This is a genomic window from Pseudomonas sp. B111 (assembly GCF_026428275.1).
Classification (GTDB): Bacteria; Pseudomonadota; Gammaproteobacteria; order Pseudomonadales; family Pseudomonadaceae; genus Pseudomonas; species Pseudomonas aeruginosa.
On sequence record NZ_CP097857.1, the window covers coordinates 5285395 to 5513921 of the forward strand.

Below are 228527 nucleotides of genomic sequence, written 5' to 3' on the forward strand. Positions count from 1 at the left end.
CCGTCGACGCCATCGACCTGTGCCGGCGCCACCAGGTTGTGGTTGACGTCGAGCAGTTCCAGGCCGTCGCAGCGCAAGCGTTCGAGAATGCGCCGGGCGATGAGCTGGCGGTTACCCTCGGCGAAGCGCAACGCATCGGCGTGGCGCGCCAGGTAGGCGGAAGCTTCCAGGCTGCCGTCGAGCAGGCCGGCGTGGCCGTGCAGGCTGACCTGCTCTTGCAGGATCGCCTGGCCGAGCCCGCGCGAGCCGCTATGCACCAGCAGTTGCAGGCGATCGGCATCGAGGCCGAGGGCGTGCAGGGCAGCCTGGTCGAACACGGTCTCGACCTGCTGTAGTTCGGCGAAGTGATTGCCGCCACCGATCGTGCCGAGCGCGCGCCAGTGCTCGCGGGCCGGCAGCTCCAGGGCTTCGATGCAATCGTTCCAGGTCTCGTCCAGCGGCAGTTCGAGATTGCCCAGGCGCTTTTCCAGTTTGTCCGCCGACAGCTTGCCGGGGGCCAGGCCGGTTTCCCACAGGGCCATGCCACAGCCGATGTCGTTGCCGACCAGCGCCGGGTAGAAGCGGCCGACGGAGAAGAACGCCGCGCCGACCGGATAGCCGCGACCGGGATGCAGGTCCGGGAGACCGACGACGCGGCGCATGCCGTCCAGCTCGGCGGTGGTTTGCAGTTGCTGGATCGCCTTGCCTTCGATCCAGGTGCTGTCCGAGGCGATCAGTGCGACGCCCGCGGACAAAGGCTTGATGTAGTTGCCCATAATCCAATCCATGTGATTGAAACGGTAGATCCGGGGGGCAGACCGAAGCCGAGCGGGCACTCGCGGAAGGGCGAAGGGCGTCTAACGGAGAAGTGAAAACCTGGGGAGCGGTGACCGCGGCAGCCGATGACCTCTCGCCGGAAGCTTGCGCGGACGCAAGGGCGGGAATCGTTCAGCGGTGCAGGGGGTCGAGCGGTAGGTTTCGGTGGCCGTTAGGCCAGGCGCAGCCTGCAAAGGGTAGAGAACTGAATCATCGATGTAACCTCCTTTGCGGTGCGTGAGTGGGGGAAATGAAGGGCGAATCCTAGGCGTTTCATTCCCACCGCGCAAGCCCCGGAAAGGCTCCGCGGTGGAAATGAGCGGCGCATCACTGCGCCGAAAGGGCCTGCACGGCGCCGGGCACCTCGCTGTTCCAGCGCTGGTAGAGCGCCCGCAGCTCGCCGGACGCCGCCATCTGCCGTACCCGCGCGTCATAGACCTCGCGCAGGAGCCGGCCGCTGGCGCTGTCGGCGAAGGTCATGAAGGACTCCTTGCCGGGCGGCAGTTGCGCGATCGGATAGGCATCGGCCGCCAGGTGCGCTTCGCTGCGCTGCTTTTCCAGTTCGTCCGGCTCGTCGAGGAAGAAATCCAGCTCGCCGTTCTGGACCTGCTCGGTGCAACGCTCGGGGCGGACGCACTCGACCAGGGTGAAGTCGCGCTGCTCCGCGGGGATCAGGTTGTAGCTGTGGCGCCAGCCGACGCGCTTGCCGGTGAGGCTGGCGCGGCCGGAAAAGGGCGTCTTCGCCGCATGCATCACGCCGTGGTACTCGATGTCGATCGGCAACTGGGCGTACAGCTTGCCCTCAACGCCGGGGATCTCGCCCGGCACGCCATCGACCATGGAGCCCGCGGTCATCAGCTTGTTGGCGCGGTTCCAGGGCATGTTGATGAATTTCACGTCGAGCCCGTAGGGCGCATAGACCTGCTTCAGCAGGTCCCAGTACAGACCGCTGCCGTCGGCGTTGGTATAGCCTTCCCAGGCCGGCGCGGCGAAGGTCGCCTTGCGGATGTGCGCCTGCTCCAGGCTATCGCCCAGCGCATCGGCCCGAACCGCCGGCGCTCCCCCTACCCCGAGCGCCAACACCGCCGCCGAGAGGCAGCCACTGATCCCCGCAAATCGCATCCGCACCACTCCTCTGTATCCCTCTAGACCGGGGCTTTTCAAAAGGTGCAAAGGATACCCTTCCTGTCGGCTAATTCCATGGCCTGTGGCGCAAACGCATGCATCGCACGGAAGGCGAAAAAATCTTCGCCGTTTCGCGGCGCGCACGCTTGAATGAAGGGTAGGCGCCCTGCCGCTCGGGCTGCCGGGACGAACTCCCGCGGGGGGCGCCTGTCCAAATATGACGTTCGTGTTACAACTCGCCTGAACGCTGCCTTTCCATCGTGGCCGTTGGCGCCGTTGTCCGGGCTCTGCGGCGCAACGCACGCGGAACCTGGCGCGAGGTTGGCCATTCGTCGTAGTGCCAGGGGGGCCACGCCATGCTGAAACTGCTCGACCTGCTCTCTGCCGTCGCCCTGCTGGTGTGGGGCACGCATATCGTCCGCACCGGAATTCTCCGGGTCTACGGCGCCGACCTGCGGCGCATCCTCAGTCGCAGCGTGGAAAAACGCCCGCTGGCGTTCGCCGCCGGCATCGGCGTCACCGCTCTGGTGCAAAGCAGCAACGCCACCGCCCTGCTGGCCACCTCCTTCGTCGCCCAGGGCCTGATGGCACTGGCGCCGGCCCTGGCGATCATGCTCGGCGCCGATGTCGGCACCGCGCTGATGGCGCGGGTGCTGACCCTCGACCTGTCGTGGCTTTCGCCATTGCTGATCTTCTTCGGCGTGATTTTCTTCCTCAGCCGCAAACAGACCCGCCTCGGCCAGCTCGGCCGGGTATTCATCGGCCTCGGCCTGATCATCCTGGCGCTCCAGCTGATCGTCGCTGCCGCCGAGCCGATGACCCAAGCCAAGGGCGTCAAGGTACTGTTCTCCAGCCTGACCGGCGACATCATGCTCGACGCGCTGACCGGCGCGTTGTTCGCCATGATTTCCTATTCCAGCCTGGCCGCCGTGCTGCTTACCGCGACCCTCGCCGCGTCCAAGGTGATCTCGCTGAAAGTCGCGCTGTGCCTGGTGGTCGGCGCCAACCTCGGCAGCGGCATCCTGGCCATGCTCAGCGCCACCGCGCAAAACGCCGCCGGTCGCCGGGTGGCCCTCGGCAGCCTGTTGTTCAAGGTCGCCGGCTGCCTGCTGGTGCTGCCCCTGGTGGGGCCACTGGCGGACTGGATGGATCACTGGCAGTTCAGCACAGCCGAACTGGTGATCGCCTTCCACGTGCTCTACAACGCCGCGCGCTGCCTCGCCTGCCTGCCGCTGACCAACGCCATGGCCAGCTTCTGCACCCGGGTGATGCCCGACCGCGCCCTTCCCGACGACGTCGCCCGGCCGCGCCATCTCGATCCCGCCGCCCTCGACACGCCGAGCCTGGCGCTGGCCAACGCGGTGCGCGAGACCCTGCGCATGGGCGATACCGTCGAGCAGATGCTGAACAATCTGATGCAGATCATCCGCGGCGGCGATCCGCTGCTCGGCAAGGACATCCGCAAGCTCGACGACGACGTCGACGCCCTCTACACCGCGATCAAGCTGTATCTGGCAAGGATGCCGCGCGAGGACCTGTCCGAACGCGACAGCCGGCGCTGGGCGGAGATCATCGAGCTGGCGATCAACCTGGAGCAGGCCGGCGACATCATCGAGCACATGCTCGCCGCCGTGCAGGACAAGAAGACCTCGCGCAGCCGCTCGTTCTCCGACACCGGCCTGGAAGAGATCGGCACCCTGTACCAGCAGTTGGTCTCCAACCTGCGCCTGGGTCTCTCAGTGTTCCTCAACGGCGACCTCGACAGCGCCAAGCGCCTGCGCCGGGCCAAGCAGCGCTTCCGCCTGCAGGAACGGCGCTACGCCCATGCCCATGTCGACCGCCTGCACCAGCAGGTGGTACAGAGCATCGAGACCAGCTCGCTGCACCTGGACCTGATCAGCGACATGAAGCGTCTCAACTCGCTGTTCTGCGCCATCGCCTACGCCGTGCTGGACAACCCTGACGCGCCGAGCAGCGCGGCCGACGAGGGCGTTCGCCAGGACGAGGACGACTGGGCCGACGAGGTCGACGACATGACCTCGGCGCCGCTGGCCGAGCCAGCGCTCGTCGAGGAGCGTGCGGAAACACGCCGTTCGCGACATTAGCCGTTCTGCGGGTAGGTTCGTCATGAAGCATCCGCTATTCTCGGTATTTTCAGTTCCAGGCTCGGCCCATGCGTTCGTTGTCCACCCTGCTGCTGTTCTGCCTGCTCTGCCCCTGGTCGTACGCCGACCAGCGCAGCGAGGTCGAAGCCTTCCAGCTGGAAAACGGCATGGGCGTGCTGCTCAAGCCCACCGAGCAGCGCCGGCACGTCTCGATCCGGCTGGTGGTGGGGGTCGGTTTCGCCGACTTCTCGTGCCGTGAAAAGCAGCTGCCGCACCTGCTCGAGCACCTGTTCTTCAGCGGCCTGGACGGCGGCGATGAGGCCGACCTGGAAGCCCGCATGCAGGCCCTCGGCGGGCAATGGAACGCCTATACCAGCGAAGGCGACACCACCTTCGTCATCGAGGCGCCTGCCGCCACCCAGCGGCAGGTCCTCGACCTGTTGCTGGACACCATCACCCGCACCGAACTGGACGAGCCGCGCATCGCCGCCGCCAAGCGGGTGATCGAGCGCGAAGGCGGTGGCCATTACTCGCACCTGCAGCGCTGGCTCGACCGCGAGAACCTGGGCCGTGGCGCCATGGACCAACTGGCGGTGGAACTGGGCCTGGCCTGCTCCCAGCGCGCGCCGCTGGCGCCGCTTGGCGCGGAGCAGCTGGAGCGGCTGCGCAGCGACTGGTACGTACCGGGCAACATGACCCTGGTCCTGGTCGGTGACCTCGATCCGCGCCTGCCGGCCTATCTGACCCGGACCTTCGGCACCCTGGAAGACCACGAGCTCCCCGAGCGCCGCGAGCTGCCGGCGGCCAACGGGCATGCCGAGGCCAGGCGCACCCTGATCACCCGGCCATTCGGCGAAGGTGCGATGCTGCACTGGATCTATCCGGAGCCGGACGACGCCGACCCGGACGCCATGGTCCTGCTCCAGGCCTATATGAACGACGCGCTGTACGCCGACCTGCGTGTGCGTCGCGGACTCACCTACGGGCCATCGACCGATCGCCAGGTGTTCGCCAACCAGGGCTTCTTCAGCCTCGACGCGGATGTCGAGCGCAGCGACCTGCCCGCCACCGAGGCCGCCCTGCGCGAGTTGCTCGACGGCATCCGCCAGCATGGCCTGGACCCGGGGCGTTTCAAGCGGGTGCAATTCGCCGAGCGCGCCAGGCTGGCCTGGAGCACTCAGGGCAACGCGGCGCTGGCGGACTATTACTGGGGCTCGCTGGCCGACTACGAGGACGGCCATTTCCCCAATGAGGAGCGCCGCCTGGCGAAGGTCAGCCTGCAACAGGCGAACGCGCTGGCGAAGCGGCTGTTCGACGGCGAAGGCTACCTGCGCATCGAAAAGCCGCTGTTCGACGACGACATGCTCTACCCGTTGCTACTCGCCGCCGGTCTCCTGGCCAGCGGCCTGCTCTGGTTCGGCCTGCGCCGCCGGCGCGCCTGAGCGGGCTACAGGGCCAGGCGGTGGATGACCTGGGTCGAGTCGTCCGGGTCGCGCTGGCCGACGAAGCCCAGTGCGCAACACAGGTCGCGCATCGCCCGGTTGGCCGCCGAGTCCACCGAATACATCTGGCGGAAGCCGTTGCGCCGCGCCACGTCGATCAGATGGCGCATCAGCACGGCGTCGAGGCCCAGCCCCTGGTAGTCGTCGGCGATGGTTACCGCGCATTCGCACTGCCCTTCCTCGCAACAGGCGGCGTAGCGGCTGATACCGACCTCGCGCAGCTCGCCGTCCTCGTGCACCAGGGCAACGAAGGCCATGCTCTGCTGGTAGTCGATGTCCATCAGTTGGTCGAGCAGCGCCGGGCTGGCTTCCTTGATCTCGCCGAGGAAGCGGAAGTGGCGGGTTGCCGGGGACAGCCGGTTGATGAACTGGCGTTCGCGCTCCCGGTCCTCCTCGCGCAGGGGACGGATCAGCACGTGGCGGCCATCGTCGAGGGACTCGACCCAATGGTCGCCCTCCACCGCCGCGAACGCGGAAGACCGGCTGGCATTTTGTACATTGGACATGATGCGATCTCCAGGAAGGGAAGGAAGTCGGTACAACCACTTCCTTCCTGTCTACGCGGTTTGGCGCAGCTCCGGTTGATCGACATCAACGCCGCCGCCGCAGCCCCGGCGGGAGCCGACGCACGGCATGCGGCGAAACGCCTCAGGCGTTGGCCAGCTCGGCCTCGGCGATCTCCTTGCCGCGCCGGCGGAACAGCACCAGGGTGGCGAGCAGCCCCAGCAGCGCCGCGCCACTGAGCCAGATGCCCGGAGCCGCGCGGTTGTCCAGGGTATGGATCAGCCAGGTGCAGACCGCCGGGGTGAAACCACCGAAGGTCGCCGTAGCCAGGCTGTAGGCGAGGGAGAAACCGGTGGTGCGCACGTCCGCCGGCATCACCTCGGTCAACGCCACCACCATCGCGCCGTTGTAGCTGCTGTAGAGGAACGACAGCCACAACTCGACGCCGAGCAGGCCGGCGAAACTCGGCTCGCGGACCAGCCAGGACAGCGCCGGGTAGGCGGTCAGCAGTGCCAGCGCGGAGGCACCCAGCAACAATGGCTTGCGCCCGATGCGGTCGGAGAACGCGCCCATCACCGGCAGCCAGATGAAGTTGGACAGGCCGATGCACATGGTCACCAGCAGGCTGTCGAGGTCCGACAGTTGCAACTCATTCTTGCCGAAGGTCGGCGTGTAGGCGGTGATCAGGTAGAACGATACGGTGGTCATCACCACCATCGCGGTACCGGCCAGCACTACGCCGAAGTTCTGCCCGATGGAGCGCAGCACCTGCGACAGCGACGGTCGGTGGGTGCGCGCCTCGAACTCCGGCGTTTCCTCCAGCGAGCGACGGATGACGAACAGCGCCGGAACGATCAGGCAGCCGATGAAGAACGGTACGCGCCAGCCCCATTCGCCCATGTCCTGCGGGCTCAGCCACTGGTTGAGGAGCACGCCGAGCAGGCCGGCGAAGACCACCGCGACCTGCTGGCTGGCCGACTGCCAACTGACGAAGAAGCCTTTGCGTCCTGGCGTGGCGATCTCCGACAGGTAGACCGAAACCCCTCCCAGCTCGACGCCGGCGGAAAAACCCTGCAGGAGCCGGCCGAACAGCACCAGCAACGGCGCCGCCACGCCCAGCGTGGCATAGCCGGGAACGAAGGCGATCAGCAGGGTGCCCATGGCCATCAGGCCGAGGGTAATGATCAGGCCCTGGCGGCGGCCGTGGCGATCGATGTAGGCGCCCAGGAACACCGCACCCAACGGCCGCATCAGGAAGCCGGCGCCAAAGGTGGCGAGGGACAGCATCAGGGAGGCGAACGGGTTGTCGCCGGGGAAGAAGGTCTTGGCGATGGCGGTGGCGTAGAAGCCATACACCATGAAGTCGTACATCTCGAGGAAGTTGCCACTGACCACACGGAAAATGGCGACGCCTTTGGATTTATTAGAGGCCATGGGACACACACTCAGGCAGACACGGGGAAGCGGTCCATGGCGGCGTCGATGGCCACGCAGGCGGGTACGTCATCCATCGACCGAGTTGTAACCATATGTGTAAAAACTCCTGTCGAACAATCTAAAATTGCCCGAAAGGTGCGAATTGAAGGGGTTTGAAAGGCTGCCGAAAGCTTCGCGACCATCGGTCGGGAAAGCGACGCCTTTTTCCCTGGTCGCCCTCCGCGAAAGGAGAACGGAGCCTCTGTCGGGCGAAGGAAACATTCGCCGCGCGGTAGCTGTCCTTCGTTCATACCCAGGAAACCCGGCCGGGGTTATGCTGCGCGCCCCGGCCGGCTGGCCGAGCAGATCCGATCGAGAACCCGCTGTTCCCCATGCCCAACCAACAACGCCCCATCCTCAAGGCCCGCCTGGAGCAACTGATCGCCCTGGTCGGCGGCCTGATGGCCCGCTATCCACGCACCATCGCCCTGTTCGGCTTCTGTTCGGGCGTGTTCAGTTTCATCATGGTCGACCGGCAGAAGGGCTTCGCCCAGGTACTGGCAATCATCATGCTGGTCAGCTGGGTCTGGTTGATCCTCGAGAACCTCCTGCGGGAGACCTTCGCCCGCCGCTTCGGCTGGGAGATCCCGGCGCCGCTGCTGCGCTACGCGACCCAACTGATCCACCAGGAAAGCCTGTTCTTCGTCCTGCCGTTCTTTCTCATCACCACCACCTGGAACAGCGGTCAGGCGCTGTTCACAGGGACGCTGGCCGCCGCGGCGCTGATCTCCATCACCGATCCGCTCTACTATCGCTGGCTGTCCAGGCGTCGCTGGGTGTTCCTCGCCTACCACACCCTGACCCTGTTTGCGGTGTTGCTGACCTCGCTGCCGATCCTGCTGCACCTGACCACCCCGGAAAGCTACCGGTTGTCGCTGGGCATCGCCGTCGTGCTGTCCTTCCCCAGCCTGCTCGTGACCTTCCCGCTACAGCACTGGTGGCGCGGCTTCCTGCTTCTCGGCCTGACCCTGGCGGTAGGCCTGGCCGGCTGGTTCGGCCGTACCTGGGTGCCGCCGGCCACCCTGTGGCTGACCGAAGTGGCGGTGAGCAGCCAGTTCGACGACCAGAGCCGCACGCCCGGCGACAGCCTGGAGCAGGTCGGCGCCAGCCAGTTGCGCAGCCAGGGCCTGTTCGCCTATACCGCGATCAACGCGCCGCGCGGCCTCGACGAGCGCATCTATCACGTGTGGATGTTCAACGGGAAGGAGTTCGACCGCATCGCCCTGGATATCCACGGCGGCCGCAAGGAGGGCTACCGGGCCTGGACCCACAAGCAGAACTTCCCCGGCGACCCGGTCGGCCACTGGCAGGTGAAGGTACTCACCGAGGCCGGACAGATGATCGGCACCCTGCGCTTCGACGTCACCCAGTGACGTCGAAGCCTGGCGACCTCAGGCGAAGAACCAGTAGCACACGCCGATGGAGGCGATGACCCCGGCCAGGTCCGCGGTCAGCGCGCAGCCCACCGCGTGGCGCGCGCGCTGCAGGCCGACCGAGCCGAAATAGACGGCGAGCACGTAGAAGGTGGTCTCGGTGCTGCCCTGCACGGTGGCGGCGACCAGCGCCGGGAAACTGTCGACGCCGTGGGTCTGCATGGTCTCCAGCAGCATCGCCCGCGCCGCGCTGCCGGAGAACGGCTTGACCAGCGCGGTGGGCAGCGCCTCGACGAAGCGGCTGTCCCAGCCCAGCCCCTCGACCGCCCAGCGTATCCCGCCGAGTACCACTTCCAGCGCCCCGGAGGCGCGCAGCACGCCAACCGCGCAAAGCATCGCGACCAGGTACGGCAACAGGTTCCTGGCGACGTCGAAACCTTCCTTCGCCCCCTCCACGAAGCTCTCGTAGACCGGCACCTTCTTCAGCGCGCCGACGATCAGGAACAGCACGATCAGGCTGAACAGCGTCAGGTTGCCCAACAGCGAGGACAGTTGTGCCAGCGCGGTGGCCGAGAGCGTGCCGAGCACCGCCATGAAGCCGGCCAGCAGCAACGCGCCGGGGATCAGGTAGGCCAGCACCACCGGGTCCCACAGGCGCAGGCGCTGCATCAGCGCCACCGACAGCAGGCCGGCCAGGGTCGAGGCGCTGGTGGCCAGGAGGATCGGCAGGAATACCAGGGTCGGATCGGCCGCGCCCTGCTGCGCGCGGTACATGAAGATGGTCACCGGCAGCAAGGTCAGGGACGAGGCGTTGAGCACCAGGAAGAGGATCTGCGCATTGCTCGCGGTGGTGCTGCTGGGATTGAGCTCCTGCAACGCCTTCATCGCCTTCAGGCCGATCGGCGTGGCGGCGTTGTCCAAACCCAGGCCATTGGCGGCGAAGTTCAGGGTGATCAGGCCGATCGCCGGATGCCCCGGCGGCACTTCCGGCATCAGCCGACGGAACAGCGGACCGAGCAGCACCGCCAGGCGCTCCACCAGACCGGCCTTCTCGGCGATGCGCAGGAAGCCGAGCCAGAGCGTCAGGGTGCCGAACAGCAGGACCATCACCTCGACCGCCAGCTTGGCCATGGCGAACAGGCTCTCCACCATCGCCGCGAACACCGTCGCATCGCCGCCGATCAACCAGCGCGCCAGCGCGCTCGCCGCCGCCACCAGGAAAAAACCCAACCACAAGCCGTTCAGCATTCAGAATCCCCCGCGTTGCGCGGATGATAGCGGCGCAGGCGGTGCCGGCGCCAGAAACGCCGAGGCCCCGGACGATGCCGGGGCCTCCTGGGCGGGAAGCCGCCTTATTCGAGGGTGGCCTGCTTGCCCTTGGCTTCGCCGACCGCCTGCCGCAGGTGCGGCAGCGAATCCCAGTAGCGCTGGCCCTTGGCCGCGTCGTACATGCCTTCCCACTTGGAGATGACCAGCACCGCGAGGGCATTGCCGATCACGTTGAGGGCGGTGCGCGCCATGTCCATGATGCGGTCCACGCCGGCGATGAAGGCCAGGCCCTCGAGCGGGATGCCGACGCTGCCCAGGGTGGCGAGCAGCACCACGAAGGATACGCCCGGCACGCCGGCGATACCCTTGGAAGTCACCATCAGGGTCAGCACCAGCATGATCTGCTGGCCGATGGACAGGTCGATGCCGTAGAGCTGCGCGATGAAGATCGCCGCGATGCTCTGGTACAGGGTCGAGCCATCGAGGTTGAAGGAGTAGCCGGTGGGCACCACGAAGCTGCTGATCGCCTTCGGCGCGCCGTAGGCTTCCATTTTCTCGATGATGCGCGGCAGCACGGTTTCCGAGCTGGCGGTGGAATAGGCGAGGACCAGGTCGTCCTTGAAGATGCGGATCAGGCGCATGATCGAGAAGCCGAACATCCGCGCGATCAGGCCCAGCACCACCAGGGCGAAGAAGACGATGGCCACGTAGACCAGGATCACCAGCTTGGCCAGCGGCAGCAGCGAGGCGAAGCCGAAGTTGGCGACGGTCACCGCGATCAGGGCGAAGACACCGATAGGGGCGTACTTCATGATCATGTGGGTGACCTTGAACATGGTCTCGGAAACGCCCTGGAACACCTTCACCAGCGGCTCGCGCAGGTCGTTGGGCAGGCTCGACAGGCCGAGGCCGAACATCACCGAGAAGAAGATGATCGGCAGCATCTCGCCACGGGCGATGGCGGCGAAGACGTTGGAGGGAATCAGGTTGAGGATGGTCGCGATGAACGCATGGTCATGCTGCACTTCCTGGGTGGTCTTCTGGTACTGGGAAATGTCCACGGTACCCAGGGTGCTCATGTCGATGCCGGTGCCGGGCTGGAACAGGTTGGCCAGCAGCAGGCCGACGACGATGGCGACGGTGGTGACGATCTCGAAGTAGATGATGGTCTTCAGGCCGATGCGGCCAAGCTTCTTCGCGTCGCCGACGCCGGCGATGCCGACCACCAGCGAGGAAATCACGATCGGCACCACGATCATCTTGATCAGACGGATGAAGATGTCGCCGGCCGGTTGCAGCACGTTGGCGATCCACCAGGCCTTTTCGGCGCTGAAATGGTTGAGCACTGCGCCGACGGCGATACCGAGTGCCAGACCGATCACGATCTGCCAGGCGAGGCTTAGCTTGGCTTTACCCATGTTTCGTCACCCTTAATTCTTGTGGAAGTCGGGAGTCGCTCCAACGGGAGAGTCGCTCCCGACAGGCGAAAGGGCGCAATGATTCATGCGCTCCCCTACCCCGTCTAATGCCGTAAGTGACTGCCCCATGCCGAATCGGCATGAGAAATCACTAATGAAACGTCCGTCCCACAGGAAATTGCCCTTGATTTTCGTACAAGAACAGGGAGCGGAAGGCACTCCGTGCAAGGCCTGGGAGCCTCGTGCCCATCCTGGGAAGTTGAAAGTCGCTCATCATCGCTGCGATGGATGGTCACAGGACACGCAACGCCGTCCGGCACGCCATCGCCGGCTGTGGATAAGCGGCGTTCTGTGGATAACCGCGCGGTAAAGCCCTTCTGGGAGGGCGCCTCGGAACGCGCGGGTGGTCGATTGTAAAACGACTCCGCCATCCACAGGCATTGATCGATATCAGGGAAGTTCGCGGAGTATCGGTGCGGAAGCCGACGCTCCGCCGGACGGCGGAGCGTCGTACCCCTTCTATATATAGAAGCGCGCCGGAAGGCAGCGAGACATCGGTGGCTCCCCTCCGGCGCGTTTTCGCCTGGCCCGACCCCGAAGGAGGTACTCCCTGTACCCCTGGAACCCGCCGGATCGACCTCACCCAGCGCATCCCGGTCCCCTGGCCATGCCCCGCTGCGGGCGGGGCGGTGTCACGCAAGCCCGTTCCGCCTCAGTACCAGTTCGGATCGGCCTTGAGTTGTTCGTCGAGGATCTTCTGTACCGCCGGCTCCGGCTTGCCCAGCCAGCGGAAGCTGGCGTGCTTGCTCGGCGACTTGTCCTGCGGCAGCCCTTCGGGCACCTGCACGTAGAGCCCGTAGGCATGGCTCTTGTCCCAATCGAAGGCGACCAGCAGGCGCTGGCCCTTGCAATCGGACTTCTCGCAGAGACCGCCAACCAGATACTTGTCGCCCTGGTCGTCGACGGCATGCATCGGTGTAGCGGTTCCCGAGAGATTCATCACCCAGTCGGGCAAGCGGCTCTCGTCTTCCACCAGGTTCTGCCAGGCCTCGCGGTATCCGGCATCGGTGCTCTGCAATTCGTTCAAGCGGTATTCACCGTCCCTGTCGGCCGCCACCGCCAGCGAACTGGCGGCGGCACCGAGCAGCAGTGCGTTCATCAGGTTACGCATGAGTCGCATCGCTTTCTCCTTGGCATCCGGCTAGCCGCGACGGCGTCCGAAGAAGAACGAGACCACGAAGAGCACCAGGAACAGCACGAAGAGGATCTTCGCGATTCCGGTGGCGGCACCTGCGATGCCACCAAACCCGAGGACGGCAGCGATGATGGCGATGATCAGAAAGGTGATAGCCCAACTAAGCATGATGTTTTCTCCTGTGTGCCTTCGGAACTGTCGGTACCGCCTCGGGGCCGGGCCCATCGGGGTAGCGAACCGGCCTGTGTCCATTTTTTCTTCAGGGAGACCGTGACTACCTCATTGCACGCCCCATGCCAGCCTTTCTGAAAAATAAAAATACTTTTAATTCAATAAGTTATAAAACAACCCAGGTAGTCTGCGCAGTTCATCCTGCACGACGCGACAAATTATTCCGGGCGTTTTGCACGATCGGCGCGGTACGCTGTCACATGCAACAGGGAAGCGACCCGGCACCTGCTACCCGGAGCCATCCGTGGAGCCGCCACGGCTTCCCGAAAACCCAAGAACAGCAACATCGGCAGGTTGCACGCCGCCCGGATGGGCGGCGGGGCGCTCTGCAACTTGCATGGGCTTTCCGGGGACTAACCCAGAAGCCGAATGGCAGTGAATTCCCTAGAGGATAAAAAGCAACGATGGAAACCACTTCCGAAAAACAGGGGCGCATCCTGCTGGTCGATGACGAGTCGGCGATCCTGCGCACTTTCCGTTATTGCCTCGAAGACGAAGGCTACAGCGTGGCCACCGCCAGCAGTGCGCCGCAGGCGGAGGCCCTGTTGCAGCGCCAGGTATTCGACCTGTGCTTCCTCGATCTGCGCCTGGGCGAAGACAACGGGCTCGACGTTCTCGCCCAGATGCGCGTCCAGGCGCCATGGATGCGCGTGGTGATCGTCACCGCGCATTCGGCGGTGGATACCGCGGTCGACGCCATGCAGGCCGGCGCGGTGGATTACCTGGTCAAGCCCTGCAGCCCGGACCAACTGCGCCTGGCCGCCGCCAAGCAACTGGAGGTGCGCCAACTGACCGCGCGCCTGGAGGCCCTGGAGGACGAAGTGCGCCGCCAGGGCGACGGCCTGGAATCGCACAGCCCGGCCATGGCCGCGGTACTGGAGACCGCGCGCCAGGTCGCGGCGACCGACGCCAACATCCTCATCCTCGGCGAATCCGGCTCCGGCAAGGGCGAACTGGCACGCGCCATCCACACCTGGAGCAAACGCGCGAAGAAGCCCCAGGTCACCATCAACTGCCCGTCGCTGACCGCCGAACTGATGGAAAGTGAACTGTTCGGGCACAGTCGCGGCGCCTTCACCGGTGCCACCGAAAGCACCCTGGGCAGGGTCAGCCAGGCTGACGGCGGCACCCTGTTCCTCGACGAGATCGGCGACTTCCCGCTGACCTTGCAACCCAAGCTGCTGCGCTTCATCCAGGACAAGGAATACGAACGCGTCGGCGATCCGGTGACCCGCCGCGCCGACGTACGCATCCTTGCCGCGACCAACCGCGACCTGGGCGCGATGGTCGCCCAGGGCCAGTTCCGCGAGGACCTGCTCTACCGCCTCAACGTGATCGTGCTCAACCTGCCTCCCCTGCGCGAACGCGCCGAGGATATCCTCGGCCTGGCCGAACGTTTCCTCGCCCGCTTCGTCAAGGACTACGGCCGCCCCGCCCGCGGCTTCAGCGAAGCCGCCCGCGAGGCCATGCGGCAATACCCCTGGCCGGGCAACGTACGCGAGCTACGCAACGTGATCGAGCGCGCCAGCATCATCTGCAACCAGGAACGGGTGGATGTCGACCACCTCGGTTTCAGCGCTGCGCAATCTGCCAGCAGCGCGCCGCGGATCGGCGAATCGCTGAGCCTGGAAGACCTGGAGAAAGCCCATATCACGGCGGTGATGGCCTCCAGCGCGACCCTCGACCAGGCCGCCAAGACCCTCGGTATCGATGCCTCGACCCTGTACCGGAAGCGCAAGCAGTACGGCCTATGAGCATGCCGCTGCCGATGAAGCTCCGGACCCGGTTGTTCCTCAGCATTTCCGCGCTGATCACCGTCTCGCTGTTCGGCCTGTTGCTCGGGTTGTTCAGCGTGATGCAGCTCGGCCGCGCTCAGGAGCAACGGATGTCGCACCACCACGCGACCATCGAGGTGAGCCAGCAGTTGCGCCAGCTGCTCGGCGACCAGTTGGTCATACTGCTCCGCGAAAAACCCGACGGGCAGGCCCTGGAGCGCTCGCAGAACGATTTCCGACGGGTCCTGGAACAGGGTCGGGCGAATACCGTCGACGACGCCGAGCAGGCCGCCCTGGATGGCGTTCGCGACGCCTACCTGCAACTGCAGGCGCACACCCCGGCGCTGCTCAAGGCGCCCATGGCCGACAACGACGGCTTCAGCGAAGCCTTCAATACCCTGCGCCTACGCCTGCAGGACCTGCAGCAACTGGCGCTGGCCGGCATCAGCGACGCCGAGACCAGCGCCCGCCACCGAGCCTACCTGGTCGCCGGCCTGCTTGGCCTGGTGGGCGTCGCCATCCTGCTGATCGGTTTCGTCACCGCCCACAGCATCGCCCGGCGCTTCGGCGCACCGATCGAAACCCTGGCGCGGGCGGCGGACAGGATCGGCGAAGGCGATTTCGACGTGACCCTGCCGATGACCAACGTCGCCGAGGTCGGCCAGTTGACCCGGCGTTTCGGCCTGATGGCCGAGGCCCTGCGGCAGTACCGCAAGACCAGCGTCGAAGAGGTGCTTTCCGGCGAGCGGCGCCTGCAGGCGGTACTCGACAGCATCGACGACGGCCTGGTGATCTTCGACAACCAGGGACGCATCGAACACGCCAACCCGGTCGCGATCCGCCAGCTGTTCGTCTCCAACGACCCCCATGGCAAGCGGATCGACGAAATACTCAGCGATGTAGATGTCCAGGAGGCGGTGGAAAAGGCCCTGCTCGGCGAAGTCCAGGACGAGGCGATGCCCGACCTGGTGGTGGACGTCGCCGGCGAGTCGCGCCTGCTGGCCTGGTCGCTGTATCCGGTCACCCATCCCGGCGGGCATAGCGTCGGCGCGGTGCTGGTGGTCCGCGACGTGACCGAGCAGCGCGCCTTCGAACGGGTCCGCAGCGAATTCGTCCTGCGCGCCTCCCACGAACTGCGTACGCCGGTGACCGGCATGCAGATGGCCTTCAGCCTGCTCCGCGAACGCCTGGACTTCCCCGCGGAGTCGCGGGAAGCGGACCTGATCCAGACGGTGGACGAAGAGATGTCGCGACTGGTCCTGCTGATCAACGACCTATTGAACTTCTCGCGCTACCAGACCGGCATGCAGAAGCTCGAACTGGCGTCCTGCGACCTCGTCGACCTGCTCACCCAGGCGCAGCAGCGTTTCACTCCCAAGGGCGAGGCCCGCCGGGTCTCGCTGCAACTGGAGCTGGGCGATGAACTGCCGCGCCTGCAGCTCGACCGCCTGCAGATCGAGCGGGTGATCGACAACCTGCTGGAAAACGCCCTGCGCCATAGCAGCGAAGGCGGGCAGATCCACCTGCAGGCCCGGCGCCAGGGCGACCGGGTGCTGATCGCGGTGGAAGACAATGGCGAAGGCATTCCCTTCAGCCAGCAAGGACGGATCTTCGAGCCTTTCGTCCAGGTCGGACGCAAGAAGGGCGGCGCCGGCCTCGGCCTGGCGCTGTGCAAGGAAATCATCCAGCTGCATGGCGGGCGCATCGCGGTGCGCTCGCAACCGGGCCAGGGCGCGCGCTTCTACATGCTGCTGCCGGTGTGACCGGGGCCGCTCCCGGCAGGCTTTTCCATAGGCCTCAGGAAGTCGGCACCGCCAGCAGCAGCGCGGCGGTTTCCAGGTCCGGCTCGCCATCGAAGCGGGCCGGACGGTATTTCATCTGGAAAGCGCCGATGACGTCGCGGGTGTCCTTCTCCAGCTCGCCGGTCTGCGGCACCAGGTAACCGTGCCGCGCCAACTGCTGCTGGAACCAGCGCACATCCGGCAGCTGGCCGTTCAGTTCGGCGAGCCGGTGCGCCAATTCGCCGGGCTTCGGCCAGGGCACCAGGCCGGCGTCGGCGAGGCGCTTCCAGGGGAACAGCGGACCCGGATCGACCTTGCGGCCCGGCGCGATATCGCTGTGTCCGATGATCCGGTCCGGAGTGATGCCGTGGCGCTTGGCGATGTCCTTCAGCAGGGGGATCAGCGCCTGGATCTGCGCTTCGCTGAACGGATACCAGACCCGCCCCTGGGGTGTATCGCGATAGCCCTGGTTGACGATCTCGATGCCGATCGAGGTGGCGTTCAGCCAGGTCCGGCCCTGCCATTCACTGACCCCGGCGTGCCAGGCGCGGCGGTTCTCATCCACCAGGCGGTAGACGGTGGCCGGCTCGTCGTCGCCGATCAGGTAGTGCGCGCTGACGCCACCGTGGGTGAGGATGCCCAGCGAATGCGGCAGATCGGTGGAGGTGTAGTGGAGGACGATGAACTGGACACGGCTGTCCTGGTTCGCCGAGGTGTAGTCGGTATTCAGGCGCGGGCCGCTGGAGCAGCCGGCCAGCAGCGACAGGGTGATAGCCAGTAGAACGAACGAACGCATGATGACTCCGAAAAAAATGGGCAGCGCGGTCAGGCGGCGATGTGCAACACGCTGCGCAGGTTGTCCAACAGCATATCGACGCTGAGCATGATCAGCAGCATGCCGGCCAGGCGCTCGATGGCGGTCAGTCCGCGCGGGCCGAGGAAACGCTGGAGGAACGCCGCCTGCAGCAGGATCAGCGCAGTAGCGGCCCAGGCCAGCACCACCGCCAGGTAAAGCTCCCACAGCGGACCGTCGAAGGTGGTGCGCAGGGTGATCAGCATCGCCAGCGCCGAGGGCCCGGCCACCGCCGGGGTGGCCAGGGGCACCAGCAGCGGCTCGCCGTCGGGCACTTCGCCGAGCAGCCCTTGGGGCGAGGGGAAGATCAGGCGCATGGCGATCACGAACAGGATGATGCCACCCGCGATCCCGGTCGCCTCGCGGGACAGGCCGAGGCCGCTGAGGATGTGCTCGCCGAGGGTGAGGAAGAGCAGCAGCAGGCCCAGGGCGAAGGCCAGCTCGCGAAACGCCACGCGCAGGCGGCGCCCGGGGGCGACGCCTTTCAGCGCGGCGAGGAACACAGCGATGTTGCCGAAGGGATCGGTGACCAGAAAGATCAGGACGGCGACGCCGAACATATCCATGGGAATTTCCAGAGCGGGACAGCCGGTCATTCTACCGGGCGGGACCATTCTAGCGAGCCGCGGCAACACCTGCAGGCGAGCCCGTCCCGAGTCGTCGGAATGTGCGCTGGTCGCCCTTCAGGCCACTTCCAGGCGGTCCCGGCCGGCGCGCTTGGCTCGATACAGCGCCTGGTCGGCGCGCTCGAAAACCACTTCGCCGGCCTCGTTGCCTTCGAACGCGGTGATGCCGGCGGAACAGGTGATGCTCAGGGGCTCGCCCTTGAAATGGAACGGACAGGCGGCGATCGCCGCGCGCAGCCGTTCGAGCAGTTGCCGGCCGGCTTCCAGGGACGTGGCCGGGAGCAGGACGACGAACTCCTCGCCGCCGAAACGGGCGATGAAATCGGCCTGCCGCAACCGTTTGCGCAATTCGCCGGCAATGATCTTCAGCACCTTGTCCCCGGCCAGGTGGCCGAAGTCGTCGTTGATCCGCTTGAAGTGGTCGATGTCCAGCACCGCCAGCAGCAGATCGCCGCCGTCCCGGTGCCGGCGCGCCACTTCCTGTTCCAGGCGCTCGCTGAGCGCCGCGCGGTTGGGCAGGCCGGTCAGCGGATCGGTCAGGGCTTTCTGTCGCTGGTCCTCCAGGTGGCTGTGGAACGCCTTGGCATCCTGCTCCATGCTGTTGACCCGCTCCATCAGCGCCTGCAGGCGGCCGGACACCTCCTGTTCGTGCTCGGCCTGTTCGCGCTGGTGTTCGTCCATGGAGGCGAGCAGGCCGTTCAGCCGGCTGTCCACCGCCAGCTTGAGGCTGTTCAGGTCGGTCGCCTGCTGCACGCTGGCCTGCAGGCCGCTGACCTGCTCACGCAGCGATTGGTCGAAGCCGCGCGCGTTGTCCAGCACGTCGGTATAGCCGGCGTGGGCGTCGCCCAGGTGGCCGAGGAAGCTTTCCAGGCGCTCGTTGAGTTGCCGCAGGTATTCCTCGAAGTCGCGCTGGCCACTGTCCGCCAGGGACAGCACCAGCACCGCCAGGTCGTCGAGTACCGGCACCAGCTCATACCAGTTCAGGCTGCCATCGATCCGCTCCCGCAGCGCCTCGGCCTGGGGCTGGTGGCTGCTCGGCAGGGACAGGCCGTCGAGCAGCCGCAGCAGGCTGGCCTCGATGTGCGGCGCCACCGCGCTGTAGCCGGGCTCCGGTATCGGCGGCGGCAGTTCGTAGGCCTCGTCTACCGCCTGCCCGTCGAGGTTATCCACAGGGGTGACCGGAGCTTCGGGCGCGCTTTCAACGTCCGCCAGCACTGCGGGCGGCGACTCCGCACCCGCGTCTTCCAGCGTCTCGCTAAAGCTCAGGCCTGCCGGTAGCGGCAGGCTGTCGAGCCAGATTTCCCGAGGCTCATCCAGCAGGATCTGGTTCGGCTCGCCACGCTCGGCGACCCCGACCCAACCCGCTGGCGCGCTTTCGATGGCGGCGACCCTGCTGGCGGGCAACGGCTGCGGCTGGCCGCCTGGCGCCTCGTCGTGCTCGGCGACCGGCAGGGACGGCGTGGCCGCCGCCGGTTGGATCGGTGTATTGCTTGCCGCCACAACGGACGGCACCGATGCGCTCGGCTCCGCGGCGGTTTCCGACTCCTTGCCGCCGAACAGGCGTTGCAACAGGCTCGGGCGACCGTCTTCGGCGTCGCCGCCCTTGCGCTCGGCCAGCGCCTGGCGTTGCAGCCTGCTCAGCTCGCTGAGCAGGATCGGAATCTCGCGCGACTGCCGGGCGCGCTCCTCGATATCGCGGGCGAACTGCTTCAGCGGCTTGCGCAGTTCCCGCGGCAGGTTCAGGGCCAGCAACTGCTGGGCCAGTTCGCCGAGGGCATCGATGTTCTGCTGGGTGCGTTGCTGGCGGCGTTGTTCGGAGTCGAGCACGGCCTTTTCCAGGCGCGGAATCAGGCCCGACAGGCCGGCGTCCATGTCGTCGCGACGGAGGATCTCGCGCAGCTCCTTCATGCACTGGTCGACCGCCTTGTCGCTGCCTTCGGCCGCCAGACTGCTACGCACCAGGCCGCGACGCAGCAGGTCGATGCGGGCATCCCAGCGCCGTTGCAGGCGCTCCTGCTGCTCGATGTTCTCCAGGTACTTGTCTTTCCAGCGCTGGACGTCGTCGCGACTCATGGCGGACTCCCGGCATCCCCGCGCACGACCAAGGCCTTGTCGCGCAGGTTGTCCGGCAGGCGAATCTCCACCGATACCGGCAGATGGTCGGAGATCGGCTGGTCGAGCACGTCGACCCGCTCGAGAGCGAGATCGGAACTGAGCAGGATATGGTCGAGATTGCGCTGCGGCCGCCAGCTGGGAAACGTCGCCTCGACCTGCGGCGCCATCAGGCCGAGGTCGCGCAGGGGCGAGTTTTCCAGAAGATCGACGGCGTGGGTGTTCATGTCGCCCATCAGCACCTGGTGGCGGTAGTCGCCAATCAGCTCGCGGATATAGGCGAGCTGGCGAGTGCGGGTGCGAGCGCCGAGAGCGAGATGCATCATCACTACCACCAGCGCGTCGGCGCCTTCGCCAAAGCGCACGAAGATCGCGCCGCGCCCCGGCGGACCGGGCAACGGATGATCTTCCAGCAGGGTCGGCCGCCAGCGGCTGAGCAGGCCGTTGCTGTGCTGGGCGATACGCCCGAGGTTGCGGTTGAGCTGCTGGTACCAGTAGGGGAACGCCCCCAACTGGGCCAGGTGCTCGACCTGGTTGACGTAGCCGGAACGCAGGCTGCCGCCGTCGGCTTCCTGGAGGGCGACGAGATCGTAGTCGGCGAGCAGTTCGCCGATCCGCTTCAGGTTGGTCGCCCGCCCCGCGTGGGGCAGCAGGTGCTGCCAACCGCGGGTCAGGTAGTGGCGGTAGCGCTCGGTGCTGATACCGACCTGGATGTTGAAGCTGAGAAGGCGCAGGCGGCCGTCGTCGGGCAGCTCCCGCGAATCGTCACAGGAGGGGTTCACTCGCGGGTCGCAGCTGCCTGCGACCCGAGGTTCACGCTGCCAGCGGCGCAACATGCCGAATCACCTTGCCTACTTCTTGGCCGCTGCGCGCTCTTTCTCGATCAGGTAGTCGGCCAGCTTGAGGGTTTCCTCCGGACCACCGGCGGAGCCGATGTCGAAGCGGTATTTGCCATTGACCACCATGGTCGGTACGCCGGTGACCTGGTAGGCCATCGCCAGCTTCTTGGCCTTTTCCATCTGGCCCTTGATGGCAAAGGAATTATAGGTGCTCAGGAATTTTTCCTTGTCCACGCCCTTGCCGGCGAGGAAATCGGCCATCTCTTCCGGAGTGGCGAGCTTCTTGTGCTCCTTGTGGATCGCCTCGAACACGGCGTTGTGGACGTCATGCTCGACGCCCATGCTTTCCAGGGTCAGGAACATCTGCCCATGGACGTTCCAGATACCGCCGAACAGGGCAGGCAGGCGCACGAAATGGACATCTGCCGGCAGCTTCTCGCTCCACGGCACGATGGTCGGCTCGAACGCGTAGCAATGCGGGCAGCCATACCAGAACAGTTCCACCACTTCGATCTTGCCCGGCTGGGACACCGGCACCGGGCTGCTCAGCTCGACGTATTCCTTGCCGGCGGTATAGTCGTCGGCCTGGGCGGCCATGCCGAACAGGCTGGCCATGGCCAGCATGGCGGTGAGAATCAGGTTACGCATCGTTCACTCCTAGGCGAGGTCAGTGCCGCTCTCCGGCCGGGTTCGGCCCGGTCAGTTCGACCGGGGGGAGCGGTCACGGGTTCCAGCATTGTAGCGATGGCGGACGCAAAAAAGGGCAGCCGAGGCCACCCTTTTTCATACATCTTTTTTGCCGTGCTACGCAGCGATCAGTGCAGACCCTGGATGTAGCTGGAAATCGCGGCGATGTCCTTGTTCGACAGCTTGGCGGCGATGGACTGCATGATCTTGGTGTCGCCGTCGTTGGTGCGGGTGCCTTCGCGGAAGTCGGTCAGCTGCTTGGCCACGTAGGTCGCGTGCTGGCCGCCCAGGTGCGGGAAACCGGCGGTTGCGATGCCGACGCCGCTCGGGGAATGGCAACCGGTGCAGGCCGGCATGCCTTCGGCGATCTTGCCGCCGCGGAACAGCGCTTCGCCCTGGGCCACCAGGTTCGGATCGGCCATGCCGACGCTCATCTTCTGGCTGGCGAAGTAGGCGGCGATGTCGGCCAGGTCCTGGTCGCTGAGGTTGGTCAGCAGGCCGGTCATTTCCAGCACGGTACGCTTGCCGTCCTTGATGTCATGCATCTGCTTGAGCAGGTAACGCTCGCCCTGGCCGGCCAGTTTCGGGAAGTTCGGCGCCGGGCTGTTGCCATCCGCACCGTGACAGGCGCCGCATACCGCGGCTTTCGCCTGGCCCGCGGCGGCATCGCCAGCGGCATGGGCAAGGCCGGTCAGACCCAGGGTCAACAGCAGACTCACGAGAAGTTTGTTCATCAGCTAATCCAATTACGGCTAAGGGTGAAAGATAGTGGGCTTCGGCTACTTCTTCACCATCCACTGGATGGTTGCCTGGTAGTCTTCGGCACTGCAGTCGGTGCACAGGCCGCGGGGCGGCATGGCGTTGAATCCGTTGGTCACATGCTGGACCAGGGTCGGCATGCCCTTGGCCAGCCGCGGCTCCCAGGCGGCATGGTCGCCCTTTTTCGGCGCCATCGGCAGCTGGCCGTCGTGACACGCGCCACAGGTCCGGTTGAACACTGCTTCCGGGTCCTGCGCCGCCTGCGCCGTAACGGCCACCGCAACGACTGTCGCTGCGAGCAGCAGTTTCTTCATGATCGTCCTCATCAGGGGGAACGCCCGCGTTCTACCGCGCGGAAAATGCTCTGTCCGTTCCCGCGCGCGCTCGACCCTGGGGGATAAAGCGCACACAAAATCCGCGGCATTATATACTTCCGATACCGAAACGGAAACGAAACAGCCCCCCGCGACACCGAGTCGCACCCCTGTGGATAACCCATGTCAGAGAAGAACCCCATCGTCGGCCTGTGCCAGAAGGCCAGCTTTCTCATCAGTGCCGCCCAGGTCGACCAGTGCCCCCCCGACGAAGGCCTGGAAGTCGCTTTCGCCGGGCGCTCCAATGCCGGCAAGTCGAGCGCGCTGAACACCCTCACCCACGCCAACCTGGCGCGCACCTCGAAAACCCCGGGACGTACCCAACTGCTCAATTTCTTCGCCCTGGACGACTCGCGGCGCCTGGTGGACCTGCCCGGCTACGGCTACGCGAAGGTGCCGATCCCCCTGAAGCAGCACTGGCAGCGCCACCTGGAAGCCTACCTGAGCAGCCGCGCAAGCCTGGCCGGGGTGTTCCTGATGATGGACATCCGCCATCCGCTCACCGACTTCGACCGACTGATGCTGGATTGGGCACAGGCCAGCCAGCTGCCGATCCATGTGCTGATGACCAAGGCCGACAAGCTGGCCTTCGGCGCGGCCAAGAACGCCCTGCTCAAGGTACGCCGGGAAGTCCAGCAAGGCTGGGGCGACGTCGCCACCCTGCAACTGTTCTCCGCGCCCAAGCGCCAGGGCGTCGACGAGGCGCAAATGGTCCTGGCGCAATGGCTGGGCCTGCTGGACGAGGAACAAGAGGCGTTCGAGGAAGCCTGAATTCCAGGCAAAAAAAACCCCGAGCTTCGTATGGGGAGGGGGAAGTTCGGGGTTCAAGTCCGGACCGCTAGGGCGGGGTCCAGGAATCTGCCAACACTAAACACTGCAAAGGAGCATCGAAGGGCTCAAGAAGCCATTCGTGTGTTCTGACTGTCGGCAAAACGGGAAAGTTCAGCGCACCGCGAAAAACTTTTCCACGGCACCCTCACCGGGCACTCCGGACCTGCTCGCAAGGCCCGCCACACGGGCCTCGCAACCGTTCATCAGTGGGCTTCGTCCCAGTTCGAACCGACACCCGCCTCGACCACCAGCGGTACGTCCAGGGTCGCCGCACCGCTCATCAACGGGCGGATTCCCTCGCGCACCTGCTCGACCAGGTCCTCGCGCACTTCCAGCACCAGTTCGTCGTGCACCTGGAGGATCACCCGGGCATCGAGGCCGCTTTCCTGCAGCCAGTTATCCACAGCGACCATGGCGCGCTTCATGATGTCCGCCGCGGTGCCCTGCATCGGCGCGTTGATCGCGGTGCGCTCGGCGGCCTTGCGCATGGCACCGTTCTTCGAATGGATCTCCGGCAGGTACAGGCGACGGCCGAACAGGGTTTCGACGAAGCCCTGCTCCGCGGCCTGGGCGCGGGTCCGTTCCATGTACGCCAGGACGCCGGGGTAGCGGGCGAAGTAACGGTCGATGTAGGCCTGGGCCTCCTTGCGCTCGACGCCGATCTGCTTGGCCAGGCCGAAGGCGCTCATGCCGTAGATCAATCCGAAGTTGATCGCCTTGGCGCTGCGTCGCTGGTCGCCGCTGACGTCTTCCAGCGGCACGCCGAAGACTTCCGCCGCGGTGGCGCGGTGTACGTCCAGGTCGTGGCGGAAGGCATCCAGCAGGCCGTCGTCCTTGGCCAGGTGGGCCATGATCCGCAGCTCGATCTGCGAGTAGTCCGCGGCCAATAGCTTGTAGCCCTGCGGCGCGACGAACGCCTGGCGGATGCGCCGGCCCTCCGCGGTGCGGATCGGGATGTTCTGCAGGTTCGGGTCGCTCGACGACAGCCGCCCGGTAGCCGCCACCGCCTGGTGGTATGAGGTATGGATGCGCCCGGTGCGCGGGTTGATCTGCTCGGGCAGGCGGTCGGTGTAGGTGCTCTTGAGCTTGCTCATGGAGCGGTACTGCATGATCACCTTGGGCAGCTCGAAGTCCTGCTCGGCCAGTTCGGCGAGCACCGCCTCGGCGGTGGACGGCTGGCCGGTCGCGGTCTTGCTCAGCACCGGCAGGCCGAGCTTGTCGTAGAGGATCGCGCCGAGCTGCTTGGGCGAGCCGAGGTTGAATTCCTGCCCCGCCAGGTCGTATGCCTGGCGCTCCAGGGCGACCATCTTCTCGCCCAGTTCGCGGCTCTGGATGCCCAGCAGGTTGGCGTCGACCAGCGCGCCGTTGCGCTCGATCCGCGCCAGCACCGGTACCAGCGGCATCTCGATGTCGGTCAGGACCCTGGCCAGGGACGGGATCGCCTCCAGCTTCTGCCACAGGGCCTGGTGCAGGCGCAGGGTCACGTCGGCGTCCTCCGCCGCATAGGGCCCGGCCTGTTCGATGGCGATCTGGTCGAAGGTCAGTTGCTTGGCGCCCTTGCCGGCGATGTCCTCGAAACGGATGGTGCTGTGGCCGAGGTACTTCAGGGCCAGGCTGTCCATGTCGTGGCGAGTGGCGGTGGAGTCCAGCACATAGGACTCGAGCATGGTGTCGTAGGCTACGCCCCGCAGCGCGATGGGGGTGCTGGCATTGGCCAGGACATTGATGTCGTACTTGGCATGCTGGCCGACCTTGAGCTTCTTCGGATCCTCCAGCAGCGGTTTCAACGCACGCAGCACCGCGTCACGGTCCAGTTGCTCGGGAACGCCCATGTAGCTGTGGGCCAGCGGCACGTAGGCGGCCTCGCCCTCCTTCACGGCGAAGGACACCCCCACCACCTGCGCCTGCTGGGCGTCGATGCTGGTGGTCTCGGTATCGAAGGCGATCAGCTCGGCCTCCTCCAGCTTCTTCAGCCAGGCGTCGAACCCGGCCTGGTCGAGCACCACGTCGTAGTCGACCTCGGCCTGGATAGGCGTTTCCGCCTCGCCGTTCTCGCCGGCCTCCTTGGCCTCGCGCAGGAGGTCGTCCAGCCAGTTCTTGAACTCCAGCTCGCGGTACAGGGCGATCAGCGCTTCGCGCTGCGGCTCGCCGGGATACAGCTTGTCGATCTCCACGTCCAGTTCGACGTCGGTCTTGATGGTCGCCAACTGATAGGACAGGAACGCCTGCTCGCGATTTTCCTCGAGCTTCGCCGGCAAACCCTTGGCGCCGCGGATCGGTAGCTCGGGCACCTTGTCCAGGCTGGCGTAGAGCACCTCCAGGCCGCCACCGACGCCGGTCAGCAGGCCCAGCGCGGTTTTCTCGCCGACGCCGGGAACGCCGGGGATGTTGTCGACCTTGTCGCCCATCAGGGCGAGGAAATCGATGATCAGCTCAGGACCGACGCCGAATTTCTCTTTCACGCCATCCACGTCGAGGCGGCTACCGGTCATGGTGTTGACCAGCGTAATGTGCCCGTCGACCAGTTGCGCCATGTCCTTGTCGCCGGTGGAAATCACCACCGGGCGGTCAGCCGCGGCGCTGCTGCGCGCCAGGGTGCCGATCACGTCGTCGGCCTCGACCCCCTCCACGCACAGCAGCGGCAGGCCGAGGGCGCGGACGCTGGCATGCAGCGGCTCGACCTGGACCCGCAGGTCGTCGGGCATCGACGGCCGGTTGGCCTTGTACTCGGCGAACAGCTCGTCGCGGAAGGTCGGGCCCTTGGCGTCGAAGACCACCGCGAACGGGCTGTCCGGGTACTGCTTGCGCAGGCTCAGGAGCATGTTCAGCACGCCCTTCACCGCACCGGTGGGCTTGCCGGTCGAGGTGGTCAGCGGCGGCAGGGCATGGAAGGCGCGGTACAGGTACGAGGAACCGTCCACCAGGACGAGGGGCGCTTGGCTCATGAGGGGAATCAACCTTTTCCGGAGACCAGGGCGTGTAGAATGAACCCTGGACGATTCGATAAAGGAGCAAGGTTACCATGCGTACGCTGAACCGCTTGATGCTCGCCGGACTGCTGGCGTTCGCCCCGCTCGTCGCGATGGCGGCGGACGACGACGCGCCCTCCGGCGAGCCCGACGTAACCATCCGCCAGGAGGGCGACAAGACCATCCAGGAATACCGCGTGAATGGCTTCCTCTACGCCATCAAGGTGGTTCCCAAGCATGGCAAACCCTATTTCCTGGTCCGCGCCGACGGCAGCGATGGCAACTTCATTCGCTCCGACCAGCCGGACAAGCTGATTCCACAATGGGAGATCTTCAGCTGGTGATGTGCACTTCCAACCTGGCGAGGCCGCGCTGACATGTCGGTGTTCACCCCACTCGAACGCTCGACCCTGGAAGCCTTCCTCGCCCCCTACGACCTGGGCCGCCTGCGGGATTTCCGTGGCATCGCCGAAGGCTCCGAGAACAGCAACTTCTTCGTCAGCCTGGAACACGGCGAGTTCGTCCTGACCCTGGTCGAGCGCGGCCCGGTGCAGGACCTGCCGTTCTTCATCGAACTGCTCGACGTGCTCCACGAGGACGGCCTGCCGGTGCCCTACGCCCTGCGCACCCGCGACGGCGAGGCCCTGCGCCGTCTCGAAGGCAAGCCGGCGCTGCTGCAACCGCGCCTGGCCGGCCGCCACGAGCGGCAGCCGAACGCCCACCACTGCCAGGAAGTGGGCGATCTGCTCGGCCACCTTCACGCCGCCACCCGCGGGCGCATCCTCGAACGCCCCAGCGACCGTGGTCTGCCCTGGATGCTGGAACAAGGTGCCAACCTCGCCCCGCGACTACCGGAACAGGCCCGCGCCCTGCTCGCCCCGGCCCTGGCGGAGATCGCCGCGCTGGATGCCGAGCGCCCTGCGCTGCCGCGCGCCAACCTGCATGCCGACCTGTTCCGCGACAACGTGCTGTTCGACGGCCCGCACCTGGCCGGTCTGATCGACTTCTACAACGCCTGCTCCGGCTGGATGCTCTACGACCTGGCGATCACCCTGAACGACTGGTGCTCCAATGCCGACGGCAGCCTGGACCCGGCCCGCGCCCGCGCCCTGCTCGCCGCCTACGCCAACCGCCGGCCGTTCACCGCGCTGGAAGCCGAGCACTGGCCGAGCATGCTGCGGGTTGCCTGCGTGCGCTTCTGGCTGTCGCGACTGATCGCCGCCGAGGCGTTCGCCGGACAGGACGTGCTGATCCATGATCCGGCGGAGTTCGAGATGCGCCTGGCGCAACGGCAGAACGTGGAGATTCATTTGCCGTTTGCGTTATAGGCAGGAACCGCAGGAGTACGGCCGTCCTGCGGCCGCTCGCCCTTCAAAACCCATGCGGTTTGGCGTCTTGGGTGAAGCCGAGTTGACATCCTGTCGAGGCCTCGTCGTTCAGCCCACCCCCGGCCCGGCCATCCTGGCCGGTCGTTCGCCCTTCAAAACGCATGCGGTTCGGCGTCTTGGGTAAGGCCGAGCTGACATCCTGTCGAGGCCTCGTCGTTCAGCCTACCCCCGGCCCGGCCATCCTGGCCGGTCGTTCGCCCTTCAAAACGCATGCGGTTCGGCGTCTTGGGTAAGGCCGAGCTGACATCCTGTCGAGGCTTCGTCGTTCAGCCCACCCCCGGCCCGGCCATCCTGGCCGGTCGTTCGCATTGAAAAACGCATGCGTTTTTCAAGTGCTCACCCACATTTCGAGTGTCCGCAGTTGAGGCAGGTGGCGCAGCCGTCCATCTGTACCACCGCCATGCTGTTGCACTTGCCGCACAGTTGCGCGCCGGCGGGGAAGCCTTCGCCCGGCTCGACCTTGCTGGTGCCCTGGGCGGCCTCGTAGGCGGCGCGTTTTTCCGCGAGGAAAAGGCGCTGTTCCTCGTCCAGTTCAGGGCCACGCAAGAGGCCGATGGCCGTCAGGTGGCGCTCCAGCACGCCGCCGATCTCGGCGACGATGGAAGGCATGTAGATGCCGCCTTTCTTCAGGTAGCCCCCGCGCGGGTCGAATACCGCCTTGAGTTCCTCGACAAGGAAGGTGCAGTCGCCGCCCTTGCGGAAAACCGCGGACATGATGCGGGTAAGTGCGACGATCCACTGGAAATGATCCATGTTCTTCGAGTTGATGAAGATCTCGAAGGGACGCCGCTGCTCGTGCGCCGTGCCCGCATTGAGGACCATGTCGTTGATGGTCACGTAGAGCGCGTGCTCGAACAGCGGCGACTTGATCTTGTAGGTGGCGCCGATCAGGGTATCCGGGCGCTCCAGGGTCTCGTCCATCTGCACCACCGACGCGGCTTCCGCGGCGGCGGCAAGGGCCTGCTCCTCGGCTTCGTTGACGACCTTGAAGCCCTTGATCTTCTGCGTGATCTTGACTGCTGACATATCGATTCCCCCGGCCTCAGTACTTGCCGTAATAGCCTTCTTTCAAGGCGTCGAAGAGGTTGGCGGCGGTATGGATCTCACCGTCGTACTCGACCTGCTCGTTGCCCTTGAACTCCACCACGCTGCCGTCCTCCAGTTCGAAGCGGTAGCGGGTCTTCTCCAGGTCGGACTCCTTGACCAGCACGCCCTGGAACGCCTCGGGATTGAAGCGGAAGGTGGTGCAGCCCTTGAGTCCCTGGTGCCAGGCGTAGCGGTAGATGTCCTTGAAGTCCTCGAACGGGTAGTCGGTGGGCACGTTGGCGGTCTTCGAGATCGACGAATCGACCCACTTCTGCGCCGCCGCCTGGATGTCCACGTGCTGCGCCGGGGTGACGCTGTCGGCGGTGATGAAGTAGTCCGGCAGGCGTCGCGCCGGGTCGTCGCTGTCCGGCAGGGCCTGGGCGTTGACCAGGGTCCGGTAGGCCAGCAGCTCGTAGCTGTAGACCTCGACCTTTTCCTTGGTCTTGCGGCCTTCGCGGATCAGGTTGCGCGAATAATGGTGGGCGAAGCTCGGCTCGATGCCGTTGGAGGCATTGTTGGCCAGGCTCAGGCTGATGGTCCCGGTCGGCGCGATGGAGCTGTGGTGGGTGAAGCGCGCGCCGGTTTCAGCCAACGCCTCGATCAGTTCCGGAGCATGTTCGGCAACCCGTTGCATGTAGCGGGAATACTTGGCGTGAAGCACGCTGCCGCGGATGCGGTCGCCGGCCTTATAGCCATCGGCGGCCATTTCCGGACGCTTGCGAAGCATTTCCGCAGTGACTTCGTAGTCCTGCGCCAGGATCGGCGCCGGGCCCTTCTCCCTGGCCAGCTCCAGGGCCACTTCCCAGCCCACCAGGGCCATTTCCCGCGCCACTTCCTCGGTGAATACGCAGGCCTCGGGACTGCCGTAGCGCAGCTTGAGCAGGGTCAGGGTCGAGCCCAGGCCGAGGAAGCCCATGCCATGCCGGCGCTTGCCAAGAATTTCCTGGCGTTGCTGTTCCAGCGGCAGGCCGTTGATTTCCACCACGTTGTCGAGCATCCGGGTAAACACCCGCACCACTTCGCGGAAACGGTCCCAGTCGAAGCGCGCCTCGTCGCCAAATGGCTGCTCGACGAAGCAGGTGAGGTTGACCGAACCGAGCAGGCACGAGCCGTACGGCGGCAGCGGTTGCTCGCCGCAGGGGTTGGTGGCGCGGATCGCCTCGCACCACCAGTTGTTGTTCAGTTCGTTGACCCGGTCGATGAGGATGAAGCCCGGCTCCGCATAGTCGTAGGTGGAGACCATGATCATGTCCCACAGGTGACGGGCGCGGACCTGGCCGTAGACCTTGCAGGCGACCAGCCCGTCGGCGCGCTGGACGTAGTCGTCCTGGATCGGCCATTCGCGCCAGACCACCGCGTTGGGGTCGTCGAGGTCGATCTCGTCGCGTTCCTTCACGTGCACGGGGAACACCAGCGGCCAGTCGGCGTCCTGTTCCACCGCCTGCATGAACTGGTCGGTGATCAGCAGGCTCAGGTTGAACTGGCGCAAGCGCCCGTCCTCGCGCTTGGCGCGGATGAATTCGCGGACGTCCGGGTGGCTGACATCGAAGGTGCCCATCTGCGCGCCGCGGCGGCCGCCTGCGGAGCTGACGGTGAAGCACATCTTGTCGTAGATGTCCATGAACGACAGCGGCCCGCTGGTGTAGGCACCGGCACCGGAAACGTAGGCGCCGCGCGGGCGCAGGGTGCTGAACTCATAGCCGATGCCGCAGCCGGCCTTGAGCGTCAGCCCGGCCTCGTGGACTTTCTCGAGGATGTTGTCCATGGAGTCCTGGATGGTCCCGGACACCGTGCAGTTGATGGTCGAGGTGGCCGGCTTGTGCCCCAGGGCGCCGGCGTTGGAGATGATCCGGCCGGCCGGGATGGCGCCGTTGCGCAGGGCCCAGAGGAAGCGCCCATACCAGTGTTCGCGGGAGGCCTTGTCCTCGACATCGGCGAGGGCGCGGGCGACGCGTTGCCAGGTACCGTCGACGCTGGCATCCACCGGCGTACCGTCCTTGCTCTTGAGCCGGTACTTCTTGTCCCAGATATCCTGCGACGCGTCCTGCAGGGCGATGGTCCCGCGTTCGGTGCGGGGACTGCGTGCGTCTGTCTTGGCCATCCGCTGATTAACCTCCCGATGGTTGTTGGGGCGTCCGAAGCCGGCCACCGTACGCAACATCTAGTTATCCGTACCTGACGGGAATCAATATCTTGTGTCAGGCAGCAACAGACAACCTTAGTCATCGGGACGCCGCGCGCAAGAGGGCGCGGCCATCAGTCACGGGTTTTCAGAGCTTTTCCAGACAGCCGGCAAATTCGCCTGCCAGGTTGTTCAGAAGATTCTCATAGCCGTTGGCGTCCACGGTCACGTTCACGCCCAGGTCGTCCAGTTCGGCCAGGCGCACCGGCAGGCCTTCGCTGAGGGTGTCGGCCAGCCGCGGTCGAAGCGGCGGCTCGCTGAAGATGCAGGCCGGACCGGCGGCCTTCAGCTGGGCGCGCATGGCGGCGACATGGCGTGCTCCCGGCTGGACCTCCGCGGATACCGCGAACACGCCGGTATGGCGCAACCCGTAGGCTTCCTCGAAATAGTCGAAGGCTTCGTGGAAGACGAAGAAAGGCTTGCCGGCAAGCTTGCCCAGGCGTTCGCGGAGTTTCCCGTCGAGCCCGCCGAGGCGCTCCTCGAAGGCCTTCAGGTTGGCCCGGTAGCGCCCGGCGTTGGCCGGGTCGACCTGGGCCAGGTCCTCGGCCATCCGCGCGGCGATGGTGCGGGCGTTGGCCGGCAACAGCCAGAGGTGGGCGTCGAGCATGCCGGGACGATGGTCATGGTCGTGCTCGTCGTGCTCGTCGTGCCCGGCATGCTCCTCTTCCTCGAAATTGACGAACTTGCGCAGGTGCATGCCCGGCAGGTCCTGCACCGCGACGCTGGTACCCTGGCGGCCGGCGAGCACCTTGGGCAGGAAGTTCTCCAGGTCCGGGCCGATCCAGTAGAACAATTGCACCTCGCGCAGCCGCCGTACGTCGGAAGGACGCAGGGCGTACTGGTGTGGTGAGGCGCCCGGCGGCAGCAGTACGTCCGGCTGGCCGACGCCGTCCTGAATGGCCGCGGCGACCAGTTGCAGCGGTTTGATGCTGGTCAGCACGCTGACCTCGGCGCGCGCCGGCGAAGCCAGCAGGAACAGGGCGAAGCAGGCGGACAGCAGGGCAAAGGGACGCAGGGTCACGGCGGCACTCACATGAAAGGTGGTTAGCGGGTAATATAATAACGTCTCTACCCTCGAGCGTCGCAGCCCATGTACAAGATTGCGCCCAAGACCCCGCTGGCCTGCCAGCCCCATGACCACAGCCAGTGCGTCAGCACCGCGCTGGCCGAGGCCGATGCGCTGTGCGCGCGCCAGGGCGTGCGCCTGACCGAACTGCGGCGGCGCGTGCTGGAACTGGTCTGGCAGAGCCACAAGCCGCTGGGGGCCTACGATATCCTCGCGGTGCTCAGCGAAACCGACGGCCGCCGCGCCGCGCCGCCGACCGTCTACCGCGCGCTGGACTTCCTCCAGGAGAACGGCCTGGTGCACCGCATCGCCTCGCTCAACGCATTCGTCGGCTGCAACAACCCGGAGCACAGCCACCAGGGCCAGTTCCTCATCTGCCGCACCTGCCACACCGCGATCGAGCTGGAACAGCCGGATATCAGCCGGGCCATCGTCGCCGGAGCGAACAGCGTCGGCTTCGCCGTTGAAAGCCAGACCGTCGAGGTGGTCGGCCTCTGCGGCACCTGCCGGGACCAGAAGGACGCCTGATGGACAACGCGCTGGTGCGGCTGACCCAGGTCGGCGTGTCCTTCAACGGCCAGGCGGTGCTGAGCGATGTCGACCTGGCCATCGAGCCCGGCCAGATCGTCACCCTGATCGGCCCCAACGGCGCCGGCAAGACCACCCTGGTACGCAGCGTGCTCGGCCTGCTCAAGCCGCACGTCGGCGAGGTCTGGCGACGGCCGCGGCTGACCATCGGCTACATGCCGCAGAAACTCCACGTCGACGCCACCCTGCCGCTCAGCGTACTGCGCTTCCTCCGCCTGGTACCCGGGGTCAGGCGCGAGCAGGCGCTGGCGGCGTTGCGCGAGGTCGGCGCGGCGCACGTGCTGGAGCGCCCGCTGCAAAGCATTTCCGGTGGCGAACTGCAACGCGTGCTGCTGGCCCGCGCTCTGCTGCGCAAGCCCGAGCTACTGGTGCTCGACGAGCCGGTGCAGGGCGTCGACGTCGCCGGCCAGGCCGAACTCTACCGCCTCATCGGCAAACTGCGCGACCGCTACGGCTGCGGTGTGCTGATGGTCTCCCACGACCTGCACCTGGTGATGAGCGCCACCGACCAGGTGGTCTGCCTGAACCGCCATGTCTGCTGCTCAGGGCACCCCGAGCAGGTCAGCGGCGACCCGGCCTTCGTCGAGCTGTTCGGCCAGGACGCTCGCAGCCTGGCGATCTACCACCACCACCACGATCACGCCCACGACCTCCACGGCGAGGTGGTCAAGGCCGGTCCCGGCGCCTTGCCTCCAGGCACCCGCTTCACTCCTGTCCACAAGCACGGCCCCGACTGCAACCATGGCTGACTTCCTGCTCAACGCCCTCCTCGCCGGCCTCGCCCTGGCCCTGGTGGCCGGCCCCCTGGGCTCCTTCGTGGTCTGGCGGCGGATGGCCTATTTCGGCGATACCCTGTCCCACGCCGCACTGCTCGGGGTAGCCCTGGGTTTCCTCCTCGATGTCAGCCCGACCCTGGCAGTGACCGTCGGCTGCGTGCTGCTCGCGGTGCTGCTGGTGACCCTGCAGCAGCGCCAGCCGCTGGCCGCCGACACCCTGCTGGGCATCCTCGCCCACAGCACCCTGTCGCTGGGCCTGGTCACCCTGAGCTTCATGAAGGAAGTGCGGGTCGACCTGATGGCCTACCTGTTCGGCGATCTACTGGCGGTGAGCGCCAGCGACCTGCTGTGGATAATCGCCGGCAGCGCGCTGGTCCTGGCACTGATCTGCTTCCTCTGGCGGCCGCTGCTGGCGATCACCGTGCACGAGGAACTGGCGAAGGTGGAAGGCCTGCCGGTCGGAGCGATCCGCCTGGCGCTGATGTTGCTGATCGCCATCGTCATCGCCGTGGCGATGAAGATCGTCGGCGTACTGCTGATCACCTCGCTGCTGATCATTCCCGCCGCCGCCGCCCAGCGCCATGCCCGCAGTCCCGAGCAGATGGCGGTCGGCGCCAGCCTGCTGGGACTGGTCGCGGTGTGCGCCGGCCTGGCCCTGTCCTGGTTCAAGGATACCCCCGCCGGCCCCTCGATCGTGGTCAGCGCCGCCGGCCTGTTCCTGCTGAGTTTTGTCCTGCCCCGCCGCACGGTGTAGAATCTGGCGATTTTTTGACCAAACGAGAACCCGCAGGAATGATGTCGTCCTTCTTTCGCCTGCTGTCCGTCCTGGCGGCGGCGCTGCTGGTCAGCGCCTGCCAGGGCAATGCGTCGTCGCAACCGACGCCGGTGGTCGCGCCCCAGGCGCAGCCCGCCGATCCCTATGCCGAACTGCAGGAAACCCTGGCCGCCGGCAAGCTCGAACAGGCCGAGCAACAATGGCTGGCCCTGCGCAGCGCAGCCGCCGGCGACGAGCGCGTCGAAGCATTCCGCCGCCAGTTGGCCGAGGCCTACATGCAGCGCGGGGAAACCGCGCTGCGCCAAGGAGACCTCAACACCGCCACCAGTGCCCTCGGCCATGCCCGCGGACTGATGCCCAAGGCGCCGGCGCTGACCGCCGGGCTGGACGGTGCGATCAACCGCGCCAAGGTCGATCCCGCCCGTGCCGAGCAGGCCCGACGCATGCAGCAGGCGGCCCAGCAGCAGATGCAGCAGATCATCCAGACGCCGCCCGACGGCGAGCTGAAGCCGCTGCCCGGCGCTCCCCACCTGATCGATCCGCAAGCGGCCAGCAGCGCCGTGCCCCTGCCGATGCTCGACGGCACCGGCCAGGGCGGCCTCGGTGCGGTGCTCGATGCGGTGGCCGCGGATGTCGTCGCCTACCGTTGCAGGGTGCATATCGAAGTGCGCCGGGACAGCGACTATCCGCTGGTTTCCGACCAGCTCCTGGCGCGGGTGAAGAAGCTCTCACCCGATTTCGACCTGCATCTCAGCCATGTCGTACAGGCCGACAAGCCGACCCGATTGATACTTACCCCCCGGAATTGAGGCCGGTCCAGTCCCGGCCACAGCAGAAAGCGCTTGTCGGGAGCGAGCCAGACGCTTATTCCATTTCAATGATTTTTCATCACCAATAAATATTAATAATGCATAAGAAAGCAAGGTAAAATGTTCGGTTTAGCTGACCGCCCATGCTTCCCGCCAAGCCCGTGCTCCAGCCGTAACAGCATCGCCGCACCCACAAGGTTCGCCCAGTGATCGAATTCCACGACGTCCACAAGACCTATCGAGTTGCCGGTCGGGAAATCCCCGCCTTGCAACCGACCCGCCTGAACATCCAGGCCGGGCAGATTTTCGGCCTGATCGGCCATTCCGGTGCCGGCAAGAGCACCCTGCTGCGCCTGATCAACCGCCTCGAGGAGCCCAGCGGCGGCCGCATCCTGGTCGAGGGCGAAGACGTCACCGCCCTCGACGCCGAAGGCCTGCGCCGTTTCCGCCAGCGCGTCGGGATGATCTTCCAGCACTTCAACCTGCTGTCCTCGAAGACCGTCGCCGACAACATCGCCATGCCCCTGCGCCTGGCCGGCGGCTTCAGCCGTGCCGAAGTCGATGCGCGGGTCTCCGAGCTGCTCGCACGGGTCGGCCTGTCCGACCACGCGCGCAAGTATCCGGCCCAGCTCTCCGGCGGACAGAAACAGCGCGTCGGCATCGCTCGCGCCCTGGCCTGCCGGCCGAGCATCCTGCTCTGCGACGAGGCCACCAGCGCCCTCGATCCGCAGACCACCGCCTCGGTCCTGCAACTGCTGGCGGAAATCAATCGCGAGCTGAAGCTGACCATCGTCCTCATCACCCACGAGATGGACGTGATCCGTCGTGTCTGCGACCAGGTCGCGGTCATGGACGGCGGCGCCATCGTCGAGCAGGGCGATGTCGCCGATGTCTTCCTCCATCCGCAGCACCCGACCACCCGCCGCTTCGTGTTCGAGGCCGAACGGGTCGACGAAGACGAGCGTCACGACGATTTCGCCCACGTGCCGGGTCTCATCCTGCGCCTGACCTTCCGCGGCGAAGCCACCTATGCGCCACTGCTGGGCACCGTGGCGCGGCAGACCGGGGTCGACTACAGCATCCTTTCCGGACGCATCGACCGCATCAAGGACACGCCCTACGGCCAGTTGACCCTGGCCCTGGTCGGCGGTGACCTGGAAGCCGCCATGAGCCAGTTGAACGCCGCTGACGTACATGTGGAGGTACTGCGCTGATGGACTTCTTCGAAACCATGAGCTTCGCCAACATCGACTGGTACGAAATCTGGCTGGCCAGCGTCGACACCTTCTGGATGCTCGGCGGTTCGCTGCTGTTCACGGTGGTCCTCGGCCTGCCCCTCGGCGTCCTGCTGTTCCTTACCGGGCCACGGCAGATGTTCGAGCAGAAGGCGGTCTACACCCTGCTCTCGCTAGTGGTGAACATCCTCCGTTCGTTGCCGTTCATCATCCTGCTGATCGTGATGATCCCGCTGACCGTACTGATCACCGGTACCTCGCTGGGCGTCGCCGGGGCCATCCCGCCGCTGGTGGTGGGCGCCACGCCGTTCTTCGCGCGCCTGGTGGAAACCGCGCTGCGCGAGGTCGACAAGGGCATCATTGAGGCAACCCAGGCGATGGGCGCCAGCACCCGGCAGATCATCTGGAACGCCCTGCTGCCGGAAGCCCGGCCGGGCATCATCGCCGCCATCACCGTCACCGCCATCACCCTGGTCTCGTACACCGCGATGGCCGGAGTGGTCGGCGCCGGCGGGCTGGGCGACCTGGCGATCCGCTTCGGCTATCAGCGCTTCCAGACCGACGTGATGGTGGTCACCGTGGTGATGCTGCTGATCCTCGTCCAGATTCTGCAAACCGTGGGCGACAAGCTGGTGGTGCACTTCTCGCGCAAGTAAGCTTGCCGGCCAAGCCCAAAACCCTGAGCGCCGCGGTTATCCACAGCCGCCAGGAACACCTCGAAAGGAGTTGAAGATGAAAAAACTGCTTGCTGCTTTCTCCGCTGTCGCGGCGCTCGGCCTCACCGCCGCCCAGGCCGCCGAGACCCTCACCGTCGCGGCCACCCCGGTGCCGCACGCGGAGATCCTCAATGTGGTCAAGCCGCTGCTGGCCAAGGAAGGCGTGGAACTGAAGGTCAAGGAGTTCACCGACTACGTGCAGCCGAACGTGCAGGTCTCGGAAAAGCGCCTGGACGCCAACTTCTTCCAGCACCAGCCGTACCTCGATGAGTTCAACAAGGCCAAGGGCACCGACCTGGTCGCCGTGACCGGCGTACACATCGAGCCGCTGGGCGCCTACTCGAGCAAGTACAAGAAGCTCGACGAACTGCCTTCCGGCGCTACCGTGGTGATCCCCAACGACGCCACCAACGGCGGCCGCGCCCTGCTCCTGCTGGACAAGGCTGGGGTGATCAAGCTCAAGGACAACAAGAGCATCACCGCCACGCCGAAGGACATCGTCGACAATCCGAAGAACATCAAGATCCGCGAACTGGAAGCCGCGACCCTGCCGCGCGTGCTGACCCAGGTCGACATGGCGCTGATCAATACCAACTACGCCCTGGAAGCCAAGCTGAACCCGACCAAGGATGCGCTGGCCATCGAAGGCAGCGACTCGCCCTACGTGAACATCCTCGTCGCGCGGCCGGACAACAAGGACAGCGACGCCATGCAGAAGCTGGCCAAGGCCCTGCACAGCGCCGAGGTCAAGCAGTTCATCCAGGAGAAATACAAAGGCGCGGTGGTGCCGGCGTTCTGAGCCACGCTGCGTAACCGCCCCTGGAAAAAGCCCGGTCTTCGACCGGGCTTTTTCGTTTCCGGCCCGGCCGCACGTCTGCCTGCCGTGCCACGACAGCGGTCATTCGGTCGTTTTCGGGGAATGTAGTGAAAAAAACATTCCGTCACATATTGAACAATCTGAAAAATTCACTACACAATCGACCCACCTTCGAGGATGCCCCATGCAAGAACTAAAACAACGCCTGGCCTCCCCGCCCGCCGAACTGACGCCCGCGGAGCGCAAGGTGGTGCGTGCCCTGCTCGATGACTACCCGCGCCTCGGCCTCGGCCCGATGACGCGCCTGGCCCGGCACGCCGGAGTCAGCGACCCGACGATCATGCGCCTGGTGAAAAAGCTCGGCTTCGCCGGCTACGGCGACTTCCAGGAAGCGCTGCTGGCCGACGTCGACGACCGCCTGCGCTCGCCGCGCACCCTGCTCGCCGAACGCCGCGAGCGGATGGGCCGCGACGACACCTGGGCGCGCTACCTCGACCAGGCTGGCCAGAGCCTGCAACAGACCCTCGGCCTGACCCGCCCCGATGACATCCAGCGCCTCGCCGACTGGCTGCTCGACAGCCGCCTGCGCGTGCACTGCCACGGCGGACGCTTCAGCCGTTTCCTCGCCGGCTACCTGGTCACCCATCTGCGCCTGCTGCGCCCGCAATGCCGATTGCTCGACGACGGCGCCCTGCTCCCCGACCAGCTCTACGACCTCGGCCGCCAGGACCTGCTGGTCCTGTTCGACTATCGCCGCTACCAGAGCCAGGCCCAGCACGTGGCCCAGGCCGCCAAGGCACGCGGCACACGGCTGGTGCTGTTCACCGACATCTACGCCTCGCCGCTGCGCGAACACGCCGACCTGATCGTCAGTTCGCCAGTGGAATCCGCCTCGCCCTTCGACTCGCTGGTGCCGGCCATGGCCCAGGTCGAGGCACTGGTAGCGACCCTGGTGGCGCGCATGGGCGCGCCGCTCGACGAACGCCTGGAGGGCATCGACCAGCTCCGCAACGCGTTCAGCAGTCATCTTCTGGAGGAATGACCCGATGTTCAGCCTGCCCCACCACTCGCCGCGCGACCTGCCGTTCGGCCGCCGGCAGACCGCCATCCTGTTCGTCGACATGCAGCGCGCCTGGGTCGAGCCGGGGCGCGACCCGCACGTCGATCCGCAGGCGGCCGGCTACTTCTACGAGCGCGTGCAGAACCAGGTGATCCCCAACCAGCAGCGCCTGCTCGGGGCCATGCGCGCAGTGGACGAGAACGTCCTGCACACCATCATCGAGAGCCTCACCGCCGATGGCCGCGACCGCTCGCTGGATCACAAGCTGTCGGAGATGCACCTGCCCAAGGGCAGCCCGGACGCCAGGGTGATCGACGCCCTGGAGCCGACCGCCAACGAGATCGTGCTGCCGAAGACCTCTTCCGGCGTTTTCAACTCCACCGCCATCGACTACGTACTGCGCAACCTCGGCACCCGCCACCTGATCGTCTGCGGGGTGGTCACCGACCAGTGCGTGGACATGGCCGTGCGCGATGCCGCCGACCGCGGCTACCTGGTCACCCTGGTCGAGGATGCCTGTGCCACCCATACCCCGGAACGCCACCAGGCCTGCCTGGAAGCGATCAAGGGCTACTGCTGGATCAGCGACACCGAGACCGTCCTGCAACGCATCGCCGCCCTCGGCCGGAGCAACCTGTGAACCGCCTGCAGCCGGTACGCCTGGTCAGCTTCGTCACCACCGACCTGGCCGGCTTCACCCGCGGGCGCTCGCTGCCCCTGGCGACCCTGGAAGAGCAACTGGCCAGCGGTTGCGGCTGGGTACCGGCGAACAGCTCGCTGACCCCGCAGGACCTGATCGACGAGAGCAGCCCCTGGGGCAGCCACGGCGACCTGCGCCTGCTGCCCGACCCGAACAGCCGGGTGCGCGTCGAGCAGGGTCCCGACGCCGCTGCGCCGGCGCTCGACTACCTGCACGGCAACCTGGTGGAAACCGACGGCAAGCCGTGGCCGGCCTGCCCGCGCGGCCTGCTGCTGGCCGAGGTGGAGCGCTATCGCGACAGCGGCCTGCAGGTCATCGCGGCGTTCGAACACGAATTCAGCCTGCTCGGCCTGCCCGGCGAGCGTCCGGCCGCGGCGTTTTCGCTGCAGGCCCAGCGTGCCGCCGGGCAGTTCCCCGGCTGGCTGGTCAGCGCCCTGGCCCAGGCCGGCACCGAGCCGGAGATGTTCCTCCCCGAATACGGCCAGCGCCAGTACGAGGTCACCTGCCGCCCGGCGCAGGGCGTGGTCGCCGCCGACCGCGCGGTGAACGTCCGCGAGGTCACTCGCGAAGTGGCGCGGCAGATGGGCCTGCGTACCTGCTTCGCACCGCTGCCGGCACCCGGCGCGGTGACCAACGGGGTGCACCTGCACCTGAGCCTGCAACATGCCGACGGCAGCCCGCTGCTGTACGAGCCCGGTCGACCCAACGATCTCTCCGAACTCGGCGAGCACTGGGCCGCCGGCGTGCTCGCGCACCTGCCAGCGCTGTGCGCGCTGACCGCGCCTACCGCCGCCTCCTACCTGCGCCTGAAACCCCACCACTGGAGCGCCGCCTACGCCTGCCTGGGACTGCGCAACCGCGAAGCGGCGCTGCGCATCTGCCCGGTGGTGAGCGTCGGCGGCAAGCCGCTGGGCAAGCAGTACAACCTGGAATTCCGGCCGATGGACGCCACCGCCTGTCCGCACCTGGCGATGGCCGCGGTGCTGATCGCCGGCCGCCTGGGCATCGAACGACGTCTGCCGCTGCGCGCCCTGGCCGATGTCGATCCGCACGGCCTCAGCGACGAAGAGCGCCAGGCCCGCGGCATCCAGGCCCTGCCGGCGACCCTCGGCGATGCGCTCGACTGCCTGCAGCGCGACGAGACGCTCTGCGCCGAGCTGCCAAATCCGCTGCTGGACACTTACCTCGCCATGAAGCGCCACGAACTGGCACTGACGGCGGGCCTTTCCGACGACGACCTGTGCCGCCACTATGCCGAGCTTTACTGACAACCCCGAACTCGGCATCTACCAGCTGCCACCCTACCGCCTGCTCAACCCCGAAGGGCGCAGCCCGGTGGTCCTGGTCTGCGAGCACGCCAGCCGGCACATCCCGCTGGAGTTGCAGCGCCTCGGCCTGGACCAGGCCGCGGCGGAAGAACACATCGCCTGGGATATCGGCGCCCTGGCGCTGGCCGAAGAGCTTTCCCGGCGGCTCGACGCGCCATTGCTGGCGGCCGGCTACTCGCGCCTGCTGATCGACCTGAACCGACCGCTGGAGGCACCCGACAGCATTCCGCCGCACAGCGAGATCTACCCGGTTCCCGGCAACCGCGAGCTGTCCGAGACGGTGCGCCGCTATCGCCAGGATTGCCTGTTCCATCCGTTCCACCAGCGCCTGACGCAACTGCTCGACGAGCGCCAGGCCGCCGGCGTGCCGACCCGCGTGGTCGGCGTGCACAGTTTTACCCCGGTGTACCACGGCAGACCCCGCCCGCTGGTTGCCGGGGTGCTTTATCGCAACGCCGGCGCCTACGCCGGGCGCATCCTCGACGGTTTGCGCCGGCACGGCCTGGAAGTCGCCGGCAACCAGCCCTATGCGATCGACCCGGCGGAAGACACTACCGTTCCGGTGCATGGCGACGCACGCGGTCTGGAAGCGGTGCTGCTGGAGATCCGCAACGATGGATTGCGCACGCCGGATGCGGTGAGCGCCTGGGCCGAGCGTCTGTATCCCTGGCTCTGATGCGATGACCGGCGCCGCCGGTCGCCAATAACGAGAAAGAGGCCCGCTTCGCGTGCGGCGCCGATAACGACAATACGCTGCCTTTTCCCGAGGAGCCCGTCATGGCCATCGAACAGTTCGGATACCGGCAACAGCTGCGCCGCAGCCTGTCCCTGAGCGACCTGATCATCTACGGGATGATCTTCATGATCCCCATCGCCCCGTTCGGGGTCTACGGCTGGGTCCATGCCGACGCCCACGGCATGGTGCCGATGGCCTACCTGGTGGGCATGCTGGCGATGCTCTTCACCGCCCTCAGCTACGGAGCCATGGCCAAGGCCTTTCCGATTGCCGGCTCGGTGTATTCCTACGCCCAGCGCGGCATCCACCCCCATGTCGGCTTCATCGCCGGCTGGGTGCTGCTGCTCGACTACCTGCTGATCCCGCCGCTGCTCTACGTGTTCAGCGCGCTGGCGCTGAACCACTTGTTCCCGGCGATCCCCAAGCTGGCCTGGATGCTGCTGTTCCTGGTCTCGGCGACCCTGGTCAACCTGCGCGGCATCACCTTCGCCGCCCGCGCCAACCTGTTGTTCCTGATCGGAGAGCTGGTGGTCCTGGCGATCTTCCTGGTGGTCGGCTACCAGGCGCTGGAAGGCGGCCTGGGCAACGGCCGGCTGACCCTCGAGCCGCTGTATCGCCCGGAGGCCTTCGATCTCGGCCTGGTGATGAAGGCCGCCTCGATCGCCGTACTGTCGTTCCTCGGCTTCGACGCCATCTCCACCCTCGCCGAGGAGGTCAAGGGCGATCCCGCGCGACAGATCGGCCGCGCCGCGCTGATCGCGCTGTTCATCATGGGCGGCATCTTCATCGCGCAGACCTGGCTGGCCACCGACCTCGCCGCCGGGATGAACTTCAAGTCGGCGGACACCGCCTTCTACGAGATCGCCGAAGCGGCCGGTGGCCAGTGGCTGTCGATGCTGACAGCGGTAGCCACCGCGCTGGCCTGGGGTGTCACCGTGTCGATCACCTCGCAGGCAGCGGTCTCGCGCCTGCTCTACTCGATGGCCCGCGACGGCAGGCTGCCGCGCGCGCTGGCCAGGGTCCATCCGCGCTACCAGACGCCGCACGTCAGCCTGTACCTGGTGGCGGTGCTGTCGCTGGGAATCGGCTGGGCCTTCCTCGACGCACCGGACGTGCTCACCTCACTGGTGAACTTCGGTGCCCTCACCGGCTTCTGCCTGCTGCACCTGAGCGTGATCAACCACTACTACCGCCGCCAGCGCTCCGGCCAGTGGTTGCGGCATCTACTGTTCCCGCTGGTGGGCCTGGCGATCATCGCCTACGTGCTGTACAGCATGAGCCTCGACGCACAGTTGCTCGGACTGGCCTGGATCGCGGTGGGGCTGGTCTACCTGGCGTTGCTGCAACGCGGCGGGCGCCAGGCGCCAACGGAGTTGGCCAAGGATCTCTGACGCCTCGCGAGGGCTGCTTCAGGCCGGCTCTTCACCGACGAAATCGCTGCGGCTGAGGCCATGCCGCAGCATCTTTTCGTTGAGTGTCCGACGCGGCAGTTGCAGCAACTCCATCACCGCCTTGATGTCCCCGCGGCACTGGCCGAGCGCCTGGCGCAAGCACTCCGCCTCGAAGGCTTCCATGCGTTCCGCCAGCCCCGAGGTGAGGCCGCCGCCTTCCTCCGCGTCCCCGCGCTCCAGGCCGAGGACATGACGCTCGGCGGCGTTGGCCAGCTCGCGTACATTGCCCGGCCAGTCGTGGGCCATCAGCCGCGCCAGTTCCGCCGGCGCGGCGGGCTGCGGCTCGCGGCCGAGGCGCTGGCTGGCAACGCTGGCGAAATGTTCGAAGAGCAGCGGGATGTCCTCGCGACGCTCGCGGATCGGCGGCAGGCGCAGCTCGGCGACGTTCAGGCGATACACCAGGTCCTCGCGGAAGCGTCCGGCACGTGCTTCGGCCAGCAGGTCGGGCTTGGTCGCGGCAATCACCCGCAGGTCGACGTGGATACTCTGGTTCGAGCCGAGCCGCTCCAGTTGCTGCTCCTGCAGGACGCGCAGCAGCTTGACCTGCTGCGCCAACGGCATGCTTTCGATCTCGTCGAGGAACAGGGTGCCGCCATGGGCATGCTCGAGCTTGCCGATGCGCTTGCCCTGCGCGCCGGTGAAGGCACCGCTCTCATGACCGAACAGCTCGCTCTCGAACAGTTGCTCGGGAATCGCCGCGCAGTTCAGCGCCACGAACGGCTTGTCGGCGCGCGGCCCGAAGTCGTGCAGGCAGCGGGCAACCAGTTCCTTGCCGCTGCCGGTCTCACCACGGATCAGGACGTTCACCGGGGTCGGCGCCAGGGCCAGAACCTGCCGGCGCAACGCTTCCATCGGCTTGGACACGCCGAGCAGACGCGCATCGACCTGGTCCTTGAGACTGGCCTGCTCCTTCAGGCGCCGGTTCTCCAGCACCAGGCGGCGCTTTTCCAGCGCGCGCCGCAAACTGCCGAGCAGGCGCTCGGGCGTGAAGGGTTTCTCGATGAAGTCGTAGGCGCCCTGGCGCATGGCCTCCACCGCCATCGGCACGTCGCCGTGCCCGGTGACCACGATCACCGGCAGGTCGCGATCAACCGCCTGCAGGTTGGCGAGCAGTTGCAGGCCGTCCATGCCGGGCATGCGCACATCGCTGATGACCACCCCGGCGAAGGACTTGTCCAACGCTTCCAGGCATTCCTCGGCGCGCAGGCACAGGCGCACCTCGAAGCCGGACAGCTCCAGCCATTGCTGCACCGCTTCGCGGATCGTCGCTTCGTCGTCGACGAAGATCACCTGGTCGCTCATGTCGTTACGCTCGTGTCATCGGGGGCCGCCGGCAGGATCAGGCTGAACACCGCTCCCGCTTCGGCATTGGCGACCTGCAGGCGGCCGCCGAGTTCGTGGACGATCCCATAGGATACCGCCAGGCCGAGGCCGAGTCCCTCTCCCACCGGCTTGGTGGTGAAGAACGGATCGAAGACGCTGCCCAGGTGCTCGGCGGGAATCCCGCCGCCGTTGTCGGCGACGCTCAGCACCCAGTCGCCACCAAGCCGTTGCAGGGCCAGGCGGATCCATGGCCGCTCCTGGCCGGCAACGGCATCCAGGGCGTTGCGCAGCAGGTTGACCAGCACCTGTTCCAGGCGGATCGCGTCACCCATCACCCAGGCCGGCCAGAGCAGCGCCTGCTCGATCTCCACCCGTTCGGCGCGGATTCGCGGCAGCAACAACTGCTGCGCCTGTTCGACCACGTGACCCAACTCGATACGCTCGCGCAGGCCGCCGGCGCTCTTGCGCGCGAAGGTCTTCAGGTGGCCGGTGAGCGCGGCCATGCGTTCGAGCATCTGGTCGATGCGCGGCAACGCCTGGCGCGCCTCGTCGTGGCGTCCGGCGTCGAGCAGCAGGCGCAGGCTGGCCAGTTGCATGCGCTGGGCGGTGAGCGGCTGGTTGATCTCATGGGCCAGGGCCGCCGACATCTGCCCCAGGGCGGCCAGCTTGGCCGCCTGCACCAGGCCGTCCTGCGCGGTACGCAGGTCGGCGGTGCGCTGCTCGACCAGGCGCTCCAGCTCCTCCCGGCTACGTTGCCGCAGGCGGGCGATACGCCAGCGCTGGTGCAGGAACAAGCCGAGGAAGACCAGCGCCAGCCAAGTGCCGGCGGCGGCCAGGCGCGCGGTGGCGACGTCGTCCTGGATGCTCGCGGTGTCGCGCAGTAAGTGGAGGGTCCAGCCGTCGTTGGGCAGGTCCAGCGATTGCCAGAGGTAGTCCTTCTCGCCGTCGGCGCTTTCCACCCGCGCCAGACGGCTGTCTTCGCCGTAGCTGCGCAAGGTCTGGTGGCGCAGGGGTGTCAGGGGCTGGCGATCGTATTGCCGGGTCTCCGCCAGTTCGAAGCGGTCCACGGTATCCAGCGGTTCCAGTTCGCGGTAGCGCCAACCGGCGTGGTTGGCGAGGAACACGATGCCCTTGGCGTCGCTGGCCAGGACCAGGTCGGGGGTCTGGTTCCACTGCCGTTCCAGATCGGGAAACTCCAGCTTGACCACGATTGCGCCCAGGAAGCTGCCGTCCTCAGCGCGCACCGCGTGGGACAGGAAATAACCGGGAATCCCGCTGATCACCCCGACCGCATAGAAACGTCCGGAGCCTTGGGCGATGGTCTGGCGGAAATAGGGACGGAAACCGTAGTTGTGGCCCACGTAGCTGGTCGGCAGGTTCCAGTTGCTCGCCGCCACGGCCAGCCCGGTACGGTCGAGCAGCTCCAGGGTGGAGGAGCGGGCGGCCAGGTTGATGCTTTCCAGCTTGAGGTTGAGGCGCTGCTGCAACTCGCCGTCGATCGGCCCGGCCAGCGCCGCGCGCAGATCCGGATCCAGCGCCAGTACCGCCGGCAGGCTGCGGAAGCGTTCGATCAGGGTCTGCAGCGAGCCGGCGTAGAGGTCCAGCTGCTTGCGCACCTGTTCGCCCTCGGCGCGTAGCGCCTGCTGCCGCGCCTGGCGTCCCGCCCAGTCCATGGACAGCAGCAGGCCGCCGAGCAGCGGCAACAACAGCAGGAACAGGCGCAGCGGACGGGACAAGGACATCGGCGGATCGAAACGGCGGCGGGAAGCGGCGACGATAGCACGGCGCCCGGTTACACTGCGCGCCGTACGAGGAGTCTGCCCATGTCGCTATCCCCCTGGTCCCATTCCTGCTCCGCCGGTTTCACCCTGCGCGGCTGGCGCAGCGAACCGAGCGGCAAGCCGTTGCTGCATTTCCTCCATGGCAACGGCTTCTGCGGCCGCACCTACGAACCGATGCTGCGTCTGTTGGCGGAGGATTTCGACCTCTGGCTGTGCGACATCCAGGGCCACGGCGAAAGCGACCATGGCGGCCGCTTCCACGGCTGGAACCGCAACGCCGAGATGGCGGTGGAGGCCTTCGAGGCCGGGCGCGGTCCCTATGGCGATGTCCAGCGACTGGCCTGCGGGCACAGCTTCGGCGGCGTCCTCAGCAGCCTCGTCCTGGCCCGCCATCCCACCCTGTTCGCCCGCGCCGTGCTGCTCGACCCGGTACTGTTCACCCCGGCGATGATCGGCGTGATGGCGCTTTCCGAGACCCTCGGCCTGCAATTGCGCGGCAGCCTGGCGAAGAAGGCGCGCCTGCGCCGCAGCCAGTGGCCGGATCGCGCAGCCGCCTACGCCGGCTTGCGCGGCCGCGGTATCTTCAAGGGCTGGACCGACGAGGCGCTGTGGGCCTACGTGGAATATGCGCTGAAGGAGAGCGACGGCGGAGTCGAGCTGAAGTGCCGGCCAAGCCGCGAAGCGGAGATCTTCAGTTCCTTCCCCAGGCGGCTGTGGCCGTCGCTGGGCAAGATCACCACGCCGACCCGCGTGCTCTACGGTGACCGCACCTACCCTTTCGTCGCCAAGTCGGTGGCGCGCTGGTGCTCGCTCAACCCCCAGGTCAGCGCCCACGCGGTGGTCGGCGGCCACTGCTTCATGCAGGAAGACCCGGCCGATGCCGCCGAACGCGTACGCGACTTTCTCCTGCCCAATCCATGAACGCTCCTTCCGTGGGGAATCCGGCGCTCATCCATCGGTCCCAGGGAGGATGACCCCCACAGGACCGAGCCATGCGCCCTCTCCTCTTCAGCGCCCTTCTCCTGCTCTCCGGGCATGCCCAGGCCAGCGAATGGAACGACAGCCACGCCGTGGACAAGCTATTCGGCGCGGCCGGGGTGAAAGGCACCTTCGTCCTCTACGATGTGCAGCGGCAGCGCTATGTCGGCCATGACCGGGAGCGCGCGGAAACTCGCTTCGTTCCTGCCTCCACCTACAAGGTGGCGAACAGCCTGATTGGCTTATCCACAGGGGCGGTTAGATCCGCCGACGAGGTTCTTCCCTATGGCGGCAAGCCCCAGCGCTTCAAGGCCTGGGAGCACGACATGAGCCTGCGCGACGCGATCAAGGCATCGAACGTACCGGTCTACCAGGAACTGGCGCGGCGCATCGGCCTGGAGCGGATGCGCGCCAATGTCTCGCACCTGGGTTATGGCAACGCGGAAATCGGCCAGGTTGTGGATAACTTCTGGTTGGTGGGACCGCTGAAGATCAGCGCGATGGAACAGACCCGCTTTCTGCTCCGACTGGCGCAGGGAGAATTGCCATTCCCCGCCCCGGTGCAGTCCACCGTGCGCGCCATGACCCTGCTGGAAAGCGGCCCGGGCTGGGAGCTGCACGGCAAGACCGGCTGGTGCTTCGACTGCACGCCGGAACTCGGCTGGTGGGTGGGCTGGGTGAAGCGCAACGAGCGGCTCTACGGCTTCGCCCTGAACATCGACATGCCCGGCGGCGAGGCCGACATCGGCAAGCGCGTCGAACTGGGCAAGGCCAGTCTCAAGGCTCTCGGGATACTGCCCTGACGCTCTGCCGCCTCAGTCGCCGACCTTTTTCTGCCGGGACTGCCGCCACTCGTCGAGGCGAATCACCTCGGCGCTATGCACCGGCGGGTTGTCGACCTCGGCGGCCGCCTCGAAGCGATGCGGGGCCAATTCGATGGCGCCGAGGTGATAGCCATACATGACGATGCGCCCGGCGTAGCGTTCCTCGCCGCTGACGGTGAATTCGAAACCGAACTCGCGGCTCAGCCGCCACTGACCACGGTGGTCACGGGCCAGGCGCAGGCGCCGGCGCGCGACATTCTCGTCGAGCAGTTCCACGCCCTGCTTGGCGCAATGCTGCTTGGCCAGCAGCAACGCCCGCTCGCGCACGCCATGGGCGCGCCACCACCAGGCTGCGGCGGCGCCCAACAGGAGCATGACGAAAAGGTTACCCAGGGTCACGAGCGGAATCCGGTGTAGGGGGACGGCCAGCTTACCCGTTCTCCCGGCAGGCAGCGAGTGGGGGGTGTTTTCGCCATGTGAATTAGCCCCCATACTGCGCCGACTCAGCTGTAGGAAGTCGTCTCATGCCACGTACGCCCCACCTGCTCGCCATCCAGTCCCATGTGGTCTTCGGCCACGCCGGCAATGCCGCGGCGGTGTTCCCGATGCAGCGCATCGGAATCAACGTCTGGCCGTTGAACACGGTGCAATTCTCCAACCACACCCAGTACGGTCAATGGACCGGGCAGGTGCTGCCGCCGGAGCAGATTCCGGCTCTGGTGGACGGTATTGCCGGCATCGGCGAACTGGGCAACTGCGACGCAGTGCTGTCCGGCTATCTCGGCAGCGCCGCCCAGGGCCGCGCCATTCTCGACGTGGTGGCACGGATCAAACAGGCCAACCCTCGGGCGTTGTACCTCTGCGACCCGGTCATGGGCCACCCGGAAAAAGGCTGCATCGTGGCCCCGGAAGTCAGCGACTTCCTGCTGGAAGAAGCCGCCGCGGTCGCCGACTACCTGTGCCCCAACCAGTTGGAGCTGGACAGCTTCTGCGACCGCCAGCCGAACTCCCTCGCCGACTGCGTGGAAATGGCACGGAGCCTGCTGGCACGCGGTCCCAGGGCAATCCTGGTAAAGCACCTGAACTATCCGGGCAAGGCCGGCGACACCTTCGAGATGCTACTGGTGGCCGCCGATCAGGCCTGGCACCTGCAACGCCCGCTGCTGGCCTTCCCGCGGCAACCGGTCGGAGTCGGCGACCTGGCCTCGGGGCTGTTCCTCTCTCGCCTGCTGCTCGGCGACGACTTGCGTAACGCCTTCGAATTCACCGGCGCCGCGGTCCATGAAGTGCTGCTGGAAACCCAGGCCTGCGGCAGCTACGAGCTGGAGCTGGTGCGGGCGCAGGATCGGATCGCACACCCAAGGGTTCGTTTCGACGCAGTGCGCCTTTAGTCTCCATCCCAGTGGGTGAAAATCATCCACAGGCAGCTCAAAGAACGTATTTCCCCAGCATCAACCCACCGACCACCATCACCGCCATCAGCACGAAAGCCATGCCCAGGCGCCGCTCGATCAGGGTCTTCAGGCGTGGGCCAGCCCAGAACAGCAAAGCGCAGGTAGCGGCGAAGCGCAGGCTGCGGGCGACAAGGCTGAGGCCGACGAACAGCCAGAGGTCGAGCTGGGTCACTCCGCTGGTAATGGTGATCACCTTGTACGGCAGCGGCGTGAAGCCGCCGCCCAGCAGCACCATCAGCCAGCCCAGTTCGTTGTAGCGTTCGGCGACCTGTTCGAAGTTCTCCAGCAAGCCGTAGAACGCCAGGATCGGCATGGCCACGCTCTCGAACAGCAGCAAGCCGATGAAATAGCCGGCGATGCCGCCCAGCACCGAGCTGATCGCGCAGATCGTCGCGTAGCGCCAGGCCTTGGCCCGGTTGGCCAGGACCATCGGCACCAGCAAGGCGTCCGGCGCAATCGGGAAGAACGAGCTTTCGGCGAAGGTCACCCCGCCCAGGGCCAGCTCCGCGCGGGGATGGCCGGCCAGGCGCAGGGTCCAGTCGTAGAGACGGCGCAACATGTCAGGCCGACTGCGGCAGCGGTGCGTCGGCGCCGCGCTCGTCACGGTCGAGTCCCAGGCGATGGACCATGCCGCAGGCGATCTCGCGCTCGCCCATGATCACCAGGTTGGCGCCGTTCTGCTCCAGGTAGTCCACCTCGGCGTCGAAATGCGCCCGGGCGACGATGTCCAGCGGCGGGTTCACCGCGCGGGCGTGGCTGGCGATCTGCCCGGCCTCGAAGCCGTTGGGAATGGCGATCAGCAACCAGCGCGCCTCGGCGATGTTGGCCAGTTCCAGCACGCCGGGACTGGCGGCATTGCCGAGGACCACGCTGTAGCCCTGTTCGCGCAGTTCGTCGGCCTTGTCGCGCTTGTCCACCACCACCACGAAGGGCGTCCCGGCGGCGCGCAGGCGAGCGCTGACCAACCCGCCAACCCGGCCATGACCGATCAGCACCGCATGTTCGCGCTCCAGGATCGGCGGCGGCAGGTCCTGCGCCGGCATCTCGCGGACCCCGCCAGCGGCCTCCGCCAGGCGCTGCTCCTTGCGTTGCTGCAGGCGATCGATGGCGATGAACAGCAGCGGATTGACCAGGATCGACAGGATCGCCCCGGCCAGCACCAGGTCGCGGCTCTGCTCCGGCACCAGTTCGAGGCCGATGCCCAGGCCGATGAGAATGAAGGAAAACTCGCCGATCTGCGCCAGGCTGGCGGCGATCACCAGTGCGGTGCTGTTCGGATGGCCGAAAGCGCGGACGATCAGGTAGGCGGCCACCGACTTGCCGAAGACGATGACCAGGAAAGTGGCCAGGACCGTCAGCGGCTCCTGCAACAGGATCATCGGATTGAACAGCATCCCCACCGAGACGAAGAACAGCACCGCGAAAGCGTCGCGCAGCGGCAACGAGTTCTCCGCCGCCTCGTGGCTGAGCTCGGACTCGTTGAGAATCATCCCGGCGAAGAAGGCGCCTAGCGCGAAGGACACCCCGAACAGCACCGCCGAGCCATAGGCGATGCCCAGGGCAATGGCCAGCACGGCCAGGGTGAAGAGCTCCCGCGAACCGCTGGCGGCGACCCTCTCCAGCACCCAGGGCACCACCCGGCGACCGCCGAAGATCATCAGGGCGACGAAGGCGGCGACCTTGCCCAGGGTAATCAGCAGCGGCCAGAGCAGACCGGCGTCGCCGCCGTCGGTCTTGCCGCCGAGGGTGCCGGCGAGCGCCGGCAGGAGTACCAGGGTCAGGACCATCGCCAGGTCCTCGACGATCAGCCAGCCGATGGCGATCCTGCCACGCTTGGTGTCCAGCAACTGGCGCTGCTCCAGGGCGCGCAACAGCACCACGGTACTGGCCACCGACAGGCTCAGGCCGAATACCAGGCCGCCGCCGAAGCTCCAGCCGAGCAGCTTGGCCAGGCCGATGCCAAGCAGCGTGGCGACGCCGATCTGCACCAGCGCCCCGGGAATGGCGATGGCCTTCACCGAGAGCAGGTCCTTGAGCGAGAAGTGCAGGCCGACGCCGAACATCAGCAGGATCACGCCGAGTTCGGCGATTTCCTGCGACAGCGCCTGGTCGGCGACATAACCGGGAGTGAACGGCCCGGCCAGAACACCTGCGAGCAAGTAGCCGACCAGCGGCGAAATGCGCAGGCGATTGGCCAGGGCCCCGAAGAGGAAGGCGAGGACGAACCCCGCGGCGAGTGTGGTGAGTAACGGCGTATGGTGCATCAGGACTCCCGGCAACACGGGGAACGCGTCCTCCGCGGCCTGGCCGGCGGACGACGACGTTCGAAATGGATCACGGACCCGCGCCCGTGACGGCAAGGCGGAAAGGTTTTCCGCCAACGGAGCCGGGCAGAGCGACCGGCCCATGGCATTCGAGCGACCCGACGGCGGCTATGGTTCCTGGCGAAACCCGGCGCGATACCGACAGGTTAACCCGTTGACGTTGCTGGAGTTTTAACAGGCACGCCGGTTTCTTATCAAGAAATGTCAGGAATGGACGCCAGCAGAGGCAAACTTCTGCGTTTTCTTATGAAAAGCTGCGAAAATTCGCGAAACGGCATCAGGTCCGAAGCGGGCTCGACCGGACACCGGCAGCCTTCTTCATCCGTCTTCGCGAATCGCCTGGTAGCGGGCCTCCAGCTCCGCGCGCAGCTGGCGGCGTTGCTGGGCCTGGGCGAAGCGGCGCTTCTGCTCGGCGGTTTCCAACTCCAGCGGACGGACGGCCACCGGCTTGCGCTCGTCATCCAGGGCGACCATGGTGAAGAAACAGCTGTTGGTATGACGCACGGACTGCTCGCGGATGTTTTCGGTGATGACCTTGACGCCGATCTCCATGGAAGTCCGCCCGGTGTAGTTGACCGAAGCGAGGAAGGTCACCAGTTCGCCGACATGCACCGGCTCGCGGAAGATCACCTGATCCACCGACAGGGTCACCACGTAGCGACCGGCATAGCGACTGGCGCATGCATAGGCGACTTCGTCGAGATACTTCAGGAGGGTACCGCCATGGACATTGCCGGAGAAATTGGCCATGTCCGGGGTCATCAGCACGGTCATCGACAGTTGGTTGTTTCCGGGTTGCATAGCGCTTTTTCTCTCATCAGGACGGGCGGGGGACACCATAGACGCAAACGAAGACGGCAGCGGCCACAAATTTTCAATCGTCATGATCGAAATCGCGCCGGGTCGTGCAGACATCCGCGGGCTTTTCTAGACTGGCCCTTTTCCACCGGGAATCGCGCCAATGCCTGCCGCCATTCGCATCCTTCTCCTGGCCCTGGCCGTGCTTGCCGGCATCGGTGCCGCTGCCATCCAGGCCGAGGATACGCCCTGCGCCACCGCCGCGGAATGCAACACGCGCGGCACCCAGGCTTATCGACAGGGGAGTTATCCACAGGCGCTGGACGCCTTCGCCTGGCAATTGCGCCTGGCCGAACGCCAGGAACAGGGCGGAGCCGACTCGGAACAGGCGCTGAACAATCTCGCGCTGACCAGCCTCAAGGCCGGGCAACCGGGACACGCCCGCGCCTGGATGAACCTGGCGCTGGATCGCGGCTACAGCGGCAAGGCCACGCGCTACAACCTGGAACAGGTTGCCCTGAAAGTCGACTACGTCCCTCCAGGGCCTCGCCGGGCACTACCTGCGCTACGCCGGGCAGGCCGAATGGGAAAGCCTGCAGATCGAACCGGTGAAGGGCGGCTACCGGGCGAGCTTCGCCCTGATGCGCATCGGCAATCCGGAGAAACTGATGGAATATGGGCCCGCGGCGGTCGGCGAGTTGTCCGGTCGGCTGGAGGGGCAAGGCGCCCTCTACCGACTGCGCAGCGAAGGCCTGGGCGCCGGCTGCAGCCTGCTGGTATGGCAGGAAGGCATCGACCTGCGAGTGGTGGAGAGCCTTGGCGGGGACTGCCAGGGTTACGGCGGCATGGGCATCGCCGCCGCCGGTAACTGGGTGAAGATATCCAGTCAGGCCAGGGACGACTGAAACTTTTCCACAGGCCGCTCCAGCGGAGCGACCCGTGGAAAATCCACTCAGCGGCCAGCGGACAGGCCGAAGTCCACCGCCAGGTCGGCGCCCGTGATCGCTTCGGCCTGAGGGCCGCAGAGATACCAGACCAGCTCGGCGACTTCTTCCGGGCGGATGAAGCGTGCCGCCTTGCCCTGTGGATAATCCTTCAGCAGCGCGCGCTTGTAGCCATCCGGATTGCCCATCCCATAGCGTTCGGCCTGGTAGTCGAGCATCGGCGTGGCGATATCCGCCGGCGACACGGCGTTGACCCGCACGCCCTGCTCGGCCAGTTCCAGCGCGAGGGTCTTGCTCAGCATGGTCAGCGCCGCCTTGCTCGCGCAATACGCCGCCGACCCCCGGTAGGCCTGGCGTCCGGAGTCGCTGGAGATGTTGACGATGCTGCCCTGGTTTTCCTTCAGGTAGGGTATCGCGGCCTGACACATGTAGAAGGAGGCCTTGAGGTTGACTCCCAGGACCAGGTCGAAATCCTCCTCGGTGAAGTTTTCCACAGGCCCCTCGCGCCAGACGCCCGCAGCATTCACCAGGGCGTCGAGACGTCCGGTACGGGCGAGAATCTTCGACATCAGGGTATGGCAGTTATCCGCGCTGCGCAGGTCGGCGACCCCGCTGGCGTCCAACGGCACCTGCGCGTTCAGCGCGTGCAGGCCCTCCTTATCCACATCCGTGGCGGCGATGCGCCAATGACTCTGGGCGAAACGCTTGGCGATTGCCCGGCCCAAGCCGCCGGCTGCACCAGTGATAAGAACGACGGGCGTGCTCATCTGCTTTTCCTTACTCCTGTGCCGCGTGGAAAACACCGACGGCCAATCGGCCGCCCGCTTCAATGACTGACCGGCAACGCCGGCAGCCGTTCATTCAGGCCTGGTTGAGATACCAGCGCCAGTCCTGCTCGCCGACCTCGCCCATGAAGGCACGGTATTCGGCCTGCTTGATCGCCAGGTAGATCTTCAGGAAATCCTCGCCGAGCGCCTCGCGCTCCCAGGCCGAGCCCTCCAGCGCGCGCAGCGCAGTCAGCCAGTCGCTCGGCAACGCCTGGGTGGCTTGAGCGTAGCCGTTGCCAGTGATCGGCGCACCGGGGTCGAGTCGCTCGCGAATACCCAGGCGCACCGCCGCGAGCAACGCCGCCGCCGCCAGGTAGGGATTGGCGTCGGCGCCGCAGATGCGGTGCTCGATGTGCCGGCTGGACGGCGGGCCGCCGGGAACCCGCAGCGACACGGTGCGGTTGTTGATTCCCCAGGTCGGCGCCAGCGGCGCGTAGCTGTTCGCCTGGAAGCGGCGGAACGAGTTGGCGTTCGGACAGAACAGCGCCAAAGACTCCAGCAGGCACGCCTTCATTCCACCGATGGCCTGGCGCAACAGCGGGGTCCCGGCCGGGTCCTCGCTGGCGAACAGATTGTTGCCAGCGGCGTCGGCCAGGCTGACGTGCAGGTGCAGGCCGTTGCCGGATAGATCGGCGAACGGCTTGGCCATGAAGCAGGCCTGCAACCCATGGCGATTCGCCACACCCTTGACCAGGCGCTTGTAGCGCACGCCTTCGTCGATCGCCTGGAGCGCGTCGAAGCGGTGCTGCAGGGTAATCTCCACCTGCCCCGGCGCGTACTCCGAGATCGCCGTGCGCGCCGGCAGGCCCTGGGCCTCGCAGGCGGCATACAAGTCATCGAGGAATGGCTGCAACTGCTCCAGCTCGTAGACGCCATAGACCTGGGTCGCCCGCGGCCGCTGGCCATTCATCTGCAACGCCGGCAACGGCCGGCCGTCGCTGTCGCGTTCGCGGTCGAGCAGGTAGAACTCCAGTTCCACCGCCATCACCGGGTGGAAACCCTCCGCCTGCAGGCTGTGGATAACCCGCTGCAGCACATGCCGGGGATCGCCCGCCGCGGCCGGTAGCCCGAACTCGGGATGCATGCTGACCTGCACCTGTCCGGTCGGTGACCGCCGCCAGGGTTGCAGGGTCAGGCTGCCGGGCAGCGGGAAGGTCCAGCAATCGGCATCGCCGACGTCCCAGACCAGGCCGGTCTCCTCGACGTCATCGCCATTGATGGTCAGGCCGAGGATGGTGCTCGGCAGCGGCCGCCCGCTTTCGTAGACCGCCAGCAGCTCGTCGCGATGCAGCAGCTTGCCGCGCGGCACGCCGTTGGCGTCGATCAGGAACAGCTCGATGCTGCGCACCTCGGGGTGTGCGGCGAGGAACTCGCGGGCTTCCCGCGGATCGGCGAAATGCATCTCAGGCCTCCCGCGCGCCGGGTATGGCGAGCAACTCGCCGAGCGCCTCGTCGAGGCTGGAGAGCAGGCGGTCGACGTCTTCTTCGCGAGTGTCCGGGCAACACAGGGTCATGTTGTGGAACGGCGTGATGAGGATGCCGCGGTTGATCAGATACAGGTGCAAGGCCATCTGCAGGCTGTCGTGGAACGCCGCCTCGGCGGCCGCGCCGTCGCGTGGGGGGTGCGGGCAGAACTGGAACTCGCTGCGCGCGCCGAGCTCGGTCACCGACCAGGCCAGGCCGTGCTTGTGGATAATCCTGCGGAAGCCCTCGGCCAGACGCGCCGCCAGGGGCAGCATGTGGGCGTAGGCGGCATCGGTCATCACTTCTTCCAGGTTGGCGCGCATACAGCGCATCGCCAGGGCGTTGGCCGACAGCGTGGTACCCATGCCGCTGTGGCCGTGGCCTTCGCTCTGCTCGCTGGCGCGTGTCCTGGCCAGTTGCATGGCGCTGGCCATCGCCGCGCTGCAACCATACACCGAGCACGGTACGCCGCCGGCGATCGGCTTGCCGAGGGTGATGAAGTCCGGCTCGAGTTTCCAGGCGCGGGTACAGCCGCCAGGACCTGTGGAGATGGTGTGGGTCTCGTCGATGATCAGCAGCGTGCCGTGACGACGGGTCAGCTCGCGCAGCTTCTGGTGGAAGCCGGGTTGCGGCAGGACCATGCCGATGTTGGTCATCGCCGGCTCGCAGAGCACGGCGGCCACGTCTTCGCTGGCCAGCGCCCGCTCCAGGGCCTGGAGGTCGTTGAACGGCACCGCGCGGCTGAACTGGGTGAGGTCGTGGGCCTGGCCGAGCAGGCCGGAGCGATGCACGGTGCGGCCGTCGCGGCAGCGAACCAGGGTGTCGTCGACCGTGCCGTGGTAGCAGCCGTCGAATACCAACACCACCTTGCGACCGGTGATCGCGCGCGCCCAGCGCAGGACGAAGCGGTTGGCGTCGGTGGCGGTGGTCGCTACCTGCCAGAACGGCAGGCCGAAGCGCTGCGCCAGCAGCTCGCCTGCGACGATGGCATCCTCCCCCGGAAGCATGGTGGTCAGGCCGTTCGCGCCCTGCTCGGCGAGTGCCCGGGCGATCGGCGCCGGAGAATGACCGAACATGCTGCCGGTGTCGCCCAGGCAGAAGTCCACGTAGACGTGGCCATCCACATCATGGAAACGCGCGCCGTGGGCACGCTCCACGAACAGCGGACAGGGTGTCGACCAATCGCTCATCCAGTGCATCGGCACGCCGTCGAACAACGCACGCCGGGCTCGCTCGGCGAGCGCGACGGACTGTGGATTTTGCGCAAGGAAACGTTGCTGCTCGCGGGCCATGAAGGTTTCCACGGCGGCTTCGGCGATGCCACTGGCGGTCATTTCGAACACCTCGTTTTTTATTTCGCACAACTTTCATTTGTGATCACAAAAAAGTCAATACAGTATTTGAAAGCACTGATAATCTGTTTTCCATGTCAATTTTGTGATCACAAAAATGAACGATTTTCCGAAGTGGACAGGCCAGGTCGCGCTCATCAGCGGCGCCGGCAGCGAACTCGGCATCGGTTTCGCCATTGCCCGGCGGCTGGCCCGCGAAGGCGTGCGCCTGCTGATCACCGCCAGCAGCGAGCGGATTAGGCAACGAGCGGAGGAACTGAGCGCATGTGGTCACGACGTGCGCGCCGCGAGCGCCGACCTGACCGACGAAGCCCAGGTGCAGGGTCTGCTGGACTGGGCCGAAGCCCAGTGGGGACGGGTCGACATCCTGGTGAACAATGCCGGCATGGCCCAGTTGGACAGCGCGGAGCCCTTCAGCGCAGTGGAAGCGACCTCGCTGCGGGATTGGCAACTGTCCCTGTCGCGCAACCTGACCAGTGCTTTCCTGCTCACCCGCGGCCTGCTGCCGGGCATGCGCGAGCGCGGCTACGGGCGGATCGTCAACGTCGCCTCCACCACCGGAACCCGCGGCAGCAACCCGGGCGAAGCCGCGTATAGCGCGGCCAAGGCCGGTCTGGTCGGCTGGAGCATGGGCCTGGCGCTGGAGGTGGCGAAGAGCGGCATCACGGTGAACAGCGTCGCGCCGGGCTGGATCGCCACCGCCTCGAGCACCGCCGAAGAACGCCAGGCCGCCCTGGCCAGCCCCAGCGGACGTGCCGGCCGGCCCGAAGAGGTGGCCGCCGCGGTGGCCTTCCTCGCCTCGCCCGAAGCCAGCTTCGTCAACGGCGAACTGCTGGTGGTGGACGGCGGCAACTGCCTGATCGAAAACAAACGGAGCTGAACATGCGCAACTGCAACCTGACGCTTTCCCAGCTTCCGGCGCCACCGGCGACCCGGAGCTGACCATGGCCGAGAATCTCCAGGAACGACTCTACCAACGACTGCGGGAAGACTTGCTGGCCGGACGTTTCCAGCCCGGCGAGCGACTGAAGATCCGCGACCTGGCGAACCAGTGGGGCACCAGCCCGATGCCGGTTCGCGCCGCCCTGCAACGGCTGGTGGCGGAAGGGGCGCTGGAGGGCGAGGCACAACGCTCGCTCAGGGTGCCGCTGATGACCCGCGAGCGTTTCCTGCAGATCCTCCAGGTGCGCCTGTCCCTCGAAGGGCTGGCGGCCGAAAGCGCCAGCGGCCGGCTGGACGAGCAGGCACTGGAAGGGCTCGAAGGATGTCTGCGGCGAATGGAGGACGCCTTGCGCCGACGCGAGGTACAGGCCTACCTGGAAGCCAACAGCGAATTCCACCTGACGCTCTACCGCGCCTGCGGCAACCCGGTGCTGCTGCGTCTCATCGAGACGCTCTGGCTACAGGTCGGGCCGTTCTTCAACCGGCTGTTCACCGAGGCCGACCTCTCCCTACGCCTGAACGATTTCCACGAGGACGCCCTGGACGCGCTACGCCGCGGCGACGGCCCGGCCGCGCGCGCGGCGATCGAACAGGACCTGGCCTACTTCGGCCAGTACCTGCTGAACCTCCTGGAGCTGGAGGCCCGGCCACGAAAGCGACACCGCTCCGGCGAGCACGCCTGACGGGAGATAAGCGCCGCTACTGCGGGCGAATGGTGCGCACATTGTCCTTCTTGATCAGGATGGTGTCGCCATTCAGCTGTTCGAACTCGTAGTAGTCATTGTATTTGTCGTAATCCGACTGATCCTTGACCAGGACCTCGCTGCCATCTTGCAAAGTGACCACCGCCTGGTTGGCGCAACCCGCCAGGCTGGTCAGCAGCAATGCAGCGAACAGAGCTTTGAACTTCATAGAATCTCCACACGGGGCAGCGCACTTGCCTACATCCGGAGCGACAAGTGCGGAATTGCCCTTGTGACCGTGGCAATCGAGGGAAATTCCTTAGCGCAGCGGCGCTTTGTCGGAGACGAAGCGCCGACGGCGGCGCGCAGGGCCTCCAGGCAGCCTCGCGCGACGTCGGGAAGTCAGCCGAAAAGGCACGTTGCAGAGCCTTTGCGGCGGTTCAGGTTCAGCTCTCCAGCCAGACGTCGCGAGCCCAGACCCACACCGAATCCCAGCTTTCATCGGTGAGGTCGCCATCGGCCCAGAGCACCACCTCGCCGTCCTCCGCCACGCAGTAGTAGCTGCCGTCGTCCTCGCAAAGCGGGATCAGCTCGCGCGGAACGCCCAGGTCCCAGGCAGTGGCCGCCACTTCGGGCAGGTAGGTGTGCGAGTGCGGATCGGTCACGGTCACCGGCTCCAGGCGGCCGTAGACCACATCGCTGACCAGCAGGAGGAATTCGCGGAATTCGGCGGGAATGCCGATCAGCAGCTCTTCCTCGATTTCCACCAGCAGTTCTTCTTCCGGCAGTTCCAGGGGCACCGGAACCGGTTCGTTGAGTTCACGCAGTTTTTCGATGACGTCTTCCACGACAGGCTCTCTCGCAACGGGTGGCGCGCTTTTTATACAGTAGCCGCACCGAGCGCAAGAAAAGTGTCGTGGCTGGCCTTCGGCCATGGCGCCGGACGAATGGTCGGTCAACCCGCCAACGGAAATGAAAAACCCCCGCTCCCTGGCGGGAGCGGGGGTTTCGGCGGCCCCCGAAGGGACCGCAACCACTCGGGATCAGTTCTGCCGGATACCGGCCACCAGCCATGGCTGGTTCTCGCCCTGGGCGCGCTCCATCCGCCAGCTTTCGCTGAAAGCTTCGCCCTGGTCGAAGCGCGAGGTCTTCGACACACCGCTGAAGGTCAGGGTGGCGATGGTCTTGTCGGCCTGGTCGTCGACGCCGTCCAGTTGCACGACCAGATTGTCGATGTAGGTGGACTGGTAGGCGTCGCCGATCTCGGCGCGCTCCTGCTTCAGCCATTGCAACATCTGCGGGGTGACGAACTCGGCGATCTTGTCCATCTCGTTGGCATCCCAATGCTGCTGCAGGGACATGAAGTGTTCGCGAGCGGCACCGACGAAGCGCTCCTCGTTGAACCAGCTCGGCGCGTTGATCACCGGGCTCGGCGCAGCGGCAGCAGCGGCGGCGCCACCGAAGATCGGCGCCTGGGCCGGCATTTCGCGCTGCATCGGCGCGTGCCCGGCCATCGCCGGCTGGCCCTGGTTCTGCTGGCGCCGGCGAGCGGCGATGAAGCGGAAGGCAATGAAGGCCACCAGGGCGATCAACAGGATGTCGAGCATCTGGATGCCCTCGAAGCCGTCGCCCATGAACATGGAAGCGAGCAGGCCGCCGGCGGCGATACCGGCCAGCGGGCCGAGCCAGCGCGAAGCACCGCTGGCGGCAGCGGCGGGACGAGCGGCGTTGGGGGCGGCAGCAGTGGCGTTCGGCGCAGTGGCCGGCTGCGCCTGGCGGGTCTGGTGGCTGGGTGCCGAGCCGAGGCTCTTGCCGCCGCCGAAGCGCTTGGCATTGGCATCCAGGCTGACGGTCAGCGCCAGGCAGAAGGCGAGGGCGATGCTGAGAACACGCTGCATTGTAGTCTTTCTCTCTTGGGGGAATCGACGCGCGCCATGTTGCGGCGGTACGGGCGACAGGACCAGCCGGATTTTGTTTCGGGCTATTGCTCCCCGGCCGCCGTTTTTTCGCCCGCCGCGTCTGGCTCGCGGGTCGGCGCCAGGGTACACCGTCGTTGACGAGGATGACAGGCGCTATCCCGGATCGGCGGACGAACGCCCGCCCGGCGGCTGGAAAGGCGCAGCGCAAAGCCTTGCAGAAAGGTCTGTTACAGTTTTTTTCAGTACCCCGATCAAGCACTTGCCAGTGCTAGTCTGCGGCTCTGCGAGGCTTCCCGGTCGCGCGTTTGCCGACCCATTCCCACTCGAGCGAGGACCGCCGCCATGCATGCCGTCGATTTCATCCAGGACCTCGCCGTGATCATGCTGGTGGCCGGCGTGGTCACCATTCTCTTCCACCGCCTGCGCCAACCGGTGGTCCTCGGCTACATCGTCGCCGGCTTCATCATCGGCCCGCACACCCCGCCCTTCGGGCTGATCCACGACGAAGACACGATCAAGACCCTGGCCGAACTCGGGGTGATCTTCCTGATGTTCTGCCTCGGCCTGGAATTCAGCCTGCGCAAGCTCTTCCAGGTCGGCGCCACGGCGTTCATCGCGGCGTTCCTGGAAATCGTCCTGATGATCTGGATCGGCTTCGAGATCGGTCGCTTCTTCGAGTGGAGCACCATGGACTCGCTGTTCCTCGGCGCGATCCTGGCGATCTCCTCCACCACCATCATCGTCAAGGCGCTCGGCGACCTGAAGATGAAGAACGAGCGCTTCGCCCAACTGATCTTCGGCGTGCTGATCGTCGAGGACATCCTCGGCATCGGCATCATCGCCCTGTTGTCGGGAATCGCCGTGAGCGGTTCGGTGGAAACCGGCGAGGTGTTCTCCACGGTCGGCAAGCTCAGCCTGTTCATGATCGTCGCGCTGGTCGTCGGCATCCTCCTGGTGCCGCGCCTGCTGGCCTACGTGGCGAAGTTCGAGAGCAACGAGATGCTGCTGGTCACCGTGCTCGGCCTGTGCTTCGGCTTCTGCCTGCTGGTGGTGAAGCTGGAGTACAGCATGGTGCTCGGCGCCTTCCTGATCGGCGCGATCATGGCCGAGTCGCGCCAGTTGGTGCAGATCGCACGGCTGATCGAGCCGGTCCGTGACATGTTCAGTGCGATCTTCTTCGTCGCCATCGGCCTGCTGATCGATCCGAAGATCCTCGTCGAGTACGCCTGGCCGATCGCCCTGATCACCGTCGCGGTGGTGCTCGGCAAGATGTTTTCCTGCGGCATGGGCGCGTTCATCGCCGGCAACGATGGACGCACCTCGCTGCGGGTCGGCATGGGCCTGTCGCAGATCGGCGAGTTCTCCTTCATCATCGCCGCCCTGGGCATGACCCTGAAAGTCACCAGCGACTTCCTCTACCCGGTGGCGGTAGCGGTCTCGGCCATCACCACCCTGCTCACCCCGTACCTGATCCGCGCCGCCGATCCGCTCTCGCAGCACCTGGCCAACGCCATGCCGCAGCGCATGGCGAGGATCTTCGGCCACTACGGCGACTGGCTGCGCAGCATCCAGCCGCAGGGCGACCGTGCGGTGCTGGCGGCGATGATCCGGCGCATCCTGCTGCAGGTCGGGGTGAACCTGGCGCTGGTGATCGCGATCTTCCTCGCCGGCGGTTATTTCGCCGATACGCTTTCCGCCTGGATGAGCCAGTGGGTCGCCTACGATGGACTGCACAAGGCATTGATCTGGGGCGGCGCGCTGCTGGTCTCGCTGGCCTTCCTGATCGCCGCGTACCGCAAGCTCAAGGCTCTGTCGATGCTGCTGGCCGAACTCGGGGTCAAGCCGGAGAAAGCCGGACGCCATACGGCGCGGGTACGTCGGGTGATCTCCGAGATCATCCCGCTGCTGTCGCTGGCCGGCATGATGGTGCTGCTGGCTGCGCTCAGCTCGAGCATCCTGCCGCCGGGCGAGTTGCTGATCGTGGTGGCGCTGGTCGCCGGCCTGGTGATCGCAGTGCTCTGGCGCTGGCTGATCCGCGTGCATTCGCGGATGCAGATCGCCCTGATGGAAACCCTCGACCAGGAAAAGGGCAGCCACTGAGAGCCAAGCGATCCCGGCCTGCCGTCGAATCGGCGGATAACCACGCTGCGGTTATTCGCCCTCGCCTGCACCTGATGTCGCTATCGGACCCTTTGCCCTGAAGGATCGGCGGATTTCCGCTTATCCACTCTCCCGGTCGGCGGACTCCCGCTCGGCCAAGACCACCCCGCTCCTCTTCCAACCCAGTCCCCACGCGGCTTTCCCGCGTTGGCACGGCACCTGCTATCGAGCCATCCAATACGTCGCCCTCGCGATGTGCCGGTGTGCTGCGCCCTGATCAGCACATCCAAGACAACAACGAAAAGAGGAAACACGATGGAAAGCGCCAACGCCATTTCCGCGTCTGCCCAGCCCCGCACCACTTCGCAACGCATCAAGTCGATCTTCAGCGGTTCCGTCGGCAACCTGGTCGAGTGGTACGACTGGTACGTCTACGCCGCCTTCTCGCTGTACTTCGCCAAGGCATTCTTCCCCCAGGGCGACATGACCGCCCAACTGCTGAACACCGCAGCTATCTTCGCCGTGGGCTTCCTGATGCGCCCGATCGGTGGCTGGCTGATGGGTATCTATGCCGACCGTAAGGGCCGCAAGGCGGCGTTGCTGGCCTCGGTGCTGCTGATGTGCTTTGGCTCGCTGATCATCGCCCTGACCCCCAGCTATGAAACCATCGGCGTCGCCGCGCCGATCCTGCTGGTGGTCGCGCGCCTGCTCCAGGGCCTGTCGGTCGGCGGCGAATACGGCACCTCCGCCACCTACCTGAGCGAGATGGCGAACAAGGAACAGCGCGGGTTCTTCTCCAGCTTCCAGTACGTGACCCTGATTTCCGGCCAGCTCATCGCCCTGGCGGTGCTGATCGTCCTGCAACAGACCCTGACCGTAGAACAACTGGAAAGCTGGGGCTGGCGCGTACCCTTCTTCATCGGCGCGCTGTGCGCAGTGGTGGCGATGTTCCTGCGTCGCGGCATGGAAGAGACCGAGTCCTTCTCGAAGAAGAAGGAAGAGCCGAAGGAAAGCCTGCTGCGCACCCTGCTGCGCCACCCGAAGGAAGTGCTGACCGTGGTCGGCCTGACCATGGGCGGCACCCTGGCCTTCTACACCTACACCACCTACATGCAGAAGTACCTGGTGAACACGGTAGGCATGAGCAAGACCGATTCGACCATGATCTCGGCTGCCACCCTGTTCCTCTTCATGCTGCTGCAGCCCATCGTCGGCGCCCTCTCCGACAAGATCGGCCGGCGGCCGATCCTGATCGCCTTCGGCGTACTCGGCACCGTCTTCACCTACCCGATCCTCAGCACCCTGCACAGCGTCGACAGCTGGTGGGGCGCGTTCTTCCTGATCATGGCGGCGCTGGTGATCGTCAGCGGCTACACCTCGATCAACGCGGTAGTGAAGGCCGAACTGTTCCCCACCGAGATCCGCGCCCTGGGCGTCGGCCTGCCGTATGCCCTGACCGTGTCGATCTTCGGCGGCACCGCCGAATACGTTGCCTTGTGGTTCAAGAGCGTCGGCCTGGAGAGCGGCTTCTACTGGTACGTCACCGCCTGTATCGCCTGCTCGCTGCTGGTCTATGTGTTCATGAAGGACACCCAGAAGCACTCGAAGATCACGACCGATTGATTGAGCCTCGTGCTCATGGCCCCGACACACTCCGGGCCTTTTTATCCACAGGACGGCGACCTTCGGGTCGCCGTCCTGCTTTTTGGCGCGGCAACCGATTTCCCCACACCCGCCGGCTGTTGGTCCACGGCACGGCATCCCGACCGGAACCCTAGGGCACGCAACGCCGGCGGAGTAATCCGCCGGTGCCCCTGCGTTCCACGGCGGATAACCGCAAGCGGTTATTCACCCTGCGGCTCGTCATTCCGGCGGGGCTGGAACCTTGGCGCGTAAACGCCGATCTCCTCGCGTTCCCACGGCGGAACAGCGCAAGGGGCCTGCCGTCCCCAGGCAGCGAGGCCCCGTCTGCGAGACCTACCGGGAATAAAAAAACCGCGCTCGAAGGCGCGGCTCTTTTCGTTGTCGGCGAACCGCCTCAGCGGCGCTTCTCGATCTTGAAGAAGAACATCTTGGTCGCCTGGCGGGCGACGATCTTGCCACCGCTGACACGCGGCTCGAAACGCCACTTGGCCATGGCCTGGCGCACTTCGCGGTCGAACATGCGCGACGGCACCGACTCCAGCACCTGGATGTCGTCAATGCGGCCATCGCTGGTGATGGTGAACAGCACCTTCACCCGGCCTTCGATACCCCGCGCCTGGGCCATCCGCGGATAGACCGGAGGATCCATGCGCAGCGGCTTGATGTCGCTGTCGTTGAGGCTGCCGCTGGGCAGGCCGGCCGGGCCTTGCGAGCCGCTGGGCGCAGTCTGCGCGCCGGGCGTGCTCTGCCCGACGGTAGGCGCGGGCGGCGGCGCGGCGCTGGACGGGCTGGGCTGGCTGGATGCTTCCGTGCTCGGCTCGGGTTCCGGCTTGGGTTTGGGTTCCGGCTTCGGCTTGGCCTTGGGAATGGCGTTTTCCACCGGTTTGGGCTTGGGTTTCGGCTTGGGCTTGGGTTTTTCCACCGGCTTCGGCTTCGGCGGCTCCGGCTTGGGTTCCTCGATCTTCGGCGGCGTCGGTTCCGGCGCGGCAGCCGGCGGCTGCGGGGTCGGCTCGGCCTTCTTCTCGAGCTGGACGAAATTCACCTGCATGGTCTTCGGCAGTTCGCCGTGGCCAAGGTTGAGTTCGGCCGGGGTCGGCATCACCCACACCAGCGCACCGATGATCGCCACATGCATCGCCACCGCCGCGCCGGAAGACAGCCACCAGCGCGACTTGGGCGGCTCGCCGGGGACGTCGTCGGGATCGCTGCCATGGGCGTAGGGGATCAGCACTTCCTCGACCGCCACTTCCTCGTCGCGGCGCGCACCGGAGCAGTCCACCACGCGCAGGTTGGGTTCTCCGCGCTGGGCATTCACGCATGGCAGGGACTCGCTTTCGTCTCCCTGGGCGGGAGCGGTGGGGTGGTCTTCGGCGAGCGCGGCCAGCGAAAAACGGTCAGGCGACCGTGAAGGCTGTGGCGACATGAGGGCGACCTGCGGAGAAGTGAAAGGTAAGGAAGTAGAGTCTTCTGATAATTATTATCATTCAGTCGCGTCCTCAGGGCAACCTTGGCGGATCATTCCGCGACCATCCGACACGCCAGGAACGCCTCTTCGAGCGCCTCTTCATCCGCGCCTGCGGCGAGGATCAGTTCCAGCCGATTATCCCGCCGCCACGAGGACTTGCCCCAGTTATCCACAAACGGCGCGGCATTCGCTGCATACCAACCGTCCGCGCAATGCAGCACCGCCTTGGCCCGCCGCAGTCCGGACAAACGGCTCAGCCAGGCGTCCACTGCGACCCGATCGAAACGCACCGACGGCGCCAGCCGCCAGCCGATGGCCAACTGGCCGTCCTGCTCGCGCACGGCGCGCAGCGGTCGCTCGGCGGGCAGCACCGTTCCCAACTGAGCAGGCGCGTCCGGCAGGGCCGCCCAGGTCGTCGCGCTACCTTCCCCGGCAACGCTGGTCGGCAGATCGCGCAATGCCAGGTGGCCGCGCACGCTCCAGCGCAACGGCAGGACCGGCAGGCGCGCGCGCACGGCGCAGCGCTGCGTCGCGTCGAGCGCTTCGGATTTGTTCAGCAGCAACATGCCGGCCGCTTCCAGCGCCTGTTCCTGTGCCTCCGGCAGCGGTTGGCCGGAGGCCAGCGCGGCGGCATCCAGCACCACTACCAGGGGTTGCAGGGCCAGGACGCCGGACCAGGGAGGAGCCTGCAGCTGCTTCCACAGCGCCAGCGGATGTCCCAACCCGGAGGGTTCGATGAACAGCCGGTCCGGTCGTGCCCGACGCAACAAGCGACCGAGCCCCACCTGGAACGGCACGCCATTGACGCAGCAGAGGCACCCGCCCGCCACCTCGCCGATGGCCACGCCGTCGACGTCCGTGGCCAGCAGCGCGGCATCCAGGCCGATCTCGCCGAACTCGTTGACCAGCACCGCCCAGCGCTCGCCCGCCGGCTTCTGCGCCAGCAGCGAGCGGATCAGGCTGGTCTTGCCGGCCCCCAGGGGGCCGCCGATCAGGTGTGTGGGTATCTCTCGAAGCATCTGCGCAACCGGAATGTGAAAGCCTGTGGATCAATGCGGTCCTTGCCTGCGGGGAGCCAGGCCCCGTGCTAGAGTCGCGCCCGTCTGCAATGGAGTCCTCGCATGCGTCCGTTCCTGTTCTTCCTGTCCTGCCTGCCGGGCCTGGCCCTGGCCGAAGCCTGCATCGTCCATAGCCAGGCGAAGAATCTCGATGTGAAGGTCTGCCAGCAGAACCGCAGCATCCCGGCCAAGCTGTTCCGCGAAGGCTTCTGCCAGCCACAACTGCAGGGCCAGAAGGTCGAGGTGGCGTTCGCCGAGGAGTGTCCGACGGGCGCCTTCGGTGTCTGCCGCGACGCCAGGGTACCCAACGCGCCCTATCGGCAGGACATCTTCTACTACGGCATCGCGACCGACGCACGCTACCTGGAGCCGTTCTGCGCCAGCCAGAGCCAAGGCCGCTGGGAAGAGCCTAGCGCCGCGAAAAAGCCCTGAGCGCGTCATCAGCCTGTCACAGCGTCCGGGCTAAATGGGAGTCGGGTACCTCAGCACCCTTCGTCCCCATCCCCAAGGTAGGACGACTTTTTGGTGATAGGCCATCTGCGGATGGCCTTTTTTTATTCCTCGAAAGACACTTGTCCACAGGCTCAGGCAAGCCAGTCCAGGGTCAACAGCAGGCGCGCCAGCCCGGGCTCCGCTCGCGGCGAGCGATGCACCAGGCCGGCACCTTCGTTACCCTCCCAGCGTTCGCCCTTGAGCAGCGCCACGTCGCCTGTGGACAAGCTATGGATAAGCTGTTCATCGACAACTTCCGCCTGTGCTCCGCCAAGCAGCCGACGGTCCAGGCCGGACTCGTCCAGCCATTCGCTGGCAGCGCCCTGGTAGGTGGTGACCAGCCGCAGCGGCACGTGGTCGACGTGGAAACGCGGGCACATCGGTTTATCCAGAACGCGCAGGCGCAGGCCGATACGCCGCGCCCCGGTCAGGCAAAAGAAGGCCTCGACCAGCCAGCCCAGGTCGTCGAGGAAATCGGCTTGTCCCGGCAGTTGCTGCGCGTCGAGCAGACCGTCCAAGGCGGGTAGCCGTTCCTCTTCCATCTCCAGCGTCTGGCTCAGCGCCAGTCCCGGCCGGTTGCGTACCAGGGCGGCGGCGAAGTCGCGCAGCGCCGGGTTCAACCGGCGTGTCCAGACCGCCAGGTTGACCCCGTCGCGAAGCACCTCGGCCAGCACCTGGGGGGCTTCGCCGAACGCCTGGCGCGGCAACGGACTTTCCTGTGGCAGTACGCTCATGCGGCGTGCCCCCAGTCCTCGAAGGGGTCGTCCAGGCCCTGCCAGCCCGGGATGCCCAGGTTCATCTCGGCGTCATCCAGCAGGCAAGCATCGAGGGCTGCGCGCAGGGCCGTGAAGTCCAGGTTCTGGCCGATGAAAACCAGCTCCTGGCGACAGTCGCCGACGCCTTCCTCCCAGTGCCGCATGATCGCCCGCAGACCCTCTTCGTCCTGTGGCCACTGTCCGGTCGGCACGAAGCGCCACCAGCGGCCCGCCAGGCCGTAGCGCATCAGGCCGCCGGCCTGCGACCAGCTGCCGGCCTCGCGGGGCCGGCTGGCGAGCCAGAAGAAGCCCTTGGAGCGCAGCAGCCGCCCCTGCTTCAGCGGATTGTGCAGGAAGGCGTGGAAGCGCGCGGGGTGGAACGGACGGCGCGCCCGGTAGGCCATGGAGGCGATGCCATATTCCTCGGTTTCCGGCAGGTGCTCGCCGCGCAGTTCCTTCAGCCAGCCCGGCGCGGACGCCGCGCGATCGAAATCGAAGCGACCGGTATCGAGGATCTTCGCCAGCGGCACCTGACCCATCACCATCGGCAGGATCTCCGCCTCGGCATTGAGCTGGCGCAGGATCGCCAGCAGTTCCTCGCGCTGCTCGCTGGAGATCAGGTCGATCTTGCTGACCAGGATCACATCGGCGAATTCGACCTGATCGATCAGCAGGTCGGTGATCGAGCGCTGATCCTCCTCACCGAGGGTTTCGCCACGGCTGGCCAGGCTGGCGGCCTCCTGGTAGTCGCGGAGGAAATTCATCCCGTCGACCACCGTGACCATGGTATCCAGTCGCGCCACGTCGGACAGGCTGCGGTCCAGCTCGTCGCGGAAGGTGAAGGTCTCGGCCACCGGCATCGGCTCGGAAATCCCGGTGGACTCGATCAGCAGGTAGTCGAAGCGGCCTTCCCGGGCGAGACGGCCAACCTCTTCCAGCAGGTCTTCGCGCAGGGTGCAGCAGATACAGCCGTTGCTCATCTCCACCAGGCGCTCTTCAGCGCGGTTCAGGCTGACATCGCGCTGGACTTCGCTGCCATCGATATTGATTTCACTCATATCGTTGACTATCACCGCAACCCGGCGGTTCTCGCGGTTCTTCAGCACATGGTTGAGCAGCGTGCTCTTGCCGGCGCCGAGAAAGCCGGACAGCACGGTGACAGGTAGGCGTTGGTTCACGGTTGGTAACCTCTTCAGTTGTGCCGCACGTGGCGTTCGCGCTTCTCCTGGCGCTCTTTCGCCTCGATGCAGAGGGTGGCGGTGGGACGCAACAGCAGGCGACGCAGGCCGATCGGCTCGCCGGTTTCCTGGCACCAGCCGTAGTCGCCGCGGGCCAGGCGCTCCAGCGCTTCGTCGATCTTGTCGAGCAGCTTCTTCTCCCGCTCCAGCAGGCGAAGTTGCCATTGCCGCTGTTCCTCGCGGGAAGCCAGGTCGGCCTCGTCGCTGGGGCGTTCGAGATCGCGCAGCTCGCCGAATTCGCCTTCGATGCGCGCCTGCAGTTCCTGGCGCTGGCGCAGCAGCAGGTCGCGGAAGAAGTCCTGCTGGGCTTCGTCCATGTAGGCAGCGTCGGGCTGGGCAAGCAGTTCCTGTTCGGTCATAGGCTGAACCTGGGAAATTTAAAACGTTATACTATAACAATTAACACCACAATCGATGGCCCGCCAATCGCCTTCCGGCTACCCTGGGCCCACGTCATCCCGGGATCCACCGATGCGCCGCGTCCTCCGCCTTTACTGCCTGGCCCTCCTGCTGCTCGCTCCGGCGGCACAGGCGCAGGGCTTTCTTCCCGGCACCCGCCCGGCGGAATGCGCCTACCTGCGCACCGTTCTGGCCTGCATGGATCGGCTGGGCAACCACTACAGCGTCGCCACCGGCGGCAACGACACCTGGCTGCGCGGATACGACGCGGCAAGCGGACGACGCTGGGCCCAGACCAATACGCGCTACGGGCGCCTGACCTTCTTCAGCGGCATCGCCAGCGACGGGGAAATCTGGGTCGGCCTCAGCCGCAACATCGGCTGGACCAGCGTCAGCCGCCTGAGCAGTTCATCGGGCCAGCGCCAACGCCTGACCTGCGGGCGGGTCAGCGGCTGCAGCGAAGGCCCTAGCCGGGAGGCTGCGCGCTGAGCGCCGCCAGGTAGCTGCCGGCGGGAGGGCGTTGCCGGAAGTAGCCCTGCACGCCAGCGAAGATCGCCTCGGCCAGGCGCTGGCGATGGCGTTCGTCCATCAACCGGCGACAATCGCCGCGATTCGAGATGAAGCCGGTCTCCACCAGGATCGAAGGGATGTCCGGCGACTTGAGCACGGCGAAGCCGGCCTGCTCGACACGCTTCTGGTGCAGCGCGGTGACGTCCGACAACTGGCCGAGAACGCTGTGGCCGAGGTCCAGGCTGCTGGCGATGGTCGAACTCAGGGCCATGTCGAGGATCACCCCGGCGAGTACCTTGTCGCGGCCCTGTAGCGGCAGGTTGCCGCTGTTGCCGATCAGGTCGGCGCCGTTCTCGCGGTCGGCCATCCAGCGCGCCATGGTCGAGCTGGCGCCATGCTCGGAGAGGGCATATACCGATGCGCCGGAGGCGGTCAGTCGCGGCGCCGCGTCGGCGTGCACCGAGACGAACATGTCGGCGTTGTAGCGCCGAGCCACTTCCGGCCGCTTGCGCAGCGGGACGAACACGTCGCCGTTGCGCACCAGGCGCGCCTTGAAGCCTTTCTCGCGGTCGATCCGCCGCGCCAGCAGGCGGGCGATGGCCAGCGCCACGTCCTTTTCGCGCTCGCCCTTGCTACCGACCGCGCCGGGGTCCTTGCCGCCATGGCCGGCATCGACCACCACGAGGATGTCGCGGCCCGTCGAGGGTAGCGGGCGGGCCAGCGCCAGCATCGGCTCGGGGGGAGCCGCCAGCGCCTGTGGATAAAGGTCCAGGACCAGGCGATGGCCCTTTCCTGCCTGCGGTTCCAGGGCGAAGCTGCGCGGCCTGACCGCCTGGCGCAGGTCGAGGACGATGCGCGTCCCGCCGCCACCCAGTTGGCCGCTGCGGATGGCGCGCACGGGGCCGTCCAGCGGCAGCTCGGAGAGCGTTGCGAGCAATTGCGCGTCGGGCAGGTCGAGGATCAACCGCTCGGGGGCCTGCAGGGAAAAGGTTCGATAACGCGGCGGGCCGTCCAGTTCCAGCACCAGGCGCCAGCTTTCCGAGGAATTCCAGGCCCGGGCCTGGCGGATTCGTACATTGGCGCTGGCGGCCAGGAACGGCTGGAGGGCCAGGCCGGCGAGCAGGCTTTGCAGGAGGCGACGGCGCTTCATCGACGAAATACCCGATTGCAAGGGTCGGCATTAGCTAATACGTTATATTATAACATTCAAGCCATTTCCAGGCCTTGCCTGCCCTTCTTCGAGTTCTCCATGAATGCCTTGACGCTTCCCGATATTGCCCGCCAGACCACCACCGCCGATCTTCCCCTGGACTGGGTCGGCATGCAGGGCATCGCCCTCCCCGTGCAGATCGGCGGGCAGAGGGTCGCCGCCGAAGCCGATGCCGGTGTCAGCCTGGACGACCCGCAGGCCCGCGGCATCCATATGTCGCGCCTCTACCTGGCGCTGGCCGAACTGGAACAGGGCGAGCTGGACCTTTCCCGCCTGCGCGCCGTCCTGCAACGCTTCCTCGACAGCCACGCCGGCCTGTCGCGTCGCGCCTACCTGCGCCTGCGCCTCGCGCCGCTGCTGCGGCGTCCGGCGCTGGTCAGCCCGCTGAGCGGCTGGAAACGTTATCCACTGGTGCTGGACACGCGCCTGGAAGGCGATGACTTCCAGGCCGAAGTCCATCTCGAGCTGACCTACTCCTCGACCTGCCCCTGTTCGGCGGCACTGGCCCGGCAATTGATCCAGGAGCGCTTCGACCAGGACTTCGCCGGACAGCCGCTCGATCATGCCAGCGTGCTCGCCTGGCTCGGCAGCAGCGCCGGCATCGTCGCCACCCCGCACAGCCAGCGCAGCAGCGCGCACCTGCGCATCGGCCTGGCGGAAGACTGCGTCGGACTGCCCCTGGAAGAGCTGGCGGATCTCGGCGAAAGCGCCCTCGGCACCGCGGTGCAGACTGCGGTGAAACGCGCCGACGAGCAGGCCTTCGCCCTCGCCAACGGGCAGAACCTGATGTTCTGCGAAGACGCGGTGCGCCGGCTGCACCGCGCCCTGCTGGGTTATCCACAGGCGAGCCGGTTCTCCATACGGGTCGTCCATGCGGAAAGCCTGCATGCCCACGACGCCGTCGCCGAAAGCCACTGGCAGCGAGGTGCCGCATGATCCGCAAGAATCCCTCCGGCGACCTGCCGGTGATCGACGAATCGGCCTATGTGGACAAGACCGCGATCATCTGCGGCAAGGTGATCATCCAGGCCAACGTCTTCGTCGGTCCCTACGCGGTGATCCGTGCCGACGAAGTCGACGCCGACGGCGGCATGCAACCGATCGTGATCGGCGCCAACTCGAACATCCAGGACGGCGTGGTGATCCATTCCAAGTCGGGTGCCGCGGTGACCATCGGCGAGCACAGCTCCATCGCCCACCGCTCCATCGTCCACGGTCCTTGCGAAGTCGGCGACCGGGTCTTCATCGGCTTCAACAGCGTGCTGTTCAACTGCCGGGTCGGCGATGGCTGCGTGGTCCGCCACAACGCGGTGGTCGACGGCTGCGACCTGCCAGCGGGTTTCTACGTCCCGTCCACCGAGCGCATCGGTCCGCGCACCGACCTGGCGAGCATGCCGCGGGTCAGCGTTTCCGCCAGCGAGTTCTCGGAAGACGTGGCGCGCACCAACGTCGACCTGGTACGCGGCTACAAGTCGCTGCAGAACGAGTTCTGAACATGCAAAGCCTGCTGATCCGCAATGCCCGGATGGTCAACGAGGGGCAGGTACGCGAAGGCGATCTGCTGGTCCGCCACGGTCGCATCGAACGCATCGCCGGCTGCCTGGAGAACTGCGGCGCCAGCCGGGAGATCGATGCCGCCGGACGCTACCTGCTGCCGGGAATGATCGACGACCAGGTGCACTTCCGCGAGCCGGGTTATCCACAGAAGGGCTCGATCGCCAGCGAATCCCGCGCCGCCGTGGCGGGCGGCATCACCAGTTTCATGGACATGCCCAATACCCGCCCGGCGACGCTGAGCCTCGAAGCGCTGGCGGAAAAGAAGCGCCTCGCCGCCGCCCATAGCGTGGCCAACTACGGTTTCCACTTCGGCGTCAGCCGCGACAACCTCGACACCGTGGCCGCCCTCGATCCACGCGAGGTCGCCGCGGTGAAGGTGTTCATGGGCGCCTCCACCGGCGACATGCTGGTGGACGACCTGCCGACCCTGGAGCGCCTGTTCGCCAGCGTTCCGACCCTGCTGCTGAGCCATTGCGAAGACACGCCGCGGATCGAAGCCAACCTGGCGCGCTGGCGACAACGCTTCGGCGAACGTATTCCGGCAGCCGCCCACCCGCGCATTCGCGACGCCGAGGCTTGCTACCGTTCCACCGCCCTGGCGGTGGAACTGGCGCAACGACATGGCACGCTGCTGCATGTCCTGCACTTATCCACAGCGCGCGAACTGGCCCTGTTCGAGGACAAGCCGCTGTGCCAGAAACGCATCACCGCGGAAGTCTGCGTCCACCACCTGCTGTTCGACGACAGCGACTACGCCCGCCTCGGCCATCTGCTCAAGTGCAACCCGGCGATCAAGAGCCGCGAGGACCGCGACGCCCTGCGCAGGGCGCTGGCCGGCAACCGCCTGGACGTGATCGGCACCGACCACGCGCCGCACGCCTGGGCCGAGAAGCAGCAGGCTTATCCACAGGCGCCGGCCGGCCTGCCACTGGTCCAGCATGCGTTGCCGGCACTCCTGGAGCTGGTCCGCGAAGGCTGGCTGTCGCTGGCCACCCTGGTGGCGAAGACCAGCCACCGGGTCGCCGAACTGTTCGCCATCGCCGATCGCGGTTTCCTCCGCGAAGGCTACTGGGCCGACCTGGTGCTGGTCAGCGAACTGGAGCACCCGGCGCTGGCCAGCGCCATGCCGCTGCTGTCGCGCTGCAACTGGACGCCGTTCCGCCACCGGGCATTCCACCATCGGATCGATACCACCATCGTCTCCGGGCAGCTCGCCTGGCACGCGGGACGCCTGTCCGACGATTGCCAGGGACTGCCCCTGCGGTTTTCCCGCTGAAGACTTGTCCACAGCCTGCTGTGGATATCCGCTCGCCCACGGCCCTAGCGCAGGGCTTTCACCGCCGCGCCAAGGAAGGCATAGGTCTCCTCCTCGCGATCGTCCATCTCCGGCTTCGGCCAGGCGCTCCAGACCACCGCCACGATCTTCTCCTTGCGGTTGATGTAGAGGTACTGGCCGAAGATGCCCTGGGCTTCGAAGGCGCCGCCGTCATGCTCGGGCAGGGCCTTGGCGCCCACCGGGAAGGTCCACCACTGGTAGCCGTAGCCGAGCGCGTATTCGCCATCGTAGAGCTTGCCCGGGGCCAGGTGGGAAGAAGCCTCGACGCGACTGGCACGATCGACCCAACCCTCGGGAAGGATACGTTCGCCATCGATCACCCCATCCTCGAGGACGAACTGGCCGAAGCGGCCATAGTCGCGCAGGGTCGCGCTCAAGCCGCTGCTGCCGATCTCTTGCCCGGCCGGCGATTCCAGTTGCCAGAAGCCGTCGCTCTCCATGCCCATCCGCGCCCAGATCCGCTCGGACAGGTAGTCGCTCACCGGAATGCGGGTCGCCGCGTGCAGCAGCTCGCTCTGCAGGTGCGACTCTCCGGTGCTGTAGGTGAAGTGGGTACCGGCCGGGTACTGCCGCGGCAGGCTCGCCAGCAGCCGCAGGATGCCACCGGGACGTTCGGCGAGCTGGGCGTCGAACATCTGCCGGCGGTCGGACTTCGGATCGCGATAGGTCTCGTTCCAGCGGACCCCGGAACTCATCTGCAGGACCTGCTCCACAGTCACCCCCTGGTAGGCGGAGCCGGCCAGGCTCGGCAGGTACTTGTCCACAGGCTGGTCGAGAGCCAGCAGGCCCTGCTGCACGGCGGCGCCCACCAGGGTCGAGGAGATCGACTTGACCACCGAGAACGAGGTCCAGCGCGTGCGTTCGTCGTTGCCCAGGCCGTAGCGCTCCAGGGCGACCTTGCCATCCTTGAGGACCAGCACGCCGCCAACGCGGTTGCGCCGCATGAAATCGTCGACGCCGTATTCCTCGCCGCCGATCCGGTAGCGCGGCGCGATGGCCGCACCCGCCGGCAGCGGACGGACCTTGGTCCCCTTGTGGATAACCCGGGTCGGATAGACCTTGTCCATGTTCCGATAGGTGTCCGGCTGGTATTCCGGGATCAGTTCATAGAGATCGGCAGCACGGCCGATCCGCGGGTTTTCCACAGCCGCGTCGGCGCCGGCCGAGCCGCTTGCCGAGACGAACAGCGCCAGCAGGGCCGGCCGGAAGACGGATATACAGCTACGCATGGACGTTTTCCTTATGACCGGAAGCAGCTCCGGCTTCGTCGTTTTTATGGATGTGGACTGGCGTCGCAGGGTTATCCACAGGACGTTCAGTCGCTCGGGTCCCGTATCGGACACGCCCAGAGTTCGACCGCCGGGCGCTCAGGGTCCGGCGGACCGATCCAGCGCGCCAGCGCATCGCAGCGCCCCTGACGGCAGATCCGGTAGTCGCCGGCCTCCGGCGTGCGCCCCAGTCGCAAAGGTTGCAGCGGCGGCAACACACGGCGGTAATGCCAGGCGCCGTCACGCAGCACGGCGCCCTCGGGAATCTCCATCCCCGCCCCGCTGCCCCGCACCCGGGCCTCTTCCAGCAGCAGGCCGCGCTCGCTCAGGCGATAGTCTTCTTCCCAGAGCACCTTCTCGACCGTATGTTGCCAGGCCAGGGTGAACGACTGCAGCGGCAGCGTCGCCCAGACGCTGCCGGCCATGCCCAGGCACAGCGCGATCACGCCACCGCCTCGCGCGCACGCTGGCGCCAGAGGTGCCAGCCGATCACCAGCGCGCCGAGGACGAAGCCCAGCTCGTCGCTGATCGGCAAGGCCAGGACCAGGCTGGCTCCCGCGGCGAACGCCACCAGGCGCTCCCACCAGGCCAGCGGCCCCTGCAGGTAGCCGATGGAAGCCATGCCCCACAGGCCGATGGCCAGCACCGCCTTGCAGGTGACATAGAGCGTCGCCCCCCAACCGCCTTCCTGCAGCATCAGCGCCGGGGAATACACCGCCATGAACGGCACCACGAAACCCGCCAGGGCGATGCGCACCGCCCAGAAGCTGATCTTCAATCCCCTTTCCTTGGCGATCGGCGCCGCCGCGAAGCAGGCCAGCGCCACCGGAGGGGTGAGGTCGGCGAGGATGCCGAAGTAGAAGACGAACATGTGCGAGACGATCAGCGGCACCCCCAGTTCCAGCAGCGCCGGCGCGGCGATGGAGCTGGTGATGATGTAGTTGGGGATGGTCGGGATGCCCATTCCCAGGACCAGGCAGGTGACCATGGTCAGGACCAGCGACAGCAGCAGGTTCTCCCGTCCCAGGTCGAGCACGTAGCTGGCGAAGGTGGTGGCGATGCCGGTCAGCGAAATCACCCCGATGATGACTCCCACCAGGGTGCAGGCGATGCCCACCGGAATCGCATGTCGCGCACCTTCTGCGAGGGCGCGGACGCAGATGCGCAGGGTTTCCCGGCCGCCACGGACGAACCAGCAGGCCAGGGCCAGGGCCGCGATCACAACGAAGATCACTCCGATGCCGAGGCGGAAGAACCCCGCGCAGAGCAGCCCCAGCGCCACCCAGAAGGCGATGCGCAGGCCGAGCGAGGACACCCGCAGGATGATCGCCGAACCAAGGATGACGATGGCGGTCAGCGCCAGACCAATGGTTCCGGAGAACAGCGGCGTGCGCCCGGAGAACAGCAGCGCGATCAGCACCAGCAACGGAATCAGCAGGAACCAGCGCTCGCGGACGGCACCCCAGGCGCTCGGACACTGCTCGCGCGGCAGGCCCTTGAGGTCGGCCCGGCGGGCCTCGAGATGGACCATCCAGTACACCGAGCCGAAATACAGCAAGGCCGGGATCAGCGCCGCCTTGGCGATCTCCACGTAGGGGACGTTGATGGTCTCGGCCATGATGAACGCCACCGCCCCCATCACCGGCGGCATCAGTTGGCTGCCCATGCTCGCGGTCGCCTCGACGCCGCCGGCGAACGCCGGCTTGTAGCCGAAACGCTTCATCAGCGGGATGGTGAACTGTCCGGTGGTGACCACGTTGGCCACGCCGGAGCCGGTGATGGTGCCCATCAGCGCCGAGGAGAATACCGAGACCTTGGCCGGCCCGCCGACCCGGTGGCCGAACAGGCCCATGGCGAAATCGGTGAACAGGCGGATCATGCCGGCCTGCTCGAGGAAGGCGCCGAACAGGATGAACAGATAGATGTAGGTTGCCGACACGTAGGTCGGCGTGCCGTAGAGACCTTCGGTACCGAACGACAGCTGGTTGACGATCTGGTCGAAGCCGTAGCCGCGGTGGGCCAGGTCGCCCGGCAGGTGTTCGCCGAACAGGCCATAGGCAAGAAACAGCGCGCAGATGATCGGCAAGGCGATGCCCATCACCCGTCGCGCCGCCTCGAAGACCAGGACGATCAGCACCACGCCGACGACCATGTCGGCCTGGGTCAGCTCTCCGGAGCGCTGGATCAGGTCGGCCTCGAAAACCCACTGGTAGACCGCCGTGCCCAGGCCGGCCATGCCCAGCAACCAGGCCAACGGCTGCCAGGGGCGACGTATGCCGAAGGCGGGATAGCTGATGTACACCACCAGCAACAGCAGTCCGACGTGCATTGCCCGCAGGACCTGGGTGGAAATCAGGGGAAAGGCCGCGGTGACGACCTGAAACACGGAAAAGGCCAGGGCCACGGCGAACAGCGCGCGCGGCCAGTTTTCCGCCTCGAGGTGCAGCCCGTTCTGATGATCGCTCATGCATCGACTCCCTACAGCCGGAAACGCGGGGAACCCAGTCCGCCGCACGGACCGGGGCTACGGAGAAACGGGCCTCACTCGGGCAGTACGCCCTTCTCCTTGTAGAAGCGCTCGGCGCCTGGATGCAGCGGAATCGGCAGGTTCTTCGCCGCCTTGTCCAGGGCGATGTCCTTGGCGGCAGCATGGGCGGTGACCAGGCGCGGCAGGTTGTCGAACATCAGCTTGGTCATCTGGTAGGCCAGCTCGTCGCTGACCCCGGAGTGGCTGACCAGGATATTGTCGATCGCCACCGTCGGCACGTCCTGCTCCTGGCCGTCGTAGGTGCCGGCGGGAATGCTCGCGGCGTGGTAGGCCGGGCTGTCGATCTTCGCCACCACGTCCGCCGGGATCGCGACGAAGGTGATCGGCATGGTCGAGGCCAGGTCGCGGATGGCCGCCATGCCCAGGCCGGAGGATTGCAGCGTAGCGTCGAGCTGGCGGTTCTTGATCAGCTCCACCGACTCGGCGTAGGGCAGGTACTCCACCTTGCCCATGTCCTCGTAGCTCAGGCCGGCGGCCTTGAAGATCGCCCGGGCGTTCAGCTCGGTACCGCTCTTGGGCGCGCCCACCGAGATGCGTTTGCCTTTCAGGTCGGCCAGGGTCTTGATGCCCGAGGCTTGGCTGGCCACTACCTGGATATAGTTCGGATAGGTATTGCCGATAGCCCGCAGCTTCTTCAACGGCGCCTTGAAGCCGGCGTCGGCGACCCCGTTCCAGGCGTCGGCGACCGAGTCGCCCAGCGCCAGCGCCAGTTCTCCACGCCCGGCCTGCAGCAGGTTGAGGTTCTCGACCGAGGCCTTGGTGGCCTGCACCGAGGTTTTCGCGCCCTGGATATCGTGCCCGTAGATCTGCGAGAGGCCGACCCCTATGGGGTAATAGACCCCGCTGGTGCCGCCGGTGAGGATATTGATGAAGGTCGGCGCGGCGAAGACCGCGGTACTGAAGGTCACCGTTGCGGCAAGCGTGAAAAGACCGAAGCGTCTGCTCAGCGACATGGGAAGTCTCCTGTTCTTATCGTTGTTGTCGCGCTGTCGCGGAAGCGTCCCGGCTTCCCTCGACCGCGCAGGACTTCGTGCAGACTAGACCGCCCCGCCACGCAGGACAATCCGCAAGGACCGATTGCGCGACCGGCTCCGCAAGGGAGCCGGTCGCCGGCGTTCAGGCGTACAGGTCGCGCCGCGACCAGGGCAGCTCGTGGGAGCCATCCTCGTGGGGGCGAATGGCGAGGATCTGGTGCAGGTTGATCCAGCCGCGCTTGAAGCCGTAGGCACATCCGGCCAGGTACAGCCGCCAGATCCGCAGGGTTTCCTCGGGCACCAGGCGAGCCGCCTCCTTCAGCCTGGCCTCCAGGTTGGCGCTCCAGAAGTCCAGGGTCCGGGCGTAGTGCAGACGCAGGCTTTCCACGTCGACTACTTCCAGCCCGGCTTCGCTCATCCGCGCCACCGCCAGCGACAGGTGCGGCAGCTCGCCGTGGGGAAACACGTAGCGATCGATGAAATCGCCGGCCCCCTTGCCCACCGGGCGGCCGTCGGTGTAGCGCGAGGTGATGCCGTGGTTCATCACCAGGCCGCCGGGACGCACCGCATCGTAGAGTTGCTGGAAGTACAGCCCCAGGTTGGCGTGCCCGACGTGCTCGAACATGCCGACGCTGACCACCTTGTCGAAGCGACCATCGCGCGGCAGGTCGCGGTAGTCCAGCAGCTTGAGGGTGACCCGGTCCTCCAGGCCTTCGGCCTTGACCCGCTTCCGCCCGAGCGCCAGCTGCTCCTTGCTCAATGTGATGCCAGTGACCTCGACGCCGAACTCGCGAGCGGCCAGGCGCGCCAGGCCCCCCCAGCCGCAACCGACATCGAGCAGCTTCTCGCCCGGCTGCAAACGCAGCTTGCGGCACAGGTGACGGAGCTTGGCCAGTTGCGCGGTGGCGAGGTCTTCCTTGCCGGTCTCGAAATAAGCGCAGGAATAGACCATTTCCGGATCCAGCCAGAGCTGGTAGAAATCGTTGGACAGGTCGTAGTGGTAATGGATGGCTTCGGCGTCGGTGTCCTTGTCGTGGCTTTCGCGAACCGGCGGCGCGCCGCCATCGGGTTCGCCGAGCGCTTCGCTGAGGGCATCGCCGATACCGATGACCTGGCTGATCGGTCCTTCGATGTCGAGACGCTTCTCGACGTAGGCCTTGCCCAGCGCATCGAGGCTGGGATGGGTGATCTCGGTTAGCAGCGAGGGATCGCGAATGACCATGGTTACCTGTGGATCCGGCCCCAGATCGAACGCCTGAGCATCGCCGATGCGGATCCGCAACGGCAGTTGCAGGGACAGCAACTCAGAGGGGAGCTGTGCAATCATGCCAAACCTCCTGGTCACAAGACGGAATCACTATAGTCCAGTACCTTGATAGAGTTTTGCTATCGGCTACTTAGCCTCCTATCTATCGATGCAAAACCCCTGAACACTCGGATTCAGGTTAGCAGCCAGTCTGCCTATGAATAATTGACAGTTTTGATATACAAACTTTCCCTTGCTGCAATAACGGAACGACGCATAGTCCGTGTCAAAGGAAAGGAAGCGATATAAGGAACGCCGATGAACGAGACCGTGTCCCTCGAAACACGCGAAGTACGCTTTCTCTCCGTGTTCGACTTCGACGGTACGCTGACATACCGAGACAGCTTCGTGCCCTTCCTGCGCTTCGCCTTCGGCAACCGAGTGTTCGTCCGCCGCATGCTGCGCATGGCAGGACCCAGCCTGGCCTATCTCTGCCGGCGTATCGGCCGCGACGACCTGAAGGCGCGCCTGATCGCCACCTTCCTCACCGATGTGCCCGTACATGTGCTGGAAGAGCGGGCGCTGGCCTACCAGAACCGCTTCTGGGAAACACTGATGCGTCCCCACGCATTGACCGCGGTGGCCGACCAGGTCAGCAGCGGCAGCACCGTGACCATCTGTTCCGCCTCCCCTTCGCTGCTACTCAGGCCGTTCGCCGAGAAGCTCGGCGTGCACCTGATCGCCACCGAGCTGGAAGTGGTAGACGGCGTACTGACCGGCAGGATCGTCGGCCGCAACTGCCGGCGCGACGAGAAAGTCTGCCGCCTGGAGCGGCACTACGGTCCGCTGACCCAATACTCCCTGCGCGCCTGGGGCGACTCGCGCGGCGATACGGAACTGCTGGCGGCGGCGCTGGAGCGCTTCTGGAAACCGTTCCGCTGACCTGTTGCCGGGTATGGTCTGGTCCGAGTATCAATCCAAAGTGGGAATCAAACCGGGGCGAATGTCGCGATATCCGGCAGGAGAGCAGAATTCGGCTAACGTTCCGATAGGGTAGTTTCTCCTGCGCTCCCAAGCCCGGGCGGTTCCGCTTGCGGCGATACTCCGAAGCCTTCTTCGATGAAATCGTGCACTGGCGCCCGGAATCTCGCTTCGTTCCCTTCTTTTCTCCCCGCCGTTCCCGCACCAGCCACACAACCATCCCTTCCATAGCCCGAGCGGTTCATCCCTGGCCCTGGCGCCGGCTCCGCGAGCCGGCGCCCCCTTGGCGTTCGTCCGCTCATTCAGCCAAAGAGAACATCATGAACCAGAAAATTTCCCCGCCTTCACAGAAGCTCGACGGCCTGTTCCTGCTGGCCCTGTCGATGGCCGTGTTCTTCGTCGGCGTGACCGAGTTCATGCTGTCCTCCATGCTCGGGCCGCTGGCGCAGGCGTTCCACACCACCACCAGCGGCGCCGCCTGGCTGATCTCCAGCTACGCGTTCTCCTATGCGATCGCCGCGCCGTTGCTGGGCTACTTCTCCGACCGCATGCAACGCAGGAAGCTGCTGCTGCTCGCCCTGATCCTCTTCGCGGTCGATACTCTGGCCATCGTCATCGCCCCGACCCTGGAAATTGCCGTCGTCCTGCGGGTAATCGGGGGCATCGCCTCGGCAATCATCATCCCGACCACCTTCGCCCTGGTCGCGGAAGTGGTCGCCCCGCAAAGACAGGCCGGTGCCATGGGCCAGGTGATGCTCGGCATGACCCTCGGCATTGCCGCCGGCCCGGCACTGGCCGGCCTCCTCTCGGACTTCTTCGGCTGGGCGGCGCCCTTCCTGATGGTCTCGTGCGGTTGCGTGCTGGTCTTCCTGATGGCGCGCCAGCGCCTTCCCGTGCAAGCCGTGGCACCGCGCGCCGAGGGCCACGCGCTGGGCTGGTGCAGGCAATGGAGCATCCTCAGGCCACTGATCGCCAAGGGTGCCTGGAACGGCACCGGGGTCGCCGGCCTGCTTCTCTCGGGAGAGGTGCTGCGCCAGCGCTACGGCTTCAGCACCGCGCAGATAGGCATCAGCATCGCCGCCTTCGGCGTGGGCCTGGCCGTGGGCAACCTCGCCGCGGGTTACCTGCGGCGCTACCTGAAGCGCGACGAAGACATGCTCCTGCTGGTGCTGGCGCTCCTGGTGCTATCGATGTCGACCTTCATGCTCCTGCCGCTACCGTTGCCCGTGGCGCTCTTCTGCCTGGGCGCCTGGGGCGCCGCGCTGGGCCTGGGCGCGCCGGCGGGCACGGTGGTACTCGCCTCGCGCTCCGGGCCGGACAAGGGCATGGTGCTGTCGTTCGCCGAGACGTTCAACAACATCGCCATTCTCGCCAGCGTGCCCCTGGCTGTGCGACTGCTGGAGCTGAAGGGGCCGCCCGCCACCCTGTGGGTATTGGGCATCGGCCTGGGGATCGGCGCCTGGTTCACCGTGCTGGACTGGTTCGCCAGCCGCAGGAGCGACGAGGCGCTGCCGTTGCGCGATTGACGGCGGGCGTCGCGAGCGCCGGGGCCGCATGCCTGCCCCGGCTTCTCGGGTACGCGGCCGGCGTTACTCGACGGTGACCGACTTGGCCAGGTTGCGCGGCTGGTCGACGTCGGTGCCCTTGAGCACGGCGACATGGTACGAGAGCAATTGCAACGGGATGGTGTAAAGGATCGGCGAGAGCACGTCGCCGATGTGCGGCATGCCCACCACATGGGTGCCCTCGCCGGCCTCGATGCCCGCGCCTTCGTCGGCGAACACCACCAGTTCGCCGCCGCGGGCGCGGACTTCCTGCAGGTTCGACTTGAGCTTCTCCACCAGCTCGTTGTTCGGCGCCACGGTAACCACCGGCATGTCGCTGTCCACCAGCGCCAGCGGGCCATGCTTGAGTTCGCCGGCCGGGTAGGCTTCGGCATGGATATAGGAAATTTCCTTGAGCTTCAGCGCGCCTTCCAGGGCCACCGGGAACTGCGCGCCACGGCCGAGGAACAGGGTGTGGTGCTTCTCGGCGAACAGCTCGGAAACCTTCTCCACCGTCCGGTTCATCGCCAGCGCCTCGCCCAGCCGGGTCGGCAGACGACGCAGTTCGTCCACCAGCTCGGCTTCGACGCCATCGGCCAGGCGCTTCTGCACCTGGCCGATGCCCAGGGTCAGCAGCAGCAGGGCGACCAACTGGGTGGTGAAGGCCTTGGTCGAGGCCACGCCGATTTCCGGGCCGGCCTGGGTCAGCAGGGTCAGGTCGGATTCGCGCACCAGCGAACTGGTGGCAACGTTGCAGATCGCCACGCTGGAGAGGAAGCCCAGCTCCTTGGCGTTGCGCAGGGCAGCCAGGGTGTCGGCGGTCTCACCGGACTGGGAGATGGTGACGAACAGGCAATCCGGCTGCACCGCGACCTTGCGGTAGCGGAACTCGCTGGCAACCTCCACCTGGCAGGGAATCCCGGTCAGGCTTTCCAGCCAGTAACGGGCGACCATGCCGGCGTGGTAGCTGGTACCGCAGGCGACGATCTGCACGTTGCGAACCTTGGCGAACAGCTCCGCCGCCTGCGGGCCGAAGCTTTCCACCATTACCTGGTTCTGCCCGAGGCGGCCTTCCAGGGTGCGCTGCACGACGCTGGGCTGCTCGTGGATTTCCTTGAGCATGAAGTGCCGGTACTCGCCCTTGTCGGCGGCTTCGGCGCCTTCGTGGTACTGCACGGTCTCGCGCTGCACGTCGTTGCCCTGGACATCCCACAGGCGCACGCTGTCGCGACGGATCTCGGCGATGTCGCCTTCTTCCAGGTAGATGAAGCGATCGGTCACCTGGCGCAGCGCCAGTTGGTCGGAAGCGAGGAAGTTCTCGCCAAGCCCGAGGCCGATCACCAGCGGGCTGCCGCTGCGGGCGGCGACGATGCGGTCCGGCTGCGCCGCGCTGATCACTGCCAGGCCATAGGCCCCGTGCAATTCCTTGACCGCGTCCTTCAGCGCCAGGGTCAGGTCGCCGATGGACTGCAGCTTGTGATGCAGCAGGTGGACGATGACCTCGGTGTCGGTCTGCGAGGTGAACACGTAGCCCAGGCCCTTGAGCCGCTCACGGAGAGGTTCGTGGTTCTCGATGATGCCGTTGTGCACCACCGCCAGTTCGTCGCTGGAGAAATGCGGGTGGGCGTTGCCTTCGGTTGGCGCCCCGTGGGTCGCCCAGCGGGTATGGGCGATGCCCAGGCGGCCGAGCAGCGGCGTACCGGCCAGGCCTTCCTCCAGGCTGGCGACCTTGCCGACCCGGCGGCAGCGCTGCAGCCTGCCTTCGTTATCGAAGACCGCCACGCCGGCGCTGTCGTAGCCGCGATACTCGAGGCGCTTGAGGCCTTCGATGAGGATGGGGGTGATGTTGCGCTCGGCGATCGCGCCTACGATTCCACACATGGGGTCTTTCTCCTTTCAGGCCTCGACCGGGGCGCAGATCAGCGTGACGCCCCGGGCGGTTATCTGTTCGCGCGCGGAAGGTTCCAGGCGCTCGTCGGTAATCAGGGTATGGATGCTGCTCCAGGGCAATTCCTGGTTGGGAATGCGCCGACCGACCTTGTCGGCCTCGGCCATGACGATCACCTCGCGGGCGACCTCGGCCATCACCCGGCTCAGGCCCAGCAATTCGTTGAACGTGGTCGTCCCGCGTTCGAGATCGATGCCGTCGGCACCGATGAATAGTTGGTCGAAGTCATAGGAACGCAGCACCTGCTCGGCAACCTGCCCCTGGAACGACTCGGAATGCGGATCCCAGGTCCCCCCGGTCATCAGCAGCACCGGCTCGTGCTCCAGTTCGCGCAGGGCGTTGACCACGTTCAGTGAGTTGGTCATCACCACCAGGCCCGGCTTGTGCCCGAGTTCGGGGATCATCGCCGCGGTGGTGCTGCCACTGTCGATGATGATCCGCGCATGCTCGCGGATGCGCGCCGCGGCGGCGCGACCGATAGCCTGCTTGTAGGGCGAGACGGGCTGTGCGGCTTCGCCGATCAGTTCCTGCGGCATCGGCACCGCACCGCCGTAGCGACGCAACAGCAGGCCGTGGCTTTCCATGGCGGCGAGGTCCTTGCGGATGGTCACTTCCGAGGTGGAAAAGCGCTTGGCGAGTGCGTCCACGCTGACCTCGCCCTGCTCGGAAAGCAGCGCGAGGATGGCATGGCGACGTTGCGGCGTATTACGTTTCGAGATCACTTAAGTTTCGTTTCGAAAGAAAAGTGTGCGAATCAAAACTTATCCGGCGATTCCCGTCAATGACTTTTCATCGGCTCGGCAGCACCGTATTGGGATCGAGGTAGAACATTTTCTTCCAACCCTGGGTGCTGGCGTCGGCCAGCCAGGGATAGGGCAGCAAGGTGATGATCGCGTAGTGCAGGTGGGCCGGCTTGCCGCGCGCGTTGCCGGTGGTTCCGACCGCACCCAGGCGGGAACCGGCGAGGACCGGCTGGCCCGGATAGGTGTCGAGGCTATCGAGATGGGCGTAGTAATGCAGGCGCCACTTGGGCGCCAGCACCAGGACGACCTTGCCGCCGAGGGCGATCTCCCCGCGATAGAGCACCAGGCCGTAGCTGGCGGAGCGTACGGGGGTGCCGCTGCGGGCGAAGATGTCGATGCCCTTGTGCACTCCGGAGCGCCCCCAGGGCTCGAACCAGAAGGTTCGCGGATTCCAGTCGCGGGCACTGGCGCCTTCGACGGGTATCCGCGGCCATTCGGGCAGCACCGCCCCGGCTATGAGCAGCCCCAGCACGATCCATTTCGCAGGCTTCGGCATCCGTGCCGCTCCGTTACTTCTTGATTTTTTCCGGGCGCTTCCAGTTTTCCAGGTTCTTCTGCCGGGCGCGGCCGAAGGCCAGGTTCTTCGCCGGAACCTCATGGGTGATGGTGGAGCCGGCCGCGGTCGTCGCGCCATCGCCGATCTTCAGCGGCGCCACCAGCGAGTTGTTCGAGCCGATGAACACATCGTCGCCCAGCTCGGTACGGAATTTGTTCGCGCCATCGTAGTTGCAGGTGATGGTGCCGGCGCCGATGTTGCAGTTGGCGCCCAGCTCGGCATCGCCCAGGTAGCTCAGGTGGCCGGCCTTGCTGCCCTCGCCGAGGCGGGCATTCTTCAGTTCGACGAAGTTGCCGACATGGGCCCGAGCGCCGAGCACGCTGCCCGGACGCAGGCGGGCGAACGGACCGGCATCGCTAGCCTCGCCCAGCTCCGCGCCTTCCAGGTGGCTGTTGGCCTTGATCACCGCGCCACGCCGCAGGACGCTGTCGCGAATCACGCAGTTCGGTCCGATGCGCACGTCGTCCTCGATCACCACGCGGCCTTCCAGCACCACGTTGACGTCGATCAGCACGTCGCGGCCGACCGAGATTTCGCCACGGACATCCAGGCGCTGCGGATCGAGCAGGGTCACGCCCTGGCGCATCAGCTCCTCCGCGCGCAGGCGCTGGTAGTGACGCTCCAGCTGGGCCTGTTGCATGCGGTCATTGACGCCCTGCACTTCCATCGCGTCCAGCGGTTGGGCGCTGGCCACCACCAGGCCGTCGCCGACCGCCATGGCGATCACGTCGGTCAGGTAGTACTCGCCCTGTGCGTTGTCGTTGGACAGGCGGCCGAGCCAGTCGGCAAGGCGCTTGCCCGGCACCGCGAGGATGCCGGTGTTGATCTCGCCGATCTGGCGCTGCGCCGGGGTCGCGTCCTTGTGCTCGACGATGGCCTGCACCGCGCCCTGGTCGTCACGGACGATGCGGCCGTAGCCGGTGGGGTCGAGCATGTCGACGGTGAGCAACGACAACTGGTCCGGGGTGACTTGCGCCAGCAGGCGCTGCAAGGTGTCCAGCTGGATCAGCGGCACGTCGCCGTAGAGGATCAGCACCTGGTCTGCACTGAGGAACGGCAGGGCCTGGGCCACCGCATGGCCCGTACCGAGCTGTTCGGCCTGGAGCACGAAATTCAGGTCGTCGGCGGCCATCCGCTCACGCACCAGATCCGCGCCGTGGCCGATCACCACGTGGATCCGTTCCGGCTGCAACTGGCGCGCGCAGTCGATGACGTGGCCGAGCATCGGCTTGCCGGCAATGGGATGGAGGACCTTGGGCAGGGCCGAACGCATGCGGGTGCCCTGGCCGGCGGCGAGAATCACGATTTCAAGGGACATGGACTGGACTACCGTTCCTGGTGGTCACAGGCAAAACCTGTGAGTGAAGATGCAAAACGAAAAAAGGGTAGCCCACAGGCTACCCTTTTCCCTGACACCGCTAGAAGTACCGGCTGGAAATCAGCCGCCGAACTTCTTGCGCAGTTGCTGGACGGTGCGCAGCTGGGCTGCGGCTTCGGCCAGACGCGCGGCAGCGGCGCTGTAGTCGAACTCGGCGCCCTTGCCCTGCAGCGCCTTTTCGGCAGCCTTCAGGGCTTCCTGGGCGGCCGCTTCGTCGAGGTCGCCGGCACGAACCACGGTGTCGGCGAGGACCTTGACCATGTTCGGCTGGACTTCGAGGAAACCGCCGGAGATGTAGTACACCTCCTGCTCGCCGCCCTGCTTGACCAGGCGGATGGGGCCCGGTTTCAGGTCGGTGATCAGCGGCGCGTGGCCCGGGGCGATACCCAGGTCACCCAGAGCGCCGTGCGCGATAACCATCTCGACCAGGCCGGAGAAGATCTCCGCCTCGGCGCTGACGATGTCGCAATGGACTGTTATGGCCATACGCTTGCCTCACATGAGCGCCCGTCGCCGGGCGCACAGGATTACAGTTTTTTGGCTTTCTCGACCGCTTCTTCGATTCCGCCGACCATGTAGAACGCCTGCTCCGGCAGGTGATCGTAGTCGCCGTTGAGAATGCCCTTGAAGCCAGCGATGGTGTCCTTCAGGGAAACGTACTTGCCCGGCGAACCGGTGAAGACTTCCGCTACGAAGAACGGCTGGGACAGGAAGCGCTGGATCTTACGAGCGCGCGCCACCAGCAGCTTGTCGGCTTCGGACAGTTCGTCCATGCCCAGGATCGCGATGATGTCCTTCAGCTCCTTGTAGCGCTGCAGAACATACTGGACGCCGCGAGCGGTGTCGTAGTGATCCTGGCCGATCACCAGCGGATCGAGCTGGCGAGAGGTGGAGTCCAGCGGGTCGACCGCGGGGTAGATACCCAGCGAGGCGATGTCACGGGACAGTACGACGGTCGCGTCCAGGTGGGCGAAGGTGGTCGCCGGGGACGGGTCGGTGAGGTCGTCCGCGGGAACGTATACGGCCTGGATCGAGGTGATCGAGCCTTTCTTGGTGGAGGTGATGCGCTCCTGCAGAACGCCCATCTCTTCGGCCAGGGTCGGCTGATAACCCACCGCGGACGGCATACGGCCCAGCAGTGCGGACACTTCGGTACCGGCGAGGGTGTAACGGTAGATGTTGTCGATGAACAACAGAACGTCACGGCCTTCGTCACGGAACTTCTCGGCCATGGTCAGGCCGGTCAGTGCGACGCGCAGACGGTTGCCCGGCGGCTCGTTCATCTGGCCGTATACCAGGGCTACCTTGTCCAGTACGTTGGAGTCCTTCATCTCGTGGTAGAAGTCGTTACCCTCACGAGTACGCTCGCCCACACCCGCGAACACGGAATAACCGCTGTGCTCGATGGCGATGTTACGGATCAGTTCCATCATGTTGACGGTCTTGCCCACGCCGGCGCCGCCGAACAGGCCTACCTTGCCGCCCTTGGCGAACGGGCAGACCAGGTCGATCACCTTGATGCCGGTTTCCAGCAGCTCGTTGCCGCCAGCCTGGTCGGCATAGGACGGAGCTTCGCGGTGGATGCCCCAGCGCTCTTCTTCGCCGATGGGACCGGCTTCGTCGATCGGGTTGCCCAGTACGTCCATGATCCGGCCCAGGGTCGCTTTACCGACCGGCACGGAGATGGCAGCACCAGTGCTGTCCACGTTCAGGCCACGCTTGAGGCCTTCGGTGGAACCCATCGCAATGGAACGAACCACGCCGTCGCCCAGCTGCTGCTGGACTTCCAGGGTGGTTTCAACGCCCTGAACCTTCAGGGCTTCATAGATGCTCGGCACGGCATCGCGCGGGAATTCCACGTCGATCACGGCGCCGATGATTTGAACGATACGTCCGCTACTCATGTCTGGTTCCTCTGAATTTTGAACCTGTTCTTACACCGCGGCAGCGCCGCCGACGATTTCCGAGATTTCCTGGGTGATCGCCGCCTGACGCGCCTTGTTGTAGATCAGCTGCAAATCGCTGATCAGCTCGCCGGCGTTGTCGGTAGCGTTCTTCATTGCAATCATCCGGGCCGCCTGCTCACAGGCGTTATTCTCAACCACGGCCTGGTACACCTGGGATTCCACGTAACGCACCAGCAGCCCGTCGAGGAGCGACTTGGCGTCGGGTTCGTAGAGATAGTCCCAGTGGTGCTTCAGCTCCTGATCGTCATCGGCCACCAGCGGAATCAGCTGTTCCACGGTCGGCTTCTGGGTCATGGTGTTGACGAACTTGTTGGAGACCACGAACAGGCGATCGATACGGCCTTCGAGGTATGCGTCGAGCATCACCTTGACACTGCCGATCAGGTCGTTGATCGAAGGCTCTTCGCCGAGGTGGCTGATAGCTGCCACGACGTTGCCGCCGAAACTGCGGAAGAACGAAGCGCCCTTGCTACCGATCACGCAAAGGTCGATTTCCGCCCCTTGCTCGCGGTAGCCGCTCATGTCCTTGACGAGGGACTTGAACAGGTTGATGTTCAGACCGCCGCACAGACCACGGTCACTGCTCACCACGATGTAGCCGACGCGCTTGACTTCACGCTCGACCATGAACGGGTGACGGTATTCCGGGTTGGCGTTGGCCAGATGGCCGATCACCTGGCGAATACGCTCCGCGTAGGGACGGCCGGCCGCCATGCGCATTTGTGCCTTGCGCATCTTGCTCACCGCCACTTTTTCCATGGCATTGGTGATCTTTTGCGTGCTTTTGATGCTCGCAATCTTGCTGCGAATCTCTTTTGCGCCTGCCATTTGACACCTATCGGGTTAGCAGGCGGGAGCCTCGCGGCTCCCGCTGCGGCTTACCAGGTTTGGGTGGCCTTGAACTTCTCGATGCCGGCCTTGATGCCCGCGTCGATTTCGTCGTTGAAGTCACCTTTCTCGTTGATCTTCGCCAGCAGAGCGGCATGCTCGCGCTGGAAGTAGGAGATCAACGCCTGCTCGAAGCTACCGACCTTGGCGATTTCGACGTCCTGCAGGAAGCCACGCTCGGCGGCATACAGGGACAGCGACATCTCGGCGATCGACATCGGCGCGTACTGCTTCTGCTTCATCAGCTCGGTAACGCGCTGACCATGCTCCAGCTGCTTGCGGGTCGCTTCGTCCAGGTCCGAGGCGAACTGGGCGAAGGCCGCCAGTTCACGGTACTGGGCCAGAGCGGTACGAATGCCGCCGGACAGCTTCTTGATGATCTTGGTCTGGGCCGCGCCACCTACGCGGGATACCGAGATACCGGCGTTGACGGCCGGACGGATACCCGAGTTGAACATGGCGGATTCCAGGAAGATCTGGCCGTCGGTGATCGAGATCACGTTGGTCGGAACGAACGCGGAAACGTCGCCGGCCTGGGTCTCGATGATCGGCAGCGCGGTCAGCGAGCCGGTCTTGCCGGTCACGGCGCCGTTGGTGAACTTCTCGACATACTCTTCGGAAACGCGGGAAGCGCGCTCCAGCAGACGGCTGTGGAGATAGAACACGTCGCCCGGGTAGGCTTCGCGGCCCGGCGGACGGCGCAGCAGCAGGGAGATCTGGCGATAAGCCACGGCTTGCTTGGACAGGTCGTCGTAGACGATCAGGGCGTCTTCACCGCGATCGCGGAAGTATTCGCCCATGGTGCAACCGGAGTACGGCGCCAGGTATTGCAGGGCGGCGGACTCGGAAGCGCTGGCGGCGACCACGATGGTGTTGGCCAGGGCGCCGTTCTCTTCCAGCTTGCGTACGACGTTGGCGATAGTGGACTGCTTCTGGCCGATGGCCACGTAGACGCACTTAATGCCGCTGTCTTTCTGGTTGATGATGGCGTCAACCGCGAGGGCGGTCTTGCCGATCTGGCGGTCGCCGATGATCAGCTCGCGCTGGCCACGGCCTACCGGGATCATGGCGTCGACCGACTTGTAGCCGGTCTGTACCGGCTGGTCTACCGACTTACGCCAGATCACGCCCGGAGCGACCTTCTCGACCGCGTCGGTGGCCTTGGCGTCGATCGGGCCTTTGCCGTCGATCGGATTGCCCAGTGCGTCGACTACGCGACCCAGCAGTTCCGGACCGACCGGAACCTCCAGGATGCGCCCGGTGCACTTGGCGTTCATGCCTTCGGCGAGGCCCTGGTATTCACCCAGGACCACGGCACCCACGGAATCCTGCTCCAGGTTCAGCGCCATACCGTAGACGCCGCCCGGGAACTCGATCATCTCGCCGTACATGACGTCGGCCAGACCGTAGATGCGCACGATACCGTCGGACACGCTGACGATGGTGCCTTCGTTTCGTGCTTGGGAGGCGACGTCGAGTTTCTCGATGCGCCCCTTGATGATTTCACTAATTTCGGAAGGATTGAGTTGCTGCATGCCGCTGCCCCTTCAAACTCAAGATTTCAACGCTTCGGCCAGTTTCGCGAGCTTGCCGCGCACCGAGCCATCGATTACCAAGTCACCGGCGCGAATGATCACGCCGCCGATCAGGCTCGCGTCTTCCGACGCATGTAGCCGCACTTCGCGACTGAGCCGGGCGCTGAGAGCCTTGGCGAGTTTGTCCTGCTGTTCTTTGCTCAAGGTGAAGGCACTGGTGACTTCTACCTCGACCGACTTTTCCTGCTCGGCCTTCAACTGCTCGTACATCTCAGCGATGGTCGGCAGCAGTTCGAGCCGCTTGTTCTCAGCCACAGTCCGGACGAAGTTCTGGGCTGGTGCATTCAGCTTGTCGCCGCACACATCGATCAGGCTCTGGGCCTTGGCCGAAGAGGTCAGCTGAGGCTCTTTGAGCAGCTGGCGCACGGTGTCGTCCTGCGACACTGCGGCCAGCACACCCAGCGCAGCCGACCAATCGGCCAGTTGCTGATGAGCCTGGGCGTACTCGAAAGCCGCCTTTGCGTAGGGACGAGCCAACGTGGTCAGTTCTGCCATAGCGCCCTCGCTTAGATCTCGGCTGCCAGTTTGGAAACCAGCTGCTCGTGCGCGTTTGCGTCGATCGAAGCACCCAGGATCTTCTCTGCGCCGGTGACGGCCAGGGCACCCACTTGGGCACGCAGGGCGTCCTTGACGCTGTTCAGTTCCTGTTCGATTTCCGCTTGGGCCTGGGCCTTCAGGCGTTCGCCTTCGGTACGGGCCTGGTCGCGGGCTTCATCGACGATCTGGTTAGCGCGTTTCTTCGCCTGTTCGACGATTTCGGCTGCCTGAGCCTTGGCTTCGCGCAGTTGCTGGCCCGCTTTCTCATGAGCCAGCTCCAGATCACGAGCCGCGCGGTTGGCAGCGTCCAGGCCGTCAGCGATCTTCTTCTGACGCTCTTGCAGAGCCGCGATGACCGGAGGCCACACGAACTTCATGCAGAACAGCACAAAGATGAAGAACGCAACGGACTGGCCAATCAGGGTTGCATTAATGTTCACGCCAACACCTCGCTCGTTCGTTGTCCGTCAAACACTCAAATCGAATGATTCGAGTGATTAGCCGGCGATTTGACCAACGAAGGGATTCGCGAAGGTGAAGAACAGGGCGATACCCACACCGATCATGGTCACGGCGTCCAGCAGGCCGGCGACGATGAACATTTTCACCTGCAGCATCGGAACCATTTCAGGCTGACGAGCTGCGCCTTCCAGGAACTTGCCACCCAGCAGACCGAAACCGATGGCGGTACCCAGGGCACCCAGGCCAATCAGCAGAGCAACGGCGATAGCAGTCAGTCCAACTACAGTTTCCATTTTTCCTCCCGACTTTTTGTCGTGTTGGTTAAAGGTTGAAGCGAATCGATTAATGGTTGTCTTCGTGCGCCATCGACAGGTAGACGATGGTCAGCATCATGAAGATGAAGGCCTGCAGGGTGATGATCAGGATGTGGAACACAGCCCACGCCCAGTTCAGGGCTACGCCCAGGGCACTCAGCAGGAACATTCCGCTACCGAACATGACGGCGATCAGAATGAAGATCAGTTCGCCGGCATACATGTTGCCGAACAGACGCAGCGCCAGCGAAACCGGCTTGGCGATCAGGGTCACGAACTCGAGCAGGAAGTTCACCGGAATCAGCAGGATCTGAACGACGATGTTCTTGCTGCTGAAGGGGTGCAGGGTCAGTTCACCGAGGAAGCCGCCGATGCCCTTGACCTTGATGCTGTAGAAGATGATCAGGGCGAACACCGAGATCGACAGGCCGAGGGTGGCGTTCGGGTCGGTGGTGGCCACCGCGCGGAAGAACAGGTGCTCGTCGCCGGTGATCTTCGCGGCCAGCATCGGCAGGTAGTCCACCGGAACCAGGTCGATCAGGTTGAGCAGGAAGATCCAGACGAACACGGTCAGGGCCAAGGGCGCGATCAACGGGTTGCGCCCGTGGAAGGTGTCCTTGACGCTGGTGTCGACGAACTCGACCATCACCTCGACGAAGTTCTGCAGTCCACCCGGCTGGCCGCTGGTGGCCTTCTTGGCTGCCAGGCGGAAGATGAACAGGAACACCACGCCGAGCAGTACCGACCAGCCCAGGGTGTCTACGTGGAATGCCCAGAAGCCCATTTCCTTGGCTTGCTCGGCGGTGTGGGCGAACCCCCAATCACCATTAGGCAGACGCCCGAAGGTCAGGTTCTGCAAGTGGTGCTGGATGTAACCCGAAGCGGTTTCTGCTGCCATGTTTGCCTCAATCGCTCTAAGGTCTTGTAAATGTTTTTCCCATCAGCAGGGGTGCGCACCAGCTGACCATCAGGGTCAGCAGATAGACACCGAACAGAGCCGGCGCCATCAGTGGCTTCACGCCTGCGAACGCCAGTGCGAAGAGCACCGCCGTCAGAATCAGTTTCCCGGCTTCGCCCGCATAGAAAGAGCGAACGATTTCCCGGGCAGCCCGCGCTCCGCTGAAACGGAACGCTTTGTAGGCGAAATAACAATTCGGCAACCAGGCGATCATCCCTCCCAGCAGTCCGGAATATCCGGCTACCGGTCCCCAAGAAATCCACAGGGAGATCGCAGCAACAAGCACTACTACCAGTTGGACGAGCAGCAATCTGAATGCCGGCAGGCGACTTGGCATGCGGGACTCCATCGCGCTCTCAGTCTTCTGGTGTCGGCACTGCCAAATCAACGACTTGGCATAAAAAGTGCCCACAAAATAGCGCGCAGAGTATAGGGGGGGAGTCCCCCCTGTTCAACTGGCTGGTAGTGATTTCCGACTACCCGCTACAACCCAAAGTGTGTCAACGGATGTGGGCGAGAACGCCCTGCAGTTCATCCAGGGAGCTGTAGCGGATGACCAGCTGTCCCTTGCCCTTCTGACCATGCCGGATCTGCACCGAAGCGCCCAGGCGCTCGGCCAGGCGCTGTTCCAGGCGGGCGATGTCCGGGTCGCTCTTGACCGGTCCCGCAGGCTTGCTCGGGGCATGCGTCCACTGCCGAACCAGGGCTTCGGTCTGACGTACGGTCAGCCCATGTGCGACAACATGTCGCGCCCCTTCCACCTGCCGTTCTGCCGGCAGACCGAGGAGCGCACGGGCATGGCCCATTTCCAGGTCGCCATGGGAAAGCAGGGTCTTGATCTCTTCCGGCAGGCCGATCAGGCGCAGCAGGTTGGTAATGGTCGCGCGCGACTTGCCGACCGCTTCCGCGACCTGCTGCTGGGTCAGCTGGAACTCCTGCTGCAGGCGTTGCAGGGCAGCGGCTTCCTCGATCGGGTTGAGGTCCTCGCGCTGGATGTTCTCGATCAGCGCCATGGCGATGGCCGCTTCGTCCGGCACGTCGCGCACCAGCGCCGGGATCTTTTCCAGTCCGGCCTGCTGGCTGGCCCGCCAGCGCCGCTCGCCGGCGATGATCTCGTAGCGGCTATTGGCGATCGGCCGCACCACGATGGGCTGCATCACGCCCTGGGCCTTGATCGACTGCGCCAGTTCCTCCAGCGCCTGAGGGTCCATGTCGCGACGCGGCTGGTACTTGCCGCGCTGCATCAGGTCGAGGGGGATCTGCTGCAACTCGCGGCGGTCGGCCTGTACGGCTTCTTCCTGCAGTTTGGCGGGACTCGAGCCGCCCAGCAGGGCATCGAGCCCGCGTCCCAGTCCACGTTTCTTGGCTGCCATGCGGGTTCCTTATGCGGTTGCGGCGCGGCCTTTGGCGCGCTGGCGGCGGACCAGCTCGCCGGCCAGCGCCAGGTAGGCGATGGCGCCGCGGGATTGCTTGTCGTAAACCAGCGCCGGCATGCCGAAGCTGGGGGCTTCGGCGAGGCGCACGTTACGCGGGATGACGGTGCTGTAGAGGGTGTCGCCGAAATGCTCCTGCAACTGCGCGGAGACATCGTTGGTCAGGCTGATGCGCGGATCGTACATGGTCCGCAACAGCCCCTCGATCTTCAGCGTCGGGTTGAGCAACTGGCCGATGCGCTGGATGCTGTTCATCAGGTCGGTCAGCCCCTCCAGCGCGTAGTACTCGCACTGCATGGGGATGATCACGCCGTCGGCGGCGGTCAGCGCGTTGACGGTGAGCATCGACAGCGACGGCGGGCAGTCGATGAGGATGTAGTCGTAGTTCTCGCGGATCGGCGCCAGCGCGTTGCGCAGGCGATTTTCCTTCATGTCCATTTCCAGCAGCACCACTTCCGCGGCGGTCAGGTCGCGGTTGGCCGGCAACAACTGGTAGCCGCCGTGTTCGGAGAACTGCATGGCCTCGGCGAGGTTGCACTCACCGGTGAGCACGTCGTAGATGGAGTGCTCCAGGTTGTGCTTGTCGATGCCGCTGCCGGTGGTGGCGTTGCCCTGGGGATCCAGGTCCAGCAGGAGGACGCGGCGCTTGGTCGCCACGAGGGAGGCCGCGAGGTTGATACAGGTCGTGGTCTTGCCGACACCGCCTTTCTGGTTGGCGATCGCGAATACCTTAGCCATGGTTATCCCTGTTCCCCCTCATGCTGTGCGCCGCAGTATCAGCAGATGCCGCTGACCTTGGCAACCGGGTACCGCCAGCGCGTGCTCGGCTTCGACCCGGAAATCCTCCGGGAGTGCCGCCAGCTCTTCGTTCGGATGCACGCCCTTCATCGCCAGCCAGCGGGTTTCCTGGCCACCGAGGTGGCGGGTCCAGTTGGCGAAGTCCTCCAGGCTGCTGAAAGCGCGGGAAACGATGCCATCGAAGGGGCTCTCGGGACGGAAGGCTTCCACCCGGCTGTGCACGACTTCGAGGTTGGCCAGCTTCAGCTCGAGCTTCACCTGGGTCAGGAAGCGGGTCTTCTTGCCGTTGCTGTCGAGCAAGGTCAGGCGCTTTTCCGGGAACAGGATGGCCAGCGGCACGCCGGGCATGCCGCCGCCGCTGCCGACATCCAGCCAGTTATCCCCAGCCTCGGCGTAAGGCACGATGCTCAGGCTGTCGAGCAGGTGGCGCGAAACCATCTCGTCCGGGTCGCGTACGGCGGTCAGGTTGTAGGCCTTGTTCCATTTGATCAGCAGGGCCAAGTAGGCCAGCAGCTGGCGTTGCTTGTCGGCGTCGAGGGCGACGCCTAGCTCGTCAGCACCGCGCGCGAGTTCGTCGGCGTGGTGTTGGGTTACCGCAGACATCAAGCGCTCTGCTCCAGTTGGCGGCCAGAGGCACGCTTCTTCAGGTGGATCAACAACAGCGAAATCGCAGCCGGCGTGACGCCGGGGATTCGCGAAGCCTGTCCGAGGGTTTCCGGACGGGCCTGGTTCAGCTTGTTCTGGATTTCCTTCGACAGGCCGGAAATCCCCAGGTAATCGATATCCACAGGCAGGCGGGTATCTTCGCTGGCGCGCAGCCGGGCGATTTCCTCCTGCTGGCGGTCGATGTAGCCGGCGTACTTGGTGCGAATCTCCACCTGCTCGGCCACCTGGGGGTTATCCACAGCGTCGCCGGTGATCTCCACCAGGCCGGCGTAATCGATCTCGGGGCGGCTCAGCAGGTTGAGCAGGTTGTATTCATGGGTCAGCGGCGTACCGAAGCGCTCGGCGATGGCGTCGCCCTGCGGGGTATTCGGCCGCACCCAGGTGCTCTTCAGCCGCTGTTCCTCGCGTTCGATACCTTCGCGCTTGGCTTCGAAGGCAGCCCAGCGCCGATCGTCGACAAGGCCCAGCTCGCGTCCCTTCTCGGTGAGACGCAGGTCGGCGTTGTCCTCGCGGAGGATCAGGCGGTATTCCGCCCGCGAGGTGAACATGCGGTACGGCTCCTGGGTGCCGAGCGTGATCAGGTCGTCCACCAGCACGCCGATGTAGGCCTCGTCGCGGCGCGGGCACCAGCTGTCCTTGCCTTGCGAACGCAACGCAGCATTGGCGCCGGCCAGCAGGCCCTGGGCGCCAGCTTCCTCGTAGCCGGTGGTGCCGTTGATCTGGCCGGCGAAGAACAGGCCGCCGATGACCTTGGTCTCCAGGCTGTACCTGAGATCGCGGGGATCGAAGAAGTCGTACTCGATCGCATAGCCCGGCCGCACGATGTGGGCGTTTTCCATGCCACGGATGGAACGCACGATCTGCAGTTGCACGTCGAACGGCAGGGACGTGGAAATGCCGTTGGGATACAGCTCGTGGGTCGTCAGGCCTTCCGGCTCGAGGAAGACCTGGTGGCTTTCCTTGTCGGCGAAGCGATGGATCTTGTCTTCGATCGAAGGGCAGTAGCGCGGGCCGATGCCTTCGATCACACCGGAATACATCGGCGAACGATCGAGATTGGCGGCGATGATCTCGTGGGTCCGGGCGTTGGTATGGGTGATCCAGCAACTGACCTGCTCGGGATGCTGTTCCTTCGAACCGAGGAAGGACATCACCGGGATCGGCGTGTCGCCCGGCTGCTCGGTCATCACCGAGAAGTCCACGCTGCGCCCGTCGATCCGCGGCGGCGTACCGGTCTTCAGCCGGCCGACCCGCAGCGGCAATTCACGCAGACGACGCGCCAGTGCGATGGACGGCGGGTCGCCGGCGCGTCCGCCTGAGTAGTTCTCCAGGCCGATGTGGATAAGTCCGCCGAGGAAGGTGCCGGTAGTCAGGACCACGTTGTCGGCATGGAAGCGCAGTCCCATCTGGGTCACTACGCCGCGGACCTGATCCTGCTCGACGATCAGGTCGTCGCAGGCCTGCTGGAATATCCACAGGTTCGGCTGGTTTTCCAGTGTATGGCGGATAGCGGCCTTATAGAGCACGCGATCGGCTTGTGCACGAGTGGCGCGCACTGCCGGCCCCTTGCGGCTGTTAAGGATGCGGAACTGGATACCGCCCTTGTCGGTGGCTTCGGCCATGGCGCCGCCAAGGGCGTCGATTTCCTTGACCAGATGGCTCTTGCCGATGCCGCCGATGGCGGGGTTGCAGCTCATCTGCCCCAGGGTTTCCACATTGTGGGTCAACAGCAGGGTTTTCACACCCATGCGCGCAGCCGCGAGTGCGGCTTCGGTGCCTGCATGGCCACCGCCGATCACGATTACGTCAAAACGGGTAGGGAAATCCACCACGCACCTCGGCCTGTTCAGAAGCAGGAATTCAGGAAAGCCGGACAGTATAAGGATTTAGCGAACCTGAATGAAGACTCCTGGACAAAAAATAGCCAATCCAGATCGAGGGAGCAAAACGGCTCGGCGGGCTTACAAAAAATAAAAGGAAAGGAATGTTTATATCTTTTTAGAACTTGTGTTTATTACTTAGCAGCGGCTTTTCTGTTGATAAGTACGTCGAGCCCAGTAAAGACATAGCCTGTAGCGAATGATAAGGCTGTCCCAAACCCTATCTGGGCCCTGTTGATAAGCGTTTTTTAGCTGTGGATGGAATGGCTCGTTATCAACATGTGGAGTTATGCACAGAGCTTCGGCGGGTTTATCTACTCTCCTGTCCCTGGGGTTTTCCACAGGTTTCAGGCGAGCGTATCCGGGCCGCGGCAGGACCGCAGCCAGGTAGGAAGAAGGAGGTGGAAAGGCGTGGGAAAGGCTCAGTCGTTGCCGCTTTCCAGCGTATCGATGGATGACGACAGGCGCTCGAAGCGGCGCTTGGCGGAGACCTGGAAATCCCGCTCGGAGCCCTCGTTAGCGGGTTTGCGCAGCAGTAGCCGAGCACTGAGCCCGCTAGTGCGGTCGTAACTGCCGAACCAGTCGATCATCTGTCCGACATGGCATTCGCCGCCGAGCCATACCGCCAGGTTGGCTACGATCTCCATGTTGTAGTGTCCGAGTGCTCGCCCTGGGACGCCTTGGGAGCCGAAGGCGAGGGCCGCGCCTGGCCGGTATCGACGGAGTCCAGGGTCTGCAACAGCTCTTTTCGCAGAATCTCTTCCAGGCTTGTGGGTAAATCGCTTACCGGGTTGTCTTGCGTGCACGGAACGTCCCGGCGCGTGGCGATAGCGCCAGGCGAGACAACGGGATAGATACGCCGTTCGAGAGGGAGATTGACCACAGCGCAGCGCCTTCGCGGACTCCGGATCGGAGCGCGGTGCCTGTGCATAAACCTCTCCCAGGTGGATATCCATCCCATGCAGACCGACATCGGCGCAGATGGTTTTCTCGGGGACGAAGCGGCGCGCCGGCAATCCATGCCTGCGTGGTTGAGTGTCGGCGGCAAGGGGCACAGTGAAAGGAAAGTACGCAGAACCGGAGCGAACCTTGCCCTGGTTATCCACAACTCGGCGTGGGCCGAGCCCCATTACTTGCCGATGCAGAAACTCGAGAAGATGCGACCCAGCAGGTCGTCGGGGGTGAATGCGCCGGTGATTTCACCCAGGTGCTGCTGGGCCTGGCGCAGATCCTCGGCCAGCAGCTCGCCTGCGCCATTGTGGATAAGTTGGCTGTGGCCATGCTCCAGCGCCTGGCCAGCCTGGCGCAGCGCCTCCAGGTGGCGCCGGCGGGCGCTGAAACCGCTTTCCGCGGTCTGTTCGAAGCCCATGCAGGCCTTCAGGTGTTCGCGCAGCAGCTCCAGGCCGGCGCCGGTGCGCGCCGAGAGGGTGATGGTGACGTGGCCGTCCGCGCTTTCCTCGAGGCCAATGGACTCTGTGGACAAATCCGCCTTGTTGCGGATCAGGGTGACCTTGCCCGGTTCCGGTCGCTGGTCGAGAAACTCCGGCCATAGGGAAAACGGGTCCGCTGCTTCCGGGGCGGTGGCGTCCACCACCAGCAGCACGCGATCGGCTTCGCCGATGGCTTTCAGCGCACGTTCCACGCCGATCTTTTCCACATGGTCCTCGGTATCCCGCAGGCCTGCGGTGTCCACCACATGCAGGGGCATGCCATCGATGTGGATATGTTCGCGCAGTACATCGCGGGTGGTGCCGGCTATGTCCGTGACGATGGCCGCCTCGCGACCGGCCAGGGCATTCAGCAGGCTGGACTTGCCGGCATTCGGTCGTCCGGCGATGACCACGGTCATGCCGTCGCGCAGCAGGGCGCCTTGGGAAGCTTCGCGCTGCACTGTGGATAATTCTGTGCGTACTTTTTCCAGAAGCCCCAGTACATGGCCATCGGCGAGGAAGTCGATTTCTTCCTCGGGGAAGTCGATGGCGGCTTCGACATAGATGCGCAGGGAAATCAGTTGCTCGGTCAATGCATGTACCCGGCGCGAGAATTCGCCCTGCAGGGAACGCAATGCATTGCGCGCGGCCTGCTCCGAGCTGGCCTCGATCAGATCGGCGATGGCTTCGGCCTGGGCCAGGTCGAGCTTGTCGTTGAGGAACGCGCGCTCGCTGAACTCGCCCGGTCGCGCCTGGCGGGCACCCAGTTCCAGACAACGCTGCACCAGCAGGTCGAGTACCACGGGGCCGCCGTGCCCCTGCAGTTCGAGTACGTCTTCGCCGGTGAACGAGTTCGGGCCGGGGAAATACAGTGACAGGCCTTCGTCGATCACCTGCCCACCGGCATCGAGGAACGGTCCGTAATGCGCATGCCGGGCTTTCAGCTGGCGTCCGCTCACGGCCACGGCCATCTGTCCGGCGAGGGGGCCGGAGACGCGGACGATTCCCACGCCGCCGCGGCCCTGGGCAGTAGCTATCGCGACGATGGTTTCGGTGGCGGCTTGCATGTGGATATCTCCGGATAGCAAGACGCCCCTCGAGGGGGCGTCTTGTTGTGGACAGTTTTCGCGATAGACGTCAGGCGGTCTTCGCGGCTGCCTCGATCTTGCGGGTAATGTACCACTGCTGAGCGATCGACAGGCAGTTGTTGACCACCCAGTACAGCACCAGACCGGCTGGGAACCAGAGGAAGAAGAAGGTGAAGATGATCGGCATCAGCTTCATCACCTTGGCCTGCATCGGGTCCGGCGGGGTCGGGTTGAGCATCTGCTGGATCAGCATGGTGCCGCCCATGACGATCGGCAGGATGAAGAACGGATCCTTCACCGACAGGTCGGTGATCCAGCCGAGCCACGGCGCCTGGCGCATTTCCACGCTTTCCAGGAGTACCCAGTAGAGGGAGAGGAAGACCGGCATCTGGACCAGGATCGGCAGGCAGCCGCCCAGCGGATTGATCTTCTCCTTCTTGTACAGCTCCATCATCGCCTGGGACATCTTCTGCCGATCGTCGCCGTGCTGTTCCTTGATCGCCTGCATCTTCGGCGACACCGCGCGCATGCGCGCCATCGAACGGTAGCTGGCGGCGGACAACGGGAAGAAGGCCAGCTTGATCAGGACGGTCAGGGCGATGATCGACCAGCCCCAGTTGCCGATCAGGCTGTGGATATGTTGCAGCAGCCAGAAGATCGGCTGGGCGATGAACCAGAGGAAACCGTAGTCGACGGTCAGTTCCAGGCCCGGGGAGAGTTCCTTCAGGTGCTTCTGGAGTTTCGGGCCGGCATACAGGGTCAGGTCGGTTTCCACCTTGCTACCCGCCGGAACGCTCAGGGTCGGGCCGGTGAAACCGACGATGTAGTTGCCCTGGCCGTCCTTGCGGGTCATGACCTGGTGCTGCTCGCCCTTGGTCGGAACCCAGGCGGTCACGAAGTAGTGTTGCAGCCAGGCGACCCAGCCACCCTGCACGGACTCCTTGAACTGTTCCTTGTCCATGTCCTTGGTGGAGATCTTCTTGTACGGCGAATCCGGGGTCCAGACCGCGGCGCCGAGGTAGGTGGACACCCCGGTGGCGGTGGTCGAGGACGGGTCGGCGCTGCCGTCGCGCTTGAGCTGGGCGAACAGGTTGCCGCTCCAGGTCTTGCCGCTCTGGTTGTCGATCAGGTAGCTGACGCCGACCTGATAGGCGTTTTCATTGATGCACTCGATCTTCTTCTGAGCCTTTTCCTTGTCCGAGCAATCGGCTTTCAGGCCACGGTGGAAGGTGAAGCGCTTGATGTAGTTGACACCGTCGTGGCTGAAGCTCAGGTCCACGACCAGTTCGTTCTGGCCGTCGGCCAACTGGTAGCTGCTCTGCGCACTGTGGAACAGCGGGCGGCCGGCGCTGCTGGCGTCCGGGCCGTCGGCACCGGTGAGGCCGCTCTGCGCCAGGTAGGTACGTTCGCGACCGTTGTCGAACAGCGGGAACGGCACGTCCGGACGGTCCAGGCGGCGCGGATACTGCAACAGGCCGAGCTGGACGATATCGCCGCCACGGGGATCGATGGCCAGGTCGAGGACGTCGGTCTTCACCTGGATCAGCTTGTCGCTGACCGCAACCGGCTTGTCGGCGGCTTCGCTGCCGGCCGCGCTGCTCTGGGCAGTGGGAACGTCACTGCTGGTGCCCGAGGCGGACGGAGTGTCCGGCAGGCCTTGCGTGGTGTTCATCGAAGCGCTGGCGGCGGGCAGCTCAGGCTGACCGTAATCCTTGTTCCACTGGAGAACCAGCAGGTAGGACACGACTGCAAGGGCGACGATGAGAATCGAGCGTTGAATGTCCATGGTTACTCGGCCATCGAGAAAGGGCGGTGCTTGAAGGAAACTGACAGTAGCAGATCGCGGCTACGGGATTGCCAGTGATGGAGCCGAGTGGAGGAAACCGCACTCGGGCGACCATTGCGTCGCGGGCCATGCTGCGCGATAGCCTCGTACGCTAGGGAAGTACAACTTGGCTGGGAACGACGGTGCCGGGTCATCGAAGGGGGGATGACACTACAGGGATCGGGATGCGCGGGCATCGACCTATGCATGAGTACCGTCGGCCACGCCAGGGGCGTCAGCAGGGCTTTCCGTGCGAGGTCGATTGCGCAACAGGCGTTTCCAGAGCTTGCCGAACTGCTGGTGCAGCTCCGGATTTTCCAGTTCGCCCAGGCCTTTGCGCGCGATCACCACGATATCCCAGCCAGCCAGGACTTCCTGGTTATGGCGGAACGATTCGCGGATCAGGCGTTTGAGGCGATTGCGCTGGACGGCGAGCTTGACGTTCTTCTTGCCGATCACCAGGCCCAGGCGGGGGTGATCGAGACCGTTCTCGCGCGCCAGCAGCAGGACGTGCTTGCCGGGGACCTTGCCGGTCGGAGAGTCGAAGACTGCGCTGAATTGCCGGGCTGTCAGTAGACGCTTGTCCCGGTCGAAGTCCCGACTCACCACCCGTACCGGATAAATCAGACGGTCAGACGCTTACGGCCTTTGGCGCGACGACGCGACAGAACCTGACGGCCGTTCTTGGTGGCCATACGGGCGCGGAAACCGTGGACGCGAGCGCGCTTGAGGGTGCTGGGTTGGAAAGTACGTTTCATGATTCGGTACCTGGGTTGACGACTTGAGGTCGCAGTGACCCCGTTTAAAGAGACCGGCGATTCTAGTGAAATCGAACGGGCAGGTCAATTTCCAACCAGCGATGACGTAATAGATAGATACAAGGAAGTCATTTTTCTTTTAAAGGATAGAAACGGTTAATGCTCTTGGGACGGCGCTTTTCTGTGCATAACTCGACGAAGCCCAGCAACTGCGTGTTTCTCCGGCAGGCAAAAGGTTGTCGAGAACCGGTGTCGAGGCTGTTTCCTTCCTGAGCGAAGCCTGGGGATGAACGAGATGGTTATCCACAGCGGTTTTTTCCACACGGCTGTGCGCAGGGATGTACCCCCTTCAAAGCAAGGGTTATCCACAAAGTACAGGACGACCGTCCGTCGGCCTGCCTGCTTTTATTAAGGTCTTGATTTGCTTGGGGCCTCAGCGCATCGGCATGTGGATAAGTCCGGCCCGTCCGGCTACAATAGGCGCTTATTTCGTTGTGCCGCCTTTCCAATCTTTGGGGGATATCCGTGTCCGTGGAACTTTGGCAGCAGTGCGTGGATCTTCTCCGCGATGAGCTGCCGTCCCAACAATTCAACACCTGGATCCGTCCCTTGCAGGTCGAAGCCGAAGGCGACGAATTGCGTGTGTATGCACCCAACCGTTTCGTCCTCGATTGGGTGAACGAGAAATACCTCGGTCGGCTTCTGGAACTGCTCGGTGAACGCGGCGAGGGTCAGTTGCCCGCCCTTTCCTTATTAATAGGCAGCAAGCGTAGCCGTACGCCGCGCGCCGCCATCGTCCCATCGCAGACCCACGTGGCTCCCCCGCCTCCGGTTGCTCCGCCGCCGGCGCCAGTGCAGCCGGTATCGGCCGCGCCCGTGGTGGTGCCACGTGAAGAGCTGCCGCCAGTGACGACGGCTCCCAGCGTGTCGAGCGACCCCTACGAGGCGGAAGAACCCAGCATTGATCCGCTGGCCGCCGCCATGCCGGCCGGAGCCGCGCCTGCGGTACGCACCGAGCGCAACGTCCAGGTCGAAGGCGCGCTGAAGCACACCAGCTATCTCAACCGTACCTTCACCTTCGAGAACTTCGTCGAGGGCAAGTCCAACCAGTTGGCCCGTGCCGCCGCCTGGCAGGTGGCGGACAACCTCAAGCACGGCTACAACCCGCTGTTCCTCTACGGTGGCGTCGGCCTGGGCAAGACCCACCTGATGCATGCGGTGGGCAACCACCTGCTGAAGAAGAACCCGAACGCCAAGGTGGTTTACCTGCATTCGGAACGTTTCGTCGCGGACATGGTGAAGGCCTTGCAGCTCAACGCCATCAACGAATTCAAGCGCTTCTACCGCTCGGTGGACGCACTGTTGATCGACGACATCCAGTTCTTCGCCCGTAAGGAGCGCTCCCAGGAGGAGTTCTTCCACACCTTCAATGCCCTTCTCGAAGGCGGCCAGCAGGTGATCCTCACCAGCGACCGCTATCCGAAGGAAATCGAAGGCCTGGAAGAGCGGCTGAAGTCCCGCTTCGGCTGGGGCCTGACGGTGGCCGTCGAGCCGCCGGAACTGGAAACCCGGGTGGCGATCCTGATGAAGAAGGCCGAGCAGGCGAAGATCGAGCTGCCGCACGATGCGGCCTTCTTCATCGCCCAGCGCATCCGTTCCAACGTGCGCGAACTGGAAGGTGCGCTGAAGCGGGTGATCGCCCACTCGCACTTCATGGGCCGGCCGATCACCATCGAGCTGATTCGCGAGTCGCTGAAGGACCTGTTGGCCCTTCAGGACAAGCTGGTCAGCATCGACAACATCCAGCGCACCGTCGCCGAGTACTACAAGATCAAGATATCCGATCTGTTGTCCAAGCGGCGTTCGCGCTCGGTGGCGCGCCCGCGCCAGGTGGCCATGGCGCTCTCCAAGGAGCTGACCAACCACAGCCTGCCGGAGATCGGCGTGGCCTTCGGCGGTCGGGATCACACCACGGTGTTGCACGCCTGTCGTAAGATCGCTCAACTTAGGGAATCCGACGCGGATATCCGCGAGGACTACAAGAACCTGCTGCGTACCCTGACAACCTGACGCAGCCCACGAGGCAAGGGACTAGACCATGCATTTCACCATTCAACGCGAAGCCCTGTTGAAACCGCTGCAACTGGTCGCCGGCGTCGTGGAACGCCGCCAGACATTGCCGGTTCTCTCCAACGTCCTGCTGGTGGTCGAAGGCCAGCAACTGTCGCTGACCGGCACCGACCTCGAGGTCGAGCTGGTTGGTCGCGTGGTACTGGAAGATGCCGCCGAACCCGGCGAGATCACCGTACCGGCGCGCAAGCTGATGGACATCTGCAAGAGCCTGCCGAACGACGTGCTGATCGACATCCGTGTCGAAGAGCAGAAACTCCTGGTGAAGGCCGGGCGTAGCCGCTTCACCCTGTCCACCCTGCCGGCCAACGATTTCCCCACCGTAGAGGAAGGTCCCGGCTCGCTGAACTTCAGCATTGCCCAGAGCAAGCTGCGTCGCCTGATCGACCGCACCAGCTTCGCCATGGCCCAGCAGGACGTGCGTTACTACCTCAACGGCATGCTGCTGGAAGTGAACGGTGGCACCCTGCGCTCCGTCGCCACCGACGGCCACCGACTGGCCATGTGCTCGCTGGATGCGCAGATCCCGTCGCAGGACCGCCACCAGGTGATCGTGCCGCGCAAAGGCATCCTCGAACTGGCTCGTCTGCTCACCGAGCAGGACGGCGAAGTCGGCATCGTCCTGGGCCAGCACCATATCCGTGCCACCACTGGCGAATTCACCTTCACTTCGAAGCTGGTGGACGGCAAGTTCCCGGACTACGAACGCGTACTGCCGCGCGGTGGCGACAAGCTGGTGGTCGGCGACCGCCAGCAACTGCGCGAAGCCTTCAGCCGTACCGCGATCCTCTCCAACGAAAAGTACCGCGGCATTCGCCTGCAGCTTTCCAACGGTTTGCTGAAAATCCAGGCGAACAACCCGGAGCAGGAGGAGGCCGAGGAAGAAGTGCAGGTCGAGTACAACGGCGGCAACCTGGAGATCGGCTTCAACGTCAGTTACCTGCTCGACGTGCTGGGTGTGATCGGTACCGAGCAGGTCCGCTTCATCCTTTCCGATTCCAACAGCAGCGCCCTGGTCCACGAGGCCGACAATGACGATTCTGCCTATGTCGTCATGCCGATGCGCCTCTAATCACGCTGAATGTCCCTGACCCGCGTTTCGGTCACCGCGGTGCGCAACCTGCACCCGGTGACCCTCTCCCCCTCCCCTCGCATCAACATCCTCTACGGCGATAATGGCAGCGGCAAGACCAGTGTGCTCGAAGCCATCCACCTGCTGGGCCTGGCGCGTTCATTCCGCAGTGCGCGCTTGCAGCCGGTGATCCAGTATGAGGAAGCGGCCTGCACCGTATTCGGCCAGGTGATGTTGGCCAACGGCATCGCCAGCAACCTGGGGATTTCCCGTGAGCGCCAGGGCGAGTTCACCATCCGCATCGATGGGCAGAATGCCCGGAGTGCGGCTCAATTGGCGGAAACTCTCCCACTGCAACTGATCAACCCGGACAGCTTTCGGTTGCTCGAGGGAGCGCCGAAGATCCGCCGACAGTTCCTCGATTGGGGAGTGTTCCACGTGGAACCTCGGTTTCTGCCCGTCTGGCAGCGCCTGCAGAAGGCGCTGCGCCAGCGGAACTCCTGGCTCCGGCATGGTAAACTGGACCCCGCGTCGCAAGCGGCCTGGGACCGGGAATTGAGCCTGGCCAGCGATGAGATCGATGCCTACCGCAGAAGCTATATCCAGGCGTTGAAACCGGTATTCGAGGAAACACTCGCCGAATTGGTTTCACTGGATGACCTGACCCTTAGCTACTACCGAGGCTGGGACAAGGACCGGGACCTCCTGGAGGTCCTGGCTTCCAGCCTGTTGCGCGACCAGCAGATGGGCCACACCCAGGCGGGACCGCAGCGTGCGGATCTTCGCATACGGTTGGCAGGTCATAACGCTGCGGAGATTCTCTCGCGCGGTCAGCAGAAGCTGGTGGTATGCGCCCTGCGCATCGCCCAAGGCCATCTGATCAATCGCGCCAAGCGCGGACAGTGCGTCTACCTGGTGGACGACCTGCCCTCGGAACTGGATGAGCAGCATCGAATGGCTCTTTGCCGCTTGCTTGAAGATTTGGGTTGCCAGGTATTCATCACCTGCGTGGACCCGCAACTATTGAAAGACGGCTGGCGCACGGATACGCCGGTATCCATGTTCCACGTGGAACATGGAAAAGTCTCTCAGACCACGACCATCGGGAGTGAAGCATGAGCGAGAACAACACGTACGACTCTTCCAGCATCAAGGTGCTGAAGGGGCTGGATGCCGTACGCAAGCGCCCCGGCATGTACATCGGCGACACCGACGATGGCACCGGTCTGCACCACATGGTGTTCGAGGTGGTGGATAACTCCATCGACGAAGCGCTGGCCGGTTACTGCAGCGAAATCAGCATCACCATCCATACGGATGAGTCGATCACTGTCCGCGACAATGGACGCGGTATTCCGGTGGATATCCACAAGGAAGAAGGGGTTTCTGCGGCGGAAGTGATCATGACCGTCCTCCACGCCGGCGGCAAGTTCGACGACAACACCTACAAGGTGTCCGGCGGCTTGCACGGTGTGGGCGTCTCGGTGGTGAACGCGCTTTCCCATGAGCTGCGCCTGACCATCCGTCGCCACAACAAGGTCTGGGAACAGGTCTACCACCACGGCGTTCCGCAGTTCCCACTGCGCGAAGTGGGCGAGACTGATGGCTCCGGTACCGAAGTTCACTTCAAGCCGTCCCCGGAGACCTTCAGCAACATCCACTTCAGTTGGGACATCCTGGCCAAGCGCATCCGCGAGCTGTCCTTCCTCAACTCCGGAGTCGGCATCCTGCTGCGCGACGAGCGTACCGGCAAGGAGGAGCTGTTCAAGTACGAAGGCGGTCTGAAGGCCTTCGTCGAGTACCTGAACACCAACAAGACCGCGGTGAACGAGGTATTCCACTTCAACGTCCAGCGTGAAGAGGACGGCGTGGGTGTGGAAGTCGCCTTGCAGTGGAACGACAGCTTCAACGAGAACCTGCTCTGCTTCACCAACAACATCCCGCAGCGTGACGGCGGCACCCACCTGGCCGGTTTCCGTTCGGCGCTGACGCGTAACCTGAACAACTACATCGAGGCCGAAGGCCTGGCGAAGAAGTTCAAGATCGCCACCACCGGCGACGATGCCCGCGAAGGCCTCACCGCGATCATCTCGGTGAAGGTACCGGACCCGAAGTTCAGCTCGCAGACCAAGGACAAGCTGGTCTCCTCCGAGGTGAAGACTGCGGTGGAACAGGAGATGGGCAAGTACTTCGCCGACTTCCTGCTGGAGAATCCCAACGAAGCCAAGGCCGTGGTCGGCAAGATGATCGACGCCGCCCGTGCCCGCGAGGCCGCGCGCAAGGCGCGCGAGATGACCCGCCGCAAGGGCGCGCTGGACATCGCCGGCCTGCCCGGCAAGCTGGCCGATTGCCAGGAAAAGGACCCGGCGCTCTCCGAACTGTACATCGTGGAGGGTGACTCCGCGGGCGGTTCCGCCAAGCAGGGCCGTAATCGCCGGACCCAGGCGATCCTGCCGCTCAAGGGCAAGATCCTCAACGTCGAGAAGGCACGCTTCGACAAGATGCTCTCCTCCCAGGAGGTCGGTACGCTGATCACCGCCCTGGGCTGTGGCATCGGCCGCGAGGAGTACAACATCGACAAGCTGCGCTACCACAACATCATCATCATGACCGATGCTGACGTCGACGGTTCGCACATCCGCACCCTGCTGTTGACCTTCTTCTTCCGCCAGATGCCCGAGCTGATCGAGCGTGGCTACATCTACATCGCCCAGCCCCCGTTGTACAAGGTCAAGCGCGGCAAGCAGGAGCAGTACATCAAGGACGACCAGGCCATGGAAGAGTACATGACCCAGTCGGCCCTGGAAGACGCCAGCCTGCACGTCAACGAGCACGCTCCGGGCCTGTCCGGGGCAGCGCTGGAGAAACTGGTCAACGAGTATCGCGGGGTGATCGCCACCCTCAAGCGCCTGTCGCGCCTGTACCCCCAGGAGCTGACCGAGCACTTCATCTACCTGCCTACCGTGTCGGTGGACGACCTGGCTAACGAGTCGGCCATGCAGGGCTGGTTGGAGAAGTTCCAGGCGCGCCTGACCGCCGCCGAGAAGTCTGGCCTGACCTACAAGGCCAGCCTGCGCGAAGACCGCGAGCGCCACCTCTGGCTGCCCGAGGTGGAACTGGTGGCCCACGGCCTGTCCAGCTACGTCACCTTCAACCGTGACTTCTTCGCCAGCAATGACTACCGCTCGGTGTCGCTGCTCGGCGACCAGCTGAACAGCCTGCTGGAAGACGGCGCCTACGTGCAGAAGGGTGAGCGCAAGCGCCCGATCAGCGCCTTCAAGGACGGCCTGGACTGGCTGATGGCCGAAGGTACCAAGCGCCACAGCATCCAGCGATACAAGGGGTTGGGCGAGATGAACCCTGAGCAGCTGTGGGAAACCACCATGGATCCGAACGTCCGGCGCATGCTCAAGGTGACCATCGAGGACGCCATCGCCGCCGACCAGATCTTCAACACCCTGATGGGCGATGCCGTGGAGCCGCGCCGCGACTTCATCGAAAGCAACGCGCTGGCGGTGTCGAACCTGGACGTGTGACAGGTTGTAGGCGGGCAAAGTTATTTGCCACTTCGGCCAGAGTTAAGCGGTTCGGCCAAAGTAATTTGCCTGTAGCTTGAAAGTAAAAGCCCCTGCTGACGCGAGTCCGCAGGGGCTTTTTGCTTAGCTGAGGTCTCTACTGGGCTGCGTTCCAATCGGCCAAGAAGGCAACAGTCAGGCGTGACCTGCCCCAGTTTTAGTACCGCTGCCTAGTTAGTAGGCCCTGGGGTTGATATTAATTTTTCCTGCTTCAGCTGCTGCTGGCGAGTTCGCCAACTTGCAGCAAATTCTGCCGGGGTGAGATTGCCAATCGCGCTGTGCGGTCGGTGTTCGTTGTAATCCCGCCGCCAGGCCACGATGCGGATTCTCGCTTCGGCCAGCGAACAGAACCAGTGCTCATTGAGGCATTCGTCCCGGAACTTACCGTTGAACGACTTGATGAAGGCATTCTGCGTGGGCTTACCAGGCTGAATCAGCTTCAGCTTGATGTCGCGCTGATAGGCCCATTGATCGAGTGCCTTGCCGGTGAACTCGGGCCCTTGGTCGGTGCGGCTCGCTTTCGGGTAGCCGCGAAACCGCGCCATCTCGTCCAGCGCCCGTGTGACGCGAAAGCCGCTGATACCGTGCTCCACCAGGATGCCGACCGACTCCTTGGTGAAGTCATCGACCACCGTCAGGCATTTGATCCGCCGCCCGGTGCTCAGTGCATCGAAGACGAAGTCCATCGACCAGACCTGGTTTGGTGCGCTCGGCAAACTCAGACGTTCGCGCTCCACCGCGACGCCATGGCGGCGGCGCCGCCGTTTCACCATCAAGCCGGCAGCGCGGTACAGGCGATAGATCCGCTTGTGGTTGACCTGCACGCCAGCACGCCGCAGCAGGATGTGCAGGCGGCGATAGCCAAAGCGCCGGCGCTCTTGGGCCAGTTCCACCAGTTGGGCTTGCAGCTCGGTGTTTTGCACACTGGCTCGCGGCTGGTAGCGCAACACCGAGCGGGACAGCCCGATCAACTGACAGGCACGACGCTCGGAGATGCCGGTTCGCGCCTGCATCTCCTGCACCGCCTCCCGCCGTGCTGTCGGGCTTACCCTTTTCCCCGGGCGACCACTTTCAGCGACTCGATGTCGAGGTGGGCCTCGGCGAGCAACTTCTTCAATCGGCTATTTTCCAGTTCAAGATCCTTCAACCGTTTGGCGTCCGCCACGGTCATACCGCCAAACTTCGCCCGCCAAGTGTAGAACGAGGCATCACTGAAGCCGTGTCGGCGACACAGTTCCTTCACCGGCACACCGGCCTCCGCCTGCTTGAGGAAGTCGAGAATCTGCTCTTCGGTAAAACGCTTTTTCACTGCCGTCTCCTGCTCGGAAAACGGACTCTACTAAGTTTGACGTGATACTGAAATCGGGGGGCAGGTCATCAGTAACCTGTTGATTTACAGGGGCAAGAGATCTTTTCGGGCTAGTGGATGTGTGTCCATCCTGCGGAGGCCCAGTCCAAATTCTCGGGTATTAGATAGCGGTTACTGGCATTAGCCAGTCGCTGGTTAGCCATTTCTTCAGCGACTTTGAACAGCAATTTGGAGGTATCAGTATCGGGGCTCTGGGGGCTGTGCTCGGCAGGTGTCAGCAGCCATTGGCTGGCCTTTGCAGGGTTCAGCTTGGCTTTGCCATCGTTCACCTGAATGGCTACAAACTCTTGCCGCATCCGTTTTCCCTGAGGGCCTTGCCAGCGCAGCATGGCTCCAAGCAGAGCACCCTCTTCTAGTTCTGGTGCTTTGAGCATTGCAGCCAGACCGCCAAAGTCGTACTCGCAGGCTTTGCCCAGCAGGTACTGCATCAGCTTGGAGTTGAGGTCGAGCATGTGGGTGTCTGGGCGATTGGCTGCCAGCATGCGATCCAAGGTCACATCCATACGCCGCGAGGCCTTCGGGGATAGCCCCATGTCGCGCATCACCTGCTCGGACAATCTGATACGCAAAAGCCGCTCTTTGTGGCTGCGCTCAGCGACCTCAATGCCCAATTGATCGAACATCCCAAGGACGAAGCTGTAGAGATGATCGACAGTAATTTCGAGCTCATCGCGCAGTTCATTGGGGTCGCTGGTGGCGGCATGGGCAAACAGCTCTCGTTGTTTAGCAGCAGCAGTACGCGCCTGCTTCAGCGCTTCGTCGATGCGCTCACGGGTGCGGTCTATGCCGAGTTTTGTTGCCTCTTGCAGGATGTCTTCTACGTCAATTAGCTCGGCCAGCTGGCCTAGGATTTCATCCTTCAAGCCTTCGTTGAACTCATGCCGCTGAATCTCGGCGAGGTCGGTAACCACGCTGTCGATGCGCTCATACATTAGGTCGACGATGTTCTGATCCAGGCTGTCGGTTTGCTGGATGTTGAACACAACAACCTTCTTTTTCTGGCCATAGCGATACAGGCGGCCAATGCGTTGTACGAGGCGCATTGGGTTCCAGGGCAGGTCATAGTTGACCATGACGTGGCATTTGCTCTGGAGGTTGATGCCTTCCCCACCTGCTTCGGTCGAAATCAGAAAGCGGCCTTGCTCCTCGAAGCGCTTGATGGCCTCGCGTCGCTCAGCATGTTGCATGGAGCCATTGATGAGCTCGACCTGGTCGCTGCCATAGTGGTCAGCAAGTGCTTCGCGCAGATAGTTTTGAGTGGTGCGGTATTCGGTAAAGATCAGCACCTTCTCATCGGCATTGGCAGCGTGGATCTTGCCGATGATGTCCTCGATAAACAGCTTTAGTTTGAGGTCGTTTGCTTTCAGTGCTGCTGCTTCGGCAATCAAGTCTTTAAGCAGCTGCACTTCACCAGCGAAGAACTCGCGGGCATCACTGGTGAACTGTTCTTCCCATTCACCCAGATAACGTTGGTCTCTGGGCTCTTCATCCGAGAGTCCGTTGGCCTCATCGTCGAGCAGGCGCTGAAGGCGGTTGCACAACGCCCGGTGAATAGCCGCCGCGCTGGAGGCTGCCAGCTTGCGGTAGACGGTCATCACGAAACCAATGGCGTTACCGGTTCGCCCCAGTGCTTCACCCGCGTCATAGCCTTTGCGCAGATAGTCCTGAAGGGTTTTATCGAATTCGATGGATTCCTTACTGCTGGGCACCTGCAAGGCACTGGTAATTTTGCCTTGGAAGATGAAGTTCCCTTCTGCATCCGTTACATCCGCCTTGTGATTGCGGAACACCATGTCATGTAGGATTTCTGGCTTGATGTTGAGAGCCATGAGGTCGGTGCGTCGCTCGGGGCGAAGCAGTTCCAGCAGCGCGACAAACTTGTCTTGCATGCCCTGGTGAGGGGTCGCACTTAGCAAAAGCATGTGCTCGGTTTGACTACGTAGGCTTTTCGCCAGGTCATAGCGCTCAGAGCTGTCCAGCTTCTGGCCGTACTGGCGACGGCTGAGTCGATGGCCTTCGTCAAATATCACCAGATCCCAGAGCTCAGCCTGGAGCAGGCTCTCCAAGTGACCCTCCTGCTTGAGTCGATCCATGGAGCCAATGACACAGTCGTGCATCTTCCATTGGCGAGGTTCGTTGATGAAAAAGTCCTCACCATAGATTTCAAAGTCTTCGATCTTGAACTTGTGGTACAGCTCTTCCTGCCACTGCTTGGTCAGGCCGGCGGGGGTAACCAGCAAGATGCGTTTGATCAGGTCTCGTTGCCGTAGCGCATGCAGGAGCATTCCGGTCTCAATGGTTTTCCCAAGGCCCACATCGTCAGCGATCAACCAGTTGTAGTTGCCGGAGGCGATAATGTGGTGTACCAAGTGAATCTGATGAGGTAGCGGTTCAATCTCTAGGTGAGAAAGGGCCCCCGTGTTTTCATTCCATACCTTGATGGCATGGGCGAGCATGCGCAGTCGCATGCGTTCCGCATCGACCGCTTCGCCTTTACTGGCAGTGACAAACCGATGCTTAACGCCCTTCACCTGACGCAGGTACTGATAGGGCAGCCAATGGCGTTCGCCTCGCTCAGGAAAGTCGACAAGGACTTGCTCGCTTCCCGCCAAGGTACGTTGCTGCATGATCACGCCCTGCCCTAGTGAGCGAACACCGCTACCAGGTGTTTCGTCGACTACGTCCATGCCATTTTGAAAGCCTGAGCGCACGGCAGATGCATCGACATAGGCCAGTTTCTTCTCCGGACTGAACCAGTGAACCTGAAGCTGATCTTCGGCTTCTTTAGCAATGGCCATTTTGACGATACCCCGGCGTTCGCCCTGGCCGCTGGGTAGAGTCTGGCTGACCCAGCAACCAGGAACGTGGGAGAGTTTGAGGGGCTTCATGGGCTAGTCCTTTATCCTTACGGCTCAATGCTTGGCGAAGGTTGGTCGATATTCTGTGTGTGCAAGGCAGATGCGAGCGGTGCAGCTGACCATTGAGGCACAGCCGAATCCTCTTCAACACCGTCGATACCTGCGGTGTCATCCTCGATATCTGAAAGAGGTTCTGTGTCTGCGGGATCAGCCTTCACCTGCTTTCTTTTCCCTGAGGCATTAAGGCTTGGCTCTTCTTCTCTGACATAGGGCTTGTCACTGAAGTAGCAACTGGGCTCCTGGGGATGCTTTGTCTGGAAAACACCAAATTCCCGCAGGCGCTCGGTCTTCTCGATTTCTAGCGTGTCGCAAAGTCCCAGATCACCGTATTCCTCAGCTGGTAGCTCGCGAGGATCATGGAAATCAAAGTGCTGGCTGGCGGGCAAGCAACCTTCCAGGTTGGCAAACCTGAACCATAGGTAGCGTGCAAAGGCTTTAAACGCGCGGCGCAATGTGCTGTTTTCGTACCAGGACGCAAATAGGTTTTCGAGGAAGACCTCGATCTCTTCTACCTGGGGAAGCGACTCAAAGGAGCGCACGATCAGCAGCGCTGTCGGCCAGGACAGAACGTAGTAGGACAGGCGACTACTGCCGGTTTTATCGAAGGCGATCCAGTAGATATCGTTTTCGGCCCAGATCACTTTGATGTGCGCAGCAAGGATCAGCTCCTCAGGAGTGAGCCCCTTTTCGATCTCTCTCTCCAATGCAAGACGAGTTGCCCCCCAGCCGCTCATGACAAAAATCTGCTGAACCAAGGGCAGTGTGCTGAGTGGCCAGTTGGCTTTTCCAATCAGTTCCGCAGCTTTCTGAAGTGCGCGATCTTCACGGGAAAGCTTGTCTGCCAGCCAATCAGTGGATTCGGCTGCTGACGGCTCCTCATTGTCGAAGACTTCATCCGGGTCAAAGGCATAGGCAGCGTAGTCATCGTCTAGATCACGGAAGTCATCCAGAGCGGCGTTGGTGTCCCCGTCGTGTTCTTTGCCCAGCTCGATGATGGTCAGATCATGCAGGTCATGATCGAAGTCGATGTCATCTTCAGGGTCTTCAAGCCCCAGGCCCATTTGCACCGGACTAGGTACGTCCAGCTCAAGTTCATCTTGAGGAAGATCATCATCGTACTCGTCGAGGATCTCGTCATGAACCTCGGAGGGGATGACAGGTTCTTCGGATACTGGAGCAGTATCCGGCGGCTCGGGTAGCTCATCAGTGTCTGGCCCCGGTGGGCTCAACGGTGATGTAGGGATGATTCTTAGAGGTCGTCCCGATTTATTGAATACTTTGACGCTGGCCTTCGATTCGCCGGGCTCAGTGGGTTTTCTTGGCAAGCCAAGTTTGAGAAGGGGCTTTTTAGGAGTTGGTGAAGAGGTCTCGTCTTCATCTACCTGTTCCACCACATCTTCTGTAATGGCCGGGGCTGCATCAAGAGCGTCGGTCTCCTCACCAGCATCGGTGAGTTCAGTCGTTTCAATAGAGGCGGGTTCAACATGGTTTTCCCACCAACCGTCCTGGTTTAAGGGAGGGAGCTGGGCAGAAGCCTGTTGAATGAAACTGAGCTCGTTGTCGACTGCCACAGTCGAGGTCTGGGCACTGGGCACCGATGGGAGTTCCAGTGTCGCCAATGACGTGGCTGAGTCATTTAGAAATGCCAGGTCGCTAGCTGTCGGTAAGTCGTCTTCTGAATCTAGATCTGGCTCTACAAAAGCCTCTTGTTGGCGTTTTAGCAGTAGTGCACGTTGCATTGCCTTGGCCCCGTCAATAGGGCGGCGTTGCAGCATGTACACGCGGCTGAGTAGGTTCAGAAAGTCAGGCTCTTCGCTTGTATCGATAGCCTCAAGCAGGAGTGACTCAGCCGCTTGCAATTTGCCAGCGGCGACGAGGTGATTGACGTCTTGTAGCAGAGTCTCTTTGTTGTGTTGCTTGCTCTTAAGCGAAAGGGGTTGGGGGGCGCGACTTTTCTTGAAATGCAGAATGAGCTCAAGACGGCGGCCGATACCTGCTGCTGCCTGGTGGCTTTTAAGGAACTCACTGAGAAGCGTTCGGGCGGTGGCGTGCTGCCCTTGGGAAATTAGAAGCGCAACTGCTTGAAGCAGACCTTCTGAGGAATGACCTTTCAAGCACGCGCGAATCTTCGTCTCCAGCTCATTTGGATCCGATGCGGCATAGCTCCACAGTTCGTCTAACAGCGCTTCCCAATCCATTTCCATACCAATTCCGTGAGGACACAGCCCAGACCTGCACAAATCGTGGCGTGTAGGGCGCGCACTACCTCATAGGAGTGGGCCTGTGTCGTCTATCACATTATCCAGACCGACCTTGTAGGTAAAGGCAAACAGCCACTACAACATTAAATTCTTGTCTGCACGGCCAGTGCTCGCTCGTTGCCGGATTCACTCACTTCAATGCGTCTTGAAAGCTGTATCAACTGCGCTTCATGGGCTCGAAGCATGGCTTTAAGCTCTGCGTTTTCATGTTCCAGCCCAATGATCGTGCGGAGGCGTAGCTCGCTTATCTGGGTCTGGCCGCTGAGCAGGGTTTGGATGGCCAGAATGTTCTGGTGCATGACCAGGCCAATCTATCCCGAGACTGCGAGGGCGAGAACCACTAGCTCTCCATAAACCCACGGCTCCATGTGTGGGCAGCGGACGCCGGTCGATTCGGTCGATCGTTGCCAACCGGCCTTGCTTTGTGCCTCGCGTGAAAACAAGAAGCCCCGCTATGGCGGGGCTTCTTTTATCGAATCGGCGCACAGTGCACCTTGCAGGGGGCTTTGCGGCCCTTCACGAGACCACCGACGGCTCCGGATGGCTGACCCGCTGTTGGATGGGGCTGATCTCGGCCATGGTCTCGCTGACCCAGGCTTCGGCGCGCTGGTTTAGCTCGGCGATGGCGCGCGGGCCTTCGCCTTCGGCGTGCATCGCCGGGCCGATCACCACCTGGATGGTGCCCGGGTACTTGGCCCAGCCGGCCTTGGGCCAATACTGCCCGGCGTTGTGGGCGATCGGCAGTACCGGTAGCCCGGCGTTGACCGCCAGGGCGGTGCCGCCGCGGGAGAACTTGCCCATCTGCCCCACCGGAATACGCGTGCCTTCCGGGAAGATCAGCACCCAGGCGCCTTTCTTCAGGCACTCGTCGCCCTGCTTGGCCAGTTGCTTGAGGGCCAGCTTCGGCTGGCTGCGGTCGATGGCGATGGGCTTGAGCAGGGCCAGGGCCCAGCCGAAGAACGGCACGTAGAGCAGCTCGCGCTTTAGTACCTGGCTGAGTGGCTCGAAGAAGCCGGAGAGGAAGAAGGTTTCCCAGGTGCTCTGGTGCTTGGAGAGGATCACGCAGGGCTTTTCCGGGATGTTCTCCAGTCCACGCACCTCGTAGCGGATGCCGGCGACCACGCGGGTCAGCCAGATCGCGAAGCGGCACCAGTTCTGTACCACGAAGCGGTAGCGGGCGCGGAACGGCAGGATCGGCGCGATGAAGAAGCTGAGGGTGCCCCAGACGAACGCGCTGGCGGACAGCAGCAGGTAAAAGAGGACGGTTCTGATGGCCTGCACTGTCGACATGTATTCTGACCTTACTGAAGTAATGCGCTGGCGACTGCCGCCAGATCGTCGAATATCAGGGTGCCCTCTGGCAAGGGCTTGCCCAGCGTACGTACACCTTTTCCGGTCTTTACCAACACCGGCTGACAATCGACGGCCCGCGCCGCCTCCAGGTCACCGATGCTGTCGCCGACGAACCAGATACCCGACAGATCGACCCCGTAGTGCTTGCCGATCTGCCGCAGCATACCCGGCTTCGGCTTGCGGCATTCGCAGCCTTCGTCCGGTCCATGCGGACAATAGACGATGAGGCCGACCTCGCCGCCCTGCTCCGCGACCAGTTCGCGCAAGCGCGCATGCATGGCCTCGAGCACGGCCAGGTCGTAATAGCCACGGGCGATGCCGGACTGGTTGGTAGCCACCGCGACGGTCCAGCCGGCCTTGCTCAGGCGGGCGATGGCCTCAATCGAGCTGGGGATGGGGATCCACTCGTCGAGGGTCTTGATGTAATCGTCGGAGTCGAGGTTGATGACTCCATCGCGGTCGAGAATCAGCAGGGAACGGGACATCGATGCGCAGTTGGCCATGAACGGAAAGGATCGATTCTACCTCAGCCAGCCGGAGCATCGCGGATGGATCGACGAGCCCCCTACGCTGGACAATCTGTACTAGATTCAATAATGGCAATGGAATGGCAATCCCAGGCCAGGGAGTCATTTGGCACGCAGCAGTGGGTGTCTCGGAGTACGTGCGAACCCTTGGCGGGTGGATCACCGGAGTAACGCAGTAAGCGCCTATCGCATGCCAGCACGGCCGACCGGCCGTGTTTCCACCACAGGTGGAGCGGGCATGACGACGGGGAGTTCCGGGGCGTCTGCCCGTTCCCAAGGACGGTAACCGTGAAACGCCTGAAAAAGACACTGCACCTTTCAAGCTTGTCCCTCGTTTCCCTGGCTCTTTCTTCCGCCGCCCTGGCGGCCGCTCCGGTCATGCTCGACCAGGGCAAGGAATGGACCGAAAGCCACCGCCAGGACTTCTACAGCCGCGACCAGGGCTCGCAGGTGATGCCCCTGCCCTGGCTCAAGGCGTTGCGACAGCCGGATGGAACGCCTTTCCTCGCCGACAGCCTGGCCCGCTACGGCTATTTGCCCAATCCCAAGGCGCCCGCGGAAGGCCTGCCGGTGGGCTTCACCGTAGCCGGCACGGGCGCCCGGCAGATGGTCGGCATGACCTGTTCGGCCTGCCATACCCGGCAGATCGAGGTGAAGGGCACGGCCTATCGGATCGACGGCGGTCCGGCGATCGTCGACTTCCAGGCATTCCTCGCCGACCTTGATCGGGCCGTGGGACCGCTGACCAGCGATGACGCCGCCTTCGACGCCTTCGCCAAGCAGATCCTCGGGGCCAATCCGCCTCCCGGTGCGCGTGACGCCCTGCTCGCGGCGGTGAAGGAATGGTACGAGCCCTATCACACGCTGATCGAGCGCGCGCTGCCCAAGGACACCTGGGGACCGGCGCGACTGGACGCGGTATCGATGATCTTCAACCGCCTTACCGGGCTGGATATCGGCACCGCGCCGCCCTATCTGATTCCCGACAACATCAAGGCGGCGGATGCGCCGGTGCGCTACCCGTTCCTGTGGAACGCGGCGCGGCAGAACAAGACCCAGTGGCCCGGCTTCGCCGCCAACGGCAACGACCTGCTCGGCCTGGCGCGCAATGTCGGCGAGGTCTACGGGGTGTTCGCCACCTTCCACCCGCAGAAGAGCAAGTTCCACCTGCTGGGCATGGACTACCTGAAGGTCAACTCGGCCAACTTCCACGGGTTGGGCAAGCTGGAGGAGCTGATCAAGAAGATCGGCCCGCCGAAGTGGCCCTGGGCGGTGGACAAGCACCTGGCCAGGAAAGGCGCGCTGATCTTCGCCCGCAAGACCGACGAGGGTGGCTGCGTGGAGTGCCACGGCATCCGGATCAAGGACCTGGTGCTTTGGGACACTCCGCTGAGGGACGTCGGCAGCGACAGCCGCCAGCACGCCATCCTCGATGGCCAGGTGCAGACCGGCGTGATGGAGGGCGCGCGGATGCCGTTCGGCCAGCCGCTGAAGGCGACCGACGGAGCCTTCGATGTACTCGCCGTAGCGGTGGCCGGTTCGATCCTGCAGCACTTCGTGCCGATCCTCGGTGAGAAGCACGATGCCAAGGCGGCGGCGGTCAAGCCGGAAAGCGTGATGACCGACGAAACCCGGCAACTGCTGACCGCCTTCCAGAAGCCAGTGCGTACCCAGGCCGACCCCTACCCCTACGAGTCGCGGGTCCTGCAGGGGATCTGGGCGGCGGCGCCGTACCTGCACAACGGCTCGGTGCCGACCCTGGAAGAGTTGCTGAAGCCGGCCGCGGAGCGGGTGGAATCCTTCCCGGTGGGCTCGGCCTACGACGTGGACAAGGTCGGCCTCGCCGCCCAGCAGACCCAATTCGGCAGCTATGTGCTGAAGACCACCGGCTGCGAGCAGCGTGCTTCCGGCAACAGCCGCTGCGGCCATGAGTACGGCACCAGCCTGTCGGCCGAGGAGAAGCGCGCGCTGCTGGAGTATCTGAAGGTCCTGTAGTGAAAAAGGCCCGGTGTCGCGAGGACGCCGGGCCTTTTCTTCGAGGCGGGACTGGCTCAGCCGAGCAGCGAGATGTCCGCCACCCCGAGGAACGACCCGCGCAGCTTGGCCAGCAGCGCATAGCGGTTGGCGCGCACCGCCGCGTCGTCGACATTGACCATCACATCGGCGAAGAACGTATCCACCGGCTCGCGCAAGGCCGCCAGGCGGGCCAGCGCGGCGCGATAGTCGCGTGCCGCTGCCAGCGGCGCGACTTCGCTCTCGGCGTTCGCCACGGCGCTGCCCAGGGCCTTCTCGGCGGCTTCCACCAGCAGGCTGGCATCCACGTTCGGCGGAACCTCGTCCTCGGACTTGGCGAGAATATTCGACACCCGTTTGTTCGCCGCGGCCAGGGCCTCGGCTTCAGGCAACTGGCGGAAGGCCTGGACGGCCTGTACGCGCTGGTCGAAGTCCAGCGGCGAGCTTGGCTTGAGCGCGCGCACCGACTGGTACACGGCCACGTCCACGCCTTCGTCCTCGTAGCGCGCGCGCAGGCGGTCGAACACGAAGTCCAGCACCTGCTCGGCCAGGCCGGCGGCCTTGACCTTGTCGCCATATTGCTCGACGGCGGCGTTGACCGCGGCTACCAGGTCCAGGTCGAGCTGCTTCTCGATGAGGATGCGCAGCACGCCCAGCGCAGCGCGGCGCAGCGCGTAGGGGTCCTTGCTGCCGGTGGGAAGCATGCCGATGCCGAAGATACCGACCAGGGTATCGAGCTTGTCGGCCACCGCCACGGCGGCGCCGGTCAGGGTCGAGGGTAGCTCGGCGCCGGCGCCGCGCGGCATGTACTGCTCGTTGAGGGCCAGGGCGACGTCTTCCGCTTCGCCGCCGTGGGTGGCGTAGTAGTAGCCGGCGATGCCCTGCATCTCGGGGAACTCGCCGACCATCTCGGTCGCCAGGTCGCACTTGGACAGGATGCCGGCGCGCGCGGCGTTCTGCGCATTGCCGCCTATACGTTCGGCGATGTAGGCGGCCAGGCCGGAGACGCGCTGGGCCTTCTCGAACACGGTGCCGAGCTGGGCCTGGAACACTACGTTGCGCAGGCGCTCGTTGAAGCTTTCGAGCGGCTGCTTCTTGTCCTGCTTGAAGAAGAACTCGGCGTCGGTGAGGCGCGGACGAACCACCTTCTCGTTACCGCTGACGATGTTCTCCGGCGCCTTGCTCTCGACGTTGGCGACGGTGATGAAGCGCGGCAGCAGCTTGCCGTTGGCGTCCAGCAGGCAGAAGTATTTCTGGTTGTCCTGCATGGTGGTGATCAGGGCTTCCTGCGGGACCTCGAGGAAGCGCTCCTCGAAGGAGCAGACCAGCGGCACCGGCCACTCGACCAGTGCAGTCACTTCGTCGAGCAGGCTCGGCGGCACGATGGCGCTGCCCTGTTGCTCGGCGGCCAGTTCGGCCACGCGCTTGGCGATCAGCTCGCGGCGCTCGGCGAAATCGGCCAGCACATGAGCGCCGCGCAGGTCTTCCAGGTACGCTGCCGGGCTGGAAATACGCACATTGTCCGGATTGTGGAAGCGGTGGCCACGGGATTCGCGCCCGGCTTTCTGGGCGAGGATCTCGGACTCGACCACGTCGTCGCCGAACAGCATCACCAGCCATTGGGTCGGACGCACGAACTCCTCGCGGCGAGCTGCCCAGCGCATCCGCTTGGGAATTGGCAGTTCGTTCAACGAGGCCTCGACGATGCCCGGCAGCAGGCCGGCGGCCGGTTGGCCGGCGATGGTCTGGCTGAAGCGCAGCTTCGGACCGCTCTTGTCGATCTGCTGCAGATCCACGCCGCACTTCTTGGCGAAGCCCAGGGCGGCCTGGGTCGGGTTACCGCTGGCGTCGAAGGCGGCCTGTAGCGGCGGGCCGTCTAGGTTGACGGTACGGTCGGGCTGCTGCACGGCGAGTTGCTCGACCAGCACGGCGAGACGGCGCGGCGCCGCATAGAAACGCGCAGCGGCATAGCTCAGACCGGCAGCCTTGAGGCCCTTCTCGATACCGCTGAGGAAGGCTTCGCCGAGGCTGTTGAGGGCTTTTGGCGGCAGCTCTTCGGTGCCCAGTTCGACCAGGAAATCCTTGGCGCTCATCATTCGGCCTCCTTCAGCTTGGCCAGTACTTCGTCACGCAATTCGGGGGTGGCCATGGGGAAGCCGAGGCGCGCGCGGGCCTGCAGGTAGCTCTGCGCCACGGCGCGGGCCAGGGTACGCACGCGAAGGATGTAGCGCTGGCGCTCGGTGACCGAGATGGCGCGCCGCGCATCCAGCAGGTTGAAGGTATGCGAAGCCTTGAGGACCATCTCGTAGGTCGGCAACGGCAGCTCCAGCGCGATCAGGCGGTTGGCTTCGCTTTCGTAGAAGTCGAACAGTTCGAACAGTTTCGGCACGTTGGCGTGCTCGAAGTTGAAAGTGGATTGCTCCACCTCGTTCTGGTGGAACACGTCGCCATAGGTGACCTTGCCGAACGGGCCGTCGGTCCAGACCAGGTCGTAGACCGAGTCCACGCCCTGCAGGTACATGGCCAGGCGCTCCAGGCCGTAGGTGATCTCGCCGGTGACCGGATAGCACTCGATGCCGCCGACCTGCTGGAAGTAGGTGAACTGGGTGACTTCCATGCCGTTCAGCCAGATTTCCCAACCCAGGCCCCAGGCGCCGAGGGTCGGCGACTCCCAGTTGTCCTCGACGAAGCGGATGTCGTGGACCAGCGGGTCGATGCCGATGGCTTTCAGCGAGCCGAGGTACAGCTCCTGGAAGTTCTCCGGGTTCGGCTTCAGGACCACCTGAAACTGGTAGTAGTGCTGCAGGCGGTTGGGGTTCTCGCCGTAGCGGCCGTCGGTGGGGCGGCGGCTCGGCTGGACGTAGGCGGCGTTCCAGGTCTCCGGGCCGATGGCGCGGAGGAAGGTGGCGGTGTGGAAGGTGCCGGCGCCCACTTCCATGTCGTAGGGCTGCAGCACCACGCAGCCCTGCTCGGCCCAGTAGTTCTGCAGGGCGAGAATCAGGTCTTGGAAGGTGCGCACGGCGGGCGTAGTCTGGCTCACGAAATTCACCTGTGCTGAGGCTTCGATACAAAACGCGGAAGTATACCCGATTCCCGCGCCGCCTCGCCCGTCCCCCCGATCCCTGGAAAACCACGGAAAGCCTTATGCCACGCTGCTTCTGGTGCAACGACGATCCTCTCTACATGGCCTACCACGACGAGGAGTGGGGTGTGCCGCAGCGCGATCCCGACGCGCTGTTCGAACTTCTGCTGCTGGAGGGCTTCCAGGCCGGGTTGTCCTGGATCACCGTGCTGAAGAAGCGCGAGCGCTACCGCGAGGTGCTGTTCGGCTTCGACGTGCAGCGGGTGGCACAAATGAGCGACGCTGAGATCGACGAACTGATGCTCGACCCCGGCATCATTCGCAATCGGGCCAAGCTCAACGCTGCGCGGCAGAACGCCCAGGCCTGGCTGGAGCTGGATGACCCGGCTGGGTTCCTCTGGTCCTTCGTCGGCGGCCAGCCGAAGATCAACCATTTCGCTGGTCGTGCCGAGGTGCCGGCGATTACCCCGGAAGCCGAGGCCATGAGCAAGGCGCTGCGCAAGGCCGGCTTCAACTTCGTCGGGCCGACCATCTGCTACGCCTTCATGCAGGCCAGCGGCATGGTCATGGACCATACCCAGGACTGCGACCGTTACGCCCAACTCGTCGGCTAGCCGGGCGCTCCCTGATGGATGCGTTCGGATGTTCCACGTGGAACATCGGCGCGCAGCATAGCTGGTCGCCCCGCTTCCTTGGCTGCCGCCCTCGCCCTTCTTCCTGGCGTACAATGCGCGTTCGAGTCGAGCGAGGAGTGTTTCGTGGAGAAATTCAAAGGTGCCCTGGTGGTGGGGGCCCTACGCCTGTTCGCGCTATTGCCCTGGCGTGCCGTGCAAGGCGTCGGGGCCGGCATAGGCTGGCTGATGTGGAAATTGCCGAATCGATCCCGCGAGGTAGTGCGGATCAACCTGTCCAAGTGCTTCCCCGAGTTGTCCGAAACCGAACTGGAAAAGCTGGTCGGACAAAGCCTGATGGATATTGGCCGTACCCTCACCGAAAGTGCCTGTGCCTGGATCTGGGCGCCTGAAAAGTCGCTGAGGTACATCCGCGAGGTCGAAGGCATGGAAGTGCTGGAGGAAGCGCTGGCTTCCGGCGATGGCCTGGTCGGCATTACCAGTCACCTGGGAAACTGGGAAGTACTCAACCACTTCTATTGCTCCTACGCCAAGCCGATCATCTTCTATCGTCCGCCCAAGCTGAAGGCAGTCGACGAATTGCTGAAGAAGCAACGCGTGCAATTGGGCAACCGCGTCGCACCTTCCACTCCGGAGGGTATCCTCAGCGTCATCAAGGAAGTGAAGAAAGGCGGTTGCGTAGGGATTCCCGCCGACCCCGAGCCCGCGCGTACCGCTGGGCTCTTCGTGCCCTACCTGGGCACCACTGCATTGATCAGCAAGTTCGTCCCGCAGTTGCTTTCACGCGGCAAGGCGCGTGGAGTGTTCTTCCATGCGGTGCGCCTGCCCGATGGTAGCGGTTACAAGGTGATCCTCGAAGCGGCTCCGGCGGACATGTACGACAAGGACCTGGAAGTGTCTGTAGCAGCCATGAGCCGCGAGTTGGCGAAGTATGTACGAGCCTATCCCAGCCAGTACATGTGGAGCATGAAGCGCTTCAAGAACCGCCCGGATGGCGAGAAAAAATGGTACTGAGGAAAGGGCGTCGGAAGACGCCTTTTTCATATCCGGGTACTATGCTCAGCTCTGCCGCCTCCTCCGCAGGTCCCGAGGGACTCGATGGATAATCAACGACAATACCCACGAACCCCGCTCAAGTGCCGAATCCGTATCAGTCACCCGTTATTTGGCGAGCTGATGGCGCAGACCCGCGACCTCTCCGACACCGGGGTCTATGTCAAACACCCGGATCTGACCCAGCTCCCAACAGGCAGTGTCGTTACTGGCCAGGTACAGGATCTGCCGATCGACGCGCCGATCCTGCAGATGGAAGTCGTGCGAGTCGATGCGGAAGGCGTCGGCCTGCGCTTTCTCAGCGAAGCCTGAACGGTGATGTTCCACGTGGAACCCCAGGCATGAGCCACTGATCACAGAGTGGGCGAAACCGCTGCCGGTTATCGGCTAGAATGCGCGCCGCTCGGCATGGTGCCGGGCATGGGTTCCCTCACCCCATCGCGCAAAAAGGACAGTACATGTCAGCTTCTTCTCCGGCGGCCTGGCGCGGCACCCTGGCCGGCCTGATCGCCTTCCACATCTTCATCATCATCGCCAGCAACTACCTGGTGCAGTTGCCGATCACCCTGTTTGGCTGGCACACCACCTGGGGCGCCTTCAGCTTTCCGTTCATCTTCCTGGCTACCGACCTCACCGTGCGCCTGCTGGGCAAGGGCCCTGCCCGGCTGGTCATCGCCCGGGTCATGATCCCGGCGTTGATCGCCTCCTACGTGGTCTCGGTGTTGTTCCAGGAAGCGGCGTTCCGTGGCTTCTCCGCGCTGCTCGAGTTCAACACCTTCGTCGCACGGATCTCCCTGGCAAGCTTCCTCGCCTATGTGCTCGGGCAGATCCTCGACATCCAGGTATTCGACCGCCTCCGTCGTTCCCGGCACTGGTGGACCGCGCCAGTCGCCTCGACCATCCTCGGCAACCTGCTGGACACCTTCACCTTCTTCTTCGTGGCGTTCTGGCGCAGCGACAATCCGTTCATGGCGCAGCACTGGGTGGAAATCGCCACGGTGGACTACGGAGTGAAGCTGAGCATCAGCCTTCTGCTGTTCGTGCCGCTCTACGGCATGCTACTCAACGGCATCCTGAAGATGCTGCCGGGGCGGCCGCAGAGCAACGCTTGAGGCTCATCGAGGCAGTCTGGAGGAAGGGCGCAACGGCCGTGACCGTTGCGCCCTTCTTCGTTCAGGAGGTGGTAGCCCGGTGCGCGGCCGTGAGCAGCGTCAGGGCATCGCCGCCGAGCGTGACCAGGATGTGCGCCACGCGCTGAATGGGAACGCCCTGCCCTGTCCGCACTTCGATCCTTTCCAAGGCCTGGAGGAGACCGAGGAGAGCCCTCAGGCGCTCCTGTACGGATTCGAGCATCTCATTGGCGGAGGCGTTCCGGTGAACGTAGAGAATCGCTTGCTCGTATGGGTATTCGACATAGGACGGGACTGAACGCTCGTGCTTCGACATGTTGGCTCCGGAAAAGTAGTTGAAGTCAGGTGTCGCGTTCGGGCTTGGACCGAAGCGATGAGTCGAAGCTAGAGGGCCGGCAGCGGTCGCTCAAGGGGTGTTGGGCGTTCGGGATGCAGGCTACATCGTTGACAGAAGTTGCCTACGAATGTGTGGAACAGGTCTTTGTAAAAGTGTCGTCGGGGCGTGCTCGAACCGTTCTGCCAGCGCTCGATGAGGACGCCCGACCCGTCTGCCGGGACTCCGGCCTACGGGTGGAGAGAACGCGCTGTACTCCGTCCTGGCCGGGGAAGCGGGAGCCTCGGCCGGACGCTCAGGTTCTCGCCCTGTCGAGCTTGCGCAGGAACACCGTCATTTCCTTTTCGGCCTGCTTGTCGCCATGCGTCGCGGCAGCTGCCAGGCCTTGCTCCCAGGCCTGCCGGGCGCCCGCGAGATCGCCGGCAGCCTGGCGCGCCTTGCCCAGCAGTTTCCAGCCAGCGGAATACTTCGGGTCCTGCTCTACGCAACGCTGGAGGTGTTCCGTCGCGCGTTCGGCGTCGCCCGCGTCCAGGTAGCCCTTGCCCAGGCCGAAGCGCAGCAGCGCATTGTCTACGCCTTTGGCCAGCATCTTTTCCAGACCTTCGATCATCACCCTGCCCTCTTCCAACGATGTCGGCTATTGTGCCCGGCTCCGGCCAGGCTTTGCACGGAACAGGGGCTTCGGCCGTTGCGAAGAAGGCACGCGGCCCCTTCGTGTTCGTAGGCCGAAGCCCTATCGCCGTTCGCGATAGGGCGTGCCTCAGAAGAACGTCAGGCCGGCCTGGAACAGTCGTTCGACGTCGCGGATGTATTTCTTGTCGACCAGGAACAGCAGCACGTGGTCGCCGCTCTCGATGTGGGTGTCGCCGTGGGCGATCAGCACTTCCTCGTCGCGCACCAGCGCGCCGATGGTGGTGCCCGGCGGCAGCTTGATCTCGTTGATCGAGCGACCGATCACCTTGCTCGACTTGGCGTCGCCATGGGCCACCACCTCGATCGCTTCGGCTGCGCCGCGGCGCAGCGAGTGTACGCTCTCGATGTCGCCGCGGCGAACGTGGGCCAACAGGGTGCCGATGGTCGCCAGTTGCGGGCTGATGGCGATGTCGATCTCGCCGCCTTGCACCAGGTCGACATAGGCCGGGTTGTTGATCAGGGTCATCACCTTGCTCGCGCCGAGCCGCTTGGCCAGCAGCGAGGACATGATGTTGGCCTCGTCGTCGTTGGTCAGGGCGAGGAACACGTCGGTCTCGCCGATGTTCTCCTCCAGCAGCAGGTCGCGGTCGGAAGCGCTGCCGTTGAGCACGATGGTGCTGTCCAGGGTATCCGAGAGGTGCCGGCAGCGCAGCGGGCTGCGCTCGATGATCTTCACCTGGTAGCGGCTCTCGATGGCCTCGGCCAGGCGCTCGCCGACATTGCCGCCGCCGGCGATGATGATCCGCTTGTAGCTGTCGTCGAGCCTGCGCATCTCGCCCATTACCGCGCGGATATGGGCCTTGGCGGCGATGAAGAAGACTTCGTCGTCGGCCTCGATCACCGTGTCGCCCTGGGGAATGATCGGCCGGTTGCGGCGGTAGATCGCGGCGACGCGGGTATCCACGTTCGGCATGTGCTCGCGCAACTGGCGCAGCTCCTGCCCTACCAGAGGGCCGCCGTAGTAGGCCTTGATCCCGACCAGTTGCGCCTTGCCTTCGGCGAAGTCGATCACCTGCAACGCGCCGGGATGTTCGATCAGGCGCTTGATGTAGTTGGTGACCACCTGCTCCGGACTGATCAGCACGTCCACCGGGATCGCCTCGTTGTCGAACAGGCCGGTACGGGTCAGGTAGGCCGGCTCGCGGACGCGGGCGATCTTGGTCGGGGTGTTGAACAGGGTGTAGGCGACCTGGCAGGCGACCATGTTGGTCTCGTCGCTATTGGTCACCGCCACCAGCATGTCGGCGTCGTCGGCGCCGGCCTGGCGCAGCACCGTGGGGAACGAGGCCTTGCCTTGCACGGTGCGGATGTCGAGGCGGTCGCCGAGGTCGCGCAGGCGGTCGCCGTCGGTGTCGACCACGGTGATGTCGTTGGCTTCGCTGGCCAGGTGCTCGGCCAGTGTGCCGCCGACCTGGCCGGCACCTAGGATGATGATTTTCATGGCAGGAACGGCTCGTCAGGTTTCGATCAACGGGCGGATATCTTGATCAGCTTGGCATAGTAGAAGCCATCGTGGCCTTCCACCTGCGGCAACAACTGGCGGCCGTGGGGCTGTTTCATGCCCCAGGGGCCGGGAAGGTCCAGTTCGCGGGCGCCGGGCGTACGGGCAAGGAAGGCGGCGATGCTGTCGCTGTTTTCTGCCGGCATCACCGAACAGGTGGCATAGAGCAGCACGCCGCCGACTTCCAGGGTAGGCCACAGTGCGTCGAGCAATTCACCTTGCAGGTGCGCCAGGGCGGCGATGTCTTCCGGCTTGCGCGCCAGCTTGATGTCCGGGTGGCGGCGGATCACCCCGGTGGCCGAGCACGGCGCGTCGAGGAGGATGCGCTGGAACGGCTTGCCGTCCCACCACTCCCCGGTGGCCCTGGCGTCGGCGGCGACCAGGCTGGCTTGCAGGCCGAGCCGCTGGAGGTTTTCCCGAACCCTTACCAGGCGGCTCTCCTCGAGGTCGACGGCGACCACTTCGGCCAGTCCCGGCTGGGTTTCCAGCAGGTGGCAGGTCTTGCCGCCAGGCGCACAGCAGGCGTCGAGGACACGCTGGCCGGGCGCGCTTTCGAGCAGCTCGGCGGCCAGTTGCGCGGCTTCGTCCTGGACGCTGACGCGGCCCTCCGCGAAGCCCGGTAGTTCGCGTACGTCGCGCGGCGCGGCGAGCTGGATGCCGTCGCGGCTGTAGTCGCAGGCGCGGGCCTCGATCCCGGCTTCGGCGAGTTCGGCCAGGTAGGCATCGCGCTCGCCGTGGCGCCGATTGACCCGCAAGGTCATCGGCGGGTGTGCGTTGTTCGCCGCGCAGAGCGTGTCGAGTTGCTCCGGCCAGGCCTGCTTGAGCGCTTTCAGCAGCCAGCGCGGATGGCCCAGGCGCGCCGAGGGATCGCGGTCGACCTCGGCCAGCAGCGTCTCGCCTTCGCGCTGCGCGCGGCGCAGCACGGCGTTGAGCACGCCCTTGGCCCAGCCCTTCTTCAGCTTGTCGGCGCAGCCGACGGTCTCGCCGATCGCGGCGTGCGGCGGAATCCGCGTGTAGAGCAACTGGTAGAGGCCGATCAGCAACAGGGCGTGGATATCGGTGTCGGCGGCCTTGAACGGCTTCTGCAACAGGCGCGCGGCCAGGGCCTGCAGGCGCGGTTGCCAGCGTGCCGCGCCGAAGGCCAGCTCCTGGGTCAGGCCGCGATCGCGCGGGGCGACCTTGTCCAGTTGCGGCGGCAACGCGCCAGACAGCGAGGCGCGTCCGGCGAGCACCGCGGCCAGCGCCTGGCAGGCGGCGAGACGCGGGTTCATTGGCCGAGCACCTGGCCGGTGGCGAATTGCTCGCGACGGCTGTTGTAGAGGTCGGCGAAGGCCAGTGGCTTGCCGCCCGGCACTTGCAGGCGGGTCAGGCGCAGGGCGCCTTCGCCGCAGGCGACCAGCAGGCCGTCGCGGCTGGCCTCGAGGATGGTTCCGGGCGCCCCGCTGCCCTGCCCCAGGCTGGCGCCGAGGACTTTCAGCGGCGCATCGGCGAGGCTGGTGTGGCAGACCGGCCAGGGGGTGAAGGCGCGGACCTGGCGCTCCAGTTCGACGGCCGGACGGCTCCAGTCGAGGCGTGCCTCGTCCTTGTTCAGCTTGTGCGCGTAGGTGGCCAGGGCGTCGTCCTGGACCTCGCCATGCAGGGTGCCGGCGGCCAGGCCGGCGATGGCTTCGACCACCGCTTTCGGGCCGAGCGCGGCGAGCCGGTCGTGCAGGCTGCCGCCGGTGTCCGCGGCGGAAATCGGCGTGCTCACCTTGAGCAGCATCGGGCCGGTGTCGAGCCCTGCTTCCATCTGCATCACGGTGACGCCGCTCTCTGCGTCGCCGGCTTCCACCGCGCGCTGGATCGGCGCGGCGCCGCGCCAGCGCGGCAGTAGCGAGGCGTGGCTGTTGATGCAGCCCAGGCGCGGGATATCGAGTACCGCCTGGGGCAGGATCAGGCCATAGGCGACCACCACCATCAGGTCCGCGCGCAGCGCCGCCAGCTCCGCCTGGGCCTCGGCATTGCGCAGGCTCTGCGGCTGCATGACCGGCAGGCCATGCTCCAGGGCCAGGCTCTTCACCGCGCTGGGCATCAGTTTCTGCCCGCGGCCGGCCGGCCGGTCGGGCTGGGTGTAGACGGCGACGATCCGATGTGGGGTGTCGAGCAGGGCCTTGAGATGCTCGGCGGCGAATTCCGGGGTTCCGGCGAAGACGATGCGCAATGCTTGGCTCATGCGGGGCTCGCTAAAAGAAAAAGGCTTGCCGGGGCAAGCCTTTGGGGGATGGGGTCACGCCTGCTGTCGATGCTGCTTTTCCAGCTTCTTGCGGATGCGGTCGCGCTTGAGGGTGGACAGGTAGTCGACGAACAGCTTGCCGTTGAGGTGGTCGCATTCGTGCTGGATGCATACCGCCAGCAGGCCTTCGGCGACTTCCTCGAAGGGGTTGCCGTCGCGGTCGAGGGCCTTGATCCGGACCTTCTGCGGTCGGTCCACGTTCTCGTAGAAGCCGGGTACCGACAGGCAGCCTTCCTGGTACTGGTCCATTTCCTCGGTCAGCGGTTCGAACTCGGGGTTGATGAATACCCTCGGCTCGGACTTGTCTTCGCTGAGGTCCATGACCACGATGCGCTTGTGCACGTTCACCTGGGTCGCGGCGAGGCCGATGCCCGGGGCTTCGTACATGGTTTCGAACATGTCGTCGATCAGCTGGCGCACCGCGTCGTCGACCACCTCCACCGGTTTGGCGATGGTCCGCAGGCGCGGATCGGGGAATTCGAGAATGTTCAGGATGGCCATATGCGTTTGTGATGCACTTGTGGAATCGATTGAAAATCCGCTGCTAAGATGGCGCGCAGCTTGAAAACGGCTTCAGACCGCGTTTCTCGCGGGCTTCGGGCGTTTCGCGTATGTCGACATGATAAAGGGATTCACTGCATGAGGAAATCACTAGTCGCCCTTCTGCTCCTTGCCGCGAGCGGTCTGGCGCAGGCCCAGGTCGACCTCAGGGAAGGGCATCCGGACCGCTACACGGTGGTCAGGGGCGATACCCTGTGGGACATCTCGGGGAAATTCCTCCGCCAGCCATGGAAGTGGCCGGAACTCTGGCACGCCAACCCGCAGATCCAGAATCCCCACCTGATCTACCCCGGCGACACCCTCAGCCTGGTCTACGTCGATGGCCAGCCGCGCCTGGTGCTGAACCGTGGCGAATCGCGCGGGACCATCAAGCTGTCGCCGAAGATCCGCAGCACGCCGATCGCCGAGGCCATCCCGACCATCCCGCTGGACAAGATCAACAGCTTCCTGCTGGCCAACCGCATCGTCGATGACGAGAAGACCTTCACCAGCGCGCCGTACATCGTCGCCGGCAACGCCGAGCGGATCGTCAGCGGCACCGGCGACCGCATCTACGCCCGCGGCAAGTTCGCCGACGGCCAGCCGGCCTATGGCATCTTCCGCCAGGGCAAGGTCTACATCGATCCGAAGACCAAGGAAGTCCTCGGCATCAACGCCGACGACATCGGCGGCGGCGAGGTGGTAGCCACCGAAGGCGACGTCGCGACCCTGGCGCTGACCCGCACCACCCAGGAAGTGCGCCTGGGCGACCGCCTGTTCCCCACCGAGGAGCGTGCGGTGAATTCCACCTTCATGCCCGGCGAGCCGAGCCGCGAGGTGAAGGGCGAAATCATCGACGTACCGCGTGGCGTGACCCAGATCGGCCAGTTCGACGTGGTCACCCTGAACCGTGGCCAGCGCGACGGGCTGGCCGAGGGCAACGTGCTGGCGATCTACAAGGTCGGCGAGACGGTGCGCGACCGCGTTACCGGTGAGTCGGTGAAGATTCCCGACGAACGCGCCGGCCTGCTGATGGTGTTCCGTACCTACAAGAAGCTGAGCTACGCCCTGGTTCTGATGGCCAGCAGGCCGCTCTCGGTAACCGACAGGGTGCAGAATCCCTGACTCGAAACCCCCGCCTCGGCGGGGGTTTCGCGTTTCTGGGGGAAGGAAATTTCATACGACGGTTTCCAGGATGGAAGCCGGACCCTTCCCCTCTTCCTGTCAGCGATGGACCTGCCTGCTATGGATGAGTCGCGATGAAGAACCATTCTCCAGCCGAACTGGAAGCACGGCTGCGCCTGCATGGCCTGCCCGAACTGGGACCCATGCGCTTCCTGCGCTTGATCGAGGCCTTCGGTTCGGCCTCTTCCGCGCTTGCCGCGCCAGCCGGTGCCTGGCGCACCCTGGGAGTGCCTGCCGAGGCCGCCGCCGCGCGGCGCAGCCCGGCGGTGCGGGAAGCGGCGAGTGAAGCCCTGCGCTGGCTGGAAGGTCCGCGTAGGCAGCTGCTGATGTGGGACGACCCGGGATACCCGGCACTGCTCGCCGAAGTTGCCGATGCCCCGCCGCTGCTGTACGTCGAAGGCGCTCCGGAGACTCTGGAACGGCCGCAACTGGCGATGGTCGGCAGCCGCCGCGCCAGCCCCGCCGGGCTGGGCACCGCCCGGAGCTTTGCGCGCAGCCTGGCGCAGGGCGGCTTCGCCATCACCAGCGGGCTGGCCCTGGGAATCGATGGCGCCGCCCACGAGGGCGCGCTGGAGGTTGGCGGCGCGACCGTGGCAGTCCTCGGCACCGGCCTGCGCAGGCTCTATCCGCGGCGCCACGAGGCGCTGGCGCGGCGCATCGTCGAGGGTGGCGGCGCGCTGGTCTCGGAGCTGCCGCTGGACAGTCCGCCGCTGCCGGCAAACTTTCCCCGGCGCAACCGCATCATCAGCGGACTCTCGCTGGGTGTGCTGGTGGTCGAGGCAAGTCCCGCCAGCGGCTCGCTGATCACCGCGCGGCTGGCGGCGGAACAGGGTCGCGAGGTGTACGCCATTCCGGGTTCCATCCACCATCCCGGCGCACGTGGCTGCCACCAACTGATTCGCGATGGCGCGCTGCTGGTGGAAAGCGTCGGGCACGTGCTCGAAGCACTGCGCGGCTGGGCGCAGGCGGAGCCAGCGGAAGCGCCGGCGCAGCCCCTGCCCCACCCTTTGCTGGCGCTGCTGCGCGCCGCGCCCTACACCAGCGAAGGCCTGGCTGCCGCCAGCGGCATGACGCTGCCCGACGTGCTGGCGACGCTCAGCGAACTGGAACTCGACGGCCGGGTCGCCTGCGAGGCCGGCACCTGGGTGCATCGCTCCGGCTGAAACCGTACACTTCGCGCACCCTGTCCGCTGGAGTGAGTCGATGATCAGCAGCTTTCGTGCGCAATGCGCCGCCCGGGTCGTCCGCGAGGGCGGCGTGATCGCCTATCCCACCGAGGCGGTATGGGGGCTCGGCTGCGACCCGTGGAACGAGGATGCGGTGTATCGCCTGCTGGCGCTGAAGGCGCGGCCGGTGGAAAAGGGCCTGATCGTGGTGGCGGCGAACATCCACCAGCTCGACTTCCTTCTCGAAGACCTGCCGGACGTCTGGCTGGACCGCCTGGCCGGTACCTGGCCGGGGCCGAACACCTGGCTGGTGCCGCACCAGGAGCGCCTGCCGGAGTGGGTCACCGGCGTCCATGACAGCGTCGCCGTGCGGGTCACCGACCACCCCCTGGTACAGGAACTGTGCCATCTCACCGGTCCGCTGATCTCCACCTCGGCCAATCCGGCCGGGCGCCCGGCGGCGCGCACGCGGCTGCGGGTGGAGCAATACTTCCACGACGAGCTGGACGCTATCCTCGGCGGCGCCCTTGGCGGGCGCCGCAACCCCAGCCTGATCCGCGACCTGGTGACCGGGCAGGTCATCCGCCCGGCCTGAGTACGCGCTTCAGGGCAACAGTACGGTCGAGCCGGTGGTTCGCCGTGCGGCCAGTTCGGTATGCGCCCTGGCTGCTTCGGCCAGGGCGAAGCGCTGGTTGATCTCGATGCGGATGTCACCGCGCTCGATCAGGCCGAACAGCTCGTCGGCCATCGCCTGGAGTTTTTCCGGGGTATCGGCGTAGCTGCCCAGGGTCGGCCGGGTCACGTACAGCGAACCCTTCTGCGAGAGGATGCCGAGGTTGACCCCGGTCACCGGCCCCGAGGCGTTGCCGAAGCTGACCAGCAAGCCGCGCGGCGCCACGCAGTCCAGCGAGGTTTCCCAGGTATCCTTGCCCACCGAGTCGTAGACCACCGGGCACTTCTTCCCGTCGGTCAGTTCGAGCACCCGCCGCGCCACGTTCTCGTGGCTGTAGTCGATGGTCTCCCAGGCACCGTGCTGCCTGGCCAGGCGCGCCTTTTCCGGCGAGCTGACGGTGCCGATCAGTTGCACTCCAAGGGCCTTGGCCCATTGGCAGGCGAACAGGCCCACGCCGCCCGCGGCGGCATGGAAGAGAATGGTTTCGCCGCCCCGCAGTTCGTAGGTCTGGCGCAGCAGGTATTGGGTGGTGAGCCCCTTGAGCATCACCGCGGCGGCCTGTTCGAAGTCGATGCCGTCGGGCAGGTGGACCAGCTTCTCCTCCGCCAGCACATGCAGTTCGCTGTAGGCGCCCAGCGGGCCGGTGGCGTAGGCGACGCGGTCGCCGACCTTGAAACGGGTCACTTCGCTGCCCACCGCCTCGACCTCGCCGGCACCTTCGCTACCCAGCCCCGAAGGGAAGCCGGGGGCTGGATAGAGGCCGCTACGGTAGTAGGTGTCGATGAAGTTCAGGCCGATGGCGCGATTACGCACGCGGACTTCCCGGGGGCCCGGCTCGGCGGGTTGGTAGTCGCGGTATTCGAGGACTTCGGGGCCGCCGTAGGCAGCGAACTGGATGCGCTTGGCCATGCTGGAACTCCTGCTTCGTCAGGGTTTCGGACGGTCGCGCCGGGTGGGCGACCCTGGGTAAAGGCCTTCATCCAAGCCTTCCCCTTGACGGCCGTCAAGCGCCGGCTACCCATCCAGGGTGGTATGCTTGCGCCCTCGTTTCGTCGCCAGCCCGCGCCCCGCGCGGCCTCCCCGCTCCAAGGTGAACTCCGTGACCGACCGTATCGCCGCTGTCAAAACCTACCTGCTCGACCTGCAAGACCGCATCTGCGCCGCCCTCGAGGCGGAGGACGGCAAGGCCCGCTTCGCCGAGGACGCCTGGGAGCGTCCGGCCGGTGGCGGCGGACGGACGCGGGTAATCGGCGACGGCGCATTGATCGAGAAGGGCGGGGTGAATTTTTCCCACGTCTTCGGCGATAGCCTGCCGCCCTCGGCCAGCGCCCATCGGCCGGAACTGGCCGGGCGCGGTTTCCAGGCGCTCGGCGTGTCGCTGGTGATCCATCCGGAAAACCCCCACGTGCCGACTTCCCATGCCAACGTGCGTTTCTTCTGCGCCGAGAAGGAAGGCGAGGAGCCGGTCTGGTGGTTCGGCGGCGGCTTCGACCTGACCCCCTACTACGCCCACGAGGAAGACTGCGTGCATTGGCACCGGGTCGCTCGCGACGCCTGCGCGCCGTTCGGCGCGGACGTCTACCCGCGCTACAAGGAATGGTGCGACCGCTACTTCCATCTCAAGCACCGCAACGAGCCGCGCGGCATCGGCGGCCTGTTCTTCGACGACCTCAACCAGTGGGACTTCGACACCTGCTTCGCCTTCATCCGCGCTATCGGCGACGCCTATATCGACGCCTACCTGCCGATCGTCCAGCGCCGCAAGCACACGCCATTCGATGAACGGCAGCGAGAGTTCCAGGCCTATCGTCGCGGTCGCTACGTGGAGTTCAACCTGGTCTTCGATCGTGGCACCCTGTTCGGCCTGCAGTCCGGCGGCCGTACCGAATCGATCCTGATGTCGTTGCCGCCGCAGGTGCGCTGGGGCTATGACTGGAAACCCGAGCCGGGCAGCGAGGAAGCGCGCCTGACCGAGTATTTCCTCGCCGACCGCGATTGGCTCGCCGGCCAGCCCTGACCCGCCCGCAGGGGACGAGTCCGCTCGTCCCGTCCCACCCCGGCAAAGGAACGACCCATGGACCGCTACTGCGTATTCGGCAACCCCATCGGCCACAGCAAGTCGCCGCTGATCCACCGCCTGTTCGCCGAGCAGACCGGCGAGGCGCTGGTCTATGACGCGCAGCTGGCGCCGCTGGACGATTTCCCCGGGTTCGCCCGGCGCTTCTTCGAGCAGGGCAAGGGCGCCAATGTCACCGTGCCGTTCAAGGAAGAGGCCTATCGTCTGGTGGACGAATTGAGCGAGCGGGCCACCCGGGCCGGGGCGGTGAACACCCTGATCCGCCTGGCCGACGGTCGCCTGCGCGGCGACAACACCGACGGCGCGGGCTTGCTGCGGGACCTGACGGCGAACGCCGGGGTCGAGCTGCGCGGCAAGCGGGTTCTCCTGCTCGGCGCCGGCGGTGCGGTGCGCGGGGTGCTCGAACCCTTCCTCGGCGAGTGCCCGGCGGAGTTGCTGATCGCCAACCGCACGGCGCGGAAGGCCGTGGACCTGGCCGAGCGATTCGCCGATCTCGGCGCGGTGCGCGGCTGCGGTTTCGCCGAGGTCGAAGGGCCTTTCGACCTGGTCGTCAACGGCACCTCGGCCAGTCTTGCCGGCGACGTGCCGCCGCTGGCGCAGAGCGTGATCGAGCCCGGCCGTACCGTCTGCTACGACATGATGTATGCCAAGGAACCGACCGCCTTCAACCGCTGGGCCGCCGAACGCGGTGCGGCGCGTACCCTGGATGGCCTGGGCATGCTGGTGGAGCAGGCCGCCGAGGCATTCTTCCTCTGGCGTGGCGTGCGTCCTGCCTCGGCGCCGGTGTTGGAGACGCTGCGCCGGCAATTGGCAACTGTCTGAGTTGTCAGGCCGCATTTGAGACGTACGTCTCAAATCGGTTTCCATCTGACATGTAGGAATCACAAAACCGGGTTAAGACTTCAGGCTTCACTCACTCTCGAGCGCTGCCGATGAAAACCTTCGCCCGCCTGGCCGCCGGTCTCTGCATCTGCGCCATCGCCAGCCAGGCCAACGCCTGGTCGCAACCGACCCACAAGAACATCGTCAAGGACGCCCTGGCCTTCATGAACTCCTCCTACGCCACCGAGGAGATGCGTCAGGCCTACCGGTTCTACGTGAGCGCCGCCGGCAGCGAGGCGCAGGCCGGGGAGATCCTCGGCCAGGCGGCCTTCGACGTGGACGACTTCAAGGACACCCGTCTCGGGGGCTGGTGGGTCGGCTACGAACACGCGCCGCTGTGGGGCGCGGCTTCGGGCATCGTCAACTACACCTCGTACTGGCACTTCCTCAACCTGGCCCGCGACGGCGACTCCCATGGCAACCCCCACGGCGGCTACGACTACCGCTACCACAAGGTCGACGGCGGCATCGCCGACGTCGACTGGTACGCCATGGTCTATCTCTACAACCGCGAGCTGAAGCGCGAGGACTTCGACACCACCGAGGCGCACTACCGCCAGGGCACCCGCTCGGACTGGCAGGAGCACTACGGCGACTTCCAGACCGCCGCCTTCCAGCCGATCGACAACCTCGCCACCTACTGGTTCGAGCAGTTCCGCGCCGCGCCTTCGCTGCAAACCATCGGCTATGCCCTGCACGCCACCGGCGACGTGGCCCAGCCGCACCATGTGTGGATCACCTCGGCCAACGGCCATTCCAGCTGGGAAGGCTGGGTCGACGACCACTACGCCAGCGAGAAGCTCAACGACCCGGCGGCGGTGGCCAACCTGGTGGGGCGCTACGATCCGAGCAAGAGCATCCGCGACCTGCTCACCCAGACCGGCCAGGTCGCCTACGCGCGTCCCGAGCCGCTCTACGACACCAGCTACGAGACGCGCCTGCGGGTGGCGAAGGAGCTGATTCCCGAGTCCATCGCCCTGACCGTCACCGTACTGACCAAGGGCGCCAACAGCTTCGATGCACAGACTGCTCTCTGACCGCGCTCGGGGCTGGCGTCGCGCACTGTGCGGGGTCGCCTTCGGGCTGCTGGCGTGGAGCGCCCATGGCGTCCCCGCCAAGGCGCCGCAGGATCTGCGGATCGACGGCGAGGTGCTGCCGGGGAAAAGCGTCGACCTGCTCGAGCAGGCCTTGTCGCGGGTCAAGTTCAACACCGACCCGCAGCAGTTGCGCCGTGGCCTGGTGGAAAACCGCCTGCTGGCACGCGCGGTGGAAGACCAGCTCACCGCGCAGAGCCGCGCCGATCTCGACGCCAGCGTGGAGATCGAGGCCGGCAACCTGCTCGAACAGGTATACGGCAGGCGCTACCGCGAGGACCTCGGGCCATACCTGCGCCAGCCCCGGGCCCTGAGCGCGGAGCGTTTGCGCGAGGTGCTGGCGCCGAGGAGCCGCGGCCTGGTGGAAAACAGCCTGCTGCTGGACGAGACGCAGCGCCGCGAGGCGGCCGGGGTCGAGCTGATCGGCTGGCAGTTTCCCGGCCAGCCGGCACAGGTCCTCGACCTGCTATCGCTGTACGAAGGCGACAACGTCCAGGGCCAGGTCGAATTGCAACAGGGCAACCTCGCCTACCTGGCGCGCCAGGTCCAGACCCGCATCCGCCGCGACTACCTCTGGTACCGCCTGGCCCGGGACGGCTTCGGCCCGGCAGAGCGGCAGGGCGTGAGGACCCTGGTGCGGGACAAGCTGGTGCGCCATCGCTATCTGCACCAGATCGGCCTCTACAGTGATTTCCACCATGAGTCCGATGCGCTGCGGGAACTCGCCGGCAAGGTCAGCGACAAGGACGCCGAGGCCTACTATCGGCGCAACCTGGAGCGTTACCGCAACGTCGCGCAGGTGCAGGCGGCGCATATCCGCCTGGCCGACCAGGCGAGCGCGGACAAGGTCTACGCCGAGTTGCGCAACGGCCTGGCCTTCGACGAGGCGGTACGCCGCTATTCCCTGGCCGACGACAGGGACCGCGACCCGCCCGGCGACCTAGGCCTGATACGGCCCCAGGACGGCCGGCTCGACCTGCTGCGCAAGACTGCGCTGATCCAGAAGGCCGATACGGTTTCCCAGCCGATGCGCATCGACGGCGCGTTCGAGATCGTCCGGGTGCGTAGCCGCGAGGATCGCCAGTTGCCCCTCGACGACCGCAGCGTGCGCTTCGAGGTGAACCAGGCGGTGGCGCGCGAGCAACTGGCAGCACAGTTCGAGACGCGCCTGCGCAACCTGCTGGCCGGCGCCAGGGTGGAAGGCCTGTGAAGCGCTGGCTCGGCGTTGCCCTCGGCTGCAGCGGGCTGGCGATCGCCCTGGCCTGCGCCGGCGTGTTGCTGGCGCCCGCCGATATGGCCGCTTCCTCGTCTTCTCCGCCGCCAGCCAGGACGGTTGCGGCGCTGCCCGCGGTCGACGACCGTCCGCCGCCGCTGGCGCCGGTACGATCGCAAGCGGTGGCACCGGCGTACGAGGCGGAGCCGCCGGCGGCGGAACTGGATCGCGAGCAGGCGATCCAGTTCATGCAGATGCTGCGCGACGAGGGCGACCCGCGCAGCCCGCCGCTCGGCGGCCTGCAACCACGCCAGGGCGCGACGGCTCAGGAGCTGGCCGATCCGAAGCAGTACCAGGCCTTCGAGGAACGACAGACCCGCGAACTGGTACAGGCCTACACCAGCGGCGTACAGCAGATACCGGAAATCCGCGCGCGGATCGAGGCGGCCGAACAGGGTGGCGAGCGCAGCGCCGAGGAAATCGACGAGGCTCGCGCCGCCCTTGGACAGTTGGAGATGATGCGCGACAAGCTGCAGCGGGAATCGCCGCAACTGCTGCCCGGCGACAGCGCACCGACATCGCCGGCGGCGCCCTGAGCGTCAGCCTTCGTAGTGCAGGCGGCAGCCTTCGTCGGCCTGCCGGCCCAGCGCTTCGCGGACCTGCGGGCGAGCGTGGCGCAATACCAGGCGGCGTCCCTCGGCGTGCAGGCGCCGGGCTTCCTGCTGCAACAGCACTGCGCCGGCGAAGTCGATGAAGTTCACCTGGCGGGCGTCCAGCACCAGCCGTGGCCTGTCGCATTGGCGCATGAGGCGTTGCAGGTAGTCGCAGGCGCCGAAGAAGATCGAGCCTTCGATGCGTAGCACTTCTTCCTCGTCGTTGCGCTGGCGCAGTACGCGTGGTGTCGAGGTGCGCCGCAGGTAGAAGAACAGCGACGCCAGCACTCCCGCGTAGATGGCGTTCTGCAGCGGCAACAGCAGCGTGGCCAGGGCGGTTAGGCCGGCCACCAGGCATTCGGCGCGGCCGCTGCGGTAGAGCGCACGGAGCGCCGGGCGGTCGATCAGGCCCCAGGCGATCAGCAGGATGCCTGCGGCCATCGCCGGCAACGGTACATGTTCGATCAGGCGCGCACCGAGCACGGCCAGCAGGGCCACCCAGAGCGCCGAAAACGCACCCGCCAGCGGGGAGCGTGCACCAGCTTCCAGATTGAGCCCGGAGCGGGTGAAGGAACCCGCCGACAGGCTCGCCGACAGCCAAGGCCCGAGCAGGTTCGACAGACCCTGGGCGCGGACCTCCTGGTTGGCATCGAACGCGTCTCCCTGGCGCGCGGCCAGGGCGCGGGCGATCGACAGGCTGGTGACCAGCCCGAGCATGCCGCAGGCCACCGCCGCAGGTAACAGGTCGAGGATCGATCGGGACTCGAAGACCAGCGGATTCCAGCCCGGCAGTGCACTCGATAAGGCCTGCACATGGGCTACCGAGGCGAAGGTCCCGGGTAGCGCCCAGACCAGCGTGGCACCGCCCAGCAAGCCAAGCAGCAGGGCCGGCCAGCGCGGTCGCAGGCGCCTGACCAGCAGGCTGAGCGCGAAGCTGAAGCCGCCCACCAGCAGCGATGGGCCATCGAACTCGGCGAACCGCGCCAGCAGCCGCCAGCCGTTTCCCGGTGCTGCGCCCTCCCCGCTCGCGGCCAGGCCGAGAAGATAGGGCAGTTGGCCGAGGACGATCAGCAGCGCCGCGCCAAGGGTGAAGCCGAGCATCACCGAATGCGAGACGAAATTGACCAGCGACCCGACGCGCAGGACGCCGAGCAGCCACTGGAAGGCGCCGGCGAGAAAGGTCAGCAGCAGCACGGCCTGGACGTATTGCGGGCTGCCCAGCGGCGCCAGCGGGGCCACCGAACTGAACAGCAGCACCGAGATCGCCGCGGTGGGACCGCTCACCAGGTAGCGCGACGAGCCCCACAGGCAGGCGATCGCCACTGGCAGCATCGCCGCGTACAGGCCGTACTCCGCTGGCAGGCCGGCGATCAGCGCATAGGCCATCGATTGCGGCAGTGCCAGGATCGCGCCATTCAGGCCGACCCAGGCCTCGCGCCCGAGCGTGCCCCGGCGCAGCCCCGGTAGCCAGGCGAGGAACGGCAGCAGGCGCGTCCACATGGCGCTATGGCTGGCTGCGAACCGCGGCCAGGGCGTCGCCGCCGTCGCGGCTGGTCACCCCTTGCAGCCAGGCCTCGAGCACCCGCGGGTTGGCCTTGAGCCAGGCGCGGGTCGCCGAGGCCGGAGTCGCCGTGCCTTCCAGCGCGTCGCTCATCAGGCGGTTCTCCATGTCCAGGTCGAAGCGCAGGTTGGCCAGCAGCCGCGCCGGGTTCGGGCACTGCGCGGCGTAGCCCTTGCGTGCCAGGGTATAGACCTGGCCGCGGTCGCCGAAGTACTGCTCGCCGCCTTCCAGGTAGCGCAGGTCATGGCGGATGTTCATCGGGTGCGGCGTCCAGCCGAGGAACACCAGCCAGCGCTGGCGCTTCTCGGCCCGGCCGAGTTCGGCGAGCATCGCCTGCTCGCTGGACTCCACCAGCTTCCAGTCGCCGAGGCCGAACTGGTTGGCGTCGATCATCTTCTGGATCGACTGGTTGGCCGGCGCGCCGGAGCCGATCCCGTACAGCTTGCGGTTGAAGCGTTGCCCTTGCGCGGCGAGATCTTCGAAGCGGTGTACGCCGGCGTCCCAGACATAGCGTGGCACCGCCAGGGTGAAGCGGGTGCCGTCGAGGTTGCGAGCGAGGCGTTCGACCTGGCCGCTGGCGACGAACTTGTCGTGATAGTCCTGGTGCGCGGGCATCCAGCCGCCGAGGAAGGCGTCCACCTGGCCGTCGCGCAGGCCGCCATAGATGATCGGCACCGACAGGGTATCGATCTTCACCTGGTAGCCGAGGCTTTCCAGGAGAAACGCGGCGGTGGCGTTGGTCACCGCGATATCGCTCCAGCCTGGATCGGCCAGCCTGACGCGGGCACAGGCGGGGTCTTCGGCGTATAGCGAGGCGCTGCCCAGGAACAGGGTGGCGGCCAGCAGGCAGGTGGGAAGCCGGTTCATGGAAGTGCCCTCGTGCTCAGGGTTGCGGGAAGCGCGCGCGGCGCTCGAGATCGTCCAGGTCGATATGGTTGCGCATGTACTGCTGGCTGGCGTCGACCCACGGCTGGTGGTCCCAGCTGGCCAGCCGCCCTCGCGCCAGCGCGGCGGCCACCAGGCGTCGGCGGCGCTGGCTGTCGAGTACGGCGCGGGTGATCGCGGGGATGTCCCAGCGTCGCCGGGCCTCGTCGAGGAACGCCTCGAACGTTCCGCGGTAGGCCGGACTGGCGGCGAGGTTCTCGCGCTCCTGCGGGTCGTTGCGCAGGTCGTAGAGCAGGCAGGGGTCCTGCTCGGAGTAGATGAACTTGTAGTCGCCGCGGCGGATCATCATCAGCGGGCTGAGGGTGCCCTCGGCGGTGTATTCGCCGATCACCTCGTCATGCCCGCTGCCATCGCGCAGGTGCGGCAGCAGCGAGCGGCCTTCCAGCGGCAGGCGTGGATCGACCTGGCCGCCGGCCAGCTCCACCAGGGTCGGCAGCAGGTCCACGGTGGATACCGAAGCGCCGATGCGGCGCGGCGCGAAGCGCGCCGGCGCATGGACCAGCAGCGGCACGCGCGCGGCCATCTCGAACCAGTGCATCTTGTACCAGAGGCCGCGCTCGCCGAGCATGTCGCCATGGTCGCCGGAGAACACCACGATGGTGTCGTCGGCCAGCCCGCATTCCTCCAGGGTCGCCAGCAGCGCACCGATCTGCGCGTCGACGTAGCTGCAGGCGCCGAAGTAGGCACGCCGGGCGGCGCGGATGCGCTCCTCGGGCATTGGCTTGTCCCACAGGTCGATGACCTTCAGCAGGCGTTGCGAATGAGGGTCCTGCTCCTCCTGGGCGAAGCGCTGGCGCGGCAGCGGGATGTCCTCGTCGCGGTAGAGATTCCAGTAGCTCGCCGGGATGCTGTAGGGGTCGTGCGGATGGGTCATCGACACGGTCAGGCAGAATGGCTGGCCGGCGTGCTGGCGAACATGGTCGTAGAGGTACTGGCGGGCCTTGAACACCACCTCCTCGTCGAAGTCCAGCTGGTTGGTGCGCACGCAGGGACCGGCCTGCAAAACCGAGGACATGTTGTGGTACCAGCTCGGGCGCACCTCCGGCTCGTCCCAGTTCACCGCCCAGCCATAGTCCGCCGGATAGATGTCGCTGGTCAGGCGTTCCTCGTAGCCGTGCAACTGGTCGGGACCGCAGAAGTGCATCTTGCCCGACAGCGCCGTGCGATAGCCGAGGTTGCGCAGGTAGTGGGCGTAGGTGGGGGTATCGGCGGCGAAGTCGGCGGCGTTGTCCCAGGCGCCGATGCGGGTAGGCAAGCGACCGCTGACCAGGGTGAAGCGCGACGGCGCGCAGAGCGGGCTGTTGCAGTACGCCGAGTCGAACACCACGGCCCGTTCGGCGAGGCGCGAGAGGTGAGGCATGCGCAGCACCGAGCGCGGATCGTGAAGCGGCAGCAGCGGCGCGGCCATCTGGTCGGCCATGATGAACAGGATGTTCGGCGAGGTCTTCATCGGGCGGCTTATCCCATGCGATTGGGTTATGCGATAGTGCTGCGTCGATCATCAGTGCATCGAAATCCCTGGTAAACCGCATGGGGCTGGATGCGTTGGATAAGCCTGGCTTATGGGAGAACGCCTCATGCCGCTGTCCCTCGACCTGCTCCGGGTATTCGAGTCCGCCGCCCGCCAGCTCAGCTTCACCGCTGCCGCCGAGGAGCTGGGGACCACCCAGCCTGCGGTCAGCCAGCAGATCAAACGCCTGGAGAAAGAGCTGGCGACCCCTCTGTTCCAGCGCGTCCATCGAGGCATCGTGCTCACCGACGCCGGCCAGCTCCTGCTCCGCCACGTGGCCGCCGGCCTCGAGACGATCGATGCCGGCATCGCCGCGCTGGGCGCGCGCCAGCGCCACGAGGTGCTCCAGGTGGCCACCGACTACGCCTTCGCTGCCTACTGGCTGATGCCGCGCCTTCCGCGCTTCCACCAGGCCCATCCGCACCTGGACGTGAGCCTGGTGACCAGCGAGCGCGGCCTGGCCGGCCAGCGCGGCGATATCGACGTGGCGATCCTGTTCGGCGACGGTCGTTCCAAGCACGGCGAAGCGCACCGGCTGTTTCGCGAGGAGGTGTTCCCGGTCTGTAGCCCGCGGCTGGTCGAGGGATTGCAGTTGCCGCTGGCCAAGGCGCACCTGGCGCGCCTGCCGATGCTGCATCTGAAGCCGGCGCAGCACGCCCGCTGGTTCGACTGGCCGGCGTTGTTCGAAGCGTTGGCCATCGATCGGCAGCCGATTCCGGCGGTGCTCAGCTTCGACAACTACACCTTGCTGATCCAGGCGGCCATCGCCGGCCAGGGCGTGGCCATCGGCTGGCGCCACCTGGTCGACGGCCTGCTCGAACAGGGGCTGCTTTGCCGGCCCATTGGCGAGAGCTGCCTGTCGCGATACGGGTACTATGCGGTATTGCCGGAGCGCAAGCGGCGCCAGCGGCTGGTCGACGGTTTCGTCGACTGGCTGCAGGCCGAGTTGCAGGCCGGCGGCGCTTGAAGAGGTGACGATGAACGAGTATTCCACCCCCCGCATCCAGGGCTTCCATGCTCACGTCTATTTCGATGCGCAGAGCATCGAGCGAGCCCGCGCCCTTTGCGAAGAGGCGGCGCGGCGCTTTCCGCTGAAGATGGGGCGGGTCCATGAGCGGCCGGTAGGGCCGCATCCGGACTGGAGCTGCCAGCTGGCATTCGCTCCCGAGGTGTTCGGCGAGCTGGTGCCCTGGCTGGCCATCCATCGGCAGGACCTGGTGGTGTTCATCCACCCGGTCACCGGCAACGATCTGCTCGACCATCGCGACCGAGCCATCTGGATGGGAGCCATTCGCCCGCTGGACCTGTCGATCCTGGACGAAGGCCCGCAACGCTATGACTTCGCCGTGCCTTGAGGCGCGGTCATCGTCATCCAGTCGTGCAGTTCGCATTGCAGCTCGCCCAGTGCCGTCACCAGGTCGTCGACGGCATCGGCGAGCTTGCGCACGGAGCTTTCGCCGCAGGCGATCTCCAGTTGGTGGCAGGCGCGTTCCACGGCGTGGGCGTGGATCAGCGAGGCCATGCCCGCCAGGCGGTGCGCCAGCTCGTTGAGTTCCTGGGTCTGCTCGCGCTCCTGGGCGCGTCGCAGCTTGCGGGTGTCTTCGTTGTTGCTGGTCATCAGCTGCGCGACGAGCAGGCGGCTGATCTCCGGTTGGTTGGCGCGGTCGCCCAGGGCGGCGGTCAGGTCGAACGTTCGCATGGGATCCTCAGATCAGCTCGTGGCGGCGGGCGAAATCGATCAGGCCGGCCAGGGAATGGGCGTTGAGTTTCAGCATGATGCGTGACTTGTAGGTGCTCACGGTTTTCTCGCTGAGGAACAGCTGCTGGGCGATGGCCTTGTTGGTATTGCCGTTGGCCAGGTACTGCAGCACGGTCATCTCGCGGTCGGAAAGGCTTTCCAGCATGCGGGCCTCGTTGTCGCGGCTCTGCTGGTTGATGCTGCGCAACGCCCCGGTGGGGAAGTGGATGTAGCCGGCCAGCACGGCCTTGGCGGCGAGCAGCAGCTCGGAGAGGTTTTCCCTTTTGCTGACGAAGCCCATGGCGCCGGCCTGCAGGCAGCGCGGGGCGAACTGCGCCGGATTCTGCCGGGTCAGGACCAGGACCTTGGTGTCCAGCTTCAGGGACTTCAGGCGGGCTATCACTTCGAGACCGTCGATCTTGGGGATGCCGATGTCCAGGATGGCCAGGTCGGGAGACTTCTTGCGGGCTACCTGCAGGGCTTCGGCACCGTTGTCGGCCTCGCCGACGATGGTGAAACCGTCGCGCTCGAACAGCAAGCGCACGGCCAGGCGGATAGCGGGATGATCATCGACGATCAGCACCTTACTCATGCGAACCTTCTTTGAATGCGTTGGCTATTTGGGTGAGGCGCTATTCAAGGCTTCGGCAGAGTCGGCGGACAATAAGACGTTTCTGAAAGTGACCGTGAATTTTTCCTCACGGTTCTGGCAGCGTGCAACGCAAGGCCAGGCGCAGCGGGTTGCCTGCGCCTGGCGAATGCCGCTGTCAGGGTCTGTCAGCGTGCGTTGCGCACGCCTTCGGCCAGCTCGCCGCACAGGGCGAGGACATCCTTGACCGCCTGGGCATTATCGCGGGCCTTGGCGATCCGGTCGATCAGCGCCGAGCCGACCACCACGCCGTCGGCCAACCGCGCGACCGCGGCGGCGTGTTCGGCGCTGCGGATGCCGAAGCCGATACCGATCGGCAGGTCGGTATGCCGGCGCAGGCGCGCCACCGCTTCCTCGACGTGCTCCAGGGTCGCCGCGTTGGCGCCGGTGACGCCGGCCACCGACACGTAGTAGACGAACCCGGAACTGCCTTCGAGCACCGTCGGCAGGCGCTGGTCGCCGGTGGTCGGGGTGGTCAGGCGGATGAAGTCGAGGCCGGCGGCCTGGGCCGGGTGGCAGAGGTCTTCGTTGTGCTCCGGCGGCAGGTCGACCACGATCAGGCCGTCCACCCCCACCTCCTTCGCCTCGGCGATGAAGCGTTCGACGCCGTAGTGGTGGATCGGGTTGAAGTAGCCCATCAGCACCAGGGGCGTCTCACTGTCGCCGCTGCGGAATTCGCGGACCATCTGCAACGTCCTGGCCAGGGTCTGGCCGCCTTCGAGGGCGCGGATGTTGGCCAACTGGATGGCCGGGCCGTCCGCCATCGGATCGGTGAACGGCATGCCCAGTTCGATCACGTCGGCTCCGGCCGCCGGCAGGCCTTTGAGGATTTCCAGGGAAGACGCGTAGTCCGGGTCGCCGGCGGTGACGAAGGTCACCAGGGCGGCGCGGTTTTCCTGCTTGAGCTGGGCGAAGCGGGTCTGCAGGCGGCTCATGCTTTCGACTCCTGTTGCATGTGGTGCATGACGGTCTGCATGTCCTTGTCGCCGCGACCGGACAGGTTCACCACCATGATGTGCTCCTTGGGCAGGCTGGGCGCACGCTTGAAGACCTCGGCCAGGGCATGGGAGCTTTCCAGCGCCGGGATGATGCCTTCGAGGCGGCAGCAGGTGTGGAAGGCCTCCAGGGCTTCGTCGTCGGTGATCGAGGTGTACTCGACGCGGCCGGTGTCGTGCAGCCAGGCGTGTTCCGGGCCGATGCCGGGATAGTCGAGGCCGGCGGAGATGGAGTGTGCGTCGATGATCTGGCCATCCGCGTCCTGCAGCAGGAAGGTGCGGTTGCCGTGCAGCACGCCGGGAACCCCGCCGTTCAGGCTGGCCGCGTGCTTGCCGGTGTCGATGCCGTGGCCGGCGGCTTCCACGCCGACGATCTGCACCCCGGCGTCGTCGAGGAACGGGTGGAACAGGCCCATGGCGTTGGAGCCGCCGCCGATGCAGGCGATCAGCGAATCGGGCAGGCGCCCTTCCTTCTCGGCCAGTTGCTCGCGGGTTTCCTTGCCGATCACCGCCTGGAAGTCGCGGACCATCGCCGGGTACGGATGTGGGCCGGCGACCGTGCCGATCAGGTAGAAGGTGCTATCGACGTTGGTCACCCAATCGCGCAGCGCCTCGTTCATGGCGTCCTTCAGGGTACCGGTGCCGGCGGTCACCGGGATCACCTCGGCGCCCAGCAGCTTCATGCGGAAGACGTTGGCCTGCTGCCGGTCGATGTCGGTGGTGCCCATGTAGATCACGCACTGCAGGCCGAAGCGCGCGGCGACGGTGGCGGTGGCCACGCCGTGCATGCCGGCGCCGGTCTCGGCGATGATGCGTTTCTTGCCCATGCGCCGGGCCAGGAGGATCTGGCCGATGCAGTTGTTGATCTTGTGCGCGCCGGTATGGTTCAGCTCCTCGCGCTTGAGGTAGATCTTCGCCCCGCCGCAGTGCTCGGTCAGGCGCTCGGCGAAGTACAGCGGGCTCGGCCGGCCGACGTAGTCGCGCTGGAAGTAGGCCAGTTCCTCCTGGAACGCCGGGTCGTCCTTGGCCTTCTCGTACTCGCGGGCGAGGTCGAGGATCAGCGGCATCAGGGTCTCGGCGACGTACTGGCCGCCGAAGCGGCCGAACAGGCCCTTGGCGTCGGGGCCGTTGCGATAGGAAGTCATGGAGGGCTCCAGGAAATGACGTATGGGCAGAATCTAATCCCCCCGCCGGGCAAAAGAAACCGATAAGATTGCGCCAACCTGTCAGGAAAACTCACGAATAGCCATGAGCCGCGACCTGCCCTCCCTGAATGCCCTGCGCGCTTTCGAAGCCGCTGCCCGGTTGCACAGCATCAGCCTGGCGGCCGAGGAACTGCATGTTACCCATGGCGCCGTGAGCCGGCAGGTGCGGTTGCTCGAGGACGATCTCGGGGTGGCCCTGTTCGGCAAGGATGGACGCGGCGTAAAACTCACCGATTCCGGCGTTCGCCTGCGTGACGCCTGCGGCGATGCGTTCGAGCGACTGCGTGGCGTCTGTGCCGAGCTGCGCCGGCAGACCGCCGAGGCACCGTTCGTCCTCGGCGTACCCGGCAGCCTGCTGGCGCGCTGGTTCATCCCGCGGCTGGACCGGCTCAACCGTGCCCTCCCCGACCTGCGCCTGCAACTGTCCACCAGCGAGGGCGAGTTCGATCCGCGTCGTCCCGGCCTGGACGCCATGCTCTGGTTCGCCGAGCCGCCCTGGCCGGCGGACATGCAGGTCTTCGAACTGGCGCCCGAGCGCATGGGCCCGGTGGTCAGCCCGCGCCTGGCGCAGGAAACCGGCCTGGCCCAGGCGCCCGCCGCGCGGCTGTTGCAGGAGCCGCTGCTGCATACCGCCTCGCGACCCCAGGCCTGGCCGGCCTGGGCCGCGAGCCAGGGGCTGGCGGCGGAGGCGCTGCGCTATGGCCAGGGGTTCGAGCATCTCTACTACCTGCTGGAAGCGGCGGTGGCGGGCCTCGGCGTGGCCATCGCCCCGGAGGCGCTGGTCCGCGACGATCTCGCCGCGGGCCGCCTGGCGGCGCCCTGGGGCTTCATCGAGACCGACGCGCGCCTGGCCCTGTGGGTACCGGCGCGCCTGCACGATCCGCGTGCCGGGCGCCTGGCGCAATGGTTGCGGGAGCAGTTGGCAGGCTGAGCGCTGGCGATTTGCTGCACTTTTCCGGCTCGGCTAGTGTCCATTGAACAGAGGCGCCCGTCGGGCGCGAAGAACCAGGCATCGTCCGGGGAGAGAGTTCATGTCCAATCACCACACCTACAAGAAGATCGAACTGGTCGGCTCGTCCAAGACCAGCATCGAGGACGCCATCAACAACGCCCTCGCCGAAGCGGCGAAGAGCATCCAGCATCTGGAATGGTTCGAGGTGGTGGATACCCGCGGGCACATCGAGAACGGCGCCGTCGGCCATTACCAGGTGACCCTGAAAGTAGGGTTCCGTATCGCCAATAGCTGATGGCACCCTGGAAACCTGTCCACGATCGCCAGCGCCCTGGGAAGGCCACCGCGTCTTTCCGCTTCGCCGGATCATGCACAGGCTATGAGGGCGGCGTGCCTCCATGGGCGGCGCGCTCGTCTCAACCTTGCCGCATTTGGCAAGCCTGACCCGTTCGGGTCTTCATCCATGCAACGAGGGAATGTGTTCATGAAGAAGTTGATGTTGGCAGTCGGCCTGTTTGCCGTGGCGGGCAGCGCATTCGCCGCCAAGCCCTGTGAGGAACTGAAAGCCGAGATCGATGCGAAGATCAAGGCCAACGGCGTTCCTGCCTACACCCTGGAAATCGTCGACAAGGGCAGCGTCACCGACAAGAAGGTAGTCGGCACCTGCGACGGCGGCACCAAGGAAATCGTCTACCAGCGCGGCTGATGCAGCGCCTGCGACGAGCAGTATCCGGGGCCGGCTTTCCCATGGGAGCCGGCCCTTTCTTTTTGCCGCGATGAGTACCCTACCAACGATGGGTCTTGTTGCAGTTCGTCGAGAAAGCGTGCCATCTAACGGATTAATCCAAAAGTCTGTGTTAGGTTTTTCGGCGCGCCCAGATGGCCTTGTGCCTTACTCCCGGATTGTCCGACTCATGGAAGACGGATTTCGGAATATTCCTGCTTACCCGCTGTAGCCGCTGGGCCAGTATCGCGCCTCTCTGAATTCAAGGAATGAACTCGTGGCTCTCCATCGCCTGGCCTTTATCTTCCTGTGCCTGCCGCTCATGGCTAGCGCCGCCCCCTTCACCTCCCCCGGCGACCGCGACCTGATCCGCGACCGCCAGCAGCGCCTGCTGGACGAACAGCGCAAGCGCCTGGAGGAACTCCAGCAACTGCCCGGCAAGGGAGCGCCCGCCGCTGCGGATGCCTCCGGCGACGACGAGCGCTGCTTCGAGATCCGCCGCATCGAGCTGGAAGGCGCCGGGCACCTCGGCGAAAGCGCGCGTCGCCAACTGCTGGCTCCCTACCAGGGGCGCTGCCTGGGCGTCGGCCAGCTCAATGCGTTGCTCAAGGCCGTCACCGACCATTACCTGGATCGCGGCTACGTCACCACCCGCGCCTACCTGCCACAGCAGGACCTGGCCTCCGGGACCCTGCGCATCATCGTCGTCGAAGGCCGCCTGGAGGGCCTGGACAGCTCCGCGCTGGCCAGCCCGCGCGAACTGGCGATGAGCTTTCCGGGCAGGACCGGCGAGTTGCTCGACCTGCGCGAACTGGAGCAACTGGTCGACCAGTTGAGCCGCCTGCCGTCGCGCCAGGCGCAACTGGAGCTGGTGCCCGGCAGCGAGGTCGGCGGCAGCCGGGTGCGTCTCAAGGGCGAGCGCGACAAGCCCTGGCGGGTCTCCGCCACGCGCAACAACGACGGCGACGTCAGCACCGGCGAGCAGCAGATGGGCCTGGGCCTGGACTGGGACAGCCCGCTGGGCCTGGCCGACCAGCTCAACCTGCGCGCCAACCGCGACGCGGTGACCGACCGCTGGCGCCATTCCGACAGCCAGAGCCTGTTCTACAGCCTGCCCTGGGGCTGGTGGACCTTCACCTACGGCTACAGCCAGAGCGACTACCGCACGCGCAACGAGGCCAGCGGCTTCCCCTTCAAGCTCGATGGCGACAGCCGCAGCCACCAGTTCCGCGCCGAACGCGTGCTGCACCGCGACGGTGTGAGCAAGACCGCCATGAGCCTGGGGCTCAGCCACCAGCGCACCAACAACTATGTCGAAGACACCCGCCTGGAAGACCAGAGCACGCGGATCACCGAGACCCAGCTCGGCTTCAACCATGGCCGGCGGATCGGCAGTGGCTTCGTCAACCTCGACCTCGGCTGGCAGCAGGGCATCGGCGCCCTTGGCGCGCAGGGTCGCGGCCACCCGCAGGCGGGCGATCCGAATGCGCGCTACGACAAGTACAGCCTGACCCTCAGCTACCTGCAGCCGTTCCAGCTATGGGGCGAGCGCTTCAGCTTCGACAGCCTGGCCACCGGGCAAAGGAGCGAGGACGTGCTGTTCAGCCCGCAGCGCATCAGCCTCGGCGGCAACAGCTCGGTGCGCGGCTTCAAGGACCAGACCCTGACCGGCGACAGCGGCGGCTACTGGCGCAACCAGTTGCGCTGGCGGCGTGCGGTGGAATGGGCGCCGCTGCGGCCCTGGCTGCAGGAATACGGCGTGGCCTTCGCCTACGACGTCGGCGTGATCCGCCACGACCGCTACAACGACGGCGCCAGCGGGCGCATGAGCGGCAACGCCATCGAACTGGATGCCCGCGGCCGCTATTTCGCCGCCAGCGTCGGCTTCGCCCGCTCGCTGGAGCGGCCCAGCGCCATCGAGCGGCGCGAGCACCCGATCTATTTCCGGGTCGACGCGTTCTTCTGAAGACGCGGCGACCTCCTGAACGCTTTAGGAAAGCGCCTACCTGCATCGAGGCCCTTTCCTTGGAAAACCTTGCTTAACCTCGCCGGGCCCCTACCCGCCAAGGAGTAACGATATGGACATCCGCAGCCCGCTGAACCAGTGCATCGCCCTGTCCCTGGCCGGCATCCTGTTCCTCAACCCGATCGTCGCCGCGGCGGCGGGGCTGGCGCTGGACAAGGCCGCCGGCGGCAACACCGGCCTGGGCCAGGCGGGCAACGGCGTGCCCGTCGTCAATATCGCCACGCCCAACGGCGCCGGGCTGTCGAACAACCATTTCCGCGACTACAACGTCGGCGCCAACGGGCTGATCCTCAACAACGCTACCGGCAAGACCCAGGGTACCCAGCTCGGCGGGATCATCCTCGGCAACCCCAACCTCAAGGGCCAGGCGGCGCAGGTGATCCTCAACCAGGTCACCGGCGGCAACCGCAGCACCCTGGCCGGCTACACCGAGGTGGCCGGGCAGTCGGCGCGGGTGATCGTCGCCAACCCGCACGGCATCACCTGCCAGGGCTGCGGCTTCATCAACACGCCGCGCGCGACCCTCACCACCGGCAAGCCGATCATGGACGGCCAGCGCCTGGAGCGCTTCCAGGTGGATGGCGGCGACATCGTCGTCGAAGGCGCCGAACTGAACGTCGGCAACCTCGAACAGTTCGACCTGATCACCCGCAGCGCCAAGCTCAACGCCAAGCTCTACGCGAAGAACCTCAACATCGTCACCGGCCGCAACGACGTCCAGGCCGACAGCCTGCAGGCCACGCCGCGCGCCGCCGATGGCAGCGAGAAGCCGCAGCTGGCGATCGACAGCTCGGCGCTGGGCGGGATGTACGCCGGGGCGATCCGCCTGGTCGGCACCGAGCAGGGCGTGGGGGTGAAGCTGGCCGGCGACATGGCCGCCAGCGGCGGCGACATCCGCATCGACGCCAGCGGCAAGCTGAGCCTGGCCCAGGCCTCCAGCCAGGGTGACCTGAAGATCGCGGCCCAGGCCGTGGAGCTGAACGGCAAGACCTACGCCGGCGGCAGCGCCGAGATTCGCAGCGCGGAGGAACTGGTCAACCGGCAGAGCCTGGCGGCGCGCGAACGCATCGCGCTGGAGGCGGCGCATATCGACAACGCCGGGGTGATCGAAGCCGGCGTCGAGCCAGACGAGCGACGCAACGCGCGCGGCGACCTCGAGCTGCGCAGCGGCACCCTGCGCAACGCCGGCAGCCTGGTGGCCAGCCGCGCGCTGGAAGCGAAGGCGAGCCTGGCACTGGACAACCAGGGCGGCAGCCTGAAGGGGGCGACCGTCCGGGTCGACGCCGGGCACCTGGACAACCGTGGCGGCAAGCTGCTCGCCGAGGGCGAACTGCGGGTCGAGGCGAGCAGCCTGGACAACCGCCAGGACGGCCTGTTGCAGAGCCGGGACCGCGCCGTGGTCAAGACCCGTGGCGATCTCGACAACCGTGGCGGCCAGGTGATCGGCCTGAACGACCTGGAGGTCGGCGCGGCGACGCTCGACAACGGCCAGCAAGGCCTGCTCGGCAGCCAGCAGTCCACCCGCGTCAGCGCCCAGGCGCTGGTCAACCGGGGGGACGGCGAAGTCTCCGGCAAGCGCGTCGAGGCCCGCGTCGGCAGCCTCGACAATCGCGGCGGCAAGCTGATCGGCGACGACCTGCTGGTGGTCGCCAGCGGTGCCATCGACAACCGCCTCGGCTTGTTCTCCGCAGCCAACCGCCTCGACCTGCGGGCGCGCAGCCTGGACAACAGCGGCAAGGGCACGCTGAGCAGCCGGGGCGGCCTGGAGGTCAGCCTCGGCGGCCTGCTGGACAACCGCGATGAAGGCAACCTGCTCAGCCAGGGCGCGCAGCGCGTGACGGTGGGGCAACTGGACAACCGCGCCGGCGGCCTGCTGTCGAGCCGCAGCGAGTTGAACGTCCACGGCGCCAGCCTGGACAACCGTGGCGGCGTGCTGGTGGCCGACGCCGGCCTGAGCGCCACGGGAGGCGCCTTCGACAACCGCGACGGCGGCAGCGCCAGCGGCAAGGCTGGCGTGCGCGTGGAGGTCGCCAGCCTGCGCAACGACCAGGGTGGCAAGCTGCTCAGCGATGGCCGCCTGGACCTCGCAGCGAACGCCGTCGGCAACGCCGGAGGGCGTATCGCCGCCAAGGGCGACCTGCAGGCGACGCTTGGCAGCCTGGCCCAGCAAGGTGGCGAACTGGTCAGCGAAAAGACCCTGAAGGTCGCGGCCGACACGCTCGACAACAGCCAGTCCGGGCTGATCGCCGCGAATGGCGGCATCGCTATCGAGGCGCGGCAGGTCGACAACCGCGCCGGCGAGATTTCCAGCACCTCGAAGGTCGCCGTGAACGCCCGCGAGCAACTGGACAACCGCGGCGGCAAGGTCATCGGCGACAGCGGCCTGCGCCTCACCGTGCAGCGCCTGCTGAACCAGGCCAAGGGGGTGCTGGCCGGGCGCGACGGCCTGAGCCTGGACGGCGGCGAACTGTTCAACGGCGACGGCGGTCGGCTCGACAGCCAGAACAGCCTGAGCGTGAGCCTCGGCGGCGTGCTGCACAACCAGGGCGGCGCGCTGGTCAGCGAAGGCAGCCTGACGGCGCGCGCCGCGCGCCTGGACAACCGTGGCGGGACCTTCTCCAGCGCCGGTGCGCTGGCGCTGACCAGCCAGGCCGCGCTGGACAACCAGGGCGGCAGGCTGCTCAGCGATGCCGGCGTGACGCTGAAGGGCGCCAGCCTCGACAACAGCCGTTCCGGCGTGATCAGCGCCAAGGGTGCGGTGGATATCCGCACCGGCGTGCTGGACAACAGCCGCAACGGCGGCATCGGCAGCAACGCCGGCATCACCCTGGTGGCCGCCCGGCTGGACAACGGCCAGCAGGGCCGGATCAGCGCCAAGGGCCTGCTCGACGCCAACCTGAAAGGCCTCGACCAGCGCGGAGGCGGCGTTCTGGTCAGCGAAACCGGCGTCACCCTCGACCTCAATGGCGGCACGCTGGTCAACCGCGACGGCGGCCTGATCGCCACGCCCGGCGCGCTGCTGCTGCGCCAGCTCGGCGCGGTGGACAACGGCGCCGGCGGGGAAATCTCCAGCGACCGCGCCTTCACCCTCGCCGCCGCCAGCCTGGACAACCGCGGCGGGCGCCTGATCGGCGCCGACAGCCTGACCCTGCGCATCGCCCAGGCCCTGGACAACAGCCTGGCCGGGGTGATCTCCGGCGCCGCCGGCCTGGACATCGCGGCCGCTCGCCTGGACAACAGCGCCAAGGGCACCCTGGCCAGCCGCGCCGGCATCGACCTGCGCGTCGATGGCGCGCTGGACAACCACGCCGAAGGCACCGTCTCCGGCGCCCGCCTGACGCTCGCCAGCGCCTCGCTGGACAACAGCGGCAAGGGCCTGCTCTCTGGCAACGCCGGCCTGAGCGTCGTCACTGGTGCGCTGGACAACGCCGAGGGTGGCCAACTGATCAGCCAGGGCGTGCTGGACGTCAGCAGCGCCGACCTCGACAACCGTGGCGGCGCCCTCAGTGGCAAGCAGTCGCTGCGCCTGAGCGCCGCCAACCTGGACAACCGTGGCGGCCTGCTCACCAGCGACGGCGAACTGGAACTGACGGCAGGGCGCGTCGATTCCGCCGACGGCGGCGAAATCTCCGCCCGGGGCGACCTGCGCCTGACGGTCGAGCGCCTGGTGCAACGCCAGGGCCGGCTGGTCGGCGAGCGCGGCGTCAGTCTCGACCTGCGGGGTGGCGACCTGGACAACCAGGGCGGCCTGATCAGTGCCCGCGGCCCGCTGAGCATCGAGCGGCTGAACGTCCTCGACAACCGCCAGGGCGGCGAGATTTCCAGCCAGCAGGGCTTCGAGCTGCTGGCCAGGCGCATCGACAACGGCCAGCAGGGGCGCATCATCAGCGCCGGGAAACTGCGCCTGGACGCCGACGCGCTGGGCAACGCCGGCGCCGGCCTGCTCTCCGGATGGCAGGGCCTGACGGTGACAGGCGGGAGCCTGGACAACAGCGCCGGCGGCACCCTTTCGAGCAAGGACGGCGAGCTGGCCATCAGCCTCGGCGGCGCGTTGGACAACCACGGCCAGGGCGCCCTGGTCAGCAAGGGCGCGCAACGGATCGACGCCGCCAGCCTGGATAACGCCCAGGGCATCGTCTCCGGCGAAAGCGACGTGACCCTGAGCATCGCCGGGAAGCTGGACAACGGCCAGGGCGGCCTGGTCTCGGCGCAGCGCGCGCTGAGCTTCGAGCGCGACGATACGCTGCTGAACAACGCCGGCGGCCGGATCAACGGCGGCAGCCTGCTGCTCAAGGGCGCCAGCCTGGATAACAGCGACGGCCAGTTGATCAGCCAGGGCCGGCTCGACGCCATCCTCGGCGGCGCCCTGGTCAACACCGGCGCGGCGCGCCTGGCCAGCGGCGGCGACCTGCTGCTGCGCAGCGCCAGCGTCGACAACCGCGGCGGCAAGCTGGTCAGCCAGGGGCTGCTGGAGATCAGCGCCGGCAGCCTCGACAACAGCGCCTCCGGCACCCTCGCCAGCCAGGCCGACATGAGCCTGCGCCTGGGCGGCGGCGCCCTGCGCAACCAGCAGGACGGCCTGATCTTCAGCCAGGCCGGCGCCCTCGAGGTGCAGGCCGGCAGCCTGGACAACCGCCAGGGCACGCTCCAGGCCCAGGGTGACAACCGGCTGCGTATCGGCGGCGCGCTGGACAACCAGGGCGGCCGCCTGGACAGCCGGGCCGGCAACCTCGACCTGCAGAGCGGCAGCCTCGACAACGGCGCCGGCGGCGTGCTCAACAGCGCCAAGGGTTGGCTGAAGCTGGTCACCGGGCTGTTCGACAACAGCGCCGGCGTCACCCAGGCGCAGTCGCTGGAGATTCGCGCCGGGCAAGGCGTACGCAACCAGCAGGGCCATCTCTCGGCGCTGGGCGGCGACAACCGCATCGTCACCGCCGACTTCGACAACCAGGGCGGCGGCCTCTACGCCAGCGGCCTGCTCAGCCTCGACGGCCAGCGCTTCCTCAATCAGGGCGCGGCGGCGGGCCAGGGCGGCAAGGTCGGCGCCGGGCGCATCGACTTCAGCCTGGCCGGCGCGCTGGCCAACCGCTTCGGCCAGTTGGAAAGCGAAAGCGAGCTGCACCTGCGCGCCGCCGCGATCGACAACAGCGGCGGCAGCCTGCGCGCCCTCGGCCGCAGCGGCAGCACGCGGCTGGTCGCTGGCGACCTGAACAACGCCTACGGCGTGCTGGAAAGCGCCAACCAGGACCTCGACCTGCAACTGGGCAGCCTGGCCAACGCCGGCGGGCGCATCCTCCACACCGGCAACGGCACCTTCGGCCTGGATTCCGGGCAGGTGATCCGCGCCGGCGGCGAACTGACCACCAATGGCCTGCTGGACATCCGCGCCAGCGAATGGACCAACAGCAGCGTGCTGCAAGCCGGACGCCTGAACCTGGACATCGGCACCTTCCGCCAGACGGCCGAGGGCAAGCTGCTGGCGGTGCAGTCCTTCACTGGCCGCGGCGGCGACTGGAGCAACGACGGCCTGCTGGCCAGCGACGGCAGCTTCCGCCTCGACCTGAGCGGCGGCTACCGTGGCAACGGCCGCGCCACCAGCCTCGGCGACTTCGCCCTGAACGCCGCCAGCCTCGACCTCGGCAACGCCGCCAGCCTCGCCGGCGGCGCCAATGTCACGCTCGGCGCCGGCAACCTGCTGGTCAACCGTGGGCGGATCACCGCCGCCGGCGACCTCGTGGCCAGCGCCGCGAGCCTGAACAACTACGGCACCCTGGGCGGCGGCGGCAACCTGCGATTGAACGCGCCCGCCCTGCTCAACGAGCGCGGGTTGCTGTTCAGTGGCGCCGACATGACCCTGCGCGCCGGCGACATCACCAACCTCTACGGGGATGTGTACAGCCTCGGCAGGCTGGATATCGCCCGCGACGATGCCGGCAACCGTGCCGCCAGCCTGCGCAACCTTTCCGGGGTGATCGAGAGCGGCAAGGACTTCAGCCTGCGTGCCAGCCTGATCGAGAACCGTCGCGCCGTGCTGGAAAGCAAGTCGGGCCTGTACACCGCGAAGATGGAGCAGACCGCCTGCATCGAAGGCGTCAACGCGGGCGACTGCAGCGGCAAGCGCAACGCCATCTGGACCATCACCCAGCGCGACAAGACCGAGGTCACCGCCAGCAGCGCCATGGGGCAACTGCTGGCCGGAGGCGACTTCGCCATCGACGGCGGCACCCTGAACAACCTTTCCAGTCTGATCGGCAGCGGCGGCAACCTCACCGCCAACCTCGAAGTCCTCGACAACCAGGGCCTGGAAACCGGCGAGCTGGAAACCATCCGCGTGCTGCGTACCGCTCGCGGCGGCGATATCGGCGGCATCGACCAGAAGTCGCGCAACTTCACCAACCTCTACTGGTACCAGAGCGCCAACTTCGACCCGGCGCGCGCGGGCGAGATCCCCGCCGCGCTCAACGCGATCCTCAGCGACTGGTCCTTCGAGTACGAATTCCCGAGCAAGGGGCCGACCCCGATCAGCAGTGGCGACCAGTCCTACGCAGCGGTGATCCAGGCCGCCGGCGACGTCACGGTCAATGCCAGCACGCGCATCGACAACGGCGTCACCCGCCCCGGCTACACCTTCGTCGGCAGCGGCCGCCAGGTGGGCGACAGCGCGGTGGGCGGCAGCGGGGTTTCGGTGGTCGTGCCGCTGACCTCGCAACTGCCGCCCGACCTGGCGCGGCGCCAGGTCAACCCGGTCACCCTGCCCGGCTTCAGCCTGCCCCAGGGCGACAACGGCCTGTTCCGTCTCAGCTCGCGCTTCGCCGAGGACGGCAATGGCAGCGCCGCGCTCGGCGCCGGCGCCGACCGCACCCAGGGCGGCAGCGGCGTCTCGGTCGGCCAGCAAGGCGCCGGCAACGTCGCCGGTACCTGGCAGGGCCAGGGCGTGCGAGTCGACGGCCTGGCTGGCGCGGCCAACGTCCAGGGTCAGGGCGGCAGCACGCTCGGCGGTAGCCTGCCGGGCGTCGCCCGGGTCCAGGGCGTGCCCGGCAACGCCACGCCGAGCGCCAGCCACAAGTACCTGATCGAGACCAACCCGGCGCTCACCGAGCTGAAGCAGTTCCTCAACTCGGACTACTTGCTCAGCGGCCTGGGCATGAACCCGGACGATAGCAAGAAGCGTCTCGGCGACGGTCTCTACGAGCAGCGGCTGATCCGCGACGCGGTGGTGGCGCGCACCGGCCAGCGCTACATCGACGGGCTGAGCAGCGACGAGGCACTGTTCCGCTACCTGATGGACAACGCCATCGCTTACAAGGACAAGCTCCAGCTGCAACTGGGCGTAGGTTTGAGCGCGGAGCAGATGGCGGCGCTGACCCACGACATCGTCTGGCTGGAAGAGGTCGAGGTGAACGGCGAGAAGGTCCTCGCGCCGGTGGTCTACCTGGCCCAGGCGGAGGGTCGGCTGGCACCCAACGGTGCGCTGATCCAGGGCCGCGACGTGAAGCTGGTGAGCGGCGGCGACCTGCATAATGTCGGCACCCTGCGCGCGCGGAACGACCTCTCGGCGACAGCCGACAACCTCGACAACAGCGGCCTGATCGAGGCCGGCAAGCGCCTCGACCTGCTCGCCGGCGACTCGATCCGCAACCGCCAGGGCGGGGTCATCGCTGGGCGCGACGTGAGCCTCACCGCGCTGACCGGCGACGTGATCAACGAACGCAGCGTGACCCGCTACGACAGCGCGCTCGACGGCCGCACCTGGGAGCGCAGCTTCGCCGACAGCGCCGCGCGGGTGGAGGCGGCGAACAGCCTGAACGTCCAGGCCGGACGCGACATCGCCAACCTCGGCGGGGTGCTGCAGAGCCGCGGCGACCTCAGCCTCGACGCCGGACGCGACGTCACCGTCGCCGCCGTCGAGGACCGCCAGGGCCAGACCCGCTGGAACACGTCGCGGCTACAGAGCGTGACCCAGCTCGGCGCCGAAGTCAGTGCCGGGCGGGACCTGAACGTCAGCGCCGGGCGCGACCTCAGCGCAGTGGCCAGCGCCCTCGAAGCGCGCCGCGACATCGCCCTCTCCGCCGGGCGCGACGTGACCCTGGCGGCGGCGGCGAACGAGGAGCATGCCTACAGCAAGACCAGGAAGGTCACCTACCAGGAAGACAAGGTCGCCCAGCAAGGCACCCGCGTGGATGCCGGGGGCGACCTGGCGATCAATGCCGGACAGGACCTGCGCCTGATCGCGAGCCAGGCCAGCGCCGGCGACGAGGCCTACCTGGTGGCCGGCGACAAGCTGGAACTGCTGGCCGCCAACGACAGCAACTACTACCTGTACGACAAGAAGAAGAAAGGCGACTTCGGCCGCAAGGAAACCCGGCGCGACGAAGTCACCGACGTCAAGGCGGTGGGCAGCCAGATCAGCAGCGGCGGCGACCTCACTCTGCTCAGCGGCGGCGACCAGACCTACCAGGGCGCGAAGCTGGAATCGGGCAACGACCTGGCCATCGTCAGCGGCGGCGCGGTGACCTTCGAGGCGGTGAAGGACCTGCACCAGGAAAGCCACGAGAAGAGCAAGGGCGACCTGGCGTGGCAGTCGTCGAAGGGCAAGGGCCAGACCGACGAAACCGTGCGCCAGAGCCAGATCGTGGCCCAGGGGAATCTGGCGATCAAGGCCGTGGAAGGGCTGAAGATCGACCTCAAGCATATCGACCAGAAGACCGTGAGCCAGACCATCGACGCGATGGTGCAGGCGGATCCGCAACTGGCGTGGCTGAAGGAGGCCGAGCAGCGCGGGGATGTGGACTGGCGCATGGTGCAGGAGGTGCACGATAGCTGGAAGTACAGCAACTCGGGGTTGGGGGCTGCGCCGTCACTGGCCATTGCCATCGTTGCGGCTGCTTACCTCGGCCCGGTGTATGGCCCTATGGCCAGCAATCTTGCCGTTGGCACCATCAATAACGGTGGCGACCTTGGCAAAGGGCTGCAACACGCCACCAGCTCCAGTGCTCTCAAGAGCTACGCCATCGCGGCGGCCACGGCTTACTTGACCACCGAGTACTTCGACAAGGTGCTGGACACCAAGACCAACGTCGATACCAGCAAGGTCACGGTGGACCTGAGTACCGTCAGCGGTGCCAGTCGCTTCGCCGCCAACCAGGCGATGCAGAACCTCACCAGCACGGCCTTGGGTAAGGCTATGGGACAGGGTGGCAGCTTCGGCGATGCCCTCAAGGACAGTCTCTACAATACCTTTGCTGCCGCCGGCTTCAACGCCATTGGTGACTTCGGCAAGACCCACAAGCTGGAAACCGGAAGCGCGCAAATGGTGGTGATGCATGCGCTGATGGGGGGCTTGGCCGCCCAAGCGCGTGGCGACAGCTTCGCTGCTGGAGCGATTGGTGCAGGACTCAACGAAGCACTGGTGAAGGACCTGGACAAACTGGTCAGCAGCTACTCGCCGGAAAATCGCGAGGCGATGCTGGCCATGGCCTCGCAACTGACGGGGCTGGTCGGGGTAGTCGCGAAGGACCCCGGTGCCAGTTACAAGGAGCTTGAAACGGGGAGTTGGGCGGCGAGGAATTCTGTCCAATACAACTACCTAAACCACGAAGAAAACCAGGAACGCTTCGAGGCCAAGAAGGCATGTAACGGCGGAGACTCAACCGCTTGTGGCCGCGTCGATGAATTAAACCAACTCGACCGGAGTCGCGATCTGGCACTACTTACGGCCTGTTCTTCGGACGGTAGTAGCACGACATGTACAGCGCTGCGTAAAGAGGCTTGGGAATCTGCCCAGAGTTTGAAACAGGCCAGTTGGACTCCAGAAGCACAAGAGCAGTACCGGCAAGCCATGCAGAACCCGCAACTGATGGCATACACCATTGAGGGCGAGCTGCGCAGCATCTACCAGATCAACGACCCGATAACGGCAGCTGATTCCAAGCGGCTGGCCGAGGCGATGGCCAGCTTGGGTTCTGACTTCATCCCAGGTTATGGCGATGGCAAGGCGTTTGTCGAAGCGCAAGACCCCTTCGACTATACGATGGCCGGAATAGGCTTGGTGCCGGGCATTGGGGATGGCGCTGCGAAGATCCTGGCCAAGGCGAAGGCACTTTACAAGGAAGGTAAAGTATCCGAGGCTGCTGATTTGGTCGAGGGACTGGGTAAGCTGCCGGCTCCGCAAGGGCCAAAAGGAACTGGAACGGCGCTGCGTGAAGTAGAAGTTAGCTCTGGCAGCAAAGGGTCATGGACTAAGGAACTCAACAAACCAGAGCCGAACACGATTTATAAAGTGGACGGGAACAAGACCTATCAGACAGATAGTCTTGGGCGTGTTGAGAAGGTTGAGTCCAACCTCTCGCTGACGAAGAGTGACCGGAATACTTATCAGCAGTGCATTGCTGGTAAATGCGGGGTTAGTGGCGATGAAGGTGGCCATCTGATTGCAAGTATCTTCAATGGGCCAGGTGAGAAGCTGAACCTGCTTCCCATGAATGGGAACTTGAATAAAGGTGCCTGGAAGTCCATGGAGAACACTTGGTCATCTGCGCTCAAGCAAGGGCAGATGGTCAGTGTGAAAATTGAGCCTGTCTATTCTGGCTCATCTGTGCGTCCTGATAGATTTACTGTCAGATACTCTATTGATGGTGGTCGCCCTGTCATTGTCGATTTCAAAAACTCACCGGGTGGTATTTGATGGGCGATCAAGAGTTATATCAGAAAATTGGACAGCTTTTAGTCGATGCTGGCCCAGCGGATGCTAGGGAAATAATAGTTCGGGCGGAGCTTTTCTCAGAGGGCGATGGAGGGAAGTATGAGTTTGACTATGTTGATCAGTCTGGTGAGTTGAACTGGTTTGATCCGGATGGGCGTGCTGTAGGGGATTTGACAGAGTTGCTGGTCCAATTGCGCGATTATTTTTCAGCCAACAATTTGACCGCTGGAGAGGGGGGGTGGTCTGGATGTGTAATTAAATTACACGTTGATGAAATGAAATTTGGTATTGCATTCAACTACGGTAAGTAGTGTTGTTTTCAATAAAAATAGCCCCGGCACTCCCGGGGCTATTGAATCGGCGGCGACGGTGGCAAAACGTTCAGTTCTGGGCGTGACTGCCCTATGATCGGCCTTAGCCATGGTCAGCTCCTTCTTAGCTGCTTGTGGTTAGCGGGCCGTAGGTGTTGACGCACCTACGGCCCGCGTCTTTTTGCACCGAATGAAAGGGACAGATTTATTTTCTCTACTCTAAATTTTCTGAGCATGGAGGCTCCAGCGCAGATGCCGTAAAGGAAATTCGCGATGCCTAGGTAAGGGCGCATGGTTTAGCGAATTATTTGCTTTGAGCGTTTCAGAGTGGGCGCAGTCGCCGAAATTAGAGTAGTAAAAATAAATCTGTCCCCTTTTTTTCAGGACGGCATTAACTATTGGAATAGGCAGTAAGGAGAGCCCAGTGAGATATCCTTGCCCGTGCTGTGGATACTTAACTTTTGATGAGGAGCCGTGCGGAACTTATGAAATATGTCCCGTGTGTTACTGGGAAGATGACATTGCTCAGAATAAAGACCCTGATTATGATGGTGGTGCTAACGGGATAAGTCTGAACAATGCCAAAGAGAACTTTTTTAAATATGGAGCGATAAAGCGGGTATTTTTAAAAAACGTCAGGAAACCTTTGGATGACGAATCACTATGACCATAAGGGGTAAAGGATCCCAAAGGGGGGTAAGCCAAAAAGAAAAGATTTATTTTTACTACTCTAAGTCTAAAAGGCAGGTAGGCTTCCTCCTTTACCATAAAGGGGACAGATTTATTTTCCCTACTCTAATTTTCTAAGCAGGGAGGCTCCAGCGCAGACGCCGTAAGGAGGCTCCGCGATGCCTAGGCAAGGGCGAGTGGTTTTACCGAATTATCCGCTTCACGTGGTCCAGCGGGGACACAATCGGCAAGTGGTATTCGCCGAGGACGAGGACTACCAGCGTTACCTCTCCGATCTACGGGACCTCAAGGATGCCTTTGGTATCAAGGTCTACGCATTTTGCCTGATGACCAACCATGTCCATCTGCTCTTGGCGCCTGGTGATTCGCTGTCTGGCTTGGCGCAACTGATGAAAACGCTGGCGGCGCGCACGACACGATATCGGAATCGCTTGGAGGGCCGTTCCGGAACGTTGTGGGAAAGTCGCTATAAATCGAGTGTCGTACAGAGCGATGCCTACCTGCTGGCGTGTTGCCGGTACATCGAACTGAACCCTGTTCGGGCGCGGATGGTGGACGATGTGGCGGCCTATCCCTGGTCAAGTTATGGGCTGCGGGCGGATTGGTTGAAGGAGCCAAACTGGTTGGATATGGATCCCTGCTTCATTGAGCTAGGTCAGACGGCCGAAGAGCGATATCGGCGATACGTAACGTTCGTGAAAGAGGCGATACCGGCCGAGGAATTGAGGCTAATTCGCGAGGCGGTTCAGCGTGGACAACTGACGGGAAATCAACGGTTCGTGGACGAGATCGAACGGGTAGCCGGGGTGAGAATAGAGCGGCATGGGCAAGGGCGGCCGAGATTAGAGTAGGGAAAATAAATCTGTCCCCTTTTTTTCGTCCCCTTTTTTTCACGATTGACTTTGATGGCCACATTATTCGAGCGGAAGTAAAACCAAACGGAAATGTGGTGGGCGGGCACTCAACTGTTACGGGAGATGTACGCGTTATTCCTGGAACCGAGTCGGTGCCGAACGCTCAAGGTGTGTATAGCGCTAAAATTGAAGTGGCAGACCCAGCAAATCCGGGAAGTTACTTGCCAAAGACAAACAATGGCGGAGTATCTACGATGTTTCCAAAATCTTGGACTGCAGATAGGATAAAGGTAGAGGTTGATGCTGCTTTCCAAAATAGGACAGTCACAGGAAATAAGTGGAATGGAACTACGCCAAGTGGCGTAAGGGTCGAAGGTTATCTTAGTCCTAAGACTACGGTTTATCCGAAATTATAGGTGAAAGGGTTAAATGAAGATTAGATATTTTTGGACTGGGGAAGGTGAGAATAAAGAGCCTAGCTGCCAATCTGATGTTTTAAGTGATGATGGCATAGACCTATTAGCATGTTTATTTGTCGATCATGGGGGGCAGAAATATGAAAGCTCCATAGCTTGGTTAGATGAAGGCTTGTCTAGGGTCAATCAGATAAGGCGTGGTGCTATTGAATGTTCTGACTGGAGTCGTGATAGCTGGGGTGTTGAGTTGAGAAATGGAATGGCAAGAATATACTCCTTGTATGATGAGGATTGCTCCGCCGCTATTGCGCTTGATGATTTTGAGAGAGCCTTATTAGGTTGGAAGAGATTTATTCAAGCCGATTGAGTCTCTGTAATGAGATGAAGGAGACAGATTTATTTTTGCTACTCTAAAGCTAAAAGGCAGGTAGGTTTTCCCCGTTCAGTAATTCCTTGCTCTTTAACAATTTACATTTTCGATTTAGAAGAAGAGCACCGTGCAAGACCTCACTGTCGCCACATCCGCAGAGTCCTGAACCCCCGGCCCCGTTATCCCTGGCGGGTCGCTCGCCGGGGCAACGCATGCGTTGCCTGTTTCCGACTCGCCCCACAAGGACCAACTGCACCTGCAACTGGGTGTGGGCCTGAGCGCGGAGCAGATGGCGGCGCTGACCCACGACATCGTGTGGTTGGAAGAGGTCGAGGTGAACGGCGAGAAGGTCCTCGCGCCGGTGGTCTACCTGGCCCAGGCGGAGGGTCGGCTGGCACCCAACGGTGCGCTGATCCAGGGCCGCGACGTGAAGCTGGTGAGCGGCGGCGACCTGCATAACGTCGGCACCCTGCGCGCGCGGAACGACCTCAGCGCGACAGCCGACAACCTCGACAACAGCGGCCTGATCGAGGCCGGCAAGCGCCTCGACCTGCTCGCCGGCGACTCGATCCGCAACCGCCAGGGCGGGGTCATCGCCGGGCGCGACGTGAGCCTCACCGCGCTGACCGGCGACGTGATCAACGAACGCAGCGTGACCCGCTACGACAGCGCGCTCGACGGCCGCACCTGGGAGCGCAGCTTCGCCGACAGCGCCGCGCGGGTGGAGGCGGCGAACAGCCTGAACGTCCAGGCCGGACGCGACATCGCCAACCTCGGCGGGGTGCTGCAGAGCCGCGGCGACCTCAGCCTCGACGCCGGACGCGACGTCACCGTCGCCGCCGTCGAGGACCGCCAGGGCCAGACCCGCTGGAACACGTCGCGGCTACAGAGCGTGACCCAGCTCGGCGCCGAAGTCAGTGCCGGGCGGGACCTGAACGTCAGCGCCGGGCGCGACCTCAGCGCAGTGGCCAGCGCCCTCGAAGCGCGCCGCGACATCGCCCTCTCCGCCGGGCGCGACGTGACCCTGGCGGCGGCGGCGAACGAGGAGCATGCCTACAGCAAGACCAGGAAGGTCACCTACCAGGAAGACAAGGTCGCCCAGCAAGGCACCCGCGTGGATGCCGGGGGCGACCTGGCGATCAATGCCGGACAGGACCTGCGCCTGATCGCGAGCCAGGCCAGCGCCGGCGACGAGGCCTACCTGGTGGCCGGCGACAAGCTGGAACTGCTGGCCGCCAACGACAGCAACTACTACCTGTACGACAAGAAGAAGAAAGGCGACTTCGGCCGCAAGGAAACCCGGCGCGACGAAGTCACCGACGTCAAGGCGGTGGGCAGCCAGATCAGCAGCGGCGGCGACCTCACTCTGCTCAGCGGCGGCGACCAGACCTACCAGGGCGCGAAGCTGGAATCGGGCAACGACCTGGCCATCGTCAGCGGCGGCGCGGTGACCTTCGAGGCGGTGAAGGACCTGCACCAGGAAAGCCACGAGAAGAGCAAGGGCGACCTGGCGTGGCAGTCGTCGAAGGGCAAGGGCCAGACCGACGAAACCGTGCGCCAGAGCCAGATCGTGGCCCAGGGGAATCTGGCGATCAAGGCCGTGGAAGGGCTGAAGATCGACCTCAAGCATATCGACCAGAAGACCGTGAGCCAGACCATCGACGCGATGGTGCAGGCGGATCCGCAACTGGCGTGGCTGAAGGAGGCCGAGCAGCGCGGGGATGTGGACTGGCGCATGGTGCAGGAGGTGCACGATAGCTGGAAGTACAGCAACTCGGGGTTGGGGGCTGCGCCGTCACTGGCCATTGCCATCGTTGCAGCTGCTTACCTCGGCCCGGTGTATGGCGCAATGGCCAGCAACCTCGCCATTGGCACCATCAACAATGGCGGTGACCTTGGCAAGGGGCTGCAACAGGCCACCAGCGCTGACAGTCTGAAAGGGTACGCCATCGCAGCGGCCACGGCTTATCTCGTCAGCCCGCAGTTGGACAAGGCATTCGGCGTATCCAGTGACAACATCAACAAAGTCACCAAAGGATTCAAGCTCAGCACAGTTGAGGGAATCGGTGGATTTGCTGCCTACAGCATTGCCCAAGGCTTTGCTCAATCGGTCATGCAGCAGGCCGCCTATGGCGGCAGCTACATCGACAACCTCGGTAATGCCATGGCAGGTCAGGCGCGCAACCTGGGAATGGCGGTAGGTTTCAATTTCATTGGCGACTCGGTCAAATACCCTGATGGCAGCCCGCCGAAAATCATGGCTCACGCCCTGATGGGAGGTCTGCTGGCCGAAGCCTCCGGCAGTGACTTCAAGACTGGAGCGGCGGCCGCTGGTGCCAACGAGGCCATGATCAACCTCCTTGGGAAAATGGTAGGTGGCGATCAAAACCTCGAACTGATGGCCTCGCAACTCGTTGGCGTAGCCGCGGCAAGTGCGGTCAATGGCGATGTGAGTCTGGGCGCCGAGATCGCCAAAAGCGGGACGGCGTACAACCGGCAGCTACACCCAGATGAAATCAAATTCGCATCGGATGTGGAGCGCGTCAAACGTTATGCCCAGGAAAATGGGCTGAGCGAGGACACCGCCCGCAAAGAGCTTCTCAGCACGGCCGCCATGATGGTGGACAATGGCTGGAACCAGGCCTTGGCCGGCACAGACATCAACGCTGCCCGGGCTGCTCAGTATCTGCGTACGGAGCTGGGCACAGGCCCGGACAGCAATCTCTTCCAGGTGACCCAGGCTGACTACTACAACGAGCGGGTGGGGCTGACGGCGCTATTCAAGAACAAGGAGGCCCTGACCAGCGTTCTGGAAAACATAGCCCTAGCGAATCCCGCGAGCTATACGAGGGACCCCGCGAACCGTGCGGAAGTGCTGAATGCCAAAGGTGAAGGTAGCCAAGCGGGCTTTGGGCTGGCACTGGAAGGGATCGTCAGCGCGCCTTCAAAAACTGCCTTGTGGTTGATGGGTGCGCTAACCTGTTCAAGCTGTGCGGAGCGGGATATCCAGAACGCTTGGAACTCGGTTGCCTCGTTACCTGAAGACATCCGTATGAAAGGCTATCTGGATGCCTTGCACACCATGCAAGGCCAGGGTGCCAGCGTGGTGCGGGACAACGCCGCGAGTTCGACTGCATTGGGAGTTGAGGTTGGGCTGGCCATTGATGGAGGGTTGGCAGGGGCAGGCAAGGGCGTCGTTACGGATGGTCCGAAAGGAATACTTACACTGAAAGATTTTCCTGATGTCTCTACCAAGATAAGCCAGAAGCAGCTTCGCCATATTGCTGGAACACAGCAGCTTGAGGCACGGGGAGGCGGTGGTTTCTTAAACAGTGTCTCTGATGCTCAAAAAGTGCTTGATGCCTACCATACCGGCCAAGTGAAAATCCTAGGGAGAAATGCTCAGGGATTCCCAGTAGTCAAGTTTGAGGGCGTTACTGGAACTAACGTTAATCTCGGTGTTGGTATAACTGATCAGGCAACCAATGTATTTATTATCAAGGGCACAAAGAGTCCAAGTATTGTCCCTACAAATCCAAACTGGAGTCCCAAATGAGTAGCCAGCCAACGTTGGAAGAATGGAATTTTCAAGTGTTAATGCTAATTCAAGCGTTGGTAGGTGCGATATCTGCCAATTTTAGAATGATTGCATTGTTATGGGATGGCGATGAGTGGGTATTGAGATTTTATCTTGAAGAGAGCAACGAAGAGGACGTTGAGGAGATTGAGGATGTTGTTTGCCAATATACGGCATATCAGGGCTCTAGTTTGAGATGCAGGTCTGAGTTGATCGTGGGGCGTGAACGCCTTCCGGGGCTTTCGGAGGTGGGTAGGGTTGTATACCGTCGCAGAGAGTCTTTTGATATTTAGTTGGGGCAAAAGGTAGCTCCGGCGCAGAAAGTGCTATCAATCAAGGCAGGCTTAATTCTCAGCTCCTGTCTGAGGAGGTTGCGAATGGCCACGCGTTCCAGAAACATTTAGTCGAACGGCAAGAGTTTGTTGATCTTGCGCCAACAGCATAAAGGGGACAGATTTATTTTCCCTACTCTAATTTTCTAAGCAGGGAGGCTCCAGTGCAGACGCCGTAAGGAGGCTCCGCGATGCCTAGGCAAGGGCGAGTGGTTTTACCGAATTATCCGCTTCACGTGGTCCAGCGGGGACACAATCGGCAAGTGGTATTCGCCGAGGACGAGGACTACCAGCGTTACCTCTCCGATCTACGGGACCTCAAGGATGCCTTTGGTATCAAGGTCTACGCATTTTGCCTGATGACCAACCATGTCCATCTGCTCTTGGCGCCTGGTGATTCGCTGTCTGGCTTGGCGCAACTGATGAAAACGCTGGCGGCGCGCACGACACGATATCGGAATCGCTTGGAGGGCCGTTCCGGAACGTTGTGGGAAAGTCGCTATAAATCGAGTGTCGTACAGAGCGATGCCTACCTGCTGGCGTGTTGCCGGTACATCGAACTGAACCCTGTTCGGGCGCGGATGGTGGACGATGTGGCGGCCTATCCCTGGTCAAGTTATGGGCTGCGGGCGGATTGGTTGAAGGAGCCAAACTGGTTGGATATGGATCCCTGCTTCATTGAGCTAGGTCAGACGGCCGAAGAGAGATATCGGCGATACGTAACGTTCATGAAAGAGGCGATACCGGCCGAGGAATTGAGGCTGATTCGCGAGGCGGTTCAGCGTGGACAACTGACGGGCAATCAACGGTTCGTGGACGAGATCGAGCGGGTAGCCGGGGTGAGAATAGAGCGGCGTGGGCAAGGGCGGCCGAGATTAGAGCAGGGAAAATAAATCTGTCCCCTTTTTTCTGTGTTCACTATCACTCCGAGTGAACTGAAGGATGTACTTCAGAGCAGCCCTGTTGTTAAGTCACCAGTTATGGCATTGCCTGATGGGCAATTCGTGAGGACCGTTGATGTAGGTAAAGTAATTGGCACTACCAATTTAAAGGATGGAGGAGTGCCCACCTCGGTATTAAAAATATTTACTGACAGAGCTGGTAATTTGATCACAACCTTCCCAATCAAGGCGGTGGATTAATTGAGCTATCTTCCAATACGTGTATGGACTGACTTTCAATCAGCTGTAAGACTGCTGAGCGCTGAGGCTTCTCCAAAAGAAGTTCTTGATTTAATTCTAAATTGGATAAAAAGGAATAGAAAATTTTTCCTGTCTGGCTCATTTGCTGTTTATGGGTTTGAGGAGTTCCTGGGTCTAAGTGGAGAGGAGATGCCTGTTAACTTTTCAAATTTTTCATCATCCGAGTTAGAGAATTTTAAGAAATTTACTTTCAAATATCAGGCTAAGGATGTGGACTATATTGCGCAATTTTTAAGAGATGTTATTGAGGCTTTGATAACTGTAGAGGTTGATAAAAAATGTCCTAATTGTAATTCTGAAGGGATGCATGTCTTTATAGGGAAGTATAATAACCTAGTGGCTTATCAATGCAATGTGTGTGGGCACTCGCAATACTCGGACGGCTCAAAAGTAGAAGTCGGCGGTTTGGAGTTTATAACGGAGAGAAAGCTTCGAGATCTAAAGTTAATTTAAAATTTCATAAGCATAAAGGGGACAGATTTATTTTCCCTACTCTAATTTTCTAAGCAGGGAGGCTCCAGCGCAGACGCCGTAAGGAGGCTCCGCGATGCCTAGGCAAGGGCGAGTGGTTTTACCGAATTATCCGCTTCACGTGGTCCAGCGGGGACACAATCGGCAAGTGGTATTCGCCGAGGACGAGGACTACCAGCGTTACCTCTCCGATCTACGGGACCTCAAGGATGCCTTTGGTATCAAGGTCTACGCATTTTGCCTGATGACCAACCATGTCCATCTGCTCTTGGCGCCTGGTGATTCGCTGTCTGGCTTGGCGCAACTGATGAAAACGCTGGCGGCGCGCACGACACGATATCGGAATCGCTTGGAGGGCCGTTCCGGAACGTTGTGGGAAAGTCGCTATAACTGGCGTGTTGCCGGTACATCGAACTGAACCCTATTCGGGCGCGGATGGTGGACGATGTGGCGGCCTATCCCTGGTCAAGTTATGGGCTGCAGAGCATAAAGGGGACAGATTTATTTTCCCTACTCTAATTTAAAGGAGATAAAACATACACGTTCTACTCAAGATCAAAAACTACGGGGCTACCTTCTGCGGAACTAAAGATAGGTGGAAATAATAAGAAAAATATTGCTGTAAAGATTCGTTTTGAAAATCCTTAGGGGTGTAATATGAATAGTTCCTGTCAGCATGTTTTATGTGGTTTGATGGACTTTTCAAAGAAGCTTCCAGATAATGTTGTTAAGGTAAAGAAAGGGATGGCATTTTTTGTTGAGAGATCGGCTCTATATAGTTTGAGTATTTTAAAATTGTTATTTTTTTGTTAGCGTTAATTGTGGTGCGAAAAAATATTTTTCTGCTTTTTGGTAGCCCAAAAAAATAAATTTGAGATCTCCTCGGTTTATGAGGTTGATCTGCTTGAAGTTAATTTTACTGAGATAGAGAATAGGCTGTTTTCTTTATATGAAGAGCATGTTTTAGTTGGAGAGGTAGGTAGAATAGTAGCTTTTTCAGATATGGTCTCATGGGTTCTGTATGAAGAGGTTTTAGAAGAGATAGGGGTTTTGGTTATGTTGGATGAAACGAGATCTGTATATTCGAATTTTGATTTTGGCGAGTTCGTTAGTAGAGAGTTTATGATGGAGCAGGCTGATTTGGGTTTATACCGTAAAGAGTACGTAGATAAACTTATTTCTAATTATTAACATAAAGGAAGAGTTTTTATTTTCCCTATCCTAACTTCTGAACACGGAGGCTCCAGCGCAGGCTCCGTCAAGGGGGCGACATGCCTAGGTAAGGGCGCATGGTTTAGCGAGTTATTCGCTTTGGGTTCGGCGTGGGCGCAGTCGCCGAAACTAGAGTAGTAAAAATAAATCTGTCCCTTTTTCTCAAGCAAAGCCGACAGTCAATACGCTATGCATGAGTTTGTTGGTGGTTGCTGGTTTGTTTTTGAAGGCGCTCACTTTTCAAAAAGGATAACTAATGAATATACAGATGGTCGAGAAGAGTCTGCTGGAAATAAAGTGATTCAAGAGTTTGGTTCCCGTTCTTGTATTGATGCTCTTTCCAGAGAGTATTTGTTAGAGGGGGTTCTCGAAGTTCAGCCGGGGCCGGGCTGGGTGCTTTGGTATATTTATGCGAAGTCATTTCACATTGAGATTCCAGACGTTTGAAGCCCCCCGGTTCTCGCCCGGGATAGAGAACAAAGGGGACAGATCTATTTTCCCTGCTCTAATTTTCTAAGCAAGGAGGCTCCAGCGCAGACGCCGTAAGGAGGCTCCGCGATGCCTAGGCAAGGGCGAGTGGTTTTACCGAATTATCCGCTTCACGTGGTCCAGCGGGGACACAATCGGCAAGTGGTATTCGCCGAGGACGAGGACTACCAACGCTACCTCTCCGACCCTCAAGACCTCGAGGATGCCTTCGGTATCAAGGTCTACGCATTTTGCCTGATGGCCACCCATATCCATCTGCTCCTGGCGGCTTGCCGGCCCTCCTTTCTACTGCTCCGTCGCACAGCGCCCCAATGTACTAGTACACCGGAAACCGCCGTCTCCCGTTGAACGGGCGGGCCCCGGCCCCCTACCATTCGCAGCACACCGACCCGCGCAAAGGGAGCGGGATGCCGCGTAGGCAGGCCGCCATGGAAGGAGAAGCACATATGCCGGTACTGGCTCTGAGACTCACCGCCCTGGCGGCCCTTGCGATCAGCGTGTCGGGGTGCGTCATGGAGGCCTATGGCAGTCGCGCGCGTAGCGATGCGCAATCCTGGATCGGCTTGCCAATCCAGGACGTGATCAAGCGCTTCGGCGAGCCGGAACGCGTGACGGGGGATGCCGCCAGGCAGAAGTACGTGTGGAAGGAGTACGAGAACTATAGCCACGACTACGACTACACCTACTACGAGCAGGGCCATGGCAATACGCCCAACAGCTCGGTCCTGAACCAGAAGACCGGCACGGCCAACCAGAGCGGCTATTACACCTGCATCTACGAATTCTTTGCCGACGCCTCGGGCCGGGTGGTCGATGCGACCGCGCGGGGTGAGTGCCGCTAGTTCCAGGCGCTCTTCACGCCGCAAAGGGCGATTGGCTCAGCCAGCCACCGCCTTGTCTCCGACCTCGCAGAGACGCCTCAGTCCAGCGCGGAGGCGTCCCCTCCCCTCGCTCCGCCGTGATCGCCAGGCCGCCCTGCCTCACCCGGGTCCTGGTCCGGTCCTCGAAACCCGGCCGTTGCAGCCAGTAGCCGCGCAGGTTGATGCGGGGCGCCAGGCGGTTGCCGTCGCGTTCGTCCAGCGGCGCTCCGGGGTTTCCCCGGCGCCTCACAACAGGATCAGCAGCGCTCCTACCAGCAGCCCCGCCAGGCTGAAGGGTAGCGTTTGCAGGGCCAGCCGCTTGCCGCCCACCAGCACGACCAGGCCGGCCTTGACCAGGCTGTTGCTCAGGGCGGCAAGGGCGATGCCGCGGCTGGCCACGCCTGGATCGAGTTCGCCCTGCGCCGCGCGGGCCAGGGACAGGGTGATCGCGTCGACGTCGGCGAGGCCGGAGAGCAACGCGACCGCATAGATACCGGCGTCGCCGAACAGCCGCCGGCCGACCTCCACCAACAGCAGGATCGCGCTCAGCAGGGCGGCGAAACGCATGGCCGGGAGCAGTTCGAAGGGGTTGCGCAGGCCTGGCTCGTCGGGCGCCTCCTGGCTGGCGCGGCCGCCGCGCAGGGCGTGGAACAGCGTGCCGCCAAGGTAGACGAGGGTGGTGGCGGCGAATGGCAGGGCCAGCTCCTTCAGCAAGGCCGGGTGGATCGCGCCGATCTCGACGAGGATGCGCGGGAACATCAGCGCCGAGGTCGCCAGCAGGGCGCACGCCAACAGGGCGTCGGGCATGCGCTCGCGCAGGCGCGCCAGGGTCAGGGTCATCACCGTGGAGGACACCAGGCCGCCGAGCACCGCGGTCAGCAACAGGCCCTTGCGCGAGCCGATCAGGCGGATGGCCAGGTAGGCGGAGAAACCGAGGGCGGCGATCAGCACCACCATCCACCAGGTCAGGTAGGGATTGAAGAACGCCCAGGGACCATAGCCCTGGTTGGGCAGCACCGGCAGCAGGACCACGGAAATGAACAGCAGCTTGAGGGTGCCCGATAGCTCCTCGGCGGTCAGGCGCTTCAGCAGGGCGTGGAGCTTGTCCTTGAGGCTCAGCAGCAGGGTCAGCACGATGCCGCCGGCGGCAGCCAGCAGGCGCTGTTCGGTGAGGGCGAGGCTGCCGAGGAGGAAGGTCATCAGCAGGGCGATCTCGGTGGTCATGCCCTGGTCGCCGCCACGCCTGACATCGCTCACGTAGCCGGCCACGGCCAGCGCCGCGAGGGCCAGCAGCAAGGCTACCCAGACTGCGCTGCCCAGTTCGCCCGCGAGCAGGGTGGCGAAGCCGCCGAGCAGGCCGGCCAGGCTGAAGGTGCGGATTCCGGCGATCTGCCGCGCATCTTCGTGGTCGCGCTCCTGCCAGCCGCGCTCGGCGCCGATCAGGAGGCCGATGGCCAGGGCCGTGCACAGGCTCAACAACAGATCCAGGGAAAGCGTCATGCTCGATTCCATTCGCCGGGAGAGAGGATGGCGACGTGCCTGTGCGCACCATAGCAGCAGACGACCCCGAGGCGCCCGCACGGCGGTACGCCGTCCGCCATGAGGCCGGCGCTGCCGCCGGTATCCATCGGGTTCTCCGCCCCGGTGTAGGCGCACGGGAGCTGGCGTAGGGAAAGTCCGCTGTTTTTCGGCCGCTGACGGTTCTCTTTCCGCGTGCTCCGACGGCCGCCAACAGTAAAAAAACCACGGCCAATCCTGATAGGCGGAGGGGCGCCTCGTTCCTAGACTGGCGGGGAAACATCAGGAGACGTCAATCATCATGCATATTCAATCATCTCAGCAGAACCCGTCTTTCGTGGCTGAGTTGAGCCAGGCCGTGGCCGGGCGCCTGGGACAGGTCGAGGCCCGCCAGGTGGCCACTCCCCGGGAGGCGCAACAACTGGCCCAGCGCCAGGAAGCACCGAAGGGCGAGGGCCTGCTCTCCCGCCTGGGGGCCGCCCTCGCGCGTCCCTTCGTGGCGATCATCGAGTGGCTGGGCAAACTGCTGGGGAGCCGTGCCCACGCCGCCACCCAGGCGCCGCTCTCCCGTCAGGACGCGCCGCCTGCCGCCAGTCTCTCTGCCGCCGAGATCAAGCAGATGATGCTGCAAAAGGCACTGCCCCTGACCTTGGGCGGACTTGGCAAGGCGAGCGAGCTGGCGACTTTGACAGCGGAGAGACTGGCGAAGGATCACACGCGCCTGGCCAGCGGCGACGGCGCCCTGCGCTCGCTGGCCACCGCCCTGGTCGGGATTCGCGATGGCAGCCGGATCGAGGCTTCCCGTACCCAGGCTGCCCGCCTGCTCGAACAGAGCGTTGGGGGGATCGCGCTGCAACAGTGGGGGACCGCGGGCGGTGCCGCCAGCCAGCATGTACTCAGCGCAAGCCCGGAGCAACTGCGCGAAATCGCCGTCCAACTGCATGCGGTAATGGACAAGGTCGCCCTGTTGCGCCACGCGGTAGAGAGCGAGGTAAAGGGCGAGCCTGTCGACAAGGCGCTGGCGGATGGCCTGGTGGAGCACTTCGGGCTGGAGGCGGAGCAGTACCTCGGCGAACACCCGGACGGGCCGTACAGCGATGCCGAGGTGATGGCGCTCGGTCTCTATACCAACGGCGAGTACCAGCACCTGAATCGGTCCCTGCGTCAGGGACGGGAGCTGGATGCGGGCCAGGCGTTGATCGACCGGGGCATGTCTGCCGCGTTCGAAAAGAGCGGACCGGCTGAACAGGTCGTGAAGACCTTCCGCGGCACCCAGGGCAGGGATGCCTTCGAGGCGGTGAAAGAGGGCCAGGTCGGCCACGACGCCGGCTATCTCTCCACCTCCCGGGACCCCGGCGTTGCCAGGAGCTTCGCGGGCCAGGGCACGATAACCACCCTGTTCGGCAGATCCGGGATCGATGTCAGCGAGATATCGATCGAGGGCGATGAGCAGGAGATCCTCTACGACAAGGGGACCGACATGCGCGTGCTTCTCAGCGCCAAGGATGGGCAGGGTGTGACCCGTCGGGTGCTCGAAGAGGCCACGCTGGGGGAACGGAGCGGCCACGGCGAGGGACTGCTCGATGCCCTGGACCTGGCAACCGGGACGGATCGTTCAGGCAAGCCCCAGGAACAGGACCTGCGCCTGAGAATGCGCGGCCTCGACCTGGCCTGACCGGTCGACGGCAGAGACGGACACTCCCAAGGGGTGTCCGTTTTCGTTTGCGCCGTACAGCGTCGGGCGCAATGGGCGGCAAGGAGGCCTGCCTGGCTGCCACCGGTTGGTGGCGGACGCCGGTGCCCGGCGTCCCACCTCGATCCTGCGAACGAGACGCAGTCAGAATTCTCCGAGTATGCTTCCTGCATAACGAAACGATCGGAATAACTGTGGTAACTTTGCCGCCCACCGAGATGGCCTATTGATGGCTCATACGGTTCGTGCATCGCTTCCCGCACGATTGTTTCGGATTTCCAAGGCCGGCCGGGAGCGCCGGTTGATCGACGCATTCGTATTTCAAGGAAAGAAATCGTGGCCACCCCATTTCGCCCCTCGCCTTGGCGCGCCGCCGTGCCGCCTGGCCTTCCTCGATTTTCACTACGCCCTCTTTTCCGCACACGGGGCGGCTAGAAGCCGCTCCGCGTCGATAGCGTTTTTTTCCAGGAGAACCCCATGAGTCACAGCGCCAAGAAAGCACTACTGCCGCTCCTCGCCGTCGCCACCCTGGCCGGCCTGGCGGGCTGCGCCACCGAGACCTCCACCGCGTTGCCGGTACAGCAGGTCGAGAGCGTCAACCGACCCTACAGCGGCGTGCGTTCGCCGATTGCGGTAGGCAAGTTCGACAACCGCTCCAGCTACATGCGCGGGATCTTTTCCGATGGCGTCGACCGCCTCGGCGGCCAGGCCAAGACCATTCTCATCACCCACCTGCAGCAGACCAATCGCTTCAACGTGCTGGACCGCGACAACATGAGCGAGATCCAGCAGGAAGCGGCGATCAAGGGCCAGGCCCAGCGCCTGAAGGGTGCCGACTACGTGGTGACCGGCGACGTCACCGAGTTCGGCCGCAAGGAAGTCGGCGACCGCCAGCTGTTCGGCATCCTCGGCCGCGGCAAGTCGCAGATCGCCTACGCCAAGGTGGCGCTGAACATCGTCAACATCTCTACCTCGGAGGTCGTCTATTCGACCCAGGGCGCTGGCGAGTACGCCCTGTCCAACCGCGAGGTGATCGGCTTCGGCGGCACCGCCAGCTACGACTCGACCCTCAACGGCAAGGTCCTCGACCTGGCCATGCGCGAGGCGGTGAACAAGTTGGTCAACGCGGTCGATAGCGGCGCCTGGAAGCCACAGAACCAATAATCCACCAGAAACCAGGGAATCACGGCACACATGAGCAAGACGATCACATGGACGGCGGCGCTGCTGGGGAGCATGGCGCTGGCCGGGTGCAGCGGACCGAAGACGCTGTACCAGTGGGAGGGCTACCAGGCCCAGGTCCACGAATACTTCAAGGGTGAATCCAAGGAGGCCCAGGCGCAGGCGCTGGAAGCCGACCTCGAGAAGATCCGGGCGAAGAATGGCGTGGTGCCGCCGGGCTACCATGCCCAGCTGGGGCTGCTCTATTCCAGCATCGGCAAGGACGACCAGATGGTCCGCGAGTTCGAGACCGAGAAGGCGCTGTTTCCCGAGTCGGCGACCTACATGGACTTCCTCCTGAACAACGCCCGTGGAGGTGCCCGTTGAAACTCGCCCGACTGTCCGGCCTGGTGGCCGGTTTCACCCTGCTGGCCCTGCTCGGCGGCTGCGCGCCGACCAAGAGCGTCGACTACTCGGCGTTCAAGCAGGCCAAGCCGCGCTCGATCCTGGTCCTGCCGCCGCTGAACGAGTCGCCCGACGTGAAGGCGACCTACAGCATGCTCTCGCAGGTCACCTTCCCGCTGGCCGAGGCCGGCTACTACGTGGTGCCGGTGGCGCTGGCCGACGAGACCTTCCGCCAGAACGGCCTGACCAGCGCCGGCGACGTGCACCAGGTGTCCCCGGCCAAGCTGCGCGAGATCTATGGCGCCGACGCGGCGCTGTACGTCACGGTGAGCGACTACGGCACGCGCTACATGGTGATCAGCAGCGCGACCATCGTCACCGCCAGCGCCAAGCTGGTCGACCTGCGATCCGGCACCACCCTGTGGACCGGCTCGGCGACCGCCTCCAGCGAGGAAGGCAACGGTGGCAACAACGGCGGCCTGGTGGGCATGCTGATCACCGCGGCGGTCAAGCAGATCATCAACAGTTCGGTGGAGGACGCCGGTTATCCGATCGCCGGGATGACCAGTGCGCGCTTGCTCTCGGCCGGCCAGCCGGGCGGACTGTTGTACGGCCCGCGCTCGCCGAGGTACGGCAGCGACTGAGCCGTGCGCCGGGGCTACGGGGACGTCTCCGTGGCCTCGGCGCAAGCCGCCGGGAGGGGCTTGGCCGCCGCGTTGCGCTTGGCCATGTACTGGCGGATCAGGTCGTCGAGCAACGCCCGGATGGCGCGCCGCTCGTCCAGCCGCAGGCGGCCGATGGCCTCGAACTGCAGGCGCAGGTCTTCCGGTAGCGCCTGCCGCTCGCTGCGCTCGCAGACCAGCCAGTCGAGGGGCACCGCGAAACGTCCGGCGATGGTTTGCAGCACCGCCAGCGACGGCTGCCCGCCCTTGGCTTCGAAGTGCCGCAACTGGCTCACGGTGACGCCCAGTCGCTCGGCCATCTGCCGTTGGGTCAGGGCGTTCTGCTGGCGTAGGCGTAGGAGATTCTGCGCGAAGCTCATGGAAAACTCTCCAAGTCAGGGGAAATCCTTGCCACCGCCCCGGTGATGCGGGCGATGGCGGTTGTCTCCATCATCGGCGTTCGCACTCTTCGACTCTGCCCTACCGTTCCGGCGCGGGCCTGGGAAAGCTCCGGGTGGTGAGTCCGAGGTTTCCCCGCGTGCCGCCTTTTTCGATTCAGTAGAGGCTGAAGCGACGGGCTACGGTCCCGTTGGCCTGCGTCGGCGGCAGTTCGGCTTCGCGGCGAAGCGATAGATCGCGAGGGCCTTGCGCCTGGCGAGGACTAGTCCGCTTGCGCCCCCTGCGCCAGGGCGTTGCCGACGCCCACCAGCAGCACCCGGGTCTGCGCCACGATGGCGCTGCGGTAGGCCTCGTAGCGGGCGTCGCTGATGGCGTTGTCGTTGCGCGCGCCGCCGCCGCTCGCCGGTACGCCGGTGTAGTAGTTGTTCATCACCGGGACATGGATGTGCCCGGCGGGAATCTCCAGGCGGAACGCGTCGCGCAGCACCGTGTTGCGGTAGGCGCTCTCGTTGGACAGGTAGTCGCCGCCACCGCCGTTGCGCGCGCAGATCCGTCGGTTCGGCGGGAGCACCAGGGAGGGATCGGGCATGGCGTTCATCACCCCGTTGGTCGGCACGTTTTCGGTGCGCGGGTTGGCGCAATCGGGGAAGAAGTCGTAGTTGGTGTGCCAGGTGACGTCGAAGCCTTCCGCGGCCTGGCTGGTAGCGCCCGGCGGCCGCTCGATGCCGCGCCAGGTATCGGCGGCGAGCAACTGGCGGACCGGCAGCGAGGCCTTGGAGAACTGCGCCGGCAGGTTCTGCCGCCAGCGGCTGGCGCTGTCGTAGCCGAGCCAGCGGCGCGGCGGGTTGATATTGCAGCCGGAGCCCCGCAGGGAAATCGGCGCGGTGCCGGGATTGGTCACGCTGCCCAGGGGAAGCACGTAGTTGGGCAAAGCGCTGTCGGCGGGGCAGTAGACGATGCCGTCGTTGCCGGCGGAGGAGCCGTGGAAGCGGCCGTTCCAGGCCTCCAGCCAGAACTGGTTGGCGCCGCCCTGGCTGATGGTGATGGAGGCGTCGACCCGGCGCGGGCCGGGGCGGAACCAGGGGCCCAGGGTGTCTTCCTGCATGCCGCGGTTGAACGGGTCGTAGCTGACCGGCAACAGGTAGGCCTCGATACGCAGCAGGCTGCCGTCGGCCAGCCTGAACTCGCGGCCGTCCAGCGCAAGGGCGGTGGCGCCCGAGGGGTTGCCGTTGCGCAGGCCGGTGTTCGCTGTCCCGGGAGTGCCCAGGGTGAAGACGTCGAAGCCGCTGATGATCATCCGCCGGTAGCGCGAGCCGTCGGCGGCGTAGCGGCGCGGCAGGTCGATGTCCAACTGTCCGCGCGAGGCGCGTTCGAAGCGCCATTGCAGCGCCTGGGCCTGGGCCTTGCCGAGGCGGAAGGATGGCGCCCATTGGCGCAGGGTGCGGGTCATGTAGAGGCGCGTCCAGTAGAGCATGCGGTCATCGCTGGCCGGCAGCGCGCCGGCGGGAATGGCACGGCGCCCCTGGGCCCGGTCGACGGCGGCGCGCCACAGCGCGCGGCCCTCTTCGGTGACCAGCTTCAGTGCCTTGGCGTAGCTGGTGACCGGGGTGCGGCCGTCGGCGGCGCACAGGCGCTTGGCGAAGGCCGGTTCGAAGCCGTCGAAGCCGGCGCCCTTGACGATGCGCTCGGCCAGCGGCGTCTGGTCGTGGGTGACGACGTTGGCGCCGCTGAACGGCAGCGGCGTGTCGAGCCGGCGCTCCTCGTAGGACAACGCTGCCTCGCGGTTCCAGGAACAGGCGACGCTGGGCGGCGTGCGGGCGCCGGCGAGGTCGCCGTTGGCGGCCCAGCCGGCGCCGGGCAGCAGGGCCGCCGAGACGGCCAGGGCGAAGAGGGAGTATCGGCTTGCGTGAGGGGCGTAGCGCATCGGGTGGACTCCTGTTCTTGTTCGGTTCATGGGTCGATCGGTGCGGCGGGCGGAGCGCGGGCGAGCGGCGCCCGCCGGCGGCGCGGGGTGCGTCGCGGGTTGCTGCGGTGGCGGACGGGAGGGCGGTGCTAGGGGGCGCGTGTCGCCGGTAGACGGAGGCGCGCGGAGGGAGGGTTGCGGGACGACGCGGAGGCGTCTGGGAAAGTCAGGTCCTTTGCCATGGATGCACCGATCGTTGTTCTTGCTGTTGTGGGGCGTCGGTGGGTGCACGGCCGGACTTCGCACCCGTGCGGCATTCTTGGAGGCGCCGGCGCGGGGCGTCCAACGAATTTATGTGGCCGCCGGGGATAGGAAAAGTTGATGGCGAACCGGTGCCGAAGCCCCCTGCCCCGGTACTTTCGCTGGCGCTGCGGCAATCCACCGCACTGGCGCGTTCGCTCGGGCTGGTCTTTGCTCTCCGGGGTCCGGCGGCTCGCCGGCGAGTCTTGCGGTGCGCCGCGAGCGGACGGGCGTTCGGTCCTTCTGCAGGCAAATGCCCTTGTTTTCGGAGAAGGACACGGATCGTTGATCGCTGTTTCGACCAAGGAGGTCAGATGAAAAGGAAGATGCTGGCGGCTTCGCTGCTGCTGTGGATGTTCTCGCTCACGGCGCAGGCGGACTGCGCGGTGCTCGGGCCGGGGGAAGATCCCTGCGCGGGCCCGGTGCTGGGACCGACCGTCTGCGAGTGCCCGTGATGACCGACTGTACCCTCGACCAGGGACAGGGAGCGTTCGATTACCAACCAGGAGGTTGCAAATGAAGAAAGTACTGTTGGCTGTGTTCCTGCTCTGTAGCTTCTCTCTTACCGCCCAGGCCGCGTGCCCGGTTTTCGGCCCATCCGAGGACCCGTGCAGCGGGCCGGTGTTCGGTCCGTCGACCTGCGAATGCCCTTGAGGTAGGTCGTCTGGCGGGCCCGGTGCAGCGGGCCCGCTTCCGGATGGATCGCTCGAAGTTGCCTGCTTTAATTCTCCATTCCCCGCGCCGCCCTACTTTTCCCGCTCGTCCATCGTCGCGTCGAACGTTGCCACGAAATCAGCGTCGGTGGACAACTCTTATATTCAATAGTTGTACGATCTGAGTTTGTTGTAGTCATTTGCTTAGTTGGCTATCCATATGATTGCCGTAAAGCAATTATAAGTTTAATTGGATTAGCTTTCTAAGTCTTTGGAAAGAGCCGTGAACGACCCTGTAATATCTGGTTGTAGAGCCGCGTAATGATGTTTCAGGATGTTTCATTAATTTTGTAGATTATTGTTTTTCCTTTGTTTTTTTAAAAACAGCTACCAGATTTAGATAGATATTAATTAACTCGGCCACGTTTTTTCCTGTTCTATCATTGGCCTTCCTTGGGCGCAGGCCTGCCGAAACTGCTTATCTTCAGGTCCTCGAAAAGTTCATACATCGACCGCCTTGGGCGAAGCATTCGTACGCCGGCAATCTGGCCGGCCGCACGGATGTTTTCAGCATGTTCTCTGGATGAATTTCCCGATAAAACATCAATTAGAGGAGTTTCCCTATGTGCGGTCTCGCGGGTTGGGTGGATTACACGCGCAAGCTCGACGACGAATTTCCGGCGATCTTCGCCATGACCGATACGCTCGCCTTGCGCGGGCCGGATGCCGAGGGCATCTGGAAGCACCGCAACGCCCTGCTGGGTCACCGGCGGCTGGCGGTCATCGACCTCAGCGGCGGCGTGCAGCCGATGTCCTATCGCTTTCCCACCGGCCAGGAGGTCACCCTCGTCTACACCGGCGAGGTGTACAACCACGATGCCCTGCGCGAGCGGTTGCGCCGGGCCGGACATGAGTTCCGCACCCGCAGCGATACCGAGGTGGTCCTGCACGCCTATCTGCAATGGGGCGAGCGTTGTTGCGAGTACCTGACCGGGATGTTCGCCTTCGCCGTCTTCGATGGCCGCGACGGCCACCTGCTGCTGGTGCGCGACCGCTTGGGCATCAAGCCGCTGTATTACGCGCGGCACCGCGAGGGACTGCTGTTCGGCTCGGAGATCAAGTCCATCCTGGCGCATCCGGAATTCGCCGCCAGGCTCGACGCGGTCGGCCTGGTCGACCTCCTGACGCTGTCCCGGGGCACTTCGCAGACGCCGTTCCGCGAGGTCCAGGAACTGCTGCCCGGCCACCTGCTGTCCTGGCGTCCCAATTCCCAGGCGAAGTTACGCCGCTACTGGGAGGTGCGCCGCCAGGAGCATGCCGACGACCTGCAGAGCACCGTGCAGCGCACCCGCGAACTGGTCACCCGCGCCCTGGGGTCGCAATTGCACGCCGACGTTCCGGTGTGTTCGCTGCTATCGGGTGGGCTCGATTCGACCGCCCTGACCGGCATCGCCCAGCGCATCGCGAAGGCGGAGCACGGCGGCGACATCAATTCGTTCTCGGTGGACTTCGTCGGCCAGGCCGAGCAGTTCCGCAGCGACGACCTGCGTCCCGACCAGGACCAGCCGTTCGCTCTGCTGGCCGCGCAGTACATCGGCAGCCGTCACCGCACCGTGCTCATCGACAATGCCGAACTGGTCTGCGAACGAGCGCGCGAAGAGGTATTCCGGGCCAAGGACGTACCTTTCACCTTCGGCGACATGGATACCTCGCTGCACCTGATGTTCGGCGAGATCCGCCGGCATTCCACGGTGGCCATCTCCGGTGAAGGCGCCGACGAGCTGTTCGGTGGCTACGGCTGGTTCCGCGATCCGCAGGCGGTGGCTGCGGCGCGCTTCCCCTGGGCCTCCAGGGTGCGCTTGCCGGCCGGCTTCATCGACGCCGGTTTCAACCGCCGCTGCGATCTCCTCCAGTACCAGCAGGCCAGCTACGACGAAGGGCTGCGCCAGGTCGAACACCTGGCCGGCGACAGCCCGGAGGAGCGGCGGATGCGCGAGTTCAGCCACCTGCACCTGAAGCGCTGGATGGTGCTGCTGCTCGAACGCAAGGATCGCCTGAGCATGTGCAACGGCCTGGAGGTGCGGGTGCCCTACACCGACCATGAGCTGGTGGAGTACGTCTACAACGTGCCCTGGTCGATCAAGAGCCGGGACGGCGAGGAGAAGTGGCTGCTCAAGCGGGCCTGCGCCGACTATGTCCCGGAAGCCGTGCTCAAGCGCCGCAAGAGCCCTTATCCGACTTCTGCCAACCTCGGCTACGAGCGTTTCCTGCGCGGGAGCGTGCGGCGCTTGCTGGAGGACGCGGCGAACCCGGTGTTCGGCATCGTTTCGCGGGAGTTCCTGGCCGCCGAACTGGAGCATCCGGAGGGGTACTTCAACACCCAGGTGAGCCGCCACAACCTGGAGACCGCGCTGGCGCTGGAAGGCTGGCTCAGGTTGTACGGGCTCTCCGCCTGAGCGTGATGCGGGGCGTGGCGGGTTCGGGCTGCTGTCCGGCCCGCCGGCGTCTTCAGGCGCCGGGCATTTCGCCGCGTTCGCCGAGCCCCACCGGCATGCCTTCCACGCCGGCATGGAACAGCAGGGCTTCCACCGGTTCGGCCCCGGCTATCAGGCGATGGATGATGTTCATCAGGCAGCCCGCCGCCTCGCCTTCCAGCACCCGCGTGCTCTGAGCACCGTCGCGGGTCTCCAGGCGCAGTTCGCCCTTGAGCACGTAGAGCGCGCTGGGCATCGGATGGACCTGCCAGTCCAGGCGTTCGTGGGCGGCCAGGCTCAGGCGCTGCACGGTGAGCTGCGGCTGGCCGAGGGGATAGCCGAGGTAGAGCGAGCCGTTCCAGGCGCAGCCGCTGCGCAGCAGGGTTTCGCGGTGCGGACTGGTTGCGGCCGGGAGGTCGCGGCTGGGTGGGAACACATGCACGTGGCTGGGGCGAAGGTCCATCGGGCGTCCTGCGCTTGTCGGTGTTTTTCCTCAGTCAAGCCGGCTTTCACCGCCTGCTCCACTGCCGCTTCTGCTAGGCGGCAGCGGGCCATCAACGTTCGAGGCTGGTCTGCAGGCTGCTAGGCCATGTTGCGGTGCGCCTTGCCAGTGCTTCCGGTTTCGAGAGGACATCTGTTCCCTGCCTGCACTGGTATATGCTTGAACACTGAATATTCGTCCCCTGCCCGGGGCAGGCAGGTCCGGGAAGTGGATCCTTGGAGGTACATATGTCGCGATCGCTGCGCAAATCGAAGAAACTCGTCATTCCTCCCCGTCCTCGCGATGAGGTCGTGCGCGCGCGCCCGGCCTTGGGAGAACATCAGAAGCAGGTCGAGAACGCCTTTGCCCTGGCCTTCGAACGCTACGAAAAAACCTTCGAAGAGCTGGCCAAGGTTTAAGCATGTCGCAAGACCAGCAAGGGATACGCTATCTCTCCGTTGCAGATCTCGTTCGCCTCAATGAGTTGCTCATCCTGGCCCAGACTCCGGACGAGCCGATAGGCGTCCTCAAACCGAACGAGTTGGAGTCCGCACAGCAACGGCCAGCCAACCATCGTTACTATGCTCGAACCGACGATATCATCACGCTGGCTGCGGTCTTTGCGGAAAGCTTGGCAATGAACCACTGCTTTGCCAATGGCAACAAACGCACGGCGGCGGCGGCCGCTACGGTTTTCCTCCTGCTCAATGGCATAGAGCTGACGGGGCCCGCTCAGGACTTCGTCGACATCATGGTCGCCCTCGTGACTCGTGAAGCGAGCGTTCAGGACCTGGAAGACTGGATGTTCTACTGGCACAGACCATTCGACGCTTACAACCTGCCGGACAGCGACGCTTTCGAGCGAATGGTCGCCCGCTTGGGCATTGGTTAGTCCGTAGAACGCCTTCTCAAGCCTCGCGGATGAACCGCACGGGTACCCGCTCGGTCAGCCAGACGCCGTTCTCCGCCTGGTGGAATAGGTGCCCGGCCAGGTGCATGTCGCGCGCGTCAATTTCCAGCAGAACCGGGCTGCCGTAGCGGCGGCCGACTTCCAGGGCGGTGGCGCGGCGGGCGGAGAGATGGACGTGGTGGCGGCTGCCGGGGACCAGGCCGCGCTCGCGGATGGAGTCGAGGAAGCGGCTGGCGGTGCCGTGGTAGAGCACTGCGGGCGGGACCGCGGGGGCGTAGGCGATGGCCACCGCGGCATGCGAGTGGCCTTGCACGGCGCGGATGCGCTGGCCATCGGCGGAGAGGGCGAAGCGCTTCTTGTCGTTGTTCTCGACCACCGCGCCGAGCAGCGCGCGGTCGAGGGCGCGGCCGTCCCGCGCCGCGCCGGCGATCAGGGCGTCGATGTCGGCCCAGCCTTCGTCGTCCAGCTTCAGGCCGATGGCCTCGGGCTGGTGGCGAAGGACATAGCTGAGGAACTTGCTGGTGTCGTCGAGGGTTTTCCGATCCATTCCATGGTCCTTGTGCGTGCCATCCCGGCGCGGGAACCTCAGGCGCCGCCGAGGAAGTCCATCTTGCCCAGTTCGACGCCGTTGTGGCGGAGGATGGCGTAGGCGGTGGTGACGTGGAAGAAGAAGTTGGGCAGGGCGAAGCCGAAGAGGAAGTCGCGGCCGTTGAAGCTGATCTCCTGGCCGCGCACCTTGAGGGTCACGTTGCGCTCTTCGGCGCCGTCCAGTTGTTCCTCGCGGATGCCCTCGAGGAACTCGACGGTGCGGGCGATGCGTGCCTGGAGTTCGTCGAAGGTGGTTTCCGTATCCGCGTAGCTCGGCACTTCCAGCCCGGCCAGCCGCGCGCCGGCGCCCTTGGCGGCGTCGCTGGCGATCTGTACCTGGCGCGCCAGGGGGAACATGTCCGGCGCCAGCCGGGCGTCGATGAAGATGCGCGGATCGATGTTCTTCGCTTCGGCGTGGGCGGCGGCTTTCTTCAGGATCGCCGAGAGGTTGCCGAGGGTGCGCAGGAAGGTCGGGATCGAAGCCTGGTAGATCGACAGGGACATGGACGTGCTCCAGACAGGGGATAAAGGTGCGTCGAAGGCGGCGCGTCCAGCAGTCTACCCGGCTTTCACGCCAGCGCCAGGGGGCCCGCCTCGTCCCAGTGCGGATCGGCCGCCATTCGTTCGACCAGGAAGTCCAGCAGCGCCCGCAGCGCCGGCGGCATCTGCCGGCGCGAGGCGTACACCGCGTGGATGCCGAGCACCTGCGGCGACCACTCCGGCAGCAGCGCCACCAGGCGTCCGCTACGGATCAGCGGGGCTGCCGAGTACAGCGGCTGCTGGCTGATCCCGGCACCGGCGGCGGCGGCCTCCAGCAGCACGGTGGATTCGTTGGCGCTGAGACTGCCACCCACCGGCACGCTGGTCGGCTCGCCGTCGCGCTCGAACTGCCAGAGACTGCGGCCGAAGTAGGAGTAGGTCAGGCAGTTGTGCAGCGCCAGATCCTCCGGGCGCCGCGGGGTGCCGTGGCGGCGCAGGTAGTCCGGCGCGGCGCAGATCACCGAGCGGCATTCGCCGAGGCGGCGGGCGATCAGGTTGGGGTCGAGCTGGTTGGCGATGCGCAGGGCCAGGTCGATGCGCTCCTCCACCAGGTTGACCACCTGGCTGTTGACCTGCAGGTCGATGGCGGTGCCCGGGTAGCGCTCGACGAAGGCGGCGGCGGCACGGGTCAGCCAGGCCTGGGCGAAGGACAGGCTGCTGGTGATGCGCAGAGTGCCGCGCGGGCTGTCGCGGCGGGTCTGGCCGGTGGCCTGCATGGCGTCGGCCACGGCGAGCATCTCGCGGCACTGTGGCAACAGCTCCGCGCCGGCGTCGGTCAGGCTCAGGCGGCGGGTGCTGCGGTGCAGCAGGCGTGCGCCGACCCACTCCTCCAACTCGGCGAGGTAGCGCGAGACCATCGCCCGGGACATGTCCAGACGCTCGGCGGCGGCGGTCTGGCTGCCGCTGTCGATGACTTCGACGAAGACGCGAGTGGCGGTCAGGCGGTCCATGATTCGCTCGATCCATGCAACAAAGCTGTGATTATTGCGGGGCTTTTTGCGCGCTTTCAAGCAACTAACATGGCAAGCCTCTGATCCCACTGCCTGGAGAACCGCTCATGTCGCGCCATGGATTGCTTCGTTCCCTGTTCGCCGCCGCCGCCCTGCTGGGTGCCGCCGGCGTCTTCGCCGCCAGCGCCGAACCGCTGCGGCTGGAGGTCTACAACCCCGGCGAGAAGGCGATCTTCGCCGTGTCCTCGGAACTGCTGGTGGGCCAGCGCGAGGCGATGCTGATCGACGCGCAGTTCTCCCGCGCCGACGCCGAGCAACTGGTCAAGCGTATCCAGGCCAGCGGCAAGACCCTCAGCACTATCTACATCAGCCACGGCGACCCGGACTTTTACTTCGGCCTCGACGTGCTGAAGGCCGCCTTCCCCGAGGCGAAGATCCTCGCGACGGCGCAGACCGTCGCACACATCCAGGCGACCAAGGACGCCAAGCTGGCCTACTGGGGGCCGATCCTCAAGGACAACGCGCCGACGTCGCTGGTGGTGCCGGAGCCGCTGAAGGGCGACCAGTTGAAGCTGGAAGGCCATGCCCTGAAGGTGGTCGACCTGAAGGGGCCGAGCCCGGACCGCACGGTGCTGTGGATTCCGTCGCTGAAGACGGTGGTTGGTGGCGTGCTGGTGGAATCCGGTTCGCACGTCTGGACCGCCGATACCCAGACCCAGGCCTCGCGCCAGGCCTGGGTGGCGATGCTCGACCGGATCGAGGCGCTGCAACCGCGGCGCGTGGTGCCCGGCCATTTCACCGGCGAGGAGCCGAAGGGCCTGGACGGCGTGCGCTTCACCCGTGACTACCTGAAGGCCCTGGAAGCCGAACTGCCCAAGGCCAGGGATTCCGCCGCGCTGGTCGAGGCGATGAAGCGCCGCTACCCGAACCTGCCGGGCGAGGAAGGCCTGGAGCTGAGCGCCAAGGTGCTCAAGGGCGAGATGCAGTGGCCCTGAGCCGCGCCCGCCGATAGCCGCTGATCGAGGCGTCCCCTGCGGGGCGTCTCGTGGAGACCGAGATGAATGACCTCACCCTGCATTACCTCTACGATCCGCTCTGCGGCTGGTGCTACGGCGCTTCGCCGCTGCTCGCCGCCGCCCGCGAGGTGACGGGTCTGGACGTACGCCTGCATGGCGGCGGCATGATGACCGATGCCAACCGCCAGCCGGTCGGCGCCGGTCTGCGCCACTACGTGATGCCCCATGACCTGCGGATCGCCCAACTGACCGGCCAGCCGTTCGGCAAGGACTACTTCGACGGTCTGCTGCGCGACACCAGCGCGGTATTCGACTCGGCCCCGCCGACCGCCGCCGTGCTTGCCGCCGAAGCGCTCGACGGCCTCGGCGCGGCGATGCTGGCGCGGATCCAGCGTGCCCACTACGTCGAGGGCCGGCGTATCGCCGAGCGTCCGGTGCTGCTCGAGCTGGGTGCCGAACTGGGGCTTGGCGAGGGCTTCGCCGAGGCGTTCGACGCCTGCTCCGGCGAGCCGCTGCGCGCGCACTTCGCCGACAGTCGGCGGCTGATGAACCGTCTCGGCGCCGCTGGCTTCCCGACCTTCGCCCTGGAGCGCGACGGCCGCCTGCAGGTGCTCGACACCGGGCGCTACCTCGGCCAGCCGGACGACTGGCGGGCTTTCCTCGAAACGCAGCTGCGTCTTGCCGGCGGCAGCGGTGCCTTGGGCGGGGCCGCGGCGCCGCTCTGCCGCATCGACGGTTGCGCCTGAATCCCGCCGCCGCGCAAGCGGACTGAACTTGTCCGGCTGCGTCGTCCTCCCATGTAGACATGCCCGCTCGCCGACGCGAGCGGATGTCCATCCACAGCTCCGGAGGAGTCGACATGAAGAAGACGGCATCGGCGGTCTGGCAAGGCGGCCTGAAAGACGGCAAGGGCACCCTTTCCACCGAAAGCGGCGCGCTCAAGGACAACCCCTATGGCTTCAATACCCGCTTCGAGGGCGCACCGGGAACCAACCCGGAAGAGCTGATCGGCGCGGCCCACGCCGGCTGCTTCAGCATGGCCCTGTCGATGATGCTCGGTGAGGCCGGCCTGACCGCCGAACGTATCGAGACCCGCGCCGAGGTCACCCTCGACAAGCAGTCCGACGGTTTCGCCATCACTGCCGTGCACCTGGTGCTCAGGGCGCGCGTGCCGGGGGCGGACGCGCAGACCTTCGAGCAGATCGCCAACAAGGCCAAGGCCGGTTGCCCGGTATCCAAGGTGCTCAACGCGAAGATCAGCCTGGACGCCAGCCTCGACGGCTGAGCGGAACGCTTCCCCAGCCCGGCGAACTGGCCCTGGCCTGCCGCAGTCGAATGCGGCAGGATGCGCTGCGCAGCACTCGGCTGCCAGGCATCGACGAGGAGTGACGGGTCATGAAAACCATCGGGTTGGGGATTGCCGCCTTGCTGTTCAGCGCCACGGCGCTGGCCGCGCCGAAGCCGTGCGAGGAACTCAAGGCGGAGATCGAGACCAAGATCCAGTCGGCCGGGGTGACCTCCTACACCCTGGAGATCGTGCGCAACGACGAAGTCAGCGACCCGAACATGGTGGTCGGCAGTTGCGAGAACGGCACCAAGAAGATCATCTACCAGAAGAACGACGACTGAGCCGCTGCGTTTCAGTACGGCGGGCAGCGGCTGGTCTGGAAGTTCGAACGGGCGACCACCTCGCCGCGCTCGTCGCTCAGTAGCGCCAGCGCCCTGCGCAATTGCGGGCGCACCTCCAGGCGATAGCGCCGGCCCGCCTCGAAGCCGTCATAGACCACCTGCTGGTAGCAGTTGATCTGCACCGGCTCGCCGAAGCCGCCGCCCCCGCCGCCGGAACCGCCATAGAGTTCGTACTGGAAGCGCACCTCCAGCACATGGCGTCCCGGAGTGACCTGGAAGTAGCGCCCGTCGCTCAACCGCTCTCCGTCCAGGCGCTCGGCCAGCAGGGTGTTGGCCGGCGCGCTGCGCAGCTCGACCCAGGCCATCTGCGGGTCCGGCTGCGGCAGCGGTCCGGCGCAGCCGGCGAGGAGCAGCAGCGCGAGCGGGACGAGACGGGTGAGTGGACGCATGGGGCGGGCTCCGGAGGGCGTACAGCTCCTAGCATAGCGCCCTCGCCTTGCGCCGTTCAGACCTTCGCGCAGCGCCCCTCGCGGCCGCGCGCCAGTTCCCTGTTGTCCTGGTCGTAGAGCTTCGCCCAGGGACGGAAGCCGATGTGCCCGGCCTCCAGGCGGTAGCGCTGGCCGGCGCTGAAGTCCTTGAACTTGAGGTTGAGCTGGCAATCGCGCCAGAGCGGGCTGTCCACGGGGCCGATGTTGGTCGGGTCGACGGTGAACTGGTAGCGCACCGTGAGTTCGCGGGTGCCGGGATCGACCTCGAAGTAGCGCGTGCGGTCCCAGCTCTTGTCGTCGACCTCCACGGCGGCGAGATCGGCGTCGGGCTGGGTATCGAGGTCGACCCAGGCGCGGTTCGGGTCGGGGGTGGGCATCAGCAGTGAGCAGCCGCTCAGGACGAGCAGGCCACCGGCAAGCAGCAGCGTACGCATAGAAGACTCCGAAGCTCCTTTAACCCGGCCGCCATCCGTCGCGCCTTGGAAAAACGCCTTGCGTTCCTCCGCCTCGCCGGATCGCGGACCGGTGCTGGTAGGGCGGTGGGCGGTCCGCGTGCTGTGCTATGTTCCGCCCATGCCACGCCGCCTTCGCCATCCGCTTGCTGACCTTCGACTGCCCCGTTGGGTTCCCTGCCTGGCGCTGTTGGCGCTGAGCGGTTGCTCGACCGTCTCCTACTACGGGCAACTGGCCAGCGGCCAGTTCGCCCTGCTGCGCGCCCGCGAGCCGGCCGCCGCGGTGATCGCCGACCCGCAGCGCGACGCGCGCTTGCGCGAACGCCTGGCGCGGGCGGAAAAGGCCCGGCAATTCGCCAGCGAACGCCTCGGCCTGCCGGACAACCGCAGCTATCGCCTGTACGCCGATATCGGCCGGCCCTACGTGGTATGGAACGTGTTCGCCACCCCGGAGCTGTCGCTGCAGCCGGTCACCCATTGCTTCCCCATCGCCGGCTGCGTGGCCTACCGCGGCTACTACAGCGAGGCCGCCGCGCGCGCCGAGGCGGCGCGCCAGCGGGCGCTCGGCGACGACGTTTACGTCGGCGGGGTGCAGGCCTACTCGACCCTCGGCTGGTTCGACGATCCGATCCTCAGCAGCATGCTGCGCTGGGACGACGAACGGCTGGCGACCTTGATCTTCCACGAACTGGCGCACCAGAAGTTCTACCTGCGCGACGACACCGCCTTCAACGAATCCTTCGCCACCTTCGTCGAACAGGAAGGTACCCGCCAGTGGCGCGAGTATCGTGGACTGCCGCCGGCGGACGGCCGCGAGGAGAAGCGCCGCGAGCAGTTCACCGCGCTGGTCCTGGCCAGTCGTGCGCGCCTCGAAGCACTCTATGCCGGGCCGTTGGACGATGCCGCCAAGCGTGCCGGCAAGGCTGCCGAATTCCAGCGCCTGCGCCGTGAGTACGCGGCGCTGAGCCAGCGCGAATGGGGCGGCGAGTCGCCGTTCAAGGCCTGGATCGACGCGCCGTTCAACAATGCCAAGCTGCTTCCCTTCGGCCTCTACGACCAATGGGTGGCGGCGTTCGCCGTGCTGTTCCGCCAGGTCGGCGGCAACTGGCCGGCGTTCTATGCGCGGGTCCGTGCCCTTGGCCAGCTCCCCCTGGCAGAGCGCCAGGCGGCGTTGCAGCGGCTGGCCGCCGCAGCGCCCTGACGCCTGCTCAGGCGGCGAGCTGGTCGGCGTAGCACCAGCGCGTGGCCAGCCGGCCGATCGGCCAGAGCAGCGCCAACAGGCCGACGCCGAGCAGCGCCACCAGCAGCGTATAGCCGATGCCAGCGGGCGCCAGGCCGAGGATCATCAGCAGCGCCAGCCCTCCGCCGACCGCCAGCAGCGCCACGCTCCAGAGCAGCATGGCGACCACCGCGAGCAGCAGCGCGCGACCGGCGGCGAAGCGCTGCAGGCGCGCCGGCAGGCGCGTGCAGACGGCGCCGAAGAGCAGCGCCGCGGGCAACGCCACGCCGCTCAGGTACAGGCCGTATAGCCAAGGCTCGTCGTAGCGCAGCAGGGCGTAGGGAAGGAACTGCATCAGCTTGAAGCACAGCGTGGCGAAACACAGCGCGGCGCCCAGGGCGACCTGCCAGGCAGCGACGCGGGCTTCTTCCCCTTCGGCCAGGCGCGGCGAGTTCACCCGGCTGCCGAGCAGCACCAGCCCCAACGGCAGCAGGCTGCCCAGGAGCAGGTAGACCCAGCTCATCGCTTCGTTGAACGCCATCAGCCAGACGCCGTAGCTGGATTGCGCCGTCACCCACTGGTAGAACGGCAGCGTCAGCGGTGCCAGGCCGATCCCGGCGAGCATGCCGCAGACCAGGTTGAGCAGACCGTAGCCGATCAGCAGCAGCGCCAGCGGGCGGAACTCGACGAGCTGCCGCTTTTCGCGGTAGGCATGCAGCACCAGTAGGTTGGCCGCCGCGTAGAACACCAGGCCGGTGAACCAGTGCGGCGCCATCAGTTGCAGGTGCTCGGAGAAACGCTGGCGGATCTCGCCGATGTCGTTGTACCACTGGATGCCCAGGCTCACGGCGAAGGACAGGCAGGTGACCAGCGCCAGCACCGCGATGAACGCATAGGGCTGGGTGGTGGCGGGCACCTCTCTGGCCGGCGGCTGCACCGGGGCGGTGGGGGTGGCGAAGGGATTGTCGGTCATGTCAGGCGTCCTTGTCTGAAACGGAGCATGGGTCAGTGGGATTCCAATACCTGCCGCAGGGCGGCGAGGTCGGCGCAGTAATGGGTCGGCTGGTGCGCGCGCAGTTCGTCTTCGCTGCCGAAGCCGTAGCCGACGCCGATGCAGGCGACACCGTTGCGGCTGGCGCCGAGCAGGTCGTGCATGCGGTCGCCGATCATCAGGCAATGCTCCGCCGCCAGGCCTTCGCTGTCGAGCAGATGGCGGATCAGTTCGTCCTTGTGCGTGCGCGTGCCGTCCAGCTCGCTGCCGTAGATCGCCTTGAAGTGACGGTCGAAGGCGAAGTGGCGGGCGATCTCGCGGGCGAACACGCCGGGCTTGCTGGTCGCGACGTAGAGCGTGTGGCCGCGTCCGACCAGGGCTTCGAGCAGCTCGGGAATGCCGTCGAACACGCGGTTCTCGTAGAGACCGGTGACCCTGAAGCGCTCGCGGTAGTGGTTCACCGCCTCCCAGGCGCGCGCTTCGTCGAAGCCGTAGGTCTGCATGAAGCACTGCAACAGCGGGGGGCCGATGAAGTGTTCCAGGCGCGCCAGGTCCGGCTCGTCGATGCCCAGGCGGGCGAGGGCGAACTGCACCGAGCGGGTGATGCCCTCGCGCGGGTCGGTGAGGGTGCCGTCGAGATCGAAGAGGATGTTCGGGTAGTGCAGCGCGGCGTCACGCATGGTAGTCCTCGGCGATGTGCAGGTCCTTGAGCTTCACGTAGTTGCCGGCGGTGTAGGCGAAGAAGCCGCGCTCCTTGTCGCTCAGCGGACGGGCCTTCTTCGCCGGGCTGCCGACGTAGAGGAAGCCGCTCTCCAGCACCTTGCCCGGCGGCACCAGGCTGCCGGCGCCGAGGATCACTTCGTCCTCGATCACCGCGCCGTCCATGACGATCGAGCCCATCCCCACCAGCACCCGGTTGCCGATGCTGCAACCGTGCAGCAGGACCTTGTGCCCGACGGTCACTTCGTCGCCGATGCTCAGCGGAAAACCGTCCGGGTTGAAGGGGCCGGCGTGGGTGATGTGCAGCACGCTGCCGTCCTGGATGCTGCTGCGCTGGCCGATGCGGATGCGGTGCATGTCGCCGCGGATCACCACCAGCGGCCAGACCGAGCTGTCGGCGCCGATCTCGATGTCGCCGACGAGCACGGCCGAGGGATCGACGAAGACCCGCTCGCCGAGCAGTGGCGTTTTGCCCTGGTAGGAACGAATGGTCACGATAGTTTTCCTCAGGCTGCGGATGCCGTCGATTGTATTTAAGATGGTCGGGTATTTCCTTAGCCAAGGTTGCCAACGTGAGCGCGAATCCCCTTCTGCAGGCCTACGACCTGCCGCCTTTCTCCTCCATTCGCCCGGAACACGTGAAGCCGGCCATCGAGCGGATCCTCGCCGATAACCGCGCCGCCATCGCCCGCCTGCTGGAAACCCAGCGCGAGCAGCCGACCTGGAAGGGCCTGGTGCTGGCGATGGACGAACTCAACGACCGTCTGGGCGCCGCCTGGAGTCCGGTCAGCCACCTCAACGCGGTGTGCAACAGCGCCGAGCTGCGCGAGGCCTACGAGGCCTGCCTGCCGGAGCTGTCGGCCTACTCCACCGAGCTGGGGCAGAACCGCGCCCTGTTCGAGGCCTACGAGGCGCTGGCGAAGAGCCCCGAGGCGGCCGGCTTCGACGTGGCCCAGAAGACCATCCTCGAACATGCCCTGCGCGACTTCCGCCTGTCCGGCATCGACTTGCCGGCGGACAAGCAGAAGCGCTATGCCGAGGTGCAGTCGCGCCTGTCCGAGCTGGGTAGCCGTTTCTCCAACCAACTGCTCGACGCCACCCAGGCCTGGACCAAGCATGTCACCGACGAAGCCGCGCTGGCCGGCCTGACCGATTCGGCCAAGGCCCAGATGAAGCAGGCCGCCGAGGCCAAGGGCCTGGACGGCTGGCTGATCAGCCTGGAGTTCCCCAGCTACTACGCGGTGATGACCTATGCCGATGACCGCGCCCTGCGCGAAGAGGTATACGCCGCCTACTGCACCCGCGCCTCCGACCAGGGCCCTAACGCCGGGCAGAACGACAACGGTCCGGTGATGGAAGAGATCCTCGACCTGCGCCAGGAGCTGGCCGGCCTGCTCGGCTTCGCCAACTACGCCGAGCTGTCGCTGGCGACCAAGATGGCCGAGTCCAGCGACCAGGTGCTCAGCTTCCTCCGCGACCTGGCGGTGCGCAGCAAGCCGTTCGCCGCCCGCGACCTGGAGCAGCTGCGCGCCTACGCCGCCGAGCAGGGCTGCACCGAATTGCAGAGCTGGGACGCCGGCTACTACGCCGAGAAACTCCGCGAGGCGCGCTACAGCGTGTCCCAGGAGGCGCTGCGTGCCTACTTCCCGGTGGACAAGGTGCTTTCCGGCCTGTTCGCCATCGTCGAGCGCCTCTACGGCATCCAGATCCGCGAACTGCACGATTTCGAACGCTGGCACGCCGACGTACGCCTGTTCGAGATCCTCGAGAACGGCGAGCACGTCGGCCGCTTCTACTTCGACCTCTATGCCCGCGCCAACAAGCGCGGCGGTGCCTGGATGGACGGCGCCCGCGACCGCCGGCGTGACGCCCAGGGCCGGCTGATCGACCCGGTGGCCTACCTGGTGTGCAACTTCACCCCGGCGGTGAACGGCAAGCCGGCGCTGCTGACCCACGACGAGGTCACTACCCTGTTCCACGAGTTCGGCCATGGCCTGCACCACCTGCTGACCCGCGTCGAGCATGCCGCCGCCTCCGGGATCAACGGGGTGGCCTGGGACGCCGTCGAGCTGCCCAGCCAGTTCATGGAGAACTGGTGCTGGGAGCCGGAAGGCCTGGCGCTGATCTCCGCCCACTACGAGACCGGCGAGGCGCTGCCGCAGGACCTGCTGGAAAAGATGCTGGCGGCGAAGAACTTCCAGTCCGGGATGATGATGGTCCGCCAGCTGGAGTTCTCCCTCTTCGACTTCGAGCTGCACGCCACCCACGGCGACGGCCGTAGCGTGCTGCAGGTGCTCGAGGGCATCCGCGACGAAGTGGCGGTGATGCGTCCGCCGGCGTACAACCGCTTCGCCAACAGCTTCGCGCACATCTTCGCCGGCGGCTACGCGGCCGGTTACTACAGCTACAAGTGGGCCGAGGTGCTGTCCGCCGATGCCTTCTCGCGTTTCGAGGAAGAAGGCGTGTTCAACCCCGATACCGGGCGCGCCTTCCGCGAGGCGATCCTGGCCCGCGGCGGCTCCCGCGAGCCGATGCTGTTGTTCGTCGATTTCCGCGGTCGCGAGCCGTCCATCGACGCCCTGCTGCGTCACTCCGGGCTGGTCGGGGAGGCCGCATGAGCCCGGCGATCACCAGGAAGCGCTTCATCGCCGGGGCGGTCTGCCCGGCGTGCAGCGAACAGGACAAGATCCAGATGTGGGAAGAGGACGGCGTGCCGCACCGCGAATGCGTGGCCTGCGGCTACGCCGACACGCTCAACGCCCAGGGCCAGTCGATCCCGAAGGAGCTGGGTACGCGGGTCAACCAGAACGCGCCGAAGCCGGCCAACCCGAAGGTGCAGTCGGTGCAGTTCTTCCCCAATCCCAAGCTGAAGAAGAAGCCCGACGCCTGACCGCTCGCCGCCGACCGGCGGCGATGGCTGTGGGCCGGGGCCCGGTGCGATACTGTATCCATATACAGTATTTCGCCGGGTTCCCCTCATGAGCGCTCCCCTGCCCCCGCGCGGTCGCGGTACCGCCAGCAACCCCCTCAACCGCTTCGCCCCGACCCACAGCGAGGCCTTCGACGATGGCTGGGAGCAGGACGTGCCGCCGATCCAGCTCACCGAGGTGCGCGAGGAGATCGCCCGCACGGTGATCTCCCGCAACCAGTCGCCGGACCTCCCTTTCGATCGTTCGATCAATCCCTACCGTGGTTGCGAGCATGGCTGCATCTACTGCTATGCGCGGCCCAGCCATGCCTATTGGGACCTCTCGCCGGGGATCGATTTCGAGACCCGGCTGATCGCCAAGAGCAACGTCGCCAGCGCGCTGGAGCAGGAACTGAGCAAGCCCGGCTATCGCTGCGCGCCGATCAACCTGGGCGCCAATACCGACCCCTACCAGCCGCTGGAGCGCGAACGCCGCCTGACCCGCCAGGTGCTGGAGGTGCTGCTGCGCTTCCGTCACCCGCTGACCATCGTCACCAAGGGCTCGCTGATCCTTCGCGACCTCGACCTGCTGCGCGAACTGGCGGAGCAGAACCTGGTGGCGGTGATGATCAGCTTGACCACCCTCGACGACGAGCTGAAGCGCATTCTCGAACCGCGCGCGGCGGCGCCCTCGGCGCGACTGCGGGCGATCCGCACGCTCAGCGGCAACGGCATCCCGGTGGGCGTGCTCTGCTCGCCGATGATCCCGATGGTCAACGACATGGAGCTGGAGCGCCTGCTCCAGGCGGCGCGGGATGCCGGCGCGCGCAGCGCCGCGTACATGCTCCTGCGCCTGCCGCGCGAAGTCGGCCCGCTGTTCGAGGAATGGCTGGCGGCGCACTATCCGCAACGCGCCGAGCATGTGATGAGCCTGGTCCGCCAATGCCGTGGCGGCGAGGTCTACGACAGCCGCTTCGGCCACCGCTTTCGCGGCCAGGGACCGTTCGCCGACCTGCTGGCGCAGCGTTTCGCGGTGGCGATGAAGCGCCTCGGGCTGGACCGCCGCGAGGGCTTCGGGCTGGATTGCAGCCGGTTCGCCGTGCCGGGGGCGCAGATGGCGTTGTTCTAGCGTTTTCCCCGCGGCGCAGCATTTCGTATAGGGCGGAGTAGCGGCGGAGCGTGCCGGTGGCGGTATCCGCCCTGCGGGAAGAACCGCTGCCGCCGGGGAAGCCGGAAACGTCGGAAGCAGCCGTCCCGGCGAACGCTCGCCCTTCAGGCCGGCCGGGTCAGCGCGCCAGGCCCCTCAACGAAACGGCGACCCGAAGGTCGCCGTCGCGTTCGTGCTGGTAACGAGGCCGATCAGGCCTTGGCGCAGCTCGGCGGTGCCCAGTCGCCCATGTCCGGGCTGTTGCAGACTTCCTGGATCATGCCCTGGCCCCGGGAGGCCACCTTGTTGCCTTCGCTTTGCGCGTCCTGGGCCTTGCGGATGGTCTGCTCGGTGGCGACCGCTTCCTTCGGCACCTTGGGATTGCTGCCGGTCTTGGGCTTGCTGCCGCCTTTCGTAGTGCTGGCGCGGTTCTCGGCCTCGGCGACCTTGGTCACTTCGGTGCGCGGTACGCCGACCTGCTGCAGGTCTTTCTCGTAGGCCTGGGTGTAGTTGTTGATGTTCTCGCCGGCACGGCCGTTGGCGGCGACCAGCAGAGCGTTGGTCTCCTGCAGGCCGCTGACGATCTCGGCCAGGCGCTTGCGCCCTTCGGCTTCGTTGATCGACTTGTTCTTGCGGCCGTCGAGCAGGGCCTTGAACTGGCTCTGGTAGCAGCTTTGCGCCGACTTGGCGTAGGCCACGCTACGGTTGATCTCGACGGTGCTGCGGTCGACGTCGGTAGCGTAGGAGCCGATGCGCGCGCGGTCGTCGCTGATCTGCTTCTGCTTCTCCATGTAGTAGCCCGCCGCGCCGCCGGCCAGGGCGCCGCCTGCGGCAGCGAGGGCGGCATTGCGGCCGCGGTTCTCGTCGCTGGCCAGGCCGCCGGCCAGGCCGCCCAGGAGGCCGCCGGTGATGGCGCCGGTGATGGCCGAGTTGCGCACCGCGTTATCGGTGCTGCGCAGGTGCGACACCGGCTCGTAGCAGGACGGGTAGTATTCCGCGCGGGTGGTCTGGGCGACCGAGCCGACGCCGCTGCTGGCGCAGCCGCTGAGCAGCACGCCGCTGGCGGTCAACAGGCAGAGCGCGTAGCGCGCCGAGGTGATCAAACGGTTTTCGCTGGGTTGGCTCATTGCATCTCACTCCTGGTTTGATGAACCGCCCGGCTGCCGAGAGGTGCCGGACGGAACTCCTTCAACGCCCGCTGGACGCGAGCAATTCCTTCAATACCGCCTCCGGCTCGGCCCGGTGCTGCTGGCGATAATCTCCGACGTGTTTGACGAACAGGGTCGCGCGCTTGACCAGGCTCTTGCCCAGAACCGGGTTGCGATTGAGTTCTTCCTGGATGCGCTGGAACTGCGCCTGGATCACCGCGTCGGTGTAACGGGTGCCGGTGGCGAGGTTGTCGATGTAGATGGCCAATGCGCCATCGAGGGCGCTGCGCCCGTTGGCGATGGCGCCGGCATAGAGCTGGGCGGTCGCCTGATCCCTGGCTGCCACGGCTTTCTCCCTGTCCTTCTTGAGGTTGGTCAGGCGTATGTTGTAGTTGTTGATCGTCTCGGCGACCAGTGCCGCCGACTGTATCAGGTTTCCGGCGGCCTCTTCGCGCTGCCGGGCGATCAACGAAACGTTACGCTTGAGTTCCTCGTTTATCTGGGCCAACTGCGCCTGCATCTGCGGGTCGCGGGTGGCGGCAATGATTCCGTCCAATTGCTTGGTGGGATCTTGAGCGTCATCGATGGCATCGGTCAATGCCGCTAGTCGGCCTTCCTTCTGCCATTGGGCGAACAGCTCGGGATAGCGCGAGCGCGGCGCGGACAGCGCGCCGATGGCGACGCGGAAACCGGTGGTCTCGTTGCGCTGTTCGCTGCCGTCGGCGGCGAACAGCGGGTATTCGCGGCGCATCCCGGTGAATAGAGTCATCTCGCCTTCGAGATAGTTCCCGCCCTTCACCACGAAACCGCCATATGTGCCCTGCCGGCGTCCGGCGTGGACCAGTTGGAAGGACTCCTGGACCATCTCCGCGGCATTGCCGATCACGTCGAACAGGCCCAGCGGGTTCGGCCGCTTCATCCCCACCGGCAACAGTCGCGCGGCCTGGCCGGTGCCGCCGGCGACCTGGTTGTACACCGCCCAGTCGCCCAGCGGGCCTTCCTGGTCGCTGCCCTCGACCTTGCGCGGGAACAGCCGGCCTTCCAGCTCCTGGCGGCTGACCGCCTGGCCGCCGCGCGCGGCGAACTCCCACTCTACCTCGGTGGGCAGGCGGACGAAGCCGATGCCGCCGTCCTCGGGATTCTTGCCGCGGCCGCTGACCGGCAGCAGTTCCGGGTGATTCTTCAGCAGCCAGGCGCTGTACACCGCGCCGAAGCGTTCGGCGTCGAAGCGCGAGAGGTTGACCTTGGGCAGCCGCGCGGCCATTCCGTCCGGCACGTCGCAGGCCGGCGCCTCGCCCTGGCCGGAGAGCGCGGCCGCCTGGCTCATCACCGCGGCGTACTGGCGGGCGGTCACCTCGTACTTGCCGATGAAGTACAGCATCGGCTTCAGCGGGGTGCCGGCGGCAGGCTTCGGCAGGCTGGCGGAGAGCTTCTGCTGCCAGGCCGGTGCCAGGTCGGCGAGGCTGAACTGGCCGTTCACGTAGTCGCGCCGGTAGCCGGAGATGAACGACTGCTGGTAGCCCGCCTCGCCTTCGTTGAAGGCGTAGCCGAGGTTGACCTCGCGATCGTCGAGGGCGCCTTCGGCGAGTACGTAGACATGCCGGAAGACCATCTCGCCGCCACACGGCAGCGGCAGGGCGACGTCGTCGGCCAGCGGCTTGGGATTGTCCGGCGAGTCGCCTTCGGCCCAGGCCGGCGCGGCAAATGCCAGGCAGGCGCCGAGGGCGAGCGGAAGAATGGCTTTCTCAAACATCGCGTAATCCCTCTGCGGCTTCGATCCGCGCCGCGCGCCAGCCGCCGCTGGCGGCGGCCAGGACGCTGCACAGCAGCGTGGCGAGCAGCGCCGTCAGGTAGTGGCTGGGCAGCAGGCGGCAGACGAACTCGCCGCTCTGGTTGTCGAACAGGTGGTTCAGCGCGCCGGCCGTGGCGGCGTACAGCAGCCCGGCGAGGAACAGGCCGAAGACGGCGCTGAACAGCGCCAGGAGCATGACGAAGCCGACCAGCGCGGCGGTCGGGAAGCCCAGTAGACGTAGCACTGCCAGGGCGCGGCGCTTGCGTTCGACGGCGGCCAGGCTGCTGGCGGCGATGGCCGCGAAGGCACCGCCGATGGCCAGCGCGGCGACGATCCAGAACACCAGGCCGAGGTTGCGGCTGAGGCTGCGCACCTGGGCGATGGCCTCGGCCTGGGTGGCGACCTCCACGCCGCTCGCGACGAAGTGCCGGCGCAGCCCTTCCACCGCGTCGAGGTCGCGGGCGTACAGGCGGAAGCCCGGGTAGATGCGTGCGCGCGGGGTCTCGCCGGCCTTCCCCGGCCAGCCGTAGGCGGCCACCGCGCGACCGTCGCGATAGTCCTCGGCGGCTTCCAGCAGGGCCAGCGGGGCGAACAGCGCGTCGCGGGCGAAACGCTCCTGCGGCAGCACCGCGAGCACTTCCAGCTCCAGGCGCTGGCTCTGTGCCTGGCCATCCATGCGCCGGCCGATGCGCGCGACGATGCGCTCGCCAGGCTGGGCGCCGAGTTTTTCCGCGGCGCCGTGGCTGAGCACCACGCGGGTCGGCCGGTCGGGTTGCGGCAGGCCGGCCAGCAGCGGGTCGCCAGCGGCGCTGGGAATCATCTCGACGCTCAGGGCGGTCTCGCCGCCGCCGCTGAGGTCGGCGGTGGCGGCGATCTGCCGGGTGCGCGGCACGGCGAAGGCGACGTCCGCGCGTGCGGCCAGGGCGGCGATGTCCTCGGCACGGTAGCGGGCGCCGCCGACCGGAATGATCTCGCGCACAGAAGGCGCGCGCTCCAGCCGCTCTGTGAGGGTGCTGACCAGGCCGTACTTGAGGCCGAACAGCACCAGCAGCGGGGTGATCACCGCCGCCAGGGCGAAGATCGCGCAGAGCGACAGGCGCGCCTCGCCGCGATAGTCGGCCCAGGCCAGCGAGAGCAGCAGGCCGGCGCGCATCAGCCGACGTCCTCGAGGCAGGCGCCGACGCTGTCGTCGGCCTCGCGTTGCCAGCGGATGGCCAGGACTTCCAGGCCGGCGGCGCGGGCCAGGCGCTCGTCGTGGGTGGCGACCACGGTGCAGGCGCCGCGCTCGCGGGCCTGTTCCACCAGCAGGCGCATCACCCGTTCGGCGTTCAGCGGGTCGAGCGCCGCGGTCGGCTCGTCGGCCAGCAACAGGCGCGGCGCATGCACCAGGGCGCGGGCGATGGCGACCCGCTGGCGCTGGCCGACCGACAGCGCCGCCGGTTTTTTGTCCAGCTGGTCGCCGATTTCCAGCCGCTCGGCCAGCGCCTGCACGCGCTCGGCGGACGGGGCGCCGAGCAATGTGCAGGGCAGTCCGATGTTGCGCCGCACATCGAGGAACTCGAGCAATCCGCCGCTTTGCAGCACGTAGCCGCAGTGCTGCCGGCGCAGCGCCGCCAAGCGGTCCTGGCGGCCGTCGCGCCAGAGCGCGGCGATGTCCTGCGGGCGTTCCCCGGCGAGGAATTCGAAGCGCCCGCCCGGGTCCGGCGCCAGGGCCAGCGCCAGCAGGTCGAGCAGGGTGCTCTTGCCGCAGCCGCTGGGGCCGACGATGGCCAGCTGGCGACCCGCGCGCAATTCCAGCGCCGGCACCCGCAGGCGGTAGCGCTGGCGACCGGCGCCGTGGCTGCGGGCGACCTCGTGCAGGCGCAGGATCATGGCAGCGTCGACAGCGGCACGCGGTACAGCGCGTCGCCGGCGTCGGCGTCGCCGAACCGGACCCAGTTGGCGACGTCGTTGTGGAAGGTTTCGTAGAGGCGGATCTTCGACTCCAGTTCGTCGATGAAGTCCTGCTGCTCGGCGACGCTCAGCGACAGCCAGAGGTCCTGGGTCATGTTCAGCGACTTGCTGCGGTACGGCAGGCCTTCCAGGTATTCGCCGAGCACGCCGCTCTGCGCCAGGTTGCTGCCCTTCACCAGTTGCGCCGGGTCGCGGCTCATGTAGGCGCTGGCGCTGGCGATTTCCTGGAAGAAGTCCTTGGGCGAGGTCTGGGTGCGCTTGGCCGCGTCGACGATCAGTTTCAGCGACTGTTGCAGTTCGTTGAGTTGCAGCTTGCTCAGCAGCACGCAGACCTGGAACGCCGGCAGCGCCGGGTTGGTCAGGTCACGGTCGGCGGTCCAGGCGGTGACGACCTGCGGCGCGCGCACCGGGTCGCGGCGACCGAGGAATTCCATCTGCATGGCGTAGCCGATGGCCGCCGACTTGCTCGCCACGCTTGGCGCGGCGTCGAAGCGCGGCGCCTGCGGCTTGCGGTTGCCGGCGTCGTGGACCAGGTCGGCGAACACCGTGCCGATCTCCTTCACCGTGTTGCCGAAGGCGTTCACCTCGCCGCCGGCCACCGGGATGTAGAGGTCGGCGATCTTCGGGTTGGCGTCGGCGGTGAGGCTGCGGTACTGCTGCTCGGCGTAGCCGTGGTTGTTCTTCCCGGCCGGGGTGCGCAGGTGCAGGGCATAGATCTTCACGCCCCTGCGCAGCGCCGCCTGGCGGACCTCGGCCTCGTTCATCTGGGTGCGCCCGAGCGGGTCGTTCTTGCGCAGCGCGCCGGCGTCGGTGACCAGCAGCACCACGCGCCCGGCGTAGGGCGACCAGTCCATTTCGTCGACCGCCTGCATGATCCCGGCGAAGGCGTCTTCGTTGAACGAGTGGCTGGAGACGTCGGTGGCGCGCACCTGGCTGCTCAACTCGGCGAAGCGCTGCGCGTCATTGCCCGGTTGCAGCGGCACCAGGGTCTTGCTGACGTATTCCAGGCCGGGGGTCTTGTCGGTGTTGTTGCGGAAGCCGACCAGGCCGAAGCTGACCTTGTCCAGGTCGCCGCGCTCGCCGATCTGCCGCTGCAGGCCGTCGATCACCTCGCGCACGCGGTCGATGTAGGGCTGCATCGACACTGAGGTGTCCACCACCAGGACGATGCCGGTGCGGAAGGTGTCGCTCGCCGCGCCGCTGGCGCCGCTGGCGCCGCCCTGCCCGGCCTGGCCCGGCGCCTGGGGTGCCGTGGCGCTGCCGCCGGGGTCGATCGAAGCGACCTCCAGCAACTGCGCCGGCTGGCCGTCGGCGTCGAAGCTCTCCTTCGAGTCGAAGATCGGCAGCAGGTAGAACTGGTCCTGGGGGATCGCCCGGTCGTTGGGCTCGACCGCGACCACCTGCGGATCGCCCTTGTGGTCCACCGCCTGGGTCAGGGTGTCGCGCGCCGCGCGGGTATCGCCGAGCAGGCGTTCGACCTGCTCGGCGCTGTTGAGGAACATCACCGGCGCGCGGCCGGAGCGTTCGGTGAACTTCAGCACCAGGCTCTGCTTCCAGTCGCTCACCGCGCTGGCCGGCAGCCAGCCGTCGCCCTCGCCGTTGCTGGAGGCGCCGACGCGCAGCCAGGGGCTGCCGCCGACCTGCTTGCGGGCGTACACGTAGAGCACCGAGAAGGCCGGCACCGCGCCGGCCCGGGGCGGGCCGCCAGCCTCGGCGGAGATGGCCGCGCCGGGTTTGGTCAGGACGCGCTGGAACAGCGTCTTCTTGCCCGGCATCAGCAGCGGACGCTCGCCGCCGTCCTGTTCGGCATCGGCCACTGGGGTCTGCTGCTGCGGCTTGTCCGCCGGCGTCTGTCCCAGCGGCGCTGGATCGGCAGCGCTCGGCGCGTCGCCCGAGCCCAGCAGCCACCAGGCGCCGCCGCCGATCGCCAGGAGCACGGCGGCCGCGGCGGCGGCGATCAACGGCGTGCGGCTGCCGCCGGCACGTGGCTTCGCCGGCGGCAACGGAGGCGGCGGGGGCGATGGCGGTTTCGCCGCTTGCGACGGCGGAGGCGGAGGCGGCGTGGCGCCGCCGGCGCTGGGCGTGACCGGCGGCAACTGGATCGACACCGGTTGCAGGCCGCCGAGGTCGGCGGGCGGCAGGGGCGCGGGTTCGGCCGGCGGCGGGTTGCTCGCTCGCGGCGAGCCCTGCGGCGTCGCCAGCGGACGGATCTGGGTGGCTTCCAGGGCGCTCGGCGCCAGGCGGTCGAGGGCGGCGATCAACGCGCCGGCGGTGGGGAAGCGCTCGGCCGGGTCCTTGGCCAGCAACTGGCGCAGGATGTCCTGGTAGCGGCCCTGCTCGATCGGCAGTTCCGGCAGCGGCTCGGTGAGGTGGGCCAGGGCGGTGGAGAGCGAGTCCTTGCCGTTGTAGGGCAGCTTGCCGGTGAGGATCTCGTAGAGCACCACGCCCAGCGCGTAGAGGTCGGCGCGGCCGTCGATCTCCTGCCCGCGGGCCTGCTCCGGGCTCATGTAGCTGGGGGTGCCGACGGCGAAGCCGACCTGGGTGAACTGGGTATTGTCCTCGATCGACTTGGCGATGCCGAAGTCCGAGAGCACCGCGGTGCCGTCGGCGCGGAACAGGATGTTGGCCGGCTTCACGTCGCGATGCACCAGGCCCTGGGAGTGTGCGTAGCCGAGCGCGGCGGCCACCTGCCGTACGTAGGCCAGGCCCTGCTCGGGATCGAGGCCCTGCTGGATGCGCTCCTTGAGCGTGCCGTTGGGCAGGTATTCCATGGCCATGTAGTAGCAACTGCCGACGTTGCCGATGTCGTGGATGGTCACCGTGTTCGGGTGCGACAGCCGCGCCAGGGTCCGACCTTCGCGCAGGAAGCGTTCGGCGAAGCTCGGGTCGGCGGCCAGCGCCGCGGCCATCACCTTCAGCGCCACCTTGCGCTGCAGCGAGCGCTGGGTGGCCAGGTAGACCGTGGCCATGGCGCCTTCGCCCAGCTCGCGTTCGATGTCGAATCCCGGAAGTTCTATGTCCATGTCCGTCTCAGAAGGCCCTGACCACCAGGGCCGTGATGTTGTCCGGGGCGCCGCGGGTCAGGCCCAGGTGGACCAGGCTGCGGACCACCGCATAGGGATCGCTGTGGCTGAGCACGTCGCGCAGTTCGCTGTCGTCGGCGGTCTTGTTGAGGCCGTCGCTGCAGAGCAGGAAGCTGTCGCCGGGCAGCACGTGCAGCGCGGCTTCCGACAGTTCCAGTTGCTCGTGCACGCCGACCGCGCGGGTGACCACGTTGGCGCGCGGATGGTGGCGCGCCTCTTCCTCGCTGATCAATGCGTTGTCGAGCAGCTCCTGGACGTAGCTGTGGTCCCGCGAGATGGCTTCCAGCACGCCGCCGCGCAGGCGGTACAGGCGGCTGTCGCCGGCCCACAGGCAGCTCGCCTGGTTGCCGCGCGCGGCGAGCAGTACCAGGGTGCTGCCCATCACGCTGACGCCACGCAGGCCGGCCTCCTGGCGAACCCGCTCGTTGACCTGGGCGAGGCCGGTGCGCAACGCGCCGACGTAGGCCGGTAGCGAGGAGGCCGCCGGGATGCGCCGCAGGGTATCGACGATCAGGCTGCTGACGAAGTCGCCGGCGGCGTGGCCGCCCATGCCGTCGGCGACCACCCAGAGTCCCGACTCTGGGGCGTCGAGACTGGCGTCTTCGTTGACCTTGCGGACCATGCCGACGTGGCTGTAGCTGGCCGACCTGTAGTAGCTGACTGAGTTGGGCACCATCAGTTGTCCTTAACCGGGTATGCCGGGAAAGAGCGGGATCACCTCGCCCTCTCCGGTGAGGAATCGTCCGAACGCCGGCGCCGGCGGCAGGCCCTGGTAGCGCATCAGGCCGGCGGAGATCCGTGCCGAGCCGCGTCCCCACCAGTGGCTGGCGCCGTCGCAGGCATGCTGGGCCAGCGCGGCGAGGCGCTGCGCCGGGGTCACCGCTTCGCTGCGCAGCAGGTTGCCGCTGATCAGCGATTGTTCGATGCGCGGTCCGCAGGGAGGGGCCGGGAGCTGCGCCACCGCCTGCTCGAAGGCCTCGACCTCGGCCTCCGGTTCGAGGGTGGAGAGCAGCAGGCTCTCGACCTGCTCGAACCAGCCGTCGTCGCCGCCGACCAGCCCGCCGAGGTCGGCGTTCGCCGGCAGCAGGCAGGCGACGGTCAGCGGGAAATAGCGACCGACCCGATCGATGCTCGGCATCACCACCCCGGCCACCGCTTCGCCGCCGAGCAGGCCGGGGGCGATGGCGAAGCGCCACAGCGGGCTGGTCAGGTAGGCGTCGAGCCAGGCCGCGCCGAGTTCGTCCTGGCTGGCGCGCATGCCGCTGGCCAGCCAGGCGTCCCAGGGTTCGACGAAGGTGTTCGGCAGGCCGCGGCTGACGAAATCGCCGCGGCCGGCCAGCTTGCCGTAGAAACCGACGCTGTTCAAAGGCGCTCCGGGAGGCTGAAGCCGGACACGACCCGGCTCTTGAAGGGGTTGAAGGCGCTGCTGGCGCGCAGCTCGCAGGCGATGCTGGAGCCGTCGATGCGCAGCCGCAGGGTGAAGCGGTCCGGCGAGTTGCCGCGTTCCAGGTCCGACTGGTCGAGCAGGCGGAACCAGGCCCAGGGGCCTTCCAGGGTCAGGCCGGAACGGCCGCTGCTGGGCGGCGGCGTCACCGTCAGGCGGACCACGCCGAGGCCGTTGGCGCTCGGCCACTGCATCGCCACCGGGCGGGCGGGGCCATGGTCGTAGGTCAACTGCTGGCCGTCGAGGTCGAGGATGAACTGGCTGATCGCCGCGTCCATGGTCACCGGCTTGAGTTCGAAGCGCACCGCCGGCTGCATGCCGCCGGAGCGGAAGAAGGCGTCGCGGATCGCCGCCGCGCGCTGGAAGGTGTGCAGCACGCCGGGGTTGATGCCGAGCTTCTGCGCCGCGCCGGGCTGCCAGCGCCAGGTGCTGGCGGAGGTGTCGACGTAGGGTTGCAGGTACTGGCGGAAGTAGCTGTCCATCACCCCACCGGCACCGAAGAAGTGGCCGAAGTCTTCCAGGGTGGCGTCGCGCGAGCTGCCGGCGGCGATCGGGTAGCGCCCGGCCAGGGACTGCCGGTAGACGCTGACCACGTCGCTGATCCAGGCCGCGTTGAGCTGGTTGCGCACGCTGCCCATCATGCTGCTGGTGGTGGAGTTGACCACGTTCTTCACCAGGCCCTGGACCACCGGCGGCTGGCGCTCGGCGCTGAGAGCCACGCGCGAGGCGGCGGCGGCCACCTGGTTCTTGGCGTCGCCGAGCAGCGAGTCGCCGCTGGCTCCGGCCATGGCGCTGACCTGTACGTAGAGCGCGTTCATGTCCTCCAGCAGGCTGTCGATCGGCGCCGGCTCGTTGCCGCCCTCGCCCTTGCTGACCAGGCTGTTGAGTTCGGCGAAGTGGGCGCTGATCGGGTCGCTGTCGGCCTGCTGCGGCTGTTCGCGGGCGCCTTGCTCCTCCTCCTGGCCGACCAGCGAGCCGAGGCGCTGCTTGAGCTTGTCCACGGTGCCGTCGGCGGCCTTCTTCACTTGCGCGGCGACCAGCCGGTCGCCCTTCTGCAGGTCGGTCTCGCGGGCCACCGCCTCGAGCAGCTTGCGGAACGGCGAGGTCGGCCCGGAGAGAATGCGCAGCACGTCGGCGGCCTGGGTGACGTTGGTGATCGGCACCACGGTGAGGTCGGCGAGCAGGTCGTCCCATTGCCGCAGGTAGTCCTGGAAGTACAGGCGACGCACGTCGAGGGCCAGGTTGGCGGCATCGCCGGCATCGTTCAGGTCGCGCCCGAGCACCCACTGTTCCTCGGCGATGGTGCCGGCCTGGCTGAGGCTGGCGGTGAGGAACACCTCGCGATAGCCGCGGTAGGTGAAGAAGCCGCTGAGCGGGTCGGTGAGCGGCTTGCCGCTCTTGCGCGCGAACACCAGCGGTGCGTCGCGGCCGGCGGCGTCGCTGATGCGGAAGTCGGGCACGTCCTTGGGCAGCCTCTGCCGCTTGACCCGGTCGTAGACCCGCTGCGCCACCGGCAGTTGCTGCAATTGGCGGCGCAGGTCCTCGACCAGGTCCTGGTCCAGGCGCGCCGACGGCGGCCGTCGTTCGAGCAACGCGTCGAGGTGCGCGTGCAGCGCCTGGCGCTGTTCCGGCGAGAGGTCGCGCGGCAGGTTGCGTTCCCAGTCGAGGCTGATCCAGGCCTTGATGAAGTCGGCGTCGTAATGGTCCGGGCTGCCGAGCATCAGGTAGGCCTTCAGGCCCTCGTAGAGGAAATCGCTGCTGCCGCCGGAGCGCAACTGTTCCTCGATGCGGGTCACCAGGCGCGGGGCGAACACCGCGATCAGCAGCTTGCGGTAGACGCTGGCGGACTCCTCGCCGAGCATGTCGCCCTGGTACAGCCCGTAGCCTTCGGCCCAGCTTGGCGCGTCGCCGGCGAGATTCTGCACCGCGTTGAGCTGTGGCAGTACGGCCAGGACGTCGCGCTGGGCCGGGCTCAGCGACTCGATGCCGCGCGCCAGCGGGTCGACGCGCTGGTCGACCGCGGCGATGTAGCTCTGGTTGGCGCGGTAGCTGGCGATCCATACCGCCGTCACCGCCAGCACCACCAGCGCGGTGGCGCTCAGCGCGCCGATGGTCAGCCATTTGCGGCGGCGCTCGACCTTCGGGTTGGTGCCGACCAGGCCGCGTTCGCCGAACGCCACTTCGCGGAACAGCCGCTCGATGAAGTAGCTGCGCCCGGTTCCGGTCTGCCGCGCCAGGTGCTGGCGGTCGAGGTTCATCGACTGCGCCATGCTGCCGATCAGGCGGTCGATCGGACTGCCTTCCTGGGTTCCGCTGGTGAAGTACAGGCCGCGCAACAGCGGGCGTTCCTCGTAGGGGTTGGGCTTGAACACGCCGTTGAGGAACTCGCCGAGGCATTCGCGCAGGGCGGCGAATTGCTGCGGGAAGCCGTAGACCAGGTCGCGCCGCGCCGGGTCGCGCTCCTGCTGCAGGCGTTCCACCAGGCGCGCGGTGAGACGCTGTTCGAGCAGGGCGAATTCGCTGTCGAACACCGCCAGCGGGCCTTCCGCGCTCTTGCCGTCGTCGAGGGCGAAGGTCATCCCCCAGACCTGCGCGCGTTCCTCGCGGTTCAGGCTGTCGAAGAACTCCATGAAGCCCGGCACCAGGTCGAACTTGGTCAGCATCACGTAGATCGGGAAGCGCACCCCGAGCTGCTGGTACAGCTCCTGGATGCGCGCGCGGATCGCCTGGGCATGGGCGGCGCGCTCGGCGTCGCTGCCCAGCAGCAGGTCGGAAAGGCTGATGGCGATGAACGCGCCATCGATGGGGCGGCGCTTGCGCTGGGTCTTGAGCAGGTCGAGGAAGCCCAGCCAGGCGGCCTTGTCCACCTGGGCGTGGCTGTCCTGGGTGGTATAGCGGCCGGCGGTGTCCAGCAGCACCGCTTCGTCGGTGAACCACCAGTCGCAGTTGCGCGTGCCGCCGACCCCGCGGATCGCCCCGGCGCCCATCTGTGCGGCGAGCGGGAAGTCCAGGCCGGAATTCATCAGCGCGGTGGTCTTGCCCGAACCGGGCGGGCCGATGATCACGTACCAGGGCAACTCGTACAGGTTGCGCCGCTCGCTGCCGCCCAGCTTGGCCCGCTTGAGCAGGGCCAGGGCCTCGTCCATGCGTTGCTTGAGGGTCGCCAGCTCTTCGGCGGTGGCGACGCTGGCGGCGTCCGGCGCGCTGACCTCGGCGAGACTCTGCATGACCTTCGCCGCGTTGCGCCGGGCCTGCACGATGCGCAGCACGCGGAAGCCGATCCAGACCAGGAACAGCAGGACGATCAGCACCCAGCGGCTGGTCGCCGAGGCCAGCGGTTCGTAGTTGCCCAGGCGCAGCAGCGGGCCGAGGAACCAGATGATCAGGCTCAGGGCGAGCAGGCCGAGCACCGGCACCACCCAGCGCGCGAAGAAGTTGAGGAAGCCTTTCATTGCGCGCCCTCCGCGAATACGGTGATTTCCACCCGGCGGTTGCGTGCGCGGCCTTCGGCGCTGGCGTTGGTCGCCACCGGCTCGGTGTCGCTGCGCCCTTCGGCGGTGAAGCGGCCGGCGTCGCCGGTGGTCGCGCCGAGCAGGTCGGCGACCTCCTGGGCGCGGGCCTGGGACAGTTTCCAGTTGGACGGGTAGCGCAGCGTGGCGATCGGCCGGTTGTCGCTATGGCCGGTGACCAGCACCTGGCCCTTGACCTTGCGCAGGGCGTCGGCGATGCGCAGCAGCAGCGGCTGGAACTCGTCGCGCACGCTGGCGCTGGCGCTGGCGAACAGCTCGTCGCCGCGGATGGTCACCACCGAGCGGTCGACGGCGTCCTCCACCGCCACTCGCTGGGCCTTGATGTCGTCGGCGAGGAAGCGCGCCAGGCGTGGCCGTTCGATCACCCGCGGCTGCACCGCCGGGCGGTCGATGGCCTGCACCGGGATCTCGCCGATGGCGTGGATGCGCTTGAACACCGGCTCGGCGTCGGCGGCCAGCTTCATCCGCAGGCCGAACAGCAGGGCCAGCAGCAGGGCCAGGGCGATGGCGATACCGACCCACGGCGGCAGGTATTGCGAAAGGCGATCGCGCATCACGCTGAGGCCGCGCCAGTGCGGCGACAGTTCGTGCTCGTACTCGCCGCGGGTGCTGCGGATCACCGCCGCGGTGCGCTCGCGCAGCGCCTCCAGTTGGCTGCGGCCGTCGTGCATGACCCGGTAGCGGCCTTCGAAGCCGAGGCTGGTGCACAGGTACAGCAGCTCCAGCAGGTGCAGGCGCTGGTGCGGGTTCTGCAGGCAGTGTTCGAGCAACTGGAAGACCTTCTCGCCGCCCCAGGCCTCGTTGTGCAGGGTGATCAGCAGGCTCTGCTTGCCCCAGTCGCTGGTGCTGCCCCACGGCGTGCTGAGCACCGCTTCGTCGAGGGCGGTGCAGAGCACGTAGCGCGCCAGCATCACTTCGTCCGGCGCCACGCCGGCCTGGCGTGCCTTCTCTTCGAACTGGCGCAGGTAGCCGAGCAGTTGCGCGCGCAGGCTGGCCGGCGCTGGATGGGCGATGGTGTTGCGCAGGCGGGTGAGCATCGCCAGCAGCGGGCCGGCGGCCTGCTCCAGCGGGTTGAGGCCGTCGCCGCGGCCGCTCAGCGGCGCCAGGCTGGCCATCGGCGGCGGCGTATAGGGATCGCCGCCGCGGGGGCCGCCGGCCGGTTCCGGGGCGCGGCCGCCGGGACGCGGCATGATCATGGTGCGGTCGTCGGGCGGGCTTCCGTTGCCGCCGCCGGCCGGGGTGCCGAAGGGATCGTCGATGGGAGGCATCGTTGCTTATCCTCGAATGGCCCAGAAGGCCAGGTTCAGCCCGGGGAACTGGCCGGCGATGTGGAAGGCGAAGCCGCCGGAGTGCGTCAGCTGCTTCCAATGCGCGCTGCCGCGGTCCAGTTCGAAATAGGTGGAGCCGGCGTGGTAGGGGATCTGCCGCGGCGCCACCGGCATCGGCAGCAGGCCGATACCCGGCAGTTGCAGGTTGACCAGGTCGCGGATGTGCTCCACCGAGCCGACCTTGGCCTGCTGCGGGAAGTGCCCGCGCAGGCTCTCGCCGGGGACGTCGGCGCGCACCACCAGGACGAAGCTGGCGTTGTCGATCAGGCTGCGGTCGCTGAGCATCGCGACGTGCACGCCGTAGGCCTTCTCGACGATCGGGATGGCGATCGCCTTGGCGTCGATCACCGTCGCCAGCGCCTGGCGCAGGGCGAGCATCACCGGGGCGAAGCTGGCGGCCAGGTCGTCGTGGTTGTACACCGGGTACTCCTCGGGACGCCGCTGGCTGGCGGTGAAGGTGCAGAACTCGCCGGCCAGGGCCACCAGTTCGCGGTACAGCTCCTGCGGGTGCAGCGGGCGCACGCGGGACAGGTGACCGGTGAGGGCCTCGGCGCGGTTGACCAGTTGCAGCAGCAGGAAGTCGGCGATTTCCGAGGCGCCCCCGGCGCTGGAGGCCACCACCCGCCCGGCGAGGGCTTCGCCGCGCTGGTGGAGCAGGCCCAGCAGCTCCTTGGCGAAGGACGCCAGGGGCGGCGCGGCGGCAATGTCGAGTACCGGCGGCAGGTAGTCCTCGTCCAGGCTCAGGGCCTGGTCCGCGCGCTTCTCGCGGACCCGCGCGACGCCCACCGCGGCGTATTCGCCGAGGCCGTCGCGCTCGGTCAGCAGGCGGAACGCCTGGCTGCCCAGGGCCACCGGGGCGCGGCTCTCGAAGGCGGCATTGTCGTCGCGCACTTCCTGCACCTGGCTGACGTAGCGGGCGCCGCCGAGGGCCTCGCCCTCCTCTACCGTGTCGCGGGTGCCGACGCGCTTCAGCGGCAGGCCGAGGTAGACGATGCCATCGCGCAGGCTTTCCTCGACATTCAGCGGCGCCGGCGCCGGATCGTCGGCGGGGATGTTGAACGGCGTGCCATCCGGCAGCACGCCGCGGGCGCTGACGATGGCCAGCTTGCCCTGGGTCAGCAGGGCATCGTCCAGCTTCAGCTCGGAAAAGCCCCAGCCGCCCGCCAGGAGCGAGCGGCAGCGGCCATCCACCAGGGTTTCCAGGTAGCGGTCGTGCTGCTGGAAATGCTGTGGCCGCAGGAACATGCCTTCGGACCACACCACGCGGTTATTCCAGGACATAGGGACTCCGAAGGTTCAGGGCGCGGGACGCGCGACGATGCCGATGGCCTGCGCGCCGAGCGTGATGTCGAGATGGCTGGTGCGTTGCCCCGGCACGTCGAGGACCTGGCGCCAGGTGGCGCGGTCGAGGTCGCGGTAGGCGGCGACGAAGCCGAGCTGGCGGGTCTGCTCGTCGAGCGTGCGTTCGATGCGCCGTTCCTCGCCCGGACGCAGGAGGAACTCGTCCTGCTCCACCAGGTCGCCGCCGAGGGTCGACTGGGCGTTGTCGGTGAGGGCGAAGTAGTCGGCGCGGCCGAACGCGGTGTCTTTCTTCAGCTCGTACAGCCGCAGGCGCAGCGGCGCCGCCTGGCCGGCGGCGGACGGGTTGAGGTTCGGTGCGGCGTGGAGCCAGATCACCACCCGGGTCGGCGGGGTTTCCGGCGGGCTGGACGAACAGGCGGCGAGCAGCAGCCCGAACAGCGCGACGATCAGTTTCTGCATGGTGTCGTCCTCATTGACGTTGTTTCTCCTGGTGTTCGTTGGCGTCAGGAACGCCGTAGTCGAGCGCTGTGTTCCTCGTAGGCGCGGCTGAATTCGCGGCCGAAAAGCTCCTGGAAGTCGTCCTCCGCCTCGCGCAGGATCTTCGCGTACAGCTCGGTGAAACTGTCCCAGTTCTGTGCCTGGCGGGCTCCCGGCAGCAGGCCGGAAAGCCCGGCCGGCTTGCCGAAGCGGGCTTCCAGCGCGGCCGGTTCGAAGCGCGCCAGCAGGTGGCGGATGGCGGCCTGCACGCCGGCCATCACCGCCAGCTGGTGCGCCTTGAGGTCTTCGAAGCTGTCGGCCACCGCGCGATCCGGCGCCATGAACGCCTGGTTGTCGCGGCGCAGCAGGAGCAGCATGGCTTCGTCGACGTTCGGCGCGAACTTCAGCGGGTTGTTCTGCACCGGCTGGATCATGGTCTGCGCCATGCGGAACTCGCCCTTCAGGCTGGCCCGCGCGCGCAGCACGTCCACCAGTCCTTCCACCAGGCCGCGATAGCTGCGGCCGATGGCTTCCATCTGCGCTTCGGCGCCGGCCGGGTCGACCTTCAACTGGGTCATGCCGGCGCCGCGCAGGAACGCCTGCAGCAGGTCGCCGCCGGCCGTCGCGGCGGCGCTTGCCGGGGGCGTCGGCGCCGCCACGCTGGCTGGCTGTGGCTGTGGCTGTGGCTGTGGCTGTGGCTGTGGCTGTGGCTGTGGCTGTGGCTGTGGCTGTGGCTGTGGCTGTGGCTGTGGCTGTGGCTGTGGCTGTTGGGTGATCCCCGGGTCGGCGAAGGGCATCGCCAGCGGCGTCGGTTCGGCCGCTGGCTGCGGCTGGACGACGGGCGTGGCGCTTGGCGCGGGCGTGTTGCCGAGCAGTTCGGCGAACGGGTCCCAGTCGGCCGGAATCAGCGGTGCGCCGCCAGCGGGCGGTGGCGCCGGGGTGGTCGCGGGGGGCAGCGGGATCACCGGTTCCGGCGGGCGGAAGTCGTGCTGTTCGGCCGGTACATGGTCCGGACGCGGCGCCGCGCCGGGCGGCGGCGGGGTGAGGAAGTCGAACAGGTCGGGCTTGGTGTCCAGCGGCGAGCCGCCCTGGAAATGCGCCGTCACCGCGGGGTGCGGGGTGGGCGCCGGTTCGGCGAAGGCAGGCGCCGATCCGGCGGCCTGCCGGCTCATCAGTGCGTCGAAGCTGGTGAACGGATCGGTCTGCGGATTGCCGCTGCCGGGCAGGGCGATGTCGTGGCCGAGCTGGACGAGGATGTCGTATTCGCCGAGGCGGACGGTCTCGCCGTCCTGCAGCGGCTCGCTGTTGCCGCGGCGCAGGCGGTGCCCGGCATTGACCAGCAGCACGCCGTTGGTGCTGGTGTCGGTGAGGTAGTACACCCCGTCGCGGTTGAGGATGGTGCAGTGGCGGCTGGAGACCAGGCGCTCCGGGTCCGGCAGGACCCAGTCGTTGTCCGGGCCCCGACCGATGGTCAGCTGTCCCTGGTCCAGTACCTTTTCCGAACACTGACCGGGGGTCAGCTTGTGGTAGCTGGTGATGGTCAATCGCAGCGGCATTGCTACTCCTTGCATTGCCAGCGCCCGGCTCTTCCAGGCGCTCACCCCCGTGCCCGAGGGATTTCGGTTCGCATCCAGGCTGGCCCGACGGCTTTCCGGCGTTTCGTCGCCTCGGGAAGACACATCGGGTGGTACCGGATTATAAAAGACTAATCCTACGTCTTTTAAAGATTTGTCCGATCTGCGGTGTCATGCAACTAGTGGCGTTGTGCCTTCCTTGACAAGCCTTGCGGCATGCCACAAGAATTTTGCCAACCTTTCGAGTCATCCGATATTCATCAATGGCTCCTACAAGATCCGACGGAGTGGATCTTACAAGCGAAGGTGAGGGCCGCGCAGCGGCTTCGATGATAGGGAGATCGTCACCGTGCTGGATGTACCCGTTTTGCTGGCTGCCGTATCCCCGGACTCGCCCTGTGGCGACGATCTGGAGTACGACGCCGCGTTCCTCGAACTCGAACGCATCGCCCAGGGCCAACCCGAGCGCCAGATGGGCGATGCCGTGCTGCCCGCCGAGCCGCCGGAGTGGCCGCGCGTACGCGCGCTGGCCAGCGAACTGTTCGGCCGTAGCAAGGACCTGCGGGTAGCCAACCTGCTGCTGCAGAGCAACGTCGCCCTCGACGGCCTGGACGGGCTCGCCGAAGGCCTGCTGCTGGTCCGCGAGCTGCTCGGCCAGTACTGGGACGGCGTCTATCCGTTGCTCGACGCCGATGACGACAACGACCCCACCTTCCGTATCAACGCCCTCACCGGCCTGGTCGCCGAACCGCTGCTGCAACTGGTCTGGGCGATCCCGCTGGTGCGCTCGCGGGCGTTCGGCCCGGTCAACCTGCGCGCCGCGCTGAACGCCGCCGGGCTGCAACGCTTCGCCAGCGAGACCCTGAGTCCCGAGCAGATCGCCGGCGCCTTCGCCGATGCCGACGCCGATGCGCTGGCCGCCACCCGGCGCGCCCTGGATGGCGCCCAGGAACATGCCCTGGCCATCGAGAGCGGCGTCGCCGAACGGGTCGGCTCGGCCCAGGGACTCGACCTCGGTCCCCTTCGTCAACTGCTGCGCCAGGCCCTCCAGGTGTTCGACCTGTACGGCCCGCAGGGCGCCGGCGAGTCCTTGGCGCCGGGTGCCGAGGCGGTCGCCGACGAGCAGGTGGGTGCCGCGCCTGTCGCAGCCGTCGCCGCGCCGGCACCGCGAGCCAGCGGCGAGATCGCCAACCGCGAAGACGTCCTGCGCCAGCTCGATCGCCTGCTCGAGTATTACGTTCGCCACGAGCCGTCGAGTCCGGTGCCGGTGCTGCTCAAGCGCGCCAAGACACTGGTGACGGCCGACTTCGCCGAAATCGTGAGGAATCTCATCCCTGATGGGATTTCCCAGTTCGAAACCCTGCGAGGCCCGGAAAGCGAGTAACGCCTAGCGGCCGTCCGGGCCAACGCTGCAAGCCGCCGGGGCGATTCCGACGGCGCTAACAACCGCCGTCGCGCGAGGGAGAAACAAGATGGGAAGCACTACCAGCAGTCAGAAGTTCATCGCCAGGAACCGGGCGCCACGCGTGCAGATCGAGTACGACGTGGAGCTGTACGGTGCCGAGAAGAAGGTCCAGCTGCCCTTCGTCATGGGCGTCATGGCCGACCTCGCCGGCAAGCCCGCCGAACCCCAGGCGGCGGTCGCCGACCGCAAGTTCCTGGAGATCGACGTGGACAACTTCGATGCCCGGCTGAAGGCGATGAAGCCGCGGGTGGCCTTCAACGTACCGAACGTGCTGACCGGCGAAGGCAACCTGAGCCTGGACATCACCTTCGAGAGCATGGACGACTTCAGCCCCGCCGCGGTGGCGCGCAAGGTCGATTCGCTGAACAAGCTGCTTGAGGCGCGTACCCAGCTGGCCAACCTGCTGACCTACATGGATGGCAAGACCGGCGCCGAGGAAATGATCATGAAGGCGATCAAGGACCCGGCCCTGCTTCAGGCCCTGGCCAGCGCGCCGAAGCCCAAAGACGACGAGCCGCAGGCGTAAGAGGATTCCAGCATGGCCGAATTGAGCACCGAGAACCTGGCCCAGGGCCAGACCACCACCGAGCAGACCAGCGAGTTCGCCAGCCTGCTGCTGCAGGAGTTCAAGCCCAAGACCGAGCGCGCCCGCGAAGCGGTGGAGACCGCCGTGCGGACCCTCGCCGAGCATGCCCTGGAGCAGACCAGCCTGATCTCCAACGACGCGATCAAGTCGATCGAGTCGATCATCGCGGCGCTTGACGCCAAGCTCACCGCGCAGGTCAACCTGATCATGCACCACGCCGACTTCCAGCAACTGGAAAGCGCCTGGCGCGGCCTGCACTACCTGGTCAACAACACCGAGACCGACGAGCAACTGAAGATCCGTGTGCTGAACATCTCCAAGCCGGAGCTGCACAAGACCCTGAAGAAATTCAAGGGCACCACCTGGGACCAGAGCCCGATCTTCAAGAAGCTCTACGAAGAGGAATACGGCCAGTTCGGCGGCGAGCCCTATGGCTGCCTGGTCGGCGACTACTACTTCGACCAGTCGCCGCCGGACGTCGAGCTGCTCGGCGAGATGGCGAAGATCTCCGCCGCCATGCATGCGCCGTTCATCTCCGCCGCCTCGCCGACGGTGATGGGCATGGGTTCCTGGCAGGAACTGTCCAACCCGCGCGACCTGACCAAGATCTTCACCACCCCGGAATACGCCGGTTGGCGTTCGCTGCGCGAGTCCGAGGACTCCCGCTACATCGGCCTGACCATGCCGCGCTTCCTGGCGCGCCTGCCCTACGGGGCGAAGACCGATCCGGTGGAAGAGTTCGCCTTCGAGGAAGAAACCGACGGCGCCGACAGCAGCAAGTACGCCTGGGCCAACTCGGCCTACGCGATGGCGGTCAACATCAACCGCTCCTTCAAGCTCTACGGCTGGTGCTCGCGGATCCGTGGCGTCGAGTCCGGCGGCGAGGTGCAGGGCCTGCCGGCGCACACCTTCCCCACCGACGACGGCGGCGTGGACATGAAGTGCCCGACCGAGATCGCCATTTCCGACCGCCGCGAGGCGGAGCTGGCGAAGAACGGCTTCATGCCGCTGCTGCACAAGAAGAACACCGACTTCGCCGCCTTCATCGGCGCGCAGTCGCTGCAGAAACCCGCCGAGTACGACGATCCGGACGCCACCGCCAACGCCAACCTGGCGGCGCGCCTGCCCTACCTGTTCGCCACCTGCCGCTTCGCCCATTACCTGAAGTGCATCGTTCGCGACAAGATCGGTTCCTTCAAGGAGAAGGACGAGATGCAGCGCTGGCTGCAGGACTGGATCCTCAACTATGTCGACGGCGACCCGGCCCACTCCACCGAGACCACCAAGGCCCAGCACCCGCTGGCGGCGGCCGAAGTGGTGGTGGAGGAAGTCGAAGGCAACCCGGGTTACTACAACTCGAAGTTCTTCCTTCGCCCGCACTACCAGCTCGAGGGACTGACGGTATCGCTACGCCTGGTATCCAAGCTGCCTTCGGCCAAAGAGGCCTGAGGCATTCAACGACAGCGCCTGCCATGGTGGCGGGCGCTTGCATAGCGTAGTGGCGCGAGCCACACGGGAGGAAAGATGGCTGTTGATATGTTCATCAAGATCGGCGACGTCAAGGGTGAGTCCAAGGACAAGACTCACGCCGAGGAAATCGACGTGCTGGCATGGAGCTGGGGCATGTCCCAGTCCGGGTCGATGCACATGGGCGGTGGCGGCGGCGCCGGCAAGGTCAACGTGCAGGACCTGTCGTTCACCAAGTACATCGACAAGTCCACGCCCAACCTGATGATGGCCTGCTCCAGCGGCAAGCACTATCCGCAGGCGAAGCTGACCATCCGCAAGGCCGGCGGCGAGAACCAGGTCGAGTACCTGATCATCACCCTGAAGGAAGTCCTGGTGTCCTCGGTGAGCACCGGCGGCAGCGGTGGCGAGGATCGCCTGACCGAGAACGTGACCCTGAACTTCGCCCAGGTCCAGGTCGACTACCAGCCGCAGAAGGCGGATGGTGCGAAGGACGGCGGTCCGGTCAAGTACGGCTGGAACATCCGCCAGAACGTGCAGGCCTGATGAGCCGGCTGCCGGTCATGGCGTGGCCAGGCCATGCCGTGGCCGGTGCGAGCGCCCGCCATGCCGGGTGCGGAAGGCGCGCGCGGCGCGCCGCGGACCTCGTCCGCCCGACCTCCTGCCGGAGGTACTGAATTCCACCGGGTCGTCCGTCGCGTCCGCCGGGCGCCATGGCCGACCCTTCATTCGCATCCGGGCGCCTGGGCTCCCGGCTACAGGGAAGTATCGCGATGATCGCCGAAGAACTGTTGCGCGCCGGGCGCCTGGACGATGCCTTGAAAGCCTTGCAGGAACAGGTGCGCAGCCAGCCGTCGAACGCTACCCTGCGGATCTTCCTGTTCCAGCTGCTGGCCGTGATGGGCCAGTGGGCGCGGGCGCAGAACCAGCTCAAGGTGGTCGGCGAACTGGATGCCTCGGCGCTGCCGATGGTACAGACCTACTCCACCGCCATCGACTGCGAGGCGCTGCGCCGCGAGGTGTTCGCCGGGCGCCTGACGCCGGTGATCCTCGGCCAGCCGGCGGAATGGATCGCGCCGCTGTTGCAGGCCCTGAGCCTGGACGCCGAAGGCCATGGCGAGGCCGCCCAGGCCCTGCGCGAGCAGGCCTTCGACGCCGCGCCGGCGGTGCCCGGGCGGATCGGCGAAGCGCCGTTCGCCTGGCTGGCAGATGCCGACACGCGCCTCGGCCCGGTGCTCGAGGTAATCGTCAACGGTCGCTATGCCTGGTTGCCGATGAGCAACCTGCGCAGCCTCAAGGTCGAGGCGCCGAGCGACCTGCGCGACCTGGTCTGGCTGCCGGCCGAACTGACCCTGGCCAACGGTGGCGCCACCGTCGCGCTGCTGCCGGCGCGCTACGCGGAAACCGTCGAGCACGGCGACGACGCCGCGCGCCTGGGGCGCAAGACCGAATGGCTGGATAGCGGCCTGCCGGTCGGCCAGCGGCTGTTCGTCACCGATGCCGGCGAGACCGCGCTGTTCGACCTGCGTGAGCTGGACTTCGAGCCGACGGACGCCTGACATGGCCGAACTGACCCTCCAGGAGCGCCTGCAGCCGTCGCTGCTCGACCGCCTCACCGACGACGAGCCGGGCAACCTCAAGGAAGCCGCGGAGCGCCGGGTGCTGACCCTGAGCCAGCTGAAGGCCTCGGTGCTGCGCGACCTGGCGTGGCTGTTCAACACCACTTCGCTGTTCGACCACGGCCCCGCCGCACGGATGCCGGCCGGCAACTCGGTGCTCAACTACGGGCTGCCGGCGCTGGCCGGGCACACCGCGTCGAGCGTCGACGTGCATGCCATCGAGGCGCTGCTCACCGAGACCATCGCCACCTTCGAGCCGCGCATCATCCGTTCTTCGCTGCGGGTGCGCGCGCAACTGCTGCCCGGCGAGATGGACCACAACGCCCTGAGCTTCGAGATCGAGGGTGATCTCTGGGCCGAACCGGCGCCGCTGCGCCTGCTGCTGACCACCAACCTGGACCTGGAGACCGGCCACGTGCGCGTCGCCCAGGGCGAGCGGAGGCGTACATGAACCCGCGCCTGCTCGAGTACTACAACCAGGAATTGCAACACATCCGCGAAAGCGCCGCGGAGTTCGCCGAGGAGTTCCCGAAGATCGCCGGGCGCCTGTCGCTGTCCGGCTTCGAGTGCGCCGACCCCTACGTCGAGCGCCTGCTGGAAGGTTTCGCCTATCTCACCGCGCGGGTCCAGCTGAAGCTCGACGCGGAGTACCCGACCTTCACCCACAACCTGCTGGAAATCGCCTACCCGCACTACCTGGCGCCGACTCCGTCGATGACCGTGGTGCAGCTGCGCCCGGACCCCAACGAAGGCGCCCTGAGCAGCGGCTTCAGCGTCGAGCGCGGGGCCTCCCTGCGCGGCCAGCTCGGCCCCGACGACCAGACCGCCTGCGAATACCGCACCGCCCACCCGGTGACCCTGTGGCCGCTGGAAGTGGCCCAGGCCGACTACTTCGGCAATCCCGCCGCGGTGCTCGGCCGCCTCGCCGCCAGCGAGCCGCGGGCCAAGGCCGGCCTGCGCATCCGCCTGCGCAGCGGTGCCGGCATCCCGTTCGACAGCCTGTCGCTGGACGCCCTGCCGCTCTACCTGCACGGTGCCGACGAACAACCCTACCGCCTCTACGAACAATTGCTCGGCAACGCCTGCGCGGTGTTCGTCCGCGCCCCGGACAACGCCTGGGTCGAACGCCTGCCGACGAGCAGCCTGCGCGCGCGCGGCTTCGACGACGAGGACGCGCTGCTGCCGGTGGTGCCGCGGGCGTTCCAGGGCTACCGCCTGCTGCAGGAATACTTCGCCCTGCCGGCGCGCTTCCTGTTCGTCGAGTTCTCCGGCCTGAACCGCGCCCTGCGTCGATGCCACGGCGAGGAGCTGGAACTGGTCGTGCTGTTCGGCAAGCACGACCAGCGCCTGGAGGGCACGGTGGACGCGGAGCAACTGGTGCCGTTCTGCACCCCGGCGATCAACCTGTTCCCGCGCCGCTGCGACCGCATCCACCTGTCCGACCGGGTCAATGAGCATCATGTGATCGTCGACCGCACCCGTCCGCTGGATTTCGAGGTGCATTCGCTGCAACAGGTGAGCGGCCACGGCAGCGGTCCGGAGCAACCCTTCCAACCGTTCTACGCGGTGCGCGACCCGGCGCGCTACGGCCGCGAGCAGGCCTACTTCAGCGTGCGCCGCGAACCGCGCGTGCTGTCCAGCAAGCAGCGGCGCAAGGGCCCGCGCTCGACCTACGTCGGCAGCGAGACCTTCGTCGCCCTGGTCGACGCCAACCAGGCGCCCTATCGCCACGACCTGCGCCAGCTCGGCATCGCCGCGCTGTGCACCAACCGCGACCTGCCGCTGTTCATGCCGATCGGCGCGCACAAGAGCGACTTCACCCTGGAGGACAGCGCCCCGGTCATGCAGGTGCGCTGCCTCGCCGGACCGAGCCGGCCGCGCGCCAGCCGTGCCCACGATGCCAGCGCCTGGCGGCTGATCAGCCAGCTGTCGCTGAACTACCTGTCGCTGGCCGAGCGCGGCCAGGGCGCCGCCGCCCTGCGCGAGCTGCTGCGGCTCTACGGCGACAGCGGCGATCCGGCGCTGCAACTGCAGATCGAGGGCCTGCGCGAGGTCAGCAGCAAGCCTTGCACGCGGCGCCTGCCGATGCCCGGGCCGATCGTCTTCGGCCGTGGCCTGGAGATCACCCTGGACTTCGACGAGAACGCGTTCCGCGGCACCGGGGTGTTCCTTCTCGGCGCTGTGTTCGAGCGCTTCCTGGCACGCTACGTGTCGATCAACAGCTTTACCGAGACGGTGCTGCGCACCGGCGAACGGGGCGAGGTGATGAGATGGCAGGCGAAGCCGGGCAGCCGTCCGAACCTCTGAACCTGCTCGCCGGGATGGCGGCGGCGCCCTGGGACTATGACTTCTTCCAGGCGCTGCGGCGCATCGAGTGCGAGTCGCCGCAACTGCCGCGCCTCGGTCATTCGGTGCGGCTGGCGGACGACCCGCTGCGTCTCGGGCAGAAGCCCGACTGCACCTTCGCGCCCTCGACCCTGGCCTCGGTGAGCCAGGCCGGCACCGCCGCGACGCCGCGCCTGGACCAGTTCTTCTTCGGCCTCACCGGCCCCAACGGGCCGCTGCCGCTGCACCTCACCGAATACGCCCGGGAACGCCAGCGCAACGTCAACGACGCGACCTTCAAGCGCTTCATGGACGTCTTCCACCACCGCCTGCTGACCCTGTTCTACCGGGCCTGGGCCGAGGCGCGGCCGGAGATCAGCCACGACCGGATCGACGACGACTACTGGTCGGCGCGCCTCGCCGCGCTCTCCGGGCGCGGCATGCCGAGCCTGCGGGGGCGCGAGCCGCTGGCGGATACCGCACGCTACTACTACACCGGCCACCTCGCCGCGCAGACCCGCTACCCGGACGGCCTGCGGGTGATCCTCGCGGAGTATTTCGAGGTCCCGGTGGCGGTCGAGGAATACGTCGGCCAATGGCTGGAGCTGCCCGAGCGCAGCCGCCTCGGCGTCGACTCGACGAGCCTGGGCATGGACGTCTGCCTGGGCACCCACGTCTGGGACCGCCAGCACAAGTTCCGCCTGCGCCTGGGGCCGCTGGACCTCGATCAATACCAGCGCTTCCTGCCCGACGGCGACCACTTCGTCGAGCTGGCCGCCTGGGTCGCCGAATACCTGGGCGAGGAGCTGGACTGGGACGTCAACCTGGTCTTGCAACGCCACGAAGTACCCCCGCTCGGCCTGCAGGGCGGCGGGCGGCTCGGTTTCAACACCTGGCTGGGCGATCCCGGCCAGGACGCCAGGGATCTACTGCTGGCCCGCCAGTACGCCACTGCGCGGCCGCACGAGCACAAGGAGAAGGAACATGAGTGAGATCAGTCGCGTTGCGCTGTTCGGCAAGCTGAACAGCCTGGCCTACAAGGCCATCGAGGCCGCCACGGTATTCTGCAAGCTGCGCGGCAATCCCTATGTCGAGCTGGTGCACTGGTTCCACCAGATCCTCCAGTTGCCGGACTCGGACCTGCACCAGATCGTCCGCCAGTCCGGGATCGACCCGGCGCGCCTGGCCAAGGACCTGACCGAGGCCCTCGACCGCCTGCCGCGCGGCTCGACCTCGATCACCGACCTGTCCTCCCATGTCGAGGAAGCGGTGGAGCGCGGCTGGGTCTACGGCAGCCTGATGTTCGGCGAGAGCCAGGTGCGCACCGGCTACCTGGTGATCGGCCTCCTCAAGACGCCGAGCCTGCGCCATGCCCTCACCGGGCTGTCGGCGGAATTCGCCAAGCTCAAGGTCGAGGCGCTCACCGAGCGCTTCGACGAGTACGTCGGCGCCTCGCCGGAGAACGGCCTGTCGGCCAGCGACGGCTTCAACGCCGGCGCCGCCCCGGGCGAGGCCAGCGGCGCCCTGGCGCCGAGCGCGATGGGCAAGCAGGAGGCGCTCAAGCGCTTTACCGTGGACCTCACCGAGCAGGCCCGCAGCGGCAAGCTCGACCCCATCGTCGGGCGTGACGAGGAGATCCGCCAGTTGGTGGACATCCTCATGCGCCGCCGGCAGAACAACCCGATCCTCACCGGCGAGGCCGGCGTCGGCAAGACCGCGGTGGTGGAAGGCTTCGCCCTGCGCATCGTCGCCGGCGACGTCCCGCCGGCGCTGAAGGACGTCGAACTGCGCGCCCTCGACGTCGGCCTGCTGCAGGCCGGGGCGAGCATGAAGGGCGAGTTCGAGCAGCGCCTGCGCCAGGTGATCGAAGACGTGCAGAGTTCCGAGAAGCCGATCATCCTGTTCATCGACGAAGCCCACACCCTGGTCGGCGCCGGCGGCGCGGCCGGCACCGGCGACGCCGCCAACCTGCTCAAGCCGGCCCTGGCGCGCGGCACCCTGCGCACCGTGGCGGCGACCACCTGGGCCGAGTACAAGAAGCACATCGAGAAGGACCCGGCGCTGACCCGGCGTTTCCAGGTGGTGCAGGTGGACGAGCCGTCCGAGCACAAGGCCATCCTGATGATGCGCGGCGTCGCGTCGACCATGGAGAAGCACCACCAGGTGCAGATCCTCGACGAGGCGCTGGAGGCGGCGGTCCGGCTGTCGCACCGCTACATCCCGGCGCGCCAACTGCCGGACAAGTCGGTGAGCCTGCTGGATACCGCCTGCGCGCGCACCGCCATCAGCCTGCACGCGGTGCCGGCCGAGGTCGACGATAGCCGCCGGCGCATCGAGGCGCTGGAAACCGAGCTGGCGATCATCCGCCGCGAGAGCGCCATCGGCGTCGCCACCGCCGAACGCCAGCGCAACGCCGAGACCCTGCTGGCCGAGGAGCGCGAGCGCCTGGCCGCCCTGGAGCAGCGCTGGGCCGAGGAAAAACGCCTGGTCGACGAACTGCTGGA

General features: G+C 65.6%; 203 protein-coding genes and 5 pseudogenes (2 of these 208 only partly in view). 98 read left to right on the top strand and 110 right to left on the bottom strand.

Annotated features, from left to right (window positions below):
* On the bottom strand, positions 1-755 hold the 5' portion of the coding sequence (locus M6E97_RS24465; protein ID WP_033938240.1) for an RNA ligase RtcB family protein. 385 nt of this gene lie to the left of the window's left edge; 755 of the gene's 1140 nt are visible here — the first part of the coding sequence; the start codon lies at positions 753-755; the stop codon falls past the left edge of the window.
* A 367-nt stretch (positions 756-1122) separates the two neighbouring features.
* Positions 1123-1923 (bottom strand): ABC transporter substrate-binding protein, encoded by an 801-nt coding sequence (locus M6E97_RS24470; RefSeq protein ID WP_003142128.1) that lies wholly within the window; start codon positions 1921-1923, stop codon positions 1123-1125.
* A 353-nt stretch (positions 1924-2276) separates the two neighbouring features.
* On the opposite strand from M6E97_RS24470, the gene M6E97_RS24475 reads away from it, so the two are divergent.
* Both M6E97_RS24475 and M6E97_RS24480 read left to right on the top strand, forming a co-directional pair.
* The gene (locus tag M6E97_RS24475) at positions 2277-4025 is read left to right on the top strand and encodes a Na/Pi cotransporter family protein (RefSeq protein ID WP_003136417.1); all 1749 of its coding nucleotides are present in this window, start codon (positions 2277-2279) and stop codon (positions 4023-4025) included.
* 68 nt (positions 4026-4093) lie between these two features.
* Positions 4094-5467, top strand: coding sequence for a M16 family metallopeptidase (locus M6E97_RS24480; protein ID WP_033938242.1), 1374 nt, complete (start codon positions 4094-4096; stop codon positions 5465-5467).
* Positions 5468-5472: 5 nt separating this feature from the next.
* Here M6E97_RS24480 and M6E97_RS24485 read toward each other — a convergent pair whose 3' ends face one another.
* Both M6E97_RS24485 and M6E97_RS24490 read right to left on the bottom strand, forming a co-directional pair.
* Positions 5473-6033, bottom strand: coding sequence for a GNAT family N-acetyltransferase (locus M6E97_RS24485; protein WP_003096934.1), 561 nt, complete (start codon positions 6031-6033; stop codon positions 5473-5475).
* Positions 6034-6175: 142 nt separating this feature from the next.
* Positions 6176-7465, bottom strand: coding sequence for an MFS transporter (locus M6E97_RS24490; RefSeq protein ID WP_003096941.1), 1290 nt, complete (start codon positions 7463-7465; stop codon positions 6176-6178).
* A 374-nt stretch (positions 7466-7839) separates the two neighbouring features.
* Between M6E97_RS24490 and M6E97_RS24495 the strand changes: the two genes are divergently transcribed.
* Positions 7840-8880, top strand: a complete 1041-nt coding sequence (locus tag M6E97_RS24495; RefSeq protein ID WP_003136421.1) for a DUF5924 family protein — start codon at positions 7840-7842, stop codon at positions 8878-8880.
* An 18-nt stretch (positions 8881-8898) separates the two neighbouring features.
* Here the strand turns inward: M6E97_RS24495 and M6E97_RS24500 are convergent, their stop codons facing one another.
* The 4 genes from M6E97_RS24500 to M6E97_RS24515 form a co-directional block, all read right to left on the bottom strand.
* Positions 8899-10128: a nucleoside recognition domain-containing protein gene (locus M6E97_RS24500; RefSeq protein ID WP_003096953.1), complete on the bottom strand. Its 1230-nt coding sequence runs from the start codon at positions 10126-10128 to the stop codon at positions 8899-8901.
* 104 nt (positions 10129-10232) lie between these two features.
* A complete protein-coding gene (gene gltP, locus M6E97_RS24505; protein ID WP_003096956.1) occupies positions 10233-11567 on the bottom strand; it encodes a glutamate/aspartate:proton symporter GltP in 1335 nt (444 codons plus the stop codon).
* A gap of 712 nt (positions 11568-12279) precedes the next feature.
* The gene (locus M6E97_RS24510) at positions 12280-12747 is read right to left on the bottom strand and encodes an inhibitor of vertebrate lysozyme family protein (protein ID WP_003096958.1); all 468 of its coding nucleotides are present in this window, start codon (positions 12745-12747) and stop codon (positions 12280-12282) included.
* Between the two features lie 21 nt (positions 12748-12768).
* Positions 12769-12930: a DUF1328 domain-containing protein gene (locus tag M6E97_RS24515; protein ID WP_003096961.1), complete on the bottom strand. Its 162-nt coding sequence runs from the start codon at positions 12928-12930 to the stop codon at positions 12769-12771.
* Positions 12931-13397: 467 nt separating this feature from the next.
* Here M6E97_RS24515 and algB point away from each other — a divergent pair, with 467 nt between their 5' ends.
* Positions 13398-14747: a sigma-54-dependent response regulator transcription factor AlgB gene (gene algB, locus M6E97_RS24520; protein WP_003096964.1), complete on the top strand. Its 1350-nt coding sequence runs from the start codon at positions 13398-13400 to the stop codon at positions 14745-14747.
* Positions 14744-16531 (top strand): KinB sensor domain-containing domain, encoded by a 1788-nt coding sequence (locus tag M6E97_RS24525; protein WP_079381476.1) that lies wholly within the window; start codon positions 14744-14746, stop codon positions 16529-16531. The genes algB and M6E97_RS24525 overlap by 4 nt, the downstream gene beginning before the upstream one ends.
* 34 nt (positions 16532-16565) lie before the next feature.
* On the opposite strand, the gene ampDh2 is transcribed toward M6E97_RS24525, so the two are convergent.
* The 7 genes from ampDh2 to M6E97_RS24560 all read right to left on the bottom strand — a co-directional run bounded on the left by ampDh2 (position 16566) and on the right by M6E97_RS24560 (position 22739).
* Positions 16566-17345: an N-acetylmuramoyl-L-alanine amidase AmpDh2 gene (gene ampDh2 / locus M6E97_RS24530; protein WP_033938247.1), complete on the bottom strand. Its 780-nt coding sequence runs from the start codon at positions 17343-17345 to the stop codon at positions 16566-16568.
* 29 nt (positions 17346-17374) lie between these two features.
* Positions 17375-17968 (bottom strand): MarC family protein, encoded by a 594-nt coding sequence (locus M6E97_RS24535; RefSeq protein ID WP_003102836.1) that lies wholly within the window; start codon positions 17966-17968, stop codon positions 17375-17377.
* A 117-nt stretch (positions 17969-18085) separates the two neighbouring features.
* Complete coding sequence (gene dgcP, locus M6E97_RS24540; RefSeq protein ID WP_033938249.1) at positions 18086-20101, bottom strand: diguanylate cyclase DgcP; 2016 nt, start codon at positions 20099-20101, stop codon at positions 18086-18088.
* Positions 20098-20976: an endonuclease/exonuclease/phosphatase family protein gene (locus M6E97_RS24545; protein WP_003096975.1), complete on the bottom strand. Its 879-nt coding sequence runs from the start codon at positions 20974-20976 to the stop codon at positions 20098-20100. The genes dgcP and M6E97_RS24545 overlap by 4 nt, the downstream gene beginning before the upstream one ends.
* Before the next feature lie 15 nt (positions 20977-20991).
* Entirely contained in the window at positions 20992-21627 is a 636-nt protein-coding gene (gene dsbA / locus M6E97_RS24550; protein ID WP_003096976.1) for a thiol:disulfide interchange protein DsbA, read from the bottom strand.
* A 167-nt stretch (positions 21628-21794) separates the two neighbouring features.
* Positions 21795-22400 carry a c-type cytochrome gene (locus M6E97_RS24555; RefSeq protein ID WP_003102831.1) on the bottom strand — a complete coding sequence of 202 codons (606 nt, stop codon included), beginning with the start codon at positions 22398-22400 and terminating at the stop codon, positions 21795-21797.
* Positions 22401-22445: 45 nt separating this feature from the next.
* A complete protein-coding gene (locus M6E97_RS24560; protein ID WP_003096979.1) occupies positions 22446-22739 on the bottom strand; it encodes a c-type cytochrome in 294 nt (97 codons plus the stop codon).
* A gap of 183 nt (positions 22740-22922) precedes the next feature.
* Between M6E97_RS24560 and yihA the strand changes: the two genes are divergently transcribed.
* Positions 22923-23570: a ribosome biogenesis GTP-binding protein YihA/YsxC gene (yihA, locus tag M6E97_RS24565; RefSeq protein ID WP_003096980.1), complete on the top strand. Its 648-nt coding sequence runs from the start codon at positions 22923-22925 to the stop codon at positions 23568-23570.
* Between the two features lie 263 nt (positions 23571-23833).
* Here the strand turns inward: yihA and polA are convergent, their stop codons facing one another.
* Positions 23834-26575 carry a DNA polymerase I gene (gene polA / locus M6E97_RS24570; RefSeq protein WP_003122330.1) on the bottom strand — a complete coding sequence of 914 codons (2742 nt, stop codon included), beginning with the start codon at positions 26573-26575 and terminating at the stop codon, positions 23834-23836.
* Positions 26576-26652: 77 nt separating this feature from the next.
* On the opposite strand from polA, the gene M6E97_RS24575 reads away from it, so the two are divergent.
* Positions 26653-26943 (top strand): DUF2782 domain-containing protein, encoded by a 291-nt coding sequence (locus M6E97_RS24575; RefSeq protein WP_003096984.1) that lies wholly within the window; start codon positions 26653-26655, stop codon positions 26941-26943.
* Between the two features lie 33 nt (positions 26944-26976).
* Positions 26977-27927 (top strand): homoserine kinase, encoded by a 951-nt coding sequence (locus M6E97_RS24580; RefSeq protein ID WP_003110565.1) that lies wholly within the window; start codon positions 26977-26979, stop codon positions 27925-27927.
* 396 nt (positions 27928-28323) lie between these two features.
* Here the strand turns inward: M6E97_RS24580 and M6E97_RS24585 are convergent, their stop codons facing one another.
* From M6E97_RS24585 to znuA, 3 genes are all read right to left on the bottom strand, one after another.
* The gene (locus M6E97_RS24585) at positions 28324-29013 is read right to left on the bottom strand and encodes a hypothetical protein (RefSeq protein WP_003096987.1); all 690 of its coding nucleotides are present in this window, start codon (positions 29011-29013) and stop codon (positions 28324-28326) included.
* Between the two features lie 16 nt (positions 29014-29029).
* Positions 29030-31234: an adenosylcobalamin-dependent ribonucleoside-diphosphate reductase gene (locus M6E97_RS24590; protein ID WP_003122328.1), complete on the bottom strand. Its 2205-nt coding sequence runs from the start codon at positions 31232-31234 to the stop codon at positions 29030-29032.
* A gap of 109 nt (positions 31235-31343) precedes the next feature.
* Positions 31344-32276 (bottom strand): zinc ABC transporter substrate-binding protein ZnuA, encoded by a 933-nt coding sequence (gene znuA / locus M6E97_RS24595; RefSeq protein WP_019485145.1) that lies wholly within the window; start codon positions 32274-32276, stop codon positions 31344-31346.
* Positions 32277-32345: 69 nt separating this feature from the next.
* On the opposite strand from znuA, the gene zur reads away from it, so the two are divergent.
* The 12 genes from zur (at position 32346) to M6E97_RS24655 (ending at position 43252) form a co-directional block, all read left to right on the top strand.
* A complete protein-coding gene (gene zur / locus M6E97_RS24600) occupies positions 32346-32849 on the top strand; it encodes a zinc uptake transcriptional repressor Zur (RefSeq protein ID WP_003096992.1) in 504 nt (167 codons plus the stop codon).
* Positions 32849-33658, top strand: coding sequence for a zinc ABC transporter ATP-binding protein ZnuC (znuC, locus tag M6E97_RS24605; protein WP_003099732.1), 810 nt, complete (start codon positions 32849-32851; stop codon positions 33656-33658). The genes zur and znuC overlap by 1 nt, the downstream gene beginning before the upstream one ends.
* Positions 33651-34439, top strand: coding sequence for a zinc ABC transporter permease subunit ZnuB (znuB, locus tag M6E97_RS24610; RefSeq protein WP_003096998.1), 789 nt, complete (start codon positions 33651-33653; stop codon positions 34437-34439). Before znuC ends, znuB begins: the two co-directional genes overlap by 8 nt.
* Before the next feature lie 41 nt (positions 34440-34480).
* Positions 34481-35269 (top strand): PA5502 family lipoprotein, encoded by a 789-nt coding sequence (locus M6E97_RS24615; RefSeq protein WP_003142141.1) that lies wholly within the window; start codon positions 34481-34483, stop codon positions 35267-35269.
* A 206-nt stretch (positions 35270-35475) separates the two neighbouring features.
* Positions 35476-36483: a methionine ABC transporter ATP-binding protein gene (locus tag M6E97_RS24620; protein ID WP_003097002.1), complete on the top strand. Its 1008-nt coding sequence runs from the start codon at positions 35476-35478 to the stop codon at positions 36481-36483.
* Positions 36483-37160, top strand: a complete 678-nt coding sequence (locus M6E97_RS24625) for a methionine ABC transporter permease (protein ID WP_003097004.1) — start codon at positions 36483-36485, stop codon at positions 37158-37160. The genes M6E97_RS24620 and M6E97_RS24625 overlap by 1 nt, the downstream gene beginning before the upstream one ends.
* A 76-nt stretch (positions 37161-37236) precedes the next feature.
* The gene (locus M6E97_RS24630) at positions 37237-38019 is read left to right on the top strand and encodes a MetQ/NlpA family ABC transporter substrate-binding protein (RefSeq protein ID WP_009316033.1); all 783 of its coding nucleotides are present in this window, start codon (positions 37237-37239) and stop codon (positions 38017-38019) included.
* A 202-nt stretch (positions 38020-38221) separates the two neighbouring features.
* The gene (qapR, locus tag M6E97_RS24635) at positions 38222-39079 is read left to right on the top strand and encodes a transcriptional repressor QapR (RefSeq protein ID WP_003097009.1); all 858 of its coding nucleotides are present in this window, start codon (positions 38222-38224) and stop codon (positions 39077-39079) included.
* A gap of 4 nt (positions 39080-39083) precedes the next feature.
* Positions 39084-39737: an isochorismatase family cysteine hydrolase gene (locus tag M6E97_RS24640; protein WP_003109125.1), complete on the top strand. Its 654-nt coding sequence runs from the start codon at positions 39084-39086 to the stop codon at positions 39735-39737.
* Entirely contained in the window at positions 39734-41065 is a 1332-nt protein-coding gene (locus M6E97_RS24645; RefSeq protein WP_034005328.1) for a glutamine synthetase family protein, read from the top strand. Before M6E97_RS24640 ends, M6E97_RS24645 begins: the two co-directional genes overlap by 4 nt.
* Positions 41066-41132: 67 nt before the next feature.
* Positions 41133-41801, top strand: coding sequence for an N-formylglutamate amidohydrolase (locus M6E97_RS24650; RefSeq protein ID WP_003136463.1), 669 nt, complete (start codon positions 41133-41135; stop codon positions 41799-41801).
* A gap of 101 nt (positions 41802-41902) precedes the next feature.
* Entirely contained in the window at positions 41903-43252 is a 1350-nt protein-coding gene (locus M6E97_RS24655) for an APC family permease (RefSeq protein ID WP_003099715.1), read from the top strand.
* 18 nt (positions 43253-43270) lie between these two features.
* On the opposite strand, the gene M6E97_RS24660 is transcribed toward M6E97_RS24655, so the two are convergent.
* Entirely contained in the window at positions 43271-44614 is a 1344-nt protein-coding gene (locus tag M6E97_RS24660; protein WP_003142146.1) for a sigma-54-dependent transcriptional regulator, read from the bottom strand.
* Positions 44611-46377 (bottom strand): sensor histidine kinase, encoded by a 1767-nt coding sequence (locus tag M6E97_RS24665; RefSeq protein ID WP_003097020.1) that lies wholly within the window; start codon positions 46375-46377, stop codon positions 44611-44613. Before M6E97_RS24665 ends, M6E97_RS24660 begins: the two co-directional genes overlap by 4 nt.
* 81 nt (positions 46378-46458) lie before the next feature.
* On the opposite strand from M6E97_RS24665, the gene poxA reads away from it, so the two are divergent.
* Both poxA and M6E97_RS24675 read left to right on the top strand, forming a co-directional pair.
* The gene (gene poxA, locus M6E97_RS24670) at positions 46459-47337 is read left to right on the top strand and encodes an alpha/beta hydrolase PoxA (protein WP_031636916.1); all 879 of its coding nucleotides are present in this window, start codon (positions 46459-46461) and stop codon (positions 47335-47337) included.
* A gap of 71 nt (positions 47338-47408) precedes the next feature.
* A complete protein-coding gene (locus tag M6E97_RS24675) occupies positions 47409-48197 on the top strand; it encodes an OXA-50 family oxacillin-hydrolyzing class D beta-lactamase OXA-906 (RefSeq protein WP_034005326.1) in 789 nt (262 codons plus the stop codon).
* A gap of 12 nt (positions 48198-48209) precedes the next feature.
* On the opposite strand, the gene M6E97_RS24680 is transcribed toward M6E97_RS24675, so the two are convergent.
* A complete protein-coding gene (locus M6E97_RS24680; RefSeq protein WP_003121391.1) occupies positions 48210-48710 on the bottom strand; it encodes a DUF3301 domain-containing protein in 501 nt (166 codons plus the stop codon).
* Between the two features lie 32 nt (positions 48711-48742).
* Here M6E97_RS24680 and pdxY point away from each other — a divergent pair, with 32 nt between their 5' ends.
* On the top strand, positions 48743-49609 hold the full coding sequence (pdxY, locus tag M6E97_RS24685; RefSeq protein WP_003109129.1) for a pyridoxal kinase PdxY: 867 nt from the start codon (positions 48743-48745) through the stop codon (positions 49607-49609).
* Between the two features lie 37 nt (positions 49610-49646).
* On the opposite strand, the gene M6E97_RS24690 is transcribed toward pdxY, so the two are convergent.
* The 3 genes from M6E97_RS24690 to M6E97_RS24700 all read right to left on the bottom strand — a co-directional run bounded on the left by M6E97_RS24690 (position 49647) and on the right by M6E97_RS24700 (position 52797).
* Positions 49647-50231, bottom strand: a complete 585-nt coding sequence (locus tag M6E97_RS24690) for a YqaA family protein (RefSeq protein WP_034005324.1) — start codon at positions 50229-50231, stop codon at positions 49647-49649.
* Between the two features lies 1 nt (position 50232).
* Positions 50233-51936: a YbaL family putative K(+) efflux transporter gene (ybaL, locus tag M6E97_RS24695; RefSeq protein ID WP_034005322.1), complete on the bottom strand. Its 1704-nt coding sequence runs from the start codon at positions 51934-51936 to the stop codon at positions 50233-50235.
* Positions 51937-52314: 378 nt separating this feature from the next.
* A complete protein-coding gene (locus tag M6E97_RS24700) occupies positions 52315-52797 on the bottom strand; it encodes an acyl-CoA thioesterase (protein ID WP_003097040.1) in 483 nt (160 codons plus the stop codon).
* Positions 52798-52957: 160 nt separating this feature from the next.
* Between M6E97_RS24700 and M6E97_RS24705 the strand changes: the two are divergent.
* A pseudogene (locus M6E97_RS24705) lies at positions 52958-53699 on the top strand (hypothetical protein).
* Between the two features lie 47 nt (positions 53700-53746).
* Here the strand turns inward: M6E97_RS24705 and M6E97_RS24710 are convergent.
* The 3 genes from M6E97_RS24710 to M6E97_RS24720 form a co-directional block, all read right to left on the bottom strand.
* Positions 53747-54505, bottom strand: a complete 759-nt coding sequence (locus M6E97_RS24710) for an SDR family NAD(P)-dependent oxidoreductase (protein WP_003097046.1) — start codon at positions 54503-54505, stop codon at positions 53747-53749.
* Positions 54506-54599: 94 nt separating this feature from the next.
* Positions 54600-55967 carry a glutamine synthetase family protein gene (locus tag M6E97_RS24715; RefSeq protein ID WP_034005320.1) on the bottom strand — a complete coding sequence of 456 codons (1368 nt, stop codon included), beginning with the start codon at positions 55965-55967 and terminating at the stop codon, positions 54600-54602.
* 1 nt (position 55968) lies between these two features.
* Entirely contained in the window at positions 55969-57363 is a 1395-nt protein-coding gene (locus tag M6E97_RS24720; RefSeq protein WP_031632763.1) for an aspartate aminotransferase family protein, read from the bottom strand.
* A gap of 115 nt (positions 57364-57478) precedes the next feature.
* On the opposite strand from M6E97_RS24720, the gene M6E97_RS24725 reads away from it, so the two are divergent.
* Positions 57479-58261: an SDR family NAD(P)-dependent oxidoreductase gene (locus tag M6E97_RS24725; RefSeq protein ID WP_003126007.1), complete on the top strand. Its 783-nt coding sequence runs from the start codon at positions 57479-57481 to the stop codon at positions 58259-58261.
* Between the two features lie 64 nt (positions 58262-58325).
* Positions 58326-59006 carry a GntR family transcriptional regulator gene (locus M6E97_RS24730; protein ID WP_003097059.1) on the top strand — a complete coding sequence of 227 codons (681 nt, stop codon included), beginning with the start codon at positions 58326-58328 and terminating at the stop codon, positions 59004-59006.
* 16 nt (positions 59007-59022) lie between these two features.
* Here M6E97_RS24730 and M6E97_RS24735 read toward each other — a convergent pair whose 3' ends face one another.
* From M6E97_RS24735 to M6E97_RS24745, 3 genes are all read right to left on the bottom strand, one after another.
* Complete coding sequence (locus M6E97_RS24735) at positions 59023-59235, bottom strand: YgdI/YgdR family lipoprotein (RefSeq protein WP_003097061.1); 213 nt, start codon at positions 59233-59235, stop codon at positions 59023-59025.
* A 217-nt stretch (positions 59236-59452) separates the two neighbouring features.
* A complete protein-coding gene (locus M6E97_RS24740) occupies positions 59453-59854 on the bottom strand; it encodes an SMI1/KNR4 family protein (protein WP_003099687.1) in 402 nt (133 codons plus the stop codon).
* A gap of 195 nt (positions 59855-60049) precedes the next feature.
* Positions 60050-60904: a Tim44 domain-containing protein gene (locus M6E97_RS24745; protein WP_003099685.1), complete on the bottom strand. Its 855-nt coding sequence runs from the start codon at positions 60902-60904 to the stop codon at positions 60050-60052.
* 363 nt (positions 60905-61267) lie between these two features.
* Between M6E97_RS24745 and M6E97_RS24750 the strand changes: the two genes are divergently transcribed.
* Both M6E97_RS24750 and M6E97_RS24755 read left to right on the top strand, forming a co-directional pair.
* On the top strand, positions 61268-63025 hold the full coding sequence (locus M6E97_RS24750) for a cation:proton antiporter (protein ID WP_267262296.1): 1758 nt from the start codon (positions 61268-61270) through the stop codon (positions 63023-63025).
* Between the two features lie 315 nt (positions 63026-63340).
* The gene (locus M6E97_RS24755) at positions 63341-64648 is read left to right on the top strand and encodes an MFS transporter (protein ID WP_003097074.1); all 1308 of its coding nucleotides are present in this window, start codon (positions 63341-63343) and stop codon (positions 64646-64648) included.
* A 415-nt stretch (positions 64649-65063) separates the two neighbouring features.
* Here the strand turns inward: M6E97_RS24755 and tonB1 are convergent, their stop codons facing one another.
* Positions 65064-66092, bottom strand: a complete 1029-nt coding sequence (gene tonB1 / locus M6E97_RS24760) for an energy transducer TonB1 (protein WP_003136512.1) — start codon at positions 66090-66092, stop codon at positions 65064-65066.
* 92 nt (positions 66093-66184) lie between these two features.
* On the bottom strand, positions 66185-67153 hold the full coding sequence (locus M6E97_RS24765) for a CobW family GTP-binding protein (RefSeq protein ID WP_003122315.1): 969 nt from the start codon (positions 67151-67153) through the stop codon (positions 66185-66187).
* Positions 67154-67255: 102 nt separating this feature from the next.
* Between M6E97_RS24765 and M6E97_RS24770 the strand changes: the two genes are divergently transcribed.
* The gene (locus M6E97_RS24770) at positions 67256-67624 is read left to right on the top strand and encodes a hypothetical protein (protein ID WP_003097081.1); all 369 of its coding nucleotides are present in this window, start codon (positions 67256-67258) and stop codon (positions 67622-67624) included.
* A gap of 152 nt (positions 67625-67776) precedes the next feature.
* Here the strand turns inward: M6E97_RS24770 and M6E97_RS24775 are convergent, their stop codons facing one another.
* The 3 genes from M6E97_RS24775 to dksA are packed head-to-tail and all read right to left on the bottom strand — an operon-like array spanning position 67777 to position 70036.
* Positions 67777-68418: a DUF1826 domain-containing protein gene (locus tag M6E97_RS24775; protein ID WP_033938257.1), complete on the bottom strand. Its 642-nt coding sequence runs from the start codon at positions 68416-68418 to the stop codon at positions 67777-67779.
* Positions 68415-69617 (bottom strand): zinc metallochaperone GTPase ZigA, encoded by a 1203-nt coding sequence (gene zigA, locus M6E97_RS24780; protein WP_003097084.1) that lies wholly within the window; start codon positions 69615-69617, stop codon positions 68415-68417. The genes M6E97_RS24775 and zigA overlap by 4 nt, the downstream gene beginning before the upstream one ends.
* A 14-nt stretch (positions 69618-69631) precedes the next feature.
* Complete coding sequence (dksA, locus tag M6E97_RS24785; protein WP_003097086.1) at positions 69632-70036, bottom strand: RNA polymerase-binding protein DksA; 405 nt, start codon at positions 70034-70036, stop codon at positions 69632-69634.
* Positions 70037-70148: 112 nt separating this feature from the next.
* Between dksA and M6E97_RS24790 the strand changes: the two genes are divergently transcribed.
* Entirely contained in the window at positions 70149-70565 is a 417-nt protein-coding gene (locus tag M6E97_RS24790) for a hypothetical protein (RefSeq protein WP_003097088.1), read from the top strand.
* Here M6E97_RS24790 and M6E97_RS24795 read toward each other — a convergent pair.
* Complete coding sequence (locus tag M6E97_RS24795; RefSeq protein ID WP_003097089.1) at positions 70543-71736, bottom strand: N-acetylmuramoyl-L-alanine amidase; 1194 nt, start codon at positions 71734-71736, stop codon at positions 70543-70545. The genes M6E97_RS24790 and M6E97_RS24795 overlap by 23 nt on opposite strands.
* 99 nt (positions 71737-71835) lie before the next feature.
* On the opposite strand from M6E97_RS24795, the gene folE2 reads away from it, so the two are divergent.
* From folE2 to M6E97_RS24810, 3 genes are read left to right on the top strand one after another with little or no spacing between them, the layout of a single operon-like run.
* On the top strand, positions 71836-72732 hold the full coding sequence (gene folE2 / locus M6E97_RS24800) for a GTP cyclohydrolase FolE2 (RefSeq protein WP_033938259.1): 897 nt from the start codon (positions 71836-71838) through the stop codon (positions 72730-72732).
* Positions 72729-73289, top strand: a complete 561-nt coding sequence (locus tag M6E97_RS24805) for a hypothetical protein (RefSeq protein WP_003099663.1) — start codon at positions 72729-72731, stop codon at positions 73287-73289. Before folE2 ends, M6E97_RS24805 begins: the two co-directional genes overlap by 4 nt.
* A 2-nt stretch (positions 73290-73291) precedes the next feature.
* Positions 73292-74629: a dihydroorotase gene (locus M6E97_RS24810; protein WP_003097095.1), complete on the top strand. Its 1338-nt coding sequence runs from the start codon at positions 73292-73294 to the stop codon at positions 74627-74629.
* 44 nt (positions 74630-74673) lie between these two features.
* Here M6E97_RS24810 and M6E97_RS24815 read toward each other — a convergent pair whose 3' ends face one another.
* From M6E97_RS24815 to cfaB, 5 genes are all read right to left on the bottom strand, one after another.
* Positions 74674-75918: a serine hydrolase domain-containing protein gene (locus tag M6E97_RS24815; protein WP_003109141.1), complete on the bottom strand. Its 1245-nt coding sequence runs from the start codon at positions 75916-75918 to the stop codon at positions 74674-74676.
* 86 nt (positions 75919-76004) lie between these two features.
* Entirely contained in the window at positions 76005-76403 is a 399-nt protein-coding gene (locus tag M6E97_RS24820; RefSeq protein ID WP_009316047.1) for a DUF1850 domain-containing protein, read from the bottom strand.
* On the bottom strand, positions 76400-78424 hold the full coding sequence (locus tag M6E97_RS24825; protein WP_003097101.1) for a TRAP transporter permease: 2025 nt from the start codon (positions 78422-78424) through the stop codon (positions 76400-76402). Before M6E97_RS24825 ends, M6E97_RS24820 begins: the two co-directional genes overlap by 4 nt.
* A gap of 74 nt (positions 78425-78498) precedes the next feature.
* Positions 78499-79458 (bottom strand): TAXI family TRAP transporter solute-binding subunit, encoded by a 960-nt coding sequence (locus M6E97_RS24830; RefSeq protein WP_003097103.1) that lies wholly within the window; start codon positions 79456-79458, stop codon positions 78499-78501.
* A gap of 163 nt (positions 79459-79621) precedes the next feature.
* Positions 79622-80806 (bottom strand): C17 cyclopropane fatty acid synthase CfaB, encoded by a 1185-nt coding sequence (cfaB, locus tag M6E97_RS24835; protein WP_003109143.1) that lies wholly within the window; start codon positions 80804-80806, stop codon positions 79622-79624.
* A gap of 237 nt (positions 80807-81043) precedes the next feature.
* Between cfaB and M6E97_RS24840 the strand changes: the two genes are divergently transcribed.
* The gene (locus M6E97_RS24840; protein ID WP_003097106.1) at positions 81044-81667 is read left to right on the top strand and encodes an HAD-IB family phosphatase; all 624 of its coding nucleotides are present in this window, start codon (positions 81044-81046) and stop codon (positions 81665-81667) included.
* A gap of 359 nt (positions 81668-82026) precedes the next feature.
* Complete coding sequence (locus M6E97_RS24845; RefSeq protein WP_023098280.1) at positions 82027-83232, top strand: MFS transporter; 1206 nt, start codon at positions 82027-82029, stop codon at positions 83230-83232.
* 63 nt (positions 83233-83295) lie between these two features.
* Here M6E97_RS24845 and glmS read toward each other — a convergent pair whose 3' ends face one another.
* From glmS to rpmH, 22 genes are all read right to left on the bottom strand, one after another.
* Positions 83296-85131, bottom strand: a complete 1836-nt coding sequence (gene glmS, locus M6E97_RS24850; protein ID WP_003097120.1) for a glutamine--fructose-6-phosphate transaminase (isomerizing) — start codon at positions 85129-85131, stop codon at positions 83296-83298.
* Positions 85132-85146: 15 nt separating this feature from the next.
* On the bottom strand, positions 85147-85920 hold the full coding sequence (locus tag M6E97_RS24855; protein ID WP_003458389.1) for a DeoR/GlpR family DNA-binding transcription regulator: 774 nt from the start codon (positions 85918-85920) through the stop codon (positions 85147-85149).
* 67 nt (positions 85921-85987) lie between these two features.
* Positions 85988-86497 carry a M23 family metallopeptidase gene (locus M6E97_RS24860; RefSeq protein ID WP_031756778.1) on the bottom strand — a complete coding sequence of 170 codons (510 nt, stop codon included), beginning with the start codon at positions 86495-86497 and terminating at the stop codon, positions 85988-85990.
* 13 nt (positions 86498-86510) lie between these two features.
* Positions 86511-87875, bottom strand: coding sequence for a bifunctional UDP-N-acetylglucosamine diphosphorylase/glucosamine-1-phosphate N-acetyltransferase GlmU (gene glmU / locus M6E97_RS24865; RefSeq protein WP_023098281.1), 1365 nt, complete (start codon positions 87873-87875; stop codon positions 86511-86513).
* Positions 87876-87995: 120 nt separating this feature from the next.
* Positions 87996-88421 carry a F0F1 ATP synthase subunit epsilon gene (locus M6E97_RS24870; RefSeq protein ID WP_003097128.1) on the bottom strand — a complete coding sequence of 142 codons (426 nt, stop codon included), beginning with the start codon at positions 88419-88421 and terminating at the stop codon, positions 87996-87998.
* A gap of 41 nt (positions 88422-88462) precedes the next feature.
* Positions 88463-89839 (bottom strand): F0F1 ATP synthase subunit beta, encoded by a 1377-nt coding sequence (gene atpD, locus M6E97_RS24875; RefSeq protein ID WP_003097130.1) that lies wholly within the window; start codon positions 89837-89839, stop codon positions 88463-88465.
* 30 nt (positions 89840-89869) lie between these two features.
* Positions 89870-90730, bottom strand: a complete 861-nt coding sequence (gene atpG, locus M6E97_RS24880; RefSeq protein ID WP_003097132.1) for a F0F1 ATP synthase subunit gamma — start codon at positions 90728-90730, stop codon at positions 89870-89872.
* A 50-nt stretch (positions 90731-90780) separates the two neighbouring features.
* On the bottom strand, positions 90781-92325 hold the full coding sequence (gene atpA / locus M6E97_RS24885) for a F0F1 ATP synthase subunit alpha (protein ID WP_003097134.1): 1545 nt from the start codon (positions 92323-92325) through the stop codon (positions 90781-90783).
* A gap of 18 nt (positions 92326-92343) precedes the next feature.
* Positions 92344-92880: a F0F1 ATP synthase subunit delta gene (locus M6E97_RS24890; RefSeq protein WP_003097135.1), complete on the bottom strand. Its 537-nt coding sequence runs from the start codon at positions 92878-92880 to the stop codon at positions 92344-92346.
* Between the two features lie 11 nt (positions 92881-92891).
* Positions 92892-93362 (bottom strand): F0F1 ATP synthase subunit B, encoded by a 471-nt coding sequence (locus M6E97_RS24895; RefSeq protein ID WP_003100235.1) that lies wholly within the window; start codon positions 93360-93362, stop codon positions 92892-92894.
* Between the two features lie 57 nt (positions 93363-93419).
* Positions 93420-93677: a F0F1 ATP synthase subunit C gene (atpE, locus tag M6E97_RS24900; protein ID WP_003097235.1), complete on the bottom strand. Its 258-nt coding sequence runs from the start codon at positions 93675-93677 to the stop codon at positions 93420-93422.
* Between the two features lie 49 nt (positions 93678-93726).
* On the bottom strand, positions 93727-94596 hold the full coding sequence (atpB, locus tag M6E97_RS24905) for a F0F1 ATP synthase subunit A (protein WP_003097238.1): 870 nt from the start codon (positions 94594-94596) through the stop codon (positions 93727-93729).
* 16 nt (positions 94597-94612) lie between these two features.
* Positions 94613-94993 (bottom strand): F0F1 ATP synthase subunit I, encoded by a 381-nt coding sequence (locus M6E97_RS24910; RefSeq protein WP_003097239.1) that lies wholly within the window; start codon positions 94991-94993, stop codon positions 94613-94615.
* A 163-nt stretch (positions 94994-95156) separates the two neighbouring features.
* The gene (locus tag M6E97_RS24915; RefSeq protein WP_023098282.1) at positions 95157-96029 is read right to left on the bottom strand and encodes a ParB/RepB/Spo0J family partition protein; all 873 of its coding nucleotides are present in this window, start codon (positions 96027-96029) and stop codon (positions 95157-95159) included.
* 9 nt (positions 96030-96038) lie between these two features.
* Positions 96039-96827 (bottom strand): chromosome partitioning protein Soj, encoded by a 789-nt coding sequence (soj, locus tag M6E97_RS24920; protein ID WP_003097243.1) that lies wholly within the window; start codon positions 96825-96827, stop codon positions 96039-96041.
* Positions 96828-96845: 18 nt separating this feature from the next.
* Positions 96846-97490 carry a 16S rRNA (guanine(527)-N(7))-methyltransferase RsmG gene (gene rsmG / locus M6E97_RS24925; protein ID WP_003100242.1) on the bottom strand — a complete coding sequence of 215 codons (645 nt, stop codon included), beginning with the start codon at positions 97488-97490 and terminating at the stop codon, positions 96846-96848.
* On the bottom strand, positions 97490-99382 hold the full coding sequence (gene mnmG, locus M6E97_RS24930; protein ID WP_003100244.1) for a tRNA uridine-5-carboxymethylaminomethyl(34) synthesis enzyme MnmG: 1893 nt from the start codon (positions 99380-99382) through the stop codon (positions 97490-97492). The genes rsmG and mnmG overlap by 1 nt, the downstream gene beginning before the upstream one ends.
* Before the next feature lie 473 nt (positions 99383-99855).
* Entirely contained in the window at positions 99856-100080 is a 225-nt protein-coding gene (locus tag M6E97_RS24935) for a hypothetical protein (protein ID WP_003097251.1), read from the bottom strand.
* Positions 100081-100562: 482 nt separating this feature from the next.
* Positions 100563-101930, bottom strand: a complete 1368-nt coding sequence (gene mnmE, locus M6E97_RS24940) for a tRNA uridine-5-carboxymethylaminomethyl(34) synthesis GTPase MnmE (protein ID WP_003122297.1) — start codon at positions 101928-101930, stop codon at positions 100563-100565.
* A 70-nt stretch (positions 101931-102000) separates the two neighbouring features.
* Positions 102001-103737: a membrane protein insertase YidC gene (yidC, locus tag M6E97_RS24945; protein WP_003097255.1), complete on the bottom strand. Its 1737-nt coding sequence runs from the start codon at positions 103735-103737 to the stop codon at positions 102001-102003.
* Between the two features lie 240 nt (positions 103738-103977).
* The gene (gene rnpA / locus M6E97_RS24950; protein ID WP_023092815.1) at positions 103978-104385 is read right to left on the bottom strand and encodes a ribonuclease P protein component; all 408 of its coding nucleotides are present in this window, start codon (positions 104383-104385) and stop codon (positions 103978-103980) included.
* Between the two features lie 14 nt (positions 104386-104399).
* Positions 104400-104534, bottom strand: coding sequence for a 50S ribosomal protein L34 (rpmH, locus tag M6E97_RS24955; protein WP_003100258.1), 135 nt, complete (start codon positions 104532-104534; stop codon positions 104400-104402).
* 525 nt (positions 104535-105059) lie between these two features.
* Between rpmH and dnaA the strand changes: the two genes are divergently transcribed.
* The 4 genes and pseudogenes from dnaA to gyrB all read left to right on the top strand — a co-directional run bounded on the left by dnaA (position 105060) and on the right by gyrB (position 111272).
* Positions 105060-106604: a chromosomal replication initiator protein DnaA gene (gene dnaA, locus M6E97_RS24960; RefSeq protein WP_023083824.1), complete on the top strand. Its 1545-nt coding sequence runs from the start codon at positions 105060-105062 to the stop codon at positions 106602-106604.
* A 28-nt stretch (positions 106605-106632) separates the two neighbouring features.
* A complete protein-coding gene (gene dnaN / locus M6E97_RS24965) occupies positions 106633-107736 on the top strand; it encodes a DNA polymerase III subunit beta (RefSeq protein ID WP_003097262.1) in 1104 nt (367 codons plus the stop codon).
* A gap of 9 nt (positions 107737-107745) precedes the next feature.
* Positions 107746-108848 (top strand): annotated as a pseudogene (recF, locus tag M6E97_RS24970) (DNA replication/repair protein RecF).
* A gap of 3 nt (positions 108849-108851) precedes the next feature.
* Positions 108852-111272 (top strand): DNA topoisomerase (ATP-hydrolyzing) subunit B, encoded by a 2421-nt coding sequence (gene gyrB / locus M6E97_RS24975; RefSeq protein WP_003097268.1) that lies wholly within the window; start codon positions 108852-108854, stop codon positions 111270-111272.
* A 209-nt stretch (positions 111273-111481) separates the two neighbouring features.
* Here gyrB and M6E97_RS24980 read toward each other — a convergent pair.
* The 6 genes from M6E97_RS24980 to gmhB all read right to left on the bottom strand — a co-directional run bounded on the left by M6E97_RS24980 (position 111482) and on the right by gmhB (position 119697).
* A protein-coding gene (locus M6E97_RS24980) for an IS3-like element ISPa32 family transposase (protein ID WP_088169868.1) occupies positions 111482-112620 on the bottom strand; the annotation gives its coding sequence in 2 pieces (ribosomal slippage) (positions 111482-112371 and positions 112371-112620; 1140 coding nt in all).
* Positions 112621-112730: 110 nt separating this feature from the next.
* A complete protein-coding gene (locus tag M6E97_RS24985) occupies positions 112731-115148 on the bottom strand; it encodes a helicase-related protein (protein ID WP_049311444.1) in 2418 nt (805 codons plus the stop codon).
* 437 nt (positions 115149-115585) lie between these two features.
* Positions 115586-117802: a hypothetical protein gene (locus M6E97_RS24990; protein ID WP_023082611.1), complete on the bottom strand. Its 2217-nt coding sequence runs from the start codon at positions 117800-117802 to the stop codon at positions 115586-115588.
* Between the two features lie 140 nt (positions 117803-117942).
* Positions 117943-118158 (bottom strand): hypothetical protein, encoded by a 216-nt coding sequence (locus tag M6E97_RS24995; RefSeq protein ID WP_016852303.1) that lies wholly within the window; start codon positions 118156-118158, stop codon positions 117943-117945.
* A gap of 217 nt (positions 118159-118375) precedes the next feature.
* Positions 118376-119149 (bottom strand): lysophospholipid acyltransferase family protein, encoded by a 774-nt coding sequence (locus M6E97_RS25000; protein ID WP_003100265.1) that lies wholly within the window; start codon positions 119147-119149, stop codon positions 118376-118378.
* An 11-nt stretch (positions 119150-119160) separates the two neighbouring features.
* Positions 119161-119697: a D-glycero-beta-D-manno-heptose 1,7-bisphosphate 7-phosphatase gene (gene gmhB / locus M6E97_RS25005; protein ID WP_033938279.1), complete on the bottom strand. Its 537-nt coding sequence runs from the start codon at positions 119695-119697 to the stop codon at positions 119161-119163.
* Positions 119698-120027: 330 nt separating this feature from the next.
* Between gmhB and M6E97_RS25010 the strand changes: the two genes are divergently transcribed.
* Complete coding sequence (locus M6E97_RS25010) at positions 120028-121734, top strand: di-heme-cytochrome C peroxidase (RefSeq protein WP_033938267.1); 1707 nt, start codon at positions 120028-120030, stop codon at positions 121732-121734.
* A 56-nt stretch (positions 121735-121790) separates the two neighbouring features.
* Here the strand turns inward: M6E97_RS25010 and glyS are convergent, their stop codons facing one another.
* Complete coding sequence (glyS, locus tag M6E97_RS25015) at positions 121791-123845, bottom strand: glycine--tRNA ligase subunit beta (protein WP_267262338.1); 2055 nt, start codon at positions 123843-123845, stop codon at positions 121791-121793.
* A complete protein-coding gene (gene glyQ / locus M6E97_RS25020; protein ID WP_003097276.1) occupies positions 123845-124792 on the bottom strand; it encodes a glycine--tRNA ligase subunit alpha in 948 nt (315 codons plus the stop codon). The genes glyS and glyQ overlap by 1 nt, the downstream gene beginning before the upstream one ends.
* 104 nt (positions 124793-124896) lie before the next feature.
* Between glyQ and M6E97_RS25025 the strand changes: the two genes are divergently transcribed.
* From M6E97_RS25025 to M6E97_RS25040, 4 genes are all read left to right on the top strand, one after another.
* Positions 124897-125448 (top strand): DNA-3-methyladenine glycosylase I, encoded by a 552-nt coding sequence (locus tag M6E97_RS25025; RefSeq protein ID WP_003097280.1) that lies wholly within the window; start codon positions 124897-124899, stop codon positions 125446-125448.
* 144 nt (positions 125449-125592) lie between these two features.
* Positions 125593-126480, top strand: a complete 888-nt coding sequence (locus tag M6E97_RS25030) for a lysophospholipid acyltransferase (RefSeq protein ID WP_003123762.1) — start codon at positions 125593-125595, stop codon at positions 126478-126480.
* 84 nt (positions 126481-126564) lie between these two features.
* Complete coding sequence (locus M6E97_RS25035) at positions 126565-126831, top strand: PilZ domain-containing protein (protein WP_003114645.1); 267 nt, start codon at positions 126565-126567, stop codon at positions 126829-126831.
* 146 nt (positions 126832-126977) lie between these two features.
* On the top strand, positions 126978-127631 hold the full coding sequence (locus M6E97_RS25040; protein ID WP_003097286.1) for a 7-cyano-7-deazaguanine/7-aminomethyl-7-deazaguanine transporter: 654 nt from the start codon (positions 126978-126980) through the stop codon (positions 127629-127631).
* Positions 127632-127692: 61 nt separating this feature from the next.
* Here the strand turns inward: M6E97_RS25040 and M6E97_RS25045 are convergent, their stop codons facing one another.
* The 6 genes from M6E97_RS25045 to def form a co-directional block, all read right to left on the bottom strand.
* Positions 127693-127965, bottom strand: coding sequence for a hypothetical protein (locus tag M6E97_RS25045; protein WP_033938268.1), 273 nt, complete (start codon positions 127963-127965; stop codon positions 127693-127695).
* Between the two features lie 313 nt (positions 127966-128278).
* Complete coding sequence (locus M6E97_RS25050; RefSeq protein ID WP_003097288.1) at positions 128279-128596, bottom strand: tetratricopeptide repeat protein; 318 nt, start codon at positions 128594-128596, stop codon at positions 128279-128281.
* A 147-nt stretch (positions 128597-128743) separates the two neighbouring features.
* Positions 128744-130117, bottom strand: a complete 1374-nt coding sequence (gene trkA / locus M6E97_RS25055) for a Trk system potassium transporter TrkA (RefSeq protein ID WP_003111375.1) — start codon at positions 130115-130117, stop codon at positions 128744-128746.
* Between the two features lie 26 nt (positions 130118-130143).
* Complete coding sequence (gene rsmB / locus M6E97_RS25060; protein ID WP_009316075.1) at positions 130144-131448, bottom strand: 16S rRNA (cytosine(967)-C(5))-methyltransferase RsmB; 1305 nt, start codon at positions 131446-131448, stop codon at positions 130144-130146.
* Positions 131445-132389: a methionyl-tRNA formyltransferase gene (gene fmt / locus M6E97_RS25065; RefSeq protein WP_023095008.1), complete on the bottom strand. Its 945-nt coding sequence runs from the start codon at positions 132387-132389 to the stop codon at positions 131445-131447. The genes rsmB and fmt overlap by 4 nt, the downstream gene beginning before the upstream one ends.
* 54 nt (positions 132390-132443) lie before the next feature.
* Positions 132444-132950 (bottom strand): peptide deformylase, encoded by a 507-nt coding sequence (gene def / locus M6E97_RS25070; RefSeq protein WP_003097293.1) that lies wholly within the window; start codon positions 132948-132950, stop codon positions 132444-132446.
* A gap of 138 nt (positions 132951-133088) precedes the next feature.
* On the opposite strand from def, the gene M6E97_RS25075 reads away from it, so the two are divergent.
* The 3 genes from M6E97_RS25075 to M6E97_RS25085 all read left to right on the top strand — a co-directional run bounded on the left by M6E97_RS25075 (position 133089) and on the right by M6E97_RS25085 (position 135935).
* The gene (locus M6E97_RS25075; RefSeq protein ID WP_003097294.1) at positions 133089-134114 is read left to right on the top strand and encodes a LysM peptidoglycan-binding domain-containing protein; all 1026 of its coding nucleotides are present in this window, start codon (positions 133089-133091) and stop codon (positions 134112-134114) included.
* A gap of 134 nt (positions 134115-134248) precedes the next feature.
* A complete protein-coding gene (dprA, locus tag M6E97_RS25080) occupies positions 134249-135337 on the top strand; it encodes a DNA-processing protein DprA (protein ID WP_022580757.1) in 1089 nt (362 codons plus the stop codon).
* A 40-nt stretch (positions 135338-135377) separates the two neighbouring features.
* On the top strand, positions 135378-135935 hold the full coding sequence (locus M6E97_RS25085; RefSeq protein WP_003097300.1) for an L-threonylcarbamoyladenylate synthase: 558 nt from the start codon (positions 135378-135380) through the stop codon (positions 135933-135935).
* A gap of 9 nt (positions 135936-135944) precedes the next feature.
* On the opposite strand, the gene M6E97_RS25090 is transcribed toward M6E97_RS25085, so the two are convergent.
* A complete protein-coding gene (locus M6E97_RS25090) occupies positions 135945-136922 on the bottom strand; it encodes an NADPH:quinone reductase (RefSeq protein WP_003097303.1) in 978 nt (325 codons plus the stop codon).
* A gap of 190 nt (positions 136923-137112) precedes the next feature.
* Here M6E97_RS25090 and hemF point away from each other — a divergent pair, with 190 nt between their 5' ends.
* The 5 genes from hemF (at position 137113) to M6E97_RS25115 (ending at position 141875) form a co-directional block, all read left to right on the top strand.
* Positions 137113-138030 (top strand): oxygen-dependent coproporphyrinogen oxidase, encoded by a 918-nt coding sequence (gene hemF / locus M6E97_RS25095; RefSeq protein ID WP_003097311.1) that lies wholly within the window; start codon positions 137113-137115, stop codon positions 138028-138030.
* Between the two features lie 57 nt (positions 138031-138087).
* Positions 138088-138912, top strand: a complete 825-nt coding sequence (gene aroE, locus M6E97_RS25100; protein ID WP_003097314.1) for a shikimate dehydrogenase — start codon at positions 138088-138090, stop codon at positions 138910-138912.
* A 110-nt stretch (positions 138913-139022) separates the two neighbouring features.
* Positions 139023-140009, top strand: coding sequence for a phospholipase (locus M6E97_RS25105; protein WP_003097316.1), 987 nt, complete (start codon positions 139023-139025; stop codon positions 140007-140009).
* On the top strand, positions 139990-141276 hold the full coding sequence (locus tag M6E97_RS25110) for a peptidylprolyl isomerase (RefSeq protein WP_003142206.1): 1287 nt from the start codon (positions 139990-139992) through the stop codon (positions 141274-141276). The genes M6E97_RS25105 and M6E97_RS25110 overlap by 20 nt, the downstream gene beginning before the upstream one ends.
* Positions 141273-141875, top strand: coding sequence for a hypothetical protein (locus tag M6E97_RS25115; protein ID WP_003131389.1), 603 nt, complete (start codon positions 141273-141275; stop codon positions 141873-141875). The genes M6E97_RS25110 and M6E97_RS25115 overlap by 4 nt, the downstream gene beginning before the upstream one ends.
* 3 nt (positions 141876-141878) lie before the next feature.
* On the opposite strand, the gene M6E97_RS25120 is transcribed toward M6E97_RS25115, so the two are convergent.
* The 3 genes from M6E97_RS25120 to betC are packed head-to-tail and all read right to left on the bottom strand — an operon-like array spanning position 141879 to position 145888.
* A complete protein-coding gene (locus M6E97_RS25120; RefSeq protein ID WP_033938272.1) occupies positions 141879-143432 on the bottom strand; it encodes a SulP family inorganic anion transporter in 1554 nt (517 codons plus the stop codon).
* Between the two features lie 4 nt (positions 143433-143436).
* Complete coding sequence (locus M6E97_RS25125) at positions 143437-144360, bottom strand: choline ABC transporter substrate-binding protein (RefSeq protein ID WP_023100067.1); 924 nt, start codon at positions 144358-144360, stop codon at positions 143437-143439.
* A gap of 16 nt (positions 144361-144376) precedes the next feature.
* Complete coding sequence (betC, locus tag M6E97_RS25130) at positions 144377-145888, bottom strand: choline-sulfatase (protein WP_033938273.1); 1512 nt, start codon at positions 145886-145888, stop codon at positions 144377-144379.
* A gap of 112 nt (positions 145889-146000) precedes the next feature.
* Here betC and M6E97_RS25135 point away from each other — a divergent pair, with 112 nt between their 5' ends.
* Positions 146001-146915, top strand: a complete 915-nt coding sequence (locus M6E97_RS25135; protein ID WP_003122286.1) for a choline sulfate utilization transcriptional regulator — start codon at positions 146001-146003, stop codon at positions 146913-146915.
* Positions 146916-146925: 10 nt separating this feature from the next.
* Positions 146926-147303 (top strand): DOPA 4,5-dioxygenase family protein, encoded by a 378-nt coding sequence (locus M6E97_RS25140; protein WP_003114635.1) that lies wholly within the window; start codon positions 146926-146928, stop codon positions 147301-147303.
* Here M6E97_RS25140 and M6E97_RS25145 read toward each other — a convergent pair.
* From M6E97_RS25145 to trpB, 4 genes are all read right to left on the bottom strand, one after another.
* Positions 147282-147647 carry an Hpt domain-containing protein gene (locus tag M6E97_RS25145; protein ID WP_003097330.1) on the bottom strand — a complete coding sequence of 122 codons (366 nt, stop codon included), beginning with the start codon at positions 147645-147647 and terminating at the stop codon, positions 147282-147284. The two genes, M6E97_RS25140 and M6E97_RS25145, sit on opposite strands and share 22 nt — an antisense overlap.
* A gap of 7 nt (positions 147648-147654) precedes the next feature.
* Positions 147655-148278, bottom strand: a complete 624-nt coding sequence (locus M6E97_RS25150) for a response regulator transcription factor (protein WP_003111192.1) — start codon at positions 148276-148278, stop codon at positions 147655-147657.
* A gap of 185 nt (positions 148279-148463) precedes the next feature.
* The gene (trpA, locus tag M6E97_RS25155; protein WP_003120671.1) at positions 148464-149270 is read right to left on the bottom strand and encodes a tryptophan synthase subunit alpha; all 807 of its coding nucleotides are present in this window, start codon (positions 149268-149270) and stop codon (positions 148464-148466) included.
* Complete coding sequence (gene trpB, locus M6E97_RS25160; protein ID WP_019484351.1) at positions 149267-150475, bottom strand: tryptophan synthase subunit beta; 1209 nt, start codon at positions 150473-150475, stop codon at positions 149267-149269. The genes trpA and trpB overlap by 4 nt, the downstream gene beginning before the upstream one ends.
* A 103-nt stretch (positions 150476-150578) precedes the next feature.
* Between trpB and trpI the strand changes: the two genes are divergently transcribed.
* The 18 genes and pseudogenes from trpI (at position 150579) to M6E97_RS25250 (ending at position 175705) form a co-directional block, all read left to right on the top strand.
* The gene (gene trpI / locus M6E97_RS25165; RefSeq protein ID WP_003111191.1) at positions 150579-151466 is read left to right on the top strand and encodes a trpBA operon transcriptional activator TrpI; all 888 of its coding nucleotides are present in this window, start codon (positions 150579-150581) and stop codon (positions 151464-151466) included.
* 100 nt (positions 151467-151566) lie between these two features.
* The gene (locus tag M6E97_RS25170; RefSeq protein WP_003097345.1) at positions 151567-151782 is read left to right on the top strand and encodes a dodecin; all 216 of its coding nucleotides are present in this window, start codon (positions 151567-151569) and stop codon (positions 151780-151782) included.
* A 183-nt stretch (positions 151783-151965) separates the two neighbouring features.
* Positions 151966-152193 (top strand): DUF1161 domain-containing protein, encoded by a 228-nt coding sequence (locus tag M6E97_RS25175; protein WP_003097347.1) that lies wholly within the window; start codon positions 151966-151968, stop codon positions 152191-152193.
* Between the two features lie 295 nt (positions 152194-152488).
* Positions 152489-154177 (top strand): two-partner secretion system transporter TpsB2, encoded by a 1689-nt coding sequence (gene tpsB2 / locus M6E97_RS25180; RefSeq protein WP_016263998.1) that lies wholly within the window; start codon positions 152489-152491, stop codon positions 154175-154177.
* Between the two features lie 112 nt (positions 154178-154289).
* Positions 154290-164921 (top strand): two-partner secretion system putative hemagglutinin TpsA2, encoded by a 10632-nt coding sequence (gene tpsA2 / locus M6E97_RS25185; RefSeq protein WP_267262360.1) that lies wholly within the window; start codon positions 154290-154292, stop codon positions 164919-164921.
* Positions 164921-165250, top strand: a complete 330-nt coding sequence (locus M6E97_RS25190) for a hypothetical protein (RefSeq protein WP_049347895.1) — start codon at positions 164921-164923, stop codon at positions 165248-165250. Before tpsA2 ends, M6E97_RS25190 begins: the two co-directional genes overlap by 1 nt.
* Before the next feature lie 424 nt (positions 165251-165674).
* Positions 165675-165917, top strand: coding sequence for a CPCC family cysteine-rich protein (locus tag M6E97_RS25195; protein ID WP_071533946.1), 243 nt, complete (start codon positions 165675-165677; stop codon positions 165915-165917).
* A 181-nt stretch (positions 165918-166098) separates the two neighbouring features.
* The gene (locus tag M6E97_RS25200) at positions 166099-166791 is read left to right on the top strand and encodes a transposase (RefSeq protein ID WP_023094285.1); all 693 of its coding nucleotides are present in this window, start codon (positions 166099-166101) and stop codon (positions 166789-166791) included.
* 65 nt (positions 166792-166856) lie between these two features.
* A complete protein-coding gene (locus tag M6E97_RS25205; protein ID WP_071534145.1) occupies positions 166857-167210 on the top strand; it encodes an EndoU domain-containing protein in 354 nt (117 codons plus the stop codon).
* Between the two features lie 13 nt (positions 167211-167223).
* Positions 167224-167577, top strand: a complete 354-nt coding sequence (locus tag M6E97_RS25210) for a hypothetical protein (RefSeq protein WP_223677471.1) — start codon at positions 167224-167226, stop codon at positions 167575-167577.
* 241 nt (positions 167578-167818) lie between these two features.
* Positions 167819-170128: pseudogene (locus tag M6E97_RS25215) on the top strand (DUF637 domain-containing protein); the annotation flags it as partial.
* A 1004-nt stretch (positions 170129-171132) separates the two neighbouring features.
* A complete protein-coding gene (locus tag M6E97_RS25220) occupies positions 171133-171450 on the top strand; it encodes a hypothetical protein (RefSeq protein WP_019485604.1) in 318 nt (105 codons plus the stop codon).
* Between the two features lie 230 nt (positions 171451-171680).
* On the top strand, positions 171681-172382 hold the full coding sequence (locus M6E97_RS25225) for a transposase (RefSeq protein WP_003114586.1): 702 nt from the start codon (positions 171681-171683) through the stop codon (positions 172380-172382).
* Between the two features lie 249 nt (positions 172383-172631).
* Positions 172632-173144 (top strand): hypothetical protein, encoded by a 513-nt coding sequence (locus tag M6E97_RS25230; RefSeq protein WP_071534148.1) that lies wholly within the window; start codon positions 172632-172634, stop codon positions 173142-173144.
* A gap of 94 nt (positions 173145-173238) precedes the next feature.
* Positions 173239-173648: pseudogene (locus tag M6E97_RS25235) on the top strand (transposase); the annotation flags it as partial.
* Positions 173649-174563: 915 nt separating this feature from the next.
* Positions 174564-174821 carry a hypothetical protein gene (locus M6E97_RS25240; protein ID WP_124080958.1) on the top strand — a complete coding sequence of 86 codons (258 nt, stop codon included), beginning with the start codon at positions 174564-174566 and terminating at the stop codon, positions 174819-174821.
* 111 nt (positions 174822-174932) lie between these two features.
* Positions 174933-175130, top strand: a pseudogene (locus M6E97_RS25245) (transposase); the annotation flags it as partial.
* Positions 175131-175309: 179 nt separating this feature from the next.
* A complete protein-coding gene (locus tag M6E97_RS25250; protein ID WP_003083536.1) occupies positions 175310-175705 on the top strand; it encodes a hypothetical protein in 396 nt (131 codons plus the stop codon).
* A gap of 264 nt (positions 175706-175969) precedes the next feature.
* Here M6E97_RS25250 and M6E97_RS25255 read toward each other — a convergent pair whose 3' ends face one another.
* Positions 175970-177379, bottom strand: a complete 1410-nt coding sequence (locus tag M6E97_RS25255; RefSeq protein ID WP_019484681.1) for an MgtC/SapB family protein — start codon at positions 177377-177379, stop codon at positions 175970-175972.
* Positions 177380-177542: 163 nt separating this feature from the next.
* On the opposite strand from M6E97_RS25255, the gene exoT reads away from it, so the two are divergent.
* From exoT to M6E97_RS25275, 4 genes are all read left to right on the top strand, one after another.
* Positions 177543-178916 carry a T3SS effector bifunctional cytotoxin exoenzyme T gene (exoT, locus tag M6E97_RS25260; RefSeq protein WP_003114583.1) on the top strand — a complete coding sequence of 458 codons (1374 nt, stop codon included), beginning with the start codon at positions 177543-177545 and terminating at the stop codon, positions 178914-178916.
* Between the two features lie 495 nt (positions 178917-179411).
* Positions 179412-180098 (top strand): CsgG/HfaB family protein, encoded by a 687-nt coding sequence (locus tag M6E97_RS25265; RefSeq protein WP_003111706.1) that lies wholly within the window; start codon positions 179412-179414, stop codon positions 180096-180098.
* A gap of 30 nt (positions 180099-180128) precedes the next feature.
* Positions 180129-180482, top strand: a complete 354-nt coding sequence (locus tag M6E97_RS25270; RefSeq protein ID WP_033938683.1) for a DUF4810 domain-containing protein — start codon at positions 180129-180131, stop codon at positions 180480-180482.
* Entirely contained in the window at positions 180479-181144 is a 666-nt protein-coding gene (locus M6E97_RS25275; protein WP_003083573.1) for a DUF799 domain-containing protein, read from the top strand. Before M6E97_RS25270 ends, M6E97_RS25275 begins: the two co-directional genes overlap by 4 nt.
* A 14-nt stretch (positions 181145-181158) precedes the next feature.
* On the opposite strand, the gene M6E97_RS25280 is transcribed toward M6E97_RS25275, so the two are convergent.
* Both M6E97_RS25280 and M6E97_RS25285 read right to left on the bottom strand, forming a co-directional pair.
* A complete protein-coding gene (locus M6E97_RS25280; RefSeq protein ID WP_003128160.1) occupies positions 181159-181542 on the bottom strand; it encodes a helix-turn-helix domain-containing protein in 384 nt (127 codons plus the stop codon).
* Positions 181543-181823: 281 nt separating this feature from the next.
* Positions 181824-183485, bottom strand: coding sequence for a hypothetical protein (locus M6E97_RS25285; protein WP_033938681.1), 1662 nt, complete (start codon positions 183483-183485; stop codon positions 181824-181826).
* Positions 183486-184078: 593 nt separating this feature from the next.
* On the opposite strand from M6E97_RS25285, the gene M6E97_RS25290 reads away from it, so the two are divergent.
* The 3 genes from M6E97_RS25290 (at position 184079) to asnB (ending at position 186873) form a co-directional block, all read left to right on the top strand.
* Positions 184079-184219, top strand: coding sequence for a PA0050 family protein (locus M6E97_RS25290; protein ID WP_003083582.1), 141 nt, complete (start codon positions 184079-184081; stop codon positions 184217-184219).
* Positions 184220-184280: 61 nt separating this feature from the next.
* A complete protein-coding gene (locus tag M6E97_RS25295; RefSeq protein ID WP_016254349.1) occupies positions 184281-184418 on the top strand; it encodes a PA0050 family protein in 138 nt (45 codons plus the stop codon).
* A 622-nt stretch (positions 184419-185040) separates the two neighbouring features.
* Positions 185041-186873: an asparagine synthase (glutamine-hydrolyzing) gene (gene asnB / locus M6E97_RS25300; RefSeq protein ID WP_016263993.1), complete on the top strand. Its 1833-nt coding sequence runs from the start codon at positions 185041-185043 to the stop codon at positions 186871-186873.
* Between the two features lie 52 nt (positions 186874-186925).
* On the opposite strand, the gene M6E97_RS25305 is transcribed toward asnB, so the two are convergent.
* Positions 186926-187354 carry a cupin domain-containing protein gene (locus M6E97_RS25305; protein ID WP_033938680.1) on the bottom strand — a complete coding sequence of 143 codons (429 nt, stop codon included), beginning with the start codon at positions 187352-187354 and terminating at the stop codon, positions 186926-186928.
* Positions 187355-187620: 266 nt separating this feature from the next.
* Between M6E97_RS25305 and M6E97_RS25310 the strand changes: the two genes are divergently transcribed.
* Both M6E97_RS25310 and M6E97_RS25315 read left to right on the top strand, forming a co-directional pair.
* A complete protein-coding gene (locus M6E97_RS25310; RefSeq protein ID WP_003111525.1) occupies positions 187621-187791 on the top strand; it encodes a hypothetical protein in 171 nt (56 codons plus the stop codon).
* A 2-nt stretch (positions 187792-187793) separates the two neighbouring features.
* The gene (locus M6E97_RS25315; RefSeq protein ID WP_003111524.1) at positions 187794-188264 is read left to right on the top strand and encodes a type II toxin-antitoxin system death-on-curing family toxin; all 471 of its coding nucleotides are present in this window, start codon (positions 187794-187796) and stop codon (positions 188262-188264) included.
* Positions 188265-188280: 16 nt separating this feature from the next.
* Here M6E97_RS25315 and M6E97_RS25320 read toward each other — a convergent pair whose 3' ends face one another.
* From M6E97_RS25320 to osaR, 3 genes are all read right to left on the bottom strand, one after another.
* A complete protein-coding gene (locus M6E97_RS25320; RefSeq protein ID WP_033938679.1) occupies positions 188281-188829 on the bottom strand; it encodes an RNA 2'-phosphotransferase in 549 nt (182 codons plus the stop codon).
* 38 nt (positions 188830-188867) lie between these two features.
* Positions 188868-189374 carry a DUF1993 domain-containing protein gene (locus M6E97_RS25325; RefSeq protein WP_003083593.1) on the bottom strand — a complete coding sequence of 169 codons (507 nt, stop codon included), beginning with the start codon at positions 189372-189374 and terminating at the stop codon, positions 188868-188870.
* Between the two features lie 65 nt (positions 189375-189439).
* Positions 189440-190360: an oxidative stress response transcriptional regulator OsaR gene (gene osaR, locus M6E97_RS25330; RefSeq protein ID WP_003083596.1), complete on the bottom strand. Its 921-nt coding sequence runs from the start codon at positions 190358-190360 to the stop codon at positions 189440-189442.
* A 107-nt stretch (positions 190361-190467) separates the two neighbouring features.
* Between osaR and M6E97_RS25335 the strand changes: the two genes are divergently transcribed.
* From M6E97_RS25335 to M6E97_RS25350, 4 genes are all read left to right on the top strand, one after another.
* Positions 190468-191355 (top strand): MBL fold metallo-hydrolase, encoded by an 888-nt coding sequence (locus M6E97_RS25335; protein ID WP_003083599.1) that lies wholly within the window; start codon positions 190468-190470, stop codon positions 191353-191355.
* Between the two features lie 62 nt (positions 191356-191417).
* Positions 191418-192122, top strand: a complete 705-nt coding sequence (gene dsbM, locus M6E97_RS25340; protein WP_003136951.1) for a disulfide reductase DsbM — start codon at positions 191418-191420, stop codon at positions 192120-192122.
* Positions 192123-192205: 83 nt separating this feature from the next.
* On the top strand, positions 192206-192661 hold the full coding sequence (locus tag M6E97_RS25345) for an OsmC family protein (RefSeq protein WP_003118563.1): 456 nt from the start codon (positions 192206-192208) through the stop codon (positions 192659-192661).
* Positions 192662-192771: 110 nt separating this feature from the next.
* Positions 192772-193005, top strand: a complete 234-nt coding sequence (locus tag M6E97_RS25350; RefSeq protein ID WP_003083610.1) for a DUF1161 domain-containing protein — start codon at positions 192772-192774, stop codon at positions 193003-193005.
* An 11-nt stretch (positions 193006-193016) separates the two neighbouring features.
* Here M6E97_RS25350 and M6E97_RS25355 read toward each other — a convergent pair whose 3' ends face one another.
* A complete protein-coding gene (locus M6E97_RS25355; RefSeq protein WP_003083612.1) occupies positions 193017-193454 on the bottom strand; it encodes a hypothetical protein in 438 nt (145 codons plus the stop codon).
* A 56-nt stretch (positions 193455-193510) separates the two neighbouring features.
* Positions 193511-193927, bottom strand: coding sequence for a hypothetical protein (locus tag M6E97_RS25360; RefSeq protein WP_003083614.1), 417 nt, complete (start codon positions 193925-193927; stop codon positions 193511-193513).
* A 91-nt stretch (positions 193928-194018) separates the two neighbouring features.
* Here M6E97_RS25360 and M6E97_RS25365 point away from each other — a divergent pair, with 91 nt between their 5' ends.
* A complete protein-coding gene (locus M6E97_RS25365; protein WP_049311144.1) occupies positions 194019-195146 on the top strand; it encodes an aminopeptidase in 1128 nt (375 codons plus the stop codon).
* A gap of 7 nt (positions 195147-195153) precedes the next feature.
* Here M6E97_RS25365 and M6E97_RS25370 read toward each other — a convergent pair whose 3' ends face one another.
* From M6E97_RS25370 to M6E97_RS25380, 3 genes are read right to left on the bottom strand one after another with little or no spacing between them, the layout of a single operon-like run.
* Positions 195154-196137 carry a hypothetical protein gene (locus M6E97_RS25370; RefSeq protein WP_003114660.1) on the bottom strand — a complete coding sequence of 328 codons (984 nt, stop codon included), beginning with the start codon at positions 196135-196137 and terminating at the stop codon, positions 195154-195156.
* A 32-nt stretch (positions 196138-196169) separates the two neighbouring features.
* Positions 196170-196835, bottom strand: a complete 666-nt coding sequence (locus M6E97_RS25375) for an HAD family hydrolase (RefSeq protein ID WP_003111507.1) — start codon at positions 196833-196835, stop codon at positions 196170-196172.
* On the bottom strand, positions 196828-197370 hold the full coding sequence (locus tag M6E97_RS25380) for a gamma carbonic anhydrase family protein (RefSeq protein WP_003083618.1): 543 nt from the start codon (positions 197368-197370) through the stop codon (positions 196828-196830). The genes M6E97_RS25375 and M6E97_RS25380 overlap by 8 nt, the downstream gene beginning before the upstream one ends.
* Before the next feature lie 77 nt (positions 197371-197447).
* Between M6E97_RS25380 and prlC the strand changes: the two genes are divergently transcribed.
* From prlC to M6E97_RS25395, 3 genes are all read left to right on the top strand, one after another.
* Positions 197448-199493, top strand: coding sequence for an oligopeptidase A (gene prlC, locus M6E97_RS25385; protein ID WP_003083621.1), 2046 nt, complete (start codon positions 197448-197450; stop codon positions 199491-199493).
* Positions 199490-199765 (top strand): YheV family putative zinc ribbon protein, encoded by a 276-nt coding sequence (locus tag M6E97_RS25390; RefSeq protein ID WP_003083624.1) that lies wholly within the window; start codon positions 199490-199492, stop codon positions 199763-199765. The genes prlC and M6E97_RS25390 overlap by 4 nt, the downstream gene beginning before the upstream one ends.
* 88 nt (positions 199766-199853) lie before the next feature.
* On the top strand, positions 199854-200912 hold the full coding sequence (locus M6E97_RS25395) for a PA0069 family radical SAM protein (protein WP_003083628.1): 1059 nt from the start codon (positions 199854-199856) through the stop codon (positions 200910-200912).
* A gap of 230 nt (positions 200913-201142) precedes the next feature.
* On the opposite strand, the gene tagQ is transcribed toward M6E97_RS25395, so the two are convergent.
* The 12 genes from tagQ to tagH form a co-directional block, all read right to left on the bottom strand.
* Positions 201143-202057, bottom strand: a complete 915-nt coding sequence (gene tagQ / locus M6E97_RS25400; RefSeq protein ID WP_003083630.1) for a type VI secretion system-associated lipoprotein TagQ — start codon at positions 202055-202057, stop codon at positions 201143-201145.
* Positions 202058-202118: 61 nt separating this feature from the next.
* The gene (tagR, locus tag M6E97_RS25405; RefSeq protein WP_003106615.1) at positions 202119-203831 is read right to left on the bottom strand and encodes a type VI secretion system-associated regulator TagR; all 1713 of its coding nucleotides are present in this window, start codon (positions 203829-203831) and stop codon (positions 202119-202121) included.
* Positions 203824-205023, bottom strand: coding sequence for a type IV secretion associated ABC transporter permease TagS (tagS, locus tag M6E97_RS25410; protein ID WP_003083634.1), 1200 nt, complete (start codon positions 205021-205023; stop codon positions 203824-203826). The genes tagR and tagS overlap by 8 nt, the downstream gene beginning before the upstream one ends.
* The gene (gene tagT, locus M6E97_RS25415) at positions 205023-205742 is read right to left on the bottom strand and encodes a type IV secretion associated ABC transporter ATP-binding protein TagT (protein WP_003111510.1); all 720 of its coding nucleotides are present in this window, start codon (positions 205740-205742) and stop codon (positions 205023-205025) included. The genes tagS and tagT overlap by 1 nt, the downstream gene beginning before the upstream one ends.
* A complete protein-coding gene (gene ppkA / locus M6E97_RS25420; RefSeq protein ID WP_033938676.1) occupies positions 205739-208846 on the bottom strand; it encodes a serine/threonine protein kinase PpkA in 3108 nt (1035 codons plus the stop codon). Before ppkA ends, tagT begins: the two co-directional genes overlap by 4 nt.
* Positions 208847-208853: 7 nt before the next feature.
* On the bottom strand, positions 208854-209582 hold the full coding sequence (gene pppA / locus M6E97_RS25425; protein WP_003083639.1) for a serine/threonine phosphatase PppA: 729 nt from the start codon (positions 209580-209582) through the stop codon (positions 208854-208856).
* A 9-nt stretch (positions 209583-209591) separates the two neighbouring features.
* Entirely contained in the window at positions 209592-210272 is a 681-nt protein-coding gene (gene tagF, locus M6E97_RS25430) for a type VI secretion system-associated protein TagF (RefSeq protein ID WP_003083642.1), read from the bottom strand.
* Positions 210269-213802 (bottom strand): type VI secretion system membrane subunit TssM, encoded by a 3534-nt coding sequence (gene tssM, locus M6E97_RS25435; protein WP_023518244.1) that lies wholly within the window; start codon positions 213800-213802, stop codon positions 210269-210271. The genes tagF and tssM overlap by 4 nt, the downstream gene beginning before the upstream one ends.
* A complete protein-coding gene (locus tag M6E97_RS25440) occupies positions 213799-215148 on the bottom strand; it encodes a DotU family type VI secretion system protein (RefSeq protein WP_033938675.1) in 1350 nt (449 codons plus the stop codon). Before M6E97_RS25440 ends, tssM begins: the two co-directional genes overlap by 4 nt.
* A 6-nt stretch (positions 215149-215154) precedes the next feature.
* Positions 215155-216489 carry a type VI secretion system baseplate subunit TssK gene (gene tssK / locus M6E97_RS25445; RefSeq protein ID WP_003115052.1) on the bottom strand — a complete coding sequence of 445 codons (1335 nt, stop codon included), beginning with the start codon at positions 216487-216489 and terminating at the stop codon, positions 215155-215157.
* Between the two features lie 15 nt (positions 216490-216504).
* Positions 216505-216969 carry a type VI secretion system lipoprotein TssJ gene (tssJ, locus tag M6E97_RS25450; RefSeq protein ID WP_003083660.1) on the bottom strand — a complete coding sequence of 155 codons (465 nt, stop codon included), beginning with the start codon at positions 216967-216969 and terminating at the stop codon, positions 216505-216507.
* A 44-nt stretch (positions 216970-217013) separates the two neighbouring features.
* Positions 217014-218543 carry a type VI secretion system-associated FHA domain protein TagH gene (gene tagH / locus M6E97_RS25455; RefSeq protein ID WP_034052395.1) on the bottom strand — a complete coding sequence of 510 codons (1530 nt, stop codon included), beginning with the start codon at positions 218541-218543 and terminating at the stop codon, positions 217014-217016.
* Between the two features lie 367 nt (positions 218544-218910).
* Between tagH and tssA the strand changes: the two genes are divergently transcribed.
* The 9 genes from tssA to tssH form a co-directional block, all read left to right on the top strand.
* Complete coding sequence (gene tssA / locus M6E97_RS25460) at positions 218911-219945, top strand: type VI secretion system protein TssA (RefSeq protein WP_003083664.1); 1035 nt, start codon at positions 218911-218913, stop codon at positions 219943-219945.
* Positions 219946-220033: 88 nt separating this feature from the next.
* The gene (tssB, locus tag M6E97_RS25465) at positions 220034-220552 is read left to right on the top strand and encodes a type VI secretion system contractile sheath small subunit (protein ID WP_003083666.1); all 519 of its coding nucleotides are present in this window, start codon (positions 220034-220036) and stop codon (positions 220550-220552) included.
* Between the two features lie 12 nt (positions 220553-220564).
* On the top strand, positions 220565-222061 hold the full coding sequence (gene tssC / locus M6E97_RS25470; protein ID WP_003111626.1) for a type VI secretion system contractile sheath large subunit: 1497 nt from the start codon (positions 220565-220567) through the stop codon (positions 222059-222061).
* A gap of 75 nt (positions 222062-222136) precedes the next feature.
* Positions 222137-222625 (top strand): type VI secretion system receptor/chaperone Hcp, encoded by a 489-nt coding sequence (gene hcp, locus M6E97_RS25475; protein WP_003083670.1) that lies wholly within the window; start codon positions 222137-222139, stop codon positions 222623-222625.
* Between the two features lie 167 nt (positions 222626-222792).
* Positions 222793-223638 carry a type VI secretion system accessory protein TagJ gene (tagJ, locus tag M6E97_RS25480; protein ID WP_003119488.1) on the top strand — a complete coding sequence of 282 codons (846 nt, stop codon included), beginning with the start codon at positions 222793-222795 and terminating at the stop codon, positions 223636-223638.
* Between the two features lies 1 nt (position 223639).
* Positions 223640-224149 carry a type VI secretion system baseplate subunit TssE gene (gene tssE / locus M6E97_RS25485; RefSeq protein WP_003111625.1) on the top strand — a complete coding sequence of 170 codons (510 nt, stop codon included), beginning with the start codon at positions 223640-223642 and terminating at the stop codon, positions 224147-224149.
* Positions 224146-226005 (top strand): type VI secretion system baseplate subunit TssF, encoded by a 1860-nt coding sequence (gene tssF, locus M6E97_RS25490; RefSeq protein ID WP_003083676.1) that lies wholly within the window; start codon positions 224146-224148, stop codon positions 226003-226005. Before tssE ends, tssF begins: the two co-directional genes overlap by 4 nt.
* Complete coding sequence (gene tssG, locus M6E97_RS25495; RefSeq protein ID WP_033938673.1) at positions 225969-227015, top strand: type VI secretion system baseplate subunit TssG; 1047 nt, start codon at positions 225969-225971, stop codon at positions 227013-227015. The genes tssF and tssG overlap by 37 nt, the downstream gene beginning before the upstream one ends.
* On the top strand, positions 227008-228527 hold the 5' portion of the coding sequence (tssH, locus tag M6E97_RS25500; protein ID WP_058187939.1) for a type VI secretion system ATPase TssH. The gene runs 1189 nt beyond the window's last position; 1520 of the gene's 2709 nt are visible here — the first part of the coding sequence; it begins with the start codon at positions 227008-227010; its stop codon lies off the right edge, out of view. Before tssG ends, tssH begins: the two co-directional genes overlap by 8 nt.

What these genes read in the sequence shown, in the direction of transcription:
- M6E97_RS24475 (WP_003136417.1), top strand. Translation starts at nt 2,277, where the DNA reads ATGCTGAAACTGCTCGACCTGCTCTCTGCCGTCGCCCTGCTGGTGTGG.
- M6E97_RS24480 (WP_033938242.1), top strand. Translation starts at nt 4,094, where the DNA reads ATGCGTTCGTTGTCCACCCTGCTGCTGTTCTGCCTGCTCTGCCCCTGG.
- M6E97_RS24485 (WP_003096934.1), bottom strand. Translation starts at nt 6,033, where the DNA reads ATGTCCAATGTACAAAATGCCAGCCGGTCTTCCGCGTTCGCGGCGGTG.
- M6E97_RS24490 (WP_003096941.1), bottom strand. Translation starts at nt 7,465, where the DNA reads ATGGCCTCTAATAAATCCAAAGGCGTCGCCATTTTCCGTGTGGTCAGT.
- M6E97_RS24495 (WP_003136421.1), top strand. Translation starts at nt 7,840, where the DNA reads ATGCCCAACCAACAACGCCCCATCCTCAAGGCCCGCCTGGAGCAACTG.
- M6E97_RS24500 (WP_003096953.1), bottom strand. Translation starts at nt 10,128, where the DNA reads ATGCTGAACGGCTTGTGGTTGGGTTTTTTCCTGGTGGCGGCGGCGAGC.
- gltP (WP_003096956.1), bottom strand. Translation starts at nt 11,567, where the DNA reads ATGGGTAAAGCCAAGCTAAGCCTCGCCTGGCAGATCGTGATCGGTCTG.
- M6E97_RS24510 (WP_003096958.1), bottom strand. Translation starts at nt 12,747, where the DNA reads ATGCGACTCATGCGTAACCTGATGAACGCACTGCTGCTCGGTGCCGCC.
- M6E97_RS24515 (WP_003096961.1), bottom strand. Translation starts at nt 12,930, where the DNA reads ATGCTTAGTTGGGCTATCACCTTTCTGATCATCGCCATCATCGCTGCC.
- algB (WP_003096964.1), top strand. Translation starts at nt 13,398, where the DNA reads ATGGAAACCACTTCCGAAAAACAGGGGCGCATCCTGCTGGTCGATGAC.
- M6E97_RS24525 (WP_079381476.1), top strand. Translation starts at nt 14,744, where the DNA reads ATGAGCATGCCGCTGCCGATGAAGCTCCGGACCCGGTTGTTCCTCAGC.
- ampDh2 (WP_033938247.1), bottom strand. Translation starts at nt 17,345, where the DNA reads ATGCGTTCGTTCGTTCTACTGGCTATCACCCTGTCGCTGCTGGCCGGC.
- M6E97_RS24535 (WP_003102836.1), bottom strand. Translation starts at nt 17,968, where the DNA reads ATGGATATGTTCGGCGTCGCCGTCCTGATCTTTCTGGTCACCGATCCC.
- dgcP (WP_033938249.1), bottom strand. Translation starts at nt 20,101, where the DNA reads ATGAGTCGCGACGACGTCCAGCGCTGGAAAGACAAGTACCTGGAGAAC.
- M6E97_RS24545 (WP_003096975.1), bottom strand. Translation starts at nt 20,976, where the DNA reads ATGTTGCGCCGCTGGCAGCGTGAACCTCGGGTCGCAGGCAGCTGCGAC.
- dsbA (WP_003096976.1), bottom strand. Translation starts at nt 21,627, where the DNA reads ATGCGTAACCTGATTCTCACCGCCATGCTGGCCATGGCCAGCCTGTTC.
- M6E97_RS24555 (WP_003102831.1), bottom strand. Translation starts at nt 22,400, where the DNA reads ATGAACAAACTTCTCGTGAGTCTGCTGTTGACCCTGGGTCTGACCGGC.
- M6E97_RS24560 (WP_003096979.1), bottom strand. Translation starts at nt 22,739, where the DNA reads ATGAAGAAACTGCTGCTCGCAGCGACAGTCGTTGCGGTGGCCGTTACG.
- yihA (WP_003096980.1), top strand. Translation starts at nt 22,923, where the DNA reads ATGTCAGAGAAGAACCCCATCGTCGGCCTGTGCCAGAAGGCCAGCTTT.
- polA (WP_003122330.1), bottom strand. Translation starts at nt 26,575, where the DNA reads ATGAGCCAAGCGCCCCTCGTCCTGGTGGACGGTTCCTCGTACCTGTAC.
- M6E97_RS24575 (WP_003096984.1), top strand. Translation starts at nt 26,653, where the DNA reads ATGCGTACGCTGAACCGCTTGATGCTCGCCGGACTGCTGGCGTTCGCC.
- M6E97_RS24580 (WP_003110565.1), top strand. Translation starts at nt 26,977, where the DNA reads ATGTCGGTGTTCACCCCACTCGAACGCTCGACCCTGGAAGCCTTCCTC.
- M6E97_RS24585 (WP_003096987.1), bottom strand. Translation starts at nt 29,013, where the DNA reads ATGTCAGCAGTCAAGATCACGCAGAAGATCAAGGGCTTCAAGGTCGTC.
- M6E97_RS24590 (WP_003122328.1), bottom strand. Translation starts at nt 31,234, where the DNA reads ATGTTGCGTACGGTGGCCGGCTTCGGACGCCCCAACAACCATCGGGAG.
- zur (WP_003096992.1), top strand. Translation starts at nt 32,346, where the DNA reads ATGTACAAGATTGCGCCCAAGACCCCGCTGGCCTGCCAGCCCCATGAC.
- znuC (WP_003099732.1), top strand. Translation starts at nt 32,849, where the DNA reads ATGGACAACGCGCTGGTGCGGCTGACCCAGGTCGGCGTGTCCTTCAAC.
- znuB (WP_003096998.1), top strand. Translation starts at nt 33,651, where the DNA reads ATGGCTGACTTCCTGCTCAACGCCCTCCTCGCCGGCCTCGCCCTGGCC.
- M6E97_RS24615 (WP_003142141.1), top strand. Translation starts at nt 34,481, where the DNA reads ATGTCGTCCTTCTTTCGCCTGCTGTCCGTCCTGGCGGCGGCGCTGCTG.
- M6E97_RS24625 (WP_003097004.1), top strand. Translation starts at nt 36,483, where the DNA reads ATGGACTTCTTCGAAACCATGAGCTTCGCCAACATCGACTGGTACGAA.
- M6E97_RS24630 (WP_009316033.1), top strand. Translation starts at nt 37,237, where the DNA reads ATGAAAAAACTGCTTGCTGCTTTCTCCGCTGTCGCGGCGCTCGGCCTC.
- qapR (WP_003097009.1), top strand. Translation starts at nt 38,222, where the DNA reads ATGCAAGAACTAAAACAACGCCTGGCCTCCCCGCCCGCCGAACTGACG.
- M6E97_RS24640 (WP_003109125.1), top strand. Translation starts at nt 39,084, where the DNA reads ATGTTCAGCCTGCCCCACCACTCGCCGCGCGACCTGCCGTTCGGCCGC.
- M6E97_RS24655 (WP_003099715.1), top strand. Translation starts at nt 41,903, where the DNA reads ATGGCCATCGAACAGTTCGGATACCGGCAACAGCTGCGCCGCAGCCTG.
- M6E97_RS24660 (WP_003142146.1), bottom strand. Translation starts at nt 44,614, where the DNA reads ATGAGCGACCAGGTGATCTTCGTCGACGACGAAGCGACGATCCGCGAA.
- M6E97_RS24665 (WP_003097020.1), bottom strand. Translation starts at nt 46,377, where the DNA reads ATGTCCTTGTCCCGTCCGCTGCGCCTGTTCCTGCTGTTGTTGCCGCTG.
- poxA (WP_031636916.1), top strand. Translation starts at nt 46,459, where the DNA reads ATGTCGCTATCCCCCTGGTCCCATTCCTGCTCCGCCGGTTTCACCCTG.
- M6E97_RS24675 (WP_034005326.1), top strand. Translation starts at nt 47,409, where the DNA reads ATGCGCCCTCTCCTCTTCAGCGCCCTTCTCCTGCTCTCCGGGCATGCC.
- M6E97_RS24680 (WP_003121391.1), bottom strand. Translation starts at nt 48,710, where the DNA reads ATGGGGGCTAATTCACATGGCGAAAACACCCCCCACTCGCTGCCTGCC.
- pdxY (WP_003109129.1), top strand. Translation starts at nt 48,743, where the DNA reads ATGCCACGTACGCCCCACCTGCTCGCCATCCAGTCCCATGTGGTCTTC.
- M6E97_RS24690 (WP_034005324.1), bottom strand. Translation starts at nt 50,231, where the DNA reads ATGTTGCGCCGTCTCTACGACTGGACCCTGCGCCTGGCCGGCCATCCC.
- ybaL (WP_034005322.1), bottom strand. Translation starts at nt 51,936, where the DNA reads ATGCACCATACGCCGTTACTCACCACACTCGCCGCGGGGTTCGTCCTC.
- M6E97_RS24700 (WP_003097040.1), bottom strand. Translation starts at nt 52,797, where the DNA reads ATGCAACCCGGAAACAACCAACTGTCGATGACCGTGCTGATGACCCCG.
- M6E97_RS24710 (WP_003097046.1), bottom strand. Translation starts at nt 54,505, where the DNA reads ATGAGCACGCCCGTCGTTCTTATCACTGGTGCAGCCGGCGGCTTGGGC.
- M6E97_RS24715 (WP_034005320.1), bottom strand. Translation starts at nt 55,967, where the DNA reads ATGCATTTCGCCGATCCGCGGGAAGCCCGCGAGTTCCTCGCCGCACAC.
- M6E97_RS24720 (WP_031632763.1), bottom strand. Translation starts at nt 57,363, where the DNA reads ATGACCGCCAGTGGCATCGCCGAAGCCGCCGTGGAAACCTTCATGGCC.
- M6E97_RS24725 (WP_003126007.1), top strand. Translation starts at nt 57,479, where the DNA reads ATGAACGATTTTCCGAAGTGGACAGGCCAGGTCGCGCTCATCAGCGGC.
- M6E97_RS24730 (WP_003097059.1), top strand. Translation starts at nt 58,326, where the DNA reads ATGGCCGAGAATCTCCAGGAACGACTCTACCAACGACTGCGGGAAGAC.
- M6E97_RS24735 (WP_003097061.1), bottom strand. Translation starts at nt 59,235, where the DNA reads ATGAAGTTCAAAGCTCTGTTCGCTGCATTGCTGCTGACCAGCCTGGCG.
- M6E97_RS24745 (WP_003099685.1), bottom strand. Translation starts at nt 60,904, where the DNA reads ATGCAGCGTGTTCTCAGCATCGCCCTCGCCTTCTGCCTGGCGCTGACC.
- M6E97_RS24750 (WP_267262296.1), top strand. Translation starts at nt 61,268, where the DNA reads ATGCATGCCGTCGATTTCATCCAGGACCTCGCCGTGATCATGCTGGTG.
- M6E97_RS24755 (WP_003097074.1), top strand. Translation starts at nt 63,341, where the DNA reads ATGGAAAGCGCCAACGCCATTTCCGCGTCTGCCCAGCCCCGCACCACT.
- tonB1 (WP_003136512.1), bottom strand. Translation starts at nt 66,092, where the DNA reads ATGTCGCCACAGCCTTCACGGTCGCCTGACCGTTTTTCGCTGGCCGCG.
- M6E97_RS24765 (WP_003122315.1), bottom strand. Translation starts at nt 67,153, where the DNA reads ATGCTTCGAGAGATACCCACACACCTGATCGGCGGCCCCCTGGGGGCC.
- M6E97_RS24770 (WP_003097081.1), top strand. Translation starts at nt 67,256, where the DNA reads ATGCGTCCGTTCCTGTTCTTCCTGTCCTGCCTGCCGGGCCTGGCCCTG.
- M6E97_RS24775 (WP_033938257.1), bottom strand. Translation starts at nt 68,418, where the DNA reads ATGAGCGTACTGCCACAGGAAAGTCCGTTGCCGCGCCAGGCGTTCGGC.
- dksA (WP_003097086.1), bottom strand. Translation starts at nt 70,036, where the DNA reads ATGACCGAACAGGAACTGCTTGCCCAGCCCGACGCTGCCTACATGGAC.
- M6E97_RS24790 (WP_003097088.1), top strand. Translation starts at nt 70,149, where the DNA reads ATGCGCCGCGTCCTCCGCCTTTACTGCCTGGCCCTCCTGCTGCTCGCT.
- M6E97_RS24795 (WP_003097089.1), bottom strand. Translation starts at nt 71,736, where the DNA reads ATGAAGCGCCGTCGCCTCCTGCAAAGCCTGCTCGCCGGCCTGGCCCTC.
- folE2 (WP_033938259.1), top strand. Translation starts at nt 71,836, where the DNA reads ATGAATGCCTTGACGCTTCCCGATATTGCCCGCCAGACCACCACCGCC.
- M6E97_RS24805 (WP_003099663.1), top strand. Translation starts at nt 72,729, where the DNA reads ATGATCCGCAAGAATCCCTCCGGCGACCTGCCGGTGATCGACGAATCG.
- M6E97_RS24810 (WP_003097095.1), top strand. Translation starts at nt 73,292, where the DNA reads ATGCAAAGCCTGCTGATCCGCAATGCCCGGATGGTCAACGAGGGGCAG.
- M6E97_RS24815 (WP_003109141.1), bottom strand. Translation starts at nt 75,918, where the DNA reads ATGCGTAGCTGTATATCCGTCTTCCGGCCGGCCCTGCTGGCGCTGTTC.
- M6E97_RS24825 (WP_003097101.1), bottom strand. Translation starts at nt 78,424, where the DNA reads ATGAGCGATCATCAGAACGGGCTGCACCTCGAGGCGGAAAACTGGCCG.
- M6E97_RS24830 (WP_003097103.1), bottom strand. Translation starts at nt 79,458, where the DNA reads ATGTCGCTGAGCAGACGCTTCGGTCTTTTCACGCTTGCCGCAACGGTG.
- cfaB (WP_003109143.1), bottom strand. Translation starts at nt 80,806, where the DNA reads ATGATTGCACAGCTCCCCTCTGAGTTGCTGTCCCTGCAACTGCCGTTG.
- M6E97_RS24840 (WP_003097106.1), top strand. Translation starts at nt 81,044, where the DNA reads ATGAACGAGACCGTGTCCCTCGAAACACGCGAAGTACGCTTTCTCTCC.
- M6E97_RS24845 (WP_023098280.1), top strand. Translation starts at nt 82,027, where the DNA reads ATGAACCAGAAAATTTCCCCGCCTTCACAGAAGCTCGACGGCCTGTTC.
- glmS (WP_003097120.1), bottom strand. Translation starts at nt 85,131, where the DNA reads ATGTGTGGAATCGTAGGCGCGATCGCCGAGCGCAACATCACCCCCATC.
- M6E97_RS24860 (WP_031756778.1), bottom strand. Translation starts at nt 86,497, where the DNA reads ATGCCGAAGCCTGCGAAATGGATCGTGCTGGGGCTGCTCATAGCCGGG.
- glmU (WP_023098281.1), bottom strand. Translation starts at nt 87,875, where the DNA reads ATGTCCCTTGAAATCGTGATTCTCGCCGCCGGCCAGGGCACCCGCATG.
- M6E97_RS24870 (WP_003097128.1), bottom strand. Translation starts at nt 88,421, where the DNA reads ATGGCCATAACAGTCCATTGCGACATCGTCAGCGCCGAGGCGGAGATC.
- atpD (WP_003097130.1), bottom strand. Translation starts at nt 89,839, where the DNA reads ATGAGTAGCGGACGTATCGTTCAAATCATCGGCGCCGTGATCGACGTG.
- atpG (WP_003097132.1), bottom strand. Translation starts at nt 90,730, where the DNA reads ATGGCAGGCGCAAAAGAGATTCGCAGCAAGATTGCGAGCATCAAAAGC.
- atpA (WP_003097134.1), bottom strand. Translation starts at nt 92,325, where the DNA reads ATGCAGCAACTCAATCCTTCCGAAATTAGTGAAATCATCAAGGGGCGC.
- M6E97_RS24890 (WP_003097135.1), bottom strand. Translation starts at nt 92,880, where the DNA reads ATGGCAGAACTGACCACGTTGGCTCGTCCCTACGCAAAGGCGGCTTTC.
- atpE (WP_003097235.1), bottom strand. Translation starts at nt 93,677, where the DNA reads ATGGAAACTGTAGTTGGACTGACTGCTATCGCCGTTGCTCTGCTGATT.
- atpB (WP_003097238.1), bottom strand. Translation starts at nt 94,596, where the DNA reads ATGGCAGCAGAAACCGCTTCGGGTTACATCCAGCACCACTTGCAGAAC.
- M6E97_RS24910 (WP_003097239.1), bottom strand. Translation starts at nt 94,993, where the DNA reads ATGCCAAGTCGCCTGCCGGCATTCAGATTGCTGCTCGTCCAACTGGTA.
- M6E97_RS24915 (WP_023098282.1), bottom strand. Translation starts at nt 96,029, where the DNA reads ATGGCAGCCAAGAAACGTGGACTGGGACGCGGGCTCGATGCCCTGCTG.
- soj (WP_003097243.1), bottom strand. Translation starts at nt 96,827, where the DNA reads ATGGCTAAGGTATTCGCGATCGCCAACCAGAAAGGCGGTGTCGGCAAG.
- rsmG (WP_003100242.1), bottom strand. Translation starts at nt 97,490, where the DNA reads ATGTCTGCGGTAACCCAACACCACGCCGACGAACTCGCGCGCGGTGCT.
- M6E97_RS24935 (WP_003097251.1), bottom strand. Translation starts at nt 100,080, where the DNA reads ATGGAGATCGTAGCCAACCTGGCGGTATGGCTCGGCGGCGAATGCCAT.
- mnmE (WP_003122297.1), bottom strand. Translation starts at nt 101,930, where the DNA reads ATGCAAGCCGCCACCGAAACCATCGTCGCGATAGCTACTGCCCAGGGC.
- yidC (WP_003097255.1), bottom strand. Translation starts at nt 103,737, where the DNA reads ATGGACATTCAACGCTCGATTCTCATCGTCGCCCTTGCAGTCGTGTCC.
- rpmH (WP_003100258.1), bottom strand. Translation starts at nt 104,534, where the DNA reads ATGAAACGTACTTTCCAACCCAGCACCCTCAAGCGCGCTCGCGTCCAC.
- dnaN (WP_003097262.1), top strand. Translation starts at nt 106,633, where the DNA reads ATGCATTTCACCATTCAACGCGAAGCCCTGTTGAAACCGCTGCAACTG.
- gyrB (WP_003097268.1), top strand. Translation starts at nt 108,852, where the DNA reads ATGAGCGAGAACAACACGTACGACTCTTCCAGCATCAAGGTGCTGAAG.
- M6E97_RS24985 (WP_049311444.1), bottom strand. Translation starts at nt 115,148, where the DNA reads ATGCGACTGCGCATGCTCGCCCATGCCATCAAGGTATGGAATGAAAAC.
- M6E97_RS24990 (WP_023082611.1), bottom strand. Translation starts at nt 117,802, where the DNA reads ATGGAAATGGATTGGGAAGCGCTGTTAGACGAACTGTGGAGCTATGCC.
- M6E97_RS24995 (WP_016852303.1), bottom strand. Translation starts at nt 118,158, where the DNA reads ATGCACCAGAACATTCTGGCCATCCAAACCCTGCTCAGCGGCCAGACC.
- M6E97_RS25000 (WP_003100265.1), bottom strand. Translation starts at nt 119,149, where the DNA reads ATGTCGACAGTGCAGGCCATCAGAACCGTCCTCTTTTACCTGCTGCTG.
- gmhB (WP_033938279.1), bottom strand. Translation starts at nt 119,697, where the DNA reads ATGTCCCGTTCCCTGCTGATTCTCGACCGCGATGGAGTCATCAACCTC.
- glyS (WP_267262338.1), bottom strand. Translation starts at nt 123,845, where the DNA reads ATGAGCGCCAAGGATTTCCTGGTCGAACTGGGCACCGAAGAGCTGCCG.
- M6E97_RS25025 (WP_003097280.1), top strand. Translation starts at nt 124,897, where the DNA reads ATGCCACGCTGCTTCTGGTGCAACGACGATCCTCTCTACATGGCCTAC.
- M6E97_RS25035 (WP_003114645.1), top strand. Translation starts at nt 126,565, where the DNA reads ATGGATAATCAACGACAATACCCACGAACCCCGCTCAAGTGCCGAATC.
- M6E97_RS25040 (WP_003097286.1), top strand. Translation starts at nt 126,978, where the DNA reads ATGTCAGCTTCTTCTCCGGCGGCCTGGCGCGGCACCCTGGCCGGCCTG.
- M6E97_RS25045 (WP_033938268.1), bottom strand. Translation starts at nt 127,965, where the DNA reads ATGTCGAAGCACGAGCGTTCAGTCCCGTCCTATGTCGAATACCCATAC.
- trkA (WP_003111375.1), bottom strand. Translation starts at nt 130,117, where the DNA reads ATGAAAATCATCATCCTAGGTGCCGGCCAGGTCGGCGGCACACTGGCC.
- rsmB (WP_009316075.1), bottom strand. Translation starts at nt 131,448, where the DNA reads ATGAACCCGCGTCTCGCCGCCTGCCAGGCGCTGGCCGCGGTGCTCGCC.
- fmt (WP_023095008.1), bottom strand. Translation starts at nt 132,389, where the DNA reads ATGAGCCAAGCATTGCGCATCGTCTTCGCCGGAACCCCGGAATTCGCC.
- def (WP_003097293.1), bottom strand. Translation starts at nt 132,950, where the DNA reads ATGGCCATCCTGAACATTCTCGAATTCCCCGATCCGCGCCTGCGGACC.
- M6E97_RS25075 (WP_003097294.1), top strand. Translation starts at nt 133,089, where the DNA reads ATGAGGAAATCACTAGTCGCCCTTCTGCTCCTTGCCGCGAGCGGTCTG.
- dprA (WP_022580757.1), top strand. Translation starts at nt 134,249, where the DNA reads ATGAAGAACCATTCTCCAGCCGAACTGGAAGCACGGCTGCGCCTGCAT.
- M6E97_RS25085 (WP_003097300.1), top strand. Translation starts at nt 135,378, where the DNA reads ATGATCAGCAGCTTTCGTGCGCAATGCGCCGCCCGGGTCGTCCGCGAG.
- M6E97_RS25090 (WP_003097303.1), bottom strand. Translation starts at nt 136,922, where the DNA reads ATGGCCAAGCGCATCCAGTTCGCTGCCTACGGCGGCCCCGAAGTCCTC.
- aroE (WP_003097314.1), top strand. Translation starts at nt 138,088, where the DNA reads ATGGACCGCTACTGCGTATTCGGCAACCCCATCGGCCACAGCAAGTCG.
- M6E97_RS25105 (WP_003097316.1), top strand. Translation starts at nt 139,023, where the DNA reads ATGAAAACCTTCGCCCGCCTGGCCGCCGGTCTCTGCATCTGCGCCATC.
- M6E97_RS25110 (WP_003142206.1), top strand. Translation starts at nt 139,990, where the DNA reads ATGCACAGACTGCTCTCTGACCGCGCTCGGGGCTGGCGTCGCGCACTG.
- M6E97_RS25120 (WP_033938272.1), bottom strand. Translation starts at nt 143,432, where the DNA reads ATGTGGACGCGCCTGCTGCCGTTCCTCGCCTGGCTACCGGGGCTGCGC.
- M6E97_RS25125 (WP_023100067.1), bottom strand. Translation starts at nt 144,360, where the DNA reads ATGAACCGGCTTCCCACCTGCCTGCTGGCCGCCACCCTGTTCCTGGGC.
- betC (WP_033938273.1), bottom strand. Translation starts at nt 145,888, where the DNA reads ATGAAGACCTCGCCGAACATCCTGTTCATCATGGCCGACCAGATGGCC.
- M6E97_RS25135 (WP_003122286.1), top strand. Translation starts at nt 146,001, where the DNA reads ATGGGAGAACGCCTCATGCCGCTGTCCCTCGACCTGCTCCGGGTATTC.
- M6E97_RS25140 (WP_003114635.1), top strand. Translation starts at nt 146,926, where the DNA reads ATGAACGAGTATTCCACCCCCCGCATCCAGGGCTTCCATGCTCACGTC.
- M6E97_RS25145 (WP_003097330.1), bottom strand. Translation starts at nt 147,647, where the DNA reads ATGCGAACGTTCGACCTGACCGCCGCCCTGGGCGACCGCGCCAACCAA.
- M6E97_RS25150 (WP_003111192.1), bottom strand. Translation starts at nt 148,278, where the DNA reads ATGAGTAAGGTGCTGATCGTCGATGATCATCCCGCTATCCGCCTGGCC.
- trpA (WP_003120671.1), bottom strand. Translation starts at nt 149,270, where the DNA reads ATGAGCCGCCTGCAGACCCGCTTCGCCCAGCTCAAGCAGGAAAACCGC.
- trpB (WP_019484351.1), bottom strand. Translation starts at nt 150,475, where the DNA reads ATGACTTCCTATCGCAACGGCCCCGACGCCAAGGGCCTGTTCGGCCGC.
- trpI (WP_003111191.1), top strand. Translation starts at nt 150,579, where the DNA reads ATGAGCCGCGACCTGCCCTCCCTGAATGCCCTGCGCGCTTTCGAAGCC.
- M6E97_RS25170 (WP_003097345.1), top strand. Translation starts at nt 151,567, where the DNA reads ATGTCCAATCACCACACCTACAAGAAGATCGAACTGGTCGGCTCGTCC.
- tpsA2 (WP_267262360.1), top strand. Translation starts at nt 154,290, where the DNA reads ATGGACATCCGCAGCCCGCTGAACCAGTGCATCGCCCTGTCCCTGGCC.
- M6E97_RS25190 (WP_049347895.1), top strand. Translation starts at nt 164,921, where the DNA reads ATGGGCGATCAAGAGTTATATCAGAAAATTGGACAGCTTTTAGTCGAT.
- M6E97_RS25200 (WP_023094285.1), top strand. Translation starts at nt 166,099, where the DNA reads ATGCCTAGGCAAGGGCGAGTGGTTTTACCGAATTATCCGCTTCACGTG.
- M6E97_RS25210 (WP_223677471.1), top strand. Translation starts at nt 167,224, where the DNA reads ATGAAGATTAGATATTTTTGGACTGGGGAAGGTGAGAATAAAGAGCCT.
- M6E97_RS25220 (WP_019485604.1), top strand. Translation starts at nt 171,133, where the DNA reads ATGAGTAGCCAGCCAACGTTGGAAGAATGGAATTTTCAAGTGTTAATG.
- M6E97_RS25225 (WP_003114586.1), top strand. Translation starts at nt 171,681, where the DNA reads ATGCCTAGGCAAGGGCGAGTGGTTTTACCGAATTATCCGCTTCACGTG.
- M6E97_RS25240 (WP_124080958.1), top strand. Translation starts at nt 174,564, where the DNA reads ATGCATGAGTTTGTTGGTGGTTGCTGGTTTGTTTTTGAAGGCGCTCAC.
- M6E97_RS25250 (WP_003083536.1), top strand. Translation starts at nt 175,310, where the DNA reads ATGCCGGTACTGGCTCTGAGACTCACCGCCCTGGCGGCCCTTGCGATC.
- exoT (WP_003114583.1), top strand. Translation starts at nt 177,543, where the DNA reads ATGCATATTCAATCATCTCAGCAGAACCCGTCTTTCGTGGCTGAGTTG.
- M6E97_RS25265 (WP_003111706.1), top strand. Translation starts at nt 179,412, where the DNA reads ATGAGTCACAGCGCCAAGAAAGCACTACTGCCGCTCCTCGCCGTCGCC.
- M6E97_RS25270 (WP_033938683.1), top strand. Translation starts at nt 180,129, where the DNA reads ATGAGCAAGACGATCACATGGACGGCGGCGCTGCTGGGGAGCATGGCG.
- M6E97_RS25280 (WP_003128160.1), bottom strand. Translation starts at nt 181,542, where the DNA reads ATGAGCTTCGCGCAGAATCTCCTACGCCTACGCCAGCAGAACGCCCTG.
- M6E97_RS25285 (WP_033938681.1), bottom strand. Translation starts at nt 183,485, where the DNA reads ATGCGCTACGCCCCTCACGCAAGCCGATACTCCCTCTTCGCCCTGGCC.
- M6E97_RS25290 (WP_003083582.1), top strand. Translation starts at nt 184,079, where the DNA reads ATGAAAAGGAAGATGCTGGCGGCTTCGCTGCTGCTGTGGATGTTCTCG.
- M6E97_RS25295 (WP_016254349.1), top strand. Translation starts at nt 184,281, where the DNA reads ATGAAGAAAGTACTGTTGGCTGTGTTCCTGCTCTGTAGCTTCTCTCTT.
- asnB (WP_016263993.1), top strand. Translation starts at nt 185,041, where the DNA reads ATGTGCGGTCTCGCGGGTTGGGTGGATTACACGCGCAAGCTCGACGAC.
- M6E97_RS25305 (WP_033938680.1), bottom strand. Translation starts at nt 187,354, where the DNA reads ATGGACCTTCGCCCCAGCCACGTGCATGTGTTCCCACCCAGCCGCGAC.
- M6E97_RS25310 (WP_003111525.1), top strand. Translation starts at nt 187,621, where the DNA reads ATGTCGCGATCGCTGCGCAAATCGAAGAAACTCGTCATTCCTCCCCGT.
- M6E97_RS25315 (WP_003111524.1), top strand. Translation starts at nt 187,794, where the DNA reads ATGTCGCAAGACCAGCAAGGGATACGCTATCTCTCCGTTGCAGATCTC.
- M6E97_RS25320 (WP_033938679.1), bottom strand. Translation starts at nt 188,829, where the DNA reads ATGGATCGGAAAACCCTCGACGACACCAGCAAGTTCCTCAGCTATGTC.
- M6E97_RS25325 (WP_003083593.1), bottom strand. Translation starts at nt 189,374, where the DNA reads ATGTCCCTGTCGATCTACCAGGCTTCGATCCCGACCTTCCTGCGCACC.
- osaR (WP_003083596.1), bottom strand. Translation starts at nt 190,360, where the DNA reads ATGGACCGCCTGACCGCCACTCGCGTCTTCGTCGAAGTCATCGACAGC.
- M6E97_RS25335 (WP_003083599.1), top strand. Translation starts at nt 190,468, where the DNA reads ATGTCGCGCCATGGATTGCTTCGTTCCCTGTTCGCCGCCGCCGCCCTG.
- dsbM (WP_003136951.1), top strand. Translation starts at nt 191,418, where the DNA reads ATGAATGACCTCACCCTGCATTACCTCTACGATCCGCTCTGCGGCTGG.
- M6E97_RS25345 (WP_003118563.1), top strand. Translation starts at nt 192,206, where the DNA reads ATGTCCATCCACAGCTCCGGAGGAGTCGACATGAAGAAGACGGCATCG.
- M6E97_RS25350 (WP_003083610.1), top strand. Translation starts at nt 192,772, where the DNA reads ATGAAAACCATCGGGTTGGGGATTGCCGCCTTGCTGTTCAGCGCCACG.
- M6E97_RS25355 (WP_003083612.1), bottom strand. Translation starts at nt 193,454, where the DNA reads ATGCGTCCACTCACCCGTCTCGTCCCGCTCGCGCTGCTGCTCCTCGCC.
- M6E97_RS25360 (WP_003083614.1), bottom strand. Translation starts at nt 193,927, where the DNA reads ATGCGTACGCTGCTGCTTGCCGGTGGCCTGCTCGTCCTGAGCGGCTGC.
- M6E97_RS25370 (WP_003114660.1), bottom strand. Translation starts at nt 196,137, where the DNA reads ATGACCGACAATCCCTTCGCCACCCCCACCGCCCCGGTGCAGCCGCCG.
- M6E97_RS25375 (WP_003111507.1), bottom strand. Translation starts at nt 196,835, where the DNA reads ATGCGTGACGCCGCGCTGCACTACCCGAACATCCTCTTCGATCTCGAC.
- M6E97_RS25390 (WP_003083624.1), top strand. Translation starts at nt 199,490, where the DNA reads ATGAGCCCGGCGATCACCAGGAAGCGCTTCATCGCCGGGGCGGTCTGC.
- M6E97_RS25395 (WP_003083628.1), top strand. Translation starts at nt 199,854, where the DNA reads ATGAGCGCTCCCCTGCCCCCGCGCGGTCGCGGTACCGCCAGCAACCCC.
- tagQ (WP_003083630.1), bottom strand. Translation starts at nt 202,057, where the DNA reads ATGAGCCAACCCAGCGAAAACCGTTTGATCACCTCGGCGCGCTACGCG.
- tagR (WP_003106615.1), bottom strand. Translation starts at nt 203,831, where the DNA reads ATGTTTGAGAAAGCCATTCTTCCGCTCGCCCTCGGCGCCTGCCTGGCA.
- tagS (WP_003083634.1), bottom strand. Translation starts at nt 205,023, where the DNA reads ATGCGCGCCGGCCTGCTGCTCTCGCTGGCCTGGGCCGACTATCGCGGC.
- tagT (WP_003111510.1), bottom strand. Translation starts at nt 205,742, where the DNA reads ATGATCCTGCGCCTGCACGAGGTCGCCCGCAGCCACGGCGCCGGTCGC.
- ppkA (WP_033938676.1), bottom strand. Translation starts at nt 208,846, where the DNA reads ATGGACATAGAACTTCCGGGATTCGACATCGAACGCGAGCTGGGCGAA.
- pppA (WP_003083639.1), bottom strand. Translation starts at nt 209,582, where the DNA reads ATGGTGCCCAACTCAGTCAGCTACTACAGGTCGGCCAGCTACAGCCAC.
- tssM (WP_023518244.1), bottom strand. Translation starts at nt 213,802, where the DNA reads ATGAAAGGCTTCCTCAACTTCTTCGCGCGCTGGGTGGTGCCGGTGCTC.
- M6E97_RS25440 (WP_033938675.1), bottom strand. Translation starts at nt 215,148, where the DNA reads ATGCCTCCCATCGACGATCCCTTCGGCACCCCGGCCGGCGGCGGCAAC.
- tssK (WP_003115052.1), bottom strand. Translation starts at nt 216,489, where the DNA reads ATGTCCTGGAATAACCGCGTGGTGTGGTCCGAAGGCATGTTCCTGCGG.
- tssJ (WP_003083660.1), bottom strand. Translation starts at nt 216,969, where the DNA reads ATGCAGAAACTGATCGTCGCGCTGTTCGGGCTGCTGCTCGCCGCCTGT.
- tagH (WP_034052395.1), bottom strand. Translation starts at nt 218,543, where the DNA reads ATGCCGCTGCGATTGACCATCACCAGCTACCACAAGCTGACCCCCGGT.
- tssB (WP_003083666.1), top strand. Translation starts at nt 220,034, where the DNA reads ATGGGAAGCACTACCAGCAGTCAGAAGTTCATCGCCAGGAACCGGGCG.
- tssC (WP_003111626.1), top strand. Translation starts at nt 220,565, where the DNA reads ATGGCCGAATTGAGCACCGAGAACCTGGCCCAGGGCCAGACCACCACC.
- hcp (WP_003083670.1), top strand. Translation starts at nt 222,137, where the DNA reads ATGGCTGTTGATATGTTCATCAAGATCGGCGACGTCAAGGGTGAGTCC.
- tagJ (WP_003119488.1), top strand. Translation starts at nt 222,793, where the DNA reads ATGGCCGACCCTTCATTCGCATCCGGGCGCCTGGGCTCCCGGCTACAG.
- tssE (WP_003111625.1), top strand. Translation starts at nt 223,640, where the DNA reads ATGGCCGAACTGACCCTCCAGGAGCGCCTGCAGCCGTCGCTGCTCGAC.
- tssF (WP_003083676.1), top strand. Translation starts at nt 224,146, where the DNA reads ATGAACCCGCGCCTGCTCGAGTACTACAACCAGGAATTGCAACACATC.
- tssG (WP_033938673.1), top strand. Translation starts at nt 225,969, where the DNA reads ATGGCAGGCGAAGCCGGGCAGCCGTCCGAACCTCTGAACCTGCTCGCC.